Genomic DNA, 230686 nt, shown 5'->3' on the forward strand with positions numbered 1-230686 from the left:
ATTATTACTTGACAACCCGGATTTGGCGGATGAACTAGAAGCAAAAATCAGAGCTGAAGTTGCTGGCGTAGATCCAAATCTCGTTTTAGAAGAAGGTTAATTTTTTCGTTACATATAGATTTTTAATATAGCCATTCCAAAAGAATGGCTATATTTATTTACTAAAACCTATGCTAATGAAAAAGTATATTCTTTCTTATTTTATTCTTTCGATTTTATGTTGCAGCTCGCTTCTACTTTCGGCACAACAATTAAAGATATTAACATACAATATCCATCATGCTAACCCTCCTAGTGAAAGTGCCGACGTTATCAATCTAGATACGATCGCATCCATTATCAAAAAAACAAATGCAGATCTAGTTGGTCTACAAGAAATTGATGTTAACTTAGATCGATCCCAAAATATTGATCAGGCAAAGAAATTAGCTCAACTCACAGGTTTGCACTACTTCTTTTCTAAAGGAATTAATCTGGATGCGGGTGAGTATGGGACTGTGATCCTTTCGAAATACCCTATTGTTAAAAGTGAACGTTTCGAACTTCCATCACCAATTGAAAGTGAGAAGAGAAGTTTAGGCATAATCCATATAAATATAAAAGGAAAAGTAGTCAAGTTTGCTAATACGCACCTTGATTTGAAAAATGAAAATAGGCTTGCGCAAACGGCTTTTATCATTGACAAATTTAAGAATGATAAAAACCTTGTTATTCTAGTCGGTGATCTAAATGCAGCACCTGCAGAACAACCAATCCGTAATTTAGAGCAAATATTTACACGCAGTCAAATCAAAAATGGATTTACAATACCTGAAGTAAATCCTGATCGTGAAATTGATTTTATCATGATAAATAAAGGAAGTCAGTTTAAATTTAAAAATCATCACGTTTTATCTGAAACTTATGCAAGTGATCATAGACCTGTATATGTTGAAATTAATGCCCAATAATAGCTCATGAGTATCAATAGAAGAAAATTTATAGAGGCCTTAACCTTAGCGGGCATAACATTACCAAGCATCGGTTTGGCTGAGGAAAAAAAAGAACTTAGCGACAACGAAAAATTTGATTTTATCGTACCAGCATATTTGCAAAATCAAATCAATAAGAGTATAAGTATCTTTTCCATTTTAAGCAGACCTGCATTTGCATGGTTGGAGATCTTGGACGACAACAACCAGGTAATTGACACGATATATCAAAGCGAAGATGGTATGTTAGAGGCTAATACTGACTTATTTAAATTTACTATACATGAAGCGCCTAGAGTCTTTAAATATAGAATAGTAGCTAAAGAAGTTCTTAAATTTGAAGCTTATAAAATTGTTTACGGAGAGGAAATTAAAACCAACATTTTTTCTACCAAATTAGCTGAAAAAGATCAGGACAAAATTAGATGTTTGATATATAATGATGTACACGAAGCGAAAGACACGTATAAGGATCTAGTTCCAAGTCATAATATAGAAGCATATGATTTTTCTATTCTAAATGGCGATTCTTTTCATTATGTTACAAACCAAAAAGATATAACAGAAAAACTGCTTCAACCCTTTTCATTTTTTGAAACCAGCAGGCCTTTTATCATGAATCGCGGTAATCACGAAACAAGGGGTTCATTTTCTCGTCTTTTCAAAAAGTTGTTTGGCTATCCTGAAAATAAATTTTATCAATCCTTCAAATTGGGCCCTATTTACTGGATTCTATTAGACAGTGGGGAGGATAAACCAGATACACATGAGGTGTATGGAGGAACTGTAGATTATGACAATTACCGTAAAGAACAGGCTATTTGGTTAGAGAAAGTTTTGCAATCGAAAGAAAGAAAGGCCTCTCAGCATACCGTTGTTGTCAGCCACATTCCTATTTTTCACTCTGATGACTGGCACGGAACATTACATAACCGCTCAAGCTTTCATCCATTATTTCAGAAGTATAAAATTGATGCGATGATTACAGGACATACGCACAAATATGGGTATTATCCGCCTGACAAAGATCATAATTATACGATCTTCATCGGTGGAGGTCCAAAGGTTGGAGAACGTACAATAATAGATGTGAACGGTGATAAGAAATCGTTAGATATAAAAATGATCAAAGATAATGGCGATGTATTAGGTCATCTTAAAAAGGCATAATTATTACTAATTATTGCACATAAAAAAGGCGTTTACTATGTAAACGCCTTTTTTATAAAATTAATAATTACTCTGATTATTCTCCTTCTTCTAAGAAAGGGTATTTATAGTTTGTATCTGGATTAAAGGTTTCTTTAATCGTACGTGGAGATACCCAACGCAATAAGTTGATCATTGATCCGGCTTTATCATTTGTACCAGAGCCACGTGCACCACCGAATGGCTGTTGCCCTACTACGGCACCTGTACACTTATCATTAACATAGAAATTACCTGCTGCATTACGCAATGCATGTGTTGCCTGTGCGATTGCATAGCGATCTTTAGCGATAACTGAACCTGTTAAAGCATAAATAGAGGTTTTATCAACGATTTCTAATGTTTCTTCCCATTTCTCATCTTCATAAACAAAAATTGTCAAAACTGGCCCGAACAATTCTTCTGACATTGTTTCATAATCTGATTTTTTAGCCACAATAACGGTTGGAGAAATGAAGTAACCTTTAGATTTATCGTATGTTCCACCGATCACAACTTCAGCATCAGCAGATTCTTTTGCACGATCAATATATTTTGAAATCTTATCAAATGATTTCTCATCAATAACTGCATTGATGAAGTTTGTAAAATCTTCTGTTCCACCAATTTTGAATGAATTCACATCTGTAGTCATTGCATCTTTCAATGCTGGCCACATCGATGCTGGAACATAAGCACGTGAAGCAGCTGAACATTTTTGTCCTTGATATTCAAATGCACCGCGAACTAATGCTGTATTAGTTACTTGCAAATCTGCTGTTGGATGAACTAAAATAAAATCTTTACCTCCAGTTTCACCAACTATTCTTGGATATGTCTTGTAAAGATGGATATTCTCACCGATTGTTTTCCAAATATCTTGGAAAACTCCTGTAGAACCTGTGAAGTGGATACCAGCAAAATCAGGATGTTTGAAAATTACATCACCTGCATGCGGTCCAGATACATATACTAAGTTAATAACACCTGCCGGCAAACCTGCTTCAATAAAAATCTCCATTAACACTTGCGCAGAATATATCTGAGCATTAGATGGCTTCCATACGACAACATTTCCCATCATAGCAACACATGATGGTAAATTACCAGCAATAGCTGTAAAATTGAATGGTGTCAAAGCGAATACAAAACCTTCTAAAGGACGTTGCTCCACACGATTCCATACACCTTTTCCTGATACTGGTGGTTGCTGTGCATAGATTTCTGTCATGTACTGTACGTTGAAACGTAAGAAATCTGTAAACTCACAAGCTGCATCAATTTCTGCCTGATAAGGGTTTTTTGACTGCGCTAACATGGTAGCAGCATTCAACTTATAACGATATTTGGTCGATGCTAGTTCTGCTGCTTTCAAGAAGATTGCTGCACGGTCTTCCCATGGCAAATTCTCCCAATTACTTTTAGCAGCCAAGGCGGCATTAATGGCATCAGTGACATGACTTTTAGTGCCTTGACTATATTGTCCCAAAACATGTTGGTGATCGTGTGGAGGATTGATAGATACTTTATTATCAGTACGGACTTCCTTTCCGCCTATATACATAGGTACGTCAACTTGCTTAGCACGAGCTTCATCAATCGCCGCTTTTAATAATTTGCGTTCTTTTGTTCCAACAGCATATGAGTACACTGGCTCATTTGTAGGTGTCGGTACATTAAAAAATCCTTTTATCATAGTAATAATTTTATATTTTCAAAAAGCTGAATTTCAATGAATTCATAGAATTCAACATAAATTTACAAGATTTTAATCCGTGTTCCAATTATTGGATTAGTCTTTAACAGTACTGGTAAAAATATGTTTAAACTTTTCCAATTTTGGTTTAATCACGTATTGACAATATCGATCTTCCTTATTATTCGCATAGTAATTTTGATGATAATCTTCAGCTTTATAGAAAGTAGTAAATGGATTAATTTCTGTCACGATAGGACGGTCATACAACCGTTCTTCTTTCATTTTTTTTAGATAAAAATTAACTTTTTCTAATTGTTCTTGATCATGAACAAAAATTGCAGAGCGGTATTGCGTACCAATATCATTACCTTGCCTATTCAATTGTGTAGGATCATGTGCGATAAAAAAAGCTTCTAACAAGGTATCGAATGTTATTTTCTTGGGGTCATACAAAACATTGATCACTTCAGCATGTCCTGTATTCCCTGTACTGACTTGGCTATATGATGGATCCTTCGTTTCTCCTCCAGCATAGCCTGAAATAACTTGCTGTACACCATCAAGTGTTTTAAATTGAGCTTCAACACACCAAAAACAACCTGCTGCAAATGTTGCAGTATCTACCAGACCATTCTGATGATCTGGCAACTGTTCAAATGATTGCGGTTCTTTTTTAGCAATATTAGATTGACAGGATAACAATGCATTACTTGTTGCCAAAAGTACAAGCATAGCGATATATTTATGAACCATCTCTATAACCCTTAAATTAAAAAAGCGGTAAAATGTTATCATTCTACCGCTTTTGTTTCGCTACTAAAATTAAAAACTATTTAGCGGCAGCATAATTTTTTGCTACTGCATCCCAGTTGATGACATTGAAGATCTCTTCTAAATATGCAGGACGTTTATTTTGAAATTTTAAGTAATATGCATGTTCCCAAACATCAATACCTAAAATAGGTGTACCTTTAACTTCAGCCACATCCATCAATGGATTATCTTGATTAGGTGTCGATGTTACTTGTAATTTACCTTCTGCATTCACAATTAACCAAGACCAGCCAGAACCAAAACGTGTAGCTCCTGCATTTTGCAATTGTGTTTTCAATTCTGCAAAAGAACCAAATGTTTCATTGATTGCCGTTGCCAATTCACCAGTTGGCTCACCACCAGCATTTGGACCTAATACTGTCCAAAATAATTTGTGGTTATAGTGACCACCACCATTATTACGTACTGCTGCAGGATATTTACTGATATTTTTAACGATATCTTCTAAAGATAAGTTCTCAGCTTCTGTTCCAGCAATTGCCTTATTTAAATTATCTACATATGCTTGATGATGTCTATCATGGTGGATTTCCATAGTAGCTTTATCAATATGTGGTTCTAATGCGTCTGACGCGTATGGTAGCGCTTCTAATACAAATGCCATAATTATTATTTTTTATGTTTATTTAAAGATTGTTTCTATGCAAATATAACGTTTAATATACCTTTATGTTTCGTTTTGCGATTAAATAATCACTAAGCTTTTAACGTTTTTGACGAAAAAATGATTTAACAAGTTCAGCACATTCTTCCCCCAACTTACCATGCTCTACAATTGTTTTGGGATGTAAAATTTTATCATGAAATTGAGAATATCCTCTTTTTTCATCTTGAGCTCCATATACAATTCGGCTGATATGTGTCCAATAAGCTGCACCTGCACACATTACGCATGGTTCTACAGTCACATAAAGTGTGCAGTCGACCAAATATTTACCTCCCAAATGATTTGCAGCAGCCGTAAAGGCTTGCATCTCGGCATGGGCTGTTACATCATTTAGACGCTGTGTCAGATTGTGCCCCCTACCGATAATATTACCTTTATGCACAATTACCGCCCCTATGGGCACCTCCCCTGCGGCTAATGCTAATTTTGCTTCCTTCAATGCTTGCTGCATAAAAAAATCGTCAGCATTGTCTACAGATGTTCCTTCAAAATCGATATACCGCATTTTACATTAATTTTGCACCATTAGGCACTTTTTTTTCTACAGTTGTTAAAATGATATCCCCGTTGTCATCAGCAAAACCGGTAACTAAACATTCCGAGAAAAAATTTGCGATTTGCTTCTTGGGGAAATTAACAATAGCAACAATTTGCTTACCTAATAATTCTTCTTTACTATAATACACCGTGATCTGAGCACTACTTTGTTTTATTCCCAATTCATCACCAAAATCAATCGTTAATTGATAAGCTGGTTTTCTTGCTTTTGGAAAATCGGCAACATTTAGTATTGTACCCACACGCATATCAACTTTTTCAAAATCATTCCAAGATATTTCTTCCATTACAAACGATTACTTTCGATACTGCTTAATGACTTGGCCAGTGTAAATAAAACATATTCTCGATCGCGGTGTAATTTTGCCATCAAATGGTTAATCAATTTTTCTTCTTGATTTTCTTCGAAAACTAAATCTTCATCAGTTAGATGATTATATTTTCTTTTTATTTTTTCTTTTGCTGTAATCCAATCAAATGTTGTTATTTTAAGTCCCATCATTTTTTAGGTATAAAATTTGCTGTTATTTTTGAAACTTGTTCATAGTTTAGTTAAAGATACAATTTATATAGAAAATAAAAGTTATGAAGAAAATTTTACCTGCATTACTATTAATTTGTGGTAGTGTTGCTACTGCAAATGCACAATTGTTACCAGGAGTAGAAATTGGTTTAAAGGGTGCCTTAAACTTTTCTAAATTTAAAAGTGATGGTAAGTATTTCAATTCAGACAACAAAGCAGGATATCAAGCAGGTTTGTATGGGCGTGTTGGTGTATTGGGTTTCCATGTGCAACCGGAGATTTACATTACAGGCAAAAATACTACGATTAAAGCTGAAAACGGACAGACAACAGATGTAAAGTTCACTTCTGTTGATATCCCTGTTCTCTTGGGTAAGCGATTTGGTTTAGGACCAATTGGAGCAAGAATCCAAACTGGACCAATATTTTCTTTTAAAGTAGATGATAAACAAGATATGAAGATCCCTGAATTAGATCCAAATAGCTACAAAAAAAATGGTACATCTTGGACATTTGGTGTGGGTGCTGATGTTTCAAGTCTTCGTGTTGATCTACGTTATGAAATGGGTCTAAGCAAAATCAACAACAGTAGCCAAGCAAATCCAAAAATTAATATGTGGAGTATAGGATTAGGCTATCGTTTATTTAGTTTATAGTACTTTTCAATCAAATCATAAAAGGCTCGTTATCAAAAATAGCGAGCCTTTTTCAATAACGGTTTAGAATAGTTCTAAATTACTTCTTTTTCTTGTCAAAATTGTATCATATTTAATATCAAATAGTAGATTTGCCTAATTAAATTAAATTACAAAGAATAATGAGTAAATCAAAGCCAGTTTTAAGTTCTTCAATCGGGAAGAAGCTAATCATGAGCTTAACGGGACTTTTCTTATGTACGTTCCTAATTGTTCACTTGATTGGAAACTTGCAGTTATTTAAAGATGACGCGGGTTTAGCGTTCAACAAGTACGCCTATTTCATGACGCATTTTACACCTATCAAGGTTGTGTCTTATTTATTGTATGCTTCGGTGATTATTCACGTGATCTATGCAATCGTGATTTCATTAAAAAATAAGGCTGCTCGTCCTATTGGATATGCATCTTATGATGGAAGCGCAAACAGCAAATGGAACTCACGTAATATGGGTATTTTAGGTACTGTTATCTTAGTATTCTTGGCGACGCACATGTCAAACTTTTGGTGGAAATACCATAATGATCAAACACCTTATATCGAATATCGTACCGATCTGTCGAATGGTGTAACGACTCATCAAGAGATCCAAGCGTCAGATTTTCATGATTACTCAGTCGTTGTTGAAAATGGCGTTGAAATCGTAAAAGCACGTGACTTGTATAAGCAGGTAGACTTTGCATTTAAAAACGTTGCTCTAGTAGCATTATACGTAATTGCAATGGCTGCTTTAGCATTCCACTTGATTCACGGTTTTCAATCTGCTTTCCAAACAGTTGGATTCAATCACAAAAGATACATTGGATTGGTTCAATTTATTGGAGTATGGGTATTTGGAGTAGTTATTCCAATTCTTTTCGCAGCGATGCCATTATATTTCTATTTCCGTTAACAATATTTTAGGATGGTGCTATAAGGCACGATCTAATAAATAAAATATAAGATATGTTAGATTCAAAAGTACCTGCGGGGCCATTGGCCCAAAAATGGTCAAAACATAAATTTGAAATGAAGCTGGTTAACCCTGCTAACAAACGTAAATTTACAATTATCGTTGTTGGGACAGGATTGGCGGGAGCTTCTGCAGCTGCTTCTTTAGCAGAGTTAGGTTACAATGTAAAGACTTTCTGTTATCAAGATTCACCTCGTCGTGCGCACTCAATCGCGGCACAAGGTGGTATTAATGCTGCAAAAGATTATCAAAATGACGGTGACTCTGTTTTCCGCTTATTTTATGATACTATTAAAGGTGGTGATTACCGTGCTCGTGAGGCAAACGTTTATCGTTTAGCAGAAGTATCGACTAACATCATCGATCAATGTGTGGCTCAAGGTGTTCCTTTTGCTCGTGAATATGGTGGTTTATTAGATAACCGCTCATTCGGTGGTGCCCAAGTATCACGTACATTCTACGCACGTGGTCAAACAGGACAACAATTATTATTAGGCGCATATTCGGCTTTAAACCGTCAAATTCATAAAGGTAAAGTAAAATCATACACTCGTCATGAAATGCTTGACCTTGTTAAAATTGATGGACAAGCTCGTGGTATCATTACTCGTGACCTAGTTACAGGTAAAATCGAATCACATGAAGGTCATGCTGTATTATTGTGTACTGGTGGATACGGTAACGTTTTCTTCCTTTCGACTAATGCAATGGGATGTAATGTAACTGCTGCTTGGAGAGCTCACAAACGTGGTGCTTTATTTGCAAATCCTTGTTATACTCAAATTCACCCAACTTGTATTCCTGTTACCGGTGATCACCAATCAAAATTAACTTTGATGTCAGAATCATTGCGTAATGATGGTCGTGTATGGGTTCCGAGAACAGTTGAATTGGCACAAAAACTTCAAAAAGGAGAACTAAAAGCTGTTGATATCAAAGAGGAAGATAGAGATTATTTCCTAGAGCGTAAGTACCCATCTTTTGGTAACTTGGTACCTCGTGATGTGGCTTCTCGTAATGCTAAAGAAGCAGTGGATGAGGGACGTGGTGTTGGTAAAACAGGTGTTGCTGTATTCTTAGACTTTGCGGAAGCAATCGGTCGTTTGGGAGAAGATACTGTACGTGAAAAATATGGTAACTTATTCGACATGTACTACCAGATTACAGACGAAAACCCGTACAAACAACCTATGCGTATCTACCCTGCTGTTCACTACACTATGGGTGGTGTATGGGTTGATTATAACTTAATGACAACTGTCCCTGGATTATATGCGTTAGGAGAATGTAATTTCTCTGATCACGGAGCTAACCGTTTAGGAGCTTCTGCTTTAATGCAAGGATTATCGGATGGTTACTTTGTTATTCCTTATACTGTTGGAGATTACTTAGCAAACTTAGGCTCTTTTGCCCCTATTGATAAAAATCATCCTGCTTTCGAAGAAACTCGTAAAGAGGTTGAAACTAGAATCAATGCGCTATTAGCCTTGAATGGTACTAAAACTGTTGATGATCTTCATAAAGAATTAGGTTTGATCATGTGGGAATACTGTGGTATGGCCCGTACAGCTGAAGGATTAACTAAAGCTAAAGGATTGATCCAAAACTTGAAAAAAGAATTCTGGTCAAATGCCAAGGTATTAGGCGAAAATGAAGAGTTAAACATGTCTCTTGAAAAAGCTGGCCGTGTTGCTGATTTCATCGAATTGGGCGAATTAATGGTTGATGATGCATTGAACCGCAGAGAATCTTGTGGTGGTCACTTCCGCTTAGAATCTCAAACTGAAGAAGGTGAAGCTTTACGTATTGACGAAGAGTTTACTTACGTATCTGCTTGGGAATTCAAAGGTGAAAATCAACCAGAAGTTCTTCATAAAGAAGAGTTAGTTTTCGAAAACGTTAAATTAACACAAAGAAGTTATAAATAATATCAATTGACTACTTTATTAGTAGTCAATTGATGACTCAATATTATTATTATGAGTGCACATATGAATTTAACGCTAAAAGTTTGGCGTCAAAAAAACGATAAATCTAAAGGTCAATTCGTAACTGTACAAGCAAATGATATCGCCGATGATATGTCATTCTTAGAAATGCTTGATATCGTAAATGATGAATTGACTCGCAAAGGAGAGGATCCTATTTACTTTGATCATGACTGTCGCGAAGGTATTTGCGGAATGTGTTCATTAGTGATCAACGGACGTCCACACGGACCAAAATATGGTATCACTACTTGTCAATTACACATGCGTTCATTCCACGATGGACAAACAATTGTTATTGAGCCTTGGAGAGCAGCTGCTTTTCCAGTTTTAAAAGATTTAGCGGTAGATCGTACATCATTTGACCGTATCCAACAAGCGGGTGGTTATACAAACGTAAATACGGGTGGCGCACAAGATGCAAATAACATTTTGATTCCAAAACGTATTGCGGATGAGGCTTTCGAGTCTGCGACATGTATCGGTTGTGGGGCTTGTGTTGCAGCTTGTAAAAATGCTTCAGCAATGCTTTTTGTTTCTGCTAAAATATCTCAATTCGCGTTATTACCTCAAGGTCAAACAGAACGTTATGAGCGTGCTCAGGCGATGGTTGATCAAATGGATGCAGAAGGATTTGGTAACTGTACTAATACTGGCGCTTGCGAAGCGGAGTGTCCTAAAGGTATCAAATTGACTAATATCGCTCGAATGAATCGCGAGTACCTAGGTGCTAAGCTTTTCAGAGAAGAGGATATCCACGGATAAAAGAACATCACTTTATAGATAAGTCCTTACAATCTTTTTGTAAGGACTTTTTTTATATATTTATATATTCAATCTCAATAAATAGATAATATAGTGCCGATATCCTCCAAAATAAGAATTTTACTTATACTGCTGACGCTAAGCTTTATCGTTACTGCTATTACTTTACAAAAGTCTATTACTAGTAAAGATATCTTAAATTTTGAAACCGCCAATCTAGAATCTAAAATTCATGAAAAAGAAGAAGTAATTGATGAATTATTTGCGGATCCAATTATTTTAAAAACATTCAAAAATGCAGAAAAATATCCTGAGCAGTCATATCATATACTTGAAAAGTATAATAAAGATGAGGGAATCGCACTTTTTATTTTTAAAAACCATGAACTTCTACTCTGGAGTACAAACCTATTTGTACCCCTAACTGATGCTGGACTCAAAAATCCGGTCAACTATATCGCGACTAATGATCGCTCATTTGTTGTTAAAAAGAAGGAGATCGGAAATACGACAGTATTAGCCTATGTAATGGTTAAAAAGTATTTCAACATTAATAACGAATATTTCACTAAAGCATTTTCGCCTTTAATAACAAAGAGTACAAACATCGAAATTGCTGATTATGATGATAATGTAAACATTAAAAATATTTATAGCAAAGACAAAACTTACTTATTTTCTATTAAACTAAAATCTGGTCAGGTACAAAATATTTTTAGTATCCTACAAACACTCTGCTGGATACTCGCTGCAACATGTTTTATCACTTTAATACATAATCTCGCGAAACTACTCGTAAATAAGGAAAAAATAATACTTGGAATTTTACTCTATCTTACAGCATTAATTGTTTTACGTTATCTAGACCTTAATTCTAATTGGTTGAATATCCATGCTAATTTGGGCATATTCAATCCTAAAAATTATGCCTATAACTACCTTTTTCCAAATATCTGGGGACTACTTATTACAGTCTTTTTCATATTTCTTTTCATATTATTTCTATATAATATCAAAGACTCATTTTCAATTGAGAAGTATCTGAAAAAGAAAGGCTCGAAAATAATCTTTGCAGTTCTTTCCATCCTAAGTGTCTATTTCTTCTTTACTATTCTTTACAGAACTTTAGGCACACTCATTACACACTCCACTACAACTGTGGTAGACTTCACAAAACTTGTTGAGCTAAATATATTTACATGGATCGACCTTTTTATTATGTGCGTAAGTCTCGTCACATTAATATTATATATCGATCTGGTTATTTCTAATATAAAAAAATTACAGATATCAGATACGGTATTAATTAATATACACTTGAGTTGTCTCATCTTATTTATTTTAATCGGGACTTCATTAAGTGAAAATAATGGGCTCGTTAATATCCTACTTGCACTTATAATATTAATAAGATCATTCAATTCGTTTCTAAAAAAGAAGTTCAGACTAGCTACACATATCATCGTTATCATTCTTTTATCTACAATCTTTTCCATTTATCATGGACATTTCTTCAAAATGAAAAAACTGGAGAACATGAAGCTTTTTATCAGCAATTTGGAAGCAGAAGATGACATTAATGCTATTTCATTATATACTGAAATTGAAAAAGATATTTTAAATGACGAGCAACTCAAACATTTATTTAAAATAAGTTTACCAAACACCAGTACACAAACCATAAGTGAATACATTGAAAAAAAATATCTTAGTGGGTATCTTTCTAGATATGAATTTTTGGGATTTTACTACAATAACAATAAGGAACTTGCTCCTTACAAAAACAATAAAGTAGATGAGTACAGAGAAAAAGTTATTAAAAACTCGTTAAAGATTAGTAATAATTTCTACAGATTAAACAGCGAACTGGGAACTCATGAGTATTTTTCTATTATCAATATTCAAATTGATAAACAAAACACTGTCTCTCTATACCTTAATCTAAAGAATAGATCATTTAATTACAGCCTGCCTTATCCGGACATACTAGTTGATTCCAGATTAAATAAAATGGAGGCACAGTCATTTAATAATAGTTCCATCGCATTGTTTAAAGATGGGAATTTAGTGACCCAATATGGAAAATATAACTACCCAAGTCATGACAATGGTTATCCGAAGAAATTGGGAGAATATATCAATTTGGATAGTAGGGATGATTATTTTCATATCATGTATAGGCCTAATAATTATACTACTTTTTTAGTTAGTTATCCAAAAGAGACACCATGGGAATATTTAGCTACCGCATCATTTTTATTTCTGGTTATTTTTATCTTTTTTTCTATCTCTTCCAGTGTTAGATATGGCTTTAAAATTTTAAAGAATAAATCATTCAAAATCAGAAGCATAAAGTACCATTTCCTTTTTTTAGTAAATAGTATACAATACAGTTCCAGAATACAAACATTGTTTATATCTTCCATCGTGCTGGCAATTTTGATCTCTGGAATTATATCTTTCGTAAGTATAAGTATGCAACTTTCGTATAATAATACTTTGGAAAGAGAAAAGACTGTAACAGATATTAGTAAAAGACTTGAAAGTATAGTTAGTACAGCGTCTACTGCTGAAGAAAAAGAAGAAAGATTGATCTATTATCTGAAATTATTATCAGAATCGCTTTCAAAAGATTTTTCACTCTATTCAAAATCAGGTCGTCTATTATTCAGTTCACAACCCAAGATTTATGATTTAAATATTTTATCAACGTTTATTAACCCGAGTGCATTTAGAAAACTCTCCCTTCTTAAAAAATCAGAGACTATTGAAGAGGAGGTCGTTGGTGATTTTAGGTACGAATCCAGTTATGCAACTATTAGAGATGAAAACTATGCTACTATAGCGTATCTGGGTATACCGAATTTTAATGCACAGAAAGATGATAACTTAAATAAAAATCTACTTTTAAACACATTAATTAATATCTATTCTCTAATAATCATTGGATTTGGTTTTTACGCGGCTTTTGTTGCCAATAAAATCACAGAACCATTAAATTTGATCAGTAAAAAAATAGCCCAAACAAATCTTGGACAACAAAATGAACCTTTATTTTGGCAACGCAATGATGAGATTGGGGGGCTTATTAAAGAATACAATTTAATGATATTAAAACTTGAGGATTATGCAAATAAAATAAAGGATAATGAAAGGGAGTCTACTTGGCGAGAAATGGCACAGCAAGTTGCTCATGAGATCAAAAATCCACTGACACCAATGAAACTTGGGATCCAACAATTGACAAAATCTTATCATGATAACGATGCAAAATTTGAGGAACGTTTTAAACGTATCACCGCATCTTTTATTGAACAAATTAATAGTTTAACCCATATAGCTAAAGAATTCTCAGCCTTTGCAAAATTGCCAGATACTAAATATGAAAAGGTCAATTTGGTGGAAAAAATTAATAAATCAATTGCTGTATATAGTCAAAATCCGCATGCTCAGATTCAATTAATGAATCAAACAAATCAGGCTTCTATATTTGTGGAAGCTGACCGGGATCAATTATTAAGAACGTTTAATAACTTACTGAAAAATGCTATTGAAGCAGGTTTTGGAAAAAGGAAAATAAAAATCGATATCAGCATTTCAAATGGAGAACATGAGACATACATTATTAAAATAAAGGATAACGGTCTAGGTATTCCACAAGAAATGCGGGCAAAAATCTTTGAAATTAACTTTACGACTAAAAGCTCCGGAACGGGACTTGGGTTAGTTTTTGTTAAGAAAACAATTGAAGCCATGGGTGGAACTGTAAAATTCGATTCTATAGAGGATCAGGGAACGACATTTCAAATTACTGTACCGAAATACAAAGGTTCATAGCAAAATATTCGTCATGATTGGGCGGAATTTAGATTACTAATATACAAAATGCGAGGTAAAGAAATAAGGAGTTCAAATTGAACTCCTTATTTCTTTATCGTATGACTCGTAATAAACAACGTATATAGTACTATTTTAATACAACAGTTGATCTTCCCATGATAGCATTGTCGGCATACAAAAGAACAGTATAAGCTCCCTTAGTGAACTTTTTATCGTCTTTCCAATATAATGAATATTCTTCACCATGATTGGTAAAGTCTATTGTGCTTTTAAAAGTATATTGGAGTTTTTCACTATGTGCATAAAAAGTATTGTCATCCTGATTGATAATAAGATTACCTTGAGGATCAATAATACGTACAAAAATATCTTTTTTCCCCACTTTTGCAAGGGTATTATCTGCAATATTAAAATTTATACTTAATTTATCAACTCTCTTTGCCCTTTCCTCTACTTCAACTTTATCGTTTCTTTTTTCCTGTAGTCCATAAACCGCAATATTAGAAACTTTGATAGCTGCAGCGACATTTACCTTTGAAGCTAAATTTGTATTTGAGCTTTCCAAATTACTAATCTTAGTGGAGGAAGCTGAGACTTCTTTTTGTAATAAGCTATTCTTCTCCGCTAGAATTTTATTTTCCTGAATAAGTCTATTAACATCCAAACTAAAATATGCAACTTCACTTTTCAACGAAGTAATTGTCGACTGTGCATGATCAATATCACTCTGTGACAATTGTTTCTGCGCTAATTTAGTTCGTAAGTCTATGATTTTTTTTCTTGCATTTTGTTCTTTCTCGATTAAAGGAGGAGATAATTGAATATTTTCAATTTTCATTTTATCGAGCTCTGCTTCAATACGATCGATCTCCACTTCAAGGTTCTCTTTTTCAACCGTTAGTGCATAGACCTTCTCTCCTGAAGACTTAAATTTAACATAAAAATAAACATTTGTGACAATAAGCGCCGCGATTGCTATTATAAAAAAATAAACTTTTGATGTATTTTTCTTAATCTCTTCCTGCTTATTACCTTTTACTAATTCAGTTTCCATTACCCTTGAATTCCATTTATATTTGACTTATTAAGTCATAGTAGATACATGTCTACAACAAATATTATTCCAAATTTAAATTTTAACAATATTAAAAGAATAATATCTTAAGTCTTAAGGACTGCTTTTGAACAATTCAAGCTCAAAGCGTCTCAAAGCTTAATTAGGACTGTTTTTTCAAAACCATTAAATTACTCATAATCAATTCCTTAATAAAGTTATCAAAATAAATCTCCGTTTCGAAATGACCAATATATTGCTGTACTAAATGTTTTTCTATTGTTCCATTCAAATCAATTGAAACAGAGGATCGATCTTCAATTTTAACGACAGTTTGTCCAAATTTTATATATTCTTTGTCTATCTTCAACAGGTCTAATCGTTCCTCCTCAATATCAATAATTACACCCTTCTCTAATTCTCCTCTTCCACAGAATTCTATTTCTATCCCCAATTCGGCAAAGCTCATTCTTATCAAATCACGTATGGTAATATCTTTGGCGACATATTCCTCCCCAAAATTAAATTGAGATTTTTCCATCCAATATAAATGAGCAGATAAGTCCTTGATATATATTCTATTTTCTAGACCAAGAGCGATATGAACCACCTCCCTTATAATTTTTTGTACAATATTTTTTTCGATCAAAGTACTGTTTCTAAAATTAGAAAATTTGTTAAATAAAAAATTCTAAACAAGTAAAGCTATAGTTTCCTATAGCTTTATCTATCTTCAAAAAGAATACCTTAATTTACTCTTGAAAAAGTGAACACTAAATATGCTTCGCCATTTGTAATGGTTACCGGCATACGCATAACTAATTTACTAGCGTCTGAGTATGATAAATCTAAACGGTAGCCTGTAATAACATTTTTAGCTTTATCGCCAGCATAAATCTTTTTAAACTGAAACTGTGGTTGTCCGTTATTCTTTCCTGGATTGAATATAGACCATATAATATCTCTGGAAGCACCAGGGGCACATAATTTACCGTCTGCTGAAAATGAGATGTTTCCTTTACCATTACCTGGCAATGTCCAAGTACTTCCTATAAAGCATTCAGCAGGTGCTTCTTCAAATACACTTTTAATGGTATAAGATGCGGGTAAATTCTCGCGATCAATAGTGTTTAAAACCCAAGTTCCTTTTACAGCTCCTTTCCAGTCAGAGGCACTAGGCCCTGTAGACATCGCAGTAGATGAAGAACTAGATGCTGTTCCTTTTGGTTGCATACTACAAGCCGAAAAAAGAAACAAACTCAACATGAGAGTTGTGATAGATAAAAGAACTCGATTCATATTCATTAATTTTATAGTTACTTATTGTATTTTTGCTGTAAATATAACAACAAATCATGATTGAGACATCCAAAAATCATACCATTAGTAAGATTGTAGCAAAATCACTATTGCGTCTTTTCGTTTTACTTTTAGCACTAGCTTCTGTTCCTATATTATCGAATAAGGGAACCCAGTCTAATTTAGATGCTAAACACGTTGCATTTCCAAATGAAATGGCAGTAGTTGCTCCTGCATTGCTCTTTATCATTTTTGTAGTTTTACTGATTGTCATGTTAAAAAACAAATATTTAAGAGTCGATATTAATTGGCAATTCTCATTATGCACGATTTTCCTATTGATCTACTTAATTCTATTATACTCCCGTATATATCCCCTAATTGCATAATCCAAATAAATACAATATCATTAATCAAATTAATATCTTTGAGAATTAATGAATAAAGTCAAAACATAGACTTAAATATCTAATGAATAAAAAACTAATTTGGAAAATTGTTAAGAATATACTGAAAGTAGTTGTTACTGTTGCTGCTCTTTATTGGGTATTTAGTAAGGTTTCTATCCAAGATCTAAAAGATGCTCTATTAAAATCAAATCCGCTGTTCCTTTTATTCGCATTTTTAGCATATGCCATCTCAATTCTAATATCATCCTCTCGCTTACTTAGCTTCTTAACTGCAATCGGACTTCATGTTTCTGAGAGATATAATTTTAAACTTTATCAGCTTGGCTTGTTTTATAATCTTTTCTTACCTGGAGGTGTTGGAGGTGATGGATATAAAATATATTTTCTTCGAAAAAAGTATAGTATTAAAGGTCGAAAGTTACTTGGAGCATTATTCTTTGACCGATTAAGTGGTCTGTGGGCGCTATGTTTAATAATTGCGGCATTAATCATTTTTATGCCTCAACTTGGAATTCCTAATTACTTAACAATTTTAGGATTTATCTTGGGTACAACGCTTTATTATTTTTTGGTAGGCAAATTTTTCAATGATTTTAAGGCAAATTTCATCAAAACACATCTAAAAGCAATAGGTGTACAGTCAATGCAAGTAATTGCTGCTATTATGATATTATACGCCCTAGGCTTTGATGGAAAATTTTCTCCTTATCTCTTTCTCTTTCTCGCTTCTTCATTAGTGGCAATAATTCCATTTTCCGTTGGAGGATTGGGTATGCGAGAGCTAGTTTATATGTGGGGAGCTAATTTTTTTCACCTTGATTCACATTTAGCTGTCTTGATTAGTCTACTATTTTATATTATATCGGCATTCATGGCCTTTACTGGTTCGTACTACATATTTCATCCCTCTGCTTTAGGGACCGAAAAATTACCATCTGTTAAAGAAATAGAAGAATCTCAGACGGAAGATTAAATAAATAAACATGGCAAATATTATAATAACAGGAGCAAGCAGTGGAATTGGGTTTGAAGCTGTTTTGGATCTCACGGCAAAAAAAGAAAATAATGTTATCGCACTTGCTCGATCTGCAGATAAACTAAAGCGCCTTCACGAAATTGCTAAGGATTTGAATTTCGACGGGGGTAATTTATATCCAGCTCAGTTTGATATTGTTTATGATGATTATCAAACTTTATTACCATTTATCAAATCAAAATTTGAACAGGTAGATATCCTGATCAATAATGCAGGAGTGCTTATCAATAAACCTTTTATGGATAGTTCATTGGAAGAAATTGCATCGATGTTTCAAACCAATGTATTGGCACATGCTAATATGATTCAACATATCGTCCCTTTAATGCCCGAAGGATCTCATATTCTCAATATAGGAAGTATGAGCGGTTTTCAAGGCTCTTCCAAGTTTAGTGGCTTAGCGGCTTATTCTTCTAGTAAAGCAGCTTTGGCAGTATTAACAGAGTGCTTGGCTGAAGAATTTAAGGATAAAGGTATCCGCGTAAATTGCCTTGCTCTTGGATCTGCACAAACTGAAATGTTTGAAGCAGCTTTTCCAGGAATAGAAGCTGGTAAACTCGCTTTTGAGATGGGAAGATATATTGCGGAATTTGCCCAAAATGGACATCAATATTATAATGGTAAGATTCTACCTGTAGCATTAACAACTCCTTAATAAAAAAGTCTCAAAAGTAGCGTGCCCCCAGAAAGTGTTTAACTTTTCGGGGGCATTGCAAAAAGATGCTTTTTTATAAACCAATATGTTCATTTTTATTGGATTTCGGTCCATCTTTACTGATTGCCTTTGGGTTATCTTTCAAGTAATGCCAAGTAATCTTATCTTCAAATTGTTGACCTTTCCTTGATGCTTTTACCTGGATAATATTATCCCCTTCTTTCAATTTAACATTTTGAAAAATATAATGGACATCAGTTTCTCCGATAACAAAGTTCTTTTCTTCAACACCATTGACCAACAAAGTAGGTTTACCTAAATTAGAATAGACTGTCACCGGAGTAATCTCGTTTACTCTCTCAATAACACGTCTTTGTGTCAGATATAATACAGGTTCTTTACTCCAGTTAGCTTTGTACCAATAAAAAGGATCTTTCTTGAGTTTTCTATCAAACGTAACCAATCCTTTGTAATTCCTTGGTTCAACATTGAGTGCTGTAATCGGAGTAGCAAAGTCAAATGTATTCCAAAGATAAGAGGCCAAAAAGATCGGATGTCTTTTAATCGTTCCCCAATGTATTTCATGGAACTTTGTGGAAAATTCTTCGGGAAAAAATGCTGGATTCGCCCATTGATTACCTACATCTCCAACAACCTCTTGTTGATGACTAGGATTAGCCTCGGCTCCATACTCTGAAAAAATAATTTTATAATCTTTAAAATCTTTCGAGATTTGATCTGCCCACTTATCAACATCACGAATAACACCATTATACCATCCGAAATAATGGTTGATTCCCTGTATATCTGCATTATTATTTACAGCATGGTTGATGACATTATAGCCGCTCACTTGCACCGTATAGCGATATCGATCTTCGGTCTTAGCTAAATCATTTAATTTTGTTGTTAACTCGATTGTGTACGCATTAGGCGTATAAACCTCATTATGGAGACCCCATGTATAAATAGAAGGATGATTATAGTTTTGTCTTATAAGTTCTGTCAATTGCTGTTTTGCATTTGCTTCCTCTAAGGTCGTTACACGATTAACAAATGGGATTTCTGCCCAAACAATAAATCCAATACTATCGCATTTTTCATAGAAGTATGCAGATTGTTGATAGTGAGCTAATCGAATAGTAGTTGCTCCAATTTCCTTGATGATAGCCAAATCTTCATCATGATCAGCATTTGATAACGCGGAACCCTTTCCCCATCGATCCTGATGTCTTGTTACTCCATACATTGGATACTTAATATCATTCAAAAAGAATCCCTCTCCTGTTCTTAATTCAAATTTTCGTAAACCTAGAGGCTGAATCACTTCATCTAGTACAGTATTTCCATCAACAAGCTGTGTAACTACTTTATATAGATATGGGTCCTCCAGACCTTGCCATAAATGTGGATTTGTTAAATTAAAGTCTTGCATTACTTCTTGTCTACCCTGCGGAAGTAAACGATATTTTTTTATATTCTTGGCTTTCACAGCGCCGTTTTGTTCAAAAATCGTTGACACCACTTGTAAATCTCTTGCGTCATGATTTTTATTTTCAAGTTTCACTTTTAAATTTATTGATGCACTTTTTTTATTAACGTCCTTTTGACTTATATATACTCCTGAAGAAGCATAATCGGATACTGCAATATTAATCTTATCCGTCACAATAAGTTCAACCGGACGATAAATACCACCATACATAGGGAATAGCGTATGATTGACTGGTATTACTTGTGGAGTTGCTTCATTGTTAACTTTTACAAGAATCTCATTTTCAACTCCAAATTTCAACAAATTAGTCAATTCCAACACGAATGCTGAATAGCCCCCTTGATGTCTTCCCACAATCTGATAATTACCATTTATAGCTGACGCATCATAAACTACATTTCCCTTTTCCTTCTTCGCAGGCAACGGTGAATTATTAATGTAAACTTCTGTGTTAGTATTTACACCTTCAAATTTTATAAAAATGCGCTTACCATTCCAAGAAGATTCGGGAATAAAAGTTTTACGATAATAGGCATCTCCCACATAAAATTTTTCATTAGATGTAAATCGATCATTACGTACTTGCATATCTTTTGAGTTCCATGTATGAGGAACAGCTATAGATTGCCATGTTCCAGAAAAAACATTCCCATACTGTAAGAGATCTGTAGTAAAGGGGCCTTTTTTGAAAGCCCAATCTTGATTGAAAGAAATAACTTCTCTAGAAAAGGAAACTGAGGTTAAAATTGTTAAGAAAAATAAGGTGACGATTGCCTTGAAATTCATAATAATAAAATAAAGGTTTTGTTCAATAGTATCCATCATAAACATGATGATGGAGTGTAAAACAAAGATATAAACCTAATTGTATTACAAAGAAGAATTGACTTTACTAGAAAACTACATAGAAGTTAATATTGAGCAAAAAAATGCTGTTGCATCACAGAAAACCAATTTACAACGTTATCGTACTTTTACTAAAATAGAGATGATGTCACTTAAATAATACTAACTACAGGTTACTATTATAAGCTTTTTATCCATTTAACTAAATCATTCAAGACTTCACTATTCATGGTTTCACTAATATGCTCATACTCTGAAACAGCCCCAGTTGTCGATTTTTGAAATAAGTGATTCAATCCTTCATATTTCTTTAGAACTGTTTTTGGATTATATGGTAGATTATTCTTTAAACTTTTTAGATTTTGGTCAGCAGGAACCTGAACATCTAAATTCCCAAATGCGGCATAAACCGGCACTGTAATTTTTTTAATAAAAGGAATGGGATCAATCCGCATGAAATATCTATAAGATGGCAACAAGAGTGTCTCTAATTCCAATTTACTCGATGAATTCAATTGTGCTGGATCTATTTTCATATTATCAAGAATCATTGCCATAGCCTCCATATGCGGCCTATTACTTTTAACAACCTCAAAATTCCTTTTATTAATCTCTTTGGCATGTGATAATGCTAGTTCTGACATGCCTGCTACTTTACCAATGCGATATAGCTGTGATACCATTAGAGAGTCGATAGGAATGGCTGGACCTGCTAAAGAAACAATAAAAGAAAGCGCCGGAAATTTTTGTCCAGCCAACAATTCTGCGATTAAACCACCCTCACTATGCCCGATAATACCAATTTTGCCGGGATCTACATTTGGTCTTTCCTTTAGAAAATCTATTGCTGCCATTGCGTCTTTACTGAAATTCTCAATTGAGGCATTTATAAAACTTCCTTTTGACAGTCCGACCCCCCGATCGTCGTAGCGAAGAACAACAATATTATTTTTTGTTAAAAAATCTGATAATATTCTAAAAGGTTCATGTCCCATTAATGTTTCATTGCGATCCTGGGGACCGCTTCCTGTCACTAAAACTACTGCAGGGAATTTACCTTTTTGTCTAGGTGTGGTTAAGGTGCCACTTAATAGGACATCATCATATTTATTTCTAAAATTGACATCTACTGTATCGTATGAATAAGGAGGAAAAACACGTTGAGATCTTATTGTCTTGATATTATTAGGGGTTACCTTTATTTTCATAAGATCTAACTTGGCTCGAAATGTCCCTTGTTGAAACTCACCACCTATTAAATCATCCTGTTCCATTTTCCCGATATAACTAATTCCTCCTTCAATCAGTACTTCGATTCCGTTACCATTAACGTTTGCCTTCGCGGGAATGCCAAAAGCTCCCTGATCTGGACTATCCGCTGTTGCCTTCCATACACCATTTTCCTGAGATAAATGAATTATAAAAACCAAACTGGAATGTCCTACTTGCAAATTACCTTTCCAGTCCCCTACGAAAGTTTGGGAAAAAGCAGTTATTGTTATAAACAACAGGAGAAATGTACCAACTATTTTTTTAATCATTATATGTAATAAAAGAGAATAAAGAAGATAAAGCTTCCATTAACATTACAACAAGTACCAAAATCAAGCCATTATAATTTTTTTCTATTTATAACAGTAAGAAATCCTTTAAATAAGTAAATAGAAGAAAGAGATCAGCAAGCAAAGGCTGAGAATAACACCAAAAAAGGGATAATTCAATCTGCTTTATCAACATTTTGGTTACCCAATGGATTTACTACATTCTGGAAATTAAATCTACCATCGGGTTTAGCCATTTAGTTGTATTTAATAAAGCCATAGCATAAATGACAGACCTTGCAACCAATACGGTTATTAGCATATCTATAAATCTCAGACTCGAATTCAATATTTTTCCAAGTAGAAATATAATGATTGAAAATAAAGATGTTGTTAAGATATTGTGATATTATAATTGTAAAAAGCTAGCCTCGTTAAATTTAAAACTCATCATCCCAGGAAAGGAATCTCCTAAAAACAAGCTACAAAAGTGCCGATTATAAATCAAATAAGACCAATAGATAAAAGTTTTGTCTCCGAAAGATTATCAAATGGATTTAAAAGTATTTTATTCATAGTCCTTATTTAAAATTTCTTGATTAACCTTAGAAATGATCGTATTGAGTTCGCATTTCTTTTGGGTACCTATCAAAAGTCTAGACCCGCTTTTAAAGATCAATTCCAACCCATGTGATCCTTTGGTACTATAGGCTTTACCTTTTCTTCCAATGCGATACCCCCAACCTCCATAGTCGTATATAGGATTATAATCCTTTACAGAAACCTGTGCTACTTCTGACCAAGGAATAAATTTACTTTTCAATAGAAAGGGAAAGAAGTGAATCATAATTCCTTGAGAGTTTATTGTTGTTTTTAATTTAATGAACGAAAATATAATAATAATAACAGCAATAATCCAAAACCCAGGATTTACACTTAATTCTTTGAAATTACCATCTTTTATATCATTCCATTCATAATTTAAAGTCGATAATAATAAAAAGACGATCAAAATCACCATCCACCAACTCCAAAAAGACTGTTTCTCTTTAAAAACCATACTAATCATTATTTTTTAAACCCAATAACTTATCAATAAGATCATCTAACTTATTTCTTACGGTAGGATAACTCTTGCCTAATTGACTTGCCATCTCTTTCAGACTGCCTGAGTTTAATAAAAACTCAAGTACAAAATCCTGTTCCTCAAGAGTTAATTGCGTCCAAATTGGCAACATAAATTTACCGCTAACCTCAGTATTGCATGAAGAACAAGTTAATTTACTGACATCTAATTTGGTATCACAGCTAGGGCATACGTTTGGAAATTTTTTCATCTCTTCTATAAATATAAATATTATTAATAATAATATAAACTTTATAAAAGTATTATTAAACATAATTTAAAATATGAGCGATCAATAATTATTCGTAAAGTATATTAATAATTATATTTGCTGTAAATAATTATTAGATTTAAACATGAAGAAGATTATTGGATTTATTCTGACACCCATTTTTTATTTCTTTTTTGCCTTGTGCCTTTTAGTTTTTCACCCTATACAATGGTTGAGCCTAAAGTTTGGCGGATATACAGCACATAAAAAGAGTGTCGATATTCTTAATTTCTTTCTCACCTATTGCAATATTTTGCTGTTTAATACGATATCTTTTACTGATAATAAAAACATTCCAACCGGACAGCCCATTGTTTTCGTTGCAAATCATCAAAGTACATTTGATATACCGGCTATGATTTATTTTCTGCGAAGATTTCATGGAAAATTCATTTCAAAAATAGAACTAGCGAAGGGAATTCCAAGTATTTCCTTCAATTTGAAACATGGTGGGGCGGCAAATATTGACCGTAAGGACTCAAAACAGTCTATCGGTGAAATATTAAAACTTGCAAATAATATGAAGACCAAAAACTGGTCAGCTTTTATTTTCCCGGAAGGTACTCGCACTCGAGATGGTAAAATGAAGCCTTTTCATGTTGGCGGAATAGCTACATTATTAAAGAAAAATCCCAATGCACTAATTGTTCCTATCGCAATAAATGGTTCATATGAAATGACTAAAAATGGCTTATTTCCTTTTACACCCTTTGTCAAAATGAGCTGGGAAGTTTTAGATCCTATTGATAAAACTGATAAAACTTTGGAAGAAATAGTATTAGAAGCTGAACAGAAGATCCGTTTAAAAGTCAAAAATGGTTAGATTATTTAACCTGCCGACCTTTCCAATCATATTTACCAATATTACCAAGTATACCAATATACACGAGGTATATAATATGTAACGAGGAAAGAATTGGTAAATACCGCATTAACTCCTCTCTCTTTGAAAACTGAGTTAAGGGTTGTATAAATAGATATTCAACTATGATTTTAGCGATTAATACAACCAAAAAAGTAAAAAGATAGGAATAATGATAAAATAAACCTACGATAAGACAGGTAAGCATACAAAAGTTGAATAACCAAATTGTGATTCCGAGTAACACAATTGCTTTATTTTTATATTTTGTACTCTTAGAAGCCCAACGCTTCCGCTGACTTATAAATGACCTAATTGTAGGCTTAGCATCGGTGTAAACCACTGCATCCGTAGATTTACAGAATCCTATTTTATGTGGATATTTTGCAGCAACTTTATGCAAAAATAATTCATCATCACCAGATGCTAATTCATCGATACCGGCAAATCCACCCATTTCATAAAAAATATCCTTGCGATATGCCAAATTTGCTCCGTTGCAAGTTGTCGGATTTTTATTACCAATACCTGCTGCGCCTAAGCCTATTAAATATAAAAACTCAAGTGTTTGAAGTCTTTCAAAAAATGATTTCTCTTCTGAATACACTACAGGTGAAGATAAAAGATATAAGTCTTGAGTTTCAAAATAGCTAATGATTGTCATTAACCAATTTTCACCCATCCGACAATCAGCGTCAGTTGTAACAATGATCTCTCCTGTACATAAATCAATAGCCTTCGCTATAGCAAGCTTTTTATATGAATTCAATTTATTTCTCTCATTCAACTGAATTAATTGTACTCCTCTGTGCGCGTAGGACAATACAACATCACTTGTCCGATCAGTAGAGTGGTCATCGATTACAATTAATTCAAACTGTTCAGGTGGAAATTTTTGATTAAGTACAGCATCAATAGTACGTGCTATACCATTCTCTTCATTACGTGCAGCTATAATAATAGAAATACGTTTGACCGGTAAACAGTTCGATATTACAGTTGGTATTTCAAACCAACCTTTCCGCATATACAGAACCAGAGCGATATACACAATCGCCAATATTATCGTAATAAAACTAAGACTTAGAATCACCAAAAAAATTTATTTTCAAAACAAAAATAGAACCTAAAACAGCTGGAAGTATCAAATTAACGAACCAAATACAAGAAACAATTGCCATCACGGCTAGTTCTTGGTTTGTGATATAACTATAAAGATTACCTGCAACAAAACTTCTTACACTAAAATCAAAAATATCCAATGTCGGTAATGCGGCCTGCACAAAGAAAAGAATAAATATCATCAAAATCATTGCCACGAATGGTAATTCTGGTAAAATGACCAACATTAAAATAATGTACTGAGAAGTAAAAATGATAAATCTTGCCAACGATATCAATATGACAACAAGCAATTCCTTAAAAGTATACTCTTCCAAAATAGAAAAGAAAGGTTTGATACGTTCTAGAAATTTAATTCGACCAACCAATAAATCAATCCAATGCACATTAAAATAAAGTACTAAAAAACCTGTCGCATACAATATTGCTAATAACCAAATTCCAAACTCTATAGAAACCGGAGTATCCATATAAGTACATGCAAACCAAGCAATACTTAAAGCACCAGCTATACTGGTTAATACAAGTTGTGCAAATAACCCAACTCCCATTGCTATAGCACCTTTTGCTCGATTTTCAGGTTTCAAAAACAAAACACGACCTCCATATTCACCAATCCTATTTGGAGTAAAAATAGCCCATGTTAATCCACTAAATACCGATTGAAATGCACGTCCAAAAGATATTCTTTCAATTCTAATAGCCAAATATTGCCATTTTACAACTTCAAGCATCCAATTAACAAACATCAAGAACACGATTAAGCTAAATGTCAACCAGAAATAATGAGGATCTATACCTGCGATTAATGTTTCAAACTTCAGAAGATTTTTAGGATCGGATAATTGTTGATAAATATACCATCCAGCAAAAGCTAGTACCGCAATTTTTATCAATATCCCGCTATATTTTTTTTGAACCTTTGTTAGCATTTATCAATTTTGGACACAATGTTACTAAATATTAATCAAAGCTAAAGTTATTTTATGGCAATATTAGTATCCATTACATCTTCATTTTTGAATCGTTACGAAATAAAAAATGTAATATTGCACATGCAGAAGGAGAAAGCAAAAGAGAGAATTATTTTAGGTATTGACCCCGGAACAGCTGTTCTAGGTTACGGAATCATACGTGAACAAGGAAACAATATCAGTCTCATTACTATGGGAGTCGTGAAAATGGGGCATCTTGATGACCATGCTCTGAAACTCCAACGTATATTTAAAAAAACTACTGCTTTAATAGAGGAATATAAACCGGACAGTGTTGCATTAGAAGCTCCATTTTATGGAAAAAACATACAAGTAATGTTGAAATTAGGAAGAGCACAAGGTGTCGCTATGGCCGCCGCATTAAATTTTGATATTCCTATATTTGAATATGCTCCACGAAAAATAAAGCAATCAGTAACTGGAAATGGAAATGCAACCAAAGAGCAAGTAGCAGGCATGCTCAAATCATTATTAAAATTTAATGAAAGCCCTGAATTTTTAGACGCAACAGATGGATTAGCTGTTGCTGTTTGTCATTCCTTTCAAAAAAATGCGACCTCCGAAACTGGCAAAAGTTACAGTGGTTGGAGTGCATTTGTAAAAGATAATGAAAAAAGAATCAAGTAATTATAGCTGTACTTGCCTTATAACATTTTTCACATTTAATTCAACAATATCAGTCATCGATTTACACTTCAAATACTGTTCACTTGAATGAGAAATTGCATAAGCTTCACGCAATTGTTTTATATTTTCCTCTGTCGATAACTGTTGGGTTTTTGATGCGTCCCTAAGATCAGCGATCCGATGCCTTTCACTACGTACACGATGTACAATAGATGATCGCTCTTCTTGTTGATATTGAGAAACCGTTTTTTCTGTCAAATGTTCCATTGAAAGTTTCACATAAGGAAAGTTTTCTTTGAAAAATTGTGGCATGTACACTTTTGGATTGCCTTCATAAAATTGCTGGTCAAAATCAATAGCTCGAATTCTGAATTGAAAATCGTCAAAATCTGGAGTTATTTGTACGACAAAATTATAAGCGCGCATATCACCTAACAAAGTAATTATGCAACGTTCGTTAAATTTAACAAACTCCTTAGAAATACGTGTTAGATTATAATCTGGTGTATACATCCGTTGCTTGGCAAAAGTATCACCAGGGATTCCAACAATATGTTCCTCAACCAAAGTTTCATTATCGACCATATAATTTACCTGATTTGGCGATAAGATTTCCTCCAATTCTAAGCCATAAATACGAGATGCATCAGCTTGCTTAATATAAAAATAATCATAAACATCATTCAGTCGGTTTACAATACGAATTCGAAAAGGCCTTGTATTGCCAAACGCACAATACTCAACACGATCAATATACTTATGTTGCACAATACGGGTATTACCCGATGCCTTTAATTTAGCATATATTACTTTCAAACCTTCATATAAATGATCAATAAGATATGGTGGATATAATGGCGTTTCCCAAAAAGTGTCGTTACCGTATTTATCCAATACAGGTATAGTTTCAGTAAAAGATAAAAGATCCTTATACATAATAGGAAGCTTTGCATCACGTTGATATAGTCTCAAGTATTTATGTAATCCCTCTCCTACAGCAAAAATGGGTTTCTTCCTTGAAATTTTAACATCTTCTATTTCCATAAATATCTTTTTAAAATCAAATGCTAATATCAATAAAAATCTATACAAAATTTGTTACTTAAATATCACATTAACAATATGTATATAAAATTTTTACTAAATTTACATACATAAACCAACAAATCTTAGTATTTTTGAAAAATTTAAAAATTTAATCCGATACGACTATTTGGTAATAAATTATCGGTTTGGGTTAACTTAATTAATAACAGCACTTTTAATGGAAAACAACTATTCTAATTACGATTTAGACAATCTTGATATTCAGATATTATCAATTTTGATGAATGATGCGTCTATTCCTTATACAGAAATAGCAAAAAAGTTAATTGTATCTGGTGGCACTATACATGTACGCATGAAAAAAATGGAAGAACTAGGTATTATTAAAGGATCCAACTTAATTATTAATCCTCAGAAAGTTGGTTTCGATATCACTGCCTTCTTAGGGATTTACCTTGAAAAAGGATCTCAATACTCTGATGCTGTTGCTCAATTAAAAGAAATTAAAGAAGTCGTTGAATTACATTACTGCACGGGACAATATAGTATTTTTGCAAAAATAATCTGTCGCGATACAGTACACCTGCGTAAAGTATTAAATGAAGATATACAATCTGTACAAGGAATTCAGCGTACTGAGACTATTATATCTCTTGAAGAGAGTATAAAAAGACAGATTAGTTTAGTCTAGTCTAAATTATTAATCGTATAAACAAAAAAGCACAAAATATATTTTGTGCTTTTTTGTTTATACGATTTTTTCTAAAATATTAATATAATCGTCAATGCCTTTCCTAATTTCATCCAAGAAAATAAACTCATCGGCCATATGCGATCGTCCGGAGAAGCCCGGTCCTAACTTCACAGAAGGTATCCGCAACAATGCTTGATCACTCATTGTAGGAGAGCCATAAGTCTTTTTTCCAAGACTAACACCTGACAAAACAAGAGGATGATCTTCTGGAATAGAAGATGAATTTAAACGTGTTGAACGAGCATGGACATCAGATTGTACATGTAGTTTTATTATTTCTAATGTTTCTTCATTACTGTATGCATCTGTTGTTCTAACATCGACAACATAATCGCAAGTTGCGGGAACAACATTATGTTGAACACCACACTGAATCATGGTCACGGACATTTTAATGGGTCCTAATTTATTTGATTCACGCTCAAACTGGTAGGATCTAAACCATTCGATATCTGCTAATGCCTTATATAAAGCATTTTCTCCCTCATCTCGTGCAGCATGGCCTGATATGCCATGAGCAGTGCAATCTAATACCATTAGGCCCTTTTCTGCGATCGCTAAATCCATTAAAGTTGGTTCTCCTACTATAGCAAAATCTAAAGCTCCTAAATCTGAAACAATTGATTCAATTCCACATTTACCGGAGATTTCCTCTTCAGCAGTAGCTGCTAAACAAAAATTATATTTTAAATCTTTGTCTTCATAAAAATGTAGAAAAGTTGCAATCAAAGAAACCAAACATCCACCTGCATCATTACTTCCTAATCCATAAAGCTTTCCATCTACTATATCTGGAGAAAATGGATCTCTTGTATAACCAGTATTTGGTTTTACAGTGTCATGATGTGAGTTCAACAGTATCGTAGGTTTATCGGTACTATACCATTTATTATAAACCCAAATATTATTTGCTTTTCTGTAGGGAACAATTCCTTTCGCAGTAAAGAATTGTGCTATTATCGTTGCAGTTTCTTCTTCCTCTCTACTAAAAGAAGGGGTACGTATTAAAGACTTTAATAAGGCTAAACTTTCTTCAAATAACTGAACTCGATTATTCATTGTAGAGGCCTCCAGCTTTTTGTGCAGACAATTTTATTCCTTTAATAAATGCGGAACTGAAACCATGGTGTTCCATTTCATTAAGCCCTGCAATAGTACACCCCTTAGGCGAAGTTACCTTATCAATTTCACTTTCAGGATGTGATTGAGTTTGCAATAATAAATCTGCGGCACCTTTTGCTGTCTGAACAGCCATTTTAAGAGCATCATGCGCATGAAAACCAATTTCTACTCCACCCTGTGAAGCTGCTCGTATAGCTCTCAAGAAAAAAGCAATACCACAAGCACATAATGCAGTAGCAGAAGTCATTAAATCTTCGTTAATAACTACAACTGCGCCCACCGTTTCGAACATAACTTCTACATCCTTCACAATATCTGAAGGTGCATTATCAGTTGCAATACATGTCATCGACTGACCAATTGCAATTGCTGTATTTGGCATTGCCCTTACGACCAATGCATTTACACCAAGAACTTCTTTTATATCAACGCAACTTACCCCAGATACAACAGATACAAAAACCTGATTAGAACCTTGAACTATCGGAGCTATTTCTTCCAAAACTTTTCGTAATTGTTGTGGTAAAATTGCAAAGACAATAATATCGGCATCTCTAACTGCTTCGATATTACTATCTGTAACAACAAAACCATCTTCCCTTTCTTGATTTAAGGCTTTAATATTACGTCTTGTTAAAGTGATTTGATCTGCATTACAAAACTGATTTTTTACTAATCCTTTTGCAAGAGACAAACCAATATTCCCTGTTCCGATAATGGTAATTCTTTTCATGATTCAAGTTCTATTTTAAGGTCAAACAAGTGCCAAATTGGCCCTGTTGGAATAAGTGCAAATTATTGGCATGACCAATATACACATTCCGAACACCTTTTTGTATAGCATCGAATGCATTTTGCAATTTTGGTACCATTCCATCATGAATAACACCGTCTTTCTTTAACTGTAAAAATTCGTCGGCACGGATTGAATTAATTACAGACTGTTCATCATTGATATCTTTAAGTACACCATTTTTTTCAAAACAATATACCAGAGATGTATCATATAATGATGACAACCCAACAGCTAAAGCTGATGCGATAGTATCTGCATTGGTATTTAAAAGTTGTCCTAAACCATTATGAGTTATTGCAGAAAATACAGGAACAAATCCCGCTTCCAAAAATTTCTTAATAGAAGCAGTATTGACAGAATCGTGCAAAATATCCCCGACAAAGCCGTAATCAATATCTTTAACAGGTCGCTTTATTGCTTTAATTGTACCTCCATCCGCACCACTTAAACCAATAGCATCACATTGTAAAACTTGAAGCTTTGCAACAATATTTTTATTAGTTAAACCCGCGTACACCATTGTAACAACCCGCAACATTGCTTCATCTGTAATTCTTCTACCTTCCACCATCTTAGCTTCAATTCCCAAATCTGTTGCAATACGTGTCGCAATCTTTCCTCCTCCATGCACTAAGATTTTTTTGCCAGGCAAAGCCGCAAATTTTTCCAAAAATGAGTCTAACAATACTTCATCATCGATAATATTGCCACCAATTTTTATAATATTAAGGCCACTATTTGACATCTTTCTCTCTAAATCTTCCAAAATAATTTATTTACAGACCTATTTATTTTTTTCTAAGCTTTCAAGCATACGTTTTAAAACAACCTGTGCAGCCCATACACGATTACCAGCTTCCTTAATGACTAAAGAATTAGGCCCATCAAGTACCTCTGCGGATAATTCTAAATCACGTCTTACTGGTAAGCAATGCATAACCTTTGCGTCATTTGTTAACGCTAATTTCTCATTATCAATTAACCAATTTTCAGTAACTGGATATACTTCACCATATTCCTCATAAGAAGACCAATTCTTTACATAAACAAAATCTGCATTTTTGAGACTCTGATCTAGATCATTTGAAATCTTCGCACCCTCAGTAAACTCTTCAGACAATTGATATCCCTCTGGATGTACTATAGTGAAATCAACCAGGCCTTCAACCTGCGCTTGACACATCCACTCTGAAAAAGAATTTGGTACCGCTTGTGGCAAAGCTTTTACATGTGGTGCCCACGCTAAAACAACCTTTGGTTTTTCTGTGACTTTATATTCACTTATTGTTATAATATCAGTTAAACTCTGTAAAGGATGGCGGGTTGCACTTTCCAAAGACACAACTGGAACACCACAATATTCGATAAACTTATTAAATAAATCTTCAGAGTAATCCTCATCCCTATTTTTCAATTTAGGAAAAGAACGTAAGCCCAAAATATCACAATACTCACCCATTACCGCTGCGGCCTCACGGATATGTTCAACAGTAGTTCCGTTCATTACGACACCATCTTGAGTCTCCAATGCCCAGCCATCTTTATCCATATTCATAACCATGACATTCATTCCTAAATTCATAGCTGCTTTTTGAGTACTTAAACGTGTGCGCAAACTTGGGTTTAAAAATACCAGACCCAATGTTTTGTATTTGCCCAAACTTTCCAAAGTGTTAGGATTAGCTTTCAACTCCATTGCTTCTCTAACTATTTCAGAAACACTAGCAACATCTTTAACTGAAAAAAACTTTTTCATATATTTATCTTATTCAAAAAACTAACCTTCCAAAATTTCTGTAAAAGCCGTTAAAAATTGATCGGCCATTTCTTTTGTTGTATTTAATGCGGGCAATAAGCGTATTACAGTAGGCTTTGCTTCACCTGTAAATATTCTATGCTTTTCCAACAGATCTTTCCTTACATGCGCTAATTCACTAGGTAAATCAATACCTATCATCAGCCCTCTTCCTCTTACTTCAGAAATTTGATCAAACTTGCGTAATTCTTCAATTAAATAAGATCCAACAGTCGCTGCATTTTGAATTAAACTATCCTGTTGAATAACTTCTAAGACAGCAACAGCGGCTGCACAAGCCAAATGATTTCCGCCAAAAGTAGTTCCCAGCATACCGTATGTTGCCACAAATTTTGGAGCGATGCTAATTGCACCGATAGGAAAACCATTACCCATACCTTTTGCCATAGTATAAATATCAGCTTCTATCCCAGCATAATCATGAGAATAAAACAAACCAGAACGGCCATAACCACACTGTACTGAATCAGCGATAAATACAGAAGCATACTGGTCGCAGAGTTTGCGTATCAGACGAAGAAATGAAACAGACGCTTCCCTTATGCCACCAACACCCTGTATACCCTCAATAATCACCGATGAAATTTCCTCGCCATAATTTTTGAAAGCATTAGATAAAGCATCTTCATCATTAAAAGGTAAGAAAATGACGTTATCAGTCTCATTGACAGGAGCAATAATACTTGGATTATCAGTACAAGCTACTGCCAAAGATGTACGACCGTGAAATGCCTTTGAAAAAGCAATCACTTTTTTTCTTGAATTATAAAAAGAAGCCAACTTTAACGCATTTTCATTTGCCTCTGCACCTGAATTACATAAAAACAAATGATAATCCTCTTTCCCAGAAACTTTACCTAATAATCGAGCTAATTCACGCTGAATAGGAATCTCCACAGAATTCGAATAAAATCCAATTTGATTTAATTGTTCTGTGATACGTTGAACATAATGTGGATGCGTATGACCAATTGAAATCACAGCATGACCACCATATAAATCCAAGTAAGGATTTTCTTCGGCATCCCACACCGTTGAGCCCTGTGCTCTTACAATATTGATTGGATTAATGGGATAAACGTTAAATAAGTCCATTGATAATGAATAAATAATTAAATGAGAAACATAAGTCCGATATGCATTGCAAATATAGCTAAGTCTTCCTAAAAATCCGTTAAAAATAAAAAAGCCTATCATTTTCATGATAGGCTTTATATCTAAAAAAGTTAAAGAACTAGTCTTTGTTTTCTTCTTCTGTAGACGCAGTAACATCCGTTTCAGCTGGAGCTTCTTCAGTAGTATCAGCTTTCTTCTTAGAAGTACCACGACGACGAGTTGCTTTTTTCTCAGTAGCAGCTTTAGCACCGTAAATTTCATTATAGTCTACCAATTCGATGAATGCCATTTCAGCATTATCACCTAAACGATTTTCCATTTTGATAATACGTGTATAACCACCTGGACGATTAGCTACTTTTTCCGAAATTTCACGGAACAAGATAGTAACAGCCTCTTTATCTTTTAAGTAAGCGAAAACAGTACGACGAGAGTGAGTCGTATCGTTTTTAGATTTAGTAATCAAAGGCTCAACATATTTACGTAACGCTTTTGCTTTTGCTAAAGTTGTTGTAATACGTTTATGTTTTACTAATGACGTTGCCATGTTAGCTAACATTGCCTTTCTATGGCTGTCAGTACGACCTAAGTGATTTACTTTTTTTCCGTGTCTCATTTTTAATTTAATTTTAATGTATATACCGTCTCTTCACAGAGGGAATTATATACAAGCCGCTTATTAATATATTAATCTTCGTCTAACTTATATTTAGACAAGTTCATTCCAAATGATAAACCTTTCGATTTAACCAATTCTTGGATTTCGCTTAATGATTTTTTACCGAAGTTTCTAAATTTCAACATATCTGCTACGTCATAAGTAACTAATTCAGATAGTGAGCGAATATCAGCAGCTTTCAAACAGTTCAATGCGCGAACTGATAGATCTAAGTCAACTAATTCCATTTTCAAAATTTTACGCATATGTAAAATTTCTTCATCAACAACTTTAGTTTCCTCTTTAGTCTGAGACTCAAGAAGCATATTCTCATCAGAGAATAAGATAAAGTGTTGAATTAAGATTTTAGCAGCTTCTTTTAAAGCTTCTTCTGGATGAATCGAACCATCTGTAGAAATATCTAACAACAATTTCTCGTAGTCAGTTTTTTGTTCTACACGGTAGTTCTCAATGGTAAATTTAACATTCTTAATCGGAGTAAAGATCGAATCAATCGCGATTAATCCTACAGGACCATCAACGACTTTATTCTCATCAGCATTTACATAACCACGACCTTTAGCTACGCTCAATTCTACTTCAATTGTAACCGAGCTATCCATGTTACAGATAACCAAATCAGGATTTAATACTGTAAAGTTGTTTGAGAATTTTGTGATATCACCAGCTGAGAATTGCTCTTGACCATTGATTACTACAAATATCTTTTCGCTATCACCTTGATCACCAGTTTTTTGAAAACGAACTTGTTTCAAATTCAAAATGATCTCCGTAACGTCTTCAACTACACCTTTGATAGTTGAAAATTCGTGCGAAACGCCTGAAAACCTTATCGACGTAATTGCATATCCTTCTAATGAGGACAATAAAATACGGCGCAAAGCATTACCAATGGTTACACCAAAACCAGGCTCCAATGGACGAAATTCGAACGTACCATCAAAATCTGTAGATTTTTGCATGATAACTTTATCCGGTCTTTGAAATGCTAAAATTGCCATTTATTTCTTTTTAAAGTTTTTGTAATAATACTTGCAATACAATAGAATATGCATAATCCATAATGGACTATGCATATTGCTACTTTATTTATTATTTAGAGTATAACTCTACGATTAAGTTCTCTTTGATATTCTCAGGAATGTCAGATCTCTCAGGAAAACTTAAGAAAGTTCCTGTAAGTTCTTTAGCATTCCACTCCAACCATGAGTATTTGTTGATGATTCTACCAGCAACTGAATCAGTGATTGTTTCAAGAGTTTGAGAACGCTCACGAACAGCGATTACATCACCTGGACGTAAGCTATATGATGGAATGTTAACTAATTCTCCGTTAACAGTAATGTGTTTGTGCGATACTAACTGACGTGCAGCAGAACGAGTAGGGGCAATACCTAAACGGTATACCGTGTTATCTAAACGAGCTTCTAATAATTTCAAGAAGATCTCCCCTGTAATACCTTGTTTTGAGGCAGCTTTAACAAACAAATTAGCGAATTGACGCTCTAACACCCCGTAAGTGTATTTTGCTTTTTGCTTTTCTAACAACTGAATAGCGTATTCAGATTGTTTACCTCTGCGTTTAGATGCTCCATGTTGTCCAGGAGGATAATTCTTTTTTTCTAACGCTTTATCTGGGCCGAAAATCGGCTCTCTAAATTTACGGGCAATTTTGGACTTAGGTCCTGTATATCTAGCCATTTTTTTTCTCTTAAAGTATCTATTAGCCTTTAGCTAATGAATCTTATCTTTAACCTAATTAAACTCTTCTACGTTTTGGAGGACGACAACCGTTGTGAGGAAGTGGTGTGATATCTTTGATAGTAGTCACATCGATTCCAACAGTTTGTAATGTTCTGATAGCCGACTCACGTCCAGCACCAGGTCCTTTTACGAATACTTCTACTTTGCGTAGACCTAAATCGTATGCAACTTTTCCACAGTCATTTGCTGCTTGTCCTGCCGCGTACGGTGTATTCTTTTTAGACCCTCTAAAACCCATTTTCCCAGCACTTGACCAAGAAATAGTTTGACCTTGATTATTAGTCAAAGTTACAATGATATTATTAAACGTAGCATTGATGTGTGCTTGACCAACAGGCTCAATAACAACAATACGTTTTTTTGCAGCTTTTTTAGTTTTAGCCATTTCTTAATTTTTATTTAGTAGCCTTTTTCTTGTTTGCAACTGTTTTACGTTTACCCTTACGAGTACGAGAGTTGTTTTTAGTGCGTTGACCACGAACTGGTAAATGCTTACGGTGACGTAATCCACGGTAACAACCGATATCCATTAAACGTTTAATGTTTAATTGAATTTCAGAACGTAAAGCACCTTCCACTTTAATCTCATCAGAAATCAAAGTACGAATTGCTGCTAACTGATCATCATTCCAATCTTGAACTTTAATGTCATGACTGATTTCCGCCTTATCTAAGATAAGCTCTGCTGTTGTACGACCGATACCAAAAATGTAGGTAAGGCCGATAACACCCCTTTTGTTTTTAGGTAAGTCAATACCTGCTATCCTTGCCATATATGTTTAGCGATTATTTTTAAATAATTAACCCTGACGTTGTTTGTACTTAGGGTTCTTTTTGTTGATTACAAAAACTTTTCCTTTGCGACGAATGATCTTACAATCAGCGCTACGTTTTTTTATTGATGCTCTTACTTTCATGATTTTAATATTTTCAAAAGCTTGCACTATCAGACTACCAATCCGTTATTTATAACGGTATGTGATACGTCCTTTAGTCAAATCATAAGGAGACATTTCTAGTTTAACTTTATCCCCAGGCAAAATTTTGATATAGTGCATACGCATTTTACCAGAAATATGAGCAATGATTTCATGCCCATTTTCCAATTCCACCCTAAACATAGCATTAGAAAGTGCCTCTCTAATTATTCCATCTTGTTCAATTGAGGCTTGTTTAGCCATATATTCTTGATTATTATTTTGTTAAATAGCCTGCAAACAGGAGTGCAAAGATATATAAAATAATTGAAAATCAACTATTTTTCACCTAAAACTTTCTCTACATGTTCAAATGTCAACAGCACATCGGGTTCACCTTTTCGAATAGCGACCATTTGCTCGAAGTGCGCCGACAGTTTACCATCAACAGTACTTACTGTCCATCCGTCATCCCAAAACTTCACGCCTGCCTTTCCTGCGTTGATCATTGGTTCAATACAAATAACTAAACCAGACTCTAGCTTAGCACCAGCACCACGTTTACCGTAGTTTGGCACCTCAGGTTTTTCATGTAAATGAAAACCGACACCATGTCCAACTAATTCTCGTACAATACCAAAACCATATTTAGAAACATGTTCCTGTATAGCTGCACCGATATCTCCAACACGTTTTCCAGCTACAGCTTGCTCTATGCCTTTGTACATAGATTCTTTTGTTACATCAAGTAACAGCTGCGCTCCTTCAGTAACATTACCCACACCAAAAGTGTAGGCTGAATCACTAATAAAACCGTTTAGATTTACGCCACCGTCAACAGAAACAAGATCTCCATCTTTGATTATATAATCACTTGGAAATCCATGAACGATCTGATCGTTAACAGAAATACAAAGTGAGTATGGAAATCCATGATAATTAAGGAACGCAGGCGTACCACCATTATCATGGATAAACTCGTAAGCTAACTTATCAAGAGATAAGGTGGTGATACCAGGTTTAATAACCTTAGCAACTTCACCAAGCAATTGCGAAAGTACATTTGCAGACAAACGCACTTGCTCTATTTCTTCCTCTGATTTATAATATACTTTAGACATCTAAAGAATTTAAATTGCCGACTGATCTACACCCTCAACTGACGCAGGAGTTCTTCCTTTTATACGTCCAGTTTTCATTAATCCGTCATAGTGACGCATCAATAAGTGGCTTTCAATTTGTTGCAAAGTATCCAACACAACACCTACCAAAATCAATAAGGACGTACCTCCGTAGAAATGCGCAAATTGATTATTAATACCGAATAAACTTGCAATAGCAGGTAATATAGCAATAATCGCAAGGAAAATTGCTCCCGGGAATGTGATATTTGAAATCACACGATCAATAAAGTTACTTGTTTCTAGACCTGGTTTGATACCTGGAACAAATCCACCATTTTTCTTCATATCATCAGACATCTGCTGAGGATTAACCATAATTGCTGTATAGAAAAATGTAAATGCTATAATCAAAACAGCAAAAGTTACATTATAAGCAACAGATGTATAGTTACTCAACGATGTTAAGAAATCAGACTGAAGATTAGGGAAAAATTGACCCAAACTCATTGGCACAAACATAATCGCTTGCGCGAAAATGATTGGCATTACACCAGCAGCATTAACCTTTAATGGTATATACTGTCTTACTCCACCCACTTGTTTGTTTCCAACAATCTTCTTTGCATATTGAACAGGAATCTTACGAACTCCTTGTACAATTAAAATTGTAAATACAACGACAAAGAACAAAGCTAAAAACTCCAATAATAATGGAATTGGTCCACCACCACCTTTACTCATACGTGATACCCACTCCGCAGTAATACCACTTGGCAATTGTGCGATAATACCAGTCATAATGATCAAGGAAATACCATTACCAATACCTTTATCAGTAATCTTTTCTCCTAGCCACATTACAAACAAAGTACCCGCTGTCAAAACTATTGCAGTAAGAATAGTGAACATAGGATCTGCTAATGTTTTCGCAGCAGGCTCAATTTGAGTTCTAACATACGCAAACGCTTGAAGCAAAGTAATCGCTAACGTTAGATAGCGCGTAATTTGATTCATTTTAGTACGACCACTTTCACCCTCTTTCTGCATTTTTTGGAAATAAGGAACCGCGATGCCCAGTAACTGAACAACAATGGATGCCGAGATATAAGGCATTACACCCAATGCAAAGATAGCTGAGCGAGAGAATGACCCCCCTGCAAACATATCTAGCAACCCAAGTAATCCTTCTTTTTGACCGGAAGCCAAAGCTTGAGGATTAACTCCAGGTAATACAATATGACATCCAATACGGTAAATCAGAAGAAATAGCAACGTATTCAAAATACGTGTACGTAAATCGTCTATTTTCCAAATATTGGTTAAGGTTGTGATTAGTTTCTTCATTTATTAAAGTTTAACAATAGAACCGCCTGCTGCTTCAATAGCTGCTTGAGCAGAAGCCGAGAACGCATGTGCTGTAACTTCAACTTTTGCTTTCAACTCACCACGACCCAAGATCTTAACTTTATCTTTCTTAGCTACTAATCCATGAGCAACTAATTCTTCCAAAGTTACAATAGTCAAATTATGCTTCTCAACTAATTCTTGCAAAGCATCTAAGTTTACACCATTATACTCTACGCGGTTTAAGTTTTTGAAACCAAATTTAGGCACACGACGTTGCAAAGGCATTTGACCACCTTCAAAACCGATCTTTGTACTATGACCTGAACGAGAACCTGCTCCTTTGTGACCACGTGTAGAAGTACCACCGCGACCAGAACCTGTACCACGACCAATACGTTTACGATTTTTTACGGAACCTTTTGCAGGTCTTAAATTACTTAAGTTCATTTTAAAACTAAATTGTGTTAGGCCTTCGCTTTCACTAAACAGGTCCTAACTATTAAAAAATTGATTGATAGCAAGTAATGGAAAAGACCCTAAAGCCCTTTCCATATGCTAATATTAAATAGTGCTGATTGCTACTAAGTGATTCACTTTTCTCACCATACCAATAATAGCAGGTGTAGCTTCAACTTCTACTGAGTGATTGATTCTTTTCAATCCTAATGCCTCAATAGTTTTCTTTTGGCGCTCGCTTCTGTCGATAACGCTCTTTATCTGGGTGATTTTAATTTTTGCCATGATAATTAACCGTTAAATACTTTGTTTAAATCGACACCGCGGTGCTGTGCTACTGTGTACGCATCACGCATATTAGCTAAAGCGTCAATAGTTGCCTTTACCACGTTGTGTGGGTTAGATGAACCTAATGACTTTGCTAATACGTCTTTAATACCTGCAGATTCTAATACGGCACGCATTGCACCACCTGCTAAAACTCCTGTACCTGCGATTGCTGGTTTAATCAAAACTGAACCACCTGAATATTTACCATATTGAGCGTGAGGAACAGTACCTTTGATAATAGGAACTTTAACTAAGTTTTTCTTAGCGTCATCAATTCCTTTCGTAATTGCTTCAGTAACCTCTTTCGCTTTACCTAAACCGAAACCAACGATGCCGTTTTCATCACCTACAACCACGATTGCAGAGAAACTGAAAGTACGACCACCTTTAGTAACTTTAGCTACACGCTGGATACTTACTAAGCGATCTTTTAATTCAATCTCGCTTGATTTTACTCTTTTTATATTGCTTAATGCCATTTCTTCTATGATTAAAAGTCTAAACCGCCTTCGCGAGCACCTTCAGCCAAAGATTTGATACGGCCATGGTATAAGTACCCATTACGGTCAAAAACTACTTTACTAATTCCAGCTGCAACTGCTTTTTCTGCAACCAATTTACCTACTGCTTTTGACTGCTCAACTTTGTTGCCTGAAGCAGCAAAATCTTTTGAAGTGCTAGAAGCTGACACTAATGTCTTTCCTGCAACATCATCAATAATCTGAGCGTAGATACCTTTATTACTTCTAAAAACTGACAAGCGTGGACGCTCTGTTGATCCAGCCAGGTGTTTTCTGATTCCTTTTTTGATTCTCTCTCTACGAGATGCTTTATGTCCTGCCATGGTTATTATTTTTTAGCTGATTTACCTGCTTTTCTTCTTAATACTTCACCTACAAACTTAATACCTTTACCTTTGTATGGCTCTGGTTTACGGAAACCGCGGATTTTCGCTGCAATTTGACCGATTAATTGTTTGTCGATAGATTCTAAAGTGATAGTAGGATTTTTACCTTTATCTGCAGTAGTTGTTGCTGTAATTTCCTTTGGCAACATAAATACAATCTGGTGAGAGAAACCTAAAGTTAACTCTAATACATTACCAGTACATGCTGCACGGTAACCTACACCGACTAATTCTTGAGTAGTTTTGTATCCTTCAGTTACACCGACAACCATGTTGCTCAATAGAGAACGGTATAATCCGTGTAATGCTTTGTGTCTTTTTTGATCTGTAGCACGAGTTACAACGATGTTACCATCTTCTTGAGCAACTGTAATGTCACGATCAACTTGTTGTGTTAATTCACCTTTAGGGCCCTTTACCGTAACTAAATTCTTGTCAGATACAGTCACCGTTACACCAGCAGGTATAGCGATAGGCGCTTTTCCAATTCTTGACATTTCTTTGTGATTTTCCTAGATTAATAAACGTAACATAAAACTTCACCGCCAACATTTTGTAAGCGAGCTTCTTTGTCTGTCATAACTCCTTTAGAAGTTGACAAAACAGCGATACCCAAACCATTCAAAACACGAGGCATAGTCTCAACACTTGCATACTTTCTTAAACCAGGTTTACTCACACGTGTCAACGTACGAATAGCCGAGATCTTGCTAATAGGATTGTATTTCAAAGCAATTTTAATTGTGCCTTGAACTCCAGTCTCTTCAAATTTGTAATTAGCAATGTAACCTTTATCAAAAAGAACTTTAGTAATTTCTTTTTTAAGGTTCGATGCAGGAATTTCAACAACCCTGTGGTTGGCCTTAATGGCATTCCTTACTCGTGTAAGGTAATCCGCTATTGGATCTGTATTCATTATATATAAAATTGTGACAACGGTTTCCTTCCCAACCTTTGGGACAGACCTTTTATCGATTAATAAATTTTAACGTAAAAAACCCTAGCAAATCTTATATAAGATTTGCTGGGGCAAAATTACTTATTTTTTTGATATTACCAAGAAGCTTTTTTAACCCCCGGGATCTTACCGTCTAACGCCATCTCACGGAATGTAACACGAGAGATACCGAATTGACGCATATATCCTTTAGGACGTCCTGTTAATTTACAACGGTTGTGTAAACGAACTGGAGAAGCATTCTTAGGTAATTTATCTAATGCAGCATAATCACCAGCAGCTTTTAACGCAGCACGTTTGTCAGCAAATTTAGCTACTAATTTAGCGCGTTTTACTTCGCGAGCTTTTAATCCTTCCTTAGCCATTGTTATTAGTATTTTGATTTTTAAATGGTAAACCGAATTGTTTCAACAATTCTAAAGCCTCAACATCGTTTCCTGCGCTAGTCACGAAAGTGATGTCCATACCTTGAATTTTGTTGATTTTATCAATGTTGATCTCAGGGAAAATGATTTGCTCAGTAATACCTAAGTTGTAGTTACCTCTACCGTCGAAACCTTTATCATTGATACCACGGAAGTCACGAATACGTGGAAGTGATACAGCGATTAAACGATCTAAGAACTCATACATGTTGTTATCACGCAAAGTAACACGTGCACCAACAGGCATACCTTTACGTAATTTAAAGTTTGAGATATCTTTTTTCGATTTAGTTGCAACAGCTTGTTGACCAGTAATTAATGTTAACTCTGAAAGAGCATTATCAATTAATTTCTTATCTGAAGTAGCAGCACCTACACCTTGTGAAACAACGATTTTCTCAAGCTTAGGAACCTGCATAACACTTTTATACTGGAATTTTTCTTTAAGTGCAGTACGGATTTCCTCCGCATATTTCACTTTTAATCTTGGTACGTAAGTCATTATTTAATTTCCTCCCCTGATTTTTTTGCTACACGAACAATTTTACCATCTTCGTTAACTTTACGACCTACACGTGTAGGAGCTCCTGTTTTAGGATCAATGAAAGCTAAGTTAGAAATATGGATAGCTGCTTCTTTTTCAATAATACCACCATTAGGATTAGCCGCACTTGGTTTAGTGTGTTTTTTGATGATATTAGCGCCTTCTACAACAGCTCTATTAGCATCCACTAAAACTTGCAATACTTTTCCTTGAACACCTTTAGAGTTACCAGCGATAACTTTCACTAAATCACCTTTTTTGATCTTGATTTTGTGTGTAGTTGTTGTTGTTTTTTTGTATGCCATAATTATAAAACCTCCGGTGCTAGTGATACAATTTTCATGAACTGTTTCTCACGTAATTCTCTAGCAACTGGGCCAAAGATACGTGTACCACGTGGTTCATCATTATTATTTAATAATACTGCAGCATTGTCATCAAAACGAATATAAGAACCATCTTTACGACGAATTTCTTTTTTAGTTCTAACAACTACAGCTTTAGAAACAGTACCTTTTTTTACGTTTCCTGAAGGTAAAGCGCTTTTGATGGTAACAACAATTTTATCACCTATCGAAGCATAACGCTTACCTGTGCCACCTAACACACGGATTACTAAAACTTCTTTAGCTCCGCTGTTATCAGCAACATTTAGTCTTGATTCCTGTTGTACCATGTTATTTAGCTCTTTCTAATATTTCTACTAATCTCCAATTCTTAGTCTTACTCAGCGGACGAGTTTCCATAATTAATACCGTATCGCCGATACCACAGGTATTAGTTTCGTCATGAGCAGTAAATTTAGTAGTTTTTTTAACGAATTTACCATAGATAGGGTGTTTCACTTTACGCTCAACCTTTACTACGATAGATTTCTCCATTTTATTGCTAACTACTAAGCCGATTCTTGTTTTTCTTAATTGTCTTTCCATTTCGACTTTAATTTATGCCTCAGAGGCTGTTTCTTTTTTAGCTGCAGCTTTACGAGCAGTCAACTCCGTACTAAGACGAGCGATTTCTCTACGAGCCGTTTTGATTACATTAGGGTTCTCAATTGCAGAAACAGCATGTGCAAATTTCAATTTGCTAAGGGCAGCTTTCTCTTGTACTAAACGAGCAGCTAGATCCTCTGTTGATAATTCTAAAATTTCTGAATTTTTCATTTTATTTCAGTTGTTATATTGGGTTATCATTAGTTTATATATAGCCTTAGGAGTAACGGTCCTAAGGCTAAAAAAATGATATTACCAACGATTTATGCTTCTACGTAATCTCTACGTATAACAAACTTAGTTTGAACCGGAAGTTTCTGAGCAGCAAGGCGTAAAGCTTCTTTAGCAATTTCTAAAGATACTCCTTCTGCTTCAAATAACATACGGCCTGGGCGGACTACGGCAACCCAGTATTCTGGAGCTCCCTTACCTTTACCCATACGTACCTCTGCAGGTTTTTTAGTAACAGGTTTATCAGGGAAGATACGGATCCAAACTTGACCTTCACGTTTCATGTAACGTGTCACTGCAATACGAGCTGCCTCGATTTGACGGCTTGTGATCCATGCTTCCTCCAATGATTTGATACCGAATGAACCGAAAGCTAACTCTGCTCCACGAGAAGCGTTACCTTTCATACGTCCTTTCTGCATCTTTCTGAACTTTGTTCTTTTTGGCTGTAACATGTTCGTTATCTATTTTAATCCCGCCAGAGACGGGATATATTAAAATCTTATTATTAATTAATCTCTTTTTGCACCACGGTTGTTTCCACCACGATTATTGTTTCCACCACGACGGTCACCACCACGACCACCTTTACGGTTGTCACGGCGATCAGCACCACCTTCGTTTCCACCACGCGTTTTCACACCAGAAGCTTGACCAATGTTTGGAGATAAGTCACGTTTACCGTAAACCTCACCTTTACAGATCCAAACTTTGATACCGATTTTACCGTAAGTAGTTAATGCTTCAGCTAATGCATAGTCGATATCAGCACGTAATGTATGTAAAGGAGTTCTTCCTTCTTTGTATTGCTCAGAACGTGCCATTTCAGCACCACCTAAACGACCAGAACACATTACTTTGATACCTTCAGCACCCATACGCATTGTCGAAGCAATTGTAGTTTTCATTGCACGACGGAATGAAATACGAGCCTCTAATTGCTTAGCGATACCTTCAGCTACTAATTTTGCATCTAACTCAGGACGTTTGATCTCGAAAATGTTAATTTGAACATCTTTCTTAGTGATTTTCTTTAACTCTTCTTTAATCTTATCAACTTCCTGACCACCTTTACCGATAACGATACCAGGTCTTGCTGTATGAATAGTTACTGTGATACGTTTTAAAGTTCTTTCAATAACAACTTTTGCTACACCACCTTTTGCTATACGAACAGAAAGATATTTTCTAATCTTTTCGTCTTCTACTAATTTATCGGCATAGTTTTTTCCTCCGAACCAATTAGAATCCCAACCTCTGATGATTCCTAATCTGCTACCTATTGGATTTGCTTTTTGTCCCATTTCTCAATAAATTAGTTTTGTTCAACGTTAGATTTACTGTCAACGATCAAAGTAACATGGTTCGAACGTTTACGAATTCTGTAACCGCGACCTTGAGGAGCTGGACGTAATCTTTTCAATTGACGACCACCTGCTACTGATACTTCTTTAACGTATAATTGACTATCTTCAACTGATTTACCTTCGTTTTTAGCTTCCCAGTTTTTAATTGCAGATAATAATAATTTCTCTACACGGATTGCTGCTTCCTTGCTTGTATGCTTCAAAATATATAAAGCATTCTCTACTTTCTCGCCACGAATTAAGTCCACTACTAAACGCATCTTACGAGGTGAAGTAGGGCAATTTAATAATTTGGCAGTAGAAGCTCCTCCTATTTGAGCTTTCTCTTGCTCTTTGCGCTGTTTTATTAAAACAGACTTTTTAAGTTTTTTTGTTGCTTCCATTACCTATTATTTTTTCTTTTCTGCGTGGCCTCTGAATGTACGCGTAGGAGCGAATTCGCCTAATTTGTGACCTACCATGTTTTCCGTTACATAAACAGGGATAAATTTATTCCCGTTGTGCACTGCAAAGGTATGACCAACAAAATCAGGAGAAATCATTGATCTGCGAGACCATGTTTTGATAACTGACTTTTTGTTAGTTTCATTCATAGAAAGAACTTTTCCTTCTAAGTTGTGATCGATATAAGGACCTTTTTTAATTGAACGAGCCATTATTTTTTCCTTCTCTCAATGATGTAACGATTCGATGTTTTCTTCTTGTCGCGTGTTTTGAAGCCTTTAGCTAAAACACCTGTGCGTGAACGAGGCTGACCTCCTGAGGTACGACCCTCACCACCACCCATAGGGTGATCGACAGGGTTCATAGCTACACCACGAACTCTTGGACGACGTCCTAACCAACGGTTACGACCAGCCTTACCTAACACTTCAATTCTTCTATCGTGATTAGATACCGAACCGATTGTAGCCACGCAAGTCAATAAGATCATACGTGTTTCACTTGAAGGTAATTTAATAATAGCGTATTTACCATCACGAGCAGACAATTGCGCATAAGTACCAGCCGAACGAGCGATTGAACCACCTTGACCAGGGTTCAACTCAATGTTATGGATGATAGAACCCAATGGAATATTTGCTAATGGAATAGTATTACCTACTTCTGGGGCAACTTTTTCACCTGCTACTACAGTCATTCCAACTTTTAAACCAGCTGGAGCGATGATGTAACGTTTCTCACCATCAGCATAATGCAATAATGCAATACGTGCTGTACGGTTTGGATCGTACTCAATTGTAGCTACTGTTGCAGGGATATCTTTTTTATCGCGTTTGAAATCTATTAATCGGTATACTTTCTTGTGTCCCCCACCGATGTAACGCATAGTCATTTTACCGGATTTATTACGACCGCCCGATCTTTTGTTGCTTCCAACTACTAATGATTTTTCAGGAACATTAGTTGTTACGTCAGAATAGTCAGCGCCTACTCTGAAACGAGTACCAGGGGTTACCGGTTTGAATCTTTTAACTGCCATCTCTAATTATATAGTACTGTAAAAGTCAATAGTTTCGCCATCTTTAATTGTAATGACAGCTTTTTTATACTTAGGAGCTCTACCAGATACGAAACCTGCTTTTGTGTAACGGCTTTTTGCTTTACCTGCTACTACTGCAGTATTAACCGCAAGAACAGTAACACCAAACATAGCCTCAATAGCTGTTTTGATCTGAATTTTGTTAGCTCTGTGATCTACTTTGAAAGCATAACGGTTTAATTTTTCCGTTAAAAATGAAGCTTTCTCAGTTAAGATAGGTTTTTTAATAATGTCCATATTACTTAGCTAATGCCTCCTCCAAAGTTTTAAGCGAACCTGTAGTAAATAATAACTTAGCCGCATTTAATACATCATATGTATTTAATTGATCTACAGTTGTTACTTTTACTTTTTTCAAGTTTCTGCTTGATAAATAAACGTTATTATCTTGCGCTGATAAAACCAATAAAGTTTTCTCATCTGCTACATTCAAAGCATTTACAAAAGCAACATAATTTTTAGTTTTGATTGAGTCAAATTTAACTTCATCCAATACTACAACATTGTTATCAATTGCTTTGTAGCTTAACGCTGATTTACGTGCTACTTGTTTCAATTTTTTATTCAATTTGAAACTGTAATCACGTGGTTGAGGACCGAATACACGACCACCACCATTAAACAATGGAGATTTGATAGAACCCGCACGAGCACCACCAGTACCTTTTTGTTTGTGTAATTTACGAGTTGAACCCGCGATTTCATTACGTTGTTTAGATTTGTGAGTTCCTTGGCGTTGATTCGCTAAGTATTGTTTCACGTCCAAATAGATCGCATGATCGTTAGGCTCTAACCCAAATACCGACTCAGGAAGTTGCACCTTGGCACCTGTTTCTTTACCTGATAAATTTAAAACTTTAACTTCCATTTCCTATTTGTCTACAACTACATAAGAACCTTTAGCTCCTGGGATGGAACCACTAACAACGATTAGGTTTTGATCAGCATAAACTTTCAAAACTTGTAAGTTTTGAACTTTAATTCTGTCACCACCCATACGACCTGCCATACGCATACCTTTAAATACACGTGAAGGCCAAGAAGCCGCACCAATTGAACCTGGAGCACGTAATCTGTTGTGCTGACCGTGAGTCGCACCACCTACACCACCAAATCCATGACGTTTCATTACACCTTGAAAACCTTTACCTTTAGAAGTACCGACTACGTCAACATACTCCCCTTCTTCAAATAGTGTAACGTCAACTACGTCACCAAGTTGTTTTGCATCTGGGAAAGTTTTAAACTCTACCAGCTTACGCTTAGGCGTTGTATTTGCTTTCGCAAAGTGCCCTTTTAAAGAATTCGTTGTGTTCTTTTCTTTAGCTTCATCGAAGCCAAGTTGAACAGCAGCGTAGCCATCTTTCTCTTCCGTACGTATCTGCGTAACCACGCACGGACCAGCTTGAATAACAGTACACGGAATGTTTTTTCCCTCTGCATCAAACAGGCTTGTCATTCCTACTTTTTTTCCAATAATACCTGACATGTTGTAAATTAATTAATTAAAAGTCCATCGAAGCAGTAGGGCTTCGCTCAAGACGTATTTCCCCCAATAAGGGATTGCAAAAGTACGAAGAAATTTCTAACTACCAAATTATTAGCACATTATTTTTTTATTTTTTTGTCTAGATCGAATATTTAAAAAACTAACTAATCGAGATATTAAAATAAATTGAGAAATAACAAGAACAGTAAGTGAGCATCCGAATTCAATAATATATAATAAGAAGATAAATTATCAGAGCTTAATGGGAAATAATAAGATATTATACAACCAATACAAACATAAAAAACTCAAAAAAACTATCCATAGCATATAAGCTGCGGATAGTTCATGTGCCTTTTTAAATTAACAATAATCTACATTTTAATGACAGACTGCCCATCCAACAGTCTTTTATATCGGACTAAAGCTTCTACATAATAATAGTCCGCATAAGTCAAGGGAACGTCAACTTCTGTCTCATGTGGAATAGATCCCACACTATGTTTCAGTATATAACCACCAGCTTCCTTATACTCCGCCTTATAAGGTTTAGAAGATAATGATCGCAACATTTGTTCTGCTTTGACAATATATAATTGACTTTCAGCCCCATCAGTATATTGAGCAAGTTCCAATAAAGCAGAAGCCATTACAGCAGCAGTTGATACATCACGCAGATCTTTCTGTTTGTAATATTTACTTGAAGCACTTAATTTATTTTGATCCATGTCCCAGTACGGAATTAAATCTTGGGGCAAATTTGGATGATTCAAATAAAAATTTGCAATATTTCGTGCCTGTCGTAGATATTTTTGATCCTTAGTTTCTCTAAACATCATGGTATATCCATACAAACCCCAGGCTTGGCCTCTAGACCAAGCTGATTCATCAAAAGCCCCTTGCGCAGTCTTCTTCGAGATTATACTTCCATCCTTACTGTTATAATCAACAACATGATAAGAACTATAGTCTTTTCTATAATGATTGATCATTGTTGCATCCGCATGTTTAATTGCGATGTCAGCATAACTTGAATTACCTGTCATCTTGGATACCTCAATTAAAAACTCTAAATTCATCATATTATCTATAATAACCGGATAAGTCCACGATTGCCCATCCCAATTCTTACCACCATCCCATGATCGAATAGTTTTTGTCGCATCCTTATAACGTGTAGCCAAAGAAGCAGCACCTGTACTCAGCACATTCTTATAAGCACTAGAATCATTTGTCAATCTTAATGCATTTCCAAAACTGCAGTAAAGCATAAAACCCAGGTCATGCGTACCTTTATTATTCTTTTCTTTTTCTAAATATTTCAACTTTCGTTTAGCCTCATCTAACAATTTCGTATCATTCGAATATTCGTAAAGATACAATACAGTACCTGGATAAAAACCAGAACACCACCAACTAGACCCCCAATTCACATATTTACCATTTTGGAAAGTCGTAGGAATATCGGCTTCTTTAACAGAAGCAGCGAGGTAACTAATTTGTTTTTTTGCATCTTCCAGATTTTCATTCACAAAAGCTGAATCAAGGTTTAACTTATTCTTGGCAAGCCCTCTTTTAGTCTGGCACGAAACCCCTTGAAGAGCAAATCCTACTATTCCAAATAGGATTAAATAATTTCGAATGTTCATTTAAAACGTTATTTTTTTGAGTTTTTAATAATTTACATAATAATCTTTCGGAAACTGTTCCGCATTCCAGCACTTTTGCGAAGTCCACTTTTCTGGACTACAAGTCCAAAATTCATCATTAGCCGGCAATCCGAGAGGAAGGAAGGATAAAGAAGCTACATACATAGAGCCAGCATTCGTATAGTAATCTGCCAAATTCTGCTGCTGGTCACCAACTACTCCCATACTAAGCCATCCAGAAGGTGAAAAAGTCTTATCAATATAAATATGTCTCAGTATTGCAGTTAAGGCAGCTCGCACCTGACCCTTAGAAATATCCTCTGGCAGCCTATTTTCAAGAGCCACTGCAGCCAGGGGTTGAAAAGCAGCATTCTTATATGTTGAAGAGCGACCAACTACCATATAATAACCTTCTGGGGAAATCATGCGTTCCAAGTGATGTGCATATCGCTGCATCCTTTTATAAGCACGATCAAACATTTCTTTGTATTTCTTATCTACGTTTATATTATGGCGCAGTGCTTCAACCTGCATATTGTGAATAACGTAACCATTGTAATGATCGAAACTAAAGTGAGCACCATCACTATACCACCCATCGCCCACATACCATTCTGTATCAAATTTATTTACAGCATAATCTATTTTTTCTCGTGCGCACTCCTCACCGGTATAATGTAAAAACGTCTCAGTCATGGCCGCAAAAAGCAACCAGTTACTTTCATTAGGTTTAATTTTACGTAGTAGTTTAAATTCTTCGACAACCCTTTTCTTTGTTACCTGATCCAATGGTTCCCACAGTGCCTTGGGTGCCCTTAGAAACGCAAGGGCGAGATGTGCTGCATCTACCAGTGTTTGCGATGAAGGACCTCGCCATGTAAAATAATCCGGGGATTGAGGATTTACACCATATTGAATCCCCAATAAGGCCTGATCACGTAATTTTTTACGTAGCTTTCCTTCTTCGGAGCTATCATCAGGTAAAGCCAGCCAAGGGGCCATACCTGCCAGCAGTCGACCGAAAGCCTCGAGGTATCCAACGCCCGGATCTCTACTGTCAAAAGTAGGACTTACCTCCATCGGCATCTTTTTGTGCCATTGCTGTTTACTGATATTATCCAATATAGGTGTAGCCATCTTGCTTAGTATTGAAACCCAATAAGCACGATCATTCCCTGCATAACTTATGCCTTCATCAGATAAAACACTTGCCTTCGCCCCCATTGGCAACGATGCCGTCAATGCACCAACGCCAGCACCGCCTAACAATTTTAATACAGATCTTCTCTTCATCGATAATGGTTTATAAATAATGTGTGCTCAACAAGCACACAAAACATGAAAAATCTTTATTTTAACACAGAAAAACAAACTAAAAAGAATCAATCGCTCGTGCAATCGTTTGCTAGAGCGATTGATAACAAGTTCTTTACAAGAAAAGAAAAATCTTTCTTTATTTCTTAATCATCCCAGCCACTGTTTTGTGTCAATGATGTGTTTCGTTCCCGTTCCACTTGTGGGATTGGCCATGTATAAAGTTGATCACCTCGCCAGTCATACGGCGAAACAACTCCTCCCCATGCCTGTTTAATACCATTTCCTGTGTAAAAAGATGTTTCTTTCAATGTTTTCCATCGCAACTCGTCAAAGTAGATAACACCTTCACACATCAATTCACGACGGCGTTCTTCACGAATTTCTTTTCTGAGATCCTGCTCACCTATCCCTAATAGTAATTCTCCAACTCCGGCACGTTTTCTTACCTCATTTACTTTTAACACAGCTTCACCAGGCTTTTTCGATTCATTCAATGCTTCTGCCCATAATAAAAGAATATCTGCATATCGCATCACAATATAATCATAAGCCCCTGCCTCTCTATTGGGAATACCTGGGTTAGCTCCCTCATAAACAAACTTACGTGGGTAATAGTAGAAATTAGGGACAATATCCGTTCTCAAGTCAAACACACCACCAAATTCTTGCCGATATGGCCATCTTGAAGTGAAGGTTTGGTCTGTCGCACCGTTTGCTCCTACAAAAGTAGAATATGGTAAAATCACGTTGCTTACTAACCTCGGATCTCTATCTTCATAGGCTTTCTTAAGGCGTTCTTCATTACCCGTAGGCAAATACAAAGACATATCAAGCTTATTTGTAGTCCGTTTTTCAATGTTCGATATTTCAGCAGGGGTTAAATTATTCCGTAAGAAAAACACCTCCCTTTGGCCCGGTGCCATCTGATTATAACCTGGTAGGTAATCATCCCAATCAAATTTAGCACCATCTTTACGTTGATAGCGATCTACCGCATCGGGATGTACCAAATAGGTATTCCAATTGGATCCAAAAGCTGATCGTGATCCAAACCTGAATTGGTAATCTGAACCATATCCTGCCAAAGCGATATTCTGGATACTAAATATAATTTCAGGACTTTGCTCATTATCACCTTTAAACAGATTGGCATAATTACCAAATAAGGTATGTCCCATATTTTTGACTTGCTCAAAGTCGGCAATGGCTTTTGTCCATTCTTGCGTATACATATACACCTTACCACGAAGCGCATATGCTGCAGATTTAGTCACTCGCCCAAACTCGGCCTTTCCTTTATCATAACGATTTGACAATAAAGGTTCATTGATACAATCTGTTAGATCTTTAATAATCAAATCCCAGACTTCTTTTTCTGTACTTCTTGGTTTATCCACCTTATCCCACTCGATTGGTTCAGTGTAAATGGGGACTCCTTTATACAGTTGATTTAACCGATAATAATAGAACGCGCGCAAAAATTTCATCTCTGCAAGCAATCTTGCTTTCTTTTCAGCACCTACAGGTGACACATTGGCGATACCATAGATCGCATTATTACTTCGGTGAACACCCTCATACAAATTTTGCCAGGTAGATGAAAAAATACCCGATGACGCAGTAGCCGTTGCGTTCATCAAGGTTGAATTGTCCCTCCCCTGAAGAGTCGCGTATGTGTCATATACATACAACATCTGACCTAAACGCAACCCATGATAAACACCATTTACACCTTGGTCGGTAAGATTTTCTGTTAACCACATATTATTGGTTAATACCTGTGTTTTAGGGACAGTATCCAATAAATCCTTCTGACAAGAAGAAAACAATATTGCAGAACCGATAGTCACGCAAAGCAGTATTTTTTTACTCCACAAATTATATTTTTTTATATTATTTTTCATGATATTTCTATTTTAGAATCCAATATTCAAACCAAAAGCAAACTGTTTCATTGTTGGATATTCTGCTCCTGCACCAACTTCTGGATCTAACCCTGGAAAGTCCGTAACCATCAGTAGATTTTCACCTGTAAAAAATACCCGTAAGCTCCGTACTTTAATTTTTTCAGTTAGTTTCTTATCAAACGTATAACCTACTTGTAAATTTCTAAGTTTTAAAAAATTTGCCTTATATAACCAATAATCGCTTGCTTGATTATTGATATTTTCCGCTGAAGTGCCATATTTCAATCTAGGGAAATATCCATTTTGATTGGTACGTGGATCATTTGGTGCCGCCGGGTTATAGAAATAATGATCATCTGCAATACGAGTGGTCACTTGGTTACCAAGAATCAACACATTATTATTATAACCAATATCTGTCCAGTAATACTGTCCTCCAGCCTCTCCTGCCCAAATCATAGACATATCCAGACCTTTATAAGAGAACCCAAGATTGAATCCATAGATATATTTAGGACTTGTCGACGTCCCAGTAAAGTACTGATCGGCATTATTTCCATAAATACCATCTCCGTTCCGATCGGCATAGACCAAGTCTCCATAATACATACGTGCATTCGCACCATAACTATCCGCAATAGCTTGGGATGAGGTTATAAAAGAATAGCCAGCAGCTTTCATTGCTTTTGCCCATTCGTAATCCTGATCCGTACGGATCATCCCTGTGGTAGGTCCACCATTGATATTAACCGAACCATCGGCATTAAAAGAACTTCCATCACCTCTATATACTTGGCGTAGATAGAATTCATCCAGCTGGTATCCCTCAAGTCTCCGGTTTACACCGCCTGTGGATACATCACCCAAGTTAGTATTCCAGACCATTTTTCCCGTTCCGTCATCAACCATACCTTGAACCAGCTTACCCTCATATTCCGTGACTTTATTTTTATTATATGAGAAATTACCACCGATGTTATAACTAAAATCCCCAATCTTATCCCGCCAGTTTAGATTGAGCTCAATTCCTTTATTACGCATAGCGGCTTGGTTGTAATAAGGGCCACTAGCGGTACCAGCCGTAATTGGCATTTGTGCTGTACGAATAATGTTTGAAGTTTTACGATCGTATAAACTTAGTTCCACAGATGCACGACGGTTTAATGTTGCAAATTCCAATCCAAGCTCTCTATTTTCGGAATCTTCCCATTGCAACAAGTTATTGCCAAAACGTGACAATGCTAATCCGTTGGCTTGAGCTCCATTAAATGAATACCCCACCGAACCATATACTCCGTGCCAGCCGTAAACATTCAAATCATCTCCGCCATCATTCCCCAATTTACCCCATGAAGCCCGAAGTTTAATATCCTGTACGTAAGGATTAACGGCTTCCATAAACGACTCTTTAGATAATATATAACCAACAGAAGCAGAAGGGAATGTACCGTATTTTCGTCCCCGTCCAAATTTTGAAGCCCCATCCCGACGTAAACTGAATTCTGCTAAATATTTTGCATCGTAGTCATAGCTAGCACGACCAAAAAAGGAACGCATGGAGTTATCAGATTCCCCTCCAGAGATACTGTTCATCTCCGTTCCTGTACCGATATTGGTAATGGTCGCATCGATCAATCCTTTTCGAGAAGCACTAAATCCGGAATCGTTGTAATAAAATTCATTATGACCAACTAATGCGCCAATCGTATGTTTACCAATCGTCGTATTATAACGCAATACGTTATCGAAAGATTTTCTGTAAATTTTACCATAAGACTGTCCAGTCGTCGAAGTCGCAAGATTAACAGGTGTCGATGTAATCGTCATGGTTGAAAAGTCATAGCGTGGTGACGGATCAGACCAGGTTTTCACTTCATCAAATCGGCTCTGATAGTTAAATTTCGTTTCAAATGTCAAACCCTTCCAAAGTTTAACATTAGCAAATAAGGTCGTGTTGAATCGTGTACGCTCATTGCTTCCCTTATTATCGTAAAGATAGGTCATTAAATTGTTCAGCTGTGATGATTCACCTGAGCTGAGTACAGCACTTCCAAACTTACCGTCATACATTGGGTAAATACCCGGTGTCGTTTGCCGTAAGAAATTATACAGATTGGCATCGGAAGCCATAGAACGATCTTCTTTCAGAATAAATGTCTGTGTACCTACTGTAAGGAAGTTGGTAATATCGGTCTCCAGATTCACACGCCCTTCGTAGCGCTTCATGCCTGTGTTGTGCATTATGCCTGGGTTGTCTTGTATTCTTCCAGATAGGTTATAGCGGATATTTTCACTACCTCCTAAAACACTGACATTATGACTCTTTAACCACGCGTTCTCATAAATCCAATCTCCCCAATTGGTATTGGGAAATGCGACGTAATTTGGTATGCCCTGAGCGGTCATACCATTTGGATCAGCATTTGCCGCTGTCCAGGTATCAATAGCACTTTGCGTATATGGACCTTTCTCGCCTATATTTTCTGCAGCTTCCTGAAACAAGCTCATATGCCTCAAATAATCGCTTAAAAATTCAGGCTTCGCGCTTGGTGTCGTTCGCGAAAATAAACCTGAATATTTTATTTGCGGTGCTTGTCCGACTTTTCCTTTCTTTGTCGTAATGACAATAACTCCATTAGCAGCCCTCGCACCATAGATCGCTGCCGAAGAAGCGTCTTTTAATACCGATATTGTTTCAATATCTTCTGGATTTACAGCATCCATTACCCCTTGAATACCGTCAATAATCACCAAAGCATCATTATTGTTCATGGTACCTGTACCGCGTACGCGAATGGTTGCTCCATCACTACCAGGCTTACCATTGCCGACCTTCACCTGAACACCGGCAGCCAGCCCCGACAAGGCCGAGGATACATTCGTCACAGCCCTGCTTTCCAGTTTTTTTCCATCGATAGTTGCAACAGAACCCAATAGTTTGGATTTCTTCTGTTGCCCATACCCCACAACAACAACCTCATCAATCGCCGAGCTGGCACTTTCCAACGTTACATTAATGGCATTGCGGCCATTTAGCACAATCTCTTGATTTTGGTATCCTACATAAGAAATTACTAGCGTTGCGTTAGGGTTCACAGATAAGGAATATGTTCCCGATCCATTTGTGGAAGTAGAGAGCGTCCCCCCCTTCTCACGAATTGTTACACCTGATAATGGTGTTCCTTGACTGTCTTTGATTTGTCCCGTTACATTTACTTTCTGCTGGGCGTGAACTGTACCTACAGAAAATAGTGTCATCGCGGACAATCCTATTGCGTAAAACTTAGCCATACTTTAGGAAATTGGTTTTATAATTAAAAATTGGTTATTTAACAAGCTCAAAATTGATTAAGTGCGGTCATTTAATAGGGTGATTTTTATAAATATTAAGGGGTAAAATCTTAAATTTGATGGTATAACCTTTATTCATCTATGAATTTCCTTGTAAAACAGATCCAAAACATGATCATTATCGCATGGCTACTTTGCCCATTTATGTCTTGTTTGGCCCAGAATTTCAGTTTTGAAACACTAACACAGGACAATGTATTAGATAAACAGGCGGTATTGAGTATCGCTCAGGATAAAAATGGAAAACTTTGGTTTGGAGGAGGTCCAAATCTGTTTATTTATGACTCACAGAATATTATAAACCTTCGAGTTCAGGATAGCGTATTCAACAAATTAGATTATATCAACAAGATTTGTATAAACGACAATAATGATCTTTTTATAGCTACCTCTACTCAGGTATTTATTTTCAATATAGACAAACGAAAGCCTCTCCTAAAAAGAGGAAAGCCCTTTATCGAAAAAGTCCTTATCTCAGACATACAAATTCTATCCTCCCATATTTTCTTATGTACAAATAGGGGTCTATATATAGCTATTCCCGCCTCAGGCTCTTATGATTTTAAATTAATTTTAGACCGTCCTCATACACAAACTATTGTTCAAACAGGAGCAGACTCCTATACAATAGCTAGCGCTAACGGTATCGAATCATTTACCTATAAAAACAAGCGGCTATCTGAAACCCGCAACCTGGGCTTACCACAGTTACCACTAAAGGAACGAATCTTTAGTACGATGTATGTGAAAGATAACACGCTTTGGGTAGGGACAAAACTACATGGTCTATTTCTGTTTAATTTTTCCAGTCAAAATTGGAAAAATCTAACGGAAGGAAATAGTAATCTCTTAAGCAATAATGTTCGTAAAATCATTAAAAATACAAATGGAGAACTATTAATTGGCACATTGAAAGGTCTTTCCGTTTTCAATGGATCCCCTGTTTTCACAAATTACAAACATAATACATCCATCAAAAACTCCCTCAGCCAGAACTCGATTTATGATATCTTTGTCGATAATCAAAAAGTAGTCTGGTTAGGAACATATTTTGGGGGTATCAACGCAGTTTATCCTGATTTTATCCCTATACAAACCTACTCTACACGTTCGCTATTAAGTCAACAGTTAAATAGTGATATCGTGGGTAGTTTTGCCGTTTCCAAGAATGCTGCTTGGATAGGCACTGAAGAAGAAGGAATCAATAAAATTGATAAAATTACGGGGAATACTAGTCCACAACCCCAATTTACCCGATCAAACCTGATAAAAGACCTCTATGTCCGGGATGAAAAATTATATGCCGCACAATATGGTGGAGGCTACTCCATCATTGACCTAAAATCGGGCAACACCAAAAATTATCTCCTCGAAAAGGATCTCTTAAACCTGAAAAACAATATTTATAGCATTTACGTAGATCCAGCACAACGAATCTATCTAGGCACAAATAAGGGGCTTTACATTGCGGAACAGGAAAAACCACCACAGTTTGATTCCTCACTAGCAGCAAACACAATAGATGAGATACAGGCAGATGATAAACAACAGATTTATTTCCTGCAATCAGGAAAGCTATTTCGAAAAAAGACTTTTAGCGCTACTGTCCGATCCATAAAGCAAATTGACTCACTGTACATCAATGGATTTTATGTCGCGCCCGATGGCAATATCTGGCTTACCTCGAAAGGGGATTTATATCATTTCGATGTTAAGGATAATGTGGCCCTTAAAGCCCATTTTCCCAATAACACCCTAGGTTGGCCTGTCATGATCGACAAACATTTCTGGATCAGCAGCAAAAATGGACTGATTTTCTTCGATCCAAGCACAAAGTATCATACTGTCCTTAATCAGTATGATGGTCTCCCTGTTAAGAATATGCAAGGGGCTAAGGTCTATAGCAGCGAAGCCGGATTTTTATTCGTGACTACATTGAATGGTTTAGTTTCTATCGACACCCGAAAAATCACTTTCAATCAGAAAAAACCGAATGTGCTTTTTAGAAATATATTCCTTCAAGATACACCCTTAAACTATGGTCGCATCCAGCAAAGTGATCAACCCAATAACTATACGTTGCAATTACTTTATGACGAGAATTTTATAACGGTCAATTTTTCGAGTTCCAATTTTATCAAACCACAGAAAAATAGATATCGGTATAAGCTCGAAGGTTTTGATAAAGGTTGGATAGAAACCAATACACCAAGTGTCAGATATACCAATATTCCCGAAGGACAGCATACACTCAGTGTATATGCCAGCAATAATGATGGCATCTGGAGCAGTACCCCACTACAAATACACATTGATATAAAACCTCCGCTCTGGAGAACATGGTGGGCCTACCTCTTATACGCCGGACTATTTACACTCGGGGTACACTTTGTCATTAAATTTGTTGTGGAACGCGAGATGCTGATCAATTCCGAAAGAGAACAGGAAAAGAAAATCAAATTCTTTACACAAATTTCGCATGAGATCCGGACTCCGCTTACCCTGATCATGTCACCTCTAGATGAAATCATTACCGAAACAGCCAACTTATCGACTACCCAATCTAAGATAAAACGGATTAAAAACAATACAGCTAAATTATTGGGGGTAGTTAACGAGCTACTTGATTTCAAAAAATTTGATGACAAGCACTTCATCTTGAAACAGAGCGATATCCCCTTCAGGGAATATATTGAAGACACATTCTATCTCCTCAATGATCTTGCCCAGAATAAACATATCAATTATTATATCCGACAATTGGATGCCGTAGGGTTACAATCCATAGATGCTGTTCAATTTGACAAGGTCATGTTCAATCTATTGTCAAATGCCATTAAGTATACACCCGCGAATGGCACAGTTTATCTTGAGCTTCTTGAGAGCGAAGACAACATCATTATCAACATCGTTGACAACGGGATTGGCATCGCAACGGACAATCAATTCAAGATTTTTGAAGAATATTATCGGGAGGAACAAGCAAATGACAGTATAGGTACTGGTATCGGACTAGCCTTAACCAAGCAGATTGTTCTACAGCATCAAGGAGAGATCCGTTGCTTTACCATGAAAGATGAAAAAGGAGAATGGACGGTTTTCAACCTACGTTTACCGAAGCTATCAAAAGTCAACATGTCCCCTCCTACAGACTCCCTGATGACCATTATAGATGAATCAAATTCAACAACTCCGACCGTATTGGGCAGATCCTTGCAACAGACCATTCTGATTGTCGAAGACAATAGAGAGCTTTTGGATACCATTGTTCATTTATTTCAGGATAGCTATACCGTCATCACGGCTGTCAATGGAGAAGATGCCTTATCGAAAGCGCAAGAGTATATTCCCGACTTGATCTTATCTGATCTGATGATGCCTTATATGAATGGAGCCCAGTTATGCCGGGCAGTAAAAACAAATATCGCAACCAGTCATATTCCTGTTATCCTGTTGACTGCAGTGACAGACAGTGAATCACAGACACAGGCCCTACAATATGGAGCAAACATCTATCTAACAAAACCTTTTGACAATAGGCTGTTGTTTCTATCTGTGCAGAATCTCATAGCAATCAGTCATAAAAAGAGCAAGGAATTTCAGGTCAAAAAAACAGATTTCGACAATGAACTGGATGCTAAATTTATTGCTACATTAGATCAACTGATCGAAGATAATATGCAGTCGGATGACTTTGATGTTAATTTTATCTCCCGAAAGATGGGTATGAGCACACCTATTATTTACCGAAAGCTCCGGGCGATATCCAACCTTTCTATCAATAATTATGTGAAGATGTACCGGCTTAACAGAGCGAAGGAGTTGCTAAAATCTTCGATGAATGTCAGTGAGGTAGCCTATGCAGTCGGATTTTCTGAAAGAAAGTACTTCAGCAGAGAATTTAAGAAACAATTTGGGTATAATCCATCACAGCAAATAGCAGACTCCGACGAAGATAATTAAAACACAAAAGGGATTAAATATTTGAAAAAAGATTGTAGGCAGGGTACGAATAGATTTAAAAGTAACAAAGGCGCCTAAATGGGGGCCTTTGTTACTTTTATCTTTACTGTATTTACTTCGCGATTTCATTAATCATTGGTTCACCATCCAAGAGCCTTTTATAGCGCACTAATGCTTCTACATAATAGTAATCAGCATATGTCAGTGGTACATCAATCTCCGAATTTAAAGGAAGTGCCCCCACACTATGTTTTAATAAATAACCGCCATTTGTCCCATAAACTGCTTTATAAGGTTCTTTGGATAAATTAGTAAGCATTGTCTCTGCATTAGAAAGATAAAGGGCAGATTCTTTACCTTTTGTATATTGAGCCAATTCAAGTAAAGCAGATGCATACAATGTGGCTGCCGAAACATCCCGAAGATCTTTTTTAGCATACATCTTACTAGATTGATCAATCTTATCTTTATCAAAATCCCAATAAGGAATTAAATCTTGAGGCATATTCGGATGATTCAAAATATATTTCGCAATATGTCTAGCTTGATTTAGAAATTCCTTTTTATTTGTTTCTCGATACATCATCGTATACCCATAAAGCGCCCAACCTTGGCCTCTAGACCATGCGGATTCATCATAAGCACCTTGGTGCGTTTTTTTTCCAATAACTTTGCCGCTATTCACATCATAGTCAATAACATGATATGAGCTATAATCTTTCCTAAAATGATTTTTCAATGTTGTTTCCGCATGCTTTATAGCCAAGTCATAATATTTCTTATTACCAGTCATTTTTGAAACCTGCGTCAAAAACTCTAAATTCATCATATTATCAATGATAACGGGATAATGCCAAGGTTTGTGATCCCAAGACCGAATTGTTTTTGTTCTCTCATTAAAACGAGAAGCAAGAGAAGCAGCACCTGTAACTAATACATCTTTATATTTCGCAGAATCGCCGGTCAGACGTAAACCATTGCCGAAACTACAAAACAGCATAAAACCTAGATCATGTGTACCTTTATTATACTTTTCTTTCTCCAAATTAGGTAATTTCTCTTTTACATTTTTTAATAATTCCTGATCTTGAGTCCCTTCATATAAATACCAAAGTGTACCAGGATAAAATCCAGAACACCACCAACTGGATGATGAAAAGATCTCTTTATTATTTTCAAAAGTTTTAGGAAATTTTCCATTGGGTGTTGCATTTGCCAAGACTTTAATTTGGAGAGCTGCGTCATTCAAATTCTGCTGAATAAACTCTTTCGATAATTTCAGATCCCGGGATTGACCTTGAACAGTACATATTCCTAAAACAGAACATAATACCATGATAATCTGTCTTTTCAATTTCATCATAATTTACAATAATCTTAATTCGCTATTATTTTATATATCACTTGATTCCTTAATTCCATACTTTTAATTAAAACATTCATTTTATAAAGCATTCCACCCCACACTTTAATCAATCGTGGATCCTCGATTTCCTTATTTTCTAAAGAAAAAGTAACAGTTTCCCTTTCGAAATTTATAAAGACTTTTTTCCCATTATCCAATTGTAAGAAAAAGCCATCCTTTACTAACTGAGGTTTTATTTTAGATATGAAACTAATCGATTGAGGTTTTTTAAATTCCTCCAATTGATACTGTTCTTCTACCCTGATTTCATTATTTCCTGCATGCATCTTGATAGTTCGCATCCAAGATTGTACTGCGGCTTCTTTAGGATAAGCCTTCGCAACATTGACACGGTATTGAGCAGTTTCATTATTAGTTATATACTCGACATCCTCCGCATGATAAGACCTTCCATCCTTTTGCTGTATTCCATTTATGATAGGAAGATTATGCCATTGCGATTGCATATTCCACAATGTATAGCGATTCCTACTAAAAGTTTCTTTGGTATAAGTTCCCACACCTACATCAATTAAAACTGGCGTCGAATCCAAATAGAGCATATAGCTTCCAACATCATTATGATTATGGCTTACCCCATTATTACTTCCTATCGTAGCCAAGAATAAATTACCCTTTTTATTTAAACTCCGCATAGTTGCCTGTCCCAAACTCTCATAAAAATGAAATTGGGGGGCTATAAAGTCTTTTCGATGATTACTTAATTCATTATAAATAGACGCATGCATTAAAAAATCCTGTACTGTTCCTAATGACATACTTGGTGATTTTAGAGTTGTCAAATAGCTTGCATATGCTTTTAGATTATCATCATTATATAAAGTACCATAAGCCCATATTTTAGCAGGATCGGGTACTTGTATCGCCTCTGCATCTGCGAAATTGATGTATCTATTTCTGTAAATGTGAGAATTCAAGATATAGTTGCCAATATTAAATAATTTATGTTCCTCCTTAAATGTCACCTCTCCATCCGACACATCCTCTAACCACAACAACATCTGTCCAAGTTCACCACCAGCATGTAGCCAATAAGAGGGCCCCTCTTCACACGCACCATCTTCAGCGTAAGAGTCAATAAATTTATCCGCACTATGAGCCAATTTCTGAATAATCATCTTCAATCTAGACGCATCTTCTTCCACTAATAATGCTACTTTAAGAACATTGGTGTTGATCCAAATATTCCAGTTATTAACCATATTTTTTGACTGAAGCGCCATCCACCAAAAATCATCTCGGACTAAATAAGGATTTAAAATACGGCTCTGTAAGACATCTTTCAATTTTTTAGTAATCATAGGAGAAATTTGGTTTAATTCATCTCCCAACAATAAATAAACCATCGCCAGATCAGCTGCTACCCGACCTGCTCCTAGATCAATATAATCATCCAGTGGATCAGGCAAACCAATTCCAGATTTTTGCACTACAATATGTGCAGGACTTACCCAAGTACTTTCTTCCATCATTAACCAGAGGCCATTAATAATCTGCGGAATAAAACGTCCCTTTCCCTCAACCAATTCTCCTATAACCAAATGCGATACGATACTCCTGCGTGTATTAATATCATCCTCGTAGCGAGTTCTGTTTCCATCAGTCTTATATTCAAGATATTTTGTAGCTAACAATGATGGCCAAGTAAATGAATTCGCATCCTCTGCAACTTTCATTATGTGAGACTTTTCCAATATTGATAGCGCTTGAATAGCTTTGTTCCATTCATTTTTCTTTTCCAACCGCCAGTCATCAATACGATTAACGGTATTTGTCAAAACTTCACCTGAAAGATGCCGCTCTAAGGTGTGTTGTCCAAGTGCATTAATTTGCAACATAACAAAAAAGAGAAACATTAAAATTTTATAGCACTTTCTACTTCTTCTCATAAACTACTGCTCGAGAGCCCTTATTAAGTGTAAAAACAATTATTCCATCAAGATCTATTTCATACTTACCCTTTCCTTTAATCACAATCATTGGAGTCGATATCCCCGATTCAACTCTAATTGTACCCGTATGTTGACTTTCGATCTCCACAGTTTGCGTTATACCATTTTTCCTCTTTGCAGAAACCAGAAAAGCTCCATCAGTCAAAAACCTTTTAAAAGAAATATCTTTCCAGGAAGTAGGTACAGCGGGAAAAATTCTTAATTTTCCATTCCAATATTGTAAGCAAAGTTCTTGGATGCTTGTCATTGCTGCTAACGGGGTTTCAATTACTGGTCCCGACTCGGCATAAAGCGTATTCTTTTTAATATAAGATTTTAATAAATTATCAAGAGATGCTAAGGCATCATCTCCCCTTCCCATCATGGCATACATCGATGCGGCACCAGTAAATGAATAACCTTGCAAGAACTGATTTTTACTCTGCCAGTACTTGATTGAACGCTCAATCAAAACTCTATTTTCCTTTTGATCCCAATTAATTTCATAAAAAGGATAGATCATCATTAAATGCGAATAATGTCTATGTGACTCACCATAAGGAACATCCTTAGCTATCAAATAACCGTTTACCCCTTGTGGAAAATCGATCAAATTTTCGAGTACATCGAACCATCGATCATATAGAGGATCTTTCCTATTCTTTTCATCATCTAGCTCGATGAGTGATCTAAGCCCCCATCTCAGAATAGCTAGATCATAATTCGTATCATAAGCATACCCATATTTATATTCTGGCGAATAAGTTTTAACAGCGATATGATATTTTCCTGATTCATTTTTTTCTAATAGATGCAAATAATAATTAACAGCCTCTTTAAGTAAGGGAAATAAGCGGTCATATACCTCTTCCTGCATGCCATAGCGATAGTAAGAATAGTAGCTATGCAATAACCAAAGCAAGTTGCCAAGTTCTTTTTCACCATCAGAAGCATAGGAAATTGAGACTCCCTTCTCTAAGAGAACAGGACTCCAGAGATCGTTCGCAGATGAGCGCCCAATAGCAATGCTATTATAACGATAAGCCACAGGAACATTTTCTCTCAAATTGGAGACATTCTGATCAATCATTTGAATTAAAGAATTCGCGATATCAAGATGGTTTGACGTGAAAACAGGAGAATATGTCAATTGCATATTTAAGTTCATCCAGTAAGCTGGCCAAGGAGTAACGCTCGTCCATGGTCCCTGCAAATCTATTGCTGGCTTATTTGTTCTGGTGGCACTTGCTAATTTATACAACTGCATATCATAAAAACGCTGATAAATTTTATCTGGTAATGACAAAGAAGAAGCACTATAATAATTACGCCACCAATTTTGGTGTTTTTCCAAGGCTATAGTAATATCTTTAGAATCAAAATGATCAACATAATCAATTGTTTCTTTTAGATAGCTCTTGTTAACCTGATTATATCCAACCGAGACAACATAAACATCATTGTCCATACCGAGCATTTTCTTATATACAGTTGCATAGCCACCGCCAGCTAATAACTCTTGATTATAAAAAGAAAATCCCTTACTAGTGCCTGATTTTCCCTCAGGATTGCGAGTATAATAAGTTGGTTTTTGTGTATAATCAAATTTCATACGGGGACTGATAGCAGAATCCGGACACCAGTCAAAAGAGTAGTTCCCATGGTAGTCCTTTTTAATGACTTCAATGAGTATAATATTATCATCAGACAGTGTTGTCGTTTTAATATGCAACATACCATCCGAAGTCTTAATATTCGTTTGAGAATAAGCTTGCTGAATAAAAATATCACCACCTATACTATCAATGTCCACATTAAGGTTTATAGAAAAATGCCCTAGTGACAGACGAGCTTTATCAAAAAGCTTTTCACGATTTTTTTCACGATGATCATAAATATCCGTTCTACCAATATCTATACGTACAGCTTGTGAAGATTTCAAATAGGTCATCGTTCCTAATAAACCATTCCCCGTGAATACCCCTTCGTAAATATTTTTACCCAACTGAGGAATATGAAATATTGGTTTGTCTTGACCCTGAGCACGACAAATAACACATAAGATTGAAATAAAAAAAATATATAAATTCCGCATAAATAGGGTTCAATTGGGCTCTAAAATGTACTTTTTTTAGTAGACACACAAGAGAAACTTACGAAATCGTTTGAGAAGAAAATCATGAAAAAAGGGTAATAATGGTTTCAGAAACCATTATTACCCTTTTTTCATGAAAACTTAATAAGGATGATAGATCCAATAATAAAACAACTAGATCAATCCACTTAATACTGTCCTGTACTTAAAAGAACCAATGTACAAGCATTTTCAGTATCAATACCTATTGCACCTGCAAGTGCTGCTAATTCCGCATTTTCAGCTCCAGGATTAAAAATAATCCGCTTTGGCTTTGTTTCTAAAATATAATCAAAATAGCTTTTTTGATTTGCTGCGCCAACATACATAGTAATGGTATCAATATCCGTATGAATAAGTCCCATAGGTTCTATTTCGACACCAGCAACTTCACCCTTCTTAAGCCCAACATTCACAATATCATGTCCATATTGCTTCAATTTATAGGCTGCTTTATACGAATACCTTTCTGGATTAGTACTCGCTCCTATTATTAGCGTTTTTTTCATAACTACTTATTTTATTAAACATCATCAGCCACATTACCAGCATCATTATATATTCCCTTTCTTAAGATAGGCATCCCTAAAATTTTATACAATTCATCCAATTTAACTAAGCTACCATTAGTCATATTCGATAAAAGTACAATCGTAACGTTATTTTTTAGATCCCTAACATACAAATTGCGAAATCCGTGCCACCATCCAGTATGATAGATTATTAGATCATTATTTCTGTGAAAAGTGCGCCAACCTAATCCGTATCCAAATATTCCATTTTTAGATTTTGCACGATCGACATAAGCAGAATCTAACGTTTCTTTCTTTAATAACCTACCTTCATTTAATGCTAAATCTAATTTATACAGATCCCGAACTGTACTATAAATTCCCTTATCGCCCAGAGGGCCATCTTGAAAATTCTGAACAACAGATCTTCTCCAAACCTTATCGTGACCGATAACATCTGTCGGAATTTTTTCATAAATAGCTTTTGACAATGCAGCTGTATTAGTCATTCCTGCTGGATTAAAGACATTTTCTTTCATCCATTCCGCATAACTTTGATTAGTTACCTTTTCAATAATAGCGCCTAAAACCATGAAATTCGAATTGTTATAAAAGAATTTACCGTCAGGTTTACCATAGCGATTCGGTTTAAACTCAATCAGCATATTCATGACATCTTGATTGGTCATACCCTTCTTTTTTTCCTTCCAATGCTCTTCCGAAAAATAAACATAATTTGGCAATCCAGAACGATGAGACAATAATTGCTTTATTGTAATATCTGGATAGGGAAAATTAGGATAAAAATCATTAATAGTTTGATCCAATTTCAATTTGCCCTCTTCAACCAATTTCAAAATACCAATACCTGTAAGTGGTTTGGAAACAGACGCTAATTCAAATTTCGAATCAATCTTCAAACTATCTTTTAAAAGATAATTTGCCCAACCAAATGAATTCTGATATAAAATCTTTCCATTTTTTGCAATCAGTACATTACCATTAAATCCTACTCTTTTATGCAAATTTTGCATAAAAGCTTCAATTTTAGGATCTGCTTCAGATGGATTGTATATGAGTTTTAAACTGTCAGTCTTAGCCTGTTCAACTAATGCTTTTTTTTGCTTTTCTTCTTTCGAACTACACGATACGGTTGCTATGATAAGAACAGCAACTATGCTTTTTAGTATATATAATTTCACTATTTAACGGATTCTATTTCTTTTCTAATGTATTAATGCTAAAATGCTGATTTTAGTACTAAAAAAAGAAAAAAACAATAAAAAAAGGTCACTTTATATAAAGTGACCTTTTGAATATACTTATTCGAAGTAAGATTACGCTAATAATCTCACTGGATTTTCTAATAATGCTTTTAATGTTTGCAAGAATTGAGCACCAGTAGCACCGTCCACTACACGGTGGTCACAACCTAAAGTCAACTTCATCACATTACCAGGAACAACAGTACCATTCGTAACAACAGGAACTTGTTGAATTGCACCAACAGATAGAATTGCACCATCCGGAGAGTTGATAATTGATGTGAATTCATCAATACCAAACATACCTAAATTAGAAACTGTAAATGTTGAACCTTCCCAGTCAGCTGGAGTTAATTTTTTAGTTTTCGCTTTTTGAGCGAAATCTTTAACTTCTGCAGAAATGTGAGATAATGATTTTCCGTCAGCAAAACGTACAACAGGAACTAATAAGCCATCTTCAACAGCCATTGCAACACCAATATTTGTATGCTCATTAAAACGAATCTTATCACCTTTCCATGAAGAGTTTACGGCAGGATGCTTTTTCAATGCAACTGCAACTGCTTTTACAACGATATCATTGAAAGAAACTTTTACTGGAGCCACTTCATTGATTTGCGTACGAGCAAGCATTGCATTTTCCATGTCGATACTTACCGTTAGGTAAAAATGTGGAGCAGTAAACAAACTTTCACCTAATCGACGTGCAATTGTTTTACGCATTTGAGAAACAGCAACTTCTGTATATCTCTCTTCACCTACAAAAGTAGGTAAAGTGATCGCTTTTGTTTCAGTAGCAACTGGCACAGCAGTTGTTGAAGCAGGAGCAACTTTAGTAGCTGGAACGTAAGATTCAACATCTTTTTTTACAATACGGCCACCATCAGCAGATCCTTTAATCTCATTCAGGTTGATTCCTTTATCTTTAGCAATTTTACGTGCTAATGGAGATGCTTTCACTCGAGAATCATCGGCTACATCAGTAGCTTTATTTTCCGTAGTTACATTAGCCTCTACCTTTGATTTATTTGATTCATTTTTTACTTCGGCAGGAGCAGCTTGAGATGTAGGAGCAGCTTTTTGATTTAACAATGGTGTTACATCTGTTCCTGCAGGACCTACAATAGCAATAATATCATTTACTTTAGCAGCTTCACCTGCCTCAAGACCTACATATAACAATGTGCCATCAGCATAAGCTGTAACCTCCATCGTCGCTTTATCCGTCTCTACATCCGCAATAGAATCATCAGATTTGATTGTATCACCAACTTTAAAATTCCATTGCGCAATTACACCTTCTGTCATCGTATCACTTAACAAAGGCATAGTGATAACTGTAACACCTAAAGACTCCGGTGTTACATTAGACTGAGGAGCTGCTTCAGTCCCAGATGAATTAGAACCTTCTACTTCCTTTTTCTCCGTCACTTCTTCAGCCTGAGGAGCGTCATTTAATAATGCTTGAAAATCTTCTCCAGGTTCTCCAAGAATGGCAATAACAGCATCAATAGCAACTGCTTCACCTTCTTTAGGTCCAATATATAAAAGTGTTCCTTCTTGGTATGATTCAAAATCCATCGTCGCTTTATCAGTTTCGATTTCAGCAACTAAATCACCAGAATTAACTTTATCACCAACTTGTTTGTGCCATTTTGCGATAACCCCTTCGGTCATGGTATCGCTCATTTTCGGCATTCTAACTACTTCAGCCATTGTATTTTATTTATCTAGTTAAAGTAACTTATATTAATCTAATATAAATGGATAATCCTCTTGAACGTACACATCTTTGTACAATTCATCAGCTGTAGGGAAAGGAGATTCTTCAGCAAATTTCACAGATTCATCTACAATACTTTTCACTTCAGCATCCACTTCAGCAAACCAAGCTTCATCAGCATAATTGTTTTCAACAATAGCATGCTTTGTCGCCAATAATGGATCACGTCCTTTATATTCTTCTAATTCTTCTTTCGTACGATATTTCGCAGGATCGGACATCGAGTGACCTTTGTAACGGTAGGTACGTATTTCCAAGAAAGTAGGTCCTTCCCCAGCACGAGCACGTTGAACAGCTTCATCCATCGCATTGTGTACAGCTACGACATCCATACCATCTACTGGTGCACAAGGCATATCAAAACCTAGGCCCATTTTATAAATATCTTGCATATTGGTTGTACGTTGTACGGAAGTACCCATTGCATAACCATTGTTTTCACAAACAAAAATTACAGGCAATTTCCACAACATGGCCATGTTCAAAGTTTCATTAAAAGCACCTTGACGAACTGCGCCATCACCCATGTAACATACGTTAACATTATTTGTACCCAAATATTTTTCAGCAAAAGCGATACCAGCTCCTAATGGAATCTGACCACCAACAATACCATGGCCACCCATCATCTTATGTTCTTTCGAGAAAAAGTGCATAGATCCACCTTTTCCTTTTGAACAACCTGTTGCTTTTCCAAACATCTCAGCCATACATTCATTCGCTGACACACCTTTTGCTAAAGCATGTGCGTGATCACGGTAGGCTGTAATTAAAGAATCTTCAGGTTTGATAACAGACATTGTACCTGCTACTACTGCCTCTTGTCCAATGTACAAGTGACAGAAACCACGGATTTTTTGTTGTCCATAAAGTTGACCTGTCTTCTCTTCAAACTTACGCATAAGTAGCATAGATCTATACCACTCTAAATATGTCTCTTTTGTTATAGGTGTTGAACTCATTTCAAAGTTTTGAATTTCTTACTAATCTTGACTACAAATCTAATCAATTTGGGTGATATTTTGGTCAGAAAATCAAATTTTCTTCTTGTTTTAGACAGTTCTAAGACATTTGATTTAAACGACATAAGAAGATACCCAAATAAATGACTGGCTTAATTTAGTAAATTAAAAAAAGAACAAACAAAAAAGCCAAAAGACATATTATTCTTTTGGCTTTTTTGTTTTGTAACAAATATGATTTTAGCTCAATTCAACAATCAAACTTGATTCATCTATTTTTCTTTGATCACCTGTTTGCATATCTTTCAATGAAAGCTGGCCTGAAGAAACTTCCTCTTCACCAATTAATAAAACAAATGGAATGCCTTTACTGTCGGCATAACTCATCTGTTTTTTCAATTTCGCAGCTGTTGGATAAAGCTCGACTGCAATGTTCGCCTTACGTAGGCGATTTAGAAGAGGTAATGTAAAGGACTCGGTTTCTTTATCAAAGTTCACAATCAAAAGCTTAGTGTAATCTCCCTTAGCCTCAGGGTAAAGATTTAATTCTTCTAGAACGTCATAGATACGATCGGCACCGAAAGACACACCTACACCGGTCAATCCTTTCAAACCAAACATACCTGTCAAATCATCGTAGCGTCCACCACCACCGATGCTCCCCATAGCGACTTCATTCGTTTTTACCTCGAAAATGCAGCCCGTATAATAATTCAACCCACGCGCTAGGGTAATATCAACCTCTACAAATTGGTTTAAAACTTCATTTGAAGAATCCAACTTAGAAATATAATCAAACGATTCTTCTATTTCTGCTATTCCCTTTAATCCTATTTCCGAATTTGATAATACGTGCTTTAAGGCAGACAATTTCTTTAGATTTGATCCCTCTAATAAAATAATTGGACGTAAAATTTCTAAATCCGCTGCTGTAAAACCTCGTTCTAATAGTTCTTTATTTACACCTTCTAAACCGATCTTATCCAATTTATCGATCGCAACTGTCATATCGACAATAAGTTCCGGCTTGCCAATAATCTCAGCAATACCTGAAAGAATCTTACGGTTGTTAATTTTAATCGTAAAATCTTGCAGTCCCAAATTTTTCAATGCTTCATGATAGATTAAAATAAACTCAGCTTCATTCAATAGGCTTTCAGAACCCACTACATCTACATCACACTGATAGAATTCGCGATAACGACCTCTTTGAGGACGATCAGCGCGCCATACAGGTTGAATTTGAAAACGTTTAAAAGGTAAAGAAATATCATTTTGATGCATGACAACATAACGAGCAAACGGTACAGTGAGATCATAACGAAGTGCCTTTTCAGAAATAAGAGAGATTAATTTAGTTGAAGACTTGGATTCAAGTAAATCATTGGGAGCTTTACTCAAATAATCTCCAGAATTCAAAATCTTGAAAATTAACTGATCCCCTTCATCACCATACTTTCCCGTAAGTGTCTGCAAATTTTCAAAAGAAGGAGTTTGAATTTCACTGTAACCATACTTTTTAAAAACACGCTTAAGTGTATTGAAAATATAATTACGTTTAAGCATTTCGGCAGGTGAAAAATCACGTGTGCCTTTTGCTAAAGAAGGTTTTACTGTTGCCATTTGGCAAAGTTAATATTTAAGAAGGATTTATTGGAACTTAGAAGAAAAAAGCTTAGTCAAGCTCTAAAATTTTCAAATACTCACAAGCTTTTTCTGCAGCTGTTTTTTCAGCGCTTTTTTTATTGAAATCTTGTCCTAGGCCACAAACTTCACCTTGTACAACTGCTTCAATAGAAAACATTTTATTCGATTCACCAGGAGGATTATCAATTTGATTGAATACAACCTCTTTACCATTATGCTGGCACCATTCGATCAAACGACTTTTAAAATTAGTTTCCGTTTGTTCCAATAAGTGAATATCTACATGTGGTTTAATAATACGGTTTAATAGAAAATTTTTAGTAAACACATACCCTTTGTCCAAATATACGGCACCGATAAGTGCTTCAAAAGCATCACCTAGCAAAGAGCCTTGTTTATTGGGAAAGCTAATCATTCTCGCGTCAAACTGAATAAGCTCATTTAATCCGAGCTTCCGAGAAAGTTGATTAAGATGTACACGACTGACAATTTTAGATCTCATTTCAGTCAAAAAGCCTTCGTCTTTATAAGGGTATTTTTTAAATAGTAGTTCAGCAACCACTGAACCTAAAATAGCATCTCCCAAAAATTCCAATCTTTCGTTGCTATTTTTGGAACCTTCCTTGATCACAACAGCTACAGACTTATGCCTAAAAGCCATTTGATAAAGTCGTATGTTTCCAGGGACAAAACCTAACAGGTTCTTGAGCTTTCTAACATAAGCTTTGTCAGCAGAAAAATATAATTTATAAATCCTTGAAAAAGGCATCTTAGTCTAAAAAAGGGACAACAGGTATAAAGCACCTGTTGTATCCCAATTATTTTAATAACTTAAATAAAGTAATATTAAGCTTTGTATTTCTTCACAACAATAGTTGCGTTATGACCACCAAAACCAAAAGTATTACTCATTGCAGCATTTACAATACGCTTTTGAGCTTTATTAAATGTGAAATTTAATCTGTTATCCAATTCCGGATCATCTGTAAAATGATTAATAGTAGGTGGTACTATATCATTTTGAACAGCTAAAATAGAAGCAATAGTTTCAATCGCACCAGCAGCACCTAAAAGGTGTCCTGTCATTGATTTTGTCGAACTAATGTTCAATTTATAAGCGTGCTCACCAAATAAATCTACAATAGCTTTAGTTTCACTAATATCCCCTACCGGAGTAGAAGTGCCATGCACATTGATATAGTCAATATCTGTGAAATCTAGTTCCGCATCATTAACCGCCATTGTCATCGCAAGTTTAGCACCTAAGCCCTCTGGATGAGAAGCTGTGATGTGATGTGCATCAGCACTCATACCCCCACCTCCAATTTCAGCATAAATTTTAGCACCACGCGCTAATGCGTGTTCTAAACTTTCTAATATGATCGCACCAGACCCTTCACCAGAAACAAAACCATCACGATCCTTATCAAAAGGACGTGAAGCTGTTTTAGGATCATCATTTCTAGTTGACAATGCATGCATTGCATTAAATCCACCGATTCCAGCTTCATTAATAGTTGCCTCAGATCCACCAGTTACGATTACATCAGCTTTACCCATACGGATATAGTTAAAAGCATCAATCATCGCATTGGTTGCCGAAGCACATGCGGAGACAGCCGAAAAGTTAGGTCCACGAAGTCCGTGACGCATAGAAATATGTCCCGGAGCAATATCGACAAGCATTTTTGGAATGAAGAAAGGATTGAAACGTGGTGTTCCATCCCCTTTTGCGAAATTTACAACTTCATCTGTGAAAGTTGTCAATCCCCCAATTCCTGATCCCCAAATAACTCCGATACGATTTGTATCTAAATTTTCAAAAATTAAACCAGCATCCTTAATTGCTTCATCAGATGATGCAATAGCATACTGTACAAAAGGATCTACTTTGCGAGCTTCCTTGCGATCCATAAATTCATGTGGATCAAACCCCTTCACTTCACAAGCGAATTGGGTTTTAAATTTTGACGCATCAAAATGCGTAATGGGAGCAGCACCGCTTACACCATCTAGTAAACTATTCCAATATTCTGAAACGGTATTACCAATTGGTGTAAGTGCGCCTAATCCTGTTACTACTACTCTTTTAAGCTCCATTTATACGATTTGGCCCAATTAAATTAGTTAGTTAACGTTTTTTTCTAAATAAGTGATTGCTTGTCCCACTGTACCAATAGTTTCAGCTTGGTCATCAGGTATTGCAACGTTGAATTCTTTCTCAAATTCCATGATTAACTCTACAGTATCAAGTGAATCTGCACCTAAATCATTAGTGAAAGAAGCTTCTGGTGTTACCTCGTTTTCGTCTACACCTAATTTTTCAACGATAATTGCCTTTACTCTTGAAGCGATATCTGACATGATTTTATAGTTTAATTGTTTAATAAATCTGTGCAAAGAAAAATAAATTTCATCAAATATAAAAATCCATTTGATTTTTAGATTGTCAAATTATTTCCCAACCCGGTACAGCTACACCCTTAACTCGCTATAAACTAACCGTATTCAAGTATAACAATAATTCCTAATATGTACAAACATAGAGGCAATTAATTGAAATTTTACATTAAATTCACAGCATTTGCATCATTTTTTTGTATTTTCGTCAAGAACACAAGCTTAAATTTTCACTTTGAATAACAAAACGATACTAAAATGGGACCTAGAATTTGATGCCGAATTAGACTTCGTCCTTATTGCCATTTCATCTCCTTTAAAAGATTACCGTCTCTGCCATTTTATTAATAAGCTAACGCTCCTAAATTTTGTCAGAGGAAAAGAAGATAAATTTGACCATAATCAAAAGTTAAAGCAAAAAACTTCTGAAGAATTAGAGTATCATATTGTTTTTGACAATGCTAAAAAATCGAAGCAGCACTTTACTACCTTCTGGTATATAAATACCAAATTTCAAACAGAATATTATTTAATTAACAATAAAAGTATCGAAGGTAATTTATTAATACCGGAGCATCCTAATTTCGATTATTTTATAATTATCAAAAATTATATTGATGATGATGACCTGGATCGTATAGTAAAAAATATAAACAAAATACCCGAAGTTGTGTTTGTAAAAGAAATATCACCAAAAATATTGAAATCCAAAGAAAATCTGATATTTTAGCAAACTATTTAATAGTGTACAAGATACACCCCTTAAATCTAAATTATCCTCGTTAGTAAAACGAGTTTTATAATTTCACAAAAAAAATGAAGTTATATAAAAATAAAAATACATAGTAATAAAAAAATTAGAATGGAAAAAGTTCAAAAAAGGACTAAAATTGTTGCAACACTAGGTCCTGCATCTGCTGATAAACAAGTGCTAACAAATATGATTGCTAAAGGTGTAGACGTATGTCGTTTAAACTTTTCACACGGTAGTCAAGAAGATCATTTGAAAGTAATTGAAACCATCAATGCGATCAATGAAGAAACTAATTTTAATGTCGCTATTTTAGCCGATCTACAAGGGCCTAAGATCCGTATCGGTAAAATGAAAGAAGGTGGCGCTATATTAGTAAATGGCTCACAAGTTGAAATTACTACACATGAATTAATCGGTGATGAAGAGAGAATTTACATCACTTATGAAAATTTCCCAAATGATGTTGCTGCTAATGAAATCATCTTATTAGATGATGGCAAATTGCAATTGCGTGTTTTAAACACCAACTATAAAGATACTGTTACTTGTGAGGTTGTACATGGAGGTGTATTAACTTCTCGTAAAGGAGTTAATTTACCAAACACAAAAGTTTCAATTCCTTCTTTAACAGAAGAAGATTTAGATAATTTAAATTTTGCACTTGACCATGGTGCAGATTGGATCGCAATGTCATTTGTACGTTCAGCAGAAGATATTTACCAATGTAAAAAAATCATTGCTGAAAAAGGAAGCCACGCACAAGTAATCGCAAAAATCGAAAAACCCGAGGCTATCGAAAATATTGATGCTATCATTGAAGCAACTGATGCAATTATGGTTGCACGTGGTGATCTAGGTGTTGAAATGCCAATGGAAGAAGTACCAGGTTTACAAAAAATCATCGTTCAAAAATGTCGTGATTTATCAAAACCGGTTATCATTGCAACTCAGATGTTAGAAAGTATGATCACAACTCCACGTGCTACACGTGCTGAAGTTAATGATGTTGCTAACTCGGTTATTGATGGAGCTGATGCAGTGATGTTAAGCGGAGAAACATCTGTAGGTGAATTTCCTGAAATCGTTATCGAAACAATGAGTAAAATCATTATCCACGTGGAACAAACATCATATCCATATTATAATGAGAAAGTTAGTGAGATTAGCGATGGAACTAAAATTCCAGATGCAATCTGCGCTTCTTCGGTATATTTAGCAAAGAAAACAGATGCTGCCGCAATTGCTGTTTTAACATCTTCTGGTGCTACTGCATTTGAAATCGCAAGTTACAGACCGAACGCTGATATCATGGTTTTTACAGGAACTAAAAAATTGTTACGTCAATTAAGTTTATTATGGGGTGTTAAAACCTTTATTTATGACAAATTTGACAGTACAGACGGTTCTATTCATGATGTCAATAAATTTATTGTTAAGAATAACTATATCGCTCCGGGTTCGATTGTGATTAACACTGCATCGACACCGTTAATCGAAAAAGGAAAAACGAACACAATTCGTGTTTCCCAATTGTAATCAGCATAATATTAAAAAAATAGAAAAGCGCTTTTCCAAGAATAATTTGGAGAGCGCTTTTTTTGTTGCAATATACATTTAGAAGTTATTGTTAAAAATGACATAGTTCTCATATACAAGACATTTAAGGCATTTAATAAAAAAAAGTAACCTGATTTAAGCCGATATTTACTACAGAATCAATTAGCTAAATTGTCTCTACCATATTCCTAAATTAGTAAATATGTACCTTCGCAATCGTTTATTCTTGTACATATTATTTTTTATTAGAGTAGTAAAGATGTTACACAGCAGGACAAAGAGCATACCCCTGAAGAGAATATAGAAATTAGCGCATTTTACTTTCGCGTCTCAAACGATCCGTCATTGATAAAAGAACTAACACCATTAAAAGATGGCGACAACTACTAAGCAACCTTACCCAAATACAGTATACCCAAATTAATAGCAACCTTTTCAACTACCGCTGAAAAGGGGTTTATTGATGGACCACAACAACAAAGTGAGATTACTGTCAAGGATTTTAAAAATAAAGTAAAGTTCAGTTTTAAGCTATGAAAATCAGTAAAGATTTAGAGGTACCTTTCTAAATACTATTATTGCAGTAGGTTTTTTTTAACCTTAAATGATGCCTTTTAAGGTAGCTATGTTCTTACCCAGCAAATCGAAATTAATGAAAATAGGGTTGATATCGGGAATGATGGACACCTACTTGAACTAGACACTTATTGATAATTTTGGCAATTAAGCAACCTTCTTCATTCCGGATTGGCCAACAAGTATTATTTAACTCTAGAGTGAGCTAAAAGAAAATCTAAATCATCTATAAATCCACCATTTTCTAATTTATACCCAACCTACAGTTAGATATAAATTAGAATGCCAAAACAAGTACAAAATAAATGCTCAAAATCATTAGATAAAATTTATAATAAAAAATACCAAGGCAAGGAATTTTAAAAAATAAATCATTATATTTCATAATATTTACAGCCAATTAAATAATATAGAAAAAAAATGCTACCAACTCTTAACCACAACATTGATTTTACAAAGGCTAGCTTTAAGGAATTTGAAAATATTCCAAACCATGACATGGTCCAATCAGCTACTGCTTTTCAAGAATTTACTGATTACATGAGCGAAAATGATCATATGAATTTTCGGTTCGTTACCAAAGGGTGTGGACCAGTCGTTCAAGTGAAAACCTCCTTCATGAAAAACTCAAAGGAATGTATCAGTTTAGTCTCAAATGACTACCTAAATTTCACCCAGCATCCGAAAGTGAAGCAAGCAGCAATTGAAGGTATAATGAAATATGGAACAGGGGCAGGTGCATCTCCTCTTATTGGAGGCCATCATGAATATCATGTTCAACTTGAAGATAAAATATCTGATTTTTTCAATAGACCAACAGGCTCCTCAATTGTCTATACAACAGGATATACAGCAAACACAGCAACGCTACAATCATTACTAAAAGAAGAAGATTGTGCTATTGTTGATATGGAAGTACACGCTAGTGTTTACGAAGGTTTAAATAGCACAAACACAAAACGTTTTCCTCACAATAGTATGATTCATTTGGAAAGAGCTTTGGTTGATGCTCAAAACAAATTCAGGACAAAACTGGTCATCATTGATGGTGTTTACTCACAAAATGGAGATCTTGCAAAAATGGATGAAATATATGATCTCTGTGAAAAATATGGTGCTTATTTAATGGTAGATGATGCACATGGCATCGGTGTAATAGGTGAAAAAGGACGAGGATGCATTGAAGTTTATAATTTATTAAATAAAGTTCACATCATTTCTGGCACTTTAAGCAAAGCATTTGGACATATTGGCGGTTTTATTGTGTCAACTCCAGAAATTATAAATTATTTACGCTATCAAGCTAGGCAACAAGTATTTTCTTCAACATCATCACCCGCCGCCAATGGCTTAATTAAAGCGATCGCACTCATTGATGAAGAACCACAATGGAGAACCAAATTAGCAGAAAACATTGCTTATTTTAAAAACGGACTTCTTTCACTGAACTTAAATATAGGCACAACACAGTCTCCAATAATTCCTGTGAAGATTGGGGATCCACACAAAACTGCGCAAGTAGCACGAATGCTACTAGAGGCCGGTGTATATGCAAATTGCATTGTTTATCCTGGTGTTTCTAAAAAAGATGCACGCATCAGAACCAGCTTAATGGCTACACATAGCAAGGAGCATTTAGACCATGTTTTAAATGCTTTTGAACATATTGGCAAAAAAATTGATCTTACTAAAACAAGATAAAAGCATCTAATTGAAAGAAAGCAATATATTTAATTAACTTTGATCCTAAAGTTTAACTAAATATATTACGGCAGTGTCTAACTAAATATATTACTTCAATGGCCAGAAAAACGTATCAAGGAGAAAAGAACGATAAAAGTAGAACGATGACCAAACTTATCCAAGCAGTGGGTGCAGTTTTGGAAAAAAAAGGATATACAGGACTTTCAATCGCGAATATTGCCAGTACTGCTGGAGTAGACAGAAAATTAATCTCAGTATACTTTGGAAGTGTTGATAATCTTATCGAAACATATATAAAAGGTAAGGACTACTGGGTAGAAGCAACCATTGCTGCTGAGGAAACACTTGCAAAAGCCTCAGGTACTAGCTCTCGCCTTTTCCTTGAAAACTTATTACTGGAGCAAATTGATCAATTCACATTGAATGAAGAAATGCAAAAAGTAGTACTTTGGCAAATCAGTGAAAAATCTGATATTATGTCCCATGTTACGCAGACTAGAGAGAAGATGAGTGCCCTATTTTTCCCATATTCGGATAAAGAACTCGCTGGAAAAGACGTTGATCTTAGAGCCGTCTCTAGTTTACTAGTAGCTGGTATATATTATCTTGTATTGCATACAAAAACAACAGATAGTACCTTTTGTGAGATAAATTTAACAACAGAAGAAGGTATAAATCGAATTAAAGATGCTGTTAAATTCATTTTAAAACAGACTTACGGGGTAAAGTAACGTCAATAGCTTAGTTGTAATTGACCTATTTTTATTTTCTAAATGTTAATTAAAACACAGTTTTTACATCTAATAAGGAATATCGTAAAACTTAGGATTCACTTTGCCACCATAACGATATAAATATTATGGCTTGCAAAGAACAATAGCATTTAAAAGGTTGTATAATAAATAAACCTCTTGTACAGCAAAATATGATAAGTACAATTACTGAGCATTATTAAATTTTAGATGCTGATTCTCAAGATTTACTGAAATTCCTTTACTTCAAAATCTAGGCAATAGCCAATATATAGCAATTAGCGACTAATTAATTGCTGTTATTTGCCCATTGCCTTGTATGAACCTATATTTTTAACTAAAAACCAAGTAAAATAAAGCTCCGTCAAAATTTAAGCAACACCCATAAAATATGGTTTAATTATCTTCATTTAGCTTTATATCCATTACGTTTGAGTGGAGAGTCATGACGATGCATCAGGCTATCGGGTAAAAACTCTAATTTATATAAAGGTTGAACAGGGTTATTCTCTAGTTTAGAATTGCCACTGTCCCCTAAAGGAATAGCATTCTTAAAAGAATTTGGTATCGGAGCAGCATCGTCAATGTCAGTTTTTTTATGTTGCATATGATAATGAACATTTGGATCTGTCGGAATCTTTAACACCGGAGTATTGGACTTGTAGCGACTTCCTCTCATATTCAAATCAGCACCCTCCCTATCTATTGGCAGACTATTCGATTTTACTACATTAAAACGTTCATCCGAATTGGGCTCCAATTTTAAATTAAAATTTTTCGATCCGTATTTATTACCCTCTGTACCAAACTTAGCACTTGATGTATCTCTGGATACACTAGATGCATGTGTTGCAAAAAATGAAATACAGAAACAAACTAAACTTAATATCTTTTTCATATCGAGTATTTTTATAAAATATTTATCTAAAATAAAGCTTAATCCTTCATAATGAAACATTAAGCTTGTTAAACATTGTTAAAAGCAATTAAATCAAATAAAGCATACCTATATTTGTAACAAATGAAGAAAAGTAGCATAGTTTTAATTATTAGCTTGATGACCCTAGCATTACTGGGAGTGGCAGCTATGCAATTTTATTTTATCAGAGAATCCTATCGTCAAAAATCACAATTGTTTGACGAATCGGTCAATGCTTCCTTAACGGCAGTCGCAGGTAAAATAGAACGTCGGGAAGTAATTGATTTTGCAAAAGTACAACAGCAAACCAATATCAAAAAATATCAATTTGAACAGGAGAAGCAAAGGCATCTTGCTGAACAATTGAAAATGCAAAGAGATCTGGAAAACTTACGAGCTGATCAATATGCCATAAAAGAAAAATTTAAAGAAGCTGAAGATCAACTAAAAGAAACATTTCCTAGTGTTGTATCTATTGAAAATTCATTTTATGAGACTTACATCAATAGAAAAAGTAAAGAAAATGTATTAAGCATTGACGTCATCAAATACAACAGTCCTGATCATGTCATAAAAGAATATGTAGAAATTGGAGCAACCAAATTTCTACCAAAAGAAAATGCAAAAGATGATAGTGCAAGATTCGTTATACCAACAATAGATCCTATCTTAAAGCAAGCAATTGAGTATAAAATTGCGACTTTACCTCCAAGATTCAATAAACAGATTGCTAAGAAAATAGTAGATCTTGAAAATAAATTGGAAAATATGAGCGGTCAGAATTTGATTGGAACTGGTAAAAATGTATTTGATACTATCGCAGCTATCGGCGGGAAAAGAAGCGGTCTTATTGAAGATGTTGCTATTGGAATGGAGCTATCCAAACGCCCATTTAGAGAGCGCTTAAATATTAATCTCATTCAAAACTTATTAAAAGAGGAACTTGCAGAAAGAGATATCAATTATCCTTTTAATATTGAAGTTCGCGATAGCAGTAATATTGTTTTCAGTGTACAAACCATCGATAATATTATTAAACCAAATAAAATAACTCGTTATTCAACAGCTCTATTTAAAGGAGATATTGGTTCTCCTCCAGGAAGATTAAGCGTTTATTTTCCTAGAAAAAGTACTATCATTGTTGATAATATGAGTTATCTATTGCTCCCTACAATAGCTTTGCTTTTCCTATTAATTGGCTGTTTTGCATATACCCTATTAATCATATTCAAACAGAAAAAAGTTTCAGAGATGAAAACTGATTTTATCAACAATATGACGCACGAATTTAAAACACCTGTTGCTACAATTATGATAGCCAGTGAATCCTTGCGAGATCCAGAGATCATATCTGATGAGCGTAGAGTAAAGCGTCTAGCAAATATTATATATGATGAAAATGTGAGATTAGGTAACCATATCGAACGAGTATTAGATATTGCCCGTCTGGAAAAAGAAACATTAAAGTTAGAAAAAACACCTATTCACATTAATGATCTGCTTTCAGCAGTATTAGACAGCATGCAACTTCAAATACAAAAAGTAGGTGGCAAATTTGAACATCACTTTGATGCACAAAATGATATTGTAGTAGGAGATGAACTTCATTTGTCAAATGTATTTTTCAACTTGGTAGATAATGCTATAAAATACAGTAAAGATAATCCACACATAATTGTGAAAACCAAAAATACAAAAGAAAGTATTCAAATTACAATTATTGATAATGGGATTGGAATGGCAAAAGATCATTTATTAAAAATATTTGATCAATTTTATCGCATTCCTACAGGAAATGTCCACAACGTAAAAGGTTTTGGATTGGGACTATCATATGTTTATGATATTATTAAAAGAATGAATGGTAAAATTCAAGTAAAAAGCGATAAAGATAAGGGAACGCAGTTTGACATCCTATTACCCATAAAAAATTAAATTTAAAACGATATTAATTTCGTATATTATCATCAATATTCGAACAAAACCATAAGAATATGCAGAAGATATTATTAGCAGAAGACGATCCAAACTTAGGAGATTTATTAAAAGATTATTTAGAGCTTAAAGGAAAATTTGATGTCACCTTATGTACAGATGGTGAAGAAGCTGTCAATCAATTTCGCAAGAGCAGTTATGATCTTTGCATCTTAGACGTCATGATGCCCAAGAAAGATGGCTTTACAGTAGGCCGAGAAATCAGGAAAATAAATACAACAACCCCCATCATATTTGCTACTGCAAAAGGTATGATGGAAGATAAAACAGAAGCATTTGAACTTGGTGGCGATGATTATATCACAAAACCATTTCGAGTGGAAGAATTGCTCCTTCGCATAAATGCATTGCTTAAGCGTGTTGTAAGAGAGAAAGATGATCAGGTTGTAAGCGATAAATTTGAGATTGGAGAGTACTTCTTCGACTATACAAGTCAACAAATTGCGCATAAAGGTGTGCAACAAAAACTATCAACGAAAGAAGCGGAATTATTACGTCTACTTTGTCTAAAAAAGAATGATGTACTGACTCGAGAAGAAGCCCTTTTAAAAATTTGGCATGATGACAATTACTTTACAGGCCGGAGTATGGACGTTTTCTTAAGCAAATTGAGAAAATACCTACGAGATGATCCCAAAGTTGAAATTGTCAATGTACATGGAAAAGGCTATAAATTATTGGTTAGCTAATACACAATTACTAGAATAATAAAGAGATGTTAAAACATCTCTTTTTGTTTATCTTGCAACAATGAAACTATCAATTCGATTTTTTTTAATCCTTTCAATCTTTTGCTCTTCTACATCGCTTTATGCGCAAAAAGATACTTTACAAAATGATAATCAAGATTTTGAAACCAATGCTAAGACAATAAATTATAAGCAATTAATAGTTCCTGTGGCTTTAATGACTTACGGAGTAATCTCATTAAATAGCCCATACCTCAAACATAAGGATCAACAAATAAACAATTCAATTAATAATGATCCGTCCAAAACTTTTAAACTTGATAATGTTAGCGTTTTCATTCCTTCTGCCGCTGTCTTTGGGCTTGACTTACTCGGAATACCAAGTAAGCACAATTTAAAACAACGCTTAGTGGTAAGTTCGATTGCCCATGCAATCACCTTATCAGCAGTTTATACCATAAAAAAAACGACACCTACTTGGAGACCTGATCGCGCAGATCAAGAATCTTTTCCTTCAGGACATACTGCTGTACCTTTTACCGGTGCAGAAATTCTATGGCAAGAATATAAAGATCAATCCATTTGGTATGGTATTGCAGGCTATACAATTGCGGCGGGAACAGGTTACCTGAGAATGTATAATCATAAACATTGGTTTTCTGACGTCGCCATGGGAGCTGGTATTGGTATTATGGGAACAAAAATTGCATACTGGCTATTACCATTATTTGATAAACACTTGCAATCAAAAAAAACAAGTTACCTAACGATGGCAACACCGTTTTACAATGGAAAACAAATTGGTTTGTCTGCTAATTTCCAATTTTAAACCTTGGTTTATTATCATTTTTATATAAAAGTTACAAAATATTTGTTTTTATAAAACTAATTCCGATATTTACAGCGCTTATAGAGAAAGGCAGAGGGAATAGACCCAATGAAGCCTTAGCAACCTGTCAATTGACAAGGTGCTACATTCTACCCCATCAAAAAGTGGGAATGATAAGCTAGACACAAAATATATCTTGTGCCCTCCTCTCTAAAAGCAATCAAAAAATTTAGTAAATAGATTCAAGAATTTTTGATCGTTTTTTATTTCGAATAAAAAAAATCCTTCTAATTTCTTGCTTCGTTAAGGTTGAACAAATAAAATAATTTTATATTTATGTTACTAACGAACAACTTAGGTTACCCACGTGTAGGTGCCTTCCGCGAGTTGAAAAAGGCCAATGAAGCATATTGGGCTAAAAAAATCAGCGCGCAAGAATTATTGCAGGCTGGACTGAAAATCCGTGAAGGCAACTGGAAAACTCAAAAAGATGCTGGCATCGATTTGATTCCTTCCAATGATTTTTCATTTTATGACCAAGTTTTAGACTTGACATTAACTGTAGGTGCAATCCCTGCACAATATCAATCACTTTTAAATAACGAAGATAAAGGATACAATTTGGACCTTTACTTTGCAATGGCGCGTGGTTTCCAGCAAGATGGCGTTGACGTAACGGCAATGGAAATGACAAAATGGTTTGACACCAACTACCATTACATCGTACCTGAATTCGTGAAAAATCAAGAATTCAAATTGACTTCAGAGAAATTCTTAAATGAATATAATGAAGCAAAATCTTTAGGTATTGAAACGAAGCCTGTGTTAATTGGCCCGATCTCATACTTATTATTAGGTAAAGAAAAAGAATCTGGTTTCAACCGTATCGATTTAATCGATAAGTTGGTTCCTGTATATGAAGAAATCTTAACTAAATTGGCTACCGCTGGTGCAAAATATGTACAAATTGATGAGCCATTTTTAGCTTTAGATATTGATGATGCAACACGTGCTCTATACACGCGTGTATTTACTAAATTAGCTGCTGCTGCTAAAGACATCAAAATTATTGTAACGACTTATTTCGAGGCTTTACGTGACAACGAAGAAACAGCTATAAACTTACCAGTTTACGCAGTTCATGTTGATTTAGTAAGAGGTGAAAACCAACTCGACACTATATTAGCCAAAGTTCCGGCTTCATTAACACTTTCTTTGGGTGTAGTTGAAGGTCGCAACATTTGGAAAAATGATTACGTAAAATCATTAGCACAAATCAAAAAAGCTGTTGATGCTTTAGGCAAAGACCGTGTATTAGTAGGACCTTCGAGTTCATTATTACACGTACCTTTCGATTTAGACAATGAAGATAATGAAGAGTCATTGCCTAAAGAAGTTAAAAATTGGTTGGCATTTGCTAAGCAAAAATTAGCAGAGGTAAAAGATTTAGCGATCTTAGCTGAAGGCGAAGTAGATGCAAAAACAGCTGAGCGTTTCGAAGCCAATAAGGCTGCTGCGGAAGACCGTCGTACATCTTCTTTAATCCACAAGCCTGAAGTTAAAGAACGTACAGCAAATATCACTGATGATGATGCTAAACGTACATCTACTTTCTTAGCTCGTAAAGAAGCACAACAAGCGAAATTTAATCTTCCAGCATTTCCAACAACGACAATTGGTTCATTCCCACAAACTAAAGATGTTCGTAAATGGAGAGCTGATTTGAAAAAAGGCGCAATTTCTCAAGAACAATACGATAAAGAAATCGCAGAAGAGACAGAAAGAACAATCCGTCTTCAGGAGCAATTGGATATCGATGTATTAGTTCATGGTGAATTCGAACGTAATGACATGGTTGAGTACTTCGGAGAGCAATTAGCAGGTTATGCCTTCACTAAAAACGGATGGGTTCAATCATATGGTTCACGTTGTGTAAAACCTCCAGTTATTTATGGTGATGTTTACCGTCCTGCTGATATGACCGTACGTTGGTCTTCATATGCTCAAACCCTGACAAACCGTCCAGTAAAAGGAATGTTAACGGGGCCGGTTACGATCTTACAATGGTCATTCGTACGTAACGATCAACCACGCTCTACAACAACTTACCAAATTGCATTAGCGATTTTAGATGAAGTACAAGCTTTAGAAAAAGCAGGTATTAAAATTATCCAAATCGATGAACCTGCAATTCGTGAAGGTCTGCCATTACGTAAAGCTGATCACCAACAATATTTAGATTGGGCTGTACGTTCATTCCGAGTTTCATCTTCGAATGTAGATGACGATACACAGATTCACACCCATATGTGTTACTCTGAGTTCAACGATATCATTGAAGATATTGCTGCAATGGATGCTGATGTAATTACTATCGAGACTTCACGTTCGCAAATGGAATTATTAGATGCATTTGCTGCAGATTTTAAATATCCAAACGATATTGGACCAGGTGTATATGACATTCACTCTCCTCGTGTACCGAGTACAGAAGAGATGGTTGAATTATTACGTAAAGCAAAAGCTGTAGTTCCAGCTGAGCAACTTTGGGTAAATCCTGACTGTGGTTTAAAAACACGTGCTTGGCCAGAGACTAAAGCTGCCTTAGAAGCTATGGTTGAAGCTGCTAAAATCTTGCGAGCTGAATAAGTTTAGATTTTTAGAATTATAAATATAAAAGATCCTGAAGTTAAATCACTTCAGGATCTTTTTTTTATAAAAAGATTAGTTTGACCTAAATAGGTTCATTAAGAGTAGATTACAAGAATGGAAAATGCTATCGGTAACGATTTAGTAATGGTGCTTACTGCACTTGCTTTCACTTGATTACCTTGTAAATCATTAATGCAAATGTAATAAATTAATGGGTAAAGTACATTACTGCTTTACCCATTTTTTCATCTAAGTTCTATGAAAAAATCCCCCCATAGGGTGTAATCTGTGATATTGGTTTCAAGATTATTTCCAAATTTTGGCTTATATACAATAATTGTAACTCCGAAACAAATAGTGCTAACTTTTAAAATGATTACGCTATGGAAATCGTATTGAGTAAAATATTATCGCAAATTAGGTATCAGGAAGATAAACTTTCATCTCAAATGTTGCCAACATCGGAAGAAGCATATCAAATGACCTTATTCCTTAATGAAATGTTGTGTTCCATAAAAACCCAAGTCGTACAGACTGGATTTACAGATGAACAGCAAGAGATAGAATTTTTCAAAAATATCAAACCGCAAGTTTTAGGTAAACTCATATACTATAACAAAGTATTCCGTATTGAAACAACTTGTCCGGTGAGTAATGGGGAAATACACCAAAGCTATTATGAGAACCTATTAAAATCGCTGAAATCAGAATATAAAGAGAGTATATGCAATGAAGATTTTTACAGGTACTATCGTACAGGAAGGACTGACCGAGATCATTCTTTTTTCAGGCTCGGGCAAATCAATTACCACGATGGCTTAAAGAGTGGCGTATTTGAAATCGACCTTAGTTTTTCAACATACTATGATAACAAGATAGCTCATATTATAGCGAACGAATTACTTTATACTTATATGATTGCTAAAATAAATCCTGAAGAAAATCCAGATTTGATTTTAATAAATGGAGATGCAAATAAAGATATTTCGTGGACAAATACTCAAAATGCCCTTATCGAACTTATATATGCTTTATATGCTTCAAATTCCATTGCTTATGGAAAAATAGGTATTAGAAAATTAGCTTTGATTTTCCAGGTGTTATTCCGAACGCCCTTAAACGATATACATCATTCTTTCCATAGAATGAAAACAAGAGCAGGTTCTCGAACGGCATTTTTAGATCAGCTCAAAATATCCCTTGAAGAGTATATGGACAAAGACCTTTAGTTGTTTCATTACAGTTTTTAAGAGCAGAACATTTTTTGTACTGCTCTTTTATTTGCCCATAAATGCCAATTGGCAAATGTCAGTAAAACTCCATTAAGAAATATCTTAAATGCTCCAAAACCCTTATTAAACAAGGGTTTCTCATAATTGTAAAAATTTTCAAAAAACCGCCTAACCAATTGGCGAGGGTTGGCGGACAAACACTGCCACCTTTGAGAATTTTGCATTGTAAACATTAAGGAGCAATGCGATGAAAATAATCACAATCGAAGAAGAAGCGTGGCAACAGCTCAACAGCCGTATTAATGCCATTGCTGATTACCTGAAAAGATTAGACAACACAAGCTATGATGACTTGTGGCTTAACAATCACGAGGTATGCCAATACCTGCACATCAGTGAAAAAACTCTATGGCGTATGCGGACCAAAGGCGAGATAGCATACTCGAAAATCTACGGTCAATATTTCTACACTATTGGAGCCATTAAGGATATGCTCAATGCCAATGCTATACAAAGCAGTGATGAATTTGTACAGGAATTAATGGCAAAAGGCAAAAGCTATATGGAAAAAGGCAGAAGACTAAAATCCGACAAACCCTAAAAAGTGTGGCTATGAATATTGATAGAATGGAATTTATAGCGTGGATGGAACGCTTAATGGGTCGCCTTGATATGCTGGGCGATAATATAGATGAACTGCAAAGGAAACGCAACAGCATAGACGGCGAAGAATTATTGGATAATCAAGACTTATTGCAAATGCTGAAAATCAGCAACCGCTCCCTGCAACGGTATCGCTCCATTGGCAAGCTACCCTATTATACGATAAGCGGAAAACTGTATTACAAGTTGTCCGATGTGCATCAGTTCATAAGAGAGAGCTTTAACCCTCCTCCTAAGAAATGAAAGCCAATGAACGCCAAATACTGCCTTTGAGTGCCACATCGGGCGAGGCAGTGAACGCTTATTTTACTTTCGGCGATGAACTTTAAATTTTTCAGATTATGACCGAAGAAACAACAAACAAACAGGAAATGCCCGAACAACTATCGGACATATTATTGGTGCTGGATAAAGATAAAATGAAAATCCAAGCAGTAAAGAGCATTGACAAAAACGGGAAAATGGAAACTGTTGACCCCACAAAAAAGAACCAAAATCAGTTTATGCGTGTGGACAAGCACGGCGATTTCTTTTCAAATTTCTTCTCCAACTTTATCAGCCAACTGAAAAACCCGACCAACTTTTCATTTTTCAAAGTACCCGAACCTATCGCCGTAGAAAAGGCAAAGGAAATGCAGAAACAAGTTGACAAGCCTACACCGGAGGGCGAAAAAGTGATGAAAGAACACGAAATAAAAACCGACACACAAGAGAATAATAAACAAGAAAATAAAAATGATATGGCAACAGCACAAACAACACCGGAAACAAGCGAATACCGCTATAAGCCGGAGCAGATTGATTGGGACACAATGAAAAATCTCGGATTGAGCAAGGAATACCTCGAAAAAAGAAACCTGCTCGACCCTTTGTTACGAGGTTTTAAAACCAACGAACTTGTACCAGTAGGCATTAACCTCGGAGGTTCTATCCTCCGCACAGATGCCCGTCTGTCTTTACAGCAGGGCGAAGGCGGAAATGTTATCGTGGCAATACACGGTATCAAAAAAGAACCTAATCTGCACTTTGAGTTCTTCGGACATAAGTTTACGGATGAAGACAAGAAAAACCTGCTCGAAACAGGCAATATGGGGCGTGTGGTTAATCTAATCAATTCTAAAACAGGAGAACTGATGCCATCCATTATCAGTGTGGACCAGCTGACCAATGAGCTTATTGCACTAAAGACAGATTTCATAAAAATTCCTGACGAAATTAAGGGCGTAAAGCTGAATGAAAAGCAAAAGCAAACCTTAATGGAGGGTAAGCCGCTTCAGTTAGACGGAATGATTTCTAAAAAGGGAACTGAATTTTCGGCAACCGTACAGTTCAATGCAGACAAGCGCTATGTTGAATTTATGTTTGACAGAAGCAACTCTAATCAGCAAGCACAAAGCAGGGGGCAGAATAACCAACAAAGTCAGCCGCAGGAAGCTCCAAGAACATTCAGAGGTAAGGAACTGACAGATGAGCAACATAAGGATTTTAAAGCCGGACAAACCGTCTATATTGACGGATTGAGGGATAAAAAAGGGCAGCCATATCAGGGTTACATCACTTTCAATAGAGAAACCGGAAAAACCAATTTTGAATTTCCTAATAAATATAAGGAAAGGGTTAAACCCACCGAAGCTCATAAAACGCAAACTGCCGTCAATTCGGAGGGCAAGACCAACGAAGCGACCAAAAACATCAAAGAGCCTTTGAAGTCGGAGCAACAAAGACCGAAAAACAAACAGCAGCAGGAACAACAGGAAAAGCTCAAAGCTCCTGCAAAGTCCAAAGGCAGAAAAATGTAGTAAAGTATGAAAACAATCATTGCAGAAAAACCAAGCGTAGCAAGGGAAATAGCCGGACTTGTGGGAGCATCCGAGAAAAAGGACGGCTACCTGACAGGCAACGGCTATTTTGTTACGTGGGCATTCGGACACCTTATCGGGTTGGGAATGCCAGAAGATTATGGAATATCAGGATTTGATAAATCAACCTTGCCAATACTGCCCAATCCCTTTTTGCTGACCGTTCGGAAAATTAAAAAAGACAAAGGTTATACAGCCGATACAGGTGCATTAAAGCAGCTGAAAGTTATTGAACAGCTTTTTAACCGTAGCAACAGTATTATAGTGGCTACCGATGCAGGACGTGAAGGCGAACTCATTTTCAGGTACATTTATGAATACCTGAAATGCAACAAGCCCTTTGAACGCCTTTGGATAAGCTCACTAACAGAAAAAGCCATTAAACAAGGTTTTGATAATCTTAAAGACGGGACAGCATTTGACGGATTATACCAAGCAGCACAAGGCAGGAGCCGTGCCGATTGGCTGGTAGGCATCAATGCTACACAGGCATTGAGCATTGCGGCAGGTAATGGGATTTATTCGCTCGGAAGAGTGCAAACGCCTACACTCGCTTTGATATGTAAACGCTATCTGGAAAACACGAGTTTCTCGGTAAAGAAATATTGGCAGATACAGTTATCGCACAACAAGGAGTTCATTGATTTTAAAAGTATCGCCACAACCAAATGGGAAGACCAAAAGTTAGCCGATGATACGCTGAAATCTATTCAACGGAGTGGAATGGCAACGGTTACATCAATGGAAACCAAAAGCGTTACAGAGCAACCACCTTTGCTGTTTGATCTTACGGGGCTACAAAAAGAAGCCAACAAAAAACTCAACCTCTCTGCGGAAGAAACGCTCAATATTGCCCAAAGCCTTTACGAAAAAAAGTTTATCACTTATCCACGTACAGGAAGCAAATACATACCCGAAGATATGTGGGCAGAGATCCCTAACCTTGTGAGGGCTTTGCAGGACAGAGAAACCTGTAGGCAAGCCGTATCAAAAGTGAAATGGGGACGGTTCAATAAACGCATCGTAAACGACCTGCGTGTTACCGACCATCACGGATTATTGATAACGGATAAAATCCCGTCTGCATTATCTGCAAAGGAAAATGCAGTTTATGATATGGTTGCCTTTCGGTTGCTCGAAGCCCTTTCACAGGCCTGTGTCAAAGAGATAGCCGATGTCGGTTTGCAGGTGTCGCATTACGATTTTGCGGCAAAAGGCTGTAAAATCATAGAAGCGGGTTGGCGTGGCATCAAAGGTAGTTTCTCCGATGATGATACCGAACCGATACAAGATTTGCCCGAACTGAAAAAAGGTGATGAACTCAAAATCAAGGAAGCTGCCGTTTTGGAAAAGAAGACAAAACCGCCAGTACTTTATACTGAAGCCGGGCTTTTGTCGGCTATGGAAAGTGCAGGAAAGGAAATCGAAAATGAAGATGAGCGCAAGGCTTTACAAAATATCGGTATCGGTACTCCGGCTACAAGAGCTGCAATAATCGAAACCCTGTTTACCCGCAATTATATCCAACGAGAAAAGAAGTCCTTAATCCCTACCGAAAAGGGATTGCAGGTCTATGAATTGGTCAAAGACCGAAAGATTGCGGACGTGGCAATGACTGCCGAATGGGAACTCGCATTGCAGAAAATTGAGAACAACGAAGCGGATGCAGATGCATTTCAAAAGGAAATGGAAAATTATGCTTCATCTATTACCAATGAATTACTGCAAACTTCCATCGCCCAAAACCACCTGCCCAAATTGGTTTGCCCGAAATGCAAAAGCCAACAACTCATTATCCGTGATAAAATCGTGAAGTGTCCAGATGAGGGTTGTAATTGGGTGCAGTTCCGCAATGTGTGCGGCGTACAAATTGGTCTAGCCGATATTGAAAGCCTTGTCAGTAAAGGAAAAACTTCACTCATAAAAGGAATGAAAAGCAAGGCGGGTAAGAAATTCGATGCTTTCATCGTGTTGAATGAGGATTACAATACCTCCTTTGAATTTGCTAAAAATAAAAGCTACAAAAAGTAATGGAAAATAAGCCTGCCATTAGTCCAAAGGAAATCAAGAACCTGATTTATACCATACGTGACAAGCAAGTGATGTTGGACAGCGACCTTGCGGTTTTGTATCAAGTAGAAACAAAAAACCTTAATAAAGCTGTAAAACGGAATATTGATAGGTTTCCTGAAAAATTTTGTTTTCAACTGACCGTTGAGGAAGTCGATTTTTTGAGGTTCCAATTTGGAACCTCAAACGTGGGGCGAGGTGGAAGACGTTATCTTCCCTACGTTTTCGGCGAACAAGGAATAGCAATGTTGAGTACTGTGCTTCGATCCGATGTGGCTGTAAAGGTCAGTATTGAAATTATGGATGCGTTTGTAGAAATGCGTAGAATGCTCATCAGCAATGCTTCCCTCTTTCATCGCTTGGATAAAATTGAGCTGAAACAATTAAAAGCCGATCAGAAGATTGAGGAGATTTTCAAGGCTTTGGAAAGCGACAAACTCTACAGCGAAAAAGGTGTTTTTTACAACGGGCAGGTCTTTGATGCCTATACCTTTGTTGCGGATATTGTCCGAAGTGCCAAAAGCTCCATTATCCTGCTCGATAATTATGTAGATGATACCGTACTGACCTTATTGGGGAAACGCAACACTAATGTGACCGCAACTATCTACACCAAAACCATCAGCAGTCAGCTACGGTTGGATGTACAACGGTACAACAGCCAATATCCCCCTATCGACGTAAAGATTTTCTCCGATGCACACGACCGCTTTTTGATAATAGACCAAACAGAACTGTACCATATCGGAGCATCGCTCAAAGACCTGGGCAAAAAATGGTTTGCCTTTTCGAGAATGGATATTGAGGTAGGCAGGATGCTCCAAATTCTCAACAACACATAAAACAAAACCCTCCGAAATTCAAGAGGGTTTTGCTTTAGCCTTTAGATGCTTCCAAAGATGCCTTTCTGAACTCCTTTAAAAGTTTTTCCAATTCAAGAGAAGCCTTGCGTGCTCTTGTACCTGCCGCTTTGTTTCCTTTTCCTGCCTGTAATTCAGCATCTGCTTTCAGTGTTTCAAAGCTCGCATTGATTTTTTCGATTAGTTCATTCATTATGGTAATGGATTAAAAATTTCAACACAAAAATAGAAAAAAATAATTTCACTGTCTTGCTATGTTAATTCGGACTTGTATGTTAGCGGAAGTTTTTATTGTTCGCCTTTTAGCTCTTCGATGAAATGTTCTCCTAATGGAGAAAGCCGGTAACCTACATTGTGGCTTATGGTCAAGCCTAAATTTTTCAGTTTTCGGATATTTAGTTTTAGCCATTCTTTTTCAAAGCCTGTCAATTTTGCAATACCTATGGCGTGTAAATTGGGATTGTCTTTTATCGTCAACAGGATTTTTTCAGTCCAATGACCTTGTTTACTGTAAAGGTCTAAACGCTCTAATCTACCTTTTAACTCTTCAAATTGCTGTTCTGACAATCCTGTTTGCTCCCTCAACTTAATTCGTGGGTCTTCGGCATGATAACGAACGGATATTTTAAAAATAGTTCCTGTGCTGTTGTGGGTAAATGATTTTAGCAACTGCTTTTTTTCCGTAAAGCCTGCCTGTACTGCTTCTTTGTCGCTTATATCATTTTCGCTTACAGCTTCAATCTTGCCGATTTCGAGCAAACCAACAGATGTATGCAAAAGGCTTCCGGTTTTAACGGAAACCTTTTGCCACTTACGAAATGCCAAAGTGATTTCTCCCGATTTAATACCTTGCAGGTGTACTCCCTTAAATAGCATAATTATAATTCTTTTACATACTTGTTCAAATCAAATGACTTTCTACCAAGCAATTTTTCAAGTGTACTGTCCACATGTGAAAATTCGCCTATCTTAATCCCGTTGGCCATACTGACCAATAAATCCACGACTTCGACAGGTATTTGATAGCTAATCAGTTCTTCTCTGAAAACTTCATCCGAAATATCAACGTGGTTTACGGTTATACTTTTTTCTTTACTTATCACCCCTGCCAATTCATCAAATGAATATGCTGTGTTACCTGTTATTTCATAGGTCTGGTTTCCATGTGCATTTCCCGTTAATACGTTTGCAATGGCTTCCGCTATGTCTGTCCGTGATACAAAACTTACTTTTCCGCTTCCCGATGGATAACGGATTTCGTTCGTTTGCAAGGCATTTCCAATCAGTTCGGGTATGGCTTCCATATACATGCTGTTTCTGAAAAAGGTATAAGGGATATTTGTTCTCCTTATCAGTTCTTCCGTATAGTATTGTGTTTGCGTTCCTTGAAAAACGGTATTTGGTCGGGCTTGCACCATACTTGTATAAACAATGTGCTTTACGTTGTTTTCCACGATTGCGTTTACTACATTTTTTTCCTGTTGTTTGGCTGTTTCTGTATCCACCCCAATAGTAGATATTTGCAATACTGTCTCTACGCCTTTGAAGACCTCTTTAAGTGTGTTGTAATCGTTGTAATCCGCTTGTCTGGTGGTTACGCCCTTTTCCTTAAATTCATTTACCGTTTCGGGGTTTCTGACAATGGCAACAATATCGGTCGGTGCGACTTTCTGTAACAAAAATTGAATGGTCGATTTGCCTAAATTTCCGTTTGCTCCTGTAATGGCTATCATAACTTTAATTTTTCTGTAAAATTAACAGCCTTGCTTTACTGAAAATTGGATAAAACCGACAACCGGAGGAATTGCGAGGAAGAGGAGTTTAGTAAATTTGAGTACGACAACTTCAATCGTCATTTTCGAGGATATCCGTAAATTGCTTATATTCGCAGTATGGAAAAGTCAGATTAGCATATACAAAGAAAATAGTTTCTTATTGAGGCAATATCTTATTGCCCTGTTTTTCTATTGTATTTATTTTTAAAAATATGCTAAAATGATGAATTTTTTCGAAAGCCCTTTTAAAGGCAAAATAATCAAAGACCACATCACGAACCCGAACATTATTGCCGGGAAATATTCTTACTATTCGGGTTACTACCACGGACATTCTTTTGATGATTGCGCACGTTATCTATTCCCTGACAGAAGCGATATTGATAAACTGATTATAGGTTCGTTTTGTTCTATCGGAAGCGGAGCCAGTTTTATCATGGCGGGAAACCAAGGTCATCGGTACGATTGGATATCCAGTTTCCCTTTCTTTTACATGATGGAGCAGGTCGATAGTTTCAAAGGAGCTGTTGATGGATTTGCAGGTGTCGGGAACACGGTCGTCGGTAACGATGTTTGGATTGGTAGTGAAGCCATGATTATGCCCGGTGTGACGATTGGGGATGGTGCAGTCGTTGGTAGCAGAGCCTTAGTTACCAAAGATGTTGCCCCTTATACAATAGTCGGGGGTAATCCTGCAAAACCAATAAAAAAGAGATTTACAGACGATGAAATCGAAATGCTCTTAGAAATTGAATGGTGGAACTGGGAGGAAAAAGTTTTGGCAGAAGCTATTCCTTTAATCTGCACTGGGGATGTAAAATCGCTTTATGAGTTTTACTACAAACAGGTGAAATAGCTATTTTAAGTCCCCTAAGCGGGGACTTATTATTTTAAAATCGGAACTTTTTCACTTTACACCTGCTTAGCAGAACCGAAAGGCGATTAAATCTTCCATTCGGGAAAGTTCGCTACCTGCTCGTTCGCCTGACGTAAGAAGCGTTTCGGACTTGTTCCCGAAAATTCTTTGAACTCTCTGATAAAGTGCGATTGGTCGTAATAATTGCATTGATAGGCAATGTCGGTCAGCTTGTCAAATTGGGTTTGGCGTATATTTTCTAAAGCTAATTGAAAGCGGTTTATCCTTGCATATAGGTTGGGGGATATACCTATATGCTGTTTAAAATACCGTTCTAATGAACGTTCGGATAGGTTCAGTTCACTCTGTATTTTTGGTAAACTCACTCCTTTTTGAAGCTGTGCGGTTGCAAAATTTACTTTTTCATTTTCGGTACTTCTTTGTTCAGCAAGATGTATCAAAAAGGAAGACAGCAACTCTATCCTCTGGTTGGAAGAAGTCGTATCGGAAAGCTGGTCAGTTATATTGGTATTAACCAGTTCGTCTATGCTAATATGTTGATTTGTCAACTCATTAGCATCTACTCCAAAAATGGATTTTAATGCGGTCGGTTCAAAATAAACGCCAATGTTTCGGAAACTTTTTATTGCTCTGTGTTCTGTGTATCGTGTAGTCTGCCCATATAAAAACAATTGCGGTAACTCTTGATTGTCTTTATCATGGAATGCTTTTTTGCTTTCCTGAAAAATAAGTCCGGGCAAGCCGTCCGACATTATCTTGAACGTTTTTTGAGAAAAGTCTAAACTATCGTCTTCCAATATCCAAAAATAGCGAACGTATTTCCGCAGGGGTGCTGTTGGATATATTTGTTGATAGTTCATTTTACCTGTTCATTTTGCTGCATCATTACAATTATACTAAATAAATCCTCCAGATTTAGGAGGGTTTTGTTTTAGCCTTTAGATGCTTCTAAAGAGGCTTTTCTGAACTCTTTTAAAAGTTTCTCCAATTCAAGGGATGCTTTGCGTGCTCTCGTACCAGCCGCTTTGTTTCCTTTTTCTGCTTGTAATTCTGCATCAGCTTTCAACGCTTCATAGCTTGCATTGATTTTTTCGATTAGTTCATTCATTATGATGGTGAATTAAATTTTGTAAGGCACAAAAATACTCTTTTAACGCTATAATATACTATCCATTACGCCAAATACCGCCCCTCAAAGCCAAACCCTGCCACATTCATAGCTTCTCTTTTTCCCTTTGATACTTTAGCCATCGTAATTGAAAAAGTATCTATTAAAGTTGGAAAGCAATGCATGTGAAAGCAAAGAAATACGATGTCATATATGCCGACCCACCGTGGCAATACAAGGTATGGAGCAAGAAAGGAGCCGGAAGAAGTGCGGAAAGTCATTATCAGACCCAAAGTCCTGAGTTTTTAAAGGGGATGAATATACAGGCTATTGCCGGAACCAATTGTATACTTTTTATGTGGGCTACTTTTCCCTGTTTGGAGCAGGCATTGGAACTCGGAAAAGCCTGGGGATTTACCTACAAGACCGTCGCTTTTACGTGGATAAAGACAAACCGGAACAATGCAACCATTTTTGCCGGAATGGGTTATTACACCCGTGCCAATGCGGAAATAGTTCTGTTGTTTACCAAAGGTAAGCCCCTTACCCGTCAGGCAAAAGATGTCCCGCAGGTACTTGTATCTCCACGGGGCAGGCATTCAGAGAAGCCCGATGAGATAAGAAAACGTATTGTCCGCCTGTTTGGAGAAGTGGACAGAGTGGAGCTCTTTGCAAGGCAAAGCCCGATGCAGGATAACGATAATACTTTTGAGGGTTGGGACGTATTCGGCAATGAAATAGATAATTCCATAGAAATCCCCGAATAACCATTACGCCAAATCCTACCTCTCAAAGCCAAACCCTGCCACATCTTTAAAGGGTCTTACCTACTGCTATAATTTTAGGCTTTACGCAAAATTCAAAACAAAATTATAGTATGGATACACAGCAAAAAGACCTATCGTATTTCAGATTACGACTGCAAGAACTACTAAACAGCAGCTTCCCCGAAAAGGCACACGACCAGAAATTTATTGAGCAGCGTTCATCGTGGGCTGCCAATGCCTACGAGGGTGCGTTCCGCTCCGGAAATGCTATCGACCAATGCAACGAAATAGCCAATTACATACTTTTCGAGGGGCTTCACTTTTCCAAGTTTGATACGGTTTTCCAAGTGGTCTGCAATGAGTTTGATACCCTGATGGCAGACGAGGAATTGCGACCGTTCGCCCTTAATATGCTCCCTGTCTGCGAGCCTGTTTTTTTAAGATATACACTAACCGATGATTTCGCCTACGGTTATGAGTTTGATTTACTCTATACCGAAATAACCGGAACCATCGCAATATGGATAACCGAAAATGGGCTTCAGTAAAAAGCAACATCTCCAACAGAACATTGATGCCCTGCAAATTGCTTTTAAACTGGAAAAGGAGAAACGACAAGCCACCGTAGGCGAAAGATTGCTAATGATGCAATACAGCGGATTTGGCGGTCTTAAATTCGTGTTGAACCCCATAGCGAACGAAATAGACATCAATAATTGGAGAAAAACAGAACACGACCTTTTCCCGATTACGCAGGAACTCCACCAACTACTCAAAGAAAATTCAGAAGACGAAAAGCAATACCGCAGGTATGTGGACAGTATGAAAAGCTCCGTACTGACGGCTTTTTATACACCGCCACAGGTCATAGATGCGATTTCCGCAACTTTGCGTGAAAGCGGTGTGAAGATTGATAAATTTCTCGAACCCTCCGCTGGTATCGGCTCGTTTATACAATCCTTTTCGGAAAACCAACAACCCAAAATTACTGCCTATGAAAAGGATTTGCTGACAGGTAAGGTTTTAAAACAGCTTTATCCCGAAAGCACTATCCGTATAAGCGGTTTTGAGGAAATCCCCGAAAAGGAACAAAACAGCTATGATGTAGTCGCAAGTAATATTCCGTTTGGCGATACCTCCGTATTCGATTTATCCTTTTCCCGAAGTAAGGACAATGCAAAAGTACAGGCTTCCCGAAGCATCCATAACTATTTCTTTCTGAAAGGAAATGATATGCTCCGTGAGGGTGGTTTACAAGCGTTCATTACCTCGCAAGGCGTTTTAAACAGCCCGAAGAATGAGCCGATACGGAGGGCGTTAATGGAGAACAATAATTTGGTTTCGGTTGTGCGGTTGCCCAACAACCTGTTTACAGATTATTCTGGTACGGAAGTCGGAAGCGATTTGATAATCCTGCAAAAGAATACGGAAAAACAAAGTCTGACTGAAACAGAAGAACTGTTTTGCCAAAGCAAACAGACCAAATACAATACGCCAAGCAATGCTTTCTTTCGGAATGGAACGAGAGTAATCCATACCGACCGTAAAATTGACACCGACCCCTACGGACAACCTGCAATCATCTATACCCATAAAGACGGTGTGGACGGCATTGCCAAAGATTTGAAGCAAATGCTTTCCGAAGATTTTGGAAAGCACCTGAATTTGGCTTTGTACAAAGGCGAACGCAAAAATAAACCTATAATACAAATTCCGGTTGAGCCAAAGGTAACACCTCCGGTTGTTGAACCCATAATCATTCAGCAAAAGCCACAACCTGCACCAACTGCGACAATTCATCAGGAAAGTCCGCAGGAACTGAAACAGTTAAGCATCTTTGACCTGTTTGAAAATGCGGGTGATCCTGTAATGGTGGTTGCTCCCCCCAAAAAAGCCACGCAAGCCAAAAGACAAACCGCTAAAAAAAGAGGTGGTACAATAGGTCGCCAAACTGACCTGTTCGGCGGTGGGATGCAACAACCTTATATACCGCCAAAATCTAACGGTACACCACCAGTAAATGGCAAAAAACAGGAAGCTATCGGCGATTTGTTTTCACAAGCAAACGGGAATGTCCAAGCGGACACGCCAGCCATTCCCAAAATGCCAATTAACACCATTCCCGAACCTGCTCCGTACAGTGGCGAACTGCAACCGTTCCACCGAAACGACTGCCTTGTCGTGGATAACGGTTGGGTCGGTCATCTGCAAGAAGTAGATACCGCAGACGGTACGGCTGTTTTTCATCCCTTGCAACTGTCGTCCTTGCAGAAAGCAAGAGCCGAAGCGTATATCGGAGTGCGTGATGTTTACCAACAGCTTTACAATAAAGAAGCGGAGCTTCAGACCGAACATAAGGAAGAAAGGGAAACACTTAACCGCCTTTACGATGCCTTTGTCAAAAGGTACGGAAATCTCAATAGTGCGGATAATATCAAGCTCATCAAAACGGACAGTGCAGGTAAAGAAATACCCTATCTGGAGCGTGTCGTTGGCGGTGTAATCCATAAAGCAGATATATTCAACCGTCCTGTAAGTTTTTCTACCGCAACCATTGCAACGGACAATCCCGAAGAAGCGTTATCGGCTTCACTGAACAAATATGGAAGCGTGGATTTGGACTTTATGTCCGAAATCAGCGGTATGCCTGCTGATGCTTTGAAAGAAGCCTTACACGGTCGCATCTACTACAATCCATTGCAAAAGGAATATGAAATATCTGAACGCTGGGTTGCGGGCAATGTAGTGGAGAAAGCCAATGAATTAAGAGATTACCTCGAAAGCAATCCCGATGATACCGAAGCCAAAGAAAGCCTTATCGTATTAGAGGAAGCCCGACCAAGACGTATCGAATTTGAGGAACTCGATTTTAATCTGGGTGAACGCTGGATACCCGCAGGTATTTATGCCCGATTTGCATCGCACCTGTTCGATGCGGAAGTCCGTGTACATTATTCGGATAGTGCCGATGACTTTTCCGTCACCTGCAAACAGAAGAACGTACATATCTGGGATAAATATGCGGTCAAAGCCAAAAGCCGGACGTATGACGGGATTGCTCTGCTCAAACACGCCCTTGTCAATACCACGCCCGATATTTCAAAGACAGTAGATGTAGATGGCAAAGAGGTCAAGGTGCGGGATATGGAAGCCATACAAATGGCGAATACCAAAATAGACGAAATCCGAACCGCCTTTACCGATTGGCTCCACGCCCAAAACGATGAGTTTAAAACAAAGCTTACCGAACAATACAACGATACCTTTAACTGCTTCGTCCGACCGAACTATGACGGCTCACATCAGGAGTTTCCGGGATTAGACCGTAAGGGATTGGAAATTGAAGACCTGTATTCGAGCCAAAAGGATGCCGTTTGGATGATAAAGCTGAACAACGGTGCTATCTGCGACCACGAAGTAGGTGCAGGAAAGACGTTGATAATGTGTACGGGTGCACAGGAAATGAAGCGTTTGGGCTTAGCCCACAAACCGATGATAATCGGACTGAAAGCCAATATACCCGAAATTGCCGAAGCCTACCGCACCGCCTATCCCCACGCCAAAATTTTATACCCCGGCATTGATGATTTCACGCCCGAAAAACGTCTGCGGATTTTCGGCGATATTAAGAACAACGAGTGGGATTGCGTGATACTAACACACGACCAATTCGGAATGATACCCCAATCGCCCGAAATACAAAAGGAAATTCTGCAAATCGAATTGGACAGCGTAGAGGAAAACCTTGATGTTATGCGAAGTCAAGGCGAAGACATAACGCAATGGATGCTAAAGGGAGCGGAAAAACAAAAGGAAAACCTCGAAGTAAAGCTGAAAACCCTGCAACACGACATTGAGAACCGCAAAGATGATATTGTGGACTTCAAAATGATGGGCATAGACCATTTGTTTGTGGACGAAAGCCACCAATTCAAAAACCTGACGTTCAACACAAGGCATTCAAGGGTTGCGGGATTGGGCAATCAACAGGGAAGCCAAAAGGCACTGAACCTGCTGTTTGCCATACGTACTATACAAGAGCGTATTGATGCGGATATGGGTGCGACCTTTCTTTCAGGTACAACCATTAGCAATTCGCTGACTGAATTATACCTACTCTTTAAATACCTGCGACCACGGGCATTGGCAAAACAGGGCATTAATTCCTTTGATGCGTGGGCAGCGATTTATGCCAAGAAAACAACCGATTATGAATTTTCGGTGGCTAACAATATCGTCGCAAAAGAGCGTTTCCGCTACTTTATCAAAGTGCCGGAACTGGCTCAATTTTACTCCGAAATTACGGATTACCGTACTGCTGAAATGATTGGCATAGATCGCCCCGAAAAGAACGAGATATTCTATAACATACCGCCTACGCCTGACCAGGAAGTGTTCATTCAAAAGCTGATGGAGTTTGCCAAAACGGGCAAAGGCGAATTATTAGGCAGGGAACCGCTATCCAAAAAGGAGGAAAAAGCAAAGATGCTCATTGCTACGGACTATGCCCGTAAGATGTCTTTGGATATGCGAATGGTAAGCCCCCATTACAAAGACCACCCCGATAACAAGGCTTCGCATTGTGCCAATAGTATTGCCAAGTATTACCACAAATTCAACGCACAGAAAGGAACGCAATTCGTTTTCTCTGATTTGGGAACGTACAAGCCTAACGAATGGAATATCTACTCCGAAATCAAACGTAAGCTGGTAGAAGACCACGGCATACCTGCACACGAAATCCGCTTTATACAGGAAGCGAAAAACGACAAGCAACGAAAGGCACTTATAAAGGGAATGAATGACGGTACAATTCGTGTGCTGTTCGGTTCTACGAGTATGTTAGGCACAGGCGTAAACGCACAAAAAAGAGCCGTTGCCGTACATCATCTGGATACGCCGTGGCGACCGTCTGACCTTGCCCAAAGGGACGGTCGGGCTATCCGTAAAGGCAATGAAATCGCTAAACATTTTAACAATAACAAAGTGGATATAATTATATATGCAGTAGAAAAATCATTGGACAGCTACAAATTCAACCTGCTGTACAACAAACAGCTATTCATTAACCAACTAAAATCCAACAATCTCGGCAAACGGACAATTGACGAGGGCAGTATGGACGAAAAATCGGGTATGAACTTCTCGGAATACGTGGCTATCCTTATGGGAAATACAGACCTGTTGGATAAAGCTAAAATAGAAAAGCAGATTGCGGGATTGGAGAGCGAACGGCAATCGTTCAACCGTTCAAAATCAAGTGCCAGATATAAATTGGAAGATTATACGGCAGAATTGAACAAAGCCCAATCCCGATTTGACCGTATGAGCCTCGATTGGAATAATCTACAAGGGCGTATCCAAAAACGTTATGATGGCACTATTGCCAACCTTATTAAATTGGACAGCTTGTCACCCAATGCGGATATAAAACAAATCGGAGCAAAACTCAATCAGCTTGCGGACAAATCCCGTACAGGTGGGGATTATGAAGAAATCGGAAGCCTTTACGGTTTTCAGCTTTTGGTAAAAACGGAAATGTCGCAAAAAGAGGGCGTGGATATTCGGGTAAACCGTTTTCTGATACAGGGCGAGGGCAATATCAAATACGCCTACAACAACGGTATCATCGCTAAGGATGAGAAATTGGCATCTATGAATTTCCTCAACGCATTGGAAAAACTGCCTGCCTACATTGAAGAGGAGCAGAAGAAAATTGCCGAAATTCAAAAGGATTTACCTGTTCTGCAAGAAGTGCTGAACGGTGCGTGGAGCAAGGAAAGCCGATTGAGCGAATTGAAAACGGAGCTGGCTGCTGTTGAGCGGAAAATACAATTATCGCTCACGCCCGAAACAAAAGGAGAACCTGCGGAACAAGCCGAAGAAAAGCAAGAAACGCCAAAGATTTCAGAAAGTATTGTCCGTACAAAAGGTGTTCATATGCCAAGAGGGATATTGTAAGGATCTTAGTTTATCCTTTCGTCATCTTCATCCATCTTTCTGATCAAAGCGTCACGTAAGCTGTCAAGGAATTTAGTCCGGTTTATTTTTCGGGATTTAAGTTCCATAAATGTATGATAGAAATCGCCCAAACTAATATTGAAAGTGTTTTCAAATGTTTTGGCGATAGCTATTATATCTGCATTTCCAAAAGCACCTTGTGAATGCAGTGCATAAATCAATTCGGTTAATGCAGTTTTGCTTTCTGTCCAATTTAAGGAAGAACGGTAAAGTGATTTCTGCTGATTGTTATTATTCAGTTGGTCTTCAATATAAACTTGTATCAGGTCATTAGCTATAATCTTTGCTGCCTTATAGTCGTGAGAGGTGGAAAATCTATGATCAGTTTCAAAGTAAACCGTATCCAATGTCAGTTTTATATCGTGTCTGCCCCGAAGGAACAGCTTTTCATCAATAAATGAGTTGTTAGTGCGGTAATATTTATAAAATTCAAGATTATTGTCAAAATACCTTTTTAGCTTTTTCAATTCTTCATTGAGGTATTTCCTGATAGCTTTTGTATCGTTTGGTTTCTTTGTTTCGATTTTGTAAATGGCATTGTAGTAGATGAGCTTTGCTACAATAGCAGGTTTTTGATGTTTGAAAAAATGAATTTCAACGTCAGTATTCTTAAATCCGTTCTTCAAAACGTACTCTTTTACTTCAGACAAAGAGCCAACAATAAGTTCTATGATGATTTCAATACGTTGTATGGAATAATCCGATTCAATTTCAATATCCTGAATATCGTGTTCAAGTTTGTGTAGTATTCTGTTATAGGTTATATCCATAGCTTTTATCAAATGTGAGAAAATAGACCAATGCATTTAAGAAGCTTTATCTGGACTCTTCAATAGCTTTTAGTAATTCCTTAATCTCTAAAGGCTTTAATACTCCATTATATCTGAATAGAACCTGATATTTACTATCCAGTAAAACCCAGGTCGGGAAACCTATATTCTCTGATCCGTTCAGGGCAATAGCAAGTTCGTGAATACCTGATGATAATCCTGTAGCTTTGTATTGAAAGGTCTTTTGGTTAAATACAATAGAGTCCTTACTTTCGGCATTGAATATTATATAATAGAAGTTATCCGCTTGTTTCTGAAAGTCTTTGTTTTTTGCCAATTGGTTTTTCTGCATCTGGCAGTATTTACACCAATCGGTGGAAAGCAGTATAAGTATTGGTTTCTGCTTGGTTTGCATAATGCTATCGACATCTTCAATAGCAAAAGATTCTGTTTGGGCGGTAGCGATACCACCCAAACAGAAAATCATAATAATAACTAATCCAAATCTCTTCATTCTTGAACGCTCAATTAAAAAAGGTTGTAGCGGAAGCCCAAAAACCCTCTTATTCCTTGGTTGGGACCATATACATAAGATGGGTCAAATGTTAATCCGTAAGGATTATCCGGTGTTACCATCGCCTGTCCGTTACCATCAAATTGTACATTTTGGTCAAAAGGATCATTGGCTCTTGCTATGATAAACGGATTTCCTTTGTTGGGAGTCCAGTTCAAAAGGTTTTTAACACCACCATATATTTCTATGTTCTTTCCGATTTTCTTGGTTAATTGAATATTCTGTATGCTCCACCAAGGAGAATATTCACTACGTGGATCAGTATCGCTTAACAGTGGTAAACGCATCGGGCCATATAAGTTTCCTGTATAGTCAATCGTCAATCCGATATTTCTAAAAGTATAACCAATGTTCCATGTTCCTGTAAATTTCTCTGTAAATAATTGTCTTACTTTTTCACCTTCTTCTTTACTGTACACATCCATTGCCGTGGCTCCTGCTAAAATTTTTAATCCATTAGGAAAAACAACATCAATGTTTAAGGAAATACCTTGAGATACAGCGTGTCCGTCTAAGTTATCATAGATGATCTTATTTGGATCTGTATCATAATCAGCTATAATCTTGTTGGTAAAATAGGTATAGAAAGCAGTAGCATCTAAACCGATAAAGGTGTTCCCTGCGTTTATCTTTTTTACAAAGTTCAGGTTACCATTCCAGGAAGTTTCCGGTTTAAGATCGTTGATAAAAACTACTTCCCTTGCACCGGTCAGTGCAGCGTGATCTTCCGTAAACACATTGGCTACACGGTAACCGTTACCAAAACCTAAGCGTAAAACATTGTTTTTATTTTCAGAACTCCATTTATAATTCACACGAGGGGTAAGGATACTTCCGTGAAGCGAGTTATAGTCATATCTCATCCCCAATAATACCTTGTTATTGTCATTAAATGTTATCTCATCCTGTATAAATATTCCTGGCAGATTGGTATGTGTCGGTTTGTTTTTGTCTAAATCTGCTGCATCAGCGGTTGCTGGTGTATTATCATCATAATAAGTGTAACGGTATGCAAGACCTGTCAATAAATCGTGTTTTCCCAATGTTTTAAACCACGTCAACTGTCCAAAAGCTATTTTCTGGTCAGCCATATAGGGAGTGTTTCCATAAACTGAATTTTGATCGTGTCCGTTAGCACTGAATTGGAAAAATATCTTTTCACTTACAGGAAGCTGATAATTTCCCATAAGCTCCCAACGGCTGGTATAAATGCTTTCTCCATACACTTCATCACCACCTCTGTATTTCTTTTCCCAATTCATTTCTCCACCCCAACGGTCTTCATATACGTATCTTCCTGCCAGAGTAAAAACCCTATTGTCTTTTCTGTCAAAGCTCCATTTATTGAATACTGAAATTCGGTTTTGCAAGGTAACATCCGTAAAGTTGTCATTGTTATTGTCAATAGGGTTGCTGTAATTGAAATAGTTTACGCCTAAAAGCGATTGAGCTTTTTTCCCTACGGAAAATTTGGCTGCTAAATCTGCATTTACCTCTGCCCAAGTCGTACCAAATACATCGGCTGAAATGATAGGAGCATTACCCGGTCTTTTTGTAATAACGTTAATCAGACCACCAACAGCCTCACTACCGTACAGGGTAGAAGCGGGTCCTTTTACTACTTCGATACGGTCAATCAGGGCTTGCGGTATTCCGCTTAATCCGTACACAGTTGATAGACCACTGACAATAGGCATTCCGTCTATCAATATCATTGTGTAAGGTCCTTCCAATCCGTTGATATGAATATCGCCCGTATTACAAACATTACAGTTTAGCTGCGGACGTACACCATTTATATTTTGGAGTGCATCAAAGAGCGAAGGCGTAGGATTAGCCTTGAAGAATTTTGAGGTATAAACTTCTACAGGCACAGGGCTTTCCAGTTTGGATACTTCTTTCATTGTTGCTGTAATAACAACTTCTCCTAATTCACTTGATTTTTCATCAAGCGTAAAGTCTTTAGAAACAGATTCACTGTTTACTGTTATAGTTTCTTTGTAAATACTATAACTGATATGGTTTACTTCAATTTCCCAAGTTCCAAAGGGTACGTTTTCCAAAACATAATTTCCCTGATTATCCGAAGTTGTTCCAATTTTTAATTTTGGAATACGGATAGATGTTGCGTCGAGAGATGTACCTGTTACATCTGATATTTTACCGGATATTTTACCTGTTTGGGCTATTGCACAGACAGAGAATAGTGCAAAGACTATACTGAGTAAATGTTTCATTGATATTTTAATTATTAAATGATTATTGAAAAGTTTAAAAATGTTAAGAGTAGGATTACGTTTATGGGCTATTGGGGTAATGGAAAAGGTTTGTATCTCTCATATTGTTTTGACTATCTATATTTAAAATTTAGTCTTGCAAAATTAGTAAGTTAGATGATACTAACAAAATAATTTCTAACTTTGTTGTTAGGTAGCACTAATATTTGATACTTTTGCCTTATGATATCACATACGGAAGAAAATTACCTGAAGGTTTTATATAATTTGACCAGCTTAAAAGGAGAAGCGAGTGTCAACGACATCAGTAAGCAGTTGGATATTAAAATGCCTACGGTAAACAGTATGATGAAAAGGCTGGCAGAAAAGGAATTGGTAGTTTATGAAAGTTACAAACCACTGAAACTAACTGATGAAGGAAAAAAACTGGCAGCACTCATTATAAGAAAACACAGATTAACGGAAATGTATCTGGTTGAAAAGATGGGATTCGGCTGGGAACAAGTTCATAATATAGCGGAACAGATAGAACATATTCAAGCACCCGAATTTTTTGAAAAGATGGATGAATTACTCGGCTTCCCGAAAGTAGATCCACACGGTTCGCCTATCCCCGATGCCGAGGGTAATATTGCATCAGATAGTTACGTTAAATTAAGCGATTGCAAAGTTGGTGATACGGTTACTTTTATGGCAGTACAGCCGTCTTCTGAAGATTTATTAAAATTCCTGACCAGCCGTGAACTTTCTTTAGGGCTTGAACTCAAAATAAAGCAAATTGAACCTTTTGATGGTAGTATGGCTATAAGCTATGGTAGTAAGGAAAACGAGATGCTAAGCAGCAAAGTTTGCGATAAATTACTTGTGAGTAAGAAACGTAAAAAGAAATAGCTGAACCTCATTTGTAATTTCGGTTCAGCTACGATTCAATGCAATAAGTCAATCGGTTTATTTCTTCAAAACAACTGTCCTTTCAATCGAAGTATTTTCGCCCATTAAAGCATTTCCTGAAGCATCCACCAAAGTCAGCTTTATCCTGTTTTCGCCAAGTGGTAAGCCCTCTATTTTGTATGGTTGCCAGTTGTCCAACATAAACGATTCGCCGTTGATTTCCGCCTTGACTTTATTTCCATCTTTAGAAAGTTCAGTGTTCAGTATATAAAAATCTAAAAGCACAGCTTTGGTGTCGTTTCCTGTATATTCACCTTTCGGACGGCTGTAAAACAACATAGGTGTTTTGGGTAATTCCAATTCCTGAAACTTACCGTCTTCGGTTATTTTAAAACGTTTCAATACGAAAGCACCGGATTCTTTTATGGATTCGTGGTAAGATCGGGAAAGGAAAGACAGCAGGTAATGTTCTGTACCTTTTTTCAATTTCACATCGTGTGCCGGTTTGTACAAAGCTGTATAAGGAGAGTTGTCCAAAATAAAATGGATATGCTGTCCGTCGTGCGAATTTGCCAGATGATGTGTGTTATGGTCTTCGGTAGCTTCGGTAAGCGTAAAGTTTTCGATACCATAATTCACTTTGAATAAAACTGAATCAGGAGAGCTTGTTTCTGTTGTTTGAATATCCGATATTTTCAGTGTTGCTCCCGGAAAGGCTTTGGAGTGTTCCACGGGAGATACCAAAATGCTGTTTTCTTTTATTTCTTCAGAGGTTTGATTCTTGTTTTCTTTTTGTGTTTTATTGTTACATCCCGCCAATAACATTATTCCAATGGCACTTATTCCTATAAATCTGATTTTGTAATTCATTTTCAAAATATTTTAATTAAACATTGCTTTCCTGTAATTGAGAAAGTTCATTTTCAATTAGCTTCCTTTTCTTATATTTTACCACAAACTTCGTGTAAACAAAAACAACAGCAAACACAACACCTGTCATTAACGCCATACATCCGGCAATGGAAGCATTGAGCCAATACGCCAGCCAATATCCGGTAAATGAAACCAGGATACCGATACCGACAGTAATAAAAAGCATTTTCTTTAAGTTTTCCGTCAGCAAATAAGCCGTTGCAGGCGGACCAATAAGAAACGTAATGACCAATATCGCACCAACGGATTCAAACGCACTCACAGTTGTAAAAGACACAGCCGCCATCAGCAGGTAGTGCCATAATGCAGTAGAAATCCCGATCGCAGATGCAAATGACGGGTCGAATGAAGTCAGTTTCAACTCTTTGTACCCGAAATAGATAAACAGTATAACGAGCAATAACACTACCGAAAGTATGTACACAGGTTTGGGACCAATACTTGTGCCATCTGGAAGTATCCAAAGATTAATGGGAACATAAGCGAGTTCTCCATAAAGAACACAATCCTGATCCAGATCAATTTTTCCGGCAAAGGTGCTGATGAGTATAATGCCCACGGCAAACATAAAAGTAAACACAATCCCGATAGAAGCATCCGTCTGTAAACGGGCTTTACGGTGTAGGTATTCAATAATGAAAGTAGCCAGTAATCCCGTGGCTCCCGCACCCAAAAGCATCGGAAGCGTATCTCGACTGCCACTCCATAAAAAAGCAATGACAATACCCGGCAATACAGCGTGGCTAATAGCATCGCCTACCATACTCATTTTGCGAAGCACCAAAAAACTACCCAGCAATCCGCAGGAAATAGCGACCAATGCCCCCGTTAATATAATCCAAAACGCTATCATTTTTTCAGTTTTCTATTATTTCGGAATTACAGTTCCGTGCGGATCTGTTTCCGGGTTCTCCAAATATTTTTCTAATTGTTTTTCCAGTTCGGGTGTGATGTAATGCTCCATTTCTTCGGCATTATTGTGTACGTGGTCAGGAGCTATGTCCATATAATTGGTCAGATATAATTCCCATAAGCGATGCAACCTTACTATCTTTTTTGCTTTTTCAAGACCGCTTTCAGTCAGTTGCCAATTTAAACTATCCTTTACCACCAGATTTTGACGATTTAGTCTGTTCAATCCCGATTTCAATTGAGCCGGGTGCATTTTTCGGAAATCCAACAGTTCATCTACAGTTCTTTTTTTGCTAAAATCATTTCCTTTTTCACCGATTTGATAAAACAGTTTCAATATATTTTCATCCATCATTGTACGACTGTTTTTATTTCGCTTCATTGTTTTGGGAACAATTCCCAAGGGAGCAAAAAAGAAAGAAAAAAAGGCAATCAATGACGAAACTACTACCATCCACGGTCCTGTAGGCATCGCCGGAGCGATATAGGAAATATAAGCTCCAGCCAATCCTGATACAGCTCCGAATATAGCTGCCAATCCAACCATCCGCCTGATATTATGTGTCCAGTATCGTGCGGCTGCGGCTGGTGTAATCAACATCGCTGCCATCAAAACCACGCCTACAGCAGTAATTCCCGTTACCACAGCCAACACGGTAAGGCTGGTCAATAAAAGGTCTAATTTCCGAACGGGCAATCCCAATACTTCGGCATAATGTTCATCAAAAGCGATAATGGTAAATTCTTTGAAAAAAGCAAGTGTAGCCACAATCAACACTACGGCAATAATGGAGAACGTTATCAAATCGCTACCGACCAGCGTAGCGGCTTTCCCGAATATAAAACGATCCAGACCACTCTGTGCAGCATTACCTGATTGCTGTATGTAAGTCATCATAACAATACCCAGGGCGAAAAACACGGAAAGCACCAACCCGATGGCGGCATCTTTTTTGATTTTTGATTTAGCGGTAATGTAGTCTATAGTAACCAATGATAGCCATCCCGATGCAAATGCACCGATAAGCATCACGGAAATATTTTTAGTCCCTGCAAATAGAAAAGCGGCACAGATTCCCGGTAAAACCGAATGCGAAACGGCATCACCCACAAGAGATTTTTTTTTCAATACAATAAACGAACCTACAATAGCAGCACTTACCGAAAGCAGAATGCTCCCGAGTACAACGTAATTGATGTTAGGGTCATTGAAAGAAAAGAAGTTGATTAAATTATCCATTGCCTTGCGTATTATCCTTTTTCGGAAAATTTATCTTTAGCCAATAAATCACCGGCTTCTGCCAATATAGACAAACGTGTTCCATACGTTTTTTTGAGCAATTCGGGGATATAAACCTGTTTTACAGGACCAGAAGCCACCAATCGCATATTGAGCATTACGAGCCAGTCAAAATATTCGGTAATGGTATCTAAATCGTGATGTACTACAATGACGTTCTTTTTAGCATTGACCATCTCACGCAGTAACGTAATAATAGCTTCTTCAGTAGCCGCATCTACGCCTGCAAAGGGTTCATCCATCAGGTAAAAATCGGCTTCCTGTGCCAAAGCACGGGCAATGAATACCCGTTGCTGTTGTCCACCCGAAAGTTGTGAAATCTGCCTTTTGGCAAAATCGCTCATTCCCACCTTTTCCAGACATTCCATTGCTATTTTTCTGTCCGAACTGCGTACGTTGCGAAGCATTCCGATCTTGGCATAGCGTCCCATCAGCACTACATCGAGTGCCGACACCGGAAAATCCCAATCTACCGACTCCCGTTGGGGAACATAGCTTATACGGCTTCTTATTTCGTCCAGGTCTTTTCCGAATATTTTCACGTAACCACTCGACAACGGAATTAAACCCATTATGGATTTGAGCAAAGTGGATTTACCGGAACCATTCGGACCAATGATACCCGTAATGCTACCTTCGGGCAAACTAAAATCAACACCCCAAAGGGCAGGTTTGCTGGAATAACTTACGGTAAGGTCGTGTACTTCCAGTACAGGATTTTCAGATTGAATAATCATTTTATTTACTTTTTTAATGCGGTTACGATGGTGTTCACATTGTGTTTCACCATTCCGATGTAAGTGCCTTCGGGTGTGCCTTTTGCACCCATTGCATCTGAAAAGAGATTGCCTCCGATGGTCAGTTTTTTCCCTTTATTATTCACACCTTCCACCACAGCTTTGAGTGATTTGTCCGAAACGGAACTTTCCACAAATACTGCGGGAATATCATTTTTGATGATGTAATTGACTAAATCGGTCACATCCCGCAAACCTATTTCGGACATAGTGGATATACCTTGTAATCCTCTAACCTCAATTCCATAAGCCTTTCCGAAATAGCTGAATGCATCGTGTGCGGTAATCAGCACCCTTCTGTTTTTTGGAATGGTTGATATTTCTTTTTTTACCCATTGGTCAAGTTCGTCCAATTCTTTCAGGTATCTATCCGCATTTTGCTGATAATAAGCGGTGTTTTCTGGGTTAAGTTTCATCAGGCTTCTTAAAGTTACTTCCGCAGCCTCTTTCCAAAGTACCACATCAAACCAGATATGTGGATCATAGGTACTCTCGGAAACCTTTAATACTTTGGATACTGTGATAGAATCTCCCAATGCAATCACAGGTTTTACGTGTGTTTGCTTTTCTAATATTTCTCCCATTTTACCTTCCAGATGCAGACCGTTATAAAAGATATAATCTGCATCCATTATTTTTTTTAGGTCGCCCTGACTGGCTTTGTACAGGTGAGGATCTACTCCGGGTTGCATAATGGCTTCAACTGTTGCAGAATCGCCGGCTATGTTCTCTACTATATCGGCTATCATTCCTGTTGTAGTCACAATGTAGGGTTTTCCTTTTGTTGCAGATTTTTTGGAATCCTCACAGGAAATGATGGTAACCAACAAAGTAAAAATGCTTAAATAATATGCGTATTTCTTCATCTATCTGATTTTTAGACTCAATTCTTTAAACTAAAATTTAGACAAAGTTAATAAAAAAGTTAGACTGATATAACAATTAGGTGCTAATATTCTATATTTGCTATTCATAAAATCAATTCCCCAGACTCTGTTTCAAGAGTTGTTCAATTATAATATGCTGATACTATATGGAAGAAAAAAACGAATTGACAACTGCCGAAAAAACGTATCTGTTAAAGATGTATCGGGTTTTAGCAACAGATAGCAAGCGTATTTCCACCTCACAAATGGCAAAACTGCTCGAAGTAAAAGCTCCCTCTGCTACCGATATGCTGAAAAGACTGGCTGCAAGGGGCTTGGTATCGTACAGCAAATATTATGGCTGTGAAATGACGGAGGAAGGCATCCGAATAGCTTCAGTTATTTCGAGGCAACTAACATTGACACGAAAATTTCTAATTCAAAAACTGGATATGAATGAAGAGGACAGCCAGCGTATTGCAGAAAAAATAATTACGCTGAATGAACCTGTATTATTTAAAAAGATAAAGCGAGCACTAATTCTTTACAAAAGATAGATTAAAGGGATATTTAGCCCCATCCGAACCAACGTTTCTTTTTTACATTTCTGTAATTGATATGTGCATCTTTATTCTTCAACTGATGGGCATAGTCGCCGCTTTCAGGGTGCAATGTCTGCCAGATAACATCCCATCCTAAAAAGCCGCCTACATTTCTGTCGTCTATAAAAATGTCGGCATTAATCTTTCGGCTGAAATCTCCCTCGACTGTTTCTCCGGGAAAGTTTTCATTGACAGCATAAAATACCATTCCGTTTTGCCTGCAAAACTCAACTGCTTCCTCCAGCTCTTTTCCTTTTCTGTATGTCCACAATATCAACCGGTGTCCTTTTGACTGGAATGCTTTTAGCGTAGCAAATGCAAACATCATTTCGTTACCGATGACGGGGTATTTATGCTCTACAATAGTACCGTCAAAGTCAACGGCGATTACTTTTCCTTTCGTGTCAATAAGGTTCATTTCTTGCTGTATTTTGCTCTAAGTTTTATTTTTTCCGTTTCCCGCTCAATTAGCAGACGGGCTATTGTATGTCCTGAAGACTGCTTTCCTGCATCCAGTGCCAGTGCACTTTTTACATTATCTTCAGAAACATCTATGCGGTACAGGATGCTCAGCAACCTGTTGAAGTCCGATTGTATCAGATGGTTTAAGTAAAATACCAATGCTTCAAACTGTTCCTCTTGGGAATGCTTCGCAGAAACTTCATCAATCTGAAGTTTATCGGCAATTAAAAGGATTGGATAATCGTTTTTTGTCATTTTTTGTCTTTGATAAATTTATAGGTTCTTGACGGGCAGTCAAACTGCTTCAATTTCATTTCAGTACCATCAAAAAAACCGAATGTGAAGTGCTGTATCCAATCTCCGAGGTTGATGTATTCAGATCTGGTATTGAGCTTTACCTGTAAAGGAAGATGCCTGTGTCCGAAAACAAAATAATCGTAATGTTCCATTTCCAGTTTTCTTTTTGCATACTGAACCAGCCATTCCTTTTCTTCTCCAAGAAACTTTACATCTTCGTTGCCTGAAATGAGCTTGTTCTTTACGGACAGGTATTGAGCTAATCGAACGCCTATATCGGGGTGCAACCAGCGAAACAATCTGATGCAGAACGGATTTGTAAATACTTTCTTCAAGCGTTTATATCCTTTGTCATAGGGACCCAAACCATCTCCGTGACCGATGAAAAAACGTTTTCCGTTAATAATAAATATTTCCGGTTTATGAAAAACTGGAATGTTAAGCTCTTTTTCAAAGTAACCGTCCATCCACATATCGTGGTTGCCCGCAAAAAAATATACAGGTATGCCACTGTCAGTTATTTCTGCCATCTTTCCGAGCAACCTTACAAAGCCTTTTGGAATGACCGTTTTGTACTCAAACCAGAAATCAAATATATCCCCCAACAGGAAAACAGCTCCTGCATCATTTTTTACAGTATCCAGCCAGTCAACAAAAAACAGTTCCCTCCGGCGGCTTTCCTCATAAGATGGTGCTCCCAGGTGAATATCCGAAGCAAAATATATCTTTTTGCCATTTCCTAAAATGATGTGACGGTATCCTGTTTTCAAACATTGTTCTTTTTTAAACTACCGTTTTGGGTTGTATGTATAAACTCTTGCCCAGCTTCACGGCATTCATCTGATCGTCCAAAGCATAGGTTAACGGCTCGCCGGTTGCGATTTCCCTTTGTAAGATTTCTTCAGGTGAAAGATGTTCCAGGTACATTATTAAAGCTCTCAAACTGTTTCCGTGTGCAACAATGAGTACATTTTTATGCTGCTGCAACTGTGGCTGTACGAAGTTTTCAAAATACGGTATTACACGGTCGTAAGTGTCCTTTAGGCTTTCTCCGCCGGGCGGGGCTATATCAAAAGAACGCCGCCATATATGTATCTGCTCGGCTCCGTATTTTTCGGCTGTTTCGGCTTTGTTAAGCCCTTCAAGCATTCCGTAGGAACGTTCGTTCAATGCACCGTCGATAATAACGGGCATATCTGTTTTACCTGTTTCATTCAGAATAATTTTTAAGGTATGCTGTGCCCTGATGAGCTTTGATGTAAACGCCACATCTACTGTTTCATCTTTTAAAGCTATTCCTGCCTGTTTGGCTTCCTGTTCCCCAAGTTCCGTGATGTCCACATCCTGCCAACCCGTAAAGCGGTTTTCCAGATTCCATTGCGATTGCCCGTGTCGGACTAAAAATAATTTTGTCATAGTCTGTTTGATTTATTGATACTTAACTAATGCCTGCCCCTTTATTTCTTCATAAAAAGTTCCGTTTTCATACACAAGATGCCCGTTTACAAATGTGTGGGTACCCTTGATTGAAATACAGTTCCCTCCATTGGCGACCAGCCACATTTATACAAAGTATTATCTCTGCTAACTTTCCACTTGCTGTCCATATCCACTATCACCATATCTGCGGCATAACCTTCCCTGATAAAGCCCCTGTCTTTGATCTGATAAAGAATAGCAGGGTTGTGGCACATTTTCTCGGCAATTTTTTCTATCGGGATAATTCCCTGCATATAAAATTCCAGCATAATGTTCAGCGAATGCTGCACCATTGGAGCACCTGACACTGCGGTAAAATAGTTGCCATCTTTATCTTCAAGTGTGTGCGGTGCGTGATCGGTGGTAATCAGATCAATGTGGTCATCCAAAAGAGCTTGCATCAAGCCTTTCCTGTCATTTTCAGATTTTATAGCTGGATTCCATTTTATCAATGCCCCTAAACGGTCATAATCCTTTTCCGAAAACCACAGGTGCTGTACGCAGACTTCGGTCGTGATTTTCTTGTCTTTCAGAGGGATGTCATTTCGGAACAAGCGTGCTTCTGCCGATGTGCTCAAATGCAGGATATGAAGGTGTGCTTTGTATCTCTCTGCCAATGCGATAAAATCTTTGGTGGCTTCTATACAGGCGTTTTCACTTCGTATGAGTGGGTGCAGATGAAAAGGGATCTGTTCTCCATACTGCTGTTTATACACTTCTTCGTTTGAAGCAACGATGGTTTCCTTTTCGGCGTGTACGGCAATGATACATTTGCAGTTGGCAAACAACTTGTCCATTACCTGCGGATTATCTGCAAGCAAATTCCCTTTCTTTGTAAAATACAAGCCGTCGTCTGACACCGCTAAAAACTGTGCGATATCCATCTGAATTATATCATCAATATTATCTGCATTCACGCCCATAAAAAAGCCGAAGTTTGCCAGGGATTTACTTTGTGCTATTCGGTATTTTTCTTTCCAAATGTCCAGCGTAAGCACATTGGGTTTCGTGTTGGGCATATCAATAAAAGAGGTTACGCCACCAGCAATTGCTGCCTTACTCTCGGTGTAGAGGTCTGCCTTGTGCGTAAGCCCCGGATCACGGAAATGAACCTGTGCATCAATAATGCCCGGTAACAGATATTTACCGTTGCCGTCAATGGTTTTTATATCAGGAAAGGCAGTTGCAGAACCTATCTTTTGGATTATTCCATTTTCAATGAGTAAGTCAGCAATAGTAATCTGACCTTCATTGACAATACTTATATTTTTTATTATCGTTGGCTGCACAGTCTTAATCTTCTATAAATTCCATATTCCGTTGGCTTCCGTCAATATTACCGGTGCACCATCCGTCACGACAATGGTATGTTCGTGCTGGGCTACATAGCCTCCTTTGTTTCCTACCAGTGTCCATTCGTCCAGTTTTGGGTTATCCAATACGGCTAATGTTGAATGCGTAGCTATGAAGGTTTCCACTGCAACGACCGAATTTTTCCTGAAACGGCTGAAATTCATTTGATCCCGATAATTGGGTATGGACGGCTCTTCGTGCAGTTTTTTTCCAATGCCGTGTCCAGTAAGGTTGTGTATCACTTTGTAGCCCCGTTTATCGGCTTCCTTTTCTATGATATACCCTACGTCTTTTATCCGTACACCTCCTTTGATATTACTAATGGCTTTCTTCAATATCTGCTTGGATGCCTCTACAAGGGAATTGTGATTATGAATATCTTGTCCCAATACAAATGAGCCTCCGTTATCCGCCCAAAAGCCATTCATTTCGGCAGATACATCTACGTTCACCAGATCACCGTCTTTTAATATTTTTGATGCTGAAGGGATACCGTGTGCCACTTCGTGGTTGACACAGATACAGGTACAGCCCGGAAATTTATAGGTGGAGTATGGAGCTGATTTAGCCCCGAAGCTGTAAAGCATCCGTGCTCCGAAATCATCCAGCTCTTTGGTGGACATTCCCGGCTTTGCGTAGCTCTGCATCGCCCTTAAAGTAAGGGCAACCGCTTTGCTAACCGCCTGCATCCCGATCATATCGGTTTCTGCTGTTATTGACATAACTTATTGTGTTAATGGTAAAAATTTATAGTCGATAGTGAACCATTCACTATCAGCTTCCGCAAGCGATACATTCCTCCGGATTGTCCAGCGAGCAGGAAATATCTGCCTGTTTCTCTTCTGCCGATTGCACGCTTTCTACAGTAAATTTGATAGCGTCTGCCGCCGCTTTGGTACGCAGGTAGTACATTCCTGTTTTCAGACCGCTTTTCCAGGCGTGAAAGTGCATTGAGGTGAGCTTCGCCATATTCGGTTCCGCCATAAACAGGTTCAGTGACTGTGACTGGCAGATAAACGCACCCCGGTCTGCTGCCATATCCACAATGGTTTTCTGCTTGATCTCCCATACCGTTTTGTATAGCTCTTTTAAATCATCCGGAATTTCGGCGATGTTCTGTACCGAACCATTTTCGGCTATCAGCTTGTTTTTCATTGCAGGACTCCACAGCCCAAGTCCTGTAAGGTCATTAAGCAGATGTTTGTTCACCACGACAAATTCACCTGAAAGTACACGCCTGTTGTACACGTTGCTGGTATAGGGTTCAAAGCATTCGTTGTTGCCCAATATCTGCGAGGTAGAAGCCGTTGGCATTGGGGCAAGCAACAACGAATTGCGTACGCCAAATTCCATTACTTCTCTCCGCAATCTGTTCCAGTCCCAACGTTCCGAAGCTGTTACGTTCCAAAGGTCAAATTGGAATTTGCCTTCGGACAAAGGCGAACCTTTGAAGCTCTCGTAAGCACCTTGCTCTTTTGCCAATTCCATAGAGGCTTCCATTGCGGCAAAGTATATGGTTTCAAAAATGTCGATATTCAATTGCTTGGCTTCTTCACTTTCAAATGGCAACCGCAACAGGATAAATACATCTGCCAATCCTTGTACACCCAAACCTATCGGACGGTGTTTGAAATTGGAGTTTTCGGTTTCGGGTACGGGATAGTAATTGCCGTCTATGACTTTATTCAGATTTCGGGTAACGATTTTAGTTACCTCATACAGTTTCTGAAAGTCAAAACCATTTTCGGAAACATAGCGAGACAATGCCAGCGATGCGAGGTTGCACACGGCTACCTCATCTGCATTGGTGTACTCCATTATTTCCGTACACAGGTTGGAACTGCGGATGACACCGATATTCTTCTGGTTGGATTTTTCATTGACGGCATCTTTATAGCACATATAGGGCGTACCTGTTTCAATCTGGGCTTCCAAGATGGCATTCCAAAGTTCACGGGCTTTTACCTGTTTTCGGTATTTCCCTTCAGCTTCATAATGCTCATAAAGTTCTTCAAAGGCATTGCCGTACACATCGTATAATCCGGGCGTTTCATTGGGGTCGAACAAAGACCAGTCGGCATTGGCTTCAACACGCTTCATAAAGAGGTCGGGTATCCACAGTGCAGGAAACAGATCCCTTGCCCGCATTTCTTCCTTGCCGTGGTTTTTGCGGAGGTCGAGAAAGTCAAAAATATCGGCGTGCCACGGTTCCAGATAGACCGCAATCGCTCCTTTGCGTTTGCCGCCGCCCTGATCCACGTACCGTGCCGTATCGTTAAACACACGGAGCATCGGGATAATGCCGTTGGAAATACCACCCGTTCCTTTGATATAGCTGCCTGTTGCCCTTACATTGTGAATGCTCAGACCGATGCCTCCGGCAGACTGTGAAATCAGAGCACAACGTTTCAAAGTATCAAAAATTCCTGCAATGCTGTCCTCGGTCATACTCAAAAGGAAACAGGAAGACATCTGCGGTTTGGGTGTGCCAGCATTGAACAACGTGGGCGTGGCGTGGATAAACCATTTCTCGCTCATCAGGTTGTAGGTTTCTATGGCAGCTTTGATATCCTCTTTGTGAATGCCGATGGCTACACGCATAAAAAGATGCTGCGGGCGTTCGGTTACTTTGCCATTGGTTCGGATAAGGTAGGAACGTTCGAGTGTCTTAAATCCGAAGTAATCAAAATTGTAATCCCGGTCGTAAATGATGCTGCTGTCGATCTCATCGGCATTTTTGCGAATGATGTCGTACACTTCTTTTGATAACAGCGGTGCGTGGCTATCCGTTATCGGATCTTTGTATTCATACAGCAGTTTAACCGTTTTAGAAAATGACTTTAAAGTATTTTTATGCAGGTTACTCACGGCAATACGGGCAGCAAGAACTGCAAAATCGGGGTGTACCGTGGTATAGGCAGCCGCAGTTTCGGCGGCAAGATTGTCCAGCTCGGTAGTGGTTACATTATCATAAATGCCCTGGATAACCTTTTTGGCTATCTCGATAACATCTTTTTCTGTTACAGAAAGCCCGTACACCAATTTATGTACCCTTGCCGTTATCTTGTCGAAATGTACGGCTTCCTGTTTTCCGTTTCTTTTTATTACATACATTGAGTTGCGTTGAATTATGTTGTTACCTAAATTTCATTTTATAGTGCGTGTTTACCTTGCCTTTGAGTACCTGTTTTAATTTGGCTTCCATCAGCTTTTTACTCAAAGGCTTTACACGGTCTATATAAAGTATGCCCTGCGTATGGTCGTATTCGTGCAGGATGACACGGGCGGTCATTCCGTTGAATGTTTTTCTGACGGTTTCAAAATCCTGATTTTGATATTGCAGTTCCACCGACCACGAGCGGATTACTTTTCCAGAAAGAAAGGGCAGGCTCAAACAGCCTTCGGTTTCTTCCCATTTGTTTTCAGAAAGACGAATGATTTCGGCATTGATAAAAACTTCCCTTATGCCGGTATCGCCTTCTGTAAAAATTGCTTTGCGTTCGGCTTCATCCATATTATCATACAAAACCTTGCTGTCTGCTACGAAGAGTTGGAGTGATTTTCCGATTTGCGGTGCAGCCAATCCGCATCCCTGGGCTTGCTCCATTGTTTCCCACATATCGGCAATAAGCTGATGGAAGTCAGGAAAGTCTTTCCCGACTTTCTCTGCCTCGGTTTTCAATACCGTATTTCCATATCCGTAAACCGCTAATTTCATTTTTATATATACTGTTAAAAATCCTCATCCAGTGAAAAGCTGTTATTTTCTTTTGCTCCCTGTGCTACGCCTGTCTTCTGATATTCACCCACACGGCGTTCAAAGAAGTTGGTTTTGCCCTGCAAGGAAATGAGTTCCATAAAGTCGAACGGATTGGTCGCATTCCAAACTTTTTTACAGCCCAATGCAACAAGCAATCTGTCCGCTACAAATTCGATGTACTGGCACATCAGCTCTGCGTTCATACCGATCAATCGAACGGGCAAGGCATCGGTCACAAACTCTTTCTCAATGGCTACCGCATCTACGATGATTTCCCTTACGGTTGCTTCCGGCAATTTGTTTTGCATATGATTGGTATAGAGCAGACAGGCAAAATCACAATGCAATCCTTCGTCACGGCTGATAAGCTCATTGGAAAAGGTCAACCCCGGCATCAATCCCCGCTTTTTCAGCCAGAAAATGGAGCAGAAGCTACCTGAAAAGAAAATGCCCTCCACCGCAGCAAAAGCGATCAATCGCTCGGCAAAGTTTTCGCTCTCAATCCATCGTAAAGCCCAATCTGCCTTTTTTCCTACGCAGGGTATAGTTTCAATAGCGTGTAACAGGTAATCTTTTTCCTTTGGGTCTTTTACATAGGTGTCAATCAATAATGAGTACATCTCTGAATGGATGTTCTCTATCATAATCTGGAAGCCGTAAAAGCAGCGTGCTTCTGGATATTGTACTTCCTGTATGAAATTGACCGCAAGGTTTTCATTCACAATACCGTCACTTGCTGCAAAAAATGCGAGCACGTGCGATATAAAATAGCGTTCGTCTTTGTTCAGCTTGTTTTGCCAATCATTCATATCCGGCGACAAATCCACCTCTTCGGCAGTCCAAAAGCTGGCTTCAGCTTTTTTGTAAAACTGCCAGATGTCATCGTGCTGAATGGGAAAGATTACAAAACGGTCTTTGTTATCTTGTAATAGTGGTTCAATCATTCCTGCTCATTCTTCTGACAAATTCATACAACAGACGTACAGGTACAGCAGTAGCCCCGCTTTGTCTGTAACCTTTAGCTTCTTTGACAAATGCTGCTCCTGCAATGTCCAGATGTACCCACGGATAATCCGTAAAATGTTCAAGGAAAATAGATGATGTACTTACTCCGCCAATCGGACCGCCAAGATTGCTCATATCGGCAATCGAAGATTTTAATAAGTCTTTGTATTCTTTCCAAAGAGGCAATTGTAGTAGGCGTTCGTAAACCTGTTCGCCGACTTCTCTTAGTTCATCTATTTTCTCCTGATTGTTTCCCAATACGGCTATGCCGAACGAACCCGTAATGGCAGCCGAAGCTCCTGTTAAAGTTGCCATATCAATGACCAGTTCCGGCTCAAATCTTTTGGCATAGGTCAAAGCATCTGCCAAGACCAAACGCCCTTCGGCATCGGTATTCTGCACCTCAACTGTTGTACCGTCCATCATCGTAATCACATCATCTACCACCAAAGCATTGGCTGAAATTTTATTGTCTGTGGCAGGCACAAGACCAATTACGTGATAAGGCAGTTTGTTTCCGGCAATAGCAGCCACTGTTCCTAAAACGGCTGCTCCACCTGCCATATCGCATTTCATTGTAAGCATATTGCCACTGATTTTTAGCGAATAACCACCTGTATCGAACATCACGCCTTTGCCCACCAATACCAATGGCTTTTCATTAAAGGCATTTTCGGGCTTGTAATGGAAAATATTGAACGTAGGTGGTGTTTCCGAACCTTTGTTGACTGCCAACAAACCACCCATTTTCAGCTCCTGTATCTTTTCTTTGTGCAGGATTTCTGTTTCAAAACCGAACTGTTTTCCTACATCGGTGGCTACCTCGGAAAACCGCAGGGCATCCATATAGTTGACAGGTTCGTTCACTAAGGTTTTTGTCAGCGAAACGGCTTCTGCAAGCATTTTCAGTTCTTCAATCTTGACTTCGGGAAATGAACGCCTGCGGATATAAACCGCTATCGGTTGTACTTTCTTCTTTGCTTTGTATTTGTCAAAATCGTAGCTACTCAAAAGCATTCCTTCCAGAAAAGCATATCGCTGGTCTTCTGTAAGCTCATCCAATCCCCGCAGCCTTGCTGTCTGGCTTTGTTGCTTATTTAGGGAAGCATACACAGAGGCTCCCGCCAAGCGTAATGCTTCTTTTTCTCTGTCTGGTGCTACGGCGATAAAGTTTCGTTGTTCTCCAAGTGTGGTAATGACAGTCGTTTTGTTTTCAGAGAATGCCTTGTCTATATTTTGTGCTAATGAGCTTTGAAATTCAAATCGGTCTGCCTGCTCTTTGGTTACAATAAGTACAATGTTATCAGCCTCGTCGGGGACATCTTCTTTTTTTGCGTAGGGTATAAAGTTTATATATAAGTAATTATCCTGCATTTTGTTCTTTCAATTTTGCCGTTACCGTTTGTTGTCCGGGTGTCCAACCACAACCTGTCAATTCTTCTGTCTGCAAGGCATCCAATACACGGATTACTTCGCTTACATTTCTGCCTACATTCATCGGATATGCACTTACCCATTGGATAATTCCTTTTGGATCTATAATGAAAGTAGCACGGTAGGCTACCTTTTCGTTGCAGTCCAAAATGCCCATTTCTTCAGCTAATGATTTGGAAGTGTCTGCCAGCATTGGAATGGTAAGGTTTGCCAAGCCAGGGTGATTTTGTCGCCATCCTAAATGGACAAATTCGGTGTCGGTGGATGCACCTATTACTACTGCATTACGTTCTGCAAATGCTGCGTTGCTGTTGTCGAACTCGATGATCTCGGTTGGACAAACGAATGTAAAATCCTTTGGCCACCAGAACAGCACGGTCCATTTTCCCTGCTGTGATGCGTGCCCTTGGTTAATATCCGTAATTTCAATTCCGTTATCGGTGGTCACTACGGCTTTCTTTACAAAATCAGGTAGCTTATCGCCAATGGATAGTATCCCTTTCTGTACCAATTGCATCTGCTGATTGTTCATTAATTTCTTTACTGAATTGCACATAATCTTTAATCTATTTTTATTAAATTGTTTTCTACTAATTGTTCTTTAAGCGTTCTGAATAGCTGCTCCTGCTTTACTTTTCCGGAGTTGGTTTTTTCTGCAAACCGTACGTAACTGAGGGTGGCTCTTTTCAGTTCCGATTGTATCTCATCCATATTCAGTTCTTTATTACCTGCCAGATGCAAGAGGTAATAGACCGTCCGTTTGAGCATATTTTCAGCTTCTTCAAGCTTTCCCAATTCCTCATAGGTGTTTGCGAGGTTATTGCAGGAAATGATGTACACCTGTATGAACGGGATTTTCAAACGGATGCAATCCGGAATATGATTATTCAGTACTTCTGCCCTGTACAGAGCATCTTTGTAACCGGATAGTGCTTTTTCAAAATCTCCTTTATTAAAAAGTTCATTGTTGGCGACGGTTAACGCTTGCCAATATCGTTCTATGTGGCTCATACAGGTATCACTCATTTATTTTAAATTTTGATTGGCAAAATCCCAGTTTACGATTTCCCAAAATCCTTCTACGAACTTTGGACGGGCATTTCGGTAGTCTATATAATAGGCGTGCTCCCAAACATCCAGCGTAAGGATTGGTTTTTTGTTTTCGGTCAGTGGCGTGTGTGCATCTTTCATCGGCACTATTTCCAGTATGCCCTGTTCATTCTGAGCAAGCCAAGCCCACCCGCAGCCGAATAGCTTCACGGCTGTTTCAGAAAATGTGTTTTTAAACGTTTCAAAACTGCCAAAATCACGAGTTATAAACTCTGCAATTTTCCCATCGGGTGCTTTTCCGCCATTCGGAGAAAGGCAGTGCCAGAAAAAACTGTGGTTCCAGTGCTGGGCAGCGTTGTTAAATAACGGAGCGTTGTTTTCCGCAAACCCTTTTTGGATAATTTCCTCAATGGATGCACTTTCCAATGGGGTGTCCTTTACCAAGCCTGAAAGGTTATTGACATAGGTAGCGTGGTGCTTGCCGTAATGGTAATCAAACGTTTCCTCCGTAATAATCGGGTTAAGTGCGTTTTTGTCGTACGGAAGTTCCGGTAATGCTTGTGTAATTCTCATCTCTTATTGTTCTTTAGTTTTAAAATTTTTATTGCCCGCTTTAATTGACTGACGTGGCTCAATTCCTCGGTAGCTTTCTTCATATTGTTCTGCATAAGGTTACTATCTCTGATATGTCTTTCAAGATACCTTTGGTTCTCTTCTAATAATTTTATCACGTAGTCCATAGTCTGAATTTCTATAAATTAGATTAGCAAAAATAATAAGTTAGAATGACCTAACAAAATAATTAGACAAATTGTTCTTAGACATTAGAAATATACAAAAGCAAAAAGCCGAAGTTTTTATAGCTTCGGCTTACACTTTTGTAGTTTCATTTAGTATGTATATTGTTAGTTAATCCTTTTGCACCAAATGCTGTAAATCGGGGTCATTTTTAATCCGCTCCAATTCACTTTCAACGATGTTCAGAATATCAGTTTTTATATTGCGGTAGTTACTTTCAATTTCTTGCTTCATTTTGTTCTCGCCTTGCTCATTTACAAAGGATAAAATTTCCGGAATATTTTGGTAGGCTTTGGTTTCTGCGGCTACTTTCTCATTATCCACTACGATTTCAGCGTGGAAAATCTTTTGATCAATGCGTTCATCGAAGTTATCCGATACAGATCCAACAAACATACCCTGTGTAAGTGTTGAAATTTTGGAAGCCGGGATAAGACTGTCTAATTGTGTGGATATGGAGGTTGATTTATCATTACGATTGATGGTCATACTTTGGCGTTTCTGCAACACTTTTCCAAAACGTTCCGATAAGCTTTTGGCAGTTTCGCCTACAACCTGTCCACTGAAAATATTGCCTACAGTGTTCTGAATAACCTTGCTTTCCTTATCGCCGTAATCACGCGTTAATTGCGAAAAGTCCTGAAAGCCCAAGCAAACCGCCACCTTATTACTTCTCGCAGTTGCGATGAGATTATCCAGCCCCCTAAAATAAATTGTGGGCAGCTCATCGATGATTACCGAGCTTTTCAATTGCCCTTTTTTATTGATGAGCTTTACAATTCGGGAATTGTACAAACCCAAAGCTGCGGAGTAGATATTTTGGCGGTCTGGATTGTTACCTACACATAATATCTTTGGTTCTTTTGGGTTGTTGATGTCCAATGAAAAATCATCGCCTGTCATAACCCAATACAACTGAGGGCTAATCATTCTTGATAATGGAATTTTAGCCGATGCAATCTGCCCCTGTAATTGGTCTTGTGCTCCGCCTTGCCACGCATCCATAAAGGGTGACAAATAATTTTCTAAATCAGGATAGGACGTTAATATAGTGAAGACATCCGAGTACTTTTTATTCAATAATTCAATAGCGTGTGGGAATGTACAATACTTGCCGTTTTCGTAGATTTTCAGATACCAAATAATGGCGGCTAACAGGATAATCGGACTTTCTACGAAAAAATCCCCCTGCTTCTGTATCCACGACCTGTTAAGGTTCAACATTATCGTATAAGCCGCTTCATAAGCATCGGATATGTCCGTCATAAAGTCGGGATTAAGTGGATTACAACGGTGGCTCTTGCGTGGGTCGTCAAAGTTTATAACATAGAATTTCGGCTGTACCTTATACTTATCCCTGTTCTTCAGTAGGTGATTGTAAGCAATCGTTGAAAGGTCGTCAAACTTAAAATCGTATATATACATACTGAAACCTTTCTCAATCTGCTGCTTAATGTAGTTGTTCACGATAGCATACGATTTACCGGAACCAGGAGTACCCAATACGATTGATGCCCTGAAAGGATTTACAATATTTATCCACCCGTTGTTCCATTTGCCTTTGTAGTAAAATTTGGTGGGCAGGTTAACGGAATATTCATTTTCCATCAGCTTTGTTTCCTGTTGAAAGCTCTCGTTCTCGTTGTTGAAAACATCGTCCATTAAGTTGGTACGAAGCAAGCGGCTCATCCATACGCCCGCCATCAGCAAAGCAATATAACCTAACGAGATAGTAAGGATATACAGAAATGTGCCTATTACCGGAGATAGCTTTAACAACGGCGTGTTCAGAAAGAACAGCACAAAACCAACGCCCAAAGCCACGTAGATTTTAGCCCAGGTTATCTTCTCATTCTTTACGCCTTTCGTTCCCAAACAACTCAAAGCAAGCAAAACCAAAGCGAACGCCTTGGTATAAAGGGTATGTGAAAACAAGCCCGCCGTCCGGTCGAAATTGCCTAATATCTTGTTGATTATTTCCAACGTCCAACCACGTTCTAAAAAGAACCCGTAGCAGAACCAATAAAGGTGCATCAGCACCAAAAGAATACTGACTGCCCGCATAAAAGCCATTATTTTGGCTAAACCTCTTAAATCGTCTTCTCCCTGCATTCTTTTTTAGTTTTAATGTTCGGGCGTGAATTTAAAGACTCTACACAGCGGCTATAAGAATGTGGCAGTCAATGGCGGTGCGTGGCAGTGTTTGGCGAAGTGATAAGAGTTGTAGCTTCTATGATCCTTTTGTATCGTAACATTTATGAAGCATCCAAATAAAAAATACTTTTAGTTGCTCTTCTGTTTTCTGTCCGTCAGCAACATTTTTTGTCCTGCTGAATTGGTGGACAAGGAACACTTCCGTAACTACAATAAACACAACAGTCTCCTTGTTTTGGTTTAAGAACTTGTTTGCATTTTTCACATTCGTAGAAATATTGGCAAGCGTCTGTCGGCATTGTTTCTTCTTTCTTGTGTCCGCAGTTGGGGCAAGTAATTGTTGATTGCAATATGATTTCCATTTGGTTTTATTTTTTGTCGGTTACAGAATATCCTGTTGAGTTAATTGCTTTTTCGACCTCAGAAATATTCGTTTTTGAGTTGTCAAATTCCACGATTGCGTTTCCTTTTTCGTATGAGGCGTTTGAACTTATTATTCCTGTCAATTTATTTACTTCGTGATTTACGTGTTCGCCACAACTTGCACAAGTCATTCCGCTAATCGTAAATTCTACTTTTTGAATATTGGATTTGTCCACCGCTATAATTTGCTTTTCTGTCTTTGGGTAGAAAATGCTTGAGTAGTATGGAAAGGCAAGCATTACGATTGCAAATGCTGTTACAATTCCTAAAAACATTTTTGACTGAATGAATTTTGGTTTTTCTTCTGTCTCACAATTGCAATCTATCTGCTTTTTGGGTTTCAACTTTTGATACCAAGCAAAACCAAGAACCAAAATTGTCAACCCGATAAAATAGGGTCGAAAAGGTTCAAGCCAAGAAAAAGTGGAAGCAAGACCGCTTGTTCCTGCAATAAGAGCCAATACTGGTGTGATGCAACAAAGAGAAGCTGCAATTGTAGTCAAAAGTCCTGCACCAATTAATTTTTTGTCAGTTTTCATATTGTTTCTAATATTTTGTTTTCGTCAAGTATTTTGAAAAATGGTTTCAGCATTTTTTCATACTCTTTAGTCAGTGAGTGAAAAATAGTTTGAGCTTCTCGTTCGGTTTCAATAAGTTTTCTGTCTTTGAGTTTCCGCAAGTGTTGTGAAACCGCTGAAATTGTCATACCAAGAATATCACTTATATCACAAACACAAAGTCGTTTTTCTTCATAAAGTAGAAAGAGTATTTTCAGTCTTACATTGTTTCCCGCTAATTCAAGTCCGTTCGATAAATAGTCAAAAGAACCGTTGAGTTCTGAAACTCGGTCTTTACAGCGGTTTATTTGTTTAATGTCTGCTTGTTGTCGTATGCAAGAATTATTGTCCATAGCACAAAGATAGTCAATTTGTTTATTTAAGCAATTACTTAAATACAACTCAAATTCTTTCAGAATTATAAAGTGACAGCTCAATAAATCTTTTTAAAAACAGATTTTTAATTCCAAAATCTGACCTCTTACAGTCTTCTTTTTTTTTTCTTCTTCATTTTGTTAGCAAAATCCTGTTCCTCGTAATCATCGCCCTGTGCTTCGGGTAACAAACCGCCAAATGCCTCAATCAAACCGTCTTCGTTTTTTTCAGTAGTATTCAGGAAGTCGAACAAATGATGAGGTTCTTCCGCAGGAAGATCTGCATCATTTGATGTGGATGTTTTTGGAAGTTGTACGACAGGTTCTTTAATCTCCGGTTTGATATTATTGTTCCAATAATCATTAAAGGTATTGGCAGAAAGTTCCTTTGCTAAGCGTGAACCGTTCCAAACCGCCTTTGAATTGTGGTCTATGAAAGTGATACCATAAATACGACCTGTATCGTTCCGGCGGACCACTACATTAATGCCCTGTTCACTCAACTGCTTTTTAAAAGCCTGCTCATCATTTGTGGATTTCAGAGCAATAGAAATTGCAGCTTTTAGGGTCTGCTTACTTGGGTGGTCTTTTAAATCCTCTTTGCATTTTGCAAAATGCAGTTCCAAAGCCGGAAGCCCTGCATTTTTACCAAACAACGAAGCCTTGAACGGATGCCCGGCTCTTTCGCCTTTCTCGTTTAAAGGAATATATAATAAGCCTTGCCGCATTTTTCCCTGCAATTCGCCCTCCACTTTTTCGGTGGTAACATTAAACAGGGAAAGCAAGGCATTGTATTCGCCCAAAGTCTGAAACTTATAATAATTCGGTAGGTGGCGGACAACCGAAGCGATTTGGCTTTTCACATCGCCTGCCCGATAATCTACCGGACGGAAAATCTTGTCGTTCTGCTTGTGTTCTTTATCGGTTGCGGGTATCAAGCCGTGTTGTCTTTCCAGTTCACGGCACACATTCATAGACCGCATTTTCTCGAATTTGTCCGAAATCTTTTTGCCCTGCTCGTCCACGCAAACCGATACAATGTGTATATGGCTGCGGTCGATATCGGTATGTTTGAATACCACAAAAGGCTGTTCGCCGTAGCCCATTTCCCGCATATATTCTTCCGCCATTTGCCGAAACCTGTCATCGCTAACCTTATCTTTCGGGTCGGGATTGAGCGAAATATGCAACGTATGCTTTTCCGTATTGCGGTTGGCAATCAGGTAAGGTGCAAAAGATTGTGCTAATTGTGCAACAGTATATGCTCCAGTTGGCGTTTCGATTATCTTATTTGCGAACAGAATTTTCCCGTTTTCATTCTCTACTTTGAGCTGATTGTACGCCAATGCACCGTATAAATTCCCGCTTCTGCCAATCTTTGCTATCATCTGTACTGCTATTTTTTCAGGTTCTTTGCTTCAAATTCTTCGGTTATCTGAATGATTTTTTGGCATAGCATCGCCATTTCAGCCGTTTGTTTTTCCAATTTGTAAAGGAACGCTGCGGCTTTTTTCTCCGAAAAATTCTTGTACAACAGCTTTACAATCTGGTTATAGTTTACACCTATGGAGCGAAACTGGCTGTGAAAAGAAGTCAGTCGCATATAAAAATCAACTGTTCCTTTGTCAATTTTAACCGATTTCATTTCCTTACTAAACAGCAGGGAAATAATAAACTTTGCTTTATTGGGCATTCCCGATGCTTCAAAAAGCGATAAAAGTTTGGCGTTTTCTTCGTCTGTAAGGCGGAAAACGTGGCGATGGATGCTTGGGTCGGTCTTAGCTCTCCGTCCGCCCTTATTCTGTTTTTTGTTATTGTTCTCGTTCATCACTAATCCATTTTTAAATCCACACAAAACGCTGACTTCGGAAGACGTTTTTTAAGCTCCCAGCAGGGCAAGTTGTTTTGAGGCACTAACTCGGTTTCGAGTGCCTCAAAACACAACTTGCCGTGTTCTGTTGAACACAAAAATCCGCCCTGCGGGACGGATTGGATGTAACAGGGAAAAACGGATAGAAGCCGTTCCCGTTACCCTCCATTTTGTCAAAAGACTTTTGCATAAATCCGTTAATAAAAATCATTTTACAAAGTAAAGCCCTGTTTACGAAAGCATTGTACTGTATAGCAGTACCAAACACTGCCTTTGAACGCCAAACACTGCCACAGCTCAATCAGCGGTTAAATCAATCGCTTTATTTGCCGTAGAATTTTAGTGCAGGTAGTAAAAAATGTATCTAAACAAAGAAGAAAATCAGGTTTGCAAACAGATAGTTTGGAATAAAAGCATAAGGTTTTAAAAGCATAAAACAATAAAAGTGTAAAAGCATAAAAGCGGTAAAGCAATTTACCTGTTGCAAGTTTTTCCACTTGCCAAAGAATGTACCTAACAAGGCAAAAATGAAAGCAAATACCTGTGCAGGAAAGCACCCAAAAGGGAATGCAGGAATATATGAACGAGGTAATAATCAGATAAACCAATATTCAATCCTACAAAACAGATAAAGTGTGTAACAATAAATTTTTAAATAATGGAAACAACAAAGAAAACTTTAAAAATCAGCTTCTCCACCCAAAAGGGCGGTGTGGGAAAATCCACGATGACCACCTTGCTGGCAAGTGTGCTTCATTACCGTTTAGGTTTTAATGTACTGGTGATGGACTGCGACTTTCCACAACACAGCCTGACAAATATGCGTGAAAGGGATAAGAGAACCATAATGCAGAACGACTACCATAAAAAGGCAGCAATGAAGCAGTTTCAAACCATCAACAAAAAAGCGTACCCGATTATTAAATGCAAGGCTGAAACGGCTTTGGATAAAGCATCGGAATATACAAGCCAGTCGGCGGTTGAACCGGATGTGGTTTTCTTCGATCTGCCCGGAACAGCCAATACCAAAGGCGTACTGACTACCTTGAAAAAAATGGACTTTATCTTTTCGCCCATTACTGCCGATCGTTTGGTAGTGGAAAGTACATTGGGCTTTACCAAGGCCTTTCTCGGACTTCCCCAAACGGACGAGGGAAATCCCGAACAAGAGATGTGGCTATTTTGGAACCAAGTGGACGGGAGGGAAAGAACAGGATTGTACGCGGCATACCAAAATGTCATCAATGCACTGAATCTGCCCATAATGGAAACAAGGATAATGGACAGCAAACGTTTCCGAAAGGAAACAGACGACACAGGCAGTTATGTGTTCCGATCAAGTTTGCTGCCTGCTGAACCACAGTTGATGAAAGCAACGAAAATGGATTTGTTTGTCGAGGAATTTTTAAAAATCACTCATCTATAAAAACAGTAAAGTATGGCTTCAAATAACAAAAACAACGATTTTGAAAAGCCCAATGTTGATGAGGAATACCTTATGAACATCATAAGCGGCGATGAGCTTGTAGCTCCACCGAGCAATAACAAAAAGCAGGATGTACCAAAGGAAACCAAGCCAAGGGAAAAAGCCCGTAACAGTTCATCAAAAAAAGTGGACTATGAGGAAACGTTTTTGGTCAATCGGTTTCCATCGGGGCGTAACGGCAAGGTCGTTTACATACGCCCTGAATACCACGAAAGATTGCTCCGCATCGTTCAACTGACAAGGGAAGAAAGAACAACGCTCTACTCTTACATTGACAACATTCTCGAACATCATTTCAGGGAGTACCGTGAAGATATTACCGATTATTTCAACGAACATTTTAAACCTATTCTATAAGCTATGGAAATAGTAATTGTGATATGCCTACTCATAGTCATTGTCCTGCTATTGCAGGATAAAATTGTAATTCATAAAAGGTCGAAACAAGACCCTCCGCATAAAAAAGTCAACCCGAACTTACCCGATATTATGGGACAGCCCAAACCTGTAGAACGCCTTTCCCTGCCAAACACTGCCACTGAACGCCAAATTCAGGAAAACGAAATAAACCCTGCTAATTTAGACATTGAGTACGACGAAAATGAAAACGTAAGTGTTCAAATTCCGCAGGAAGAGCTGGACGAAGTTTTCAGAAATATGCCTGATTTGGATGAAGAGGAAGAAGAATGGAACAGGTACGGAATATCCGGTGGTGATAACGGTTTTGCCCAAGGGGTTACCTTTGAAGAACTAAGCTCCGTGGGGGTGTTGCTCCAAAAAGAAGAATTGGAACCAGCCCAAAAGGAAACAGCGATAGCGATAGTTCAAAAAATACAGGGAACTGAGTTATTCAACCTATTGGAAAATTCCATGGAAGATGCTTCCCGAAAAATAGCCGAGCTTTTGGATAGCACCCTTTCATCTGAAACGGAAGCCGGTTCTTCCACTTTGCGGAAAAGTGATTTGAGTGATTTTGACATTGGGGAGTTTGTGTAAAAAAATAGAAGATTTTAAATGAGCCTGAAATTTAGTTTTTCAGGCTCAATTTTTTCTCACTCATTTCGCCAACTTCAATATTCTGTATGCCCCCCTTGCCACAACTAAGAATACAATAGCTCCGATAATCAAATCGGGATAGCTTGAATTGAGCCAATGAACCAAAAGCCCTGCAACGATAACACCCGAATTGATAATAACATCGTTTGATGTAAAAATCATAGTTGCCTGTATGTGGGCTTCTTTGCTTTTGTTCTTTTGCAACAGGTAAAGACAAAATATATTTGCCATTAGTGCCAAAACAGAAACGATAATCATAGTTTGAAAATCGGGCATTTTTTCAAAGCCTAAAAAACGCCTGATAACTTCAACAAAACCAATAACAGCCAATAGGATTTGAAAGTACCCTGCAAATTTGGCGATGTTGTTTTTCCTTGCTATTGTTCCACCCACAGCGAATAAAGCCAAAGCATAAACGATACTGTCCGCAAGCATATCCAAACTATCAGCTACCAAACCCATTGAATTGGAAAAAATGCCAAACACCATTTCCAATCCAAAGAAAACGAAATTAATAATCAGTACAGTCCAAAGTAGTTTCCGTTGGTTATTATTTGTATCTGTTTCAAAAATTGCATTGCTTTCTTCAGTTGAAATCAATGTAGTATTCAGGTTTAGTGTTCCCAAAGCCGTTAAAATCGGGTCGGGATTTCCATTGTGATAAACGTTCAGCTTTCTGTTTGGAATATCAAACTCTAATGATTTTACCGTATCAAAGTTTTGCAGTTTCATACGGATTAACTGCTCCTCACTTGGGCAATCCATTTTTGTAATATTGAATATTGTTTTGTTCATCTTTTAAAGTTTAAATTTTATTCCTCCGTTAATTACAAATCCGTCCAATGGTGCATAAATATCTTTAAAAACAGGGTTGGTTATAGTACCTGTATAAATGTTATCAAAACGTGTCTGTCTTGTATCAAGGAAGTTTTCAAAGTTGATATATAAAGAAAATCTTTCCCAAATCTTTTCAGCCATAAAGCCACATGTCCAATAATCGTTTCCTATTGTTCCGTCATTGAGCTTTTGCGGACTGAAATAATAGGCTTCTAAACCAATCTTCCATTTATCCTCAATTTCATACATCAGTACAGAGTTAATACGGTGTTTTGGGGTTAATGGATTTTCGGTAGTTGTTCCGTTTTCAATCAATCGGGTATCGGTAAAGGTGTAGCCCAGAAACAGTTTCAAATCATCATATCCTATTTTTACGTTGGTTTCTGTTCCTTTAGTATGTATGTAGCCCGATGAATTGATGAACTGATAAAGATTAGCAGATGGATTTTGAAGCAACAAAGGATTATCCAGATAAGTATAAAAAAACAATTGGTTTATGCTGAATGTCCAATCATCGCCTATATTAGTACGGTAGTTGATGTCTGCATTTGCTCCGTAGCTCCTTTCTAATTTATTGGTTTTATCGTTAATAGGCATTACGTTTTGATATTGTATGCGTTCGCTTTCTTCGGTAAAAATGGTTGGTGTTTTGTAGCCAAATCCGCCCCCGACACGTGAAGTCAATCCATTTGCAATCTTAAACAATGCCGATACTCTTGGCAAAAAAACAGCTCCATAATCAATCACATAATCCGTCCTTAAACCTGCTTCCAATTGAAGCCAATCGGTAGCCTTAAAAGAATTTTGAACGAAAGCCCCGAATGTGGTATGAGTATAATCCCTCAACGGAAATGCAGTAATCTGTTTTTCTTTAAAATTATCAGTCCAAATATTAACGCCTGTTACCCATTCCGATTTTTCTTTGCTGTGCGTATAGCTTGCTTCCGTAAAAGTAGCGGTCTGCGTTCCCTCAAATTCGTAATTCGGAATAGCCGTATTGCGGTTAAAATAACTTACGCTGTTTTTGAATTGTACAAAACTGTTTTCGTTTACAGTATGGTCAAAAACAAATTGAGTGGAATAACGCTGTGTTTTGTTTTCTTCAAAATATTGATGGGTGTTATCTCCTTTGCCTTTGATGTAGAGCATATCGCCACCCAAACGGTTTTCAATGGTGGTATTGATACCAAAGTTCATTTTTGTTTTATCATTGAAGTAAACAAATAATTTAGGGTTCAGTACATACCTTTCAAATTGGGGAATGGCAGAAAGCCCGATTTGTGCAGGGTCGTAAGCTCCGTTGCGATTGTGCGAAGCAAATATTGTCGTTCCGATTTTCTTAAACTTCTGTCCGTAAAAACCGTTGATGTCTAAACCTCTGCCCGATGTTCCGTTTAAATGAAAGCGTAAATCCCTTTCTTCCGTTGGTGTTTTGGAAATCAGATTGACCAGACCTGCTATTGCTCCACCACCATACAGCGTGGAAGTTGAACCTTTGATAACTTCCACCTGCTTTAAGTCAAGGGGTGGGATTTGCAACAAACCTAACCCACTTGAAGCACCCGAATAAATCGGGAAACCGTCTTTTAAGATTTGCGTATATCGTCCGTCAAGCCCTTGAATACGAATACTTGCGTTGGCACTTGTGGGCGATGTGGTTTGTACATGAATACCTGTACTCTCACTCAAAAGCATACGAATATCCCCTGCTTTCATATTGCCTTTTTCGTCCAATTCTTCACCTCCGATAAATTCAATTCTTGTAGGGATATTTTGGATAGTTCTTGTACTTCTTGTTGATGAAATAACGATTTCTTCCAAATCTTCCGATTGTTCAGAAAGTAGGATTTCAATCGGGGTTGTATCTTTTAACGGAAAATTAAAGCTGTCGGTACGTTGGGCAAAACCAACATAACTAAATTGAATTTCCTGCAAACCGTTTGGAATACCTGTTAATATGATTTGTCCGTTTTCATCTGAAGTTGTTGCGATTGTAGTTCCCGTAACCTGTGCGGTTACGCCCATTAAAAGCTCTTTTTTTTCACTGTCTTTAATTACAGCTTTGAACGTATTTTGTGCATATACACAAAGGTTTAGTGCCATAAAAAATGACACAATAAGTATTTTTTTCATTGTAAAAATGATGCTTAATATGAATAAATGGATTATAGCGGTGCTAAGCACCGCAGGAAATAAACTGTGCTGAAAGCACTAGATATTAAACAAGCTGTGGGGGATGCCAAACGGAAAAGGGAAAATCAGAAACAGGCGGTGTTGGCATTGTTCCTAATTTTCTTTGCGGTTCTTTTACTGAATGTGTAACCGAAAAATGAAAAGTAATTAAAACAAATCCCGTACAGGTATTACAGCTAAAAAATGGCGAACAACAACCCTTATTGCAATCTTGGTCTTCCTGTCCGTTTTGTCCTTGCTCGGTTGTATGCTCCTGCATACATTTATCCTCAATAAAAGTCGGTACTGCTGATAACAGCAATACATAAACGGCTAATATTAAAGATATAAATTTCATTTTGCGAAGATAGTAAATAAACATTGTCCAATAAATATATATCCTCTTTTTTTCATCTCTATAACGCCACCCACCGCCAAACAATTCCACTGACTGCCACTTTCTTATAACGCTCTAATTTCTGAAACACCTTTGTCCCGAAAGCCCGCAAGGTGCGGGATAACAATAACAAATTAATGTGTTTCAGTTATGGAAAAACAGAGAAAAAAAGTTTTGCTGGCAGCCGTGGCTATGCTGTCAGGAATTGGTGCTTTCGCACAGGGAAACGGTACAGCAGGTATCAACGAGGCTACCCAAATGGTAACGTCTTATTTCGACCCCGCAACCCAATTAATCTACGCCATAGGTGCAGTAGTCGGGTTAATCGGAGGCGTTAAGGTGTACAACAAATTCAGTTCGGGCGACCCCGATACATCCAAAACTGCGGCAAGCTGGTTTGGTGCGTGTATCTTTTTAATCGTGGCAGCTACCATCCTGCGTTCATTCTTTCTTTAATCCTCTAGTTTATGAACAATTACAACATAAACAAAGGCATAGGAAGAACGGTGGAATTTAAGGGTCTGAAAGCACAATACCTGTTCATTTTCGCAGGTGGGCTGCTCGGCACGCTCATCTTCGTGATGATACTGTATATGGCAGGAATAAACTCTTACATCTGCCTGTTTCTCGGTGCTGGTGGTGCTTCGCTGATTGTATGGCAGACCTTTTCACTGAACAGGAAATATGGCGAGCACGGGCTAATGAAAATCGGGGCAGGAAAAAGACATCCCCGATACATCATTTGTCGCAAGCCTGTACACCGCTATTTAAAATTCACTCCTAAATCGAATGCCCTATGAGAAACGTTGCAAAGACAACAACGCTGGAAAACAAATTTCCTTTGTTGGCAGTAGAAAACAACTGCATCCTTTCCAAAGATGCGGACATTACCGCCTGCTTTGAGGTTCGTTTGCCGGAACTGTTTACGGTAGCATCGGCGGAATACGAAGCTATTCACTCCGCCTGGCATAAGGCTATCAAGACCTTGCCGGATTTTACGGTCATCCACAAACAGGATTGGTACATCAAAGAAAGCTATGCTCCCGATTTGGCAAAGGAAGACCAAAGTTTTTTGGCTAAATCCTACCAACGCCATTTTAATGAGCGACCATTTCTGAACCATTATTGTTACCTGTTCCTGACCAAGACCACTAAGGAAAGAATGCGTATGCAAAGCAACTTCAGTTCGCTTTGCAAAGGTACGCTCATACCAAAGGAAATCAGGAACAAGGAAACGATACACCGCTTTATGGAAGCCGTGGCACAGTTTGAGCGTATCGTGAACGATAGCGGTTTCATAACCCTGCAACGCCTTACCGAAGATGAAATCATCGGAACGGACGAAAAGCAGGGATTGTTGGAACAGTACCTAACCCTGTCAAGGGAAAGCGGAACACCGATGCAGGACATCGCACTCGGAACGGAAGAAGTCCGTATCGGAAACAAAAGGTTGAGCCTGCACACCTTGTCCGATACAGACGATTTGCCCGGAACGGTATCGGCTGATACCCGTTTTGAAAAGCTATCCACCGACCGGAGCGACTGCCGTTTGTCGTTCGCTGCTCCTGTGGGATTACTCCTTAGCTGTAACCATATCTACAACCAATATTTGTTTTTGGATAACAGCGAAGACAACCTGCAAAAGTTTGAAAAGTCTGCAAGGAATATGCACTCTTTGGCAAGGTATAGCAGGGCAAACCAAATCAACAAAGAGTGGATAGAAAAATACCTGAACGAAGCACATTCGTTCGGTCTTTCTTCCATAAGGGCACACTTCAACATTATGGCGTGGTCGGAAGACCCTGCGGAGCTGAAACAGTTAAAGAACGATTGCGGTAGTGCATTGGCATTGATGGAGTGTAAGCCTCGCCACAACACTACGGACGTAGCCACTTTGTTTTGGGCTGGAATGCCGGGCAATGCAGGCGATTTTCCGAGCGAGGAAAGTTTTTACACATTCATTGAGCCTGCTTTGTGCTTCTTCACGGAAGAAACCAACTACCACAATTCGCCCTCTCCGTTCGGTATCAAAATGGCTGACCGCCTGACCGGAAAGCCTATCCATTTGGATATATCGGATTTGCCAATGAAGCGTGGGATTATCACGAACCGCAACAAATTCATTTTGGGGCCATCGGGTTCGGGAAAATCGTTCTTCACAAATCATATGGTAAGGCAATACTACGAACAGGGTGCTCACGTCCTGTTGGTGGATACAGGGAATAGTTATCAGGGCTTATGCGAACTCATCAAAGGAAAGACCAAAGGCGAAGACGGCGTGTATTTTACATACACCGAAGACAATCCCATTGCCTTTAACCCTTTCTATACCGATGATGGCGTGTTCGACATTGAGAAGCGTGAAAGTGTCAAGACTTTAATACTGACACTCTGGAAACGTGATGATGAACCGCCAACCCGTTCTGAAGAGGTTGCTCTTTCCAATGCCGTAAGCGGCTATATCGAACGTATCAAAACGGACGATGTTTACCCATCATTTAACGGTTTCTATGAGTATGTACGGGGCGATTACCGCAAGGTACTCGAAGAAAAACAGGTAAGGGAAAAAGACTTTGACATAGCAAATTTTTTAAACGTTCTCGAACCCTACTATAAAGGTGGAGAGTACGATTATCTGTTGAACTCCGATAAGCAGTTAGACCTGCTTTCCAAACGCTTTATCGTGTTTGAAATTGATGCGATTAAAGACCACAAAATCCTCTTTCCCATAGTCACAATTATCATTATGGAAGTTTTTATCAACAAGATGCGGAGGCTGAAAGGTATCCGAAAACTCATCCTGATTGAAGAAGCGTGGAAAGCGATTGCCAAAGAAGGAATGGCGGAGTATATAAAATATTTATTTAAAACCGTCCGCAAATTCTTCGGAGAGGCGATTGTCGTTACGCAAGAGGTAGATGATATTATCCAGTCGCCCATTGTAAAAGAAAGTATCATCAACAATTCCGACTGTAAAATCCTCTTAGACCAGCGTAAGTATATGAATAAATTCGATGACATACAGGCAATGTTGGGGCTTACAGATAAGGAAAAAGGTCAGGTACTTTCTATCAATATGAACAACGATGCAAGCCGACTGTACAAAGAGGTTTGGATTGGCTTAGGTGGTACGAACTCGGCAGTCTATGCCACCGAAGTTAGTTTGGAGGAATACCTCGCATACACGACAGAAGAAACCGAAAAAATGGAGGTAATGCAATTAGCTTCCGAATTGGACGGTAACGTAGAACTCGCCATTAAGCATATCGCAATGCAAAGGCGTGACAAAGCAAATCAATAGTCATTAACATTTTAAAATTCATAAAAATGAAAAAGTTCCTTTTTATGGTGTGTACGGCACTAATGCTCGCCGTAGCACCGTCCGCAAAAGCACAATGGGTAGTAACCGACCCCACAAATCTGGCATCAGGTATTCTCAACAGTGCGAATGAAATCGTACAGACTTCTTCCACGGTATCCAATGTAATTAAAAATTTCAAGGAAGTGGAAAAGGTGTATAAACAGGGTAAGGAGTATTACGACAAGCTACAAGCTGTAAATAATCTTGTAAAAGATGCACGTAAGGTACAGCAGACTGTATTGCTTGTCGGTGACGTATCCGAAATGTATGTTACCAACTTCGGTAAGATGATGAACGACCCGAATTTTTCTGCACAGGAATTGGCAGCTATCAGCAATGGTTATTCGGCATTGCTGAATGAAAGTACCGAACTGCTGAAAGAACTCAAACAGATTGTAACCTCATCAAGCCTTTCGCTGAACGACAAAGAGCGTATGGATATTATTGATAGAGTGTACAAAGAAGTAAAGGAATACCACAGCTTGGTACGCTACTATACCAATAAGAATATCTCTGTAAGTATTCTAAGAGCAAAAAAGCAGAACAATACCAAAAGAGTGCTTGACCTCTATGGAACTCCTAACCAAAAATACTGGTAGTTATGGAATTTCAAAATCTTCACGAAGTCCTACGCTCATTATATGATGAGATGCTCCCACTGTCCGCCGATATGGCGGCAGTGGCTAAAGGGATAGCCGGATTGGGGGCTTTGTTCTATGTTGCCATAAAAGTATGGCAGGCTTTGAGCAGGGCTGAACCCATTGATATGTACCCTTTGCTCCGTCCTTTCGCTTTGGGGCTTTGCATTATGTTTTTCCCAACTATCGTATTGGGAACAATCAATGCCGTGTTAAGTCCGGTGGTACAGGGTACTCACACAATCCTCGAAAATCAGGTGCTTGACCTCAACGATTTGCAGGCGAAAAAAGACCTGCTCGAACGGGAAGCTATGCTACGAAATCCTGAAACAGCCTATCTCGTATCAAATGAGGAATTTGATAAAAAGCTCGAAGAATTGGGCTGGTCGCCCGGCGATTTGATTACGATGTCGGGAATGTATATGGATAGGTTTGCCTACCAAACCGAACAAGCTATTAAGAATTGGTTTCGCAATCTGTTAGAGGTACTGTTTCAGGCGGCAGCTTTGGTTATTGATACCATAAGGACGTTCTTTCTCATTGTCCTGTCCATACTCGGTCCGATAGCCTTTGCGATAAGCGTGTGGGACGGTTTTCAGTCCACGCTCACGCAATGGCTGACCCGATACGTCAGCGTTTACCTGTGGTTGCCTGTGGCAGACCTGTTCAGCTCTATGCTTGCCAAAATACAATCCCTCATTATCGAAAAGGATATAGCAATGCTTGCCGACCCGACTTACATTCCTGATACCTCAAATACCGTGTACATCATCTTTATGATAATCGGTATCGTGGGCTACTTCACTATCCCAACGGTAACAGGCTGGATTATTCAGGCAGGCGGTGCAGGGAACTTTACCCGTAACGTAAACCAAGCCGCAATGAAAACCGGAAATATCGCCGGAGCAGGAACAGGTTCGGCAGTTGGAAATATCGGTGGCAAGTTAATGGGGAAATAAAAACAATCAAATCATTTAAAAATGGAATTTAAAACATTAAGAAATATCGAAAACAGTTTTAGGCAAATACGGCTGTATGCCATTGTATTTGCCGTTCTCTGCCTAAGCGTGGTAGGATTTTCACTTTGGAAATCTTACAGCTTTGCAGACGAACAACGCCAAAAAATCTATGTGCTGGATAATGGAAAATCGTTGATGCTTGCCTTATCGCAAGATGCAAGTATCAACCGACCTGTGGAAGCAAGGGAACACGTCAGGCGTTTTCACGAACTCTTTTTTACGCTTGCTCCCGACAAGAACGCTATCGAAAGCAATATGAGCAGGGCATTCAACCTTGCCGATAAATCAGCTTTTGATTATTACAAAGACCTGTCGGAAAAGGGCTATTACAGCAGGATTATTTCGGGGAATGTACAGCAACGCATTGAGGTGGATAGTGTCGTGTGCAATTTCGACACCTATCCTTATGCGGTGCGTACCTACGCCAAACAATTCATTATCCGTTCGAGCAACGTGACCAGGCGTAACCTGATTACTTCCTGCTATCTCGTGAACTCTGTCCGTTCGGACAACAACCCGCAAGGCTTCAACATCGAAAAGTTTGCAGTGATAGAAAACAGGGATATAGAAGTTATCGAACGCTAAAAAAACAATCTTATGGAAGCATTATCAGATTTAAACACGTTTGCAAAAATCCTTACCGATAAAGGATATAACGGCTATTTCCATACGCAGGGAGCGTATGCTGGAAAGTTGAAGGAAAGTATCGGCGAATACCTCGAAAACTGCCAAAAAGGTACAGATAGTTTGCCTAAACAGGACTTGTTGCTGACGGGCTACCTGCAATGGTCGGGCGAAGACAAGCCAAGTGTAGAATGCAGTATGTGGGTAAAATACCTGAACGGCAAATTCTCGCTTAACAGAATGGAGGTTGCAAGGAAAGACCAATTTGGGCAACTGCTGAAAAAATCGGAACTGACAAACCTGTCAGTCATATCCGCACCCAAAGCGGTTGAGGCAGTCGCTTTGGTCAATGAAGAACCGAAGCAAAAGGCAGGTCAAAGTCCTAAGCGTTTCAAGCTATAACAACAGAAATAGTAAGGTTATGAAAAAACTAAGAGCAAATATGGACAGGTACTTTGACAAGCTGGACGAACGCTGGCGGGCATTGCCCTTGCGGAAACAGCACCAATACACACTTTACTTTTTTGTGGGGTATCTACTGCTTACGGCAGGTGTCATTTGCAAAGTATGGTACGATACCTCAAAGTCGGGTAACGATATGGTCATCGAGCATATCGAAAACCCTGTCCTCAAAAAAAGTGAAAGTCCTGCAAGATTGCAGGACACATTATCAACAATTCTAAAAAACAAGATTTATGAAAGAAAATGAGAACAAAAAGTCGGTTGTTCGGGTAACCGAGGGTAGCCCGGCAGCAACCACTGATGGACTGCAAGACGGTACACAGAACAAAGCCGAAAAGCTCAAAAAGCCACTCATCTTTGGCTTAATGGGAATTGTCTTCGTAGGTTGTATGTACCTCATATTTAAACCATCCGCAGACAAAAAGGAAATTGAGAACATTGGGCTGAACGATGCAGTACCGGAGGCTACCGGAGCAGGAATGCCTGCCGACAAAGGCAAGGCTTACGAGTTGGAAATGCTGGAACGCAAAGAGCAAGAAAAACGCAATGCACTTACCACGCTTTCTGACTATTGGAATACTGAAGACAAAAAAGAGCCTAATGATGAATTTCCCGAAGAAGACGAAAACAGCAGCTATGGCGTTGGCAGAGGTTCGGGAAGAAACGGCAATCCTGCATTGAGCAGTTACCGCAATGCACAAAGCACATTGGGTTCATTTTATCAGGATAACAACTCTGAAACAACAGAACTCCGCAGGCAATTGGACGAACTAAAAGAACAATTAGCCGAGAAAGATGTACCTAAATCTGTAACCGTTGATGACCAGCTTGCCCTAATGGAGAAATCCTACCAGATGGCGGCAAAGTATCTGCCAACAGGTACAAATTCGACAGAAGCCCCACCTGCTAAGGATGCAGGTACGGCTACCGCAGGTTCAACTCAAAAGGAGCATTTTGTGGCATTCACACCTACAAGAAAGAACACCGTTTCCGCTTTGTATCGTGAGCCTACGGACAGTGCCTTTTTAGCCGATTGGAGCGAAACAAGAAACCGGGGCTTTTATACCGCAGGTTCTATTGAGCAAACGGCACAACCGAAAAACAGTATCAAAGCCTGTGTACACGATGCACAAACGGTTATCGGCGAAACAGGGGTACGATTGCGATTGTTAGAGCCAGCCCAAACGCCTCAACGTACCATTCCAAAAGGAACGATTGTAACAGCTAACGCTAAATTTCAGGGAGGTCGATTACAGCTAAAAATTACCTCCGTAGAATTAGAGGGCAACATCATTCCGGTGGATATAACCATTTACGATTTGGACGGACAGCAAGGCTTGTACGTTCCGTATTCGCCCGAAATGAACGCCCTTACCGAAATGGCGGGCAATATGAGCCAGACTTCGGGAACAAACATAATGCTCACGCAGAATGCAGGACAACAGGTTGCTGCTGATTTAAGCCGTGGCGTGGTACAGGGTGTTTCGGGCTATTTCGCCAAAAAGGTAAGAACCCCAAAGGTTACGCTAAAAGCGGGGCATCAGGTCTTCCTTGTATCTAAAAAATAATATTGAACTCAAATAATTTAAACAATGAAAAATCATTTAAAAACCTTTTGGGCATTTGCCCTGATACTCGGCTTTGCCGTACAGTCTTACGCACAGGATAGTGCAAGAACTAAACTTGCATTGGGCAAGATACAACCGTATAGAATGGAAGTTACCTATGATAAGACTTCACACCTGATTTTTCCGACCGCTATCCGTTACGTGGATTTAGGCAGCGAATATCTGATTGCAGGAAAAGCAGAAGATGCAGAAAACGTGTTGCGTGTAAAAGCAACGGTAAGGGATTTTGAACCAGAAACCAATTTTTCAGTCATTACGAATGACGGACGTTTTTACAGCTTCAATGTGTATTATAGTTCCTATCCGGAGGCAATGAGCTATGACCTGCTCACGATGCAAAAGGCAGTAGATAAAGCCAATGGTAACGATGTGCTTTTTGAAGAATTGGGCAACAATTCTCCGTCATTGGCAGGCTTGCTGTTGGAAACGATTTACAAGAAAGACAAACGTATTGTAAAGCATATCGGGGCTAAGAGCTTCGGTATTCAGTTTATCCTCAAAGGCATTTACATACACAACGGCAAATACTATTTCCATACGGAATTGAGAAACCGTACCAATGTGCCATTTCAGATTGATTTTATGAATTTCAAGGTAGTGGATAAAAAGGTAGCCAAACGTACCGTAGTGCAGGAACGCCCGATGATACCGCTTAGGACTTACAAGCCACTGGACGACATTGCTGGAAAAACAATCGAACAAAACGTCTTCCTGTTAGACCAATTTACCATTGCCGATGACAAGGTACTGCTGATTGAGATTTTCGAGAAAAACGGAGGCAGGCATCAAACGCTCCAGATAGAAAATTCCGACTTAATCAAAGCTCGTTTGATTAACGATATGCACCTGAAATTTTAATAACCTTTTAAAGTAAATAATATGAAAAAGTATATCTATACCGTGATGCTCATCTTTATGGCCATCACGGTCACACAGGCACAAAGAATGTTACCTAAACAGAAAGGATTGGAAGTGAGTACGGGTGTGCTGTCCGATGATAAAATCGGTAACGATTATTATATCAATGTAGCAATGACCGTAAACGGCAAAAATGGTAACTATCAGCTTTGGGCGTTGGAATACACTCATCAATACCACGATTATAAAGACCTCCGCATACCGCAGGAAACTTATACCGCAGAGGGCGGTTACAGCTTCTTCCTCTTGGGCGATGCCCGTAAGAACATCACGCTGAACTTCGGAATAACAGGTGTAGTCGGTTACGAAAGTATCAACCGTGGCGAAGCAATGTTGTATGATGGAGCAAAAATTTTGAGCGAGGATAATTTTATCTACGGAGCTGGTGGACGGCTCACATTTGAAACGTACCTGTCCGACCGTTTTGTGTTAGTCCTGCAAGGGCGTACAAAGGTTTTGTGGGGTACAGACTTGGAACAGTTCCGACCGTCCGCAGGCGTGGGATTAAGGTTTAATTTTTAAAACGTAAAAACAATGATAGCAATATTCAATAAATTCAGGATAGGATTAAGCTCAATATATGTACTCTTGGCAATCCTCACAGCTTCGGTTACGTTGGTATCTTGTAGCAAAGACGATGAACTCGAAATACAGAACGATTTCCCTTTTGAGGTCAAAGTAATGCCTGTACCCAAAGATGTTGCCAGTGGGCAGACCGTAGAGATACGGATTACCATACAGCGAACAGGCAATTACAGCAACACGCAATATTTTCTCCGCTACTTCCAATTTGACGGTCAAGGCACATTGCGGTATTATGACGAACCACCGTATTTGCCAAACGATTTGTATTCGTTGCCAACGGAGCAGTTCCGGTTGTATTACACTTCGTCATCTACCGTATCACAATCCTTTGAGGTTTGGATTTCGGATAACTTCGGTAACGAAAAGCAGTTGAGCTTTCAGTTCAACAGTAGTGATTAATGCTACTTATATAAAAGCAAAACCGACTGTTACAGGTCGGTTTTTTGCTTTTCAGCTTTCGGTGTACGTTGTTTTTTGTTTAAATTTACTTGAATTATAATCTTAACGGGTATGGATACAGTTACGGCTCAATTGGTGTTTGGTATTATTGTTATCGTTATTGCGATAGTGCTTATTTATTGGATAAACCGCAGGAAATTTTACAGGCGTAATGGTATGGGTGCAGAGGGATTTTCGAGTTTTGAAGCATCTGTATTTACCCGTTTTATAGAACGTATCGGCAAATGGATTGCCTATGCTTTAATTGTTGTCGGTATTGTCTGTATATGGACTTACAGCCAAATGAAAAAGGATAAGGAAAAACAGGAAGTAAAGACAGAGCAACCTGCTCAACACTGACTTTTTTCTAACAATATTTTGAATAAATCGGATAGCCCAAAAGGTTATCCGATTTTTCGTTTGTAGCAAACGTAAAACGCCAAACACTACCTTTCAACGCCAATCAATACTACATTTTCCAACCCTGTAACACCCCTTAATATCTTCGACTTCCACAGAAAAAATGAGCAAAAAATGGAAGTTATCGCAATACAAAAGTCCGTATTGGACGGGATGAAAATGGAACTGAAAGCACTTTTGGAATTGACCGAAAATGCCACTCGGAAATATGTACCGATTTTCAACAAAGAAAAGTGGCTGGATAACCAGGAAGTGTGCCTGATGATGGGTATTACCAAACGGACATTGCAGACCTATAAAGACAAAGGATTGTTGCCTTATTCCAAACTGAACCGCAAGAATTATTACAAACTCTCGGATGTACAGGCTTTACTCGGAGTCGGACAACCGTATAATATCAAATACAATGGATTTACTGACGAATGAAGCTGAAGAAGTAATCGAACAACAGCAAATGATAATGCTGTTGAGAAACCGTATTGAAGAAATATTGAAAAACTATCGTCCTGTAATGAATGGAGAAATCTACTTGTCGGGCGAAGATGTGTGTAGGCTACTCCATATCAGCAAAAGGACTTTACAGCAATATCGTGATGATAATATCCTGCCATTTATACAAATTGGGGGTAAGATAATCTATAATGAAACAGATCTGGTAAGGATACTGGAAGAGAACTATACCGGGAAGAATACGGTCAATGATGGTTTCTGAACTTTCTTTTCAGATAATAGTACCGAAACAATAACCGGTCATACCATAAAGCGAAAATTAACAATCCTACCGGAAGCAAAAGAGTTCTTAATTCAAGATATGAATAAGTAAAGCCACCTATTATACAACCCAAAAAGAAACAACAGATGATTGCCAGCTTTAAGAATATACTTTTATTCAACTGTATCCGTTCTGGCCGATCTCTGTAAAAGAACAGCTGTGACAGTTCTATTCCCAGATCCGTGAACAAACCCGTTAGGTGGGTAGTTCTTACCACCGATTGGGATACCCTCGTTACCAATGCATTCTGTAATCCCATAGAAAAAAGTAGAGCTGACGATAATAGAATTGAAAACCTGGCATATTCATTCGGTAGTAAAAATGCTGAAAAACTCACCGCCAATAATATGATTATTTCAAGGAATATGGGTATAATATAAGGTGTTTGTGGTTTGTATTTTGAAACCCACTCCATAAGAAGACTTGAAACAAACGCTCCAAACAGAAAAAACAAAATGTAAAATAAATATGCAAAAGCCATTCTGTAATTTCTTAAAACAAGTTCCTCAGAAAAAAAAGCAAAATGACCTGTTACATTAGTAGTTAGCGTATGTAATTCTAAAACACCGGTAATGTTTACGACACCTGCTACACCGGATAATATTGAGGCTAATTTTAGGTTGTGCGTATAAGTACGACCTTTGCCTTTATGTCTAAACATTTGCTTCCTTTTGTTGTAAATTTACAAAATTGCTGTTGCCCCTTGTTCATAATTGTATATAATCTGTAACATTCGTACATTTGCTTTATTAAATATAGAAATACTTAAAGTGTTTTTGCTTTAAGTCCCACATTGAAAACTGGTAATTTTTAGACAACGGGACAATAAGGAAGAACGCTCATGCCATAGGCGTGGGCGCTCGCTTATTCGTTGTCGGGTATACCAGTACCTCAATGTGCGGTAAGTGTAGTTGCCTGCGCTTTCTTTTTGTGCAGGAAACTCCATTAACTCAAAATCTGACAATATTATGGAAACTGGTACAGCACAACAAAAAATCACTCTCGCATTTATCAACGACAAAAGCCCTATTTTAGATGGTATCTGCCAAGACCTTGTCGCTTCAGGAACTGAAGTCTTATTTCGTTCGGAAAGCATTGAAGATGGACTATCGCAATTATCAGAATTAAATGAACCTCCCAATGTTAGTATTATTGACCTTGATTTTTACGACAGGAATGTGCTGGCACAGATTCAAGAATTAAGGACAGAATATCCAACAATAAAGCTTATTGCTCATAGTGATATTGATGCTGAAAAAGTCGTAAAACCTCTTTTTGAAATTGGTTTTACAGGTTATTTGCTCATTGGTAGCGATGCAGACGATTTCAAGAAAGCCATTGAAGTTGTTATCAATGGCGGAAGATATTTTAGTGTGGGAGTAGCAAATATTGCACAGGAATATTTTAATAATGATTTTCATAGTGAATAAAGTAATTCATTCTACTAACTTATTAATAAGTTTTATTTCAGCCATATTCTTCATAATAGGAAAAGATTTATTCTGTAATTTAAGCAGTAATTATCCCTTTTGCTAGCTCATTCGCAACATTATTGGTATATTGCGATATTTAATTTTTACAGATAAATATGCCGAAAAAAATCAATCTAAAGGTTTTTAAAGACTTTGTACAATCAAGCAATTTTGGAGGTTTTCTCCTTTTTTTATGCGTAGTGATTTCATTGATAGTAGCAAATACATCACTTGCTCTCCCATTACAAAATTTATTGGATACAAAACTGGGTTATGAAAATGAAGCCATACACCTCAATTATTCCGTAAGTATGTGGATCAATGACGGATTGATGGCAATCTTTTTTCTGTTGGTAGGTCTGGAAATTAAAAGAGAAATTGTTGAAGGAGAACTTTCTTCTCCCAAGAAAGCTATTTTGCCTATCCTTGCTGCTATCGGTGGAGCAGTAATACCCGCATTGATTTATGTAAGTTTTAATTCCGGTAGTGAAACAGCTTCCGGCTGGGGTATTCCTATGGCTACGGATATTGCTTTTGCATTGGCCGTAATTTCGCTGTTAGACAAAAGAGTACCAACCAGTTTAAAAATATTTTTAGCGGCTTTAGCGATTGTGGATGACTTGATTGCAATTTTAGTCATTGCAATTTTCTATTCATCCGGAATTGAGTTAGGCTATCTAGGCTATGCCGGAATTGGAATGCTAGTACTGATTTTGATGAACCGTTTTAATGTTAAAAATCCCTATCTATATCTAATACCAGGAGTCTTTATATGGTATTTTGTGCATCATTCTGGCATTCATGCCACTATAGCAGGTGTACTGGTAGCTATGACCTTGCCAACCAATGATACAGAAGTTGAATCTCCGTTAGAGAAACTAGAACATGCACTTGTAAAACCGGTAAATTTTCTAATTATTCCCATTTTTGCATTCGCCAATACAAATATTACAATTCATCAGGAAATGATAGAAGGACTGACTTCCCCGTTAGGTTTAGGTATTTCACTGGGATTAATTTTTGGTAAGCCCATTGGCATTGTTGCAACCTCTTTGATATGTTCTAAGTTAGGGATAGGTCAACTTCCTGCAAACAGTAACCTTATTCACATTATTGGCTTAGGATTATTAGCTGGAATAGGTTTTACAATGTCCATATTTATATCTATGCTTTCATTTGACAATCAGGTTTTCATTGAAGAGGCCAAGCTATCTGTTTTAATAACATCACTCATTGCGGGTATCTTAGGATATGTAATTTTGAATTTATCAAGTAGAAGAAAGGGTAAAAAGACTGAAATTTAAATTCAGTCTTTTTTACTATAATATTTCTCCTTTAACCATAAACTTGCCCTTACCAATAATATGAGTACAGGAACTTCTACCAGTGGGCCGATAACACCCACAAATGCCTGTGGCGAATGAATGCCGAAAATCGATATTGCTACGGCTATTGCCAATTCAAAATTGTTTCCTGTGGCTGTAAATGCGATGGATGCGTTTTTGTCGTAAGGAACTTTAAGAGATTTATTGATAAAGAAGCTCACGAAAAACATCAACACAAAATAGATGATTAGCGGTATGGCTACTTTTACTACATCCATTGGTAATTCCAGTATTTTATCGCCTTTCAAGCTGAACATTAATACTATCGTAAACAATAAAGCGTATAAGGTAATTGGCGATATTGCGGGGACGAATTTTCGGTTATACCATTCTATACCTTTTGATTTTACAAGGAAGTAACGGCTTAAAAAACCTGCCAGGAATGGAATACCTAAATATATCAATACGCTTTCGGTAACATCTTTCATGGATACGCTTACATTGAAATTGGCTAATCCTAATTTTGCAGGTAATACGTTGATGAATAACCAAACTAAAAAGCTGTAAGTAAATATCTGGAAGATGCTATTTAATGCAACTAACATAGCTGTATATTCTCTGTTTGCTTTAGCTAAGTCACTCCAGACGATGACCATGGCAATACATCTTGCCAAACCTATAAGAATTAAGCCTGTCATATAATCGGGTTCGTGACGTAAAAACAAAACCGCTAATCCAAACATCAATACCGTGCCGATTACCCAATTGAGCAATAAGGATATGCCAATTACTTTTTTATCTCTAAATGCCTTGGGCAATAAGGAATAATCAACCTTTGCCAAGGGGGGATACATCATCAATATCAATCCTATTGCCAATGGAATATTGGTAGTACCAACAGATAAGCTGTTGGTTACATTGGAGATATTGGGAAAGAAATGCCCCAAACCCACGCCAATTGCCATTGCAAGGAATATCCATAAAGTAAGGTATCTGTCTAAGAATTTTAATTTTGGTTGCATGGCTAATTTGTAAGTTCTTTATATTGGTTTGATGTCAATAAATCTTCTAATTCTGTAATGTCTTTTATTTCAATTTTAATCAGCCAACCGTCTTTATAAGGATTGTCGTTTATGAGTGTGGGTGCTTTCAAAAGTAGTTCGTTCGTTTCAGTGATTTTACCCGAAACAGGCATAAATAAATCACTGACCGTTTTAACTGCTTCAACAGAGCCGAATACTTCGTCCTGCTGAAAACTATATCCAACGTTTGGTAAATCCGCATATACGATTTCGCCCAATTCACTTTGCGCAAATTCTGTAATGCCTATTGTACCTGTGTTGTCCTGTATGCTTATCCAGGTATGTTCTTTTGAATACTTTCTATCGGTTGGAAATTCCATTTTTATAAATTTTAGATTAGTAACCTCTTCTTAAATTTTCTGCGTATTCGTTTGGTAAAATGCTTTCTTCAACTGCTTTTGCAGCCCTTTCAATATCATAATCAAAGCGTATAAATTCTACACTGATACTATCTTTATCCAACACAGAACTGTTTTCATTAATCGTAAGCATTACATAACCGCCTCTTACATCGCTGTCCTTCGGTTTACCAACCGAACCGATATTAATGGCGTGTCGGAAATGATTTTGACCGTCAATACCCGAATTTAAAACTCTGTGATAAGGTTTGTGTGTGTGTCCGAAGCACATAATGTCTGCATCGGCTTGCTCCATAATGCGAAGCATACTTTTTTCCTCACGGTCTTCAAAAAGATATTCGTTTATTTTTCTCGGACTTCCGTGTACCAACAGCAAATTCAATTTATCTTCATTCAGTTGAAATTCTACTTTGATATGGGCTGGAAGTGTACGCAAATACGCTCTTTCTTCATCTTTCATCAAAGAATTTGTGAATGAAATAGAAATATTTCCGTTATCTTTTTCACTGTCTGTTTTGTAGGCACAACCGCATTCGTTGCTCATTCTGCCAATGCCAAAATCGTAATTTCCGGCAATGGTTGGTATTCTCCTTTTACGGATTTCGTTTACCACTTCGTTTGGCCAAATATTATAGCCCACCAAATCGCCCAAACAATAAATACTGTCTGGTTTTCTTTTTTCAACATCTTCAAAAAATGCTTCTAATGCAGGTAAATTGGCGTGAATATCACTGAATAATGCTATTTTCATTTTGTCTAATTTTTATTGTTTAAATATTTTGTTTAAGATAACTTTAGATAAGATTAAATAAATACCCTAATAATGCTCCTCCAATAACCACAAAGGCACTATTTATTTTTTTGAATTTGAAAACTACGATCGCACTTATCATTGCAATTAATATCGTCCGCCAATCAGTAATAGTTTCTTTGCCAATTGTAAGACAAATAGCGGCTATGATTGCAACAGATGCCACATTGACCGCATCGAGAAAAATGGACAGTCCTTTAGATTGGCGCATTTTTTTCATCAAGGGATTTAGCAATGCTACTAAAATAAACGACGGCAGAAAAATAGCAATCGTAGAAATAACTGCTCCGGATAGTCCGTTGATTTGATAGCCAATAAACGTAACTGAAGAAAAAACAGGACCTGGGGTAAACTGTCCAACAGCAATAGCATCCATTAATTGCTGCCGGGTGAGTAAGCCCGTTGCAACTAATTCCGTATCTAAAAAGGCGAAAAGAACATAACCGCTTCCGTAGAGGATAGCACCAATTTTCAGGAATATCCAAAATAATTTGGTATTTGTTTCAGACAGTAAGGGGCTTTGTGCGATTTGTAAGAATGCGAGCGGGATAAAACTTTGGAGCGTATTTTTTGTATCCTGAAGGTAATACAAGGCCATTGCCAGCAATCCCGCTCCAAACATCAAATAGATTTCACTAATGCCGAATAATGACAGTACCAAAACAAGAATACCTACAACCGCCAAGAATGTGGACTTGACAGATTTCTTTGCTAATGGAAAAACAGCTCCTATGATAATAGCGATGATTGCAGGTTTGATACCGTAAATAAAGGGCTGTACTTCGGGCAATTGTCCGTATTGCTGATACAACCATGCAAATATCCCGGTAATGAAAACCGCAGGTAAAATAAAGCATAACCCTGCAAAGATTAATCCTTTCCAACCGCCTTTGTCATAGCCGATGTGTATCGCCATTTCTGTACTGTTGGGGCCAGGAATGAGATTAGTAGCTCCCAACAAATCCAAAAAATGCTGTTCGCTCATCCATTTCTTTTTGACAACAACTTCCTGCTGCATCATAGCAATATGAACCGCGGGACCTCCAAAACCAATAAAACCGAGCTTGAGAAAGAGCTTGGCAATTTCCTTTATTTGAATATCACGCTCCATTTCTCATTACGATTTTATCAATAGACCAATTACCTCCACCTTTGATTAACAAAAACATACTTCCCAAAAGCATCGCCCAATCCGTACGGCTGCCGTGCAGCAATTCCCAAATACCCTCATTAGCCAAAATAGATGTTTTGGTCGTGGCAATGGCAACAAGCATAATGATGATGAGCGGAATACTTGCTAACCTTGTAAGCAACCCGAGCAAAATAAGTGCTCCGCAAAGGATTTCAAATATGCCTACAAAACTTCCAAGAAATTCAGGAGATGGCAAGCCAATTTTTTCAAACCGCCCGGCTCCCCGAAAAGCAGGAAACAGCAATTTTTGAATGCCCTCCGATAAAAAAACACCTCCAACAATCAGTCGGATTATGATTGTTGTCTTTGAATTATCTGTATGAATGATTTTTGAAAACATAAAAATTCAATTTTAACAACATCCGCCACCTGGAGTACAAGCATTAGCATTATTTACAGGCAGTTCCGCCAAATTTTTCTTTACTTTTTCGGAAGGAATACCGCAGGCATCTTGAGCCAAACAAGCTGTTGTTTTATTTTTCAGTACAAATGTCTCTCCGTTGAAATCCAAATCATACTTACCAATCGTTTCGCTTTGGTATTCCACTTCAATTTCCGCATCTTCTATGCCCAATTTTTCTTCGGATAGCTTGATGATGTTTAATAGCTTAGCTGGCTTTAATTTGTGCTCGAAATCGTCTGCATTCCATAATTGGAAGTTTACAACTTTTTCCGAACGGATTACGCCACCACAGTCTATAAAGTTTTTAGTAATTTGTCCCACTTCGGTAACGTGGAAATGTTCTGGAACTAAGGTTCCGTTTTCTAATTGAAATCCAACATTTACTAATGTTGGCAGGATTTCTTTAATTTTTGATAGCTTCATATTTCTGATATTAACTCAATAAATGTTATATTGCAATGTTACGATGATTTGGTGTTAAAAAAAGCTTAACAGCATTCTTTACTATTTACATTCTCGACAAAAAAGCTATTGAGTTCCTTCTTAATCTCATTCCAGACTGTTTCATTAATACAGTAACATACACTAGTTCCTTCTATATTTCCTTTAATGATACCAATATTTTTCAGCTCTTTCAAGTGTTGTGAAATTGTCGCTTGTGCCAATCCCAATTCTTCTACAAGATCATTACAGATGCAGGCATTTTGTTTAATGATATGTTGCAGTATAGCTATACGGGCAGGATGAGCCAGTGCCTTTAAAATACTAGCTAAATGGTTCTGCTGTTCTGTAAAAATTTCGGTTTTTGTGACACCCATCAGTTTTATAAAAATAAATATATCGCAATATTACGATAATAAATTTAAACAGCAATAATTTTAAAAAAAATTATTGCTGTAGTTGTAATATTAAACTTGGGTATTCCGATGCTATTTATTAGTCATTACTTTGTAGGTAGGATCTTCAATAATATTCACATCAATAACTGTTTCTGCATTTTTAAGTAATTGCCTGCAATCTTGGCTTAAATGACGTAAATGTAGTTTTTTACCTTCCTTGTGATACTTCTCCGTAATTTTATTTAAAGCTTCAATAGCAGACATATCAACTACTTTACTTTCCTTAAAATCAATTACAACTTCATTCGGGTCATTTAGTAAGTCAAATTTTTCAATAAATGCGGCAGTAGAACCAAAGAAGAGCGGCCCAAAAATTTCGTAATGCTTTACACCATCTTCATCTACATATTTTCTTGCACGTATTCTTTTAGCACTCTCCCAGGCAAATACTAGAGCCGAAATGACTACACCAATCAAAACCGCTAAAGCTAAGTTGTGCAATACTATGGTTATAACTGCTACCAACATACCAATAAAAATATCGTGACGAGGCATTTTATTAATAATTCGAAAGCTGACCCACTCAAATGTGCCTATAGCTACCATCATCATCACCCCGACTAATGCCGCCATTGGAATTTGCTCGATTACAGGACCTGCAACCAGAATGATTAATAAAATTGCTATAGCTGCAACTATTGCAGAAAGTCTGGCTCTTCCTCCAGCTCCGATATTCACTAAAGTTTGGGCAACCATTGCACATCCACCCATTCCGCCGAAGAAACCGTTGGTGATATTGGCTATACCTTGCGCCGCAGTCTCACGGTTAGATTGTCCTTTTGTGCTGGTTATTTCATCAACCATATTAAGCGTTAACAGACTTTCAATCAATCCAACCCCTGCCATTACCAAGGCATAAGGGAAAATAATTTCCAATGTTTCCAGACTAAAAGGAATAGCAGGGATATGAAATGAAGGTAAAGAACCTCCTACAGAGGCGATATCAATTACTTTTTTAGTATCGATGCCGAAAAAATATACAATACCAAAGACAACTATTATTGCTACTAAAGATGCAGGAACTGCCTTTGTAAATTTTGGCAATATAAATACGATGGCTATAGTTAGTAATGTCAGTCCAGCCATTAGATAAAGCGCCGGCCCCTGCATCCAACCTTCTATCCCGTTTTCTACAACTTTAAATTGAGCTACCTGTGCCATGAAAATGATTACTGCAAGACCGTTTAAAAAACCATACATTACTGGTTGTGGGATCAGGCGGACAAATTTACCCAGTTTAAAAATTCCTACTGAAAATTGCAGTACACCTGCTAATATAACCGCAGCAAATAGATATTCCACACCGTGTGATGCTGCCAATGCGATAAGTACTACTACCGTTGCTCCGGCTCCCCCAGAAACCATTCCGGGTCTGCCTCCCAAAATTGCAGTAACAATACCCATTAAAAAAGCTGCATAAAGCCCTGTCAAAGGCGAAAGCCCTGCCAGAATAGCAAAGGATAAAGACTCAGGTATCATGGTCATAGCCACCGCAAGACCCGCAAGAATTTCGTTTTTGTAATTAATTTTCTGTTTGAAATCAAACAAATTGATAATTTTCTGCATAAAAATTTATGTTTAAAGTGGTAAAAATGTAAATAGAAAAGTTTGTACACGAAAGCAAAACCTTCGGGTACGACAGAGAAGCCAATAAATTAAAATTGGGAAATATAACAGTTAGCCTAAGATCAAGGCGGAGTAACTTGGGATGATATTTGTACTGTTCTTTTCATTGAGTGGTGCAAAAGTACAATTTATAGTTATTGTACACAATTTAACACCAAAAAAACTAAAAAAAATTGTTTTACAACACAGAATCTTTTCTTTGATGGCTATGTGAAAAGAAATCGTTACTAAATACAACAAATGGGATAATGAATATCCCACGCAAAAACTCGCAACCTGTTTGGTAAAATGTAAGGAAAGGTAATTGTGAAATGGTACATTTTAACAAAGGGGTTGCATCCGCTTTAAACCGCAAAAATGCGTTTCCGACCGAAGCGAGGAATTGCATTTTTGCCCGCCGATTTAGGCTTTTAGGCAACTTTTATCGGGTGGGTGCGGAAATCTTTCAGATTGTGAAAAAATCCTTTGTATTCGGTCATTCCCCTGCGAAACAAGTTCCATAGCAAAGAACAACCCATTTGGGTCAATGATGAATTGATAAACAAATCTCGGTGTTCCAATGCTTCGGCAAGTGAGCAACTTGGCGTGTTATCCTCTTGTTCGGATTGCTTCAGCAATTCGCCAAACTCATCAGTAACAAATGGCAGGCTTGCCACTGTTTGGTATTTCTCTGAATTGGGTTGCTTTATCTCTCCGATAGTAGATAGTATTACTTGTCCTGTATCTTGGCTATTGTCGGGTAGGTCAGGATTATTACTAATCCCTTCCCCCCTCAGAACCGTACGTGCGACTTTCACCGCATACGGCTCAAGCAAATCATAAAGCAACTCAATATAATAACTCATTGTTCCTATTTTTAGATGAATGCACTTGCTGATGACAATAAAGGTGCAAGATTCTACGGTTTTTCCATAAATTACGGTCAGGATTATTCCTATCCATAATAAGGTGATGGTCATGGATTTCCTCACCGTTAGAAATGGATTGTTTGCATACAGGGCATATATAACCTTGAGAAGCAGCAATTATCCGTAGATGTTTCGCTAATGAAGAAGCCTTTTTAGCCTCTCTTTTTAACCAATAACCATTCAGAGAAGGGTCATCCATTGAAGCTTTTCCCTTGACCATCACATGGCGTTTTATGTTGACCCATGTGAACTTACAAAGATGAAAGCCTGTCTCTTCGTCACCAAAGACCCAATTATCTTTTCTTTGTTTATTCCATTGTCTCCAATATTTCTGTGTGATGTATTTCCATGACCTGCCTGGGTGCTGTCTTTTTGCCCACCTGACGGCTCGTAGAAACATAAACATATCAAGATGTTTGAACGCATCAACGGAGTTGCCAATCCTGTAATAGTTTGCCCATCCCCGTATGATAGGGTTAAGTCTATGGATTACAGCGGTTGCATTAGCACCCCGTAACGACATCCATTCCGTTTTTAGACGGTCTTTGAATGACTGCACGGATTTCTTGCTCGGTTTGATTAGGAGCTTGTAACCTGTAGGGGTTGATGGTCTATTGTATAATCGGACATTAAAACCGAGAAAGTCAAATCCTTCCGTAAGGTGGACGATTTTGGTCTTTTCTTCCGACAGTGTTAGTCCACGTTCTGCTAACCATGTCTGTAGTTCACAAATTGATTTTTCTGCATCTTCTTTAGTCTCACAAAAGACCACAAAGTCATCGGCATATCTTACGATTCCTCTTGTTCCTATCACGACACCCGAACTGTTTGCTCGCTTGATTTTCAAGGCATCTTCCATACCATGAAGTGCTATGTTTGCTAACAAGGGACTGATTATTCCCCCTTGTGGAGTACCTGATTCCGTCTCATGGAATACGTTTTTGTCAACGTAGCCTGATTTCAACCATTTCTTTATGAGTTGACGTGCAGGAAAATTTCCGACAGCCTTCAATAGAAAATCATGGTCGATATTGTCAAATGCTCCTTTTATGTCGGCATCAACTACCCATTTCTTTTTCTTGTTGGGACGTGAGAAGCCATAAATTGCTAAAATAGCATCATGACATCCTCGTCCTGGTCTGAAACCATAGCTGATACCTTCAAACTTTGCTTCCCATTCGGGTTCCAATGCATTCTTGACTCTTGCCTGATGTACACGGTCAAGAATGGTAGGAATTCCAAGAGGTCTTTGTTTGCCGTTCGATTTTGGTATATACACCCTACGGGTGGGTTTGGTTTTCCAAGGTTGGAACTGTTGAATTTCGTCAACAAGGATGCTCCTTGCTTCTGGTGTCTTTACAGTTACCTTGTCCACTCCGTGAGTATATTTACCTGCATTCATCTGGGTTACTCTTCTTACGCTGACAAGCGTATTAGAGTAATTTCGTAACATAAGTTTTTGCAACTGACGGACTTTAATAAAGTCGCCAGCCTGAGTTGCCTTGAAGATACGCTGTCTCAGGTTTTTTACCACACGATTCGCCTGATTCCAGTCTATGGAATTCCAGTCTGTATGGCTCATTGTTCCGTTTGCTAAGTTGTCTTGCATCTAACTTTCCTTTGATTAAAAAACTATTACTTTGCTCTTCAAGAGATTCACCAATCTCACGTCTGCACCCTTTAAGGTTGAGTATTTCTGTCTTTTGACAGCCCTATCCGTCAGGTTATGTATTCCCTTTGCCTTTCGGCTGACGACATTCGCTTCTTGAGATTTCCTGTCCCCGCTGAAGATTTCAACATTCCTTACGGTTTGCCTACCCAATTGCTCGGGACTTCATCGGGATTCCACGTTCCACATTCATAAGATGCGACTGGGTGTGGGTGCCTCCTATACCCCGGGGTCTTGGTATCCTAATATGGCTGTTCGGCATCTGCCATATCTTTAAATGCTTCTTCGGAATAAAACATTTCTATGACCCGATACATCGTAATTCCCATCCACCGATGTTGCATTTGTGACGGAGCTTACGGAGATTCACTTGCGTTCACCCGTCCAGTCTTTCCCTTGCCCGATTGCCCCTGATGGTTAGGGTCTTTCTTAGGCTTTCATCCAAGCTTCGCAAAGGTCAATTACTCAACCCCCACGTGGGAAGTGGGAACCAGTCTTGGACACTGACTGGGAAGAACTTCTTACAGTTCTTCACTTATTAAATGCGACTTTCGTGTCGCACGCCAAAATCCAACCAATATTTTGGCACATCTTGATAGTATCTGCGATAGCTTATTTCTTTAAGAATTTCAGCAACGCCAAACCTCGCCTGTACATTATCCACGCACGTAATAGTAATGATTGCCCTTGCGTCTTCGGGCAATCTGCCGAACTTATCCTTTTCAAATTTTACTGTTTTAGCTTTCCAATTTGTACCTGCCCAACGGTTGCAACGATTGATTAAAGCAACGGATTTGTATAATCCTATTTCACTTTCTGCAAAACGCTGTCTGCCCAAATTGGCACTCGTGATAACATCATCATCCCAAAGGCGGACTTGCAACCCTGCGTGTCCTAATGCTATCAAACTTTCGTTTATTTCCATTAAGGCGGTCAATACTTTTGAGCCTGTACCACCTCCTCCGATAAGGTTTACCGAAATCGGATTGGTAGGATTGAGTAAATAGTTGTCCGTAAAATGAACTGCTGTTTTTGTCGTATTCATCACAATAGATTTTTAAGGGTTTTGTTATTCTTTTTTAATACTTCTTTTGGAAAGGGTTTATCCGTACCGATAAGGTCTTTCCATAGACTTACGATGTTCTTTTTTGTCAAATTTGCACTCAATGAATGACTGAAATAGGAATTGAAAAAATAATGTTCCCACGCTTGCATAAATTCCTCAACCGAAGCAGAATTTTTAATATCAATACTTACCGTACCCATACATACATTGCCCTTTTCGTAGATATTGAAGAAAGGTGCGTAATACAATGGCGTTTTCTCGGTGGGTCTTCTATCATTTGCCAAAGCAAATACGGTAAGACTGTTTTTGTTCGCTAACCAAAGCATTGGCGGTACTTGTGCCATTCCGTTGGGTATGCCCAAACTTTCCACAAAATACAGTTTCCGTTGCTGTGCTTTGGTGTACCAAAGCACAGTACCTTTTTCAGCATTCGGATTGATATGCAGAATATTGGTCGGCAAAATTCCTTTTGGCTTTAAAAAAGCTGCGTTCTTTTCTTCATCGGTCTTTAAAGCTTTTGCCAATACATTGGCTTCTTTTACCGTCAATGGGTGGGCATTGATAGGCGTTCCGTTGCTATCCATATCAAAATGCTCCACATACACATCGGTTTCCGTTCCTTTGGTTTCATAGAAAACCAAAGCGGATTTTGGATAGTACATACTGCCAAAATGGTTTGTTATATCTGTTGTTGTGTTCATTTTTCTATCGTTTTGTATTCGTATAATAATCCACTCAAATCATTCAATAAATCAAACAAACGGTTCTCAAAATCAAGGTCGGTTGTTGGTATTTCGCTTCCGTCAAACCGCTTGGAAATAGTTGGTTCTTCCATTGCTCCGTACTCGTTAAATTCATTGTTGATGGTATCTGAAAGGTTTTCGTATAACCAACCTTTAGTGTCTGCAATAAATGAAATGTATTTTTCCATTCCGATTATTTCATTTTCGTAATCATCATTATAAAGGTCTTTTTCGGGCAATGTGGCGTTTCTGAAAATAGTTGCGTTCGGATATTCTGTACAAAGGGCAAACGCATTACAAGCCACTTGCCAACATTCCTTATCGAACGTATCAACACTTTTAAATCGGTTCAAACGCTGTTCAAATATCTTTAGATTGATGCGGTTGAATAACTTCTGTTCTATCTTATCGCCAATGTATTCGGCTTTTCTCAATTCACGTTTGTTGGTTTCTGTTTCTTCCGTTTCCTCATCCTGTTCCACCCAATCATTCATCGTTTCGTAAAGCCAATACAAATAACTTTCTTCCTGCCTGTAATAGGGAATTAGGACGATGTGGTACAGATAACTGCATACCGACAGTAAAAGTTGTGCGGTCTTTTTACGCTTCGGGTCTTTGAGCATTTTAAACAGTGGCTTAATGGGAATATAGTACAAAGTTGTACCTGTATTGTATCGTTCCTCACTCACAAAATAGGTTTTACCGCTATTCTGTATCAATTTGAAACCATCCCAATTGATATTGGTACGCTTCAATTTAGTTTCCATATCCCACATAGACAATGTTATATTGTAGGGAAACTCAAAATCTTGGGTTTGCATTGGCTCAATGCTGTAATGCTCGGCAAGTCGGGAAAGGGACTTGTAAAAATCCCTCTCCGTTTTCTGACAAGCCTGTACGGATTGTGCTGTTTTCAATTTAGGCAGAAATGTACATTTTAGAATAGCATTGGCAACATTGCTATCGGTACGGATTTCTGTTTGTCTTTCTGCACTTGGTTGGCGTCCTTTGGTCTTTGCATCCAATTGGCGAACTCGCCCAACTGTCGGTGTAACTGCTGTTGTCGTTTCTGTTCGGGTATGTTGATTATTCCCGATATGATATTGCGTTGCATAATTCATCGTTTTAAAATTTTGGTTTAACCTTTCGTACCCATTACGCTCTCAAATTTGTACTCGACTGCATCATCTTTTATCTGTGGTGCAGATGCTTTTGCAGTTGTCAAAATCGGGTACATATTGGCGTAAAAATTCATTACGGCTTCCACGCTCCAACGTGGTTCGGGGTCGGTCAGCCTGATGTCCTGTCCTTTATCTTTGAGTATGAAAACTCGTTCTAACTGTGTTGCTAATAACATAACTTTCTAATTTTTGGGTTAACACTTTTATTCTTCCTCGTCCGCTTCATCAATGGGATAATCGGCAGTAAGTTCTTCCACCTTTGGCGGTTCGGGCGTTGCTTCTTCCATTGCTCCGAAAAGGCTCGGTGTTGCGAACTTGTCGGACAATGATGTTTTGCGTTTGCGTATCTCGTCCGCTTTTTCGGAGAACTCCGTTATATCGGGAACTTTTATCCACGCTTCACGGAATTTGCCCTCTTTTTCCAACTCATCCGCCTTTGCCATTGCATCTTTAAACTTCTTGTCTTTGGCTTCTTTTTCTTTTTTCTCTTTTTCGGTTTTTGCTTTCTCGATTGCCGATTGTGCTTTGGCTTCATCAAGTTGCTTTTGAAATTTTTCCATATCCACCATTAAGCCCGATACCTTTTGTATAGGTGTTGTTATCTGCTCAAAAAATCCCTCGTCAAACTCTTGGGGTGTGGCGTTGAATGTCAATGGGGGAATACCGTTTTTGGCACTATCTCCGCATTGTTCGTTGTTAAGCAATACTGTTACAATTAGGTTGCTTTCTATTCCTTTTGAAATGTTCAGTTGTAAAACTCCTGTAAAGTCCAACTGCTGTATCTGATTGAAAAAATTTGTATTCATCGTTCTTAAATTTTAATTGTTGAAGATTGTTTTTTGATTGCTATCAATTTCTTGTGTATATCCGTCCAATAGGCATTTTGCCTTTTATCGAAGTCTGAAAAACTTTTGTCCTCGTGGCTATATCCTGTATTTCGCTTCGCAATACGGATAGCTTCTTTTAGGTCGGTTACTTCAATTTCGTAACCGTTCAAATCCGTTACTTTCATAGTGTTACAATTTTGCGTTCCAAAAGAGTTTCCAATATCTCATAATCACTTTCGTACTCTTCTCCCTCAAAGTGGTAGAGGTCTGTTTCTTCATCCTGTTCGTAGGCTTCAAAATCATCATCGCCCAAAAATATATCGCTGAGTATGCCATCCCGATAAGTTGCTCTCCCGTAAACAAGGTTTCCCATTTCTTCATAGTCCTGTACAAAATCCACTTGGTAGTATTCTGCTATCTTTTGAATAATTTCAATATTGGGCGACCATTTTGTTTCATATTGAAATTGCCCTTCATCGCCCTCGTTCCAATAGATATTGAAGAAATACCCACCGTTGGTATCTTCCATAAATTCGGGTAGTTGCCCTTCTTCGGTTTTTTCTTCCTTTTCCTTCATTGATTGGAAAAGTTCTTGTATTGCTGTGATTGCTTCGGGAGTTCCCTCGAATACAACCGTGTTACTGCACCAATTTGCCATAATGAATATTTTTAGTAGGCTACCACCGATTAAGGCGGTAGCCTGTTGTTATTTAATTAAGGTTTAGGATTTCCGCACCGTCCAAAGCAAATGCGGTACACAGTTCAAATGCTTTTTGCGATTTCAGTTGGGCAGTACCACCCAATACAATGCTCTGCAATTTGGCTTCGTCATTCTTGTAATTTCTCACGTTCTGATAGTAGCCTGTGACAGCGTTATACGCTCCGAACAAAGTGCCTTTTGTTGTGTCCATTTGTTGTGTATCGCTTATCATTGCGTATGCAAATGCGTCCTCAACGGTATTTTTAAAAAGGGTTGAAATTTCATCTTCCGCACCTTTTTTGATTAAATCAAAGGTTTCCTTATTCGGGCAAAGTGCCAATTGAATTAGCTTTTTTACCTCTCGGTCTGTGACCTTTACTTTTGCCCATTCATTGAAAATTCCCTCTAATTGGTTGCTAAATGTATTGGCAAGTCCCATAATCTTATGGGCATTCTCAACACGTTGTTTTGCTCCCGAAGTGTGTTTGATGCGGACAACATTTGTCATACTGCGTAACGAAGCATTTAAGGTGTTTTGGCAAACAATTCTGATAGGTGTAAATGCGGCTGTGATACTTCCGCTACCATCGTGCGAAGTGGTTAGGAAAATGTATTTTTCCGTAACGTCATCGCCATTCCCAACTCGGATATAGTCGGGTAATTTGGCGGTGATAAAAATACGTTCTCCATTGCCTAACGCTCCTGCGGTTTCATAGAGAATGCCCTCACCACCGCCTACAATAGCATCAAAGAAATTAAAGGCTTCACGGTTTTGTACAATGTGGTAATCCTTGCCAACCACGCCCAATACGGCATTGTTATCGGTGCGGATGTTGGCGAAATAGTTAGGTACTTGTAATTCGCTACTGCCTATCTCTATGCTGTTGGTGGTTTCGATAATGCCCGAACCTTTTGTAAATAGTGGGGATTTTACGACTTCGTAATCTAACCCTGCGTGTTTGATAGCTTCCTCGCTTGTCGGGTACTGTTCTACGATTTGCCCCAAACCGTGCCACGCTTTTTGTTGTACACTAAAAAATGAATAACGTCCTGTTCTCTCGTTGAAATTGATATTATGTGCCATAATGCTTAAAATTTGATGTGAAAAAAATGATTGAATACTCGTTGTTAAAATGGGAGGTCGTCTTCTGTCGTGTTATTGTTTGTGCCTGTGGTAGTTAGTACCGTTTCCTTTTTTTTGCTACCTCCGTGCAATTTGATTTGTGAGGTATGGAAATTCAGACCTGCTCTTGGCTCTCCGTCATTACCTGTCCACGCTCTGGTACTTACTCGTCCCGATAGTTCTACCAAAGTGCCTTTTGTAAGTAGCTTGGCTACATTCGGGGTTATCCAATAGGAGCAGTCGAAATAGGTTGTTTGCTCAATGCGTTCGCCCTGTTTGTTACGGTAGCTGTCGTTGGTCGCTACTGAAAAATTTACTACTTGTTTGTCCTGTGACGTTGTGCGTACTTCCGCATCTCTTGTCAGTCTTCCTGTAATGTTCATGATTTCTACTTTTTTGCGTTATTAATTTTGTTCTGATTTTTCCCTTGATTTATTCGGCAATGAGAGGAGGTGCTGAAGTTTCGTTTCACTCTTTTGCCATTTTCAATGCTGTATTTTTTCATTTCTGACATTTTTTTTATTCGTCTAAAGAGCCGGAGTATGCTTTGTTTCGTTTCACGAGCATAAAAAGGTTAGTGTTTAGCAGGAACAAGGTTTTGTCAAAAAAATACGACCCGAATGGGTGGAGATTTTTTTGCAAATCTGGAAGGCACGACCTTGTTCCTGCGTTAAGAACACGGAAATACCTTTGCTCTTGAAATGGAACAAAACAGCATATCGGTTCTTGAATAAAAATCATGTGGAAGCACGTGAAAAAGGCATTGAGTAAATGGCCTTGTGATTACAAAACCTGCAATTACATTTTGCAGAATTTATAAATTTGGAGTTTAGTATCTTAAAGTATTGTGGCTTTTGGAAGCCACGTAAACGGTACTGAAAAATATTTATTGAGGATATATTAGGAGTTTTTCAGTATGGTTTATTAACTCATCCTGCCAAAGCTCTTTTATTGCATGGGATGGGCGCTGGAGGAATAAATGTGCTTTGAAGATTAGTATAGGCTAAAAAAAGCCGAGGATTATTTACCTCGGCTATCTGTATAATATTATATGCAATTTATTTGGTGACATTGAAAAGTTTAGCCATATAAGCTACGGTAAATTCAAAAACCTGCTGTTTTGAGTATTTAATTAAGTTATTGTCATCACCATTGATAAGACTCTGGATATACCTTTCTTTTTGTAGCACCGGAGCGTCGACACCAAATAGCTTTCTCCAGAACATATCAAACATATCTCGGTAGTATTGTATTGTTTTCTTAACCTTTTCATTGACGATTACCGTATTGAGAAAAACCTTTCTTTCTGCATTGTCAAATATTTTAAAAGCAAAAGATTCTTCGTTGATGTTTATAGCAGAGACAAAAGTTTCTTGTTCATTTAGTCCATGGAAAGGTAGAAATTTTATTGCATCTTCATTCTCGTAAACCTGTATAACAAAATCATTCATGAAGACAATAAAAGGGTTTTTATCATCAGTAAATCCAATGTAGTTTTCTGTATATATCGCGTTTCCTCCAAGAGTTTGGAGATGTGTCACCGAAAGGGGGATGGATGTGTCACCATTTTTTTGGAGGATACTGTGACGTAACTTCTCCTTAAACTCAGGTGAAAACGCCAAAATATCTTCACAGACTGCACTTCTGTACAACTGTATGTGAAAGAAGTTACGAATTGTAACATCATCAGCTTCGCTCACTATTTTGAGACCTGAAAGATCTGCTTGTCGGAAGTGTGGTAGTATGTTTTGAATAAATGGTGTTTCAATATCTGTAAACAGGTTTTCGCAATCACTACAAAATACGTAATCCACTGAAAATGGAATGGATTTCGCATTTTCAATTTCTTCCTCTGTTGGTTTTCTTCCAATTGTAGTCTCGAGGGTCAGCTCATCAAGACGTTGGAAATTAAAGTCTATAAATGGATTGGTATTATCCAGAGCAAAATATAATCCTTTCTCGCGTTCATTACTACCTTCTATGTTAAGACAGGTGCGGATAATTGCATCAGTAAGATAGTGAGTATTCTTTTTGTTTGCTTCGCGTTCAAGACACAGTTTACATAAAGACATAGTTTTTTTGTTTAAAGAATTGTTGTAAGTAAATTTAAAAAAAAGAATTTTATTAAAAGCACCCAGCTTCTCGAAACAAACAAAGCAGGAAATCATCCTGCTTTGTTTAGTAAGCAATAATTCTAAACGAGAACTTCTTTCTCCATTTCTGCAAATGATGCTTCCATTCCAGCAAATTTATGCGATACCAAATCCATATCTTTACTTATTTTCTGGCTTGTAATTTTAGCATAAATCTGTGTGGTAGAAATATTTTTATGCCCCATCATTTTACTAAGGCTTTCAAGTGGTACGCCTTCAGTCAAAAACATTGTTCCAAATGTGTGTCTTGCGGTGTGAAAGGTTACTTTTTGTTCTGTAACAATACCTAATTCTTGAATTAGTTTGTCTATATGGCTGTTACAAATTTTGTTTGTAGGAACAGGAAAAATAGAATCATTTCGGGTGGTACCTTTATATTTTTCAATAATTCGTTTGGGTATTTCCATAAGCCTTACATTAGAAGCAACATCAGATTTCTGTCTTCGGCTTATAATCCAATCGTGACCATCAAAAAAGGATTGTATGTTAGTACTTTTAAGTTGTTTAATATCTATGTAAGATAGTCCTGTAAAACAGCTGAATACAAAAAGATCCTTTACAATTTCATAATTTTGTTTTGAAGGATTGTGTAATAACAGGGATTCAACGTTTTCCTTAAGTAAATAGCTACGGTCATTTTCCTTCATCGATATTTCATAATCTTCAAAAGGATTTTTCCTGATAAGACCGTTTTTGACAGCTATTTCCGCAACACGATAGAGTGGCATAGTATATACCCAAACAGTATTGTGTGTGCACTTTTTGTCTATTCGAAGGAAGAAATCAAACTCTCTGATAAAATCACACGTCAATTCCCTGAACGCCATGTCATCACGATGATACCTGCTTTTGATAAATTCAGCAACGTGGTTATAGACAATTTTGTACTTGTAGTAGGTACTTTCGGAGCGTTCTCCTTGTACTACCATTTTCCCAAAATCATCATTGTTCTTTTTAAATACTTTCAGCAAGGAATCTTCCATAATACCAACACCGAGAAATGCAAGTTTCAGCTTTTGTGCCGTTACAAAACCCTCGTGTTTCAGCATATCTTCATAAAGGGTATCGATACGTGCCCTTATATTATCCAATTTTTGGTTAATACCTAGTGCTTTTGCACTCTTACCTTCAACTCTTCCATACTTTAAATCCCAATTCTTTGGATTGATCTCTAACTTTGTTCCTAAAGTCTTAGGTGTTCCATCAATAGTAATACGTGCCATAATCGGGGCATTACCGTTCTTTTTCGGCTCGTTCTTTTTCAGGTAGAAAAGTAATTTGAACGTAGATTTTTTTGTCTGCTCCATAACTCAAATGTTTAATGTTTAAAATTAAATTGTATTGAGTTACAAGGGAATATGAAAAATAGGGCAAAACACTGAAATATAACCTGTTACATCTTTGATTACCTTTGCTAATCGGTAACGAATTAGTAACCTATCTTTGTATTTTTAAGACCAAAACCTATCAGACACCGAGTTCCAAACTAAGACTACTGTTTTATAAAGCATTGTATATAAACGGTTTTAACCGTTTTGCTTATTTTTGCTTTATACTAATCTTTTTTTGTAAAAAAATAATAGTTTCTATTTAATACTTTAATATAGAAAGTTTAAATTTACTCTAATCAAAAAAGTGTATATCATGAAAACTTTCACTTGTCTTTTATACTTTCTGTTTTTTGTATCAATCTATACCTTTGCACAAGAGGGCTATCCCACCCCACCATTCAAATCAAACACTCTTTTTTATATACAACATAGCGAAGGTCATAACACCTATGTTTATGAGGCAAATATGAGTTATAAACAGCATTTCAATAACAAGAATCCTATCAATAACTATCGGATTTTATATGATAAAGGAGGAGAAATTAAACCTTTAACTGGTATCCAACAAAAATTTGCCTATGGTATTATAACAAAAGAACTAGGCAATAATACATTTGAGTTTGAGATTGTGTCTTACAAAAATCAACCCTTATATCTCAAGATGGATAAAGCAGGAAAGCCTTATGTGGAAACCACATTAAATGGTCACAAATTTAATCTCCATCGTATTTTCATAAAACAAAAACAGGGAACTTCAGGCTTAGGGACGCAAGTTGAATATCTCATATTTTACGGCACAGACCACAGGGGTACCAAAGTACGAGAGAAATTGATACCGTAGTTGACATTAGGCGCCAATCCCGTTGCCTACTGTTATATTCAACTCTTTAATGCATTAGATTTTTTTATTTAATTAGTTTACATCATTTGATTGAAAAAGAAAATGAGGCGTTTATTTGACGTTGTTGCATCATAATATTTAAACGTATACCCTTCTTTAATTCAGGGGAAGGATATACGTGTTATTCATTTCATTTCAGAAACAATCTATTGAGTTTATCCTCAATTAGAAAGAATAAACTGTCAATTAGTTATTTTTTGCTTTTACGTCCTATTTTCCGTTTTCCTTTTATTCGATCTTCAACGTCTTTGATCGTGGACAACATCTCACTATCTAAATTTTCCAATCTAACCAAATTTAATACTTTTAAGGCTTTTTTAAATTTTTTAAGTTTTTCCAATATAAGTACCCTTTTTAATAGAAATAAAGAAGATGAAACTCCGGGTATTGTTAAAGCAAACTCAATTGTTTTTTCTGCCTCTTCATATGCATTGGTATCAATCAAGGTTTGTATATAAGGTTGATAAATTTCCAAAGCATATAAATTATGTACTAACGCTTCTTGAAAATATTTCTTTGCTTGTTCAAAATCAAACAACTGTTCCGCATGAAGTCTCCCCATCAGACATAGTGCCATCGTATTTGAATCATCATAAGACAAGGCGTATGACAAAGATTCTAACGTATTTTCTAGGTAATATGGATAACTATCCAATGCCTGTAACACATATTTATTCATAAAATATATTGCATCAATTCTCAAAAGTTCCTTAAATAAGCGATGTCTATTTAAGGATCAATAATTAAATAAAAGATTATCTTAAATACCTCGACTCACGAAATACCAAAGAAATCATTAATTGCTCGAACATTGTCGAGACCAAAATAAAGTCAAAAGAGGAGTAACTACGAGAAAAAAGTATTCTGAAGAATATACCCAAGATCCTTCTTTTGGATTGAAGTAGGGTTATTTAATATAGCAAACATATTCTTCTATTATTAATTGTGAATACCTAATTGATTTTGCAAATATTTAAAACAAAATTGAAATTTCAAAATAAATTTATCAAAAACTATTTAGGTATACGTTTCACGATCAACAGCAAATTATTTTCCAGAACCAAATAGCCATACTCATAAATAAAATAGTAGGTCTGTCCTTTAGCATTGATGAAATTATGAGTATGATATTTTAAATCAAAGCCTTGCAGCAACATCTTTTCCTTGCTTATCTTGAGTATACCTTCATCTCCCAGAACTTCTTGTAGAATACGCCTGTTCTTACGCAATGTATGATTGATCTTTCTGATCAAGTTCGTTTGATCACTATTCTGTTTATAGTTATAACTATTGCGACAGGCATCATCACAAAATCTTTTATCAGAGCGTCCCCTTATTGACTTTTTACAATCTAGACATTTTTTTAAATTAATTTCTTCTTCCATAAATCATAAAATAAACGACAACAAACGCTTACAAACGGTTATAGTCGATTACAAACGTTTATTAACCGATTAAAATCTCAATTACTTTTCACTTTTGTTTCTGTTTCCTAAGCATAATTCGAAAGGATGCATTTATTGAAGTTAAACAATTTTACAAACATTTAAAAGCAAAGTTATGAGCAGATTAAAAAACAGAATTCAATTGATTGGACACTTAGGTTCTGATCCCGTGGTAAAAATTAGCACAAGCGGAACTAAAGTATCAACCTTACGTTTAGCTACCAAAGATCTATTTAAAAACAAAGCTGGTGAATGGGTTGATGAAACCCAGTGGCATACTTTAGTGATCTGGGGCAACCTTAATACTACTGTAGAAAAATATTGTCTAAGAGGTTCAGAGTTACTAGTAGAGGGAAAACTTACCTACCGCGAATACGAAGATAATAATGGAAATAACAAGACAATTACAGAAATCAAAGTTGACAGTTTAATTGTTATGAATAAATCTAAATTAAGGAAACGAAATGAAGAAATTTCTAGTCAAGAAATTACAGAAGAAGACTTACCATTTTAAATAAATAGTAGTAAAAACAAACATTTCAATCCAGATGATTGTTTCTTATTTAAACTCAATATCATATGAAAAGAATATTTCCAATATCATTAATCGTGTTAACTTGCCTTTCTTTATCGAGCTGTTCGGTCATTGAAGGTATTTTCAAAGCAGGAGTTTGGTCAGGTATAATCATCGTTGTGGTCGTTGTTGCTTTAGTAATATGGCTACTAGCTAAACTTTTTGGTGGAGGTAGTAAAAACTAACATAACTTACAAGATATGCCTAAAAATATTTTAGGCATATTTTTTTAATTATATCTATGTTTCATTACTATTGAACTACTAAACTTTTTCAAACTTTCCATACAATTTCCAATAATATCGAATATCAGACAAGGAAAATAAACTTTTTTTCCAAGAGCTAAGAATCAGCGATATCTGTTCCCCATTTTGCTCATACTTCCCTACAAAAACTTCCTCTTCAGACAAAAACAAACCCAAGTTATTGTGAAGAAGATGCAGATATTCCATTTCAATACCTTCAAAAATTAGTATACTTTGCTCTTTAACTTCCAATTCCAATGGAGCGGCAATCAATTCTGAAAACTCAATGGCTAAAAACTTATGCTTACTTTGAATAGGAAGCTGAAGTTGTGGTGCGCCCTCTATTTGCTTTAACAAATCAGTATTGTTCATCATAACTTCTCGGGTCAATAAGGGAATACCTGCTAATTTTTTTGTGCTATTTGTTACAATAGCTGGTTCAAAATAATCACTGAAATTTAAAATTTGATTAACAGAAAGATTTTCTTGAATTAAACTCTGCAAAGGAATGCCAAAATAATTAGCAATTATCATTACTGTTTCTATTTTAGGCTCAGCTCTTAATTCTTCATAAGACGAAATATTACCTCTGCTTAGATTAAATAAATCAGCAAATGCTTGTTGGCTTAACCCTCTCACCTTTCTTAATTTCTTTATATTATTACCAATATTTGTCATTTTTAAAAAAATTAAAATTTTTTGCAAAATATTTTTGCAAAAATATTATCTTTATGCAAAGAATATATGCAATATATAAAAAACTAAATTATGTACTTCTCAAAAATTGAAAATTTTATTAGCAATATCGGATACGATATCTTTTATAAAGATGAGAAAGAAGGCGTTTTCATCATTCAAAATGAATTAGATGGCATTCACAATTTGATTGTAGGTATAGCTAATCCAATTTTAATTTTTGAACAATATTTATTTACAATTTCCAATGAAAGTATGGAATTGTTTAAATCACTACTCATTAAAAATAGGGACATGATCCACGGTGGTTTCGCGTTAACAGAAGACGGTAAAAAAGTAATTTTTAGATACACACTACAAATCAGCAATATTGACCAAAATGAATTTGATGCAGCCATCAATTCTTTAAGCTTATTAATCAGTGAGTATTACAATCAATTAATTAACTTCTCTAAATTATAGTAATTATGAATATTTTTAAAAGAATTTTCAGGATTGGTCAAGCGGAAATACACGCTGTCGTTGAAAAAATGGAAGATCCAATCAAAATGACGGAACAAGGTATCCGGGAAATGAAAGAAGATTTAGAACAAGCCCTTGAGGCATATGCTAAAGTAAAAGCATTAGCAATTCGTACCAAAAGCAATTTTGAGAAAAAACAAGAAGAAGCAAACCTGTTTGAAGGAAAAGCTATTCTCTTATTAAAGAAAGCACAGAATGGAGAACTTCAAGTTGATAAAGCTGAAAACTTAGCAAAAGAGGCTCTCTTATTAAAAAAGCAATTTATAGCAGAGGCGATAGAATTAGAAAAACAAAGTATAATTCATCTTCAGTCAGCAGACGAATTACATAAGAATGTAGATGTACTCAAATTCAACATTACGAAATGGGAAAGCGAATTAACCACATTAAAAGCTCGTGTAAAAGTGTCTAACGCCGCTAAGATGGTCAATAAGCAATTGGCGAATATTGATTCAAATAGTACCATATCTATGCTGGAACGAATGAAAGTTAAAGTAGAGGAAGATGAAGCGTTAGCAAAAGCATATGGCGAAATTGCACATGGGAATAAATCGATCATTGATGAAATCAATGAAACAATTTCAAATAAGGACTCCATCAATGCCGAACTAGAAGCTTTAAAATTAAAACTTAATAATGATGAGAAAATTTGAATACAAAACAATTAAAATCGAACCTAAAGGTTTTTGGGGGACAAAACTTGATGAAGATCGCATAGATGAAATACTTAACGAATTAGGTGCTCAGGGCTGGGAACTTGTATCGATGCAAGATTTAGAGATCGGCGGAAGTTCTTGGTCATTTCACTATACATTCAAAAGAGAATTATAACAAAACCGACCCCATTATGAGCGAATTATTCAACCTCCTTTTCAATCCAGTATCCAACGGTATCATGACTGTACTGACAGGAATTTCGCTGTTATATTGGATAATTATGTCCTTTGCGGGGGATGGATTACATCTCTTTGATGGCGATGTGGACCTGGATGGTCACCTCCACTCTACTGCTGATGTAACAGACGTAGACAGTTCACAAGATTTACATCACCATTCGGACGCCGATACACATATAGAGCCATCTTTTTTCGCAAAAGCAATGGATTTCATTAATGTTGGCAAAGTTCCTATTATGATCATCGTTACACTTTTCAAATTTATTGGATGGATCATCACGATCATTTCTTCATTACTTTTAAATACCGCCACCTGGGGACTGAAATCCCTTTTTATTTTAATTCCTATATTTTTCATCACTTTTATATTAATGCATTTTTTCACTAAACCTCTTGCAAAACTTTTTAAAAACATTGGATATCATGGGGAAGAACCGATTGATTTCCTTGGGAGAATAGGAAAAATGAAAGCAACAATAGAAGGAAAAAAACTGGGATCAGCAGAATTTTTGATCGAAAGAGATCCTATACGGCTTTATGTAGAAAGTCTAAATGGAGAAAAAATAGAATATGGAGATGAAGTCATTATTGTTGATGAATCAAAAGACAAAAAAATATATTACGTAACCAAAGAAATAACCATTCACAATATTTAATTATTAACCATGCAGTTACAAACTCTTTTATTTATAGATGGGATAACAGGTCTCATCCTCTTGATTGTAGGAATTATAGTTTTACTAATTTTTGCATTTTTCATTGTATTAAGTGCTTTCTACAAAAAAATTCCACAAGGAAAAGCAATAGTAAGAACTGGGATTGGCGGGACAAATGTTGCTTTCAACAAAGGGATGTATGTCATTCCAGTTTTTCACAAAATGGAGATAATGGATATTTCAGTAAAAAAGATTGAAATATCCAGAATGCAGCACGATGGATTAATATGTAAGGACAATATTCGTGCTGATATTAAGGTCGCATTTTTTGTGCGTGTTAATAAGTCTGTTGATGATGTAATCAGTGTAGCACAAAATTTAGGATGTGAGCGCGCGAGTGATCCAGATACGTTAAAAAGTATTTTTGAATCCAAATTTTCAGAAGCACTAAAAACTGTAGGAAAAAAATTCGACTTTATTGAATTGTACGAAGCTCGACGGGAATTTAGAAATGAAATTCTAAATATTATTGGGACAGATTTGAATGGCTATATATTAGACGACTGTGCAATCGATTATTTAGAACAAACAGAATTGAAATTTTTAAGTCCAGATAATATTTTAGATTCACAAGGTATCCGTAAAATCACTGAACTAACTGCAGCTCAGAATATTCATGCCAATTTAATACGTCGTGATGAAGAAAAAGTAATTAAAAAACAGAATGTAGAAACGCGTGAGGCAATACTTGAGTTAGATCGACAATTAGCTGAAAAAGAAGAGAAACAACGTCGCGAAATCGACAATATTAAAGCTCGTGAAGATGCTGAAATAGCGAAAGTTAGAGAAGAAGAGCGTCTAAAATCCGAAACTGTCCGCATCTCTACAGAAGAACAGTTAGCTATTCAAGAAGAAAATAAGCTTCGTCAGATTATCATTGCAGAGAAAAACAAATTACGTACTAGTGCGGTTGAAACTGAACGTGTGGAAAAAGATCGTGCACTGGAAGAGACAGAGCGAATAAGAATTGTCACATTAGCACAAATTGATAAGGAACGTTCAATTGAAATCGAAAAGAAAAATATTCAAAATGTAATCAAAGAGCGTGTTCAACTCGAAAAAGGTGTTGTAGAAGAACAACAAGGTGTCAAAGATATAGAGGTATTCCGTGAAGTTGAACGAAAAAAACAAGCAGGTGTTATTGCGGCATCACAAGAAGCCGAAGAGCGTCTAATATCAACTGTCAAAGCTGCTGAAGCAGATAAAATAGCTTCTGAACAAAAAGCTGAGCAAGATGTTATTTTTGCGGAGTCCCGCAGAAAAGTTGCCGAGAAAAAAGCGCAAGAGTTATTAATCGATGCTGATGCGAAAAAAGAAGCATCAGTAAAAGAAGCAGAAGGTCGTAAAATAATTGCCGAAGCACAAGCGAAAGAGGATGCTACTTTAGGTCTATCTGAGGCAGAAGTTATGATAGCGAAAGCAGAAGCAATTCAAATACAGGGTACTGCAGAGGCATCTATCATCGAGAAAAAAGCTGAAGCAAGCCGTAAGCAGGGAATAATGGAGGCAGAGGTAACGCGAGAGAAAGCAATTGCTGAAGCCACGGGTATTCAAGAAAAAGCTGAAGCAATGAAAAAGTTAGATGGTGTTGGAAGAGATCACGAAGAATTCAAGCTTCAACTACAAAAAGAAAAAGATATTGAATTGGCTCAAATAGGCATTCAAAAAGATATCGCAGCTTCACAAGCATCTGTATTGGCAGAAGCGTTAAAAACTGCAAAAATTGATATCGTTGGAGGTGAGACTATGTTCTTCGAAAACATTGTACGCCAAGTTTCTAATTCCAAAGGATTTGATCATTTAATCAATAATTCAAAACATGCAACAGACATCAAAAATTCATTGTTAGGTCCAGACGGAAAAGGTGATCTGGCAGAAAAAGTACGTGGCTTAGCCGATAAATATGGTATTTCATCTAATGATATCAAAAATCTAACTGTCTCCGCTGCCTTGGTTCAATTACAACAAGCAGCCAAAAATGCGGATGATAATGAAGATACTAATTTCATCAACTCGTTATTCGGTTTAGCCAAAAACTTAGGAATATCAAACAAAAAATTGATCTAATTTTTACACATATGTCAACTTGATAACGGATTGTTTTCAAGTTGACAACGATATAATTAGCTTTATTACACTGTTCATAATATAGTATTTTCCAAAGATGATTTAGATTTTCACCATTGTAAATGTAACATTGACTTCACCAAATGAAAATCATAAAGTCAATACATTAACTATATACTAACACAGGTAGAAAGTAGAATTCAACACGGATTAAATAGTCCACGATTATTTTCGAATTATGCAAGAAACACAAGCGAACAACGATACTTTAGACTCTGGATCTTACGAAATTATCAGAAAACGTCTTCAACATCAAAAAGAAACGCTTTCCGATAAATTACAATTATTAAATACCGCCAGAAAAGAAATATTTAATTCGACCAACTTTATATTAAAGGCAAATCAACGTATATCAACAGATAATAACTGCGTATCAAGAGGTATTTTAGCAATTGGTAATATCTGCATATTCGGATATAATGTACATTTTGGATTACGAACCGAAATTCAGTTACAAGACGTATTTAGCATCTATTTATTTGAAGATAATCAATTTATTCCCCAAGATCTTGATTTCATAAATGATATAAATTTTGTTAATGATTACCAAAATCTATACAAATATTATAGAGATTCAATTTTTTCCAAATTTAGAAAAACAGAGAACTATTTATATATGATCTTTCAAACCACCAAGAATGAACAAGATCTAAAAGCATTTAAATGGTTGATTAAAGATGGAAAATTAACTTATTTAGATGATCGAAGTATACATGAAGTTAAAAAAGCAAATCAACATGAATTTGATTGGACAAAAACTACCCTTGAAGATCGAAGATTGGGTCGGTTTCCCCATATTTCTATCTTAGATAAGGTATTTATTGAAGCAATTCATGGTGATATAACATTTAAAATTGAAAATAATACAGAGTCAGGTAAAGGAATTTATTCTGAAAAGGTTAGTAATCTTGATCAACAGCTAGATGATGCAGAATACCATTATGCTGACTTAGGTAATATGATTGCTCTTAGGATCAAACCCTTTCAAGAAGAATTTCGCGCTTACATTTTCAACATCAGAACTAAAGAGGTTGTCAACCTAAAAACGCTCAATGAATCTGCTATTTTGCTACCAGATAATCAAGGAATTATTTTCTCAAATGGATATTATCTTCAAAATGGCACACATAAAACCTTTGAGAATAACCTTGAAAATGTTCAGTTTCTAAAAAAAGTAATCTCTCCTAACGGAGAAGACTACCTATATGTTTTCACACATGAGCAGTCGAATACATACATTTTAATGTCTTACAATATTATTCAACAATCTGTAGAAACCCCAATCGTTTGCAATGGATTTACCATATTTAAAGATGGAAGCTTAATCTATTTTCGTACAGAAAATGAAGCGACGCGCCACCATCAAGTACAAATATGGGAGACTCCATACATGGCTGTTCTGAAAGAAAATGCATCGCGCAGAGATGATCCCTTATACAAAATTGGCAATAAAGATATTGTCCAAGCGATGTCTGAAGTTCAAGAAGTCATTCAACTGATTAACAAAGAAGATTCCTATGAAGGCCTATATGAGGATATTCTAAAAAAATCAAATTCCATCATTGATTCGTACTTCTGGGTCCATGATGAGGCTCTTCAAAATCTTGGTACACCATTACAACATATAAAAGAAATTGCGAACACAGCGATCGACGAGTTCGTTAAGGTACAGATTCAGCGTAAACATGCGGAAGAGATTCTAACAGCAATAGAAAAAAAAATAGAAGATCTTGTTTTTAAAGTCAATAGTTCGATTTATGAACAGTTAGATCAACTGGTACATAATTTATCACATACACGTAAATTACAAGGTGAGGTCATTGACTTGCGCAATGTAAAGTATATTGAAAACAATCGGATAAATGAACTAGAGGAACAGCTTCACCACATAGCGACTAATCTTTCTGAGAAAACAATACAGTTCTTATTACAGGAAGCTGCACTTACATCATATGAACAGAAGGTTGTCATCCAAAAGAATGAAGTCGACAAAGTAACAAAAGCTATCGATGCCAAAGCCATAGAGGATGGATGTAAAGCTATTTCTAGTGATTTGGAATTATTAATTGATATACTTCATAGCTTAAAGATTGATGACACAACACATACAACAAAGATAATTGAAAAAATATCAGTTATTTTCGCTTCATTAAATGAGGTTCGAGCCCAATTAACACGTAAATTAAATACACTAAAAAGTTCTGAAGCCATTGCAGAATTTTCGGCTCAACTCACTTTGTTAGAGCAATCAATTGTTAACTACTTGGAATTATCAACTTCGGCAGAAAAAGTTGACGAGTATTATACTAAGATTGTTGTAAACTTAGAAGAACTCGAAAGCAAGTTTTCTGAATTTGACGAATTTGCTTTAAAAATCGCTGATAAGCGCGATGAAATCATTAAAGCTTTCAACGGGAAACGCGAATATATTATTGAACAAATCAATAAACGCGCCTCTTCTCTTGAACAGATAGCACTGCGTGTCCTTAAAAACATCGAAAATAAGGCAAAATCTTTACTCACGAAAGAAGAGATTTTAAGTTTTTACTCGACCGACTTAATGATCGACAAGATTCGTCATATTATTTCAGAACTGAAAACAATACAAGATGTATCTAAAGCCGAAAGCCTTGAGAATTTACTTAAGAAATCACAAGAAGATGCGTTAAGAGTTTTAAGAGATAAGTCCGAACTATATGTTGAAGGTGAAAATATAATTAAACTTGGCAAAAACAAATTCACAGTTAATAACCAACGCTTAGGTCTAACATTAATACGGCGTCAAGACGAACTATATTATCATTTGACAGGAACTAGTTTCTATCAAAAAGTGACCGCCCAAGAGATCAATATTTATAAAGATATTTGGGAACAAGAAATTATTTCTGAGAATAAACTTGTGTATCGTGCCGAATATTTAGCTTATAAAACTTTCCTAGCATCACAATCCAAAAGCAATTTTAATGCAGAAAAATTCATTAATCAAGCTGTAGAACAAAACTATGTAGAATCTTATATCAAAGGTGTTCACAATTTTGATGCCCTTCAGATCTACGAACAACTTCACACCCTAGGGGAAAAATTAGATGTATTAAAGTTTGATCCTGAAACAAGAACATTAGCCCATTTTTTTTGGCAGCAATTGGACCAATCCGTTCGTTCTAAATTAATAGCTCTTATCCGATCATCTAATCAAATCCTTAAGAATTTTCCAAATTCAAATCGATACGAAAGTATACTAAAGGAAATGAATGATGAGGTCAATCGTTGGGAAACACACCTGGATCTATCGCAAATAAACAAAGAGAACATTGCAAAATACCTTTTTAAAACATTTAGCAAATTCAATAAATTATCATTGTCCGACTTTGCCGATCATTTAAAACAAGAGTTTACGCGTTACCTACATGATAGAAAGACCTTAAAAGATTTTGAAGGAGATATAAACAATGAAGGTTTCAGTCTTATAGATCGTTATTATTTAATTCAGAACTGGCTATATGCTTTTATTGAGAGCAATGATCATTTAATTAAATTTGAAAAATACATTAATGAAACCGCAGCATTAATCTTGTTTGATCAGATTGATTACGAACTTATTATAGCCAAGGATCAACTTTCAGTAGCGAATTTGAAAGGAAGTCATCCAGTGATCACAAATGAAAGTTATCAAATAGATTTTCACTCTTTCATTCAAAAATTAGAAAAATTTCACGATATAGATATACCTCGTTTCGAGTCATTTAACATATTAAAAGAAAAATTAAGCACAGCCTATAAAAAAGAACTAAAAATAAACGAATTCGAACCAAAAGTATTGAGTTCGTTTGTTCGAAATAAATTGATTAATGATGTTTACTTTCCTTTAATAGGAACAAATTTTGCAAAGCAATTAGGTGTGGCTGGAGAAAATAAACGTACAGCAAAAATGGGAATGCTTCTTCTCATTTCTCCTCCCGGGTATGGTAAAACAACATTGATGGAGTATTTAGCAAAAACAATGGGGCTACACTTTGTGAAAATCAATGGTCCCACAATCGGTCACACCATTACATCGATCGACCCTTCTGAAGCTAAAACATCTGGTGAACGAGAGGAGCTTAAAAAAATTAATCTAGCCTTTGAAATGGCAGACAATGTGATGCTGTACCTGGATGACATCCAACATCTCAATCCTGAGTTTCTTCAAAAATTCATATCACTAGCCGATGGACAAAGAAAGATTGACGGTATTTTTGAAGGAGAAAGCAAGACTTACGATCTTCGCGGAAATCGATTTTGTATCGTAATGGCGGGAAATCCTTATACAGAGAGTGGCTCAAAATTTAGAATCCCTGATATGCTAGCCAATCGAGCTGATGTATACAACTTAGGAGATGTTATAGGAGATACAGATTACTTATTCAATTTAAGCTTAATTGAAAATGCTGCTGTTGAAAATCCTGCAATTGACAAAATTGCAAGTAAAAGTTTCAAAGATTTTTACGCGCTCATACGGTATATAGAAAATAGAGAAGAACAATTACCAGAGTTAGAAGGAAACTATTTGAAGCAAGACGTTGATGACTTCCTTGCAGTCTTGCAGCATCTTCTTAAGATTCGTAATATCGTCATAAAAGTAAATCAAAGCTACATCAACAGTGCTGCTATGCAAGATAATTATCGAACAGAGCCTCCCTTTAAATTACAGGGTTCTTATCGAAATATGAGCAAACTGGTCGCCCAAGTCGTTCCTATCATGAACGATCAAGAAATTAATCAGCTTATTTTAACACATTATGAAAGTGAATCACAAACGCTTACTGCAGATACAGAATCAAATTTATTAAAGCTTAAAGAGTTAACAGATATCTTAACAAAAGAGGAAAAAGAGCGCTGGGAAGCAATCAAAAAGGTTTTTCAAAAAGACAATAAGCATGGTGCTCTAGGTAAAGATGATAAAATGTTTGCTCAATTATTGGAATTTAATGAAAACTTACAGGGCATAATCAATGCTATCAGTAAGAAATAAAATCGGTAACATAATAAAGATTAAGATTATTCTATCTTCTTAAGATAAAAGAGGCAATCATTAAAAATGAATGCCTCTTCTATTTTATTGCTGTAAGATTTACTTAGTCGCTGCTCCAGTAATTTCAGTAGCCAATTTTTGAGTATACTCAGCCCACAATTTAGCATCATCAGCTGTAAACTTACTCGCAGCGGTAGCTGTTTTAGTAGCCCACTCTTGTTGTTTAGTTGCTAATTCTTGAAGCTTAGTCGCATCACCACCTTTAGCGGCAGCAACATACTCATTCACAAATTTTGTATAATCATCAGCCAATTGCTGTACTTCCGGAGAACTAAATTTAGGTACTGTAGTTGTCGAAGTAGTCTCTGTAGTAGTTGTTGTCGCAACACCATTATCAGTGTTAACTTGAGTAGTTGTATCTTTTACTTCTACTTTTTTGCTATCCGTATTATTACATGACGCAAAAATAATGACTGCAGCTGCAGCAGATAAAATCAATTTCTTCATAAAATTATAAGTTTAAAATAAATAAAATTACGTTAATTTAAAATAAAGATCAGACAATATATTTTAAAATATAACAAATGCTAAAGCATAAAATAAAAAATCAGAAAGAAAGATCTTTTATACCCCTAAAGCACAATAAAGAGCTTTGAAATTTAATTTGAAATATTGGATAATTGTAACAATAATATAGACTTATAGATCTATATTATAGGAAATCCCTTTTATTTAATGAAATACGGAATTCACCTATCATATTAATGGACAATGCTTTACCATCGCCCTCCCGCGCCTCCACCTCCAGAAGATCCTCCACCAAAACTTCCACCACCCGAACCACTAGACCTGCCCGATCCACCACTTGAACTGCTTGATGATGACCTCACCAATCTCGGCGTACTCTGAGTTCCATGAGAGATTGTATAACCACAATATTTACATAGATCATACTTTTCTTCCAATCCACCAGAACTATAGGTCGCCTTTGTAATAGTTTTACGTAAATCTTTTTCAAATGTTTTATAATGGCATTGTGGACATAGTTCGATAGTTTTATTTTCATCCCAGGGAATCAATTTAGTCTCATTAGTTTTACTATTAACCCAGACTTCATAATCACGGCTATTAATTTTCTCTTCCATTAATTGACCTGCATCCAGGTAATTTCTCATTTTTGAATCCGCATTATCTCTATTTATACGCAACCAATTACCAGAATTATCTGGGGGTAATAACCGTCCTTCATATTTATATAATCTTTTATTTGACTTGCCAAAATCTATCCAAGCCAAAGGACTTACTAATATTGGAAGAAAGTTCCATCTCAAAAATTTACGAATTGCTTGCTGAATATTTTCCTCATCCTTATAAGAATTCATAACAGTCGTTACGCCCGCATTATACTTCATAGCAAGAGTTATGATACCGAACACGAGAATGAAATAAGGTAAATTCCTAACTTGATAAACTTGTTCAAAATTTTCAAAAACAAATGCAAAAATAAAAGACGTAAAAAACATCAGCATACCCATACACCCACAACCGCTTACTAACGGAGGAAAATAACTACTTTTTTTTGTAATCTTTCCCTTTGTGATTTTAGTCACAACTGATATCCAAACATATAAGATTACAAAAGCAAAAAGAACTAGTAATGAATTTTTTAAATGTGGATTTTTAAAATTCCAGAAAGGTATTGTTTCTGGCATTAAGCGATCCAATTCTGTTCGTGCATCTGGAGCAGTCAGGATAGTCTGGATAAATCGTGAACATTCTAAAACGCCACGATCATAATCCTCCGCTTTAAAATTGGGAACTAAAAACTTTTCACCTATCCGCTTAAGATAGGCATCCGGCAATATACCCTCCATACCATATCCAGATATAAATCGATACTCATGTCTGTTTTTAGCAATAAAAAGAAGTAATCCATTATTACTCTCTTTTTTACCAATTCCCCAAGCACTAAATAAATTTAATGCAAAATCAAAATCACTATCTCCGACATAGTCATTAACTATTACAATCGCAAATTCACATTTTGTGATCGAATCGACCTGCCAAGAAATAACATCTAGTTCTTCTACTACATGATTAGAAATAATTTGATCCGGATTTGAAACAAAATAATTTTGTCCCTTAATTTTAGGATTAGGAAGATCTTCAATGCCATATTGAGCAAAAGAAAATGAGGGCCCATGAATTAATACAAGGGTAAGAACTGTGAAAATAATTTTTTTAAAAATTCTTGACATAAACTAAATTTAGTATTTTAATTTGAACCAAAAAACATTTAATATTCTTCATAAATAAAATATCGCAATGAAGGCTACTCGATATCAATACATTCAAAAAAAAGAGGTAAGTATTTTGGATACTTACCTCTCAATTAGCGATTAAAAGATTAGAAAAATTATTTTTCGATATCTTTTAAGCTATTCATCTTTTTATATTCTAGGAAACCTTTAATATCTGTAAAGTGTTCACGAACACGTTTATTTCCAAATTCAAAGACTTTATGAGCTAATCCATCTAAGAAATCTCGATCGTGAGACACCAAGATCAATGTTCCATCAAAATCTTGAAGAGCATCTTTAATAATATCTTTAGTCTTCATATCCAAGTGATTGGTAGGCTCATCTAGTATAAGAACATTTACAGGTTCCAATAGCAATTTAATCATGGCCAAACGAGTTTTTTCACCTCCTGACAAGACTTTTACTTTTTTTGTAGTATCATCTCCGCTAAACATGAAAGCGCCGAGCAAATCTTTAATTTTCACGCGGACATCGCCTACTGCAATCTGATCAATCGTGTCGAAAACAGTAAGTTCTCCATCCAATAACGCGGCCTGATTTTGTGCAAAATAGCCAATCTTAGCATTGTGACCAATTTTCAAACTACCTTCGTAATCAATCTCTCCCATAATTGCTTTAATCATAGTTGATTTTCCTTCTCCATTTTTACCCACAAAAGCAACTTTTTCGCCACGTTCAATAACCATATCTGCTTTTTGAAAAACAACATGTTCATCATATTTTTTTGTAAGCTCCTCAACCATAACAGGATATTGTCCTGAACGAGGTGAAGGTGGAAATTTTAATCTCAAAGCAGATGTATCAACCTCATCGATCTCAATTACTTCCAATTTCTCTAACATTTTAACACGTGATTGTACTTGGAGCGTCTTTGAATAAGTTCCTCTAAAACGGTCTATGAATTCTTGATTATCAGCAATAAATCTTTGTTGCTCTTCATAAGCCTTTAATTGGTGTAGACGACGATCTTTACGTAACTCAAGATAATGACTGTACTTAGCCTTATAATCATAGATACGACCCATCGTTACTTCAATTGTTCGATTTGTAATGTTATCGACAAAAGCTCTATCATGAGAAATAACAATGACAGCTTTTGCAGAATTCATCAAGAAATCCTCTAGCCATTGAATACTCTCAATATCCATATGATTGGTCGGTTCATCCAATAAAATTAAATCTGGTTTTTTCAAGAGAATCTTCGCCAGTTCAATTCGCATGCGCCATCCTCCAGAAAATTCAGAAGTTTGACGAGTAAAATCTGTGCGTTCAAATCCCAATCCTTTTAGTACCTTCTCGACTTCAGCATCGTAATTAACCTCTTCAATTGAATAAAACTTTTCACTTAGTTCAGACACTCTTTCAATCAGCTTCATGTAATCATCAGTTTCGTAGTCTGTTCTTACATTAAGTTGTTCATTTAGTTCCTCTAACTCATCCCGCATCTGATAAACTTCTCCAAATGCTTTAGATGTCTCTTCAAAAACAGTAACATTATCTTCTGTTAATAAATGTTGGGGTAAGTATGCAATAACTGCATCTTTCGGTCCCGAAACATTACCTGTTGTAGGTTTATCTGCACCAGCAATAATCTTCAATAATGTTGATTTACCTGCACCATTTTTTCCCATTAAAGCAATCTTATCATTTTCATTGATTGAAAATGACACATCACTAAAAAGAGTTGTTCCTCCGAAGGAAACTGAAATATTATTTACGTTAATCACTTTTATTCGCTTATATTTTCCGCAAAGATAAGCGAATCAATCTTATAAATATAGTACCCACCATTTTTATGGATGATTATACCTAACAACTACAAGAAAAAACAAGAATTATGGTCAATAATTTTCAGCATATATCTTTATTGATAATTGAATATCATTTCCTATAAAAGAAATAATAATAGTAATTTTCAATTTTGTGTATCTTTGCCTCATGCGATTTGATATAATTACCGTACTTCCAAGTCTATTAGATAGTCCTTTTGCACATTCTATTTTGCAACGGGCACAAAAAAAAGGTTTAGCAGAAATTGTTGTACACAATCTACGTGATTACGCGACAAATAAGCAGAAAAGTGTTGATGATTATCCCTATGGAGGAGGTTCTGGTATGGTTATGCAGATCGAGCCCTTTGCGGCTTGTATAGAAAAACTACAAGCAGAACGCACGTATGATGAAATTATCTTCATGTCTCCTGATGGCGAAACACTCAATCAAGAAATCGCGAATAATTTATCTACAAAAGGTAACATGATGATTCTTTGTGGCCACTACAAAGGTATTGATCAACGAATTAGAGACATCTATGTTACAAAAGAAATTTCTGTGGGTGATTATGTTTTATCTGGAGGAGAATTACCAGCGGCAATTTTAACAGATGCCATTATAAGATTAATACCTGGAGTTTTATCAGATGAAACTTCCGCTTTATCCGATTCTTTTCAAGACGGATTACTTGATGCGCCCATTTATACGCGTCCTGCAGACTGGAAAGGACATAAAGTTCCAGATGTATTACTTAGTGGACATGAAGCTAAAATATTGCAATGGAGAGACGAACAGCAGCTTATCCGCACCCGAGAAAGAAGACCAGATTTATTAAATGACTAATAAATTTCAGATTTTATTGATTATTTATCATAAAAAGTTTGCTTAATCATTTTTTTTTATAAATTTGTGATACAATGACGACAGTTAGAACATATACAAATTGGTGGTGGCCTGAAGCAATAAGCATCGGGGACTAATTGGTATTGTCAAAATATTTCATAATCAACCAAAACCATTTATGGAAGTTCAAACCCGATGCGACTCAGTATCGGGTTTTTTTATGTTTAAAAAATTAAGAATAAAATGAAATACACGTTTAAAACAAATCTCAAAAAATTGCTTGCTGATACGACAACTCCGGTTAGCATCTATCTCAGATTACGTGACGTCTTTCCAAATAGCATTTTACTAGAAAGTTCGGATTACCACAGCAGAGACAACAATATAAGTTACATCTGTTGCCAGTCCATTGCGCATATCAAACTTGATAATACGCAATTAGAAATTGCATATCCGAACGAAAAAGTCATCCTTAAAAATAAGGAAGAAATTAATTTAAAAGAGGAGGTTGCTACATTCAGAAAAGCATTTGGCGAACCCATTTCAACAGAACGTAACATTATTTCAAATGGTCTTTTTGGTTATTTCACATTTGATGCCATCGAACATTTCGAAGATATCAAGTTAACTACGGCTCCAAGTCCAAAACTGGATATTCCACATTTACAGTATCATGTTTATAAATACGTGATAGCAATAGACCATTTTAGAAATGAACTATTTGTATTTGAACATTTATTAAATGATGAAGAATCCGAATTAGATAAACTACAGTATTTAATACAAAATAAGAACTTTCCCGAATATACATTTCGTAGAACTGGAGAAGAGGCGTCCAATAGATCAGATGAAGAACATCGCGAATTGGTCAAAAAAGTAAAAGAACATATTCAAAGAGGTGATGTTTTTCAAATTGTTCCATCACGCGCATTTTCAACGCCTTTTCTAGGCGATGAGTTCAATGTATATCGTGCTTTACGTTCCATCAACCCCTCCCCCTACTTATTCTACTTTGACTACGGAAATTTCAAACTATTTGGGTCTTCTCCAGAAGCACAATTGACCATTAAAAATGGAGAAGCAACAATTTATCCAATTGCAGGTACTTTTAAACGGACCGGTAATATGGAGGAGGATATTAAAATAGCCGAAGAACTTAAAAATGACCCTAAAGAATCCGCTGAACATGTCATGCTCGTAGATCTTGCAAGAAACGATTTAAGCAGACATTGTAACCAAGTTGAGGTAAAATCTTATAAGGAAGCACAATACTATTCCCATGTAATCCACTTAGTTTCAAAAGTTTCAGGCAAATTAAAACCAGGAGTCAATCCTTTTGATGTTGTGGGTGATACTTATCCGGCAGGAACACTGAGTGGTGCCCCTAAACATATGGCGCTTACTTTAATAGATCGTTATGAAGGCCAACAAAGATCATTCTATAGCGGTGCAATTGGATATATGGGTTTTAATGGCGATTTTAATCATGCTATTATGATTCGTTCATTTTTAAGTAAACAAAATCTATTGAATTACCAAGCAGGAGGAGGAATTGTATTAGATTCAGATCCAGAGATGGAATTACAAGAAGTAAATAATAAAATAGCAGCTTTGAGAAAAGCATTAGAATTAGCAGAAACGTTATGATTAGACCTTTAGAATATTGTGACAATCTATCACACATTCGTAGTTCAATTGACTGTATCGACTATAGAATCATTGAACTTATTGCACAACGGGCGCAATATGTACAACAAGCCGCTCAATATAAATCTTCATTAGAAGAAGTTAAAGCGGAACAAAGAGTAATTAACATGTTCGAGCAAAGAAATGATTGGGCAACTAATTTTAAAATTGAAGGAAAACTCGTAGAAAGTGTATTCCAATCAATCATCAATCACTTCATTAATAAAGAAACAGAAATTTTCCATGAGCAATCATAAAATATTAGTAATCGACAATTACGATTCGTTCACCTACAATTTGGTTCATCTATTACAAGAATGTGATCAAGAATATACAGTATGGAGAAATGATAAATTCAAATTAGAAGAGGTAGCTGCTTTTGATAAAATTTTATTGTCGCCAGGTCCAGGTATTCCCGAAGAAGCCGGTCTGTTATTAGATGTCATCCGCACATATGCGGATACAAAAAGTATATTAGGCATTTGCCTTGGCCAACAAGCCATTGCCGAAGTTTTTGGAGGTAAACTTTATAATATGCCGAGACCGCTACATGGAGTGGCAACAGATCTAATTATTACAGATCATTCAGAAAAACTATTTGAAGATTACGCTAGTCACAGTAAAATTGCACGTTATCATTCCTGGGCTGTCGAAACTTCATCTCTTCCTGAAACCTTAAAAGTAACCGCAACAGATGAAGATGGTGTTATCATGGCACTGTCCCATAGGACCCTTGACGTAAAAGGATTACAATTTCATCCAGAATCTGTTTTGACAGAGAATGGGAAAAAACTAATTGAAAACTGGTTAAAAAAATAGAAATGACAATTTTAGATAAAATAGTTGAACGAAAACGAGTAGAAGTCTCAGAAGCTCAAGCAAAAGTTTCTATCGAAGAACTTAGTGAATATCCGCTCTTTAGTAGAACTTGTTATTCGCTAAAAGAATCCGTTCTTGATCCACAACGTACGGGGATAATCTCAGAATACAAACGCGCCTCCCCTTCCAAAGGCGTCATCAACAACATTAACACGGTATCAGAAGTTGTCAAAGGATATCAAAATGCAGGCGCTTCTGCAATATCAGTATTAACAGATGCTGATTTTTTTCAAGGAAGTTTAAAGGATCTGGAAGAAGCCCGATCAGTATTAACCATACCTTTACTTCGTAAAGAATTTATAATCGATAAATATCAGATCGCTGAAGCAAAAGCCTATGGTGCTGATATTATTTTACTAATAGCGGCATGTTTGACCAATGAAGAGGTAAGCGAACTCTCCAATTACGCTAAAACTTTGGGTCTGAATGTACTTTTGGAGGTTCATAACGAAGAAGAATTAAAAGGAAACCTATTTGATACAGTTGATGCCATTGGCGTAAACAACCGTAATCTGAAAGACTTCTCCGTATCATTAGCGCACTCTTACGACTTAGTCAATAAAATTCCAGATACTTATATTAAAGTTTCAGAAAGTGGAATTTCAGACCCTCAAACAATCCGTGAATTAAAAAGCATTGGTTATAATTCATTTCTTATTGGCGAAAATTTTATGAAAACAACTGACCCGGGGAAAGCATTATTGGAATTTGTAAAAGAAATATAAAAACTATTTAAATCCAATCTAAATAAGAGTATATTTGCTTCTTAAAATCACAGATTAAGTAGCCGCTTCTTATTTTGGACACAAAAATTTTTATCATAAATAAAGATAGCTTTGAGCAAATATACCTTCAATATTGGGAAGGTATGTTTGCATTTTGTATCAAAAATATCCAAGATGAAGAAGTTGCAAAAGAAATCGTTCAAGAAGTTTTTAAATCATTATGGGAACGGCGTGATGATCTTCGTCTTCTAGAAGTTGAGCGATACTTAATCAGAGCTGTTAAACTCAAAACCTTTGAATATATACGTAATAAAGTTACGCGCCAACATCATTTAGAAAACATAATTAATACAGCGGAAAACCACTATGTAGAGCATCCCTTAATTGCTCAAGAACTATCGGAGAAGATTTCATCATTAGTCAATAAATTACCCGCTCAATGTAAAAATGTTTTTCAAATGAGCAGAGATCAAGGTTTAACAAATAAAGAAATAGCCCATAAATTATATATATCAGAGCGAGCTGTAGAATATCACATTTCCAAAGCTTTAAAAACGCTAAAAACTGAATTAACCGAATATATTAATTAAATAAAAAAGAAATCCTGTATTTTTGCTATTAAGGATATAAGCCGATGAAAGTTGATCAAAAGTTGATAGAGAAATATCATTTAAACCAATGCACTCCAGAAGAAAGAATTCTTGTGGAGGAATGGCTTGTAGATGATAATTTGGACTTTTCTCCACTATCACTTCCTCAATTTGACAAGTCCCATATCCAATCACAGATCTGGGAAAACATTGCCGCTAATATAATTGAACCAGCCCCGATTAAAGTTGATAATAATAGAAAAAGACTAATACGTTACATAAGTATCGCTGCTTCAATCGTAATTTTATTCGGCCTCTTTATCTATAAAAACAATATAGATAAAGAAATTAGTTATGCCATTTTTGATAATAGCACAAGTGCAAATTCAAAGTATTTTGAAAAAAATAGTTATGAACTAATTTTAGGAAAGCATGCTACAGCAAAAATTAATGTAGAAACTGGAGAATTTTTTTCAATGGGTACAATGGTTATTATTCCAAAGAAAGATTTCGAATTTAGTTTTATTGGAACTAGAGAAAAAAAGGAATTAAAAAATGGAGAAACATATTTCATTCTAAACTCCAAAAATACAGGCAAGCAAATTATTCTCTCCCAATCGGAACTCACTTTTTTAGCACCAACAATACAGAATCAGCTTAAATTACAGTTTAACATTATATAACAAGCCTCTATTAATAACTTCAATTTCCATGCAATTAAAACCTATTTCTAAAACTCTTCTACTTTTATTAATAGTTTTCTTTATTGGTTGTTCGAGTAGAGACCAAAGTAACAGTAGTTCCAACAACTACAGCTTGTATATTATGAATAAGAATTTGGGAAATACCATTGTAACAACTAATTCTATAGATTCGGGGACAATAAATATTCTGAAAGATGGTATCGACTTACCAACACAATATTTTGATCGAAGCATCATCGTACATAATGGCTTTTTCTATCATATAAAAAGTGGAAAATTCATAAAATTCGAAATGCAAGAAAATGCATTAACAGAAATAGCTGCGATTCCGATGTCCAATCAACATATAGAAAATATGAATTGGCAAGGAAAAGATACGTTATTACTTTTTACGCTTGACAATAAAACATATAGTAAACTGCACTACTATAAAATAGATGTAAAGAAGTTCGAGATCCTACAAAAAGAAGAAATACATTTACCAGTTGCTCCAAGTAAATTTCCGATAGTTTCAATAGGATTCAGCACATTACATCAGAATAATCTCATACTGGGATATACATACAATAAAGTAATCAACGAAACAGATTTTACGACTATTGACACCATGTATTTTGCAACATTAGACCCACAAACGCTAAAGATAAAAAGCATACAAAAAGATAACCGATCCACCTACCCAGGAGGAGTCAATACAGTACAGTCTTACAGTTTTCATGATGAGAGAGGAAATTTCTATTTTATGAGTTGCCCAGGAATTGCTTTAGGAAACAATCTCAGTAAACCTACCGCAATATTTAGAATACCAAATAATACAACAACAGTAGATTCAAGCTATTTCTTTAATCTTACCACTACAAATCAAAATCATGCCTATGGCATGTGGTACTTAGGGAATAATGAAGCAATCATTCGTAGTGAAAGAAAAGACCTTTATAACGATTTCAGCGATCATCATTCAACTTATCAATTTGAATATTATGTTGTAGATTTATTAAAACAAACAGCAACAAAGCTAACCCTACCCTACGATAAAGGAACTCGCAAAGAATCTGTTCTTGTGGAGAATGGTAAGGCATATATTACCATTGACGATAAAGATGATAATCATCAAGTTTGGATATACAATATTCAAACTAAAAAGATAAGTACCGGACTAAAATTAGACAAAGAGACAGATTTCATTGTCCGTATAGACAAACTAAATTAGTTTTTATAACTGAAAATAATTCGCTCCGAATATCTTACCACTTATCATTTGAATATTGTTAAATAAATCAATTTAAAATCAACTTGATTTTTGCTTTGAAACCTCTTCGACCAAGAAATATTGTCTCCATACAACAGTATTAAACCTTTCTCTTCTTCTTGCTAACTCCCTAATTCGCTATCTATCTTTTTATGCCGCTAATCAATGATGATATTTCAATTTGACATTATCTTCATAAATCTATTCCAAAACTGAGTAGCCTAAAAACTAAATAAATTTAGATGTATAAATTTTATTAGCCTAAAAACTAAGCAAATAGCACATTTTATAATCTTTTTCTCACTCTGACCTTCGGTATATTTGGAGTTACGCAACATCTCTATGTATAATTAATCTAAATAAAGGGATGTCGAATTTAAAAATAATATGGTTAAGTCTATATGTAATCATATCGTTTACTGCTTACGCACAACAGAGAGGAGAAATAAAAGGAAGAATAAGTACCACCTCAAATACACCTATTGAGGGTGCAACTATTACAATTCTTGAAACAAATCAAGTGACCCAAGCTGATAAAAGCGGTTTATTTTCAATAAAAAATATCGCTTTTGCCAACTATACTATACGAGTATCTGCTGTTGGATTCAAAGCCAAGGACAGAACTTTTCTTATTAGCCAGAAAAACACTGAAGTGCTATCTATAAAATTGGCTTCAAAACAGACAACAATGGATGAAGTCGAAATCGTTGCAAGATCCGAAGCAAAAGAAATACAAAAGCAACCATTTAATGTTACAGCAATCGATGCGAAGAAATTGTACAATACAACAATGGATATTGGTCAGGCATTAAATCGTGTTTCGGGTGTTAGACTGCGAGAGTCGGGTGGTGTAGGATCAAACATGAATTTTAGCTTAAATGGTTTTTCGGGCAATCAGGTTAAATTATTCGTTGATGGAATTCCCATGGATAATTTCGGATCGTCCTTTCAGTTAAACAACATACCGATCAATTTTGCAGAACGAGTTGAAGTCTACAAAGGAGTCGTTCCCGTATGGCTAGGCGGCGATGCATTAGGTGGAGCAGTCAACATTGTAACCAAAAACCAGCCGGGAAAATATTTAGATGCTTCATATTCATATGGCTCATTTAACACCCACAAAACTTCAGTTAATGCCGGATACATTGCTAACAACGGTTTTACAATGATGCTTTCTGCTTTTCAAAATTATTCGGACAACAATTACTTGGTAAATGTAAGATCATACAATTTTGACACTGGAAAATTTTACCCCGCCGAAAGAAGAAAACGTTTCCACGATGCATACAGAAATGAAACATTAGTATATAATATGGGCGTTTCTAATAAAAAATACGCTGATCAGCTCCTTTTTGGTATTACCCTCGGCCAGAATAAGAAAGAAATCCAAACGGGTAATCATATGGAAGATGTATATGGAGGTCGAGAAAGCCAAGGAAACATTGTACAGCCGACTTTTAAATACATCAAGAGAAATTTATTGACAGCAGGTTTAGATGTAACGATAAACGCTCGATACAATTTCGGTACGGAAAGAAGTTTGGATACCGTCCCAAGAAGATTCACTTGGACAGGAGAAAGTATACCTAAAAATCCAAAAGATCCGAATGCTCCAGGAGGAGAAAATGACTTAACAGATTACCGCTACAAAAACAACAATGGTAATCTTACGGCCAATATCTCTTATGCAATTAACAAGAATAATAGCATTATGATCAATCATTTGTTGACAACATTTGACAGAAAAGGAAAAGATCATTACTATCCAGATTTAGAAGTTAATAAGCTCCCACGCAAAACAATAAAAAACATTACAGGAATCGGCTATAGAACCTCCATACTTGATCGTTGGGATGCTAATATTTTTCTAAAAAACTACAATCAAAATGGAAAATACTTCAATGAACTTGAGAAGGAAACTTATGAGAATGTGGAAATATCAATCAATAAAATTGGATATGGCTTAGCTACTTCCTATTTCCTGAATCCAGACATTCAACTAAAAGCTTCCTATGAGAAAGCATACCGACTTCCCGATAATACCGAATTATTTGGTGATGCCATCAATATTAGTGGTAATCCTGGTCTAAGACCCGAGAGTAGTGATAATATCAACTTAGGTTTATCATATGCTTTAAAATTACAAAAAAACCAACAAATTATCATAGATGCCAATTACATATTCCGCAATGCTAAAGATTTTATACGCCAGTATGTAGGACCATTAAGCAGCAATAATAAAAGAGAACTTAAAAGTGCTAATCTAAGAAGTGTACGAAACAATAGTGTTGATATCAACTTAAAATATTATTTCAAGAACCTGTTTTCAGTCGGAGGAAATATGACTTACCAAAACCTGATCAACACAACTAAAGTTGAACCTTCGCAAATTATACAAAGTAGTATCTACAAAGATAGAATGCCAAATATGCCCTATTTATATGGTAATGCTGACGCGGCTTACTATTTTCACAACGTCGGTAAACAGAATAATACTTTAACGGTAGGATATAATCTTCAATATATACATGAGTTCTTTTTAGATTGGCCAAGTTTAGCGACCCCATCTCAAAGATATAGAATCCCAACACAAGTATCACATGATGTAAACATCATCTATTCTTTAGCATCTGGAAAATATAATATCGCTTTAGAATGTAATAATCTAACCGATGCAACACGTTTCGACAATTTCGAAATGCAAAAGCCAAGTAGATCTTTCAATATTAAGTTCAGATACTTTATACGTACAAAATAACAATCACAATTCAATAAATAAATACAATGAAAAAGTTAAACACTTTAAAAATGCTGACCCTAGCATGTGGCGTTTTAGCCATCACTGCATGTTCAAAAGACAATCCTTCTGATGGAGGAAGTGATACCGGAAATTCCGGAAAAAGAGAAAAATTTGTTTTTATCGTAAATGGACAAGGTAGTGGAGAAGCTGGAACTTCAGGTAATTATATCCTGTCAACAGATAATGTAAGCGATGGAACACTCAGTATTGTAGGTAACGGTATGCCAGCGACAGAACAATCCTTTATCAATCAGAACAACTATATCTTTGGACTAACATATGGTGGTCAAGGACCGATAACCCCTTACAACATTGATAGTAAAGGTGAGTTCCAGAGACTTAAAGATGAACAAGTAAATGCTGAGACATCAGGTATTTATGGACATTTTGGAGACAAAAATATTATATTAGGTACCACAAATAGAAGTATTGTTAATCCAGTGGCAACCCTAAGAAATTACGATGCTCAAAATTTCTCTATAGCAAATAAAAACACCGTTGATCTATCCAAAGTTTTAGGCGGAAAAAGAATGGCCATCTGGACCGGCGTGTTTCAAGTCGGAAATAAAATATATGTACCTTTTCAATCTGGAGACGGATCAAACAACTGGGGCGGTAATTTCACAACCACCGACACTACTTACATCGGTATCTTCTCTTATCCTGAGCTAAAATTCGAAAAAACAATTAGAGATGGACGTGGTTCACATATTGGAAATTGGTGGGCACAACAAGGTCTTGCTGTAGACAACAAAGGTGATGCATACGTTTGGTTTTCAGCAAATGAAGCATCTTTAGCTTCTAAAAACAAATCAGGATTTCTTCGAATTAAGAAAGGAACGGATGAATTTGATAAAGACTATTATTTTGATATTGAATCATTAGGAAATGGCAAAATTGCAAGAGGAAGTTATCTTAAAGATGATAAATTCTTAATGACAGTTTATAATAAAGGCGAACAAGCTGAAGGTGTAGGAGGTGGATTAGTAAAATTATACATCGTCGATATTCAGACAAAAAAGATGACTGAGATCAAAGAAATTCCTGCCCATGAACAACAAGGATATAAGGACGTCGTATTTGTTGAAAAAGATGGCAGTAAAGCTTACTATGCATGTCAGAGTTTAGAAGACAAACAATATTATACCTATACAATTGACATCAATAATGCAACAGCCAAAAGAGGTTTAAAATTTGTCGGTGTATCTGGTGTTTCGTCCATGAGTAAAATCAATTACTAAAAATAAAAATCCATTTATTCTGTCAAAGAAATACTTTGACAGAATAAATTTTATCACTTTATAAATAGCGCTTTAAATTATTATGCTCAGCAAAATTAATGCATGGCTACATCTTTGGTTAGGACTAGCGGCAGGCATACCTGTTGTTATCCTAAGTATAACCGGCTGTGTACTTGTCTTCGAACATGACATCAAAGAATTCACTACAAATTATATTCGCGTAGAAGCACAAAGATCAGAAGATCAGCTTCCTCCATCTGCAATCTACAAAGCTGTAAAGACAGCCATTCCAGACAAAGAAATAGCTAGTTCCTGGTATTATGGTTTAGATAAATCAGTTAAAGTAAGTTTAGACCACTCCGATAGTTTAGTCTATGTCAATCCTTATACAGCTGAGATCCTAGCTGTTGTTAATCATGAAGATTTCTTTCATTTCATGGATGAGGGGCACCGTCATCTATGGATGCCGAACAAGATCGGCCGTCAAGTAGTCGGCTGGAGTACTTTTATATTCTTTTCACTACTAATCACTGGTCTTATTTTATGGTGGCCAAAAAAATGGAACAAAAGATCTCGTGAGCAGAGTTTTACCATCAAATGGAAAGCGCGGTTCAAACGAGTAAATTATGACCTGCACAATGTATTAGGATTTTACGGACTAACCATAGCCTTAGTTATGTGCCTTACAGGGTTAATCATGAGCTTCCCGTGGATGCGCAAATCAGTAGTTTGGCTCAGCGGAGGATACCCGAATAAACCTAAAGTAGAACAAGTTGAAAAAGAAATACCTGATGATCAACCCTTGAATGATGCATTGGTTGTTGCTGATCAAATCTGGTATAAAGTGCGCCATGAATATGCTCGCCATAACAAAGAAGCCGTTATCGTCCACTACCCTGAAGCCGAGGATAAATCCGTATATGCATGTACAGATATGGAAAACGGTATATGGCGTGACTTAAATTTTGATCGTAATACGCTAGAATTAACAGGCAGAAAACAAGGTCCCATTGATGATGCCAATACCACAGAATGGCTAATGCGCGCAAATTATGCCTTACATACAGGATTCATTGGGGGAATGGCTACTAAAATAATATATTTTTTAGCATCACTTATTTGCGCAACATTACCGATTACTGGTTTCTATATCTGGTGGGGGAAAAAGAAAAAAAAAGTAAAAAAATCAAAATCTATTCATCCAATAACATCTTAATCTTGCAGACATGTTTCATCATTGCAACTACTTACTTAGTTTATTTCTAGTTTTTACTTTATTTGTTGCCAGTGCTCAAAATTCTGCTAAAATCATGGGCCGTGTCCTAGATGAACAGAACGAACCTGTACCCCATGCACAAGTAACTTTACATCGCGTTCATGATGGAACTGTCGCAAAAATTATTACTGCCGATAGCATAGGGAATTTTATTTTCCCTAATGCACCATATGGAAATTACTATGTGCATATAAAAAATATGACACACGAAGATTTTAAAACATCTCAATTCATATTAAGCGAGCACGTGAATGCATATGATTTTGGGAAAATTGTATTGCTTCAAAACAATGCTTATCTGAGTGAGGTTGTCATCAATAAACGCAAGCAATTTATAGAACAACATCAAGATAAAACCATTTTCAACATAGAAAACTCTGCATTAGCAGATGGTAACAGTGGATTAGAACTTTTGACCAAAATTCCAGGTATAAGTCTAGATGATAATGGAACCTTCAGTTTAAAAGGAAAATCTGGTGCTTCTATCATGATTAACGGAAAACTTACCTACCTCTCCGCAGATCAGCTAGCCAATTTGTTAAGAAGCACATCCTCAAACGATATAACAAAAATTGAAGTTATGACTAATCCTAATGCCAAGCAAGATGCGGCAGGAACATCAGGGATAATCAATATCGTATTAAAAAAAGGATTGAAGCAAGGGTTGAACGGATCTGTTTCCGGAAATATGGGAGCAGGTCGCGGATTACACCTAGGCGGTAGTTTAGACCTAAATTACAGAACAGAAAAAGTAAATATCTTCGGAAATTACAATCAATACTTTCAAAATTTAGAGTATTACAATTCATTAATACGCTACTTTTATAAAGATGCGCAAGCAGAACCAGAAACCTTCTCCCAACAGGAAAACAAAATTCAACCGAAACTGCGTTCAAATAATTTCAGAGTTGGTATGGATTTTTATTTAAGTTCAAAACAGACTTTGGGATTTCTAGTAAATGGAGGCTTTGGTAAATATCCAAAATATGAACCAACCACCAATCATTTTAGAAACTATGCGACAAAAGATCTCATCTGGTCGGCTTCAACCATAACCGAAGGAAAAGAAAGATGGGAAGACATGTTATATAACATCAATTATAACCTGAAGTTCAACGAAAATGGACATGAACTAAAAGTGGATTTTGATATGATTGACCATTATTCCAAAATGGATCAAACACTGAATACTAAATACAGTAATGAAAATCAAAATAATATACGCCCCTTATCATCACGCACTGGCGATATTCCCTCAGACAGTAAGGTTTATGTTGCAAAAATTGATTATACCCTCCCTTTTAATGACACTTTTAAGCTAGAAACTGGTTGGAAAGCAAGTCATATCCGGACAGAAAACGATTTGCGGTATGATACATTGCTAAATGAGAGTTATGTTCCAGATCTATCGACAAGTAATCACTTCATTTATAAAGAAACGATACAAGCAGGTTATGTGAATCTATCAAAAACTTGGAGCAAATTTTCAACACAAGTAGGATTACGAGCAGAGCACACATCTACCGATGGTAATCAAATAACTTTAAATGAACAGTTCTCTAAAGATTATTTAAAGTTTTTCCCATCAGCATTTTTATCTTATAGTATCAATAACAATCATAAAGTACAACTAAGTTATAGCTATCGCATCGAGCGTCCATCCTTCTGGAGTCTAAACCCATTCCGCGTCTATACAGACCCCTTCTCCTATTCAGAAGGAAATTCAAAACTAGATCCTGCTTACGAGCACGCTTATGAAGCTAACTATACGCTAACTAACAAATATATATTTACGTTAAATTATGCAGACAGATCTAATGTCGTAAATGATATTATAGGATTAGATCCTACAAACAAACAAATCACTTTTGAAAGACCCGAAAATATCGGTTCATTCAAAAATTTTGGCGTATCATTCATGGCTCCTACACAATTATTTTCCTGGTGGACAGCTACACATTTTGCAAACTATTACAGAAACGAATATGAGATTCCACAAGAAAATGAACTAATCAAAAGATCAGGCAATACGTTATCATTAAATACACAAAATACTTTCAAACTACCCAAAGATTGGTCTGTAGAGATTGGAGGAAATTATAATTCTGGTCTGACCATTGGTTTAACGAATATCAAAAGTTATGGACTTATTTACAGTGGAATACAAAAGAGCATTTTAAGTAAAAAAGCAACGATTAAGCTGGTCGTTAACGACATATTTCATACCAATAACCGTCGATATGAAACAGTATCCAATGCAGTGAGATTAATAGGAAAATCAAATCCAGATAGCAGAACAGCAATTTTATCATTCAATTACCGATTTGGAGGTTCAGATAACAGAGCAAAAGAACGCTCAACAGGTTCGGAAGATATCAAAAATAGATTATAAAAATCAACACGATGCAGAGGTGATATTCCACACCAGTATAAATAGAAAACAGCTATCAAAAGAAATTGATAGCTGTTTTCTATTTATACTTATTCGAGCGTTGTAAATACGAACAACTTTGAAAACTTCAGAACATATATCCTTACTAATTAATCTCTTTACGAAGAAGCACATTTTAGCAAGAAACCTGCCCTGCATATTAATAAACAATAAAACATGAATTTCCTAAATCATCATATGACATTCATATCAAAAACACCATAAATAGAACTATCTCAAAATTGTTATCTTTGTAAAAAAATCAAATATGTCTGTTAAGATTGGCGAAAATATAGATTTAGGAGACTTTCCATTATTGCTAGCTCCAATGGAGGATGTAAGTGATCCGCCATTCCGTTTTGTTTGTAAGCAAAATGGGGTAGATATGATGTATACGGAATTTATCTCTTCAGAAGGATTAATTCGAGACGCAGCAAAATCACGTAAAAAGTTAGATATCTTCGAGTATGAAAGACCAATAGGTATACAAATCTTCGGTTCCGAAATCGAACACATGAGACAGTCATCCGAAATCTGCACATTAGCAAATCCAGATCTAATCGATATTAATTACGGTTGTCCAGTTAAAAACGTTGCTTGCCGTGGAGCAGGTGCTAGTTTATTGCAAGATATCGATCGTATGGTCGCAATGACAAAAGCAGTCGTGGAAGGAACACATCTACCAGTTACTGTGAAGACCCGCCTTGGCTGGGACGATGATACCAAAAATGTTTATGAAGTGGCAGAACGTTTACAGGATATCGGTATTAAAGCTTTATCAATACATGGACGTACACGCGCACAAATGTATAAAGGGCAAGCAGATTGGTCTATGATTCGTGATATTAAGCGTAATCCACGCATTAAAATTCCAATTTTTGGAAACGGCGATGTAGATTCTTTAGAAAAAGCAATTGCATGGCGCCAGGAATATGAAGTTGATGGTATTATGATTGGTCGCGCCTCAATTGGATATCCTTGGATATTTAGAGAAATAAAACACTTTTTCAACACAGGAGAACGTTTAGCCGGTCCAACAATTGCTGAACGTGTAGATGTGTGCAGAACACATTTGGTTAAATCAATTGAATGGAAAGGACCTAAAACAGGTATTTTCGAAATGCGTCGTCATTATTCAAACTACTTTAAAGGTATACCAGACTTTAAAGAATACAGAATGCGATTAGTCAGTCTTCAGACATTCGAAGAGATCCAAGAAGTGTTAGACGAAATACAACATAACTTTGCAGAAGAAGCTATTTATTAAAAATAGCTTCTTCTAACTTTTAGACTTCAACATCTTCATTACCGTTTTCCTCTCGACAAAAACGGTTCCCAATAAGTAAGCAATCAACATCATATTGCCAATCCAAAAATTCCGGTCAAATACTATGTAATGGATATAAACGATCATAGTACCAACCAACATATAAGCCCCAATTTTAAAGATCTTATAAGGAATTGGATAATTCTTTTGTCCCCAAAAATAGGATAAAAATACCATTACACCATAAGTTATGGTCGTCACATAAATTGCACCGACATAGCTGTAGCGCGGAATCAGGATATAACACAATATAATTGTAATTAAAGCCCCAATACCTGAAATATAGAGACCGTATCGTGTTTGATCAGAAAGTTTATACCACACAGAAAGGTTCATATATATCCCAAGCATCACATAGTTGAATAAAATAACAGGAATAATAAATAGACCCGACCAATATTCTGCACTCTCTGAAGCAGATCCTCCTTGAATAAAATACTTAAGCCATTCAATATTGACAGACAATCCGATCATGACAACCATCATAGCAATCACAAAATATTCCATGATCATTGCATAAACCTTTTTCGAATTATCATTTTTGGCATAGGAGAAGAAAAAAGGTTCGGCTCCTAAACGAAATGCCTGCACGAAAATGCTTAAGAAAACAGCAATCTTTGCAATAGCACCATATATACCAACATCTCGATCAGCAATACTTTTCGGTAATAATTCAGGCATTAAAATCTTATCTAGGTTTTCGTTTATGATAAATGAAATATTAGCGATCAAAATAGGAAAGCTATATCGAAACATATCACCTAACAACACCCGATCAATTTTAAAATTAAATGTTCTAATCTCGGGCAACAGCATCAACAATGTCACTGCACTCGCTACAAAATTAGAAATAAACACATAACCCAACCATGAATCTATATACCAGCTAGAAAAATATGGTTCATTATCCGGAAAATGTTGAAGTAAATAAGGTATGAAGACAATGAATGTCAAGTTTAAAATAACAAATGTGATGATATTGACTAACTTCAATACGCCGTAGCGCAATGGCCGACCATTAGCACGAACTTTGGCAAAAGGAACAACAGCAAGTGCATCAACGACTAAAGTAAGTCCAACAAAGTAAATATAGCTTTTATATTGACCTACAGAGTCAATATTTTCTTTTGCAAACCAATGCGCAATGTCATTAGAAAAAATAAGAATAGTTAATAGAAAAATTAAAGAAGTAAAAATGGTGACAACAAAGCTATTATTGAATACTTTAGATTTATCCTTCTCCTCAACTTTCTGTAAATATCTAAAATAGGTTGTTTCCATCCCAAAAGCTAGGAATGCATTGATCATAGCTGCCCAAGAATACATATTCGTAAATATTCCATAGGTGGAAGCTTCAAATTTACGAACGAAAATTGGCGTTAAAACAAAATTCAGTAATCTAGAGATGATAGTACTGAGACCATAGATCAAGGTTTGACCAGCAAATTTCTTAAAAACAGACAAGATATTAAGATTTATTTAGACGATTTTTTTAGCACTTCAAAATTCTTAAAATCTTCCCAGACGCCCTCTTCACAAATCACTTCTTCCACTACTGCGCGCTCAGGTCCCTCTTCACAGAATTCTTTTAAACAATCTAGAGCAAAATCATCACCCTCTGCCTCAATATAAACAGAACCATCCGCTAAATTTCTAACAAACCCTTTAATACCCAATTGGTCGGCAACTGCTTTGGTAGATAACCTAAAATAAACCCCCTGTACTTTTCCTTTGATAGAAATATTAACATGTTTCATATCAACAAAAGTACAGAAGATTTTGAGTATTTTACTATGCTAATCTTTGCACCGTAACTTTATCAGATAATCTAAAATGTTCCATATTTTTCAATAGAACAAGACCTGGTTTTTTACCAACTTCAATTGAACCAAATTTATCATCGATATTTAAAGCCTGTGCCCCATTAATAGTAGCCCACTGGATAGATTGCTGAAAATCTAAATTATCAAAATGTTTATGTAACACTTTTAATTCATCTAAAATTGAAAGCTTATCATTGGATGCTAAACTATCTGTACCGATTACAATTTTTTGATTATCGTTTACAAAGTTCATTACTTTTGGCAATTGACCTTCAATATAAAGATTCGCCTTCGGACATAAACACCATACGATATCACGGCCCATTCGGTCCACAAAATCAAGGTCTTTCAATGACGTATACGTATTGTGAACCAAGATCAACTTATTAGGATGAGGTAAATATGGTAAATATGACTGAATTGAATTTCTAGCCTGAGCTTTAAACAAATCAGGATTTTTCCCTATTACTTTAAAGAAATCGATAAATCCTCCCGTTTTATAACGAAATAATCTATTTTCTTCATCACTCTCTTGATTATGAATACTGATAATATTAACATCAGAAACCGCTTTTTTAAATTTCTTCAGAAGTATTTTCGAACAAGAATAAGGAGCATGTGGTGTAATTGAAGAATGTGCTGGATCAAATTCATGAATCAAATCCTTAGCCTCCTGCAATCGACCATCAGCTTCATCCGGCTCTACTCCGAAGACTTCAACAAAAGTGTGGTAAAGAATCTTACTAGACTCCTTAATGTTAGATGTGTTATCAGAATTCACGTGATCTCCAACTGCCACAATACCATTATTGTACATTTCTTCATCAGCAGCAGCCATCGCTTTATCAATCACTTTTAAAGAAGTGCCACGACTTGTCATAACCGAAGAAAGAAAAGCTGGTAATCCAGTTTTTTGCGGAATCGTACCCTTCATATGGGACAATTCTAAGTGACAATGCGCATTAATAAATCCAGGAACAATAACTCCTTCAAATTTTTCAATATGCTGGCCGCTCAATTCTACGTCTTTACTTTCATAAATCCCAAGGATTTCACCATCATCATTAACTTTTACCACTCCATCTTTAATAGGTAAAGATGTAATTGGTAAGATATAGGTAGCGCTAAAATATTTCATTATTATAAAAACTTTAATAGTTACTTAGCATTCAGGTCAACGCAAAGGAACTGTGGTTATTAACGTTAAAATTCGTGCCAAAATTTAGTAAAAAAAATATTACCATTAAAAAAAACAAATTTACACAATTAGTTTAATTATTTAATCGTGATAAAAATCAAAGACTTTTAGATAAATTAACTTATAAGAATGTAACATAAATTTAAACCTTAATAAAAACTCCCTTGTTGCTAAAAATAATTAACATGAGCTAAAAGTTTGAATTTTAGCATATTTTTTGAAGGTAGGGAATAAGTTTAAATTCAGCCAATATATTATCTAAAAACCACAATTTTATTCATTTTTGTAGCGATTCAATGACGTTATGTCAGTGAAGCATCGATAAATCATGGAATTATAAATGGACATCCTTTTAGTTATTAAAAAAAGAAACTGGATCAATACAGCTACTTTAAAATCCGAAAGAAGCTAAAGATAAAGCAACACAACATTCATCATAATACAATCCTATAAACGAAAATCTATTCCACTTATTTTTACGAGCAAAACAAATTGATATTCCAAAACTCAATTCCTCAACATCCATTTTTACATTATATTTTTAGTACAGATTTTATTTAATACCTTCGCATTATCAATAAGGGGTGCCTTGTTCTACGAACACGAATAAAGGCTGAGATTATACCCAACAATACATTTATGTGTTGTGCACCTGATCCAGATAATGCTGGCGGAGGGAAAAGGTTAGTTAAATAAGTGAAAAACTGTTGTAACCCCTAGCAATAGTTTGTTTAACTCAAAATTCAATTAAAAAACATGATTAAAAATTTAATCAGCACAGTGCTATTTCTAGGAATAACATTATCCGTATCAGCTCAAAACGCTTTATCCATCAAAGTGTTAGACAATGAAACAAAAAAATCGTTACAGGGCGCAAGTATCGTTCTGACAAAAAATCAGAGTAAGAATTTAACAACTGATCGAAATGGCACTTCAAAGTTTTCAGGATTACCTGATGGACAATACGCCATAACAATCTCTTACATAGGCTATAGTACAGAAAAGAAGCAGATTGATCTGGTACAAAATACTGATCTTGAAATCTTTCTAAAACCACGTGCTATAAAAACAGAAGAAGTCCTGGTCATGGCAACACGTGCCAAAAACAACTCTTCTACAACCTATAAAAATATTAGCAAACAAGATATCGCTAAAAACAATTTCGGACAAGATATTCCATACCTACTAGATCAAACACCATCTGTCGTCATAGGATCGGACGCAGGAGCAGGTATAGGATATACTAATATGAAAATAAGAGGATCTGATAATGCCCGCATAAATGTAACATTGAATGGAATTCCGTTGAATGACGCGGAAAGTATGGGCTCATTCTTCGTCAATCTTCCCGATTTTGCATCCTCTACCGAGAGTATCCAGATTCAAAGAGGAATTGGAACTTCTACAAACGGGGCGGGATCATTCGGGGCATCACTAAACATACAATCCAATACACTCGAAAAAGAGCCGTACGTAGAATTCAACAACTCTTTCGGTTCTTATAATTCTTGGAAAAATACTTTGAAAGTAGGTTCAGGACTACTAAATAATAAATTTGCCTTTAATGTTCGTCTCTCACGTATCTTGAGCGATGGCTATATCGACCGAGCATCTTCCGATTTAAAGTCTTTTTATGTAGATGGAGGTTATTATAGTGACAAACATATTTTAAAGGCCATTGTATTCTCTGGCAAGGAAAAAACATATCAATCTTGGTACGGAACACCAGAGCCAAGATTAAATAATGATGTAGAGGGGATGAAAGATTATGCCGTCAATGATGGCTATACACAGCTAGAAACAGAAAATCTACTAAATTCTGGTCGCACTTACAACAAATACCTATATAAAAACCAAACAGACAACTACACGCAAACACATCACCAGTTACATTACACCAATTTTATCAATGAAAAACTAATTTTTAATGCGGCATTACATTACACCAGAGGTGCAGGCTATTACGAAGAATTCCGACCTGAAGACGACTTTTCAAAATACAATTTACCACCAGTCATTTCAGGAACCGATACCATCAAACAAACCGATTTGGTAAGGAGAAGATGGTTAGATAATTACTTCTATGGGACTACCTTTTCCTTCAACTATAATCCTTCACAGGCAATAAAATTGACATGGGGTGGAGCTGCAAATCAATATAAGGGAGATCATTACGGTGAAATAATCTGGGCAAAATATGCTTCCGCCAGCAACTTAGGGGATAAATACTATCTCAATGATGCTAAAAAAGATGACATCAGCACATTTCTGAAAGCAGACTTTACATTCGAAAAATGGTTATTATTTGCGGATATACAGTATCGTAATATTAATTACCAAGTAAAAGGTGATGACGATAAAATCAAAGGAATGGATTTTAAAAGAAAATTCAATTTTGTAAATCCAAAATTAGGAATTACTTACCTCATCAATGAAAATTCAAATTTATACGCCTCATATGCCTATGCTAGTAAAGAACCTGTCAGAAATGACTTTGTTGATCTAAAAGGAAACAATCCCAAACCAGAGAAAATGCAAGATATCGAAGCTGGCTACCGCTTCAATAATGAAACATTTAACATCGGTACGAACTTTTATGGTATGTTCTATAAAGATCAACTTATTCCGACCGGAGCACTTAATAATGTAGGTTCTCCATTGAGAATGAATATCCCAAATAGCTATAGAATAGGCTTAGAAGTAGATGCCGCATGGAAAATTTCAGCGTACTTTGGTTGGAAAGCAACAGCGGGACTAAGTCAGAACAAAATCAAAAATTACACGGATGAAACGAGTGGAGAATTCATTAAAAAAACAGATATTGCACTTTCTCCGGCAACTATTTTATCAAGCGAGTTCACTTATCGCCCTCTTCGTTCAGTAGAAATTGCACTATTATCAAAATATATTTCAAGACAATATCTGGACAATAGTTCAGCCAAAGTAAGAAGTATAGACCCTTCATTTGTAAACAATATTAGAGCTATTTATAATTTCTCCATATTAGGTTTGAAAAATATAGACCTTGGACTTACTGTCAACAATATCCTAAATGAAAAATATCAAACCAACGGATATACTTGGGGTTATATGGACGGTACATCTCGAAAATATTTTAATTTTTACTATCCACAGGCTACAACAAATTTTATGTTAAGCCTAAACGTAAAATTCTAATAAAACAACTTGCGCCTTCAACATTATTTTAAGGCGCAAGTTGTTTTACAGCATTTTCAAGATCCATGACGTCAACAATACTTAATCAGATCAAACTCAATAGTTGGCATTTTTTTCTTAATATTGTCCTATGCGTGCAGTAATACAACGAGTTTCCAAGGCGAGCTGTTCGGTCGATAGCAAAATAACAGGTCAGATTAAAGACGGCTTACTAATCCTTATTGGGATCGAAGAGGAAGATACAATTGAAGATATGAAATGGATGGCACAAAAATTCGTCAATCTTCGAATATTTAATGATGAAAACGGTTTAATGAATAGATCGGTGCTAGACATACGTGGTGAAATATTACTTATATCCCAATTCACATTATTCGCACAAACAAAAAAAGGAAATCGCCCCTCTTTTATCCGTGCAGCCAAACCAGATAAAGCACAGCCAATGTACATACAAATGGCCCACTATCTTAGCACTTTAATAAACAGCGAAGTGCAAATGGGAATATTTGGTGCAGATATGAAAATTGATTTATTAAATGATGGGCCCGTTACCATCATAATGAATACACAGGATAAAGATAATTTCTAATACTATGACAATAAAAGAAGCACAGGAGACCATTGATAAATGGATCAATACAACAGGTATTCGCTATTTTAATGAATTAACAAACACAGCAATGCTAATGGAAGAAGTTGGAGAAGTTGCTAGAATTATGGCAAGACAGTATGGCGAACAATCATTTAAAAAATCTGATAAAGAAGTAAATTTAGCGGATGAAATGGCCGATGTTCTCTTTGTATTAATGTGCCTGGCCAATCAAACCGGTATTGATTTAACAGATGCGCTAGAAAAAAATTTAGAGAAAAAATCAATCCGTGATGCCGATAGACATAAAAACAATGAAAAATTAAAGTAATACAACATTACTATAATTTAGTTCGTTATATAAGTATCAAATTAATTTTAATACAGTTTGCATGCAAACTGTTGAAGGGCTGTATCAAGAAACTTGATACAGCCTTTTAATTTCTTTATCTTTAATGCAGATCATTAATTCCCTCTGGAAATGAATTTAACACATTACGTCCATACATTAAAACACCATGTGCTTTTAGCAATCTTACTTACAGGATTAACACACGCTTCAGCACAAGATAGAAATAAAGAATTTACCTTTCAATATGACCCTCAGGAAATCGTTAATGGTAGCCAATACCAAAAGATCCAGATCCTGGATTCAAGAAAAGATACAACTCATTACGGAATCATACAAAAAGGTTTATTAGGAAAATCCGCTACTGTAGTTGCAAATCCAGCTCTTGAAGATCAATTGCAGAAATATCTAGAAACAATCAGTAATGGAAATACGCAGAGAGATACATTGCTTTTGCAAATTCGAAGATTATCATTTTCTGAAATTGGTGGTGGAATCAAAGAAAAGGGCTTTTTTGATTTCAGAGCAAATCTATATCAAAAAAAAGGGAACAATTATTTCCCATTAAATCATATCGACAGTAGCTTTCAAGTTTCAGGAATCGATGTCTCCAACAAATTATTAAAAAAAGGAAGCCTCATTATAGATTCATTCATTCGTAAAAATTTAAAAGTAAAAGACATATCGTCCGAATCATTAACCTTACAGGATATCCAAAACATTGATTACAAGGAAAAAGAGAAATTACCATTATATGCCGCAGAACATCTCGTTGACGGGATTTATATGAGCTATGAAACTCTAAAAAACCAAAAACCAGATTATCCGCTAGTTGATGAGAAAGATAAAAAAGGCAAAATCAAATACTATTATTACACCAATGAAAAAGGGAAAAAAGTAAAATTAAAAGATTCACAGATATATGCCGTGGTAGATAATGACGAAACCTATGTCTCCACAAGTTTTGGATATTATCCACTTGTAATGGAAAATGACGAATACTATTTCTATGGTTTAGCAGAAGAAAACAGTACGAGCTTCTCGATATCAGCAGGCATAGGATCAGGTTTTGGATATGGAGGTGGAATGATTGGAATTGGAGTGGGATCAGCACCTTCAAACATTAAGCGATACAAAATAAAAATTGACCATGTAGATGGAAATTTTGAAAAAATAGAACAACTACCTAATTAAGATTATGAAAAAAAGCAAATTCTATTTGTTTATTATTACGGCGGCGCTGTCAGTACAATCGTGCACAGTTTCGTTAGAACTTGATAAAAAAGCCAAGACCTTCAATAAGGCGGCGGTTGTTACCGCGCATCCCTTAGCTTCAAAAGTTGGTGTAGATATCCTAAAAATGGGGGGCAACGCCATTGATGCCGCTGTCGCAGTACAATTTGCATTAGCAGTAGTTTACCCTAATGCTGGAAACATAGGTGGTGGTGGGTTTATGGTCTACAGAAGTAGTAAAGGTGAAATCAATGCTTTAGACTTTAGAGAAAAATCACCAGAAAAAGGACATGCTAATATGTACCTAGACAAGCAGGGAAATGTAATAGAAGATCTAAGTGTATATGGCCATTTATCCGCAGGAGTACCAGGATCAGTTGACGGAATGGTTGAAGCTCACAAAAAGTATGGCAAATTAGATTGGAAAACTTTATTAAATCCTGCTATAGCATTAGCTGAAAAAGGCTTTCCGATTACAAAACAACAGGCAGAGGAATTCAACGAATATAAAGAAAGCTTTCAAAAATATAACCCAAGTGGCGCCCCTATACTGAAAACCACCAGCTGGAAAAAAGGCGATTTATTCCAGCAACAGGAACTGGCTAACACAATTAGAAGAATTGCTGATCATGGTCGTGATGGCTTCTACAAAGGCATAACAGCTGACCTAATTGTTAAAGAAATGCATAAAGGCAATGGCATTATCAGTTATAATGATCTTGAGAATTATAAAGCAGTATGGCGACAACCCGTTACAGGATATTACCGTGGACATAAGATCATATGTATGGCACCTCCATCTAGTGGTGGACCAGCCTTAGTTGCACTATTACAATCAGTAGCACAATATCCATTAGGAAAATGGGGATTCCAAAGTGATTCCGCTGTACGTGTAATGGTTGAAGCCGAACGTCGTATTTATGCAGATAGAGCAAAGTATTTAGGTGATCCAGACTTCATAAGAGTACCTGTCAAAGAATTGACAGACTCTATTTTCAACAGTGAAAGATTAAAAGCCGTAAACTTAACCAAAGCAACCGCAAGCAGCGATGTAAAGGCTGCGAAATTTCCAGGATATGAATCAGAAGAAACAACACACTTTAATATCGTCGATTCCGAAGGCAATGCCGTTTCTATTACGACAACACTTAATAATTCATATGGATCACGTGTCTTTGTATCTGGCGCAGGCTTTATATTAAATGATGAAATGGATGACTTCTCAGTTAAACCAGGAGTTCCAAATATCTATGGCCTCGTTGGCGGAAAAGCGAATGCCATCGAGCCAAACAAACGTATGTTAAGTTCAATGACACCAACTATTGTGGAAAAGGATGGAAAGCTATTTATGGTAGTAGGAACACCAGGGGGATCAACAATTATGACCTCCGTCTTCCAAACGATAGTCAACGTAATTGACTATCAACAAAATGCACAGCAATCCGTTTCATCCCCGCGTTTTCATCATCAATGGCTACCCGATCAGATTGATGTAGAAAAAAATGCAATAACTCCCGAAGTAAGAAAAAGTCTAGAAAATGCAGGGTACAAAATATCACCTAGAGGTAATATAGGCAGAGTGGAAAATATCATAATATTACCCAACGGAAAACTCCAGACAGGTGCCGATCCGAGGGGTGATGATACCGCTTCAGGTTTTTAGTATATTAAATTTTAAATAGTATAGATTATTTTTAAAACAATTAAACTTATACAAACATATCAGCTCTATATAACAAACACTGATTTTATGATTAAAAATTATACGTATCCAATCAGCAGAACAATGATGATGCTATTTTTTGCCACTTTAATCGTGAGCTGCACCATGCTAAAAGGTCCTGACTTTACAAAAATACAAGTTGGCATGACCAAAGAGAAGGTTGTTCAGCAACTAGGAAAGCCGGATGCCGTAGTAGCCTCAAAAAAATATCAAGACGGTATATTAGAGATTTATGAATATGGCACTGCACAATTAGAAAATGCGGCAGATTCAACTTCAGGATATAGAATCTACTGGCTATACTTTTTCAACAATGAACTTCAAGAATGGGGAATAAAAAGAAACTATTCACCATCTGATTACGATGGATATTACGAGAAGTATAGACGCCGTCATTAATTAAATAAACAAAAAAGCCCTGTTGCAAAATTGCAACAGGGCTTTTTTATTATATTTAGTAAAGAAGAATGATCTTACATCATTCCGCCCATGCCACCACCCATTGGAGGAGCACCAGCACCATTATTTTCTTCTGGCTCATCAGCTAATACACATTCAGTTGTTAACAACATAGAAGCGATAGAAGCTGCATTCTCTAAAGCTACACGAGAAACTTTAGTTGGATCGATAACACCAGCACCAATTAGGTTTTCGAATACATCAGTACGAGCATTGTAACCGAAGTCCCCTGTACCTTCTTTCACTTTCTGAACGATAACAGCACCTTCAATACCAGCATTGAAACAGATCTGACGTAAAGGTTCCTCGATAGCACGTCTGATGATCTCGATACCGATAGTCTCATCTTCATTAGCACCTTTTAATCCTTTTAAAGCGTCAGTAGCACGAATGAAAGCAACACCACCACCTGCAACGATACCTTCTTCAACAGCTGCACGAGTTGCATGTAAAGCATCATCAACGCGATCTTTCTTCTCTTTCATTTCTACTTCAGTAGTAGCACCTACATAAAGAACAGCAACACCACCTGATAATTTAGCTAAACGCTCTTGTAATTTCTCACGATCATAATCAGAAGTAGTTGTTTCGATTTGAGAACGGATTTGAGCAACACGAGATTTAATATCTTCAGCATTACCGGCACCATTAATGATTGTTGTATTATCTTTATCAACAACAACTTTTTCTGCTTGACCTAAGTAAGATAATTCAGCATTTTCTAATTTGAAACCTCTTTCTTCAGAAATCACTGTACCACCAGTTAAGATAGCAATATCCTCTAACATTGCTTTACGACGGTCACCAAACCCTGGAGCTTTCACTGCTGCAACTTTCAGTGAACCACGGATTTTATTAACAACTAAAGTAGCTAATGCCTCACCATCTAAATCTTCTGCAATAATGATTAATGGTTTGCCAGTTTGTACTTGTTTTTCTAAAATCGGCAACAACTCTTTCATGTTACTGATTTTTTTGTCATAGATTAAAATGTACGGATTTTCAAGTTCCGCTTCCATTTTATCAGAGTTTGTAACAAAATATGGAGATAAGTAACCACGGTCAAATTGCATACCTTCTACTGTTTTAACTTCAGTTTCAGTACCTTTTGCTTCTTCTACAGTAATAACACCATCATTACCTACTTTTTCCATTGCTTGCGCAATTAAAGCTCCGATAACTTCGTCATTATTTGCAGAAATTGATGCTACTTGTTTGATTTTATTATTGTCTTGACCAACAGTTTGAGATTGCGATTTTAAATTCGCAACAACTGCTGCTACAGCTTTATCAATACCACGTTTCAAATCCATTGGATTAGCACCTGCTGCTACAGATTTAATACCTGGAGCTACGATAGCCTGAGCCAAAACAGTTGCAGTAGTTGTACCGTCACCTGCTTGATCAGCAGTTTTAGAAGCAACTTCTTTCACCATCTGAGCGCCCATATTTTCTAAGGCATCTTTCAATTCGATTTCTTTAGCAACAGTAACACCATCTTTAGTGATAACCGGAGAACCGAATTTTTTTTCAATGATTACATTACGTCCTTTAGGACCCAAAGTTACCTTTACTGCATTTGCCAATGTGTCAACACCCTTTTTAAGTGCTTCACGAGCTTCAACGTTATATTTTACTTGTTTTGCCATTATCTTTAAATTTTTGAAATTTTCACTTGATCCCAGAAGAGACCAAATTTATTTACATTTGGATACTATATAAAAAAATTAAATAACCGCGTAAATATCAGCCTCACGCATAATTAAATACTCTTTACCTTCAACAGTAATTTCAGTTCCAGCATATTTACCATATAAAACTTTATCACCAACTTTAACAGTCAAAGGTTCGTCAACTTTACCCGTTCCAACTGCTACAACGATTCCTTGTGATGGTTTTTCTTTTGCTGTATCAGGGATGTATAATCCTGAAGCTGTTTTTTCTTCTGCCTGAGCAGCTTCAACTACTACTCTGTCACCGATAGGTTTAATGTTTAATGCCATAATATATTTTATTTTTAGTTCTATTTCAATTATATCTAAATGTCATCAGCAATTATGCCAAAGAGCCAAGAGCAGACTTTTGAGACAAATTTGCATCGAAAAAACAAGGCACTGGCAGATTTCATTCACATTCTGTCAGGCTGTCACGCTACAAAACTGACAATACAAAAAAAGCCCCCAATTACTTGGGGGCTTTCAATTTCTATACAACAACCTATTTAGTTGAATCTGTTACAGTTTTCTGTGCCGGAGCTTGTTGAGCTGGAGCAGGTTGTTGTGTATTATTTAAATTCAATGGACTAGTTTGTGCAGGAGTTTCAATTTGATTACCCAAACCACCACCCACAGTAGCTGTTGTAGTTGGAGCTACGATATTAAATGCTAAACAAAAAACCATGATCGCAATCACTAATCCCCAAGAACCTTTTTCTAAAAAGTCACCTGTACGTTTTACACCCATAATATTAGTTCCACCAGCAAATCCTGATGATAAACCACCTCCTTTTGGATTTTGTATTAAAACTAAAAATGATAATAAAATACTTGCCAAAATTATAAGAGCAATTAATATTCCTTGCATTTCTCTATATGTATTAAGTTAATTTCTTTTCTAAATTTAAAATTTCCGACGCAAAGTACGCATTTTTTTCTGGATATTTCAAAACTAATTTTTTGTAAACCTCTATAGCCTTAGGATATAATCCTTGTTCGATATAAATTCGGGCCAAAGTTTCAGTCACCAGCGAATACTGATCTTCCGAACTTTTCCTTGCTTTATTTTCCAGATTAATCTTATCAGCAGGAGGAGGTTTTATCTGCGGATCCTCTTTGATAAATCGTTCGATCAGATGATCCGTATTTTTCTTCTCTACCTGAAATGGTACCGTATTTTTAAATTCCTCACTTAACTTAACCTCAGGAGACTGTAGATGAAAAATATTCTCCTTAATCTGTTGATCCAAAACTTGAGCATCAATCGTCTGTTTAAACCGAGTCACATGCTGTTCTGCAGAATGGGCATGATAATTTGGGGCCTTCAAAAATGGCTGGTAAGTATCTGCATGCTCTAAACGAGTTTTATGTAACCACCATAAAAAACTATAAGGCATCAGCTCATCGTCATACACACTGATCCGCTCTTCCTCACGCACTTCTTCATCCACAGGACCTATGACAAAGGTCGACTCCACAGATAACATTGGTTCATTAGAAATATCATCTTTAATCTCCTCCAGAATATCATCGGTTTTTTCCAATCGAAAAAAATCATGCGCTACACCGGATTGAATCAAAGCATTTAGTTCCTCTCTTCCATTATCAAGATCTGCAGTTGAATCCTCCTGTACATCATCAATTGTATCTTCGAAAGCAATATAATCATCCGATTCAACTTCAATAGGTAATTCAACAGGAACAGCTTTATGCAGATACTCATATAACCAATTTGGATTAGCAGCATAAAGCAATGTCGAAGAAATATTATGAACTTCCCTATTTAGCAAGTAGAGGTGTCTTTCATAAGCAAAACGAAGAGACTGCGCATATGGAAATTTGGCAATCAAGGACAACAAATCAGATTCCGAAAGAGATAACGGATTGTTGATCGCTTGATGAAACAAGTTTATATCGTCTGAAATTCGTCTATTTTCCATATCTCAAACCACTACCAATTAGCAAATGCTTTATTGTAAACATCTTCTGTCAACATTAGAATAATTTCTTTATTTAATGTTTCCTCTTGAGCCGATTGCAATTGACCAGAAAAATCTTTAAACCTTGTGAAAGATTGTTCAAAATTGTCCTTCTCAACGATTTTATTATGATAATTTACTTTAATCGTTATTGAAAGGCGATTTAATGCGGCACGATCCGTTCCTGCCTCAACAGCAGCGGGACTAATCGTATAATCCGTGATAAAACCCTCAAAAGTTGCATCAGCATTATCATTAACCTGACTCAACCGCGATTGATTACGTATACGCTCTTTTAAGGCTTCTGTAAAATTCTGACTTAAGGTTGGATAAACCATTGATGCAATATTCTCAAAGTACAATACGCTCACTGTTTTCATCCCATCAGGAATAGATCCACCGGTAAAACCATATTTTACACCACAGCTTGTTGTAAAAAACAACATCGCTATCATGATAAAACCCGGTAGCAAACTTGATCTAAGCTTCTTCATAAACGAGATTATAAATCTAAATTTAAGTCTTTAATTTTTCTGTACAAAGTTCTTTCGGAGATACCCAACTCCTGCGCTGCCGCTTTACGTTTACCACGATGCTTCTTAAGCGCTTTTTTAATCAAATCGGATTCTTTCTCTGTTAAAGATAACGATTCTTCAACTTCTTCGGCATCTTGTGTATCATAATTTAAATATCCATCTTGACCCGGGTTACTTTTCAGCACATTAGGTTGATGTATAGTCAATGTCTGTGAAGCGGCCAAATGATCTTGAAGCCGATCAGCACTAGGTTCAACCTCTTGATACAATCGATTAATATAGGGAGAATTTTCATCAAACGTGGAAGGATTAACTCCATTTTGAATCAATTCAACAACCAATTTTTTCAAATCAACCATATCTTTCTTCATATCAAAAAGAACCTTATATAAAAGATCGCGCTCTGAAAAATCATCCTTTCCACTTTGATTAGCAACTACTGCTGGTAAAGTAGAACGGCTTTCAGAAGGAAGATAATTTTGTAAAATTCGCGCATCCACAACTCGTTCTTTCTCAAGAACGGCAATTTGTTCCGCAATATTTTTCAACTGGCGCACATTTCCTGGCCAGCTGTATGTCTTCAATAGTTGTTGTGCATCGTCAGTCAGCTGTATGCTTGGTGAGCGGTATTTATCAGAAAAATCGACAACAAACTTTCTAAATAACAAATAAATGTCTTCCGCACGTTCACGTAATGATGGAATACGAAGGGGAACAGTGTTCAATCTGTAATAAAGATCTTCTCGAAATTTACCATTTTGTACAGCATTAAAAACATCAACATTTGTCGCAGCAACTACGCGAACATTAGTTTTCTGAACCTTAGAAGAACCCACACGGATGTATTCACCAGACTCTAAAACACGTAGCAAACGAGCCTGTGTACCTAAAGGTAACTCCCCTACCTCATCTAAAAAAATAGTACCACCATCGACAACCTCAAAATATCCCTTTCTTGCTTCATGTGCCCCAGTAAAAGAACCTTTCTCATGACCAAACAATTCCGAATCAATTGTTCCTTCAGGAATAGCCCCACAGTTCACAGCAATAAAAGCACCGTGTTTACGCGCGCTTAATTGATGAATAATATGTGAAAACACCTCCTTACCACTACCACTCTCCCCTTGGATCAAAACTGAAATATCAGTAGGAGCCACTTGACGGGCAATATCTATAGCCCTATTAAGTAAAGGTGAGTTACCTATAATCCCAAATCGATTCTTAATATCTTGATTATCCATCCTCTAAATTTAAGAATAAAGACCTCTATTATATTCTAATTAATCAACTATTTTACCCAGTAAAGTAGCCGAAGTACAAGACTCGATCATTACAGTAACGTAATCACCAGCCTGATAACGTTCATCTACAGGAAAAATAGCCATTGCATTTTGATCATTACGACCAGCAAAATCTTTATCCGAGCGTTTTGAAAAACCCTCAATTAAAACACGTTGGTTTTTACCTACAAATTGCTGTAAACGTTCAAAACTATGTGCTCTTTGTTTCGCAACAATTTCTGTTAAACGACTTTTCTTAATTTCTTCTGGAATATCATCAGCATAACGTTTAGCAGCTAATGTACCCGGACGTTCCGAATACGCAAACATAAACGCATAATCATACTTCACGTAATCCATCATGCTCACTGTATCTTGATGCTCTTCTTCCGTTTCTGTACAAAAACCAGTAATGATATCTGTTGAAATACCACAACCCGGAATAATCCGGTTGATTGCATCAATACGATTGATATACCAATCTCTATCATAAGTACGGTTCATTAATTCTAATACTCTAGAATTTCCAGACTGTACAGGTAAATGAATGTATTTACAGATGTTATCATAGCTTGCCATTGTATGCAACACCTCATCAGTAATATCTTTTGGATGAGATGTCGAGAATCGAACACGTAATAACGGGTTCACTTCAGCCACCAATGCTAATAAGTTCGCAAAATTAACAGGAGTACTTGCTTCTTGCCCTTCAATTGTAGGGGCAGTATATTTATATGAATCAACGTTTTGTCCCAACAAAGTAACCTCACGATATCCTGCATTGAACAAATCATGCGCTTCCTTCACAATAGATGCAGCATCACGACTGCGTTCTCTACCTCTGGTAAATGGAACAACACAGAACGAACACATATTATCGCATCCGCGCATAATCGAAATAAATGCTGTGATACCGTTCGAGTTTAAACGAACAGGACTTATATCAGCATATGTTTCTTCACGCGAAAGCAATACATTAACAGAACGATTTCCATCGTCCACCTGTGAAATTAAATTTGGCAAATCACGATAAGCATCAGGACCAACAACAACATCAACTAACTTTTCTTCTTCCAAAAATTTAGCTTTCAATCGTTCTGCCATACATCCCAACACACCCACGATCATACCAGGGTTGCTTTTCTTAGCAAATTCAAATTCTTTCAAACGATTACGTACACGTTGCTCAGCATTCTCACGAATGGAACATGTATTGATAAAGACAACGTCTGCCTCTTGATAGTTTTTCGTTGTTTCAAATCCTGTCTCCAATAAAATAGAAGCAACTATTTCACTATCAGAAAAGTTCATTTGACAACCATAACTCTCAATATATAACTTACGTCCATTACCTTTGGAAACATTATTTTCAATCAATAAGGCTTCACCTTGACGCGTCTCGTCGTGTTCCTTAGTTGTATGCGCAAAATCTAACATAGCTCAAAATTCAAAGACTACAAAGTTAGGAATAAATATTGAATTGATGACAGTTTGTCATATTAATATTGCACCTAAATGAATATAAAAACCAACAAAAAAGCGCTGATGATACATCAGCGCTTTTTTAAATATAAAATATTTTTCAGACCTACTGAGCTTGGCTCTTAGCTTCTTGTTTCATTTGATTACCAGCAACGATAACAATTTCTACACGACGGTTTGCTGCACGACCTGCTTCAGTATCATTACTCTCCAAAGGCTCAGAGAAATTTCGTCCTTCCGTACGAATACGAGAAGAAGCTAAACCTTGAGAAACTGCAAATGCACGAACCGCATTAGCACGGTTTTCAGAAACTTTTTGATTGGCATCTAAAGATCCAACGTTATCCGTATGACCGATAACCAAAATATCAGTACCTTGCTCTTTATTTAAAGTCGCGACTAAGTTTTTAATATTTTCTCTCGCAGAAGCTTTCAAATCAGATTTATTAAAATCAAATAAAATACCTGAATCAAATTTAACCACGATACCTTCACCCGCTTGAGTAACTTCAGCACCCTCAACAGTTTTAGCGATCTCGGCGGCTTGTTTGTCCATCTTCTTACCAATTAAGACACCTGCAGCACCACCGATAGCAGCACCAGCAATAGTACCAATAGCGGTACTACCAGCCTTGTTGCCTATTAAAGCTCCTAATGCACCTCCTGCAACCCCACCAATTACGCCACCTTTTGTGGTATTATTTGTATTTTGAATTGTTGAACAACTCCCAAATAACATTGCTGATGTAGCCACTGTAAGACCAAAAACAGCTAACTTCTTATTCATTTTCATAATTATAATATCTTAAATAATATTTCCAGTGTGATTCCACAGCTATATGAAACAAACCGAATGCCAAAAAATAAATAATAGCCGATAAAGACCAATTTTAGTAACAAAAATATCGACAATAGTGAACAGATAGAAAATTGAATGGATTATTTCTCTTGTGTTTTTACTTCAATATCTGGAAGAGTAAGCCCCTCTGGACGGCCATTTTTATTAAAATCAGCAAGAGAACGTTGTACATACTCCAAAAAATCATAATGTTGCCAATTTGCAACCATATTCGGAGATGGCCTATAAATGCGCATAAAAGAATCTAAATCTTTATCATCCAATTTTGTTATTTCTCGGACAGCGTCCTTAGAAAAAACCTTATCCACCTGCAACTGTTCTTTTTCACTGTCTAGAAAACGACTGAAACGCTTTGCATTTTTAGCCTCACGCCCAAAAAGGTTATAAAGAGCAGTGGCCGGGCTGGCCAAGTAGGTTCCAAACTTATTACTACCACCATTATAAACGCCCTTCTTTCCGTAGTCACGCATGGCTTCATTTAATTCCGCTTCCTTAGTTTTACGTTCTATAATAACGGTCTCTAGTCGAATTCCTGATTGCAATTCAACATAGAAATCTTTAAGATCACTAATTAAAGTTTTCGCCTCAGCGTAACCGATTTTAGAAAAAGATAAACTATCTCCAATAGATGCTTCAATTACAAATACACCAAATGAATTGGACACAACAGATTTATTTGTCCTCAAATTACGAACATTCACCTCCGGAAGACGCAATGAAGTCCCTTTTTCGAACACCATCCCTGAGATACGCTGTATTTGTTGTGCCTGAACATTTGTGCCTAAAAAAAACAGGAACACGAAGCTAAGCAAACTGATATGGCAAATTATTTTTCTATACATATTTAAATAAAAGTAATAATAGTTTGACACATCAATTGTTAAAAAAGTTTAAATATTTAAGAATTCCTATTTATAAGGATAAAAGACAAAATTTGCACCTTCAGGAACAATAACTAACAAACACATAAAATCCTGTGCACGCTTAAACTTTTTGATAAACGCGTCTTTCCTATCCTCTTTAATTATATTTGATTCAACAAGCTCTTCAAATGTAGAAGCGTTAATACTCCAGTTTGTTTTTAGCTCGACATGATCTAAAATCAATTCACCGACATTAACAACATGTTGGTGCGCTATAAAAATTGGATACGCAGATAAGCCCTCAGCCATAATTTCTAAAGATATCTCCTTAATCGAATCACTATAATAATCTAAATCGATCTTTAAACTCTTTAGGGGACTTGATTTTTGGCTATCATCTTCATTATTTTTCGATGCCCCAAACCACTCTTCTATTTCCATAACTATCCCTTTAATTTTAATAAAACAACATTTTCAACATGCTGTGTGTGCGGAAACATATCAACAGGTTTAATACGAACCACATCATATTTTTCAGCCAATAAAGTCAAATCACGTGCCTGAGTCGCCGCATTACAACTTACATAAACAATTTTTGGAGATTCCATTTCTAATAGTCGTGCAACAACATCGGTATGCATACCAGCACGAGGGGGATCTGTAATGACTACATCAGGTTTGCCATGTTTAGCAATAAAGCTTGCCGTTAGCACATCTTTCATATCTCCTGCATAAAATTTCGTGTTTTTCACGCCATTTATTTCCGAATTGATTTTCGCATCTTCAATTGCCGACGGCACATATTCAACACCAATAACCTCCTTAGCATATTTAGCAACAAAATTTGCAATTGTACCGGCGCCTGTATACAAATCATATACAAGTTCATCACCAGACAAGCCTGCAAAATCTCGGGTTATTTTATACAGTTCATAAGCTTGCGCAGAGTTCGTTTGATAAAATGATTTTGGTCCAACCTTAAATTTAAGACCTTCCATTTCCTCATAGATGAAATCGCGTCCATTATAAATCTCTATTTCCTGATCAAAAATCGTATCATTCTTTTTCTGATTAATAATATAAAGAAGAGAAGTTATTGACGGAAACTTATCCTTAATGAAAGACATTAATAGCTCAACTTGTCCTTCTTCTGGATAAGCGAACACCACGATCACCATCAATTCTCCTGTTGAAGAAATACGAATGATTAAATTACGTAACACGCCACTATGATCACGTAAATCATAAAATGATAGCGCATTTGCGACAGCAAATTCTCGAACACTATTACGCAATACATTAGAAGGATCTTCTTGCAAATAGCAATGACTAACATTAAGAATCTTATCAAATCTTCCCGGAACGTGGAAACCTAGAGCATCCATATTCATATCTTCCACATTATCATCCAAAGTCGTCAACCATTTCTTATTAGAAAAAGTGTACTCCAATTTATTCCTATAATATTCCGTCTGCCCAGATGCCAATATAGGCTCCATTGAAGAAGTATCAACTTTGCCAATACGTGTGAGCGCATTTTCTACAGACTGCTGTTTAAACAACAGCTGTGCATCATAGGTCATATGTTGCCATTTGCAACCACCGCATACTCCAAAATGCTCACAAAAAGGTTCAACACGATATTCAGATGCTTTCTTCAAGGTCTGAATACGACCTTCACCAAAGCTTTTCTTTTTGCGCATCAATTCAACATCAACCACATCACCTGGAATTGCCTTTTCAACAAACAATACCAAATCATCTGTTTTTCCAACACCCTTACCTTCTTCTGCAATATCAATAATCGCGATATCGTTGAAAACTAATCTTTCTTGTGAATTTCTTCTTCTCATATTGGCGCAAAATTACGCTTTTTTGATCAGAATTTTAATGAATAGTTGCGTGAACTAAATAAGGAAGAATTTCCTTTTGAAAAGAAATGAAATTTTTACGCACATCTGCTTCTGTAACCGCTGTAAATGCAAATGAAAATACAATGTTTTTGCTCGTCTTAATAAGGAAAGTCAGCTTCTTTTCGGAGATAGAAGCTGCAATGGTATCATTTTGAATAAAAGAACTCAGCAATAAAAATTCTAAATCATCGGAGAGCGTTTTTAAATACTCCTGCGCATTAGCAGATTCACGAATAAATTCCCAACCTACAAATTCATTACAGACTGTATAAGTAAGGCGGCTAACTTTCAAAATTGTATTTCCCAGAAAAACTGCCAAATCCTCTTCTCCGACGTTCTTTTTCAGAATATCCTTCACATTCTCTTGAATATACTCCATTAAAATAGCGTGAAGAATCAGCTCTTTACTATCAAAATATTTATAGAATGTCGCTTTTGCTATATTAGCTCTTTTTGCCAATTCATTAACGCTGGTTTTATTATAACCGTACTTACGAAATAGCTCTCGAGCAGATCTTTTGATAGATTCAATAATTTTATCTGCTTCCATAAATTTATCTTGAAAATTTAAGTACATGAACCAAACGTCGAGCAACCACAACGTTTAAAATACGATTATTCATCAATAAAATTTCATTATCAAACACATATTTATTTGCATTAATGAAAAAAGAAATCACATTATCTATACCTTTTAAAATCAATTTCTTGATTAAAAGTATAGATAATGTGATTAAATAATCTATTCGTTCTATCATTAAATGATTTCGCTTTCAAATTGAGATAAAAACCTCACATCATTTTCAGAAAACAATCGTAAATCTTTAATCTCATATTTTAAATTGGTGACACGCTCAATCCCCATACCGAAAGCAAAGCCAGAGTATTTTTTACTATCGATACCACAGTTATCTAAAACGTTTGGATCTACCATACCGCAACCTAAGATCTCTACCCAACCGGAGTATTTACACAATTGGCAACCTGCACCTTTACAAATTGTACATGAAATATCCATCTCAGCAGATGGCTCTGTAAACGGAAAGTAGGAAGGGCGGAAACGCACCTGTGTACCTTCACCATATAATTCCTGCACAAAGTGAAACAATGTTTGCTTCAAATCCGCAAAAGAAACATTCTCATCCACATACAATCCCTCCACTTGATGGAAGAAACAGTGTGCACGAGCAGAAATCGCTTCATTACGATAAACACGACCAGGCATAATAGCGCGGAAAGGTGGCTTACCAGCTTCCATTAAACGAACCTGTACCGATGAGGTATGCGTACGCAATGTAATATCATTCCCTTCTTGTTTTTTAATAAAGAAAGTATCCTGCATATCACGAGCAGGATGTTCCGGCGGAAAATTTAAAGCCGAAAAGTTATGCCAGTCATCTTCAATTTCAGGTCCCTCAGAAACGATAAAACCCAATTTCTTAAAAATCTCAACAATCTCTTTACGTACCAAAGACAGTGGATGACGGGACCCCAACTTTAAACCCTGACCAGGTAAAGTAAGATCACCTTCACTCTTTTGAGCCTGTGATTTATTCGCACCAAATTTTTCGTGAGCCTCTTGGTATGTTTTTTCAGCAAATTGTTTAAACTCGTTCAATACCATACCCAAAACACGCTTCTCTTCTACAGAAACAGTTTTAAATTCATCAAACAAACTTTTAACAATACCTTTTGAAACTAAAAATTTCAATCTGAAATTTTCTACATCAGCTGAAGAAGTTGGAGCAAATTGCTTAATTTCCTCAGTATACTGCGTTATTTTATCTTGCAACATAATTATTCAAAGATACACCAAAATATTATAAAAGATAAAGGGTTTTCGTAAGTGAAGTTCAAATTTATGTAACAAGAGCAAAAAAATAATCACAAAAAAAGAGCATCATTAAAAAAGATGCTCTTTTTCGAAATATATTCCAGCACCTAAAACGGTAATGGATCACTATCATTCTCATTCTCTGTAAAATCGACTTCAACCTCCTTATTCTCAATCTTATCTGCATGAGATTGAGCAGGGGGAGCTGTAGGAGGTTCAAAATCAGATTTCCTTCCTAATAGGGTGAAGTTCTCAGCTACAATTTCAGTAGAATAACGTCTTATACCCTCTTTATCTTCATATGAACGCGTTCTTAAGCGTCCTTCAATATAAACTAACTTTCCTTTTGTCAGATACTTTGCTGCGACATCCGCCAATCCACGCCAAAGAACAACTGTATGCCACTCCGTTTGCTCTACACGTTTTCCATCTCGATTAAAATTTTCTGATGTTGCTAATGGAAAACTAGCAACAGAGACATTATTGTCTAAATATCTAATTTCTGGATCTTTGCCTAAATGGCCTACTAGAATAACTTTGTTGACTCCTGACATAATATTTAAGGTATTTGGTTATAATTTAGCTGTTTCTAAAAAAGAAAATATGAGCTTATGTTTAGCTAATTTATCCAAATCTTTTAATAAAACATAATTCCAATTTACTTTTTTTTGCTCCAAATCCCTAGAGCTTAACACGCTATAGAAAGTCGCATAAATATTTTGATGGCTTAAAACATGTTTTTTATTCCGTTGCAACAAACTTATTGTAACTTCTGGCCCAAATAAAGCTAAAAACTCTGGATGAGCAGTTATTTCCAACCCTTCTAAAGCCTCAGAAGTTTCAATCATAGGAAATTCATACAAATTCTCCCAAACATCAGATGCGCCACGCTTAGACATTAAAATTTCATTGTCCTTTTGAATAATAAAGTAGTGAAAATAACGATTTCTGCTTTTCTTAGCTTTAATTTTCACAGGTAAATCAGCCACCATTCCATGCGTATAGGCAAAACAGTCCAATTGCAATTCACATTCACCACATAATGGAGCCTTTGGCTTACAATGTAGAGCACCAAAATCCATAATCGCTTGGTTATACAATGCCGGATAGTCTCGATCAAGATTATCCTTTGCCAATTGCGTAAAGATTTTTTTACCCGCAGGAGTATTAATAGCCGTCTCTACACCAAAATAACGAGATAAAACACGAAAAACATTTCCGTCTAACACTGCTTGCTGTTCATCATTCGAAAAAGAAGAAATCGCCGCTGCAGTATACTCCCCAACTCCCGGCAGTTTAATTAATTCTACATACGATTTAGGGAATTCACCTTGATACATATCACGCACAATTCCTGCAGCCTTATGCATATTTCGGCCACGGGAGTAATACCCAAGTCCCTGCCATAAATGCAAAATATCATCTTCAGAAGCGTTAGCAAAAGCTAAAACATCAGCATATCGATCCACAAACCGCAAGTAATAAGGCATGCCCTGCTCTACACGGGTTTGCTGTAAAATAATTTCAGACAACCATATTTTATAAGCATCCCTTGTATTTCGCCAAGGCAGATCACGCTGATGATCATGATACCATTCTATTATTTTTTTTGCAAATGACATCCTGCAAAAATGCGTTTTTTTATACCAGCTATCAAATTAATCCCTGTCAATTATTTATTCATTTCCTTTTCAAGAATCGCTTTCAGCTCATTGACTTTTTCAGGATTATTTTTTGCAATGTTGATTTTTTCTCCTTTATCTGTGCGCAGATCATACAATTGATCAACCTCGTCGTTTCCAAGCTCAATATTGACTAGGCTATTTCTTTTTGCGCCCTTACCAGCCTTAATATATTTGTAATTATCCTTTAATACACTCAAAGTACCTGATGCTTTTATTAGATAAGGTCTTCCTACCAGATCTTTACCCATAAAGCTTTCCCAAGTATTTTCACTATCAACAGCCTCCCCTTTAGGATATTTAACATTCAGAAAAGAAGCAAAGCTGCTCAATAAATCAACCTGACAAACTAAAGCATCCGATGTAGTACCCTTTTTAATCATTTTTGGCCAGCTGATTATAAATGGAACACGCGTCCCCGCTTCAAATGCAGAATATTTCCCACCACTATAAGGTCCAAATGGATTATGTCCATTTAACTGACTAACAGCACCGTCATCATAACCATCATCCAGCACAGGTCCATTATCACTAGAAAAAATAATAATCGTATTCTCGTATACGTTATTATCTTTTAATGTTTTAACCAGTTGTCCAACAGTATAATCCAGTTGCAGTATAGCATCTCCGCGATAACCCAATCCACTTTTACCCTTAAACATTGTCGCAGGCATACGAGGCACATGTGGTTCGGTGGCATTATAAGTAAGGAAAAAAGGCTTTTGATAATGATCTTGTATAAAACGGATCGCTTTATCTGCAAATGTTAACGTTAATTCTTCATCAACCCACTTAGCCTCTTTGCCACCTGACATCCATCCGATTCTACCTATGCCATTCACAATGGTATTATCATGACCATGATTAAGAGAATTTTTCATCTTCAGCAACTCCGGATTTTCTTTACCAGTAGGCTCACTACCTACTTTTTTGTTATAAGAAACCATTATCGGATCTGCCTTATTAACACCAAGTACATGATGATTTTCCAAGAAAACAGTTGGCACACGATCGGCAGTAGCTGGAAAAATAAAGGAATAATCATAGCCAACTTCCAAAGGACCTGGTTTGACACTCCCATTCCAGTCCTTATCCACTTGATTTCCAAGACCTAAATGCCATTTCCCAATCACAGCGGTTTGATACCCCGCATCTTTAAATACTTTGGGTAACGTTATTTTATCCTGAGGAATAATCAATTTAGCATCACCTGGTAAAATACCTGTACCTGTCTGTCTGAATGGATAATTGCCCGTCATTAGAGAATATCGAGACGGCGTACAAGTCGCTGCCGTAGCATGACCATTTGTAAATCTGATTCCTTCCGAAGCCAAAGCATCCAGATTGGGGGTATTTAATTTTGTAGCGCCATAACTTCCTAGGTCGCCATATCCAAGATCATCAACATAGATCAGAACAACATTAGGTTTCTGTTGCTGTCCCGCTACCTGAGCAACAGAGCCAACTAAAGTCAGCAGACTAATAATATAGTGGTTTACCAATTTCATTATAATTTTTTATTAAAGATAGTTAATGCATCATGATCCTCCACTTTCATGATTTCACGTTTTAATTTCTTTTTCAGATCCTTCACAATCTTTGCGGGAGCAGTAGTATAAATATTTTTCATTTCAGATGGATCTTGAGTAAGATCATATAACTCCCAAGAATTGACACGTTTATAAAAACGGATCAGTTTGTAATGTCCATCGCTCACACCAAAATGAGGTGAAACAGCATGTTCTCCATTTTCATAATAATGATAGTACAAATTTTGACGTCCCCGTTTATCTTTTCCAGTGAGCACATCAACAAATGATTGACCTTGCATCTCCTGGGGTTTCTTCACTCCTGCCAACTGCAGCAACGTTGGAGCAATATCAACATTCATAATCTGAGCGTCGGATACCGTCCCTTTGGCAATCATTTCAGGAAATTTAGCAATCATCGGAGTCCTGAAAGACTCCTCATACATAAATCGTTTATCAAACCATCCATGCTCGCCCATATAAAAACCTTGATCCGACAAATAAATAACAATTGTATTCTTCTCCAAGTCATGTTCCTTCAAATAATCCAGCACGCGACCAATATTACGGTCCATAGATTCAGCAGTATTCAAATAATCAATCATATAACGACGATATTTCCATTCTGCCAAAGCTTTTCCAGAAAGTTGTTTCATATCCAGTTGCTCTTTGATAGGCTTATAATAGGCTAAGTATTTGCGCCACTGATCGTCATTCATACGGGAAAAATTGCCTTCCTTCTTCATTGCCGCTACAGAGTTATACATTTTAAGATCATATCCCATCTGCATATCTTTGTCAATTGACATTTCTTGCCCCCCGGCAGACAATCGTCCCTCATAATCATCATAAAAATTTGCAGGAAGAGGAAATTCCTTTTCATCATTTTTGCCAAAATCTTGCGGATCAGGCATCCAGGTACGATGGGTAGCCTTGTGGCCTATAACAAGACAAAATGGATTACTTTTATCTAAAGAATCCAACCAGTGAGTTGCCTTATCCGTAACAATATCAGACACATAACCATTAACGGTCTCTCTTTGATTATTTGCGTTCACAAAAGTCGGATTAAAATAATGTCCCTGCCCCACCAACACGCTAAAATAATCAAAACCCTGAGGTTCATTACCTAAGTGCTGTTTTCCAATCCAGGCCGTTTTATAACCTACTTTTTGCAAGTCTTTAACAAACAAATCTTGACTATGATCAAAGTTTGATGTTTCATTATCCTTAAAGCCGTTTTTATGACTATAT

At 36.8% G+C, this 230686-nt stretch carries 232 protein-coding genes and 2 riboswitches (2 of these 234 cut by a window edge); of the genes, 83 read left to right on the forward strand and 149 right to left on the reverse strand.

All coding sequences use genetic code 11. The features are described from left to right. From recA to JAZ75_RS04250, 3 genes are all read left to right on the forward strand, one after another. A protein-coding gene (recA, locus tag JAZ75_RS04240) for a recombinase RecA (protein ID WP_021191922.1) crosses the window boundary here: on the forward strand, window positions 1-100 show its final stretch. 920 nt of this gene lie to the left of the window's left edge; 100 of the gene's 1020 nt are visible here — the last part of the coding sequence; its start codon lies off the left edge, out of view; the stop codon is at window positions 98-100. 76 nt (window positions 101-176) lie between these two features. After that, a complete protein-coding gene (locus JAZ75_RS04245) occupies window positions 177-950 on the forward strand; it encodes an endonuclease/exonuclease/phosphatase family protein (protein ID WP_208700387.1) in 774 nt (257 codons plus the stop codon). Window positions 951-956: 6 nt separating this feature from the next. Next, window positions 957-2141 (forward strand): metallophosphoesterase family protein, encoded by a 1185-nt coding sequence (locus JAZ75_RS04250; protein ID WP_208700389.1) that lies wholly within the window; start codon window positions 957-959, stop codon window positions 2139-2141. A 76-nt stretch (window positions 2142-2217) separates the two neighbouring features. Here the strand turns inward: JAZ75_RS04250 and pruA are convergent, their stop codons facing one another. The 6 genes from pruA to JAZ75_RS04280 form a co-directional block, all read right to left on the reverse strand. Then, window positions 2218-3855, reverse strand: a complete 1638-nt coding sequence (pruA, locus tag JAZ75_RS04255; RefSeq protein ID WP_208700392.1) for an L-glutamate gamma-semialdehyde dehydrogenase — start codon at window positions 3853-3855, stop codon at window positions 2218-2220. 96 nt (window positions 3856-3951) lie between these two features. Continuing rightward, a complete protein-coding gene (msrA, locus tag JAZ75_RS04260; protein WP_232789353.1) occupies window positions 3952-4611 on the reverse strand; it encodes a peptide-methionine (S)-S-oxide reductase MsrA in 660 nt (219 codons plus the stop codon). Between the two features lie 76 nt (window positions 4612-4687). Continuing rightward, entirely contained in the window at window positions 4688-5296 is a 609-nt protein-coding gene (locus JAZ75_RS04265) for a superoxide dismutase (protein ID WP_021191919.1), read from the reverse strand. Between the two features lie 100 nt (window positions 5297-5396). Next, complete coding sequence (locus tag JAZ75_RS04270) at window positions 5397-5864, reverse strand: nucleoside deaminase (protein ID WP_132771517.1); 468 nt, start codon at window positions 5862-5864, stop codon at window positions 5397-5399. A 1-nt stretch (window position 5865) separates the two neighbouring features. Beyond that, the gene (locus tag JAZ75_RS04275) at window positions 5866-6204 is read right to left on the reverse strand and encodes a tRNA-binding protein (RefSeq protein WP_208700394.1); all 339 of its coding nucleotides are present in this window, start codon (window positions 6202-6204) and stop codon (window positions 5866-5868) included. Further along, complete coding sequence (locus tag JAZ75_RS04280; RefSeq protein WP_183916254.1) at window positions 6204-6419, reverse strand: hypothetical protein; 216 nt, start codon at window positions 6417-6419, stop codon at window positions 6204-6206. The genes JAZ75_RS04275 and JAZ75_RS04280 overlap by 1 nt, the downstream gene beginning before the upstream one ends. Before the next feature lie 83 nt (window positions 6420-6502). Between JAZ75_RS04280 and JAZ75_RS04285 the strand changes: the two genes are divergently transcribed. The 5 genes from JAZ75_RS04285 to JAZ75_RS04305 all read left to right on the forward strand — a co-directional run bounded on the left by JAZ75_RS04285 (window position 6503) and on the right by JAZ75_RS04305 (window position 14678). Further along, window positions 6503-7096: a porin family protein gene (locus tag JAZ75_RS04285; protein ID WP_208700396.1), complete on the forward strand. Its 594-nt coding sequence runs from the start codon at window positions 6503-6505 to the stop codon at window positions 7094-7096. Between the two features lie 161 nt (window positions 7097-7257). Continuing rightward, complete coding sequence (locus tag JAZ75_RS04290; protein WP_021191914.1) at window positions 7258-8028, forward strand: succinate dehydrogenase cytochrome b subunit; 771 nt, start codon at window positions 7258-7260, stop codon at window positions 8026-8028. 53 nt (window positions 8029-8081) lie between these two features. Continuing rightward, on the forward strand, window positions 8082-10016 hold the full coding sequence (locus tag JAZ75_RS04295; RefSeq protein WP_132771521.1) for a fumarate reductase/succinate dehydrogenase flavoprotein subunit: 1935 nt from the start codon (window positions 8082-8084) through the stop codon (window positions 10014-10016). A gap of 51 nt (window positions 10017-10067) precedes the next feature. Next, a complete protein-coding gene (locus JAZ75_RS04300) occupies window positions 10068-10841 on the forward strand; it encodes a succinate dehydrogenase/fumarate reductase iron-sulfur subunit (protein WP_021191913.1) in 774 nt (257 codons plus the stop codon). A gap of 93 nt (window positions 10842-10934) precedes the next feature. After that, a complete protein-coding gene (locus tag JAZ75_RS04305; protein ID WP_232789354.1) occupies window positions 10935-14678 on the forward strand; it encodes a sensor histidine kinase in 3744 nt (1247 codons plus the stop codon). Between the two features lie 130 nt (window positions 14679-14808). Here JAZ75_RS04305 and JAZ75_RS04310 read toward each other — a convergent pair whose 3' ends face one another. From JAZ75_RS04310 to JAZ75_RS04320, 3 genes are all read right to left on the reverse strand, one after another. After that, window positions 14809-15735 (reverse strand): hypothetical protein, encoded by a 927-nt coding sequence (locus JAZ75_RS04310; protein ID WP_132771522.1) that lies wholly within the window; start codon window positions 15733-15735, stop codon window positions 14809-14811. A 163-nt stretch (window positions 15736-15898) separates the two neighbouring features. Further along, window positions 15899-16276, reverse strand: coding sequence for a hypothetical protein (locus tag JAZ75_RS04315; RefSeq protein WP_208700398.1), 378 nt, complete (start codon window positions 16274-16276; stop codon window positions 15899-15901). A gap of 206 nt (window positions 16277-16482) precedes the next feature. Continuing rightward, on the reverse strand, window positions 16483-17034 hold the full coding sequence (locus JAZ75_RS04320; protein ID WP_132771524.1) for a lipocalin family protein: 552 nt from the start codon (window positions 17032-17034) through the stop codon (window positions 16483-16485). Between the two features lie 56 nt (window positions 17035-17090). On the opposite strand from JAZ75_RS04320, the gene JAZ75_RS04325 reads away from it, so the two are divergent. From JAZ75_RS04325 to JAZ75_RS04335, 3 genes are all read left to right on the forward strand, one after another. Then, window positions 17091-17423: a hypothetical protein gene (locus JAZ75_RS04325; RefSeq protein ID WP_084825409.1), complete on the forward strand. Its 333-nt coding sequence runs from the start codon at window positions 17091-17093 to the stop codon at window positions 17421-17423. 82 nt (window positions 17424-17505) lie between these two features. Next, window positions 17506-18417 (forward strand): lysylphosphatidylglycerol synthase transmembrane domain-containing protein, encoded by a 912-nt coding sequence (locus JAZ75_RS04330; protein WP_168127884.1) that lies wholly within the window; start codon window positions 17506-17508, stop codon window positions 18415-18417. A 10-nt stretch (window positions 18418-18427) separates the two neighbouring features. Further along, entirely contained in the window at window positions 18428-19135 is a 708-nt protein-coding gene (locus JAZ75_RS04335; protein WP_208700400.1) for an SDR family NAD(P)-dependent oxidoreductase, read from the forward strand. Window positions 19136-19208: 73 nt separating this feature from the next. Here JAZ75_RS04335 and JAZ75_RS04340 read toward each other — a convergent pair whose 3' ends face one another. From JAZ75_RS04340 to JAZ75_RS04355, 4 genes are all read right to left on the reverse strand, one after another. Beyond that, entirely contained in the window at window positions 19209-21416 is a 2208-nt protein-coding gene (locus JAZ75_RS04340) for a glycoside hydrolase family 2 protein (protein ID WP_208700402.1), read from the reverse strand. A 239-nt stretch (window positions 21417-21655) separates the two neighbouring features. Continuing rightward, window positions 21656-23017, reverse strand: a complete 1362-nt coding sequence (locus JAZ75_RS04345) for an alpha/beta hydrolase family protein (protein WP_208700404.1) — start codon at window positions 23015-23017, stop codon at window positions 21656-21658. A 568-nt stretch (window positions 23018-23585) separates the two neighbouring features. Then, window positions 23586-24077, reverse strand: coding sequence for a hypothetical protein (locus JAZ75_RS04350; protein WP_208700406.1), 492 nt, complete (start codon window positions 24075-24077; stop codon window positions 23586-23588). Between the two features lies 1 nt (window position 24078). Beyond that, on the reverse strand, window positions 24079-24417 hold the full coding sequence (locus tag JAZ75_RS04355) for a DUF2089 family protein (protein WP_232789355.1): 339 nt from the start codon (window positions 24415-24417) through the stop codon (window positions 24079-24081). An 82-nt stretch (window positions 24418-24499) separates the two neighbouring features. On the opposite strand from JAZ75_RS04355, the gene JAZ75_RS04360 reads away from it, so the two are divergent. After that, entirely contained in the window at window positions 24500-25237 is a 738-nt protein-coding gene (locus tag JAZ75_RS04360) for a lysophospholipid acyltransferase family protein (RefSeq protein WP_208700408.1), read from the forward strand. Between the two features lies 1 nt (window position 25238). Here JAZ75_RS04360 and JAZ75_RS04365 read toward each other — a convergent pair whose 3' ends face one another. Further along, window positions 25239-26327 carry a glycosyltransferase family 2 protein gene (locus JAZ75_RS04365; protein ID WP_311732302.1) on the reverse strand — a complete coding sequence of 363 codons (1089 nt, stop codon included), beginning with the start codon at window positions 26325-26327 and terminating at the stop codon, window positions 25239-25241. A gap of 25 nt (window positions 26328-26352) precedes the next feature. Beyond that, a complete protein-coding gene (locus JAZ75_RS04370; protein ID WP_132843585.1) occupies window positions 26353-27330 on the reverse strand; it encodes a lysylphosphatidylglycerol synthase domain-containing protein in 978 nt (325 codons plus the stop codon). A 123-nt stretch (window positions 27331-27453) separates the two neighbouring features. On the opposite strand from JAZ75_RS04370, the gene ruvC reads away from it, so the two are divergent. Beyond that, a complete protein-coding gene (ruvC, locus tag JAZ75_RS04375; protein WP_132771796.1) occupies window positions 27454-28020 on the forward strand; it encodes a crossover junction endodeoxyribonuclease RuvC in 567 nt (188 codons plus the stop codon). On the opposite strand, the gene JAZ75_RS04380 is transcribed toward ruvC, so the two are convergent. Continuing rightward, window positions 28021-29064 carry a hypothetical protein gene (locus tag JAZ75_RS04380; RefSeq protein WP_208700410.1) on the reverse strand — a complete coding sequence of 348 codons (1044 nt, stop codon included), beginning with the start codon at window positions 29062-29064 and terminating at the stop codon, window positions 28021-28023. A 220-nt stretch (window positions 29065-29284) separates the two neighbouring features. Here JAZ75_RS04380 and JAZ75_RS04385 point away from each other — a divergent pair, with 220 nt between their 5' ends. Then, entirely contained in the window at window positions 29285-29758 is a 474-nt protein-coding gene (locus JAZ75_RS04385; RefSeq protein WP_021189698.1) for an Lrp/AsnC ligand binding domain-containing protein, read from the forward strand. Between the two features lie 57 nt (window positions 29759-29815). Here JAZ75_RS04385 and JAZ75_RS04390 read toward each other — a convergent pair whose 3' ends face one another. From JAZ75_RS04390 to JAZ75_RS04575, 38 genes are all read right to left on the reverse strand, one after another. Beyond that, window positions 29816-30880 (reverse strand): M20 family metallo-hydrolase, encoded by a 1065-nt coding sequence (locus JAZ75_RS04390; RefSeq protein ID WP_208700412.1) that lies wholly within the window; start codon window positions 30878-30880, stop codon window positions 29816-29818. After that, complete coding sequence (proC, locus tag JAZ75_RS04395) at window positions 30873-31676, reverse strand: pyrroline-5-carboxylate reductase (protein ID WP_021190952.1); 804 nt, start codon at window positions 31674-31676, stop codon at window positions 30873-30875. Before proC ends, JAZ75_RS04390 begins: the two co-directional genes overlap by 8 nt. A 10-nt stretch (window positions 31677-31686) precedes the next feature. Continuing rightward, entirely contained in the window at window positions 31687-32484 is a 798-nt protein-coding gene (gene argB / locus JAZ75_RS04400; protein WP_208702354.1) for an acetylglutamate kinase, read from the reverse strand. 39 nt (window positions 32485-32523) lie between these two features. Further along, window positions 32524-33495 carry an acetylornithine carbamoyltransferase gene (locus JAZ75_RS04405; RefSeq protein ID WP_208700414.1) on the reverse strand — a complete coding sequence of 324 codons (972 nt, stop codon included), beginning with the start codon at window positions 33493-33495 and terminating at the stop codon, window positions 32524-32526. 21 nt (window positions 33496-33516) lie between these two features. Then, complete coding sequence (locus tag JAZ75_RS04410; protein ID WP_208700415.1) at window positions 33517-34650, reverse strand: aspartate aminotransferase family protein; 1134 nt, start codon at window positions 34648-34650, stop codon at window positions 33517-33519. A gap of 139 nt (window positions 34651-34789) precedes the next feature. Beyond that, window positions 34790-35287 carry a 50S ribosomal protein L17 gene (gene rplQ / locus JAZ75_RS04415; RefSeq protein ID WP_132843578.1) on the reverse strand — a complete coding sequence of 166 codons (498 nt, stop codon included), beginning with the start codon at window positions 35285-35287 and terminating at the stop codon, window positions 34790-34792. Between the two features lie 71 nt (window positions 35288-35358). Next, on the reverse strand, window positions 35359-36351 hold the full coding sequence (locus JAZ75_RS04420) for a DNA-directed RNA polymerase subunit alpha (protein ID WP_108159147.1): 993 nt from the start codon (window positions 36349-36351) through the stop codon (window positions 35359-35361). Window positions 36352-36442: 91 nt separating this feature from the next. Next, window positions 36443-37051, reverse strand: a complete 609-nt coding sequence (gene rpsD, locus JAZ75_RS04425) for a 30S ribosomal protein S4 (RefSeq protein ID WP_021190947.1) — start codon at window positions 37049-37051, stop codon at window positions 36443-36445. 58 nt (window positions 37052-37109) lie between these two features. After that, window positions 37110-37499 (reverse strand): 30S ribosomal protein S11, encoded by a 390-nt coding sequence (rpsK, locus tag JAZ75_RS04430; protein ID WP_021190946.1) that lies wholly within the window; start codon window positions 37497-37499, stop codon window positions 37110-37112. A 10-nt stretch (window positions 37500-37509) separates the two neighbouring features. Further along, a complete protein-coding gene (gene rpsM, locus JAZ75_RS04435) occupies window positions 37510-37887 on the reverse strand; it encodes a 30S ribosomal protein S13 (RefSeq protein WP_132771534.1) in 378 nt (125 codons plus the stop codon). A 27-nt stretch (window positions 37888-37914) separates the two neighbouring features. Beyond that, on the reverse strand, window positions 37915-38031 hold the full coding sequence (gene rpmJ, locus JAZ75_RS04440; protein ID WP_038702005.1) for a 50S ribosomal protein L36: 117 nt from the start codon (window positions 38029-38031) through the stop codon (window positions 37915-37917). 45 nt (window positions 38032-38076) lie between these two features. After that, on the reverse strand, window positions 38077-38295 hold the full coding sequence (gene infA / locus JAZ75_RS04445; protein WP_002997456.1) for a translation initiation factor IF-1: 219 nt from the start codon (window positions 38293-38295) through the stop codon (window positions 38077-38079). A 74-nt stretch (window positions 38296-38369) separates the two neighbouring features. Further along, a complete protein-coding gene (gene map, locus JAZ75_RS04450) occupies window positions 38370-39152 on the reverse strand; it encodes a type I methionyl aminopeptidase (protein WP_208700416.1) in 783 nt (260 codons plus the stop codon). A 9-nt stretch (window positions 39153-39161) separates the two neighbouring features. After that, on the reverse strand, window positions 39162-40499 hold the full coding sequence (secY, locus tag JAZ75_RS04455) for a preprotein translocase subunit SecY (RefSeq protein ID WP_038695510.1): 1338 nt from the start codon (window positions 40497-40499) through the stop codon (window positions 39162-39164). Window positions 40500-40502: 3 nt separating this feature from the next. After that, window positions 40503-40949: a 50S ribosomal protein L15 gene (gene rplO / locus JAZ75_RS04460; RefSeq protein WP_132771536.1), complete on the reverse strand. Its 447-nt coding sequence runs from the start codon at window positions 40947-40949 to the stop codon at window positions 40503-40505. 114 nt (window positions 40950-41063) lie between these two features. Then, window positions 41064-41243, reverse strand: a complete 180-nt coding sequence (rpmD, locus tag JAZ75_RS04465) for a 50S ribosomal protein L30 (RefSeq protein ID WP_021190941.1) — start codon at window positions 41241-41243, stop codon at window positions 41064-41066. A 5-nt stretch (window positions 41244-41248) separates the two neighbouring features. Then, window positions 41249-41767, reverse strand: a complete 519-nt coding sequence (gene rpsE, locus JAZ75_RS04470) for a 30S ribosomal protein S5 (RefSeq protein ID WP_132771537.1) — start codon at window positions 41765-41767, stop codon at window positions 41249-41251. Between the two features lie 11 nt (window positions 41768-41778). Beyond that, window positions 41779-42141 carry a 50S ribosomal protein L18 gene (rplR, locus tag JAZ75_RS04475; RefSeq protein WP_183916730.1) on the reverse strand — a complete coding sequence of 121 codons (363 nt, stop codon included), beginning with the start codon at window positions 42139-42141 and terminating at the stop codon, window positions 41779-41781. Beyond that, a complete protein-coding gene (gene rplF / locus JAZ75_RS04480) occupies window positions 42138-42692 on the reverse strand; it encodes a 50S ribosomal protein L6 (protein ID WP_021190939.1) in 555 nt (184 codons plus the stop codon). Before rplF ends, rplR begins: the two co-directional genes overlap by 4 nt. A 20-nt stretch (window positions 42693-42712) precedes the next feature. Then, entirely contained in the window at window positions 42713-43114 is a 402-nt protein-coding gene (gene rpsH / locus JAZ75_RS04485) for a 30S ribosomal protein S8 (RefSeq protein ID WP_232789439.1), read from the reverse strand. A 134-nt stretch (window positions 43115-43248) separates the two neighbouring features. Next, window positions 43249-43518 carry a 30S ribosomal protein S14 gene (rpsN, locus tag JAZ75_RS04490; RefSeq protein ID WP_021190937.1) on the reverse strand — a complete coding sequence of 90 codons (270 nt, stop codon included), beginning with the start codon at window positions 43516-43518 and terminating at the stop codon, window positions 43249-43251. Next, on the reverse strand, window positions 43511-44080 hold the full coding sequence (rplE, locus tag JAZ75_RS04495) for a 50S ribosomal protein L5 (RefSeq protein WP_132771539.1): 570 nt from the start codon (window positions 44078-44080) through the stop codon (window positions 43511-43513). Before rplE ends, rpsN begins: the two co-directional genes overlap by 8 nt. Next, the gene (gene rplX / locus JAZ75_RS04500; RefSeq protein WP_132771540.1) at window positions 44080-44427 is read right to left on the reverse strand and encodes a 50S ribosomal protein L24; all 348 of its coding nucleotides are present in this window, start codon (window positions 44425-44427) and stop codon (window positions 44080-44082) included. The genes rplE and rplX overlap by 1 nt, the downstream gene beginning before the upstream one ends. 2 nt (window positions 44428-44429) lie before the next feature. Next, entirely contained in the window at window positions 44430-44798 is a 369-nt protein-coding gene (gene rplN, locus JAZ75_RS04505) for a 50S ribosomal protein L14 (RefSeq protein ID WP_021189647.1), read from the reverse strand. 1 nt (window position 44799) lies between these two features. Next, complete coding sequence (rpsQ, locus tag JAZ75_RS04510; RefSeq protein WP_021189648.1) at window positions 44800-45054, reverse strand: 30S ribosomal protein S17; 255 nt, start codon at window positions 45052-45054, stop codon at window positions 44800-44802. Between the two features lie 12 nt (window positions 45055-45066). Continuing rightward, the gene (gene rpmC / locus JAZ75_RS04515) at window positions 45067-45285 is read right to left on the reverse strand and encodes a 50S ribosomal protein L29 (protein WP_021189649.1); all 219 of its coding nucleotides are present in this window, start codon (window positions 45283-45285) and stop codon (window positions 45067-45069) included. 92 nt (window positions 45286-45377) lie between these two features. Further along, window positions 45378-45800, reverse strand: coding sequence for a 50S ribosomal protein L16 (rplP, locus tag JAZ75_RS04520; protein ID WP_021189650.1), 423 nt, complete (start codon window positions 45798-45800; stop codon window positions 45378-45380). A gap of 57 nt (window positions 45801-45857) precedes the next feature. Then, a complete protein-coding gene (rpsC, locus tag JAZ75_RS04525; RefSeq protein ID WP_021189651.1) occupies window positions 45858-46649 on the reverse strand; it encodes a 30S ribosomal protein S3 in 792 nt (263 codons plus the stop codon). 11 nt (window positions 46650-46660) lie between these two features. Next, window positions 46661-47095 carry a 50S ribosomal protein L22 gene (gene rplV / locus JAZ75_RS04530; RefSeq protein ID WP_021189652.1) on the reverse strand — a complete coding sequence of 145 codons (435 nt, stop codon included), beginning with the start codon at window positions 47093-47095 and terminating at the stop codon, window positions 46661-46663. Window positions 47096-47101: 6 nt separating this feature from the next. Then, window positions 47102-47368, reverse strand: a complete 267-nt coding sequence (rpsS, locus tag JAZ75_RS04535) for a 30S ribosomal protein S19 (protein ID WP_021189653.1) — start codon at window positions 47366-47368, stop codon at window positions 47102-47104. After that, entirely contained in the window at window positions 47368-48195 is an 828-nt protein-coding gene (gene rplB / locus JAZ75_RS04540; protein ID WP_021189654.1) for a 50S ribosomal protein L2, read from the reverse strand. Before rplB ends, rpsS begins: the two co-directional genes overlap by 1 nt. Before the next feature lie 6 nt (window positions 48196-48201). After that, window positions 48202-48492, reverse strand: a complete 291-nt coding sequence (gene rplW, locus JAZ75_RS04545) for a 50S ribosomal protein L23 (protein WP_021189655.1) — start codon at window positions 48490-48492, stop codon at window positions 48202-48204. Window position 48493: 1 nt separating this feature from the next. Beyond that, a complete protein-coding gene (gene rplD, locus JAZ75_RS04550) occupies window positions 48494-49123 on the reverse strand; it encodes a 50S ribosomal protein L4 (RefSeq protein WP_021189656.1) in 630 nt (209 codons plus the stop codon). Between the two features lie 3 nt (window positions 49124-49126). Then, complete coding sequence (rplC, locus tag JAZ75_RS04555) at window positions 49127-49744, reverse strand: 50S ribosomal protein L3 (RefSeq protein ID WP_132843571.1); 618 nt, start codon at window positions 49742-49744, stop codon at window positions 49127-49129. A 374-nt stretch (window positions 49745-50118) separates the two neighbouring features. Then, window positions 50119-51393 carry a glycoside hydrolase family 88 protein gene (locus tag JAZ75_RS04560; RefSeq protein WP_132771542.1) on the reverse strand — a complete coding sequence of 425 codons (1275 nt, stop codon included), beginning with the start codon at window positions 51391-51393 and terminating at the stop codon, window positions 50119-50121. 24 nt (window positions 51394-51417) lie between these two features. After that, window positions 51418-52686, reverse strand: a complete 1269-nt coding sequence (locus JAZ75_RS04565; RefSeq protein ID WP_183916272.1) for a DUF2264 domain-containing protein — start codon at window positions 52684-52686, stop codon at window positions 51418-51420. A 167-nt stretch (window positions 52687-52853) separates the two neighbouring features. Continuing rightward, the gene (locus JAZ75_RS04570) at window positions 52854-54614 is read right to left on the reverse strand and encodes a RagB/SusD family nutrient uptake outer membrane protein (RefSeq protein ID WP_208700417.1); all 1761 of its coding nucleotides are present in this window, start codon (window positions 54612-54614) and stop codon (window positions 52854-52856) included. Between the two features lie 12 nt (window positions 54615-54626). Continuing rightward, window positions 54627-57908 (reverse strand): SusC/RagA family TonB-linked outer membrane protein, encoded by a 3282-nt coding sequence (locus tag JAZ75_RS04575; RefSeq protein WP_208700418.1) that lies wholly within the window; start codon window positions 57906-57908, stop codon window positions 54627-54629. A gap of 171 nt (window positions 57909-58079) precedes the next feature. Between JAZ75_RS04575 and JAZ75_RS04580 the strand changes: the two genes are divergently transcribed. Beyond that, entirely contained in the window at window positions 58080-61931 is a 3852-nt protein-coding gene (locus JAZ75_RS04580) for a hybrid sensor histidine kinase/response regulator transcription factor (protein WP_208700419.1), read from the forward strand. Between the two features lie 112 nt (window positions 61932-62043). On the opposite strand, the gene JAZ75_RS04585 is transcribed toward JAZ75_RS04580, so the two are convergent. From JAZ75_RS04585 to JAZ75_RS04635, 11 genes are all read right to left on the reverse strand, one after another. After that, complete coding sequence (locus tag JAZ75_RS04585) at window positions 62044-63291, reverse strand: glycoside hydrolase family 88 protein (RefSeq protein WP_183916734.1); 1248 nt, start codon at window positions 63289-63291, stop codon at window positions 62044-62046. Between the two features lie 17 nt (window positions 63292-63308). After that, window positions 63309-65195 (reverse strand): heparinase II/III family protein, encoded by a 1887-nt coding sequence (locus tag JAZ75_RS04590; RefSeq protein WP_208700420.1) that lies wholly within the window; start codon window positions 65193-65195, stop codon window positions 63309-63311. A gap of 37 nt (window positions 65196-65232) precedes the next feature. Beyond that, window positions 65233-67383 (reverse strand): glycosyl hydrolase family 95 catalytic domain-containing protein, encoded by a 2151-nt coding sequence (locus tag JAZ75_RS04595; protein WP_208700421.1) that lies wholly within the window; start codon window positions 67381-67383, stop codon window positions 65233-65235. A gap of 188 nt (window positions 67384-67571) precedes the next feature. After that, on the reverse strand, window positions 67572-67931 hold the full coding sequence (locus tag JAZ75_RS04600) for a CoA-binding protein (RefSeq protein ID WP_208700422.1): 360 nt from the start codon (window positions 67929-67931) through the stop codon (window positions 67572-67574). 14 nt (window positions 67932-67945) lie between these two features. Beyond that, window positions 67946-69136: a serine hydrolase domain-containing protein gene (locus JAZ75_RS04605; protein ID WP_132771550.1), complete on the reverse strand. Its 1191-nt coding sequence runs from the start codon at window positions 69134-69136 to the stop codon at window positions 67946-67948. A 135-nt stretch (window positions 69137-69271) separates the two neighbouring features. Further along, window positions 69272-70915 (reverse strand): pyruvate dehydrogenase complex dihydrolipoamide acetyltransferase, encoded by a 1644-nt coding sequence (locus JAZ75_RS04610; protein ID WP_208700423.1) that lies wholly within the window; start codon window positions 70913-70915, stop codon window positions 69272-69274. 33 nt (window positions 70916-70948) lie between these two features. Further along, a complete protein-coding gene (gene pdhA / locus JAZ75_RS04615; RefSeq protein WP_045753966.1) occupies window positions 70949-71944 on the reverse strand; it encodes a pyruvate dehydrogenase (acetyl-transferring) E1 component subunit alpha in 996 nt (331 codons plus the stop codon). 240 nt (window positions 71945-72184) lie between these two features. Beyond that, window positions 72185-73567 (reverse strand): histidine--tRNA ligase, encoded by a 1383-nt coding sequence (gene hisS / locus JAZ75_RS04620; protein WP_132771552.1) that lies wholly within the window; start codon window positions 73565-73567, stop codon window positions 72185-72187. A 52-nt stretch (window positions 73568-73619) separates the two neighbouring features. Beyond that, window positions 73620-74360, reverse strand: coding sequence for a ribonuclease III (gene rnc, locus JAZ75_RS04625; protein WP_132771553.1), 741 nt, complete (start codon window positions 74358-74360; stop codon window positions 73620-73622). Between the two features lie 77 nt (window positions 74361-74437). Beyond that, the gene (gene fabF, locus JAZ75_RS04630; protein WP_021192393.1) at window positions 74438-75691 is read right to left on the reverse strand and encodes a beta-ketoacyl-ACP synthase II; all 1254 of its coding nucleotides are present in this window, start codon (window positions 75689-75691) and stop codon (window positions 74438-74440) included. Between the two features lie 27 nt (window positions 75692-75718). Next, window positions 75719-75955 (reverse strand): acyl carrier protein, encoded by a 237-nt coding sequence (locus tag JAZ75_RS04635; protein WP_021192392.1) that lies wholly within the window; start codon window positions 75953-75955, stop codon window positions 75719-75721. Window positions 75956-76226: 271 nt separating this feature from the next. On the opposite strand from JAZ75_RS04635, the gene JAZ75_RS04640 reads away from it, so the two are divergent. The 4 genes from JAZ75_RS04640 (at window position 76227) to JAZ75_RS04655 (ending at window position 81313) form a co-directional block, all read left to right on the forward strand. Continuing rightward, a complete protein-coding gene (locus JAZ75_RS04640; protein ID WP_132771554.1) occupies window positions 76227-76721 on the forward strand; it encodes an IPExxxVDY family protein in 495 nt (164 codons plus the stop codon). Between the two features lie 132 nt (window positions 76722-76853). Next, on the forward strand, window positions 76854-78281 hold the full coding sequence (gene pyk / locus JAZ75_RS04645; protein ID WP_132771555.1) for a pyruvate kinase: 1428 nt from the start codon (window positions 76854-76856) through the stop codon (window positions 78279-78281). A gap of 1017 nt (window positions 78282-79298) precedes the next feature. Continuing rightward, window positions 79299-80579 (forward strand): aminotransferase class I/II-fold pyridoxal phosphate-dependent enzyme, encoded by a 1281-nt coding sequence (locus JAZ75_RS04650; protein WP_132843552.1) that lies wholly within the window; start codon window positions 79299-79301, stop codon window positions 80577-80579. Between the two features lie 98 nt (window positions 80580-80677). Next, window positions 80678-81313 carry a TetR/AcrR family transcriptional regulator gene (locus tag JAZ75_RS04655; protein WP_132771557.1) on the forward strand — a complete coding sequence of 212 codons (636 nt, stop codon included), beginning with the start codon at window positions 80678-80680 and terminating at the stop codon, window positions 81311-81313. Window positions 81314-81740: 427 nt separating this feature from the next. On the opposite strand, the gene JAZ75_RS04660 is transcribed toward JAZ75_RS04655, so the two are convergent. Continuing rightward, window positions 81741-82232, reverse strand: coding sequence for a hypothetical protein (locus JAZ75_RS04660; RefSeq protein ID WP_132843550.1), 492 nt, complete (start codon window positions 82230-82232; stop codon window positions 81741-81743). A 159-nt stretch (window positions 82233-82391) separates the two neighbouring features. Here JAZ75_RS04660 and JAZ75_RS04665 point away from each other — a divergent pair, with 159 nt between their 5' ends. The 10 genes from JAZ75_RS04665 to JAZ75_RS04710 all read left to right on the forward strand — a co-directional run bounded on the left by JAZ75_RS04665 (window position 82392) and on the right by JAZ75_RS04710 (window position 95084). After that, window positions 82392-84188 (forward strand): sensor histidine kinase, encoded by a 1797-nt coding sequence (locus JAZ75_RS04665; RefSeq protein ID WP_232789356.1) that lies wholly within the window; start codon window positions 82392-82394, stop codon window positions 84186-84188. A 59-nt stretch (window positions 84189-84247) separates the two neighbouring features. Beyond that, on the forward strand, window positions 84248-84937 hold the full coding sequence (locus JAZ75_RS04670) for a response regulator transcription factor (protein ID WP_021192386.1): 690 nt from the start codon (window positions 84248-84250) through the stop codon (window positions 84935-84937). 61 nt (window positions 84938-84998) lie between these two features. Beyond that, on the forward strand, window positions 84999-85766 hold the full coding sequence (locus tag JAZ75_RS04675; protein ID WP_208700424.1) for a phosphatase PAP2 family protein: 768 nt from the start codon (window positions 84999-85001) through the stop codon (window positions 85764-85766). A gap of 75 nt (window positions 85767-85841) precedes the next feature. After that, a riboswitch (SAM riboswitch) is annotated at window positions 85842-85946 on the forward strand. 156 nt (window positions 85947-86102) lie between these two features. Further along, entirely contained in the window at window positions 86103-88415 is a 2313-nt protein-coding gene (gene metE / locus JAZ75_RS04680) for a 5-methyltetrahydropteroyltriglutamate--homocysteine S-methyltransferase (protein WP_208700425.1), read from the forward strand. A 386-nt stretch (window positions 88416-88801) separates the two neighbouring features. Then, window positions 88802-89647 carry an RteC domain-containing protein gene (locus JAZ75_RS04685; protein WP_034727108.1) on the forward strand — a complete coding sequence of 282 codons (846 nt, stop codon included), beginning with the start codon at window positions 88802-88804 and terminating at the stop codon, window positions 89645-89647. Window positions 89648-89897: 250 nt separating this feature from the next. Then, window positions 89898-90251, forward strand: coding sequence for a helix-turn-helix domain-containing protein (locus tag JAZ75_RS04690; RefSeq protein ID WP_034727114.1), 354 nt, complete (start codon window positions 89898-89900; stop codon window positions 90249-90251). An 11-nt stretch (window positions 90252-90262) separates the two neighbouring features. Continuing rightward, on the forward strand, window positions 90263-90556 hold the full coding sequence (locus tag JAZ75_RS04695) for a helix-turn-helix domain-containing protein (RefSeq protein ID WP_034727116.1): 294 nt from the start codon (window positions 90263-90265) through the stop codon (window positions 90554-90556). Window positions 90557-90654: 98 nt separating this feature from the next. Then, the gene (locus tag JAZ75_RS04700) at window positions 90655-92112 is read left to right on the forward strand and encodes a DUF3945 domain-containing protein (protein ID WP_208700426.1); all 1458 of its coding nucleotides are present in this window, start codon (window positions 90655-90657) and stop codon (window positions 92110-92112) included. Window positions 92113-92118: 6 nt separating this feature from the next. Then, window positions 92119-94203, forward strand: coding sequence for a type IA DNA topoisomerase (locus JAZ75_RS04705; RefSeq protein WP_034727120.1), 2085 nt, complete (start codon window positions 92119-92121; stop codon window positions 94201-94203). Continuing rightward, entirely contained in the window at window positions 94203-95084 is an 882-nt protein-coding gene (locus JAZ75_RS04710; protein ID WP_034727122.1) for an ORF6N domain-containing protein, read from the forward strand. Before JAZ75_RS04705 ends, JAZ75_RS04710 begins: the two co-directional genes overlap by 1 nt. A 34-nt stretch (window positions 95085-95118) precedes the next feature. On the opposite strand, the gene JAZ75_RS04715 is transcribed toward JAZ75_RS04710, so the two are convergent. The 3 genes from JAZ75_RS04715 to JAZ75_RS04725 form a co-directional block, all read right to left on the reverse strand. Continuing rightward, window positions 95119-95295, reverse strand: a complete 177-nt coding sequence (locus JAZ75_RS04715) for a histone H1 (RefSeq protein ID WP_034727124.1) — start codon at window positions 95293-95295, stop codon at window positions 95119-95121. A 95-nt stretch (window positions 95296-95390) separates the two neighbouring features. Beyond that, entirely contained in the window at window positions 95391-95978 is a 588-nt protein-coding gene (locus JAZ75_RS04720) for a hypothetical protein (RefSeq protein ID WP_034727126.1), read from the reverse strand. 2 nt (window positions 95979-95980) lie between these two features. Continuing rightward, window positions 95981-96835 carry an SDR family oxidoreductase gene (locus tag JAZ75_RS04725; protein WP_034727128.1) on the reverse strand — a complete coding sequence of 285 codons (855 nt, stop codon included), beginning with the start codon at window positions 96833-96835 and terminating at the stop codon, window positions 95981-95983. Window positions 96836-97097: 262 nt separating this feature from the next. Between JAZ75_RS04725 and catB the strand changes: the two genes are divergently transcribed. Further along, window positions 97098-97733, forward strand: coding sequence for a type B chloramphenicol O-acetyltransferase (catB, locus tag JAZ75_RS04730; protein WP_034727129.1), 636 nt, complete (start codon window positions 97098-97100; stop codon window positions 97731-97733). Between the two features lie 86 nt (window positions 97734-97819). On the opposite strand, the gene JAZ75_RS04735 is transcribed toward catB, so the two are convergent. Further along, complete coding sequence (locus JAZ75_RS04735; protein WP_085472333.1) at window positions 97820-98614, reverse strand: helix-turn-helix domain-containing protein; 795 nt, start codon at window positions 98612-98614, stop codon at window positions 97820-97822. Between the two features lie 71 nt (window positions 98615-98685). Then, window positions 98686-98862 carry a histone H1 gene (locus JAZ75_RS04740; protein WP_034727134.1) on the reverse strand — a complete coding sequence of 59 codons (177 nt, stop codon included), beginning with the start codon at window positions 98860-98862 and terminating at the stop codon, window positions 98686-98688. A 179-nt stretch (window positions 98863-99041) separates the two neighbouring features. Between JAZ75_RS04740 and JAZ75_RS04745 the strand changes: the two genes are divergently transcribed. The 3 genes from JAZ75_RS04745 to JAZ75_RS04755 all read left to right on the forward strand — a co-directional run bounded on the left by JAZ75_RS04745 (window position 99042) and on the right by JAZ75_RS04755 (window position 105590). Further along, window positions 99042-99629, forward strand: coding sequence for an MT-A70 family methyltransferase (locus tag JAZ75_RS04745; protein ID WP_034727136.1), 588 nt, complete (start codon window positions 99042-99044; stop codon window positions 99627-99629). Window positions 99630-99739: 110 nt separating this feature from the next. Continuing rightward, window positions 99740-100177 carry a DUF1896 domain-containing protein gene (locus JAZ75_RS04750; protein WP_034727139.1) on the forward strand — a complete coding sequence of 146 codons (438 nt, stop codon included), beginning with the start codon at window positions 99740-99742 and terminating at the stop codon, window positions 100175-100177. Next, window positions 100164-105590 carry an N-6 DNA methylase gene (locus JAZ75_RS04755; RefSeq protein WP_034727143.1) on the forward strand — a complete coding sequence of 1809 codons (5427 nt, stop codon included), beginning with the start codon at window positions 100164-100166 and terminating at the stop codon, window positions 105588-105590. Before JAZ75_RS04750 ends, JAZ75_RS04755 begins: the two co-directional genes overlap by 14 nt. Window positions 105591-105595: 5 nt before the next feature. Here JAZ75_RS04755 and JAZ75_RS04760 read toward each other — a convergent pair whose 3' ends face one another. Genes JAZ75_RS04760 through JAZ75_RS04770 form a run of 3 tightly spaced genes read right to left on the reverse strand, consistent with a single transcriptional unit; the run spans window position 105596 to window position 109231 of the window. After that, window positions 105596-106420, reverse strand: coding sequence for an RteC domain-containing protein (locus tag JAZ75_RS04760; protein WP_034727146.1), 825 nt, complete (start codon window positions 106418-106420; stop codon window positions 105596-105598). Window positions 106421-106466: 46 nt separating this feature from the next. After that, a complete protein-coding gene (locus JAZ75_RS04765) occupies window positions 106467-106934 on the reverse strand; it encodes a thioredoxin family protein (protein ID WP_034727149.1) in 468 nt (155 codons plus the stop codon). A gap of 14 nt (window positions 106935-106948) precedes the next feature. Next, the gene (locus JAZ75_RS04770; RefSeq protein WP_034727151.1) at window positions 106949-109231 is read right to left on the reverse strand and encodes a TonB-dependent receptor; all 2283 of its coding nucleotides are present in this window, start codon (window positions 109229-109231) and stop codon (window positions 106949-106951) included. A 222-nt stretch (window positions 109232-109453) separates the two neighbouring features. Here JAZ75_RS04770 and JAZ75_RS04775 point away from each other — a divergent pair, with 222 nt between their 5' ends. After that, complete coding sequence (locus tag JAZ75_RS04775) at window positions 109454-110122, forward strand: metal-dependent transcriptional regulator (RefSeq protein ID WP_034727153.1); 669 nt, start codon at window positions 109454-109456, stop codon at window positions 110120-110122. A 57-nt stretch (window positions 110123-110179) separates the two neighbouring features. Here JAZ75_RS04775 and JAZ75_RS04780 read toward each other — a convergent pair whose 3' ends face one another. Genes JAZ75_RS04780 through JAZ75_RS04800 form a run of 5 tightly spaced genes read right to left on the reverse strand, consistent with a single transcriptional unit; the run spans window position 110180 to window position 114930 of the window. Then, window positions 110180-110992: a hypothetical protein gene (locus tag JAZ75_RS04780; protein ID WP_228384045.1), complete on the reverse strand. Its 813-nt coding sequence runs from the start codon at window positions 110990-110992 to the stop codon at window positions 110180-110182. A 16-nt stretch (window positions 110993-111008) separates the two neighbouring features. Continuing rightward, the gene (locus tag JAZ75_RS04785; protein ID WP_034727157.1) at window positions 111009-111908 is read right to left on the reverse strand and encodes a metal ABC transporter permease; all 900 of its coding nucleotides are present in this window, start codon (window positions 111906-111908) and stop codon (window positions 111009-111011) included. A 15-nt stretch (window positions 111909-111923) separates the two neighbouring features. After that, a complete protein-coding gene (locus JAZ75_RS04790) occupies window positions 111924-113207 on the reverse strand; it encodes an iron chelate uptake ABC transporter family permease subunit (protein ID WP_034727160.1) in 1284 nt (427 codons plus the stop codon). 11 nt (window positions 113208-113218) lie between these two features. After that, window positions 113219-114004, reverse strand: a complete 786-nt coding sequence (locus JAZ75_RS04795; RefSeq protein ID WP_034727163.1) for a metal ABC transporter ATP-binding protein — start codon at window positions 114002-114004, stop codon at window positions 113219-113221. Window positions 114005-114009: 5 nt separating this feature from the next. Then, complete coding sequence (locus JAZ75_RS04800; RefSeq protein ID WP_034727166.1) at window positions 114010-114930, reverse strand: metal ABC transporter solute-binding protein, Zn/Mn family; 921 nt, start codon at window positions 114928-114930, stop codon at window positions 114010-114012. 167 nt (window positions 114931-115097) lie between these two features. Here JAZ75_RS04800 and JAZ75_RS04805 point away from each other — a divergent pair, with 167 nt between their 5' ends. Beyond that, on the forward strand, window positions 115098-115487 hold the full coding sequence (locus JAZ75_RS04805) for a metal-dependent transcriptional regulator (protein ID WP_034727167.1): 390 nt from the start codon (window positions 115098-115100) through the stop codon (window positions 115485-115487). A 13-nt stretch (window positions 115488-115500) separates the two neighbouring features. On the opposite strand, the gene JAZ75_RS04810 is transcribed toward JAZ75_RS04805, so the two are convergent. The 19 genes from JAZ75_RS04810 to mobA form a co-directional block, all read right to left on the reverse strand. Continuing rightward, the gene (locus tag JAZ75_RS04810) at window positions 115501-115950 is read right to left on the reverse strand and encodes a BT0820 family HAD-type phosphatase (RefSeq protein WP_034727168.1); all 450 of its coding nucleotides are present in this window, start codon (window positions 115948-115950) and stop codon (window positions 115501-115503) included. Beyond that, on the reverse strand, window positions 115947-116249 hold the full coding sequence (locus JAZ75_RS04815; RefSeq protein WP_034727169.1) for a hypothetical protein: 303 nt from the start codon (window positions 116247-116249) through the stop codon (window positions 115947-115949). Before JAZ75_RS04815 ends, JAZ75_RS04810 begins: the two co-directional genes overlap by 4 nt. After that, on the reverse strand, window positions 116246-117061 hold the full coding sequence (locus JAZ75_RS04820) for a UDP-2,3-diacylglucosamine diphosphatase (RefSeq protein WP_232789357.1): 816 nt from the start codon (window positions 117059-117061) through the stop codon (window positions 116246-116248). The genes JAZ75_RS04815 and JAZ75_RS04820 overlap by 4 nt, the downstream gene beginning before the upstream one ends. A 13-nt stretch (window positions 117062-117074) precedes the next feature. Next, the gene (locus JAZ75_RS04825) at window positions 117075-117707 is read right to left on the reverse strand and encodes a 2,3-bisphosphoglycerate-dependent phosphoglycerate mutase (RefSeq protein WP_051891230.1); all 633 of its coding nucleotides are present in this window, start codon (window positions 117705-117707) and stop codon (window positions 117075-117077) included. 86 nt (window positions 117708-117793) lie between these two features. After that, window positions 117794-119059, reverse strand: coding sequence for a dihydroorotase (locus JAZ75_RS04830; protein WP_232789358.1), 1266 nt, complete (start codon window positions 119057-119059; stop codon window positions 117794-117796). Window positions 119060-119071: 12 nt separating this feature from the next. Continuing rightward, window positions 119072-119845 carry a type I methionyl aminopeptidase gene (gene map, locus JAZ75_RS04835; RefSeq protein WP_034727172.1) on the reverse strand — a complete coding sequence of 258 codons (774 nt, stop codon included), beginning with the start codon at window positions 119843-119845 and terminating at the stop codon, window positions 119072-119074. Between the two features lie 52 nt (window positions 119846-119897). Then, window positions 119898-122237: a ribonucleoside-diphosphate reductase subunit alpha gene (locus JAZ75_RS04840; RefSeq protein WP_034727174.1), complete on the reverse strand. Its 2340-nt coding sequence runs from the start codon at window positions 122235-122237 to the stop codon at window positions 119898-119900. A gap of 22 nt (window positions 122238-122259) precedes the next feature. Next, the gene (gene def / locus JAZ75_RS04845; protein WP_034727175.1) at window positions 122260-122841 is read right to left on the reverse strand and encodes a peptide deformylase; all 582 of its coding nucleotides are present in this window, start codon (window positions 122839-122841) and stop codon (window positions 122260-122262) included. A gap of 14 nt (window positions 122842-122855) precedes the next feature. Then, the gene (locus JAZ75_RS04850; protein WP_034727177.1) at window positions 122856-123827 is read right to left on the reverse strand and encodes a ribonucleoside-diphosphate reductase small subunit; all 972 of its coding nucleotides are present in this window, start codon (window positions 123825-123827) and stop codon (window positions 122856-122858) included. Next, window positions 123820-125262, reverse strand: coding sequence for a leucyl aminopeptidase family protein (locus tag JAZ75_RS04855; protein ID WP_034727178.1), 1443 nt, complete (start codon window positions 125260-125262; stop codon window positions 123820-123822). Before JAZ75_RS04855 ends, JAZ75_RS04850 begins: the two co-directional genes overlap by 8 nt. Then, window positions 125252-125878: a peroxiredoxin gene (locus JAZ75_RS04860; protein ID WP_051891231.1), complete on the reverse strand. Its 627-nt coding sequence runs from the start codon at window positions 125876-125878 to the stop codon at window positions 125252-125254. Before JAZ75_RS04860 ends, JAZ75_RS04855 begins: the two co-directional genes overlap by 11 nt. A 5-nt stretch (window positions 125879-125883) precedes the next feature. Beyond that, a complete protein-coding gene (locus JAZ75_RS04865; RefSeq protein WP_034727180.1) occupies window positions 125884-126348 on the reverse strand; it encodes a tetratricopeptide repeat protein in 465 nt (154 codons plus the stop codon). After that, entirely contained in the window at window positions 126349-126945 is a 597-nt protein-coding gene (locus JAZ75_RS04870; RefSeq protein ID WP_034727182.1) for a superoxide dismutase, read from the reverse strand. 336 nt (window positions 126946-127281) lie between these two features. Then, complete coding sequence (gene mobC, locus JAZ75_RS04875; protein ID WP_034727185.1) at window positions 127282-129282, reverse strand: conjugal transfer protein MobC; 2001 nt, start codon at window positions 129280-129282, stop codon at window positions 127282-127284. A 197-nt stretch (window positions 129283-129479) separates the two neighbouring features. Further along, on the reverse strand, window positions 129480-129686 hold the full coding sequence (locus JAZ75_RS26130) for a GDCCVxC domain-containing (seleno)protein (RefSeq protein ID WP_002996045.1): 207 nt from the start codon (window positions 129684-129686) through the stop codon (window positions 129480-129482). Between the two features lie 6 nt (window positions 129687-129692). Then, entirely contained in the window at window positions 129693-130286 is a 594-nt protein-coding gene (merTP, locus tag JAZ75_RS04880; RefSeq protein WP_002978464.1) for a mercuric transport protein MerTP, read from the reverse strand. Then, window positions 130283-130657, reverse strand: coding sequence for an ArsR/SmtB family transcription factor (locus tag JAZ75_RS04885; protein WP_002978466.1), 375 nt, complete (start codon window positions 130655-130657; stop codon window positions 130283-130285). Before JAZ75_RS04885 ends, merTP begins: the two co-directional genes overlap by 4 nt. A 128-nt stretch (window positions 130658-130785) precedes the next feature. Further along, complete coding sequence (gene mobB, locus JAZ75_RS04890; RefSeq protein ID WP_034727188.1) at window positions 130786-132066, reverse strand: conjugal transfer protein MobB; 1281 nt, start codon at window positions 132064-132066, stop codon at window positions 130786-130788. A gap of 8 nt (window positions 132067-132074) precedes the next feature. Further along, on the reverse strand, window positions 132075-132506 hold the full coding sequence (gene mobA, locus JAZ75_RS04895) for a conjugal transfer protein MobA (RefSeq protein ID WP_034727191.1): 432 nt from the start codon (window positions 132504-132506) through the stop codon (window positions 132075-132077). A 700-nt stretch (window positions 132507-133206) separates the two neighbouring features. Here mobA and JAZ75_RS04900 point away from each other — a divergent pair. Genes JAZ75_RS04900 through JAZ75_RS04910 form a run of 3 tightly spaced genes read left to right on the forward strand, consistent with a single transcriptional unit; the run spans window position 133207 to window position 135030 of the window. Next, window positions 133207-133974, forward strand: a complete 768-nt coding sequence (locus JAZ75_RS04900; protein WP_034727193.1) for a ParA family protein — start codon at window positions 133207-133209, stop codon at window positions 133972-133974. A 12-nt stretch (window positions 133975-133986) separates the two neighbouring features. After that, the gene (locus JAZ75_RS04905) at window positions 133987-134391 is read left to right on the forward strand and encodes a DUF3408 domain-containing protein (protein ID WP_034727195.1); all 405 of its coding nucleotides are present in this window, start codon (window positions 133987-133989) and stop codon (window positions 134389-134391) included. 3 nt (window positions 134392-134394) lie between these two features. After that, a complete protein-coding gene (locus JAZ75_RS04910) occupies window positions 134395-135030 on the forward strand; it encodes a hypothetical protein (RefSeq protein WP_034727198.1) in 636 nt (211 codons plus the stop codon). A gap of 60 nt (window positions 135031-135090) precedes the next feature. On the opposite strand, the gene JAZ75_RS04915 is transcribed toward JAZ75_RS04910, so the two are convergent. The 3 genes from JAZ75_RS04915 to JAZ75_RS04925 form a co-directional block, all read right to left on the reverse strand. After that, the gene (locus JAZ75_RS04915; protein ID WP_026706462.1) at window positions 135091-135885 is read right to left on the reverse strand and encodes a cation transporter; all 795 of its coding nucleotides are present in this window, start codon (window positions 135883-135885) and stop codon (window positions 135091-135093) included. 3 nt (window positions 135886-135888) lie between these two features. After that, window positions 135889-138060, reverse strand: a complete 2172-nt coding sequence (locus tag JAZ75_RS04920; RefSeq protein ID WP_026706463.1) for a TonB-dependent receptor — start codon at window positions 138058-138060, stop codon at window positions 135889-135891. Window positions 138061-138145: 85 nt separating this feature from the next. Next, window positions 138146-138457, reverse strand: coding sequence for a hypothetical protein (locus JAZ75_RS04925; protein WP_026706464.1), 312 nt, complete (start codon window positions 138455-138457; stop codon window positions 138146-138148). A gap of 189 nt (window positions 138458-138646) precedes the next feature. Between JAZ75_RS04925 and JAZ75_RS04930 the strand changes: the two genes are divergently transcribed. From JAZ75_RS04930 to JAZ75_RS05000, 15 genes are all read left to right on the forward strand, one after another. Beyond that, window positions 138647-138952, forward strand: coding sequence for a DUF4134 domain-containing protein (locus tag JAZ75_RS04930; RefSeq protein WP_026706465.1), 306 nt, complete (start codon window positions 138647-138649; stop codon window positions 138950-138952). An 11-nt stretch (window positions 138953-138963) separates the two neighbouring features. Next, a complete protein-coding gene (locus tag JAZ75_RS04935; protein WP_034727204.1) occupies window positions 138964-139296 on the forward strand; it encodes a DUF4133 domain-containing protein in 333 nt (110 codons plus the stop codon). Beyond that, entirely contained in the window at window positions 139293-141797 is a 2505-nt protein-coding gene (locus JAZ75_RS04940; protein ID WP_034727207.1) for a TraG family conjugative transposon ATPase, read from the forward strand. Before JAZ75_RS04935 ends, JAZ75_RS04940 begins: the two co-directional genes overlap by 4 nt. Window positions 141798-141823: 26 nt before the next feature. Next, window positions 141824-142456 (forward strand): DUF4141 domain-containing protein, encoded by a 633-nt coding sequence (locus tag JAZ75_RS04945; RefSeq protein ID WP_019974899.1) that lies wholly within the window; start codon window positions 141824-141826, stop codon window positions 142454-142456. Between the two features lie 2 nt (window positions 142457-142458). Continuing rightward, complete coding sequence (gene traJ, locus JAZ75_RS04950) at window positions 142459-143454, forward strand: conjugative transposon protein TraJ (protein ID WP_034727213.1); 996 nt, start codon at window positions 142459-142461, stop codon at window positions 143452-143454. 21 nt (window positions 143455-143475) lie between these two features. Continuing rightward, on the forward strand, window positions 143476-144099 hold the full coding sequence (gene traK / locus JAZ75_RS04955; RefSeq protein WP_026357463.1) for a conjugative transposon protein TraK: 624 nt from the start codon (window positions 143476-143478) through the stop codon (window positions 144097-144099). Between the two features lie 12 nt (window positions 144100-144111). After that, complete coding sequence (locus JAZ75_RS04960) at window positions 144112-144540, forward strand: hypothetical protein (protein WP_019974902.1); 429 nt, start codon at window positions 144112-144114, stop codon at window positions 144538-144540. Between the two features lie 19 nt (window positions 144541-144559). Further along, entirely contained in the window at window positions 144560-144847 is a 288-nt protein-coding gene (locus tag JAZ75_RS04965) for a hypothetical protein (RefSeq protein ID WP_019974903.1), read from the forward strand. Continuing rightward, entirely contained in the window at window positions 144834-146168 is a 1335-nt protein-coding gene (traM, locus tag JAZ75_RS04970; protein WP_208700427.1) for a conjugative transposon protein TraM, read from the forward strand. The genes JAZ75_RS04965 and traM overlap by 14 nt, the downstream gene beginning before the upstream one ends. A 24-nt stretch (window positions 146169-146192) precedes the next feature. After that, window positions 146193-147086, forward strand: coding sequence for a conjugative transposon protein TraN (gene traN, locus JAZ75_RS04975; RefSeq protein WP_034727220.1), 894 nt, complete (start codon window positions 146193-146195; stop codon window positions 147084-147086). Window positions 147087-147107: 21 nt separating this feature from the next. Further along, window positions 147108-147668: a conjugal transfer protein TraO gene (locus JAZ75_RS04980; protein WP_034727223.1), complete on the forward strand. Its 561-nt coding sequence runs from the start codon at window positions 147108-147110 to the stop codon at window positions 147666-147668. A gap of 12 nt (window positions 147669-147680) precedes the next feature. After that, window positions 147681-148130 (forward strand): DUF3872 domain-containing protein, encoded by a 450-nt coding sequence (locus tag JAZ75_RS04985; protein ID WP_034727225.1) that lies wholly within the window; start codon window positions 147681-147683, stop codon window positions 148128-148130. Between the two features lie 111 nt (window positions 148131-148241). Continuing rightward, on the forward strand, window positions 148242-148529 hold the full coding sequence (locus JAZ75_RS04990; RefSeq protein ID WP_034727228.1) for a hypothetical protein: 288 nt from the start codon (window positions 148242-148244) through the stop codon (window positions 148527-148529). Window positions 148530-148703: 174 nt separating this feature from the next. Then, window positions 148704-149015, forward strand: a complete 312-nt coding sequence (locus JAZ75_RS04995) for a helix-turn-helix domain-containing protein (RefSeq protein ID WP_034727230.1) — start codon at window positions 148704-148706, stop codon at window positions 149013-149015. Beyond that, window positions 148996-149301 (forward strand): helix-turn-helix domain-containing protein, encoded by a 306-nt coding sequence (locus JAZ75_RS05000; RefSeq protein WP_034727231.1) that lies wholly within the window; start codon window positions 148996-148998, stop codon window positions 149299-149301. Before JAZ75_RS04995 ends, JAZ75_RS05000 begins: the two co-directional genes overlap by 20 nt. On the opposite strand, the gene JAZ75_RS05005 is transcribed toward JAZ75_RS05000, so the two are convergent. After that, window positions 149285-150022, reverse strand: coding sequence for a YoaK family protein (locus tag JAZ75_RS05005; protein ID WP_034727234.1), 738 nt, complete (start codon window positions 150020-150022; stop codon window positions 149285-149287). The two genes, JAZ75_RS05000 and JAZ75_RS05005, sit on opposite strands and share 17 nt — an antisense overlap. A gap of 307 nt (window positions 150023-150329) precedes the next feature. Here JAZ75_RS05005 and JAZ75_RS05010 point away from each other — a divergent pair, with 307 nt between their 5' ends. Together JAZ75_RS05010 and nhaA are read left to right on the forward strand one after the other, a co-directional pair. Continuing rightward, on the forward strand, window positions 150330-150791 hold the full coding sequence (locus JAZ75_RS05010) for a response regulator transcription factor (RefSeq protein ID WP_034727237.1): 462 nt from the start codon (window positions 150330-150332) through the stop codon (window positions 150789-150791). A gap of 158 nt (window positions 150792-150949) precedes the next feature. Next, entirely contained in the window at window positions 150950-152137 is a 1188-nt protein-coding gene (nhaA, locus tag JAZ75_RS05015) for a Na+/H+ antiporter NhaA (RefSeq protein WP_034727241.1), read from the forward strand. Between the two features lie 2 nt (window positions 152138-152139). Here nhaA and arsB read toward each other — a convergent pair whose 3' ends face one another. The 21 genes from arsB to JAZ75_RS05120 all read right to left on the reverse strand — a co-directional run bounded on the left by arsB (window position 152140) and on the right by JAZ75_RS05120 (window position 170207). Then, window positions 152140-153180 carry an ACR3 family arsenite efflux transporter gene (gene arsB / locus JAZ75_RS05020; protein WP_034727244.1) on the reverse strand — a complete coding sequence of 347 codons (1041 nt, stop codon included), beginning with the start codon at window positions 153178-153180 and terminating at the stop codon, window positions 152140-152142. A gap of 2 nt (window positions 153181-153182) precedes the next feature. Next, entirely contained in the window at window positions 153183-153560 is a 378-nt protein-coding gene (gene gcvH, locus JAZ75_RS05025; RefSeq protein ID WP_034727246.1) for a glycine cleavage system protein GcvH, read from the reverse strand. 16 nt (window positions 153561-153576) lie between these two features. Then, window positions 153577-154350 (reverse strand): metallophosphoesterase family protein, encoded by a 774-nt coding sequence (locus JAZ75_RS05030; protein ID WP_034727251.1) that lies wholly within the window; start codon window positions 154348-154350, stop codon window positions 153577-153579. A 43-nt stretch (window positions 154351-154393) separates the two neighbouring features. Beyond that, window positions 154394-155521, reverse strand: a complete 1128-nt coding sequence (gene chrA, locus JAZ75_RS05035; RefSeq protein ID WP_034727253.1) for a chromate efflux transporter — start codon at window positions 155519-155521, stop codon at window positions 154394-154396. Continuing rightward, entirely contained in the window at window positions 155511-155942 is a 432-nt protein-coding gene (locus tag JAZ75_RS05040) for a DoxX family protein (RefSeq protein ID WP_034727255.1), read from the reverse strand. The genes chrA and JAZ75_RS05040 overlap by 11 nt, the downstream gene beginning before the upstream one ends. A gap of 12 nt (window positions 155943-155954) precedes the next feature. Next, window positions 155955-156428: a DUF6428 family protein gene (locus JAZ75_RS05045; RefSeq protein WP_034727258.1), complete on the reverse strand. Its 474-nt coding sequence runs from the start codon at window positions 156426-156428 to the stop codon at window positions 155955-155957. Between the two features lie 65 nt (window positions 156429-156493). Further along, window positions 156494-156823 carry an ArsR/SmtB family transcription factor gene (locus JAZ75_RS05050; RefSeq protein ID WP_002978307.1) on the reverse strand — a complete coding sequence of 110 codons (330 nt, stop codon included), beginning with the start codon at window positions 156821-156823 and terminating at the stop codon, window positions 156494-156496. A 111-nt stretch (window positions 156824-156934) separates the two neighbouring features. Beyond that, window positions 156935-158470 carry a SulP family inorganic anion transporter gene (locus tag JAZ75_RS05055; RefSeq protein WP_034727262.1) on the reverse strand — a complete coding sequence of 512 codons (1536 nt, stop codon included), beginning with the start codon at window positions 158468-158470 and terminating at the stop codon, window positions 156935-156937. Between the two features lie 470 nt (window positions 158471-158940). After that, window positions 158941-159375, reverse strand: coding sequence for a hypothetical protein (locus tag JAZ75_RS05060; protein ID WP_232789360.1), 435 nt, complete (start codon window positions 159373-159375; stop codon window positions 158941-158943). Beyond that, window positions 159359-161047 carry a group II intron reverse transcriptase/maturase gene (gene ltrA, locus JAZ75_RS05065; RefSeq protein WP_208700428.1) on the reverse strand — a complete coding sequence of 563 codons (1689 nt, stop codon included), beginning with the start codon at window positions 161045-161047 and terminating at the stop codon, window positions 159359-159361. The genes JAZ75_RS05060 and ltrA overlap by 17 nt, the downstream gene beginning before the upstream one ends. A gap of 598 nt (window positions 161048-161645) precedes the next feature. Then, window positions 161646-162152 (reverse strand): ThiF family adenylyltransferase, encoded by a 507-nt coding sequence (locus JAZ75_RS05070; RefSeq protein ID WP_232789361.1) that lies wholly within the window; start codon window positions 162150-162152, stop codon window positions 161646-161648. Further along, window positions 162152-162874 carry a PRTRC system protein B gene (locus tag JAZ75_RS05075; RefSeq protein ID WP_034727267.1) on the reverse strand — a complete coding sequence of 241 codons (723 nt, stop codon included), beginning with the start codon at window positions 162872-162874 and terminating at the stop codon, window positions 162152-162154. Before JAZ75_RS05075 ends, JAZ75_RS05070 begins: the two co-directional genes overlap by 1 nt. Next, a complete protein-coding gene (locus JAZ75_RS05080; RefSeq protein WP_034727270.1) occupies window positions 162871-164037 on the reverse strand; it encodes a hypothetical protein in 1167 nt (388 codons plus the stop codon). The genes JAZ75_RS05075 and JAZ75_RS05080 overlap by 4 nt, the downstream gene beginning before the upstream one ends. Window positions 164038-164054: 17 nt before the next feature. Next, window positions 164055-164273, reverse strand: a complete 219-nt coding sequence (locus tag JAZ75_RS05085; RefSeq protein ID WP_002978317.1) for a PRTRC system protein C — start codon at window positions 164271-164273, stop codon at window positions 164055-164057. 27 nt (window positions 164274-164300) lie between these two features. Beyond that, on the reverse strand, window positions 164301-164903 hold the full coding sequence (locus JAZ75_RS05090) for a PRTRC system protein E (RefSeq protein WP_034727273.1): 603 nt from the start codon (window positions 164901-164903) through the stop codon (window positions 164301-164303). 5 nt (window positions 164904-164908) lie between these two features. After that, window positions 164909-165109, reverse strand: coding sequence for a hypothetical protein (locus tag JAZ75_RS05095; RefSeq protein ID WP_034727275.1), 201 nt, complete (start codon window positions 165107-165109; stop codon window positions 164909-164911). Next, complete coding sequence (locus JAZ75_RS05100) at window positions 165106-165582, reverse strand: hypothetical protein (protein ID WP_034727277.1); 477 nt, start codon at window positions 165580-165582, stop codon at window positions 165106-165108. The genes JAZ75_RS05095 and JAZ75_RS05100 overlap by 4 nt, the downstream gene beginning before the upstream one ends. Window positions 165583-165634: 52 nt before the next feature. Next, complete coding sequence (locus JAZ75_RS05105; protein WP_034727280.1) at window positions 165635-166708, reverse strand: DUF932 domain-containing protein; 1074 nt, start codon at window positions 166706-166708, stop codon at window positions 165635-165637. A gap of 44 nt (window positions 166709-166752) precedes the next feature. Continuing rightward, window positions 166753-167130, reverse strand: a complete 378-nt coding sequence (locus JAZ75_RS05110; RefSeq protein ID WP_034727283.1) for a single-stranded DNA-binding protein — start codon at window positions 167128-167130, stop codon at window positions 166753-166755. A gap of 675 nt (window positions 167131-167805) precedes the next feature. Beyond that, on the reverse strand, window positions 167806-168819 hold the full coding sequence (locus tag JAZ75_RS05115) for a hypothetical protein (RefSeq protein ID WP_208700429.1): 1014 nt from the start codon (window positions 168817-168819) through the stop codon (window positions 167806-167808). A 122-nt stretch (window positions 168820-168941) separates the two neighbouring features. Next, entirely contained in the window at window positions 168942-170207 is a 1266-nt protein-coding gene (locus tag JAZ75_RS05120; RefSeq protein WP_034727288.1) for a site-specific integrase, read from the reverse strand. 337 nt (window positions 170208-170544) lie between these two features. Between JAZ75_RS05120 and JAZ75_RS05125 the strand changes: the two genes are divergently transcribed. Continuing rightward, entirely contained in the window at window positions 170545-171072 is a 528-nt protein-coding gene (locus tag JAZ75_RS05125; RefSeq protein ID WP_208700430.1) for a DUF4833 domain-containing protein, read from the forward strand. Between the two features lie 250 nt (window positions 171073-171322). On the opposite strand, the gene JAZ75_RS05130 is transcribed toward JAZ75_RS05125, so the two are convergent. Further along, a complete protein-coding gene (locus tag JAZ75_RS05130; RefSeq protein ID WP_021192383.1) occupies window positions 171323-171811 on the reverse strand; it encodes a hypothetical protein in 489 nt (162 codons plus the stop codon). A gap of 334 nt (window positions 171812-172145) precedes the next feature. Next, entirely contained in the window at window positions 172146-172517 is a 372-nt protein-coding gene (locus JAZ75_RS05135; protein ID WP_021192382.1) for a hypothetical protein, read from the reverse strand. 175 nt (window positions 172518-172692) lie between these two features. Here JAZ75_RS05135 and JAZ75_RS05140 point away from each other — a divergent pair, with 175 nt between their 5' ends. Together JAZ75_RS05140 and JAZ75_RS05145 are read left to right on the forward strand one after the other, a co-directional pair. Then, on the forward strand, window positions 172693-173091 hold the full coding sequence (locus tag JAZ75_RS05140) for a single-stranded DNA-binding protein (protein WP_132771561.1): 399 nt from the start codon (window positions 172693-172695) through the stop codon (window positions 173089-173091). Between the two features lie 65 nt (window positions 173092-173156). After that, on the forward strand, window positions 173157-173336 hold the full coding sequence (locus JAZ75_RS05145) for a hypothetical protein (protein ID WP_084825378.1): 180 nt from the start codon (window positions 173157-173159) through the stop codon (window positions 173334-173336). 78 nt (window positions 173337-173414) lie between these two features. Here JAZ75_RS05145 and JAZ75_RS05150 read toward each other — a convergent pair whose 3' ends face one another. Then, window positions 173415-174074 (reverse strand): helix-turn-helix domain-containing protein, encoded by a 660-nt coding sequence (locus JAZ75_RS05150; RefSeq protein ID WP_132771562.1) that lies wholly within the window; start codon window positions 174072-174074, stop codon window positions 173415-173417. A 90-nt stretch (window positions 174075-174164) separates the two neighbouring features. On the opposite strand from JAZ75_RS05150, the gene JAZ75_RS05155 reads away from it, so the two are divergent. The 6 genes from JAZ75_RS05155 to JAZ75_RS05180 all read left to right on the forward strand — a co-directional run bounded on the left by JAZ75_RS05155 (window position 174165) and on the right by JAZ75_RS05180 (window position 183364). Then, the gene (locus JAZ75_RS05155; RefSeq protein ID WP_021192378.1) at window positions 174165-174554 is read left to right on the forward strand and encodes a YbjN domain-containing protein; all 390 of its coding nucleotides are present in this window, start codon (window positions 174165-174167) and stop codon (window positions 174552-174554) included. Between the two features lie 5 nt (window positions 174555-174559). Further along, window positions 174560-175267 (forward strand): PspA/IM30 family protein, encoded by a 708-nt coding sequence (locus tag JAZ75_RS05160; RefSeq protein WP_021192377.1) that lies wholly within the window; start codon window positions 174560-174562, stop codon window positions 175265-175267. Continuing rightward, window positions 175251-175445, forward strand: a complete 195-nt coding sequence (locus JAZ75_RS05165; RefSeq protein WP_206368603.1) for a DUF4177 domain-containing protein — start codon at window positions 175251-175253, stop codon at window positions 175443-175445. Before JAZ75_RS05160 ends, JAZ75_RS05165 begins: the two co-directional genes overlap by 17 nt. A 16-nt stretch (window positions 175446-175461) precedes the next feature. Further along, a complete protein-coding gene (locus JAZ75_RS05170) occupies window positions 175462-176166 on the forward strand; it encodes an OB-fold-containig protein (RefSeq protein WP_183916282.1) in 705 nt (234 codons plus the stop codon). Between the two features lie 9 nt (window positions 176167-176175). After that, the gene (locus JAZ75_RS05175) at window positions 176176-178293 is read left to right on the forward strand and encodes a flotillin family protein (protein ID WP_208700431.1); all 2118 of its coding nucleotides are present in this window, start codon (window positions 176176-176178) and stop codon (window positions 178291-178293) included. Window positions 178294-178531: 238 nt separating this feature from the next. Continuing rightward, entirely contained in the window at window positions 178532-183364 is a 4833-nt protein-coding gene (locus tag JAZ75_RS05180) for a DNA repair ATPase (protein WP_208700433.1), read from the forward strand. A 99-nt stretch (window positions 183365-183463) separates the two neighbouring features. Here JAZ75_RS05180 and JAZ75_RS05185 read toward each other — a convergent pair whose 3' ends face one another. The 3 genes from JAZ75_RS05185 to JAZ75_RS05195 form a co-directional block, all read right to left on the reverse strand. Continuing rightward, the gene (locus tag JAZ75_RS05185) at window positions 183464-183871 is read right to left on the reverse strand and encodes a hypothetical protein (protein WP_132771566.1); all 408 of its coding nucleotides are present in this window, start codon (window positions 183869-183871) and stop codon (window positions 183464-183466) included. 269 nt (window positions 183872-184140) lie between these two features. After that, window positions 184141-185622 carry a TPM domain-containing protein gene (locus tag JAZ75_RS05190; RefSeq protein WP_208700435.1) on the reverse strand — a complete coding sequence of 494 codons (1482 nt, stop codon included), beginning with the start codon at window positions 185620-185622 and terminating at the stop codon, window positions 184141-184143. Between the two features lie 158 nt (window positions 185623-185780). After that, window positions 185781-187412, reverse strand: a complete 1632-nt coding sequence (locus tag JAZ75_RS05195; RefSeq protein WP_208700437.1) for an ABC-F family ATP-binding cassette domain-containing protein — start codon at window positions 187410-187412, stop codon at window positions 185781-185783. A 211-nt stretch (window positions 187413-187623) separates the two neighbouring features. Here JAZ75_RS05195 and trmD point away from each other — a divergent pair, with 211 nt between their 5' ends. From trmD to dusB, 13 genes are all read left to right on the forward strand, one after another. Further along, on the forward strand, window positions 187624-188301 hold the full coding sequence (gene trmD, locus JAZ75_RS05200) for a tRNA (guanosine(37)-N1)-methyltransferase TrmD (RefSeq protein ID WP_021192370.1): 678 nt from the start codon (window positions 187624-187626) through the stop codon (window positions 188299-188301). Window positions 188302-188544: 243 nt separating this feature from the next. Beyond that, complete coding sequence (locus JAZ75_RS05205; protein WP_021192369.1) at window positions 188545-189948, forward strand: anthranilate synthase component I family protein; 1404 nt, start codon at window positions 188545-188547, stop codon at window positions 189946-189948. Then, window positions 189945-190244 carry a chorismate mutase gene (locus JAZ75_RS05210; RefSeq protein WP_021192368.1) on the forward strand — a complete coding sequence of 100 codons (300 nt, stop codon included), beginning with the start codon at window positions 189945-189947 and terminating at the stop codon, window positions 190242-190244. Before JAZ75_RS05205 ends, JAZ75_RS05210 begins: the two co-directional genes overlap by 4 nt. Beyond that, window positions 190231-190806, forward strand: a complete 576-nt coding sequence (locus JAZ75_RS05215) for an anthranilate synthase component II (protein WP_208700439.1) — start codon at window positions 190231-190233, stop codon at window positions 190804-190806. The genes JAZ75_RS05210 and JAZ75_RS05215 overlap by 14 nt, the downstream gene beginning before the upstream one ends. Before the next feature lie 2 nt (window positions 190807-190808). Further along, window positions 190809-191591, forward strand: a complete 783-nt coding sequence (trpC, locus tag JAZ75_RS05220) for an indole-3-glycerol phosphate synthase TrpC (RefSeq protein WP_168127904.1) — start codon at window positions 190809-190811, stop codon at window positions 191589-191591. A gap of 74 nt (window positions 191592-191665) precedes the next feature. Beyond that, window positions 191666-192181: an RNA polymerase sigma-70 factor gene (locus JAZ75_RS05225; protein ID WP_021192365.1), complete on the forward strand. Its 516-nt coding sequence runs from the start codon at window positions 191666-191668 to the stop codon at window positions 192179-192181. A gap of 44 nt (window positions 192182-192225) precedes the next feature. Next, window positions 192226-192864, forward strand: a complete 639-nt coding sequence (locus JAZ75_RS05230) for a hypothetical protein (protein ID WP_021192364.1) — start codon at window positions 192226-192228, stop codon at window positions 192862-192864. Window positions 192865-193006: 142 nt separating this feature from the next. After that, window positions 193007-194095: a DUF4374 domain-containing protein gene (locus JAZ75_RS05235; RefSeq protein WP_232789362.1), complete on the forward strand. Its 1089-nt coding sequence runs from the start codon at window positions 193007-193009 to the stop codon at window positions 194093-194095. A 406-nt stretch (window positions 194096-194501) separates the two neighbouring features. Further along, entirely contained in the window at window positions 194502-196892 is a 2391-nt protein-coding gene (locus JAZ75_RS05240) for a TonB-dependent receptor (RefSeq protein WP_208700444.1), read from the forward strand. Window positions 196893-196918: 26 nt separating this feature from the next. Beyond that, a complete protein-coding gene (locus tag JAZ75_RS05245; RefSeq protein WP_132771573.1) occupies window positions 196919-198175 on the forward strand; it encodes a DUF4374 domain-containing protein in 1257 nt (418 codons plus the stop codon). Window positions 198176-198257: 82 nt separating this feature from the next. Next, window positions 198258-199391 (forward strand): PepSY-associated TM helix domain-containing protein, encoded by a 1134-nt coding sequence (locus JAZ75_RS05250; protein WP_208700446.1) that lies wholly within the window; start codon window positions 198258-198260, stop codon window positions 199389-199391. Between the two features lie 10 nt (window positions 199392-199401). After that, window positions 199402-201843 (forward strand): outer membrane beta-barrel family protein, encoded by a 2442-nt coding sequence (locus JAZ75_RS05255; RefSeq protein ID WP_208700448.1) that lies wholly within the window; start codon window positions 199402-199404, stop codon window positions 201841-201843. Between the two features lie 307 nt (window positions 201844-202150). Next, window positions 202151-203149, forward strand: coding sequence for a tRNA dihydrouridine synthase DusB (gene dusB / locus JAZ75_RS05260; protein ID WP_132771576.1), 999 nt, complete (start codon window positions 202151-202153; stop codon window positions 203147-203149). A gap of 12 nt (window positions 203150-203161) precedes the next feature. On the opposite strand, the gene JAZ75_RS05265 is transcribed toward dusB, so the two are convergent. Genes JAZ75_RS05265 through JAZ75_RS05275 form a run of 3 tightly spaced genes read right to left on the reverse strand, consistent with a single transcriptional unit; the run spans window position 203162 to window position 206170 of the window. Next, a complete protein-coding gene (locus tag JAZ75_RS05265) occupies window positions 203162-204673 on the reverse strand; it encodes an oligosaccharide flippase family protein (protein ID WP_208700450.1) in 1512 nt (503 codons plus the stop codon). Window positions 204674-204684: 11 nt separating this feature from the next. After that, on the reverse strand, window positions 204685-204966 hold the full coding sequence (locus tag JAZ75_RS05270) for an acylphosphatase (RefSeq protein WP_021192356.1): 282 nt from the start codon (window positions 204964-204966) through the stop codon (window positions 204685-204687). Window positions 204967-205000: 34 nt separating this feature from the next. After that, entirely contained in the window at window positions 205001-206170 is a 1170-nt protein-coding gene (locus JAZ75_RS05275) for an amidohydrolase family protein (RefSeq protein ID WP_206368607.1), read from the reverse strand. 630 nt (window positions 206171-206800) lie between these two features. Continuing rightward, a riboswitch (TPP riboswitch) is annotated at window positions 206801-206926 on the forward strand. Window positions 206927-206986: 60 nt separating this feature from the next. Here JAZ75_RS05275 and JAZ75_RS05280 point away from each other — a divergent pair. The 6 genes from JAZ75_RS05280 (at window position 206987) to JAZ75_RS05305 (ending at window position 213700) form a co-directional block, all read left to right on the forward strand. Beyond that, window positions 206987-209407 (forward strand): TonB-dependent receptor, encoded by a 2421-nt coding sequence (locus tag JAZ75_RS05280; protein WP_208700453.1) that lies wholly within the window; start codon window positions 206987-206989, stop codon window positions 209405-209407. A gap of 130 nt (window positions 209408-209537) precedes the next feature. After that, window positions 209538-209996, forward strand: coding sequence for a D-aminoacyl-tRNA deacylase (dtd, locus tag JAZ75_RS05285; RefSeq protein WP_021192354.1), 459 nt, complete (start codon window positions 209538-209540; stop codon window positions 209994-209996). 4 nt (window positions 209997-210000) lie between these two features. Then, window positions 210001-210327, forward strand: coding sequence for a nucleotide pyrophosphohydrolase (locus JAZ75_RS05290; RefSeq protein WP_021192353.1), 327 nt, complete (start codon window positions 210001-210003; stop codon window positions 210325-210327). Window positions 210328-210477: 150 nt separating this feature from the next. Next, entirely contained in the window at window positions 210478-211539 is a 1062-nt protein-coding gene (locus JAZ75_RS05295) for a hypothetical protein (RefSeq protein WP_208700455.1), read from the forward strand. A 4-nt stretch (window positions 211540-211543) separates the two neighbouring features. After that, entirely contained in the window at window positions 211544-213241 is a 1698-nt protein-coding gene (gene ggt, locus JAZ75_RS05300; RefSeq protein ID WP_208700457.1) for a gamma-glutamyltransferase, read from the forward strand. A gap of 87 nt (window positions 213242-213328) precedes the next feature. Next, a complete protein-coding gene (locus tag JAZ75_RS05305) occupies window positions 213329-213700 on the forward strand; it encodes a DUF3192 domain-containing protein (protein WP_208700459.1) in 372 nt (123 codons plus the stop codon). A gap of 74 nt (window positions 213701-213774) precedes the next feature. On the opposite strand, the gene groL is transcribed toward JAZ75_RS05305, so the two are convergent. From groL to JAZ75_RS05390, 17 genes are all read right to left on the reverse strand, one after another. Continuing rightward, window positions 213775-215412, reverse strand: coding sequence for a chaperonin GroEL (gene groL / locus JAZ75_RS05310; protein WP_207898652.1), 1638 nt, complete (start codon window positions 215410-215412; stop codon window positions 213775-213777). Window positions 215413-215487: 75 nt separating this feature from the next. Then, window positions 215488-215763 (reverse strand): co-chaperone GroES, encoded by a 276-nt coding sequence (gene groES, locus JAZ75_RS05315; protein WP_021192191.1) that lies wholly within the window; start codon window positions 215761-215763, stop codon window positions 215488-215490. Window positions 215764-215977: 214 nt separating this feature from the next. Further along, a complete protein-coding gene (secG, locus tag JAZ75_RS05320) occupies window positions 215978-216343 on the reverse strand; it encodes a preprotein translocase subunit SecG (protein WP_132771584.1) in 366 nt (121 codons plus the stop codon). Window positions 216344-216356: 13 nt separating this feature from the next. Beyond that, window positions 216357-217415 (reverse strand): tetratricopeptide repeat protein, encoded by a 1059-nt coding sequence (locus JAZ75_RS05325; protein WP_132771585.1) that lies wholly within the window; start codon window positions 217413-217415, stop codon window positions 216357-216359. Window positions 217416-217426: 11 nt separating this feature from the next. Then, entirely contained in the window at window positions 217427-217948 is a 522-nt protein-coding gene (locus tag JAZ75_RS05330) for an LptE family protein (protein ID WP_132771586.1), read from the reverse strand. Window positions 217949-217956: 8 nt separating this feature from the next. Beyond that, a complete protein-coding gene (locus JAZ75_RS05335) occupies window positions 217957-219231 on the reverse strand; it encodes a sigma-54 interaction domain-containing protein (RefSeq protein ID WP_021192197.1) in 1275 nt (424 codons plus the stop codon). A gap of 39 nt (window positions 219232-219270) precedes the next feature. After that, window positions 219271-220707 carry a tRNA (N6-isopentenyl adenosine(37)-C2)-methylthiotransferase MiaB gene (gene miaB / locus JAZ75_RS05340; RefSeq protein ID WP_208700461.1) on the reverse strand — a complete coding sequence of 479 codons (1437 nt, stop codon included), beginning with the start codon at window positions 220705-220707 and terminating at the stop codon, window positions 219271-219273. Between the two features lie 151 nt (window positions 220708-220858). After that, window positions 220859-221539, reverse strand: coding sequence for an OmpA family protein (locus JAZ75_RS05345; RefSeq protein ID WP_231577295.1), 681 nt, complete (start codon window positions 221537-221539; stop codon window positions 220859-220861). 152 nt (window positions 221540-221691) lie between these two features. Then, window positions 221692-222453 (reverse strand): hypothetical protein, encoded by a 762-nt coding sequence (locus tag JAZ75_RS05350; protein WP_132771589.1) that lies wholly within the window; start codon window positions 222451-222453, stop codon window positions 221692-221694. Window positions 222454-222519: 66 nt separating this feature from the next. Continuing rightward, the gene (locus tag JAZ75_RS05355) at window positions 222520-222915 is read right to left on the reverse strand and encodes a hypothetical protein (RefSeq protein ID WP_021192201.1); all 396 of its coding nucleotides are present in this window, start codon (window positions 222913-222915) and stop codon (window positions 222520-222522) included. A gap of 2 nt (window positions 222916-222917) precedes the next feature. Further along, window positions 222918-224327, reverse strand: a complete 1410-nt coding sequence (gene rlmD, locus JAZ75_RS05360; RefSeq protein ID WP_168127910.1) for a 23S rRNA (uracil(1939)-C(5))-methyltransferase RlmD — start codon at window positions 224325-224327, stop codon at window positions 222918-222920. Between the two features lie 34 nt (window positions 224328-224361). Continuing rightward, window positions 224362-224937, reverse strand: coding sequence for a TetR/AcrR family transcriptional regulator (locus tag JAZ75_RS05365; RefSeq protein WP_031289705.1), 576 nt, complete (start codon window positions 224935-224937; stop codon window positions 224362-224364). Window positions 224938-225144: 207 nt separating this feature from the next. Further along, window positions 225145-226182: a phenylalanine--tRNA ligase subunit alpha gene (pheS, locus tag JAZ75_RS05370; RefSeq protein ID WP_132771591.1), complete on the reverse strand. Its 1038-nt coding sequence runs from the start codon at window positions 226180-226182 to the stop codon at window positions 225145-225147. A 146-nt stretch (window positions 226183-226328) separates the two neighbouring features. Continuing rightward, window positions 226329-226775 (reverse strand): single-stranded DNA-binding protein, encoded by a 447-nt coding sequence (locus tag JAZ75_RS05375; protein ID WP_021192203.1) that lies wholly within the window; start codon window positions 226773-226775, stop codon window positions 226329-226331. Between the two features lie 18 nt (window positions 226776-226793). Beyond that, window positions 226794-227843: an A/G-specific adenine glycosylase gene (mutY, locus tag JAZ75_RS05380; protein WP_208700463.1), complete on the reverse strand. Its 1050-nt coding sequence runs from the start codon at window positions 227841-227843 to the stop codon at window positions 226794-226796. 50 nt (window positions 227844-227893) lie between these two features. Further along, window positions 227894-229411, reverse strand: a complete 1518-nt coding sequence (locus JAZ75_RS05385) for a sulfatase family protein (RefSeq protein WP_208700464.1) — start codon at window positions 229409-229411, stop codon at window positions 227894-227896. Then, a protein-coding gene (locus JAZ75_RS05390) for a sulfatase (RefSeq protein WP_132843518.1) crosses the window boundary here: on the reverse strand, window positions 229411-230686 show its 3' portion. 245 nt of this gene lie beyond the right edge of the window; the window shows 1276 of its 1521 coding nt (coding positions 246-1521); its start codon lies off the right edge, out of view — the gene reads right to left on this strand; the stop codon is at window positions 229411-229413. Before JAZ75_RS05390 ends, JAZ75_RS05385 begins: the two co-directional genes overlap by 1 nt.

It is taken from the genome of Sphingobacterium sp. UDSM-2020 (assembly GCF_016132525.1).
In the GTDB taxonomy this organism is placed as follows: Bacteria; Bacteroidota; Bacteroidia; order Sphingobacteriales; family Sphingobacteriaceae; genus Sphingobacterium; species Sphingobacterium anhuiense.

Bases quoted from the DNA above. Each gene is read 5' to 3' on its own strand.
- JAZ75_RS05040 (WP_034727255.1), bottom strand. From the start codon at position 155,942: ATGTTTTCAAAAATCATTCATACAGATAATTCAAAGACAACAATCATA.
- JAZ75_RS04660 (WP_132843550.1), bottom strand. From the start codon at position 82,232: ATGAAAAAGATATTAAGTTTAGTTTGTTTCTGTATTTCATTTTTTGCA.
- pheS (WP_132771591.1), bottom strand. From the start codon at position 226,182: ATGTTGCAAGATAAAATAACGCAGTATACTGAGGAAATTAAGCAATTT.
- JAZ75_RS04575 (WP_208700418.1), bottom strand. From the start codon at position 57,908: ATGGCTAAGTTTTACGCAATAGGATTGTCCGCGATGACACTATTTTCT.
- JAZ75_RS04580 (WP_208700419.1), top strand. From the start codon at position 58,080: ATGATCATTATCGCATGGCTACTTTGCCCATTTATGTCTTGTTTGGCC.
- traJ (WP_034727213.1), top strand. From the start codon at position 142,459: ATGGAATTTCAAAATCTTCACGAAGTCCTACGCTCATTATATGATGAG.
- JAZ75_RS04705 (WP_034727120.1), top strand. From the start codon at position 92,119: ATGAAAACAATCATTGCAGAAAAACCAAGCGTAGCAAGGGAAATAGCC.
- JAZ75_RS04325 (WP_084825409.1), top strand. From the start codon at position 17,091: ATGATTGAGACATCCAAAAATCATACCATTAGTAAGATTGTAGCAAAA.
- map (WP_034727172.1), bottom strand. From the start codon at position 119,845: ATGTCAATAACAGCAGAAACCGATATGATCGGGATGCAGGCGGTTAGC.
- mutY (WP_208700463.1), bottom strand. From the start codon at position 227,843: ATGTCATTTGCAAAAAAAATAATAGAATGGTATCATGATCATCAGCGT.
- JAZ75_RS05120 (WP_034727288.1), bottom strand. From the start codon at position 170,207: ATGGAGCAGACAAAAAAATCTACGTTCAAATTACTTTTCTACCTGAAA.
- JAZ75_RS04570 (WP_208700417.1), bottom strand. From the start codon at position 54,614: ATGAAAAATAATATAAAAAAATATAATTTGTGGAGTAAAAAAATACTG.
- JAZ75_RS04760 (WP_034727146.1), bottom strand. From the start codon at position 106,420: ATGGATATAACCTATAACAGAATACTACACAAACTTGAACACGATATT.
- JAZ75_RS04985 (WP_034727225.1), top strand. From the start codon at position 147,681: ATGATAGCAATATTCAATAAATTCAGGATAGGATTAAGCTCAATATAT.
- JAZ75_RS04345 (WP_208700404.1), bottom strand. From the start codon at position 23,017: ATGATTAAAAAAATAGTTGGTACATTTCTCCTGTTGTTTATAACAATA.
- JAZ75_RS05255 (WP_208700448.1), top strand. From the start codon at position 199,402: ATGTTTCATCATTGCAACTACTTACTTAGTTTATTTCTAGTTTTTACT.
- JAZ75_RS05245 (WP_132771573.1), top strand. From the start codon at position 196,919: ATGAAAAAGTTAAACACTTTAAAAATGCTGACCCTAGCATGTGGCGTT.
- JAZ75_RS04915 (WP_026706462.1), bottom strand. From the start codon at position 135,885: ATGAACAAAACAATATTCAATATTACAAAAATGGATTGCCCAAGTGAG.
- JAZ75_RS05375 (WP_021192203.1), bottom strand. From the start codon at position 226,775: ATGTCAGGAGTCAACAAAGTTATTCTAGTAGGCCATTTAGGCAAAGAT.
- rplC (WP_132843571.1), bottom strand. From the start codon at position 49,744: ATGTCAGGTATTATTGGAAAAAAAGTAGGAATGACAAGCCTGTTTGAT.
- JAZ75_RS04340 (WP_208700402.1), bottom strand. From the start codon at position 21,416: ATGAATTTCAAGGCAATCGTCACCTTATTTTTCTTAACAATTTTAACC.
- JAZ75_RS04855 (WP_034727178.1), bottom strand. From the start codon at position 125,262: ATGCAGGATAATTACTTATATATAAACTTTATACCCTACGCAAAAAAA.
- JAZ75_RS04775 (WP_034727153.1), top strand. From the start codon at position 109,454: ATGATATCACATACGGAAGAAAATTACCTGAAGGTTTTATATAATTTG.
- JAZ75_RS05295 (WP_208700455.1), top strand. From the start codon at position 210,478: ATGAATTTAACACATTACGTCCATACATTAAAACACCATGTGCTTTTA.
- JAZ75_RS05210 (WP_021192368.1), top strand. From the start codon at position 189,945: ATGATTAGACCTTTAGAATATTGTGACAATCTATCACACATTCGTAGT.
- JAZ75_RS04710 (WP_034727122.1), top strand. From the start codon at position 94,203: ATGGAAAATAAGCCTGCCATTAGTCCAAAGGAAATCAAGAACCTGATT.
- JAZ75_RS04250 (WP_208700389.1), top strand. From the start codon at position 957: ATGAGTATCAATAGAAGAAAATTTATAGAGGCCTTAACCTTAGCGGGC.
- map (WP_208700416.1), bottom strand. From the start codon at position 39,152: ATGTCTAAAGTATATTATAAATCAGAGGAAGAAATAGAGCAAGTGCGT.
- JAZ75_RS05135 (WP_021192382.1), bottom strand. From the start codon at position 172,517: ATGGAAGAAGAAATTAATTTAAAAAAATGTCTAGATTGTAAAAAGTCA.
- mobA (WP_034727191.1), bottom strand. From the start codon at position 132,506: ATGAACGAGAACAATAACAAAAAACAGAATAAGGGCGGACGGAGAGCT.
- hisS (WP_132771552.1), bottom strand. From the start codon at position 73,567: ATGGCAACAGTAAAACCTTCTTTAGCAAAAGGCACACGTGATTTTTCA.
- ggt (WP_208700457.1), top strand. From the start codon at position 211,544: ATGAAAAAAAGCAAATTCTATTTGTTTATTATTACGGCGGCGCTGTCA.
- merTP (WP_002978464.1), bottom strand. From the start codon at position 130,286: ATGAAAACTGACAAAAAATTAATTGGTGCAGGACTTTTGACTACAATT.
- JAZ75_RS04405 (WP_208700414.1), bottom strand. From the start codon at position 33,495: ATGAAAAAGTTTTTTTCAGTTAAAGATGTTGCTAGTGTTTCTGAAATA.
- JAZ75_RS04745 (WP_034727136.1), top strand. From the start codon at position 99,042: ATGCATGTGAAAGCAAAGAAATACGATGTCATATATGCCGACCCACCG.
- infA (WP_002997456.1), bottom strand. From the start codon at position 38,295: ATGGCTAAACAAGCCTCAATTGAACAAGATGGAATAATTAGAGAGGCA.
- JAZ75_RS04735 (WP_085472333.1), bottom strand. From the start codon at position 98,614: ATGAACTATCAACAAATATATCCAACAGCACCCCTGCGGAAATACGTT.
- JAZ75_RS04795 (WP_034727163.1), bottom strand. From the start codon at position 114,004: ATGATTATTCAATCTGAAAATCCTGTACTGGAAGTACACGACCTTACC.
- rpmD (WP_021190941.1), bottom strand. From the start codon at position 41,243: ATGGCAAAAATTAAAATCACCCAGATAAAGAGCGTTATCGACAGAAGC.
- JAZ75_RS04815 (WP_034727169.1), bottom strand. From the start codon at position 116,249: ATGACAAAAAACGATTATCCAATCCTTTTAATTGCCGATAAACTTCAG.
- rpsK (WP_021190946.1), bottom strand. From the start codon at position 37,499: ATGGCTAAAACTAAAAAAGCTGCAAAAAAACGTATTGTTGTTATTGAG.
- JAZ75_RS04925 (WP_026706464.1), bottom strand. From the start codon at position 138,457: ATGAAATTTATATCTTTAATATTAGCCGTTTATGTATTGCTGTTATCA.
- JAZ75_RS04290 (WP_021191914.1), top strand. From the start codon at position 7,258: ATGAGTAAATCAAAGCCAGTTTTAAGTTCTTCAATCGGGAAGAAGCTA.
- JAZ75_RS04380 (WP_208700410.1), bottom strand. From the start codon at position 29,064: ATGGAAATAGAAGATGTTAAAATTTCAAGGAAGAAACCCATTTTTGCT.
- JAZ75_RS04690 (WP_034727114.1), top strand. From the start codon at position 89,898: ATGAAAATAATCACAATCGAAGAAGAAGCGTGGCAACAGCTCAACAGC.
- JAZ75_RS04600 (WP_208700422.1), bottom strand. From the start codon at position 67,931: ATGAAAAAAACGCTAATAATAGGAGCGAGTACTAATCCAGAAAGGTAT.
- rplQ (WP_132843578.1), bottom strand. From the start codon at position 35,287: ATGAGACACGGAAAAAAAGTAAATCACTTAGGTCGTACTGACAGCCAT.
- rplX (WP_132771540.1), bottom strand. From the start codon at position 44,427: ATGGCATACAAAAAAACAACAACAACTACACACAAAATCAAGATCAAA.
- rplN (WP_021189647.1), bottom strand. From the start codon at position 44,798: ATGGTACAACAGGAATCAAGACTAAATGTTGCTGATAACAGCGGAGCT.
- JAZ75_RS05105 (WP_034727280.1), bottom strand. From the start codon at position 166,708: ATGGCACATAATATCAATTTCAACGAGAGAACAGGACGTTATTCATTT.
- traN (WP_034727220.1), top strand. From the start codon at position 146,193: ATGAAAAATCATTTAAAAACCTTTTGGGCATTTGCCCTGATACTCGGC.
- JAZ75_RS05125 (WP_208700430.1), top strand. From the start codon at position 170,545: ATGAAAACTTTCACTTGTCTTTTATACTTTCTGTTTTTTGTATCAATC.
- JAZ75_RS05055 (WP_034727262.1), bottom strand. From the start codon at position 158,470: ATGCAGAAAATTATCAATTTGTTTGATTTCAAACAGAAAATTAATTAC.
- JAZ75_RS05100 (WP_034727277.1), bottom strand. From the start codon at position 165,582: ATGGCAAATTGGTGCAGTAACACGGTTGTATTCGAGGGAACTCCCGAA.
- JAZ75_RS05150 (WP_132771562.1), bottom strand. From the start codon at position 174,074: ATGACAAATATTGGTAATAATATAAAGAAATTAAGAAAGGTGAGAGGG.
- JAZ75_RS04860 (WP_051891231.1), bottom strand. From the start codon at position 125,878: ATGTGCAATTCAGTAAAGAAATTAATGAACAATCAGCAGATGCAATTG.
- rplD (WP_021189656.1), bottom strand. From the start codon at position 49,123: ATGGAAGTTAAAGTTTTAAATTTATCAGGTAAAGAAACAGGTGCCAAG.
- JAZ75_RS04825 (WP_051891230.1), bottom strand. From the start codon at position 117,707: ATGACAAAATTATTTTTAGTCCGACACGGGCAATCGCAATGGAATCTG.
- JAZ75_RS04390 (WP_208700412.1), bottom strand. From the start codon at position 30,880: ATGAATAATCGAGTTCAGTTATTTGAAGAAAGTTTAGCCTTATTAAAG.
- JAZ75_RS05205 (WP_021192369.1), top strand. From the start codon at position 188,545: ATGAAATACACGTTTAAAACAAATCTCAAAAAATTGCTTGCTGATACG.
- JAZ75_RS05330 (WP_132771586.1), bottom strand. From the start codon at position 217,948: ATGAAGAAGCTTAGATCAAGTTTGCTACCGGGTTTTATCATGATAGCG.
- def (WP_034727175.1), bottom strand. From the start codon at position 122,841: ATGAAATTAGCGGTTTACGGATATGGAAATACGGTATTGAAAACCGAG.
- JAZ75_RS04885 (WP_002978466.1), bottom strand. From the start codon at position 130,657: ATGGACAATAATTCTTGCATACGACAACAAGCAGACATTAAACAAATA.
- pruA (WP_208700392.1), bottom strand. From the start codon at position 3,855: ATGATAAAAGGATTTTTTAATGTACCGACACCTACAAATGAGCCAGTG.
- JAZ75_RS04850 (WP_034727177.1), bottom strand. From the start codon at position 123,827: ATGATTGAACCACTATTACAAGATAACAAAGACCGTTTTGTAATCTTT.
- JAZ75_RS05345 (WP_231577295.1), bottom strand. From the start codon at position 221,539: ATGAATAAGAAGTTAGCTGTTTTTGGTCTTACAGTGGCTACATCAGCA.
- JAZ75_RS04770 (WP_034727151.1), bottom strand. From the start codon at position 109,231: ATGAAACATTTACTCAGTATAGTCTTTGCACTATTCTCTGTCTGTGCA.
- JAZ75_RS04670 (WP_021192386.1), top strand. From the start codon at position 84,248: ATGCAGAAGATATTATTAGCAGAAGACGATCCAAACTTAGGAGATTTA.
- JAZ75_RS05365 (WP_031289705.1), bottom strand. From the start codon at position 224,937: ATGGAAGCAGATAAAATTATTGAATCTATCAAAAGATCTGCTCGAGAG.
- JAZ75_RS05005 (WP_034727234.1), bottom strand. From the start codon at position 150,022: ATGTTTAGACATAAAGGCAAAGGTCGTACTTATACGCACAACCTAAAA.
- proC (WP_021190952.1), bottom strand. From the start codon at position 31,676: ATGAAAAGAATTACCATTATCGGAACAGGGAATATTGGTTTGTCTCTT.
- catB (WP_034727129.1), top strand. From the start codon at position 97,098: ATGATGAATTTTTTCGAAAGCCCTTTTAAAGGCAAAATAATCAAAGAC.
- JAZ75_RS05350 (WP_132771589.1), bottom strand. From the start codon at position 222,453: ATGTATAGAAAAATAATTTGCCATATCAGTTTGCTTAGCTTCGTGTTC.
- JAZ75_RS05110 (WP_034727283.1), bottom strand. From the start codon at position 167,130: ATGAACATTACAGGAAGACTGACAAGAGATGCGGAAGTACGCACAACG.
- JAZ75_RS04265 (WP_021191919.1), bottom strand. From the start codon at position 5,296: ATGGCATTTGTATTAGAAGCGCTACCATACGCGTCAGACGCATTAGAA.
- JAZ75_RS04585 (WP_183916734.1), bottom strand. From the start codon at position 63,291: ATGAAATTGAAAAGACAGATTATCATGGTATTATGTTCTGTTTTAGGA.
- mobB (WP_034727188.1), bottom strand. From the start codon at position 132,066: ATGATAGCAAAGATTGGCAGAAGCGGGAATTTATACGGTGCATTGGCG.
- JAZ75_RS05335 (WP_021192197.1), bottom strand. From the start codon at position 219,231: ATGGATAATCAAGATATTAAGAATCGATTTGGGATTATAGGTAACTCA.
- JAZ75_RS04650 (WP_132843552.1), top strand. From the start codon at position 79,299: ATGCTACCAACTCTTAACCACAACATTGATTTTACAAAGGCTAGCTTT.
- JAZ75_RS04900 (WP_034727193.1), top strand. From the start codon at position 133,207: ATGGAAACAACAAAGAAAACTTTAAAAATCAGCTTCTCCACCCAAAAG.
- JAZ75_RS05045 (WP_034727258.1), bottom strand. From the start codon at position 156,428: ATGAAGCTATCAAAAATTAAAGAAATCCTGCCAACATTAGTAAATGTT.
- JAZ75_RS04920 (WP_026706463.1), bottom strand. From the start codon at position 138,060: ATGAAAAAAATACTTATTGTGTCATTTTTTATGGCACTAAACCTTTGT.
- JAZ75_RS04360 (WP_208700408.1), top strand. From the start codon at position 24,500: ATGAAGAAGATTATTGGATTTATTCTGACACCCATTTTTTATTTCTTT.
- JAZ75_RS05290 (WP_021192353.1), top strand. From the start codon at position 210,001: ATGACAATAAAAGAAGCACAGGAGACCATTGATAAATGGATCAATACA.
- JAZ75_RS05010 (WP_034727237.1), top strand. From the start codon at position 150,330: ATGGAAACTGGTACAGCACAACAAAAAATCACTCTCGCATTTATCAAC.
- JAZ75_RS04720 (WP_034727126.1), bottom strand. From the start codon at position 95,978: ATGCTATTTAAGGGAGTACACCTGCAAGGTATTAAATCGGGAGAAATC.
- JAZ75_RS04635 (WP_021192392.1), bottom strand. From the start codon at position 75,955: ATGTCAGATATCGCTTCAAGAGTAAAGGCAATTATCGTTGAAAAATTA.
- JAZ75_RS04755 (WP_034727143.1), top strand. From the start codon at position 100,164: ATGGGCTTCAGTAAAAAGCAACATCTCCAACAGAACATTGATGCCCTG.
- JAZ75_RS04810 (WP_034727168.1), bottom strand. From the start codon at position 115,950: ATGAACCTTATTGACACGAAAGGAAAAGTAATCGCCGTTGACTTTGAC.
- trmD (WP_021192370.1), top strand. From the start codon at position 187,624: ATGCGATTTGATATAATTACCGTACTTCCAAGTCTATTAGATAGTCCT.
- secG (WP_132771584.1), bottom strand. From the start codon at position 216,343: ATGCAAGGAATATTAATTGCTCTTATAATTTTGGCAAGTATTTTATTA.
- JAZ75_RS04420 (WP_108159147.1), bottom strand. From the start codon at position 36,351: ATGGCAATTTTAGCATTTCAAAGACCGGATAAAGTTATCATGCAAAAA.
- JAZ75_RS04595 (WP_208700421.1), bottom strand. From the start codon at position 67,383: ATGCGGAATTTATATATTTTTTTTATTTCAATCTTATGTGTTATTTGT.
- JAZ75_RS04410 (WP_208700415.1), bottom strand. From the start codon at position 34,650: ATGGACTTATTTAACGTTTATCCCATTAATCCAATCAATATTGTAAGA.
- JAZ75_RS04560 (WP_132771542.1), bottom strand. From the start codon at position 51,393: ATGAACATTCGAAATTATTTAATCCTATTTGGAATAGTAGGATTTGCT.
- miaB (WP_208700461.1), bottom strand. From the start codon at position 220,707: ATGTTAGATTTTGCGCATACAACTAAGGAACACGACGAGACGCGTCAA.
- JAZ75_RS04780 (WP_228384045.1), bottom strand. From the start codon at position 110,992: ATGAATTACAAAATCAGATTTATAGGAATAAGTGCCATTGGAATAATG.
- JAZ75_RS05155 (WP_021192378.1), top strand. From the start codon at position 174,165: ATGTACTTCTCAAAAATTGAAAATTTTATTAGCAATATCGGATACGAT.
- JAZ75_RS05115 (WP_208700429.1), bottom strand. From the start codon at position 168,819: ATGTCTTTATGTAAACTGTGTCTTGAACGCGAAGCAAACAAAAAGAAT.
- dtd (WP_021192354.1), top strand. From the start codon at position 209,538: ATGCGTGCAGTAATACAACGAGTTTCCAAGGCGAGCTGTTCGGTCGAT.
- rpsD (WP_021190947.1), bottom strand. From the start codon at position 37,051: ATGGCTAGATATACAGGACCTAAGTCCAAAATTGCCCGTAAATTTAGA.
- JAZ75_RS04330 (WP_168127884.1), top strand. From the start codon at position 17,506: ATGAATAAAAAACTAATTTGGAAAATTGTTAAGAATATACTGAAAGTA.
- rplE (WP_132771539.1), bottom strand. From the start codon at position 44,080: ATGACTTACGTACCAAGATTAAAAGTGAAATATGCGGAGGAAATCCGT.
- groES (WP_021192191.1), bottom strand. From the start codon at position 215,763: ATGGCATTAAACATTAAACCTATCGGTGACAGAGTAGTAGTTGAAGCT.
- JAZ75_RS05275 (WP_206368607.1), bottom strand. From the start codon at position 206,170: ATGAAATATTTTAGCGCTACCTATATCTTACCAATTACATCTTTACCT.
- pyk (WP_132771555.1), top strand. From the start codon at position 76,854: ATGGAAAAAGTTCAAAAAAGGACTAAAATTGTTGCAACACTAGGTCCT.
- JAZ75_RS04870 (WP_034727182.1), bottom strand. From the start codon at position 126,945: ATGAGAATTACACAAGCATTACCGGAACTTCCGTACGACAAAAACGCA.
- JAZ75_RS04725 (WP_034727128.1), bottom strand. From the start codon at position 96,835: ATGATAGCCATTACAGGAGCAAACGGAAATTTAGGCAAATCGACCATT.
- JAZ75_RS04285 (WP_208700396.1), top strand. From the start codon at position 6,503: ATGAAGAAAATTTTACCTGCATTACTATTAATTTGTGGTAGTGTTGCT.
- JAZ75_RS04590 (WP_208700420.1), bottom strand. From the start codon at position 65,195: ATGTTGCAAATTAATGCACTTGGACAACACACCTTAGAGCGGCATCTT.
- JAZ75_RS04935 (WP_034727204.1), top strand. From the start codon at position 138,964: ATGAACAATTACAACATAAACAAAGGCATAGGAAGAACGGTGGAATTT.
- JAZ75_RS05270 (WP_021192356.1), bottom strand. From the start codon at position 204,966: ATGAAACATGTTAATATTTCTATCAAAGGAAAAGTACAGGGGGTTTAT.
- JAZ75_RS05215 (WP_208700439.1), top strand. From the start codon at position 190,231: ATGAGCAATCATAAAATATTAGTAATCGACAATTACGATTCGTTCACC.
- JAZ75_RS05240 (WP_208700444.1), top strand. From the start codon at position 194,502: ATGTCGAATTTAAAAATAATATGGTTAAGTCTATATGTAATCATATCG.
- JAZ75_RS04655 (WP_132771557.1), top strand. From the start codon at position 80,678: ATGGCCAGAAAAACGTATCAAGGAGAAAAGAACGATAAAAGTAGAACG.
- JAZ75_RS04700 (WP_208700426.1), top strand. From the start codon at position 90,655: ATGACCGAAGAAACAACAAACAAACAGGAAATGCCCGAACAACTATCG.
- JAZ75_RS04965 (WP_019974903.1), top strand. From the start codon at position 144,560: ATGAAAAAACTAAGAGCAAATATGGACAGGTACTTTGACAAGCTGGAC.
- JAZ75_RS04750 (WP_034727139.1), top strand. From the start codon at position 99,740: ATGGATACACAGCAAAAAGACCTATCGTATTTCAGATTACGACTGCAA.
- JAZ75_RS04335 (WP_208700400.1), top strand. From the start codon at position 18,428: ATGGCAAATATTATAATAACAGGAGCAAGCAGTGGAATTGGGTTTGAA.
- JAZ75_RS05090 (WP_034727273.1), bottom strand. From the start codon at position 164,903: ATGAATACAAATTTTTTCAATCAGATACAGCAGTTGGACTTTACAGGA.
- JAZ75_RS04940 (WP_034727207.1), top strand. From the start codon at position 139,293: ATGAGAAACGTTGCAAAGACAACAACGCTGGAAAACAAATTTCCTTTG.
- JAZ75_RS04675 (WP_208700424.1), top strand. From the start codon at position 84,999: ATGAAACTATCAATTCGATTTTTTTTAATCCTTTCAATCTTTTGCTCT.
- mobC (WP_034727185.1), bottom strand. From the start codon at position 129,282: ATGCAGGGAGAAGACGATTTAAGAGGTTTAGCCAAAATAATGGCTTTT.
- metE (WP_208700425.1), top strand. From the start codon at position 86,103: ATGTTACTAACGAACAACTTAGGTTACCCACGTGTAGGTGCCTTCCGC.
- JAZ75_RS05175 (WP_208700431.1), top strand. From the start codon at position 176,176: ATGCAGTTACAAACTCTTTTATTTATAGATGGGATAACAGGTCTCATC.
- JAZ75_RS04790 (WP_034727160.1), bottom strand. From the start codon at position 113,207: ATGGATAATTTAATCAACTTCTTTTCTTTCAATGACCCTAACATCAAT.
- rpmC (WP_021189649.1), bottom strand. From the start codon at position 45,285: ATGAAAAATTCAGAAATTTTAGAATTATCAACAGAGGATCTAGCTGCT.
- JAZ75_RS04765 (WP_034727149.1), bottom strand. From the start codon at position 106,934: ATGAAGAGATTTGGATTAGTTATTATTATGATTTTCTGTTTGGGTGGT.
- dusB (WP_132771576.1), top strand. From the start codon at position 202,151: ATGTCTGTTAAGATTGGCGAAAATATAGATTTAGGAGACTTTCCATTA.
- JAZ75_RS04610 (WP_208700423.1), bottom strand. From the start codon at position 70,915: ATGGCTGAAGTAGTTAGAATGCCGAAAATGAGCGATACCATGACCGAA.
- JAZ75_RS04840 (WP_034727174.1), bottom strand. From the start codon at position 122,237: ATGTATGTAATAAAAAGAAACGGAAAACAGGAAGCCGTACATTTCGAC.
- JAZ75_RS04865 (WP_034727180.1), bottom strand. From the start codon at position 126,348: ATGAGTGATACCTGTATGAGCCACATAGAACGATATTGGCAAGCGTTA.
- JAZ75_RS05190 (WP_208700435.1), bottom strand. From the start codon at position 185,622: ATGTCAAGAATTTTTAAAAAAATTATTTTCACAGTTCTTACCCTTGTA.
- traM (WP_208700427.1), top strand. From the start codon at position 144,834: ATGAAAGAAAATGAGAACAAAAAGTCGGTTGTTCGGGTAACCGAGGGT.
- JAZ75_RS04930 (WP_026706465.1), top strand. From the start codon at position 138,647: ATGGAAAAACAGAGAAAAAAAGTTTTGCTGGCAGCCGTGGCTATGCTG.
- ruvC (WP_132771796.1), top strand. From the start codon at position 27,454: ATGCAGAAGGAGAAAGCAAAAGAGAGAATTATTTTAGGTATTGACCCC.
- JAZ75_RS04275 (WP_208700394.1), bottom strand. From the start codon at position 6,204: ATGGAAGAAATATCTTGGAATGATTTTGAAAAAGTTGATATGCGTGTG.
- JAZ75_RS04990 (WP_034727228.1), top strand. From the start codon at position 148,242: ATGGATACAGTTACGGCTCAATTGGTGTTTGGTATTATTGTTATCGTT.
- JAZ75_RS04565 (WP_183916272.1), bottom strand. From the start codon at position 52,686: ATGAAGAGAAGATCTGTATTAAAATTGTTAGGCGGTGCTGGCGTTGGT.
- rlmD (WP_168127910.1), bottom strand. From the start codon at position 224,327: ATGAGAAGAAGAAATTCACAAGAAAGATTAGTTTTCAACGATATCGCG.
- JAZ75_RS05030 (WP_034727251.1), bottom strand. From the start codon at position 154,350: ATGAAAATAGCATTATTCAGTGATATTCACGCCAATTTACCTGCATTA.
- JAZ75_RS04300 (WP_021191913.1), top strand. From the start codon at position 10,068: ATGAGTGCACATATGAATTTAACGCTAAAAGTTTGGCGTCAAAAAAAC.
- argB (WP_208702354.1), bottom strand. From the start codon at position 32,484: ATGTCAAATAGTGGCCTTAATATTATAAAAATTGGTGGCAATATTATC.
- rplW (WP_021189655.1), bottom strand. From the start codon at position 48,492: ATGGACATTATTAAAAAACCTATCTTAACTGAGAAAGCTTCATTTTTA.
- rplO (WP_132771536.1), bottom strand. From the start codon at position 40,949: ATGAACTTAAGTAATTTAAGACCTGCAAAAGGTTCCGTAAAAAATCGT.
- arsB (WP_034727244.1), bottom strand. From the start codon at position 153,180: ATGCAACCAAAATTAAAATTCTTAGACAGATACCTTACTTTATGGATA.
- JAZ75_RS05325 (WP_132771585.1), bottom strand. From the start codon at position 217,415: ATGGAAAATAGACGAATTTCAGACGATATAAACTTGTTTCATCAAGCG.
- JAZ75_RS04995 (WP_034727230.1), top strand. From the start codon at position 148,704: ATGGAAGTTATCGCAATACAAAAGTCCGTATTGGACGGGATGAAAATG.
- rpsS (WP_021189653.1), bottom strand. From the start codon at position 47,368: ATGGCTCGTTCAATTAAAAAAGGTCCTTATATCGATCACAACTTAGAA.
- JAZ75_RS04800 (WP_034727166.1), bottom strand. From the start codon at position 114,930: ATGAAGAAATACGCATATTATTTAAGCATTTTTACTTTGTTGGTTACC.
- JAZ75_RS04350 (WP_208700406.1), bottom strand. From the start codon at position 24,077: ATGGTTTTTAAAGAGAAACAGTCTTTTTGGAGTTGGTGGATGGTGATT.
- JAZ75_RS04315 (WP_208700398.1), bottom strand. From the start codon at position 16,276: ATGGAAAAATCTCAATTTAATTTTGGGGAGGAATATGTCGCCAAAGAT.
- nhaA (WP_034727241.1), top strand. From the start codon at position 150,950: ATGCCGAAAAAAATCAATCTAAAGGTTTTTAAAGACTTTGTACAATCA.
- rplF (WP_021190939.1), bottom strand. From the start codon at position 42,692: ATGTCAAGAATTGGAAAAGCGCCTATCGCTATACCTGCTGGTGTAACG.
- rplP (WP_021189650.1), bottom strand. From the start codon at position 45,800: ATGTTACAGCCAAAAAGAACAAAGTTCAGAAAGATGCAGAAAGGACGT.
- rplB (WP_021189654.1), bottom strand. From the start codon at position 48,195: ATGGCAGTTAAAAGATTCAAACCGGTAACCCCTGGTACTCGTTTCAGA.
- JAZ75_RS05130 (WP_021192383.1), bottom strand. From the start codon at position 171,811: ATGAATAAATATGTGTTACAGGCATTGGATAGTTATCCATATTACCTA.
- JAZ75_RS05250 (WP_208700446.1), top strand. From the start codon at position 198,258: ATGCTCAGCAAAATTAATGCATGGCTACATCTTTGGTTAGGACTAGCG.
- chrA (WP_034727253.1), bottom strand. From the start codon at position 155,521: ATGGAGCGTGATATTCAAATAAAGGAAATTGCCAAGCTCTTTCTCAAG.
- rpsQ (WP_021189648.1), bottom strand. From the start codon at position 45,054: ATGGAAAGACAATTAAGAAAAACAAGAATCGGCTTAGTAGTTAGCAAT.
- JAZ75_RS04280 (WP_183916254.1), bottom strand. From the start codon at position 6,419: ATGATGGGACTTAAAATAACAACATTTGATTGGATTACAGCAAAAGAA.
- JAZ75_RS04245 (WP_208700387.1), top strand. From the start codon at position 177: ATGAAAAAGTATATTCTTTCTTATTTTATTCTTTCGATTTTATGTTGC.
- JAZ75_RS04980 (WP_034727223.1), top strand. From the start codon at position 147,108: ATGAAAAAGTATATCTATACCGTGATGCTCATCTTTATGGCCATCACG.
- JAZ75_RS04270 (WP_132771517.1), bottom strand. From the start codon at position 5,864: ATGCGGTATATCGATTTTGAAGGAACATCTGTAGACAATGCTGACGAT.
- ltrA (WP_208700428.1), bottom strand. From the start codon at position 161,047: ATGCAAGACAACTTAGCAAACGGAACAATGAGCCATACAGACTGGAAT.
- JAZ75_RS05235 (WP_232789362.1), top strand. From the start codon at position 193,007: ATGAATAAGAATTTGGGAAATACCATTGTAACAACTAATTCTATAGAT.
- rpsE (WP_132771537.1), bottom strand. From the start codon at position 41,767: ATGGCATTAAGCAATATAAAAAGAGTAAAATCAAGCGAGATTGAATTA.
- JAZ75_RS05170 (WP_183916282.1), top strand. From the start codon at position 175,462: ATGAGCGAATTATTCAACCTCCTTTTCAATCCAGTATCCAACGGTATC.
- rpsM (WP_132771534.1), bottom strand. From the start codon at position 37,887: ATGGCAAGGATAGCAGGTATTGACTTACCTAAAAACAAAAGGGGTGTT.
- JAZ75_RS04785 (WP_034727157.1), bottom strand. From the start codon at position 111,908: ATGATAGCGTTTTGGATTATATTAACGGGGGCATTGGTCGCTATTTCC.
- JAZ75_RS05095 (WP_034727275.1), bottom strand. From the start codon at position 165,109: ATGAAAGTAACGGATTTGAACGGTTACGAAATTGAAGTAACCGACCTA.
- secY (WP_038695510.1), bottom strand. From the start codon at position 40,499: ATGAAGAAACTAATCACAACCTTAACCAATATTTGGAAAATAGACGAT.
- JAZ75_RS05060 (WP_232789360.1), bottom strand. From the start codon at position 159,375: ATGAGTTATTATATTGAGTTGCTTTATGATTTGCTTGAGCCGTATGCG.
- JAZ75_RS05165 (WP_206368603.1), top strand. From the start codon at position 175,251: ATGATGAGAAAATTTGAATACAAAACAATTAAAATCGAACCTAAAGGT.
- JAZ75_RS04370 (WP_132843585.1), bottom strand. From the start codon at position 27,330: ATGCTAACAAAGGTTCAAAAAAAATATAGCGGGATATTGATAAAAATT.
- JAZ75_RS05160 (WP_021192377.1), top strand. From the start codon at position 174,560: ATGAATATTTTTAAAAGAATTTTCAGGATTGGTCAAGCGGAAATACAC.
- JAZ75_RS05000 (WP_034727231.1), top strand. From the start codon at position 148,996: ATGGATTTACTGACGAATGAAGCTGAAGAAGTAATCGAACAACAGCAA.
- JAZ75_RS04805 (WP_034727167.1), top strand. From the start codon at position 115,098: ATGGAAGAAAAAAACGAATTGACAACTGCCGAAAAAACGTATCTGTTA.
- gcvH (WP_034727246.1), bottom strand. From the start codon at position 153,560: ATGGAATTTCCAACCGATAGAAAGTATTCAAAAGAACATACCTGGATA.
- rnc (WP_132771553.1), bottom strand. From the start codon at position 74,360: ATGCCTTTTTCAAGGATTTATAAATTATATTTTTCTGCTGACAAAGCT.
- rpsN (WP_021190937.1), bottom strand. From the start codon at position 43,518: ATGGCTAAGGAAGGATTAAAAGCTCGCGAAGTAAAACGCGCTAAATTA.
- JAZ75_RS05075 (WP_034727267.1), bottom strand. From the start codon at position 162,874: ATGAACACAACAACAGATATAACAAACCATTTTGGCAGTATGTACTAT.
- JAZ75_RS05385 (WP_208700464.1), bottom strand. From the start codon at position 229,411: ATGAAATTGGTAAACCACTATATTATTAGTCTGCTGACTTTAGTTGGC.
- msrA (WP_232789353.1), bottom strand. From the start codon at position 4,611: ATGGTTCATAAATATATCGCTATGCTTGTACTTTTGGCAACAAGTAAT.
- JAZ75_RS05230 (WP_021192364.1), top strand. From the start codon at position 192,226: ATGAAAGTTGATCAAAAGTTGATAGAGAAATATCATTTAAACCAATGC.
- JAZ75_RS05145 (WP_084825378.1), top strand. From the start codon at position 173,157: ATGAAAAGAATATTTCCAATATCATTAATCGTGTTAACTTGCCTTTCT.
- JAZ75_RS04695 (WP_034727116.1), top strand. From the start codon at position 90,263: ATGAATATTGATAGAATGGAATTTATAGCGTGGATGGAACGCTTAATG.
- JAZ75_RS05140 (WP_132771561.1), top strand. From the start codon at position 172,693: ATGAGCAGATTAAAAAACAGAATTCAATTGATTGGACACTTAGGTTCT.
- JAZ75_RS04320 (WP_132771524.1), bottom strand. From the start codon at position 17,034: ATGAATCGAGTTCTTTTATCTATCACAACTCTCATGTTGAGTTTGTTT.
- JAZ75_RS05180 (WP_208700433.1), top strand. From the start codon at position 178,532: ATGCAAGAAACACAAGCGAACAACGATACTTTAGACTCTGGATCTTAC.
- JAZ75_RS04685 (WP_034727108.1), top strand. From the start codon at position 88,802: ATGGAAATCGTATTGAGTAAAATATTATCGCAAATTAGGTATCAGGAA.
- rpmJ (WP_038702005.1), bottom strand. From the start codon at position 38,031: ATGAAAGTAAGAGCATCAATAAAAAAACGTAGCGCTGATTGTAAGATC.
- JAZ75_RS04295 (WP_132771521.1), top strand. From the start codon at position 8,082: ATGTTAGATTCAAAAGTACCTGCGGGGCCATTGGCCCAAAAATGGTCA.
- rpsC (WP_021189651.1), bottom strand. From the start codon at position 46,649: ATGGGACAAAAAGCAAATCCAATAGGTAGCAGATTAGGAATCATCAGA.
- JAZ75_RS04905 (WP_034727195.1), top strand. From the start codon at position 133,987: ATGGCTTCAAATAACAAAAACAACGATTTTGAAAAGCCCAATGTTGAT.
- traK (WP_026357463.1), top strand. From the start codon at position 143,476: ATGGAATTTAAAACATTAAGAAATATCGAAAACAGTTTTAGGCAAATA.
- JAZ75_RS04960 (WP_019974902.1), top strand. From the start codon at position 144,112: ATGGAAGCATTATCAGATTTAAACACGTTTGCAAAAATCCTTACCGAT.
- JAZ75_RS04910 (WP_034727198.1), top strand. From the start codon at position 134,395: ATGGAAATAGTAATTGTGATATGCCTACTCATAGTCATTGTCCTGCTA.
- JAZ75_RS05280 (WP_208700453.1), top strand. From the start codon at position 206,987: ATGATTAAAAATTTAATCAGCACAGTGCTATTTCTAGGAATAACATTA.
- JAZ75_RS04310 (WP_132771522.1), bottom strand. From the start codon at position 15,735: ATGGAAACTGAATTAGTAAAAGGTAATAAGCAGGAAGAGATTAAGAAA.
- JAZ75_RS04665 (WP_232789356.1), top strand. From the start codon at position 82,392: ATGACCCTAGCATTACTGGGAGTGGCAGCTATGCAATTTTATTTTATC.
- JAZ75_RS05080 (WP_034727270.1), bottom strand. From the start codon at position 164,037: ATGAATTATGCAACGCAATATCATATCGGGAATAATCAACATACCCGA.
- JAZ75_RS05070 (WP_232789361.1), bottom strand. From the start codon at position 162,152: ATGAATACGACAAAAACAGCAGTTCATTTTACGGACAACTATTTACTC.
- JAZ75_RS04740 (WP_034727134.1), bottom strand. From the start codon at position 98,862: ATGAATGAACTAATCGAAAAAATCAATGCAAGCTATGAAGCGTTGAAA.
- JAZ75_RS04945 (WP_019974899.1), top strand. From the start codon at position 141,824: ATGAAAAAGTTCCTTTTTATGGTGTGTACGGCACTAATGCTCGCCGTA.
- JAZ75_RS04355 (WP_232789355.1), bottom strand. From the start codon at position 24,417: ATGTTTAATAATACTTTTATAAAGTTTATATTATTATTAATAATATTT.
- JAZ75_RS05305 (WP_208700459.1), top strand. From the start codon at position 213,329: ATGATTAAAAATTATACGTATCCAATCAGCAGAACAATGATGATGCTA.
- JAZ75_RS04715 (WP_034727124.1), bottom strand. From the start codon at position 95,295: ATGAATGAACTAATCGAAAAAATCAATGCGAGCTTTGAAACACTGAAA.
- JAZ75_RS04385 (WP_021189698.1), top strand. From the start codon at position 29,285: ATGGAAAACAACTATTCTAATTACGATTTAGACAATCTTGATATTCAG.
- JAZ75_RS26130 (WP_002996045.1), bottom strand. From the start codon at position 129,686: ATGGAAATCATATTGCAATCAACAATTACTTGCCCCAACTGCGGACAC.
- JAZ75_RS05355 (WP_021192201.1), bottom strand. From the start codon at position 222,915: ATGGAAATAGAAGAGTGGTTTGGGGCATCGAAAAATAATGAAGATGAT.
- fabF (WP_021192393.1), bottom strand. From the start codon at position 75,691: ATGGAGCTTAAAAGAGTAGTAGTAACAGGATTAGGCGCACTTACACCA.
- JAZ75_RS05050 (WP_002978307.1), bottom strand. From the start codon at position 156,823: ATGGGTGTCACAAAAACCGAAATTTTTACAGAACAGCAGAACCATTTA.
- JAZ75_RS05085 (WP_002978317.1), bottom strand. From the start codon at position 164,273: ATGTTATTAGCAACACAGTTAGAACGAGTTTTCATACTCAAAGATAAA.
- pdhA (WP_045753966.1), bottom strand. From the start codon at position 71,944: ATGAGTTCAACACCTATAACAAAAGAGACATATTTAGAGTGGTATAGA.
- trpC (WP_168127904.1), top strand. From the start codon at position 190,809: ATGACAATTTTAGATAAAATAGTTGAACGAAAACGAGTAGAAGTCTCA.
- rplV (WP_021189652.1), bottom strand. From the start codon at position 47,095: ATGGAAGCAACAAAAAAACTTAAAAAGTCTGTTTTAATAAAACAGCGC.
- JAZ75_RS05185 (WP_132771566.1), bottom strand. From the start codon at position 183,871: ATGAAGAAATTGATTTTATCTGCTGCAGCTGCAGTCATTATTTTTGCG.